Source organism: Polaribacter sp. Hel_I_88, assembly GCF_000687935.1.
GTDB lineage: Bacteria > Bacteroidota > Bacteroidia > Flavobacteriales > Flavobacteriaceae > Polaribacter.
In genome coordinates, this window is record NZ_JHZZ01000001.1 from 2130001 (window position 1) to 2360686 (window position 230686).

General features: G+C 30.5%; 213 protein-coding genes and 3 tRNA genes (2 of these 216 running past the window's edge). 132 read left to right on the forward strand and 84 right to left on the reverse strand.

Annotated elements, in window-relative coordinates:
- On the reverse strand, positions 1–143 hold the start of the coding sequence (locus P161_RS0109570; RefSeq protein ID WP_026776781.1) for a DUF6146 family protein. It extends 289 nt beyond the left edge of the window; only the first 143 of its 432 coding nucleotides appear in the window; it begins with the start codon at positions 141–143; the stop codon falls past the left edge of the window.
- 190 nt (positions 144–333) lie between these two features.
- Between P161_RS0109570 and P161_RS0109575 the strand changes: the two genes are divergently transcribed.
- Genes P161_RS0109575 through P161_RS0109585 form a run of 3 tightly spaced genes read left to right on the forward strand, consistent with a single transcriptional unit; the run spans position 334 to position 2999 of the window.
- Entirely contained in the window at positions 334–1680 is a 1347-nt protein-coding gene (locus tag P161_RS0109575) for a M24 family metallopeptidase (protein WP_026776782.1), read from the forward strand.
- Positions 1681–2238: a DNA-3-methyladenine glycosylase I gene (locus P161_RS0109580; RefSeq protein ID WP_026776783.1), complete on the forward strand. Its 558-nt coding sequence runs from the start codon at positions 1681–1683 to the stop codon at positions 2236–2238.
- A complete protein-coding gene (locus P161_RS0109585; protein ID WP_026776784.1) occupies positions 2238–2999 on the forward strand; it encodes a hypothetical protein in 762 nt (253 codons plus the stop codon). The genes P161_RS0109580 and P161_RS0109585 overlap by 1 nt, the downstream gene beginning before the upstream one ends.
- 113 nt (positions 3000–3112) lie before the next feature.
- Here the strand turns inward: P161_RS0109585 and P161_RS0109590 are convergent, their stop codons facing one another.
- Entirely contained in the window at positions 3113–3319 is a 207-nt protein-coding gene (locus P161_RS0109590; RefSeq protein WP_026776785.1) for a hypothetical protein, read from the reverse strand.
- A gap of 245 nt (positions 3320–3564) precedes the next feature.
- On the opposite strand from P161_RS0109590, the gene P161_RS0109595 reads away from it, so the two are divergent.
- The gene (locus P161_RS0109595; RefSeq protein WP_026776786.1) at positions 3565–3951 is read left to right on the forward strand and encodes a nucleoside triphosphate pyrophosphohydrolase family protein; all 387 of its coding nucleotides are present in this window, start codon (positions 3565–3567) and stop codon (positions 3949–3951) included.
- 127 nt (positions 3952–4078) lie between these two features.
- On the opposite strand, the gene arsB is transcribed toward P161_RS0109595, so the two are convergent.
- The 13 genes from arsB to P161_RS0109660 all read right to left on the reverse strand — a co-directional run bounded on the left by arsB (position 4079) and on the right by P161_RS0109660 (position 16292).
- Entirely contained in the window at positions 4079–5119 is a 1041-nt protein-coding gene (arsB, locus tag P161_RS0109600) for an ACR3 family arsenite efflux transporter (protein ID WP_026776787.1), read from the reverse strand.
- A gap of 15 nt (positions 5120–5134) precedes the next feature.
- The gene (locus tag P161_RS0109605) at positions 5135–5542 is read right to left on the reverse strand and encodes an OsmC family protein (RefSeq protein WP_026776788.1); all 408 of its coding nucleotides are present in this window, start codon (positions 5540–5542) and stop codon (positions 5135–5137) included.
- A 41-nt stretch (positions 5543–5583) separates the two neighbouring features.
- The gene (locus tag P161_RS0109610) at positions 5584–6213 is read right to left on the reverse strand and encodes a low molecular weight phosphatase family protein (protein WP_026776789.1); all 630 of its coding nucleotides are present in this window, start codon (positions 6211–6213) and stop codon (positions 5584–5586) included.
- Positions 6214–6234: 21 nt separating this feature from the next.
- Positions 6235–6702 (reverse strand): DUF6428 family protein, encoded by a 468-nt coding sequence (locus P161_RS0109615; protein WP_026776790.1) that lies wholly within the window; start codon positions 6700–6702, stop codon positions 6235–6237.
- A gap of 47 nt (positions 6703–6749) precedes the next feature.
- Entirely contained in the window at positions 6750–7082 is a 333-nt protein-coding gene (locus P161_RS0109620; RefSeq protein WP_026776791.1) for a helix-turn-helix transcriptional regulator, read from the reverse strand.
- A 117-nt stretch (positions 7083–7199) separates the two neighbouring features.
- Complete coding sequence (locus tag P161_RS0109625; RefSeq protein WP_026776792.1) at positions 7200–7649, reverse strand: nuclear transport factor 2 family protein; 450 nt, start codon at positions 7647–7649, stop codon at positions 7200–7202.
- A gap of 54 nt (positions 7650–7703) precedes the next feature.
- Positions 7704–8396 carry an N-formylglutamate amidohydrolase gene (locus P161_RS0109630; RefSeq protein ID WP_026776793.1) on the reverse strand — a complete coding sequence of 231 codons (693 nt, stop codon included), beginning with the start codon at positions 8394–8396 and terminating at the stop codon, positions 7704–7706.
- Complete coding sequence (locus tag P161_RS0109635; RefSeq protein WP_026776794.1) at positions 8393–9619, reverse strand: glutamate-cysteine ligase family protein; 1227 nt, start codon at positions 9617–9619, stop codon at positions 8393–8395. Before P161_RS0109635 ends, P161_RS0109630 begins: the two co-directional genes overlap by 4 nt.
- Positions 9620–9621: 2 nt before the next feature.
- On the reverse strand, positions 9622–11067 hold the full coding sequence (locus P161_RS0109640) for a RimK family protein (RefSeq protein WP_026776795.1): 1446 nt from the start codon (positions 11065–11067) through the stop codon (positions 9622–9624).
- A gap of 113 nt (positions 11068–11180) precedes the next feature.
- The gene (locus P161_RS0109645; RefSeq protein ID WP_026776796.1) at positions 11181–13613 is read right to left on the reverse strand and encodes a DUF4982 domain-containing protein; all 2433 of its coding nucleotides are present in this window, start codon (positions 13611–13613) and stop codon (positions 11181–11183) included.
- A gap of 12 nt (positions 13614–13625) precedes the next feature.
- Positions 13626–14576, reverse strand: coding sequence for an MBL fold metallo-hydrolase (locus P161_RS0109650; RefSeq protein WP_081817016.1), 951 nt, complete (start codon positions 14574–14576; stop codon positions 13626–13628).
- Between the two features lie 4 nt (positions 14577–14580).
- Positions 14581–15087 (reverse strand): DUF3124 domain-containing protein, encoded by a 507-nt coding sequence (locus P161_RS0109655; RefSeq protein ID WP_026776798.1) that lies wholly within the window; start codon positions 15085–15087, stop codon positions 14581–14583.
- Between the two features lie 146 nt (positions 15088–15233).
- Entirely contained in the window at positions 15234–16292 is a 1059-nt protein-coding gene (locus P161_RS0109660; protein ID WP_026776799.1) for a branched-chain amino acid aminotransferase, read from the reverse strand.
- Positions 16293–16411: 119 nt separating this feature from the next.
- Here P161_RS0109660 and P161_RS0109665 point away from each other — a divergent pair, with 119 nt between their 5' ends.
- The 10 genes from P161_RS0109665 to P161_RS0109715 all read left to right on the forward strand — a co-directional run bounded on the left by P161_RS0109665 (position 16412) and on the right by P161_RS0109715 (position 22880).
- The gene (locus tag P161_RS0109665) at positions 16412–16918 is read left to right on the forward strand and encodes a DUF4920 domain-containing protein (RefSeq protein WP_026776800.1); all 507 of its coding nucleotides are present in this window, start codon (positions 16412–16414) and stop codon (positions 16916–16918) included.
- Positions 16918–17340, forward strand: a complete 423-nt coding sequence (locus P161_RS0109670) for a hypothetical protein (RefSeq protein WP_036841376.1) — start codon at positions 16918–16920, stop codon at positions 17338–17340. Before P161_RS0109665 ends, P161_RS0109670 begins: the two co-directional genes overlap by 1 nt.
- On the forward strand, positions 17340–18032 hold the full coding sequence (mnmD, locus tag P161_RS0109675) for a tRNA (5-methylaminomethyl-2-thiouridine)(34)-methyltransferase MnmD (RefSeq protein WP_026776802.1): 693 nt from the start codon (positions 17340–17342) through the stop codon (positions 18030–18032). Before P161_RS0109670 ends, mnmD begins: the two co-directional genes overlap by 1 nt.
- A gap of 270 nt (positions 18033–18302) precedes the next feature.
- A complete protein-coding gene (ruvC, locus tag P161_RS18330; protein ID WP_231494725.1) occupies positions 18303–18902 on the forward strand; it encodes a crossover junction endodeoxyribonuclease RuvC in 600 nt (199 codons plus the stop codon).
- A gap of 27 nt (positions 18903–18929) precedes the next feature.
- Positions 18930–20108: a radical SAM family heme chaperone HemW gene (gene hemW / locus P161_RS0109690; protein ID WP_051605712.1), complete on the forward strand. Its 1179-nt coding sequence runs from the start codon at positions 18930–18932 to the stop codon at positions 20106–20108.
- Between the two features lie 72 nt (positions 20109–20180).
- Entirely contained in the window at positions 20181–20930 is a 750-nt protein-coding gene (locus P161_RS0109695) for a cyclase family protein (protein WP_026776804.1), read from the forward strand.
- 2 nt (positions 20931–20932) lie between these two features.
- A complete protein-coding gene (locus P161_RS0109700; RefSeq protein ID WP_026776805.1) occupies positions 20933–21877 on the forward strand; it encodes an alpha/beta fold hydrolase in 945 nt (314 codons plus the stop codon).
- The gene (locus tag P161_RS0109705) at positions 21877–22149 is read left to right on the forward strand and encodes a hypothetical protein (protein ID WP_026776806.1); all 273 of its coding nucleotides are present in this window, start codon (positions 21877–21879) and stop codon (positions 22147–22149) included. Before P161_RS0109700 ends, P161_RS0109705 begins: the two co-directional genes overlap by 1 nt.
- A gap of 61 nt (positions 22150–22210) precedes the next feature.
- The gene (locus P161_RS0109710; RefSeq protein ID WP_026776807.1) at positions 22211–22645 is read left to right on the forward strand and encodes a hypothetical protein; all 435 of its coding nucleotides are present in this window, start codon (positions 22211–22213) and stop codon (positions 22643–22645) included.
- Positions 22638–22880, forward strand: a complete 243-nt coding sequence (locus P161_RS0109715) for a hypothetical protein (protein WP_155810453.1) — start codon at positions 22638–22640, stop codon at positions 22878–22880. The genes P161_RS0109710 and P161_RS0109715 overlap by 8 nt, the downstream gene beginning before the upstream one ends.
- Positions 22881–22993: 113 nt before the next feature.
- Here P161_RS0109715 and P161_RS0109720 read toward each other — a convergent pair whose 3' ends face one another.
- Positions 22994–23974 carry a magnesium and cobalt transport protein CorA gene (locus tag P161_RS0109720; RefSeq protein WP_026776809.1) on the reverse strand — a complete coding sequence of 327 codons (981 nt, stop codon included), beginning with the start codon at positions 23972–23974 and terminating at the stop codon, positions 22994–22996.
- Positions 23975–24046: 72 nt separating this feature from the next.
- On the opposite strand from P161_RS0109720, the gene P161_RS0109725 reads away from it, so the two are divergent.
- From P161_RS0109725 to P161_RS0109740, 4 genes are all read left to right on the forward strand, one after another.
- On the forward strand, positions 24047–24415 hold the full coding sequence (locus P161_RS0109725) for an MmcQ/YjbR family DNA-binding protein (RefSeq protein WP_026776810.1): 369 nt from the start codon (positions 24047–24049) through the stop codon (positions 24413–24415).
- Between the two features lie 90 nt (positions 24416–24505).
- Complete coding sequence (locus tag P161_RS0109730; RefSeq protein WP_026776811.1) at positions 24506–25519, forward strand: hypothetical protein; 1014 nt, start codon at positions 24506–24508, stop codon at positions 25517–25519.
- 2 nt (positions 25520–25521) lie between these two features.
- Positions 25522–29202 (forward strand): CUB domain-containing protein, encoded by a 3681-nt coding sequence (locus P161_RS0109735; RefSeq protein ID WP_081817017.1) that lies wholly within the window; start codon positions 25522–25524, stop codon positions 29200–29202.
- Between the two features lie 18 nt (positions 29203–29220).
- Entirely contained in the window at positions 29221–29775 is a 555-nt protein-coding gene (locus P161_RS0109740) for a 5-formyltetrahydrofolate cyclo-ligase (RefSeq protein WP_026776813.1), read from the forward strand.
- Positions 29776–30004: 229 nt separating this feature from the next.
- Here P161_RS0109740 and P161_RS0109745 read toward each other — a convergent pair whose 3' ends face one another.
- Positions 30005–33280, reverse strand: coding sequence for an amidohydrolase family protein (locus P161_RS0109745; protein ID WP_026776814.1), 3276 nt, complete (start codon positions 33278–33280; stop codon positions 30005–30007).
- Between the two features lie 145 nt (positions 33281–33425).
- The gene (locus tag P161_RS18335) at positions 33426–34133 is read right to left on the reverse strand and encodes a peptidoglycan DD-metalloendopeptidase family protein (protein ID WP_036841380.1); all 708 of its coding nucleotides are present in this window, start codon (positions 34131–34133) and stop codon (positions 33426–33428) included.
- Positions 34134–34536: 403 nt separating this feature from the next.
- Here P161_RS18335 and ade point away from each other — a divergent pair, with 403 nt between their 5' ends.
- The 9 genes from ade to P161_RS0109795 all read left to right on the forward strand — a co-directional run bounded on the left by ade (position 34537) and on the right by P161_RS0109795 (position 44323).
- Positions 34537–36159 (forward strand): adenine deaminase, encoded by a 1623-nt coding sequence (gene ade, locus P161_RS0109755; protein ID WP_026776815.1) that lies wholly within the window; start codon positions 34537–34539, stop codon positions 36157–36159.
- Positions 36160–36587: 428 nt separating this feature from the next.
- The gene (locus P161_RS0109760) at positions 36588–37181 is read left to right on the forward strand and encodes an alkylphosphonate utilization protein (RefSeq protein WP_026776816.1); all 594 of its coding nucleotides are present in this window, start codon (positions 36588–36590) and stop codon (positions 37179–37181) included.
- A 306-nt stretch (positions 37182–37487) separates the two neighbouring features.
- Positions 37488–38399, forward strand: coding sequence for a DUF4350 domain-containing protein (locus P161_RS0109765; protein ID WP_026776817.1), 912 nt, complete (start codon positions 37488–37490; stop codon positions 38397–38399).
- Positions 38400–38406: 7 nt separating this feature from the next.
- Positions 38407–38769: a BlaI/MecI/CopY family transcriptional regulator gene (locus P161_RS0109770; RefSeq protein WP_026776818.1), complete on the forward strand. Its 363-nt coding sequence runs from the start codon at positions 38407–38409 to the stop codon at positions 38767–38769.
- Between the two features lie 118 nt (positions 38770–38887).
- Positions 38888–40426: a M56 family metallopeptidase gene (locus tag P161_RS0109775; RefSeq protein WP_026776819.1), complete on the forward strand. Its 1539-nt coding sequence runs from the start codon at positions 38888–38890 to the stop codon at positions 40424–40426.
- Between the two features lie 5 nt (positions 40427–40431).
- Positions 40432–41778 (forward strand): M56 family metallopeptidase, encoded by a 1347-nt coding sequence (locus P161_RS18340; protein WP_081817018.1) that lies wholly within the window; start codon positions 40432–40434, stop codon positions 41776–41778.
- Between the two features lie 5 nt (positions 41779–41783).
- The gene (locus tag P161_RS19105; RefSeq protein ID WP_155810454.1) at positions 41784–42545 is read left to right on the forward strand and encodes a hypothetical protein; all 762 of its coding nucleotides are present in this window, start codon (positions 41784–41786) and stop codon (positions 42543–42545) included.
- A gap of 9 nt (positions 42546–42554) precedes the next feature.
- Positions 42555–43805, forward strand: a complete 1251-nt coding sequence (locus tag P161_RS0109790) for a tetratricopeptide repeat protein (protein ID WP_026776821.1) — start codon at positions 42555–42557, stop codon at positions 43803–43805.
- A 101-nt stretch (positions 43806–43906) separates the two neighbouring features.
- The gene (locus P161_RS0109795) at positions 43907–44323 is read left to right on the forward strand and encodes a hypothetical protein (RefSeq protein WP_231494726.1); all 417 of its coding nucleotides are present in this window, start codon (positions 43907–43909) and stop codon (positions 44321–44323) included.
- A gap of 589 nt (positions 44324–44912) precedes the next feature.
- Here P161_RS0109795 and P161_RS0109800 read toward each other — a convergent pair.
- The 5 genes from P161_RS0109800 to P161_RS0109820 form a co-directional block, all read right to left on the reverse strand.
- Positions 44913–46376, reverse strand: a complete 1464-nt coding sequence (locus tag P161_RS0109800) for a glutamate synthase subunit beta (RefSeq protein WP_026776823.1) — start codon at positions 46374–46376, stop codon at positions 44913–44915.
- Positions 46377–46473: 97 nt separating this feature from the next.
- Positions 46474–50985, reverse strand: a complete 4512-nt coding sequence (gltB, locus tag P161_RS0109805) for a glutamate synthase large subunit (protein ID WP_026776824.1) — start codon at positions 50983–50985, stop codon at positions 46474–46476.
- 217 nt (positions 50986–51202) lie between these two features.
- On the reverse strand, positions 51203–52432 hold the full coding sequence (locus P161_RS0109810) for an ammonium transporter (RefSeq protein WP_026776825.1): 1230 nt from the start codon (positions 52430–52432) through the stop codon (positions 51203–51205).
- A gap of 6 nt (positions 52433–52438) precedes the next feature.
- Positions 52439–52789: a P-II family nitrogen regulator gene (locus P161_RS0109815; protein ID WP_026776826.1), complete on the reverse strand. Its 351-nt coding sequence runs from the start codon at positions 52787–52789 to the stop codon at positions 52439–52441.
- 81 nt (positions 52790–52870) lie between these two features.
- Positions 52871–53866 carry an outer membrane beta-barrel protein gene (locus P161_RS0109820; protein ID WP_026776827.1) on the reverse strand — a complete coding sequence of 332 codons (996 nt, stop codon included), beginning with the start codon at positions 53864–53866 and terminating at the stop codon, positions 52871–52873.
- Positions 53867–54139: 273 nt separating this feature from the next.
- Between P161_RS0109820 and P161_RS0109825 the strand changes: the two genes are divergently transcribed.
- A complete protein-coding gene (locus tag P161_RS0109825) occupies positions 54140–54931 on the forward strand; it encodes a pseudouridine synthase (protein ID WP_026776828.1) in 792 nt (263 codons plus the stop codon).
- A gap of 594 nt (positions 54932–55525) precedes the next feature.
- On the opposite strand, the gene P161_RS0109830 is transcribed toward P161_RS0109825, so the two are convergent.
- On the reverse strand, positions 55526–56668 hold the full coding sequence (locus P161_RS0109830; protein WP_026776829.1) for an acyl-CoA dehydrogenase: 1143 nt from the start codon (positions 56666–56668) through the stop codon (positions 55526–55528).
- A gap of 89 nt (positions 56669–56757) precedes the next feature.
- On the opposite strand from P161_RS0109830, the gene P161_RS0109835 reads away from it, so the two are divergent.
- The 16 genes from P161_RS0109835 to P161_RS0109910 all read left to right on the forward strand — a co-directional run bounded on the left by P161_RS0109835 (position 56758) and on the right by P161_RS0109910 (position 70521).
- A complete protein-coding gene (locus P161_RS0109835; RefSeq protein WP_026776830.1) occupies positions 56758–57816 on the forward strand; it encodes an anhydro-N-acetylmuramic acid kinase in 1059 nt (352 codons plus the stop codon).
- A 248-nt stretch (positions 57817–58064) separates the two neighbouring features.
- The gene (locus tag P161_RS0109840) at positions 58065–59297 is read left to right on the forward strand and encodes a Glu/Leu/Phe/Val dehydrogenase dimerization domain-containing protein (RefSeq protein ID WP_026776831.1); all 1233 of its coding nucleotides are present in this window, start codon (positions 58065–58067) and stop codon (positions 59295–59297) included.
- Positions 59298–59319: 22 nt separating this feature from the next.
- Positions 59320–60723: a sodium:proton antiporter NhaD gene (nhaD, locus tag P161_RS0109845; protein ID WP_026776832.1), complete on the forward strand. Its 1404-nt coding sequence runs from the start codon at positions 59320–59322 to the stop codon at positions 60721–60723.
- A 143-nt stretch (positions 60724–60866) separates the two neighbouring features.
- Complete coding sequence (locus P161_RS0109850; RefSeq protein ID WP_026776833.1) at positions 60867–61556, forward strand: MotA/TolQ/ExbB proton channel family protein; 690 nt, start codon at positions 60867–60869, stop codon at positions 61554–61556.
- Between the two features lie 92 nt (positions 61557–61648).
- Complete coding sequence (locus P161_RS0109855; RefSeq protein ID WP_026776834.1) at positions 61649–62041, forward strand: biopolymer transporter ExbD; 393 nt, start codon at positions 61649–61651, stop codon at positions 62039–62041.
- Positions 62042–62088: 47 nt separating this feature from the next.
- Positions 62089–62919 (forward strand): energy transducer TonB, encoded by an 831-nt coding sequence (locus P161_RS0109860; RefSeq protein ID WP_026776835.1) that lies wholly within the window; start codon positions 62089–62091, stop codon positions 62917–62919.
- A gap of 194 nt (positions 62920–63113) precedes the next feature.
- Positions 63114–63539, forward strand: coding sequence for an adenylyltransferase/cytidyltransferase family protein (locus P161_RS0109865; RefSeq protein WP_026776836.1), 426 nt, complete (start codon positions 63114–63116; stop codon positions 63537–63539).
- A gap of 11 nt (positions 63540–63550) precedes the next feature.
- Positions 63551–63982, forward strand: coding sequence for an adenylyltransferase/cytidyltransferase family protein (locus tag P161_RS0109870; RefSeq protein ID WP_026776837.1), 432 nt, complete (start codon positions 63551–63553; stop codon positions 63980–63982).
- Positions 63983–64187: 205 nt separating this feature from the next.
- Positions 64188–65507, forward strand: coding sequence for a UDP-glucose/GDP-mannose dehydrogenase family protein (locus P161_RS0109875; protein ID WP_026776838.1), 1320 nt, complete (start codon positions 64188–64190; stop codon positions 65505–65507).
- 281 nt (positions 65508–65788) lie between these two features.
- Positions 65789–66745, forward strand: a complete 957-nt coding sequence (locus P161_RS0109880; RefSeq protein ID WP_026776839.1) for a GDP-L-fucose synthase — start codon at positions 65789–65791, stop codon at positions 66743–66745.
- A 133-nt stretch (positions 66746–66878) separates the two neighbouring features.
- Positions 66879–67223, forward strand: coding sequence for a four helix bundle protein (locus tag P161_RS0109885; protein ID WP_026776840.1), 345 nt, complete (start codon positions 66879–66881; stop codon positions 67221–67223).
- 81 nt (positions 67224–67304) lie between these two features.
- Positions 67305–68465 carry a GDP-mannose 4,6-dehydratase gene (gmd, locus tag P161_RS0109890; protein ID WP_026776841.1) on the forward strand — a complete coding sequence of 387 codons (1161 nt, stop codon included), beginning with the start codon at positions 67305–67307 and terminating at the stop codon, positions 68463–68465.
- Positions 68466–68645: 180 nt separating this feature from the next.
- Entirely contained in the window at positions 68646–69854 is a 1209-nt protein-coding gene (locus P161_RS0109895; RefSeq protein WP_026776842.1) for a folylpolyglutamate synthase/dihydrofolate synthase family protein, read from the forward strand.
- A 61-nt stretch (positions 69855–69915) separates the two neighbouring features.
- Positions 69916–69993, forward strand: a tRNA-Val gene (locus P161_RS0109900).
- Positions 69994–70147: 154 nt separating this feature from the next.
- A tRNA-Val gene (locus tag P161_RS0109905) sits at positions 70148–70222 on the forward strand.
- 50 nt (positions 70223–70272) lie between these two features.
- Complete coding sequence (locus P161_RS0109910; RefSeq protein WP_026776843.1) at positions 70273–70521, forward strand: GIY-YIG nuclease family protein; 249 nt, start codon at positions 70273–70275, stop codon at positions 70519–70521.
- 2566 nt (positions 70522–73087) lie between these two features.
- On the opposite strand, the gene P161_RS0109920 is transcribed toward P161_RS0109910, so the two are convergent.
- The gene (locus tag P161_RS0109920) at positions 73088–73840 is read right to left on the reverse strand and encodes a hypothetical protein (RefSeq protein WP_026776844.1); all 753 of its coding nucleotides are present in this window, start codon (positions 73838–73840) and stop codon (positions 73088–73090) included.
- 419 nt (positions 73841–74259) lie between these two features.
- Between P161_RS0109920 and P161_RS0109925 the strand changes: the two genes are divergently transcribed.
- From P161_RS0109925 to P161_RS0110090, 33 genes are all read left to right on the forward strand, one after another.
- Positions 74260–75342, forward strand: coding sequence for a hypothetical protein (locus tag P161_RS0109925; protein ID WP_026776845.1), 1083 nt, complete (start codon positions 74260–74262; stop codon positions 75340–75342).
- 142 nt (positions 75343–75484) lie between these two features.
- Entirely contained in the window at positions 75485–75883 is a 399-nt protein-coding gene (locus tag P161_RS0109930; RefSeq protein WP_026776846.1) for a transposase, read from the forward strand.
- An 8-nt stretch (positions 75884–75891) separates the two neighbouring features.
- On the forward strand, positions 75892–76728 hold the full coding sequence (locus P161_RS0109935; RefSeq protein ID WP_026776847.1) for an IS3 family transposase: 837 nt from the start codon (positions 75892–75894) through the stop codon (positions 76726–76728).
- A gap of 589 nt (positions 76729–77317) precedes the next feature.
- The gene (locus P161_RS0109940) at positions 77318–77515 is read left to right on the forward strand and encodes a hypothetical protein (protein WP_026776848.1); all 198 of its coding nucleotides are present in this window, start codon (positions 77318–77320) and stop codon (positions 77513–77515) included.
- Positions 77516–78579: 1064 nt separating this feature from the next.
- Complete coding sequence (locus P161_RS0109950) at positions 78580–79515, forward strand: Gfo/Idh/MocA family protein (RefSeq protein WP_026776850.1); 936 nt, start codon at positions 78580–78582, stop codon at positions 79513–79515.
- Between the two features lie 12 nt (positions 79516–79527).
- The gene (locus P161_RS18350; RefSeq protein ID WP_231494727.1) at positions 79528–79710 is read left to right on the forward strand and encodes a hypothetical protein; all 183 of its coding nucleotides are present in this window, start codon (positions 79528–79530) and stop codon (positions 79708–79710) included.
- A gap of 121 nt (positions 79711–79831) precedes the next feature.
- The gene (gene glmS, locus P161_RS0109960) at positions 79832–81676 is read left to right on the forward strand and encodes a glutamine--fructose-6-phosphate transaminase (isomerizing) (RefSeq protein ID WP_026776851.1); all 1845 of its coding nucleotides are present in this window, start codon (positions 79832–79834) and stop codon (positions 81674–81676) included.
- Between the two features lie 115 nt (positions 81677–81791).
- Entirely contained in the window at positions 81792–82772 is a 981-nt protein-coding gene (locus P161_RS0109965) for an SDR family oxidoreductase (protein WP_026776852.1), read from the forward strand.
- Between the two features lie 85 nt (positions 82773–82857).
- Complete coding sequence (locus tag P161_RS0109970) at positions 82858–83232, forward strand: four helix bundle protein (RefSeq protein ID WP_231494728.1); 375 nt, start codon at positions 82858–82860, stop codon at positions 83230–83232.
- A gap of 24 nt (positions 83233–83256) precedes the next feature.
- Positions 83257–84609 (forward strand): nucleotide sugar dehydrogenase, encoded by a 1353-nt coding sequence (locus P161_RS0109975; protein WP_081817019.1) that lies wholly within the window; start codon positions 83257–83259, stop codon positions 84607–84609.
- A 17-nt stretch (positions 84610–84626) separates the two neighbouring features.
- The gene (wecB, locus tag P161_RS0109980; protein ID WP_026776855.1) at positions 84627–85745 is read left to right on the forward strand and encodes a non-hydrolyzing UDP-N-acetylglucosamine 2-epimerase; all 1119 of its coding nucleotides are present in this window, start codon (positions 84627–84629) and stop codon (positions 85743–85745) included.
- A gap of 1 nt (position 85746) precedes the next feature.
- The gene (gene wecC, locus P161_RS0109985; protein ID WP_026776856.1) at positions 85747–86958 is read left to right on the forward strand and encodes a UDP-N-acetyl-D-mannosamine dehydrogenase; all 1212 of its coding nucleotides are present in this window, start codon (positions 85747–85749) and stop codon (positions 86956–86958) included.
- Between the two features lie 5 nt (positions 86959–86963).
- The gene (pseB, locus tag P161_RS0109990; RefSeq protein ID WP_036841877.1) at positions 86964–87968 is read left to right on the forward strand and encodes a UDP-N-acetylglucosamine 4,6-dehydratase (inverting); all 1005 of its coding nucleotides are present in this window, start codon (positions 86964–86966) and stop codon (positions 87966–87968) included.
- 10 nt (positions 87969–87978) lie between these two features.
- Positions 87979–88659: a hypothetical protein gene (locus P161_RS18355; protein WP_051605714.1), complete on the forward strand. Its 681-nt coding sequence runs from the start codon at positions 87979–87981 to the stop codon at positions 88657–88659.
- A gap of 13 nt (positions 88660–88672) precedes the next feature.
- The gene (locus P161_RS0110000; RefSeq protein WP_197026336.1) at positions 88673–89533 is read left to right on the forward strand and encodes a sugar nucleotide-binding protein; all 861 of its coding nucleotides are present in this window, start codon (positions 88673–88675) and stop codon (positions 89531–89533) included.
- Positions 89523–90695 (forward strand): N-acetylneuraminate synthase family protein, encoded by a 1173-nt coding sequence (locus P161_RS0110005; protein WP_026776859.1) that lies wholly within the window; start codon positions 89523–89525, stop codon positions 90693–90695. The genes P161_RS0110000 and P161_RS0110005 overlap by 11 nt, the downstream gene beginning before the upstream one ends.
- A gap of 8 nt (positions 90696–90703) precedes the next feature.
- Positions 90704–91171: a hypothetical protein gene (locus P161_RS0110010; protein ID WP_155810455.1), complete on the forward strand. Its 468-nt coding sequence runs from the start codon at positions 90704–90706 to the stop codon at positions 91169–91171.
- A gap of 7 nt (positions 91172–91178) precedes the next feature.
- Entirely contained in the window at positions 91179–92156 is a 978-nt protein-coding gene (locus tag P161_RS0110015) for a hypothetical protein (RefSeq protein WP_026776861.1), read from the forward strand.
- A gap of 8 nt (positions 92157–92164) precedes the next feature.
- Complete coding sequence (locus P161_RS0110020) at positions 92165–93769, forward strand: hypothetical protein (RefSeq protein WP_026776862.1); 1605 nt, start codon at positions 92165–92167, stop codon at positions 93767–93769.
- Between the two features lie 3 nt (positions 93770–93772).
- Entirely contained in the window at positions 93773–94858 is a 1086-nt protein-coding gene (locus P161_RS0110025; protein WP_026776863.1) for a polysaccharide pyruvyl transferase family protein, read from the forward strand.
- Positions 94855–96339, forward strand: coding sequence for a murein biosynthesis integral membrane protein MurJ (murJ, locus tag P161_RS0110030; RefSeq protein ID WP_026776864.1), 1485 nt, complete (start codon positions 94855–94857; stop codon positions 96337–96339). Before P161_RS0110025 ends, murJ begins: the two co-directional genes overlap by 4 nt.
- A 133-nt stretch (positions 96340–96472) precedes the next feature.
- A complete protein-coding gene (locus tag P161_RS0110035) occupies positions 96473–96874 on the forward strand; it encodes a DapH/DapD/GlmU-related protein (RefSeq protein WP_051605821.1) in 402 nt (133 codons plus the stop codon).
- Complete coding sequence (locus P161_RS0110040; RefSeq protein WP_026776866.1) at positions 96871–97920, forward strand: glycosyltransferase family 4 protein; 1050 nt, start codon at positions 96871–96873, stop codon at positions 97918–97920. The genes P161_RS0110035 and P161_RS0110040 overlap by 4 nt, the downstream gene beginning before the upstream one ends.
- Complete coding sequence (locus P161_RS0110045; protein WP_026776867.1) at positions 97910–98995, forward strand: glycosyltransferase; 1086 nt, start codon at positions 97910–97912, stop codon at positions 98993–98995. Before P161_RS0110040 ends, P161_RS0110045 begins: the two co-directional genes overlap by 11 nt.
- Entirely contained in the window at positions 98988–100205 is a 1218-nt protein-coding gene (locus tag P161_RS0110050; RefSeq protein WP_026776868.1) for an O-antigen ligase, read from the forward strand. The genes P161_RS0110045 and P161_RS0110050 overlap by 8 nt, the downstream gene beginning before the upstream one ends.
- Positions 100202–101302: a glycosyltransferase gene (locus P161_RS0110055; protein WP_026776869.1), complete on the forward strand. Its 1101-nt coding sequence runs from the start codon at positions 100202–100204 to the stop codon at positions 101300–101302. Before P161_RS0110050 ends, P161_RS0110055 begins: the two co-directional genes overlap by 4 nt.
- Before the next feature lie 50 nt (positions 101303–101352).
- On the forward strand, positions 101353–101748 hold the full coding sequence (locus P161_RS0110060) for a serine O-acetyltransferase (RefSeq protein WP_197026337.1): 396 nt from the start codon (positions 101353–101355) through the stop codon (positions 101746–101748).
- Between the two features lie 67 nt (positions 101749–101815).
- The gene (locus P161_RS0110065) at positions 101816–103312 is read left to right on the forward strand and encodes an alginate lyase family protein (protein ID WP_051605715.1); all 1497 of its coding nucleotides are present in this window, start codon (positions 101816–101818) and stop codon (positions 103310–103312) included.
- Positions 103312–104508 (forward strand): glycosyltransferase family 4 protein, encoded by a 1197-nt coding sequence (locus P161_RS0110070; RefSeq protein WP_026776872.1) that lies wholly within the window; start codon positions 103312–103314, stop codon positions 104506–104508. The genes P161_RS0110065 and P161_RS0110070 overlap by 1 nt, the downstream gene beginning before the upstream one ends.
- Positions 104508–105479 (forward strand): glycosyltransferase family 4 protein, encoded by a 972-nt coding sequence (locus tag P161_RS18360; protein ID WP_051605716.1) that lies wholly within the window; start codon positions 104508–104510, stop codon positions 105477–105479. Before P161_RS0110070 ends, P161_RS18360 begins: the two co-directional genes overlap by 1 nt.
- Positions 105480–105521: 42 nt before the next feature.
- Positions 105522–107414 (forward strand): nucleoside-diphosphate sugar epimerase/dehydratase, encoded by a 1893-nt coding sequence (locus P161_RS0110080; protein WP_026776873.1) that lies wholly within the window; start codon positions 105522–105524, stop codon positions 107412–107414.
- A gap of 39 nt (positions 107415–107453) precedes the next feature.
- Entirely contained in the window at positions 107454–108230 is a 777-nt protein-coding gene (locus P161_RS0110085; protein WP_026776874.1) for a polysaccharide biosynthesis/export family protein, read from the forward strand.
- A gap of 1 nt (position 108231) precedes the next feature.
- Positions 108232–110619 carry a polysaccharide biosynthesis tyrosine autokinase gene (locus P161_RS0110090; RefSeq protein ID WP_036841388.1) on the forward strand — a complete coding sequence of 796 codons (2388 nt, stop codon included), beginning with the start codon at positions 108232–108234 and terminating at the stop codon, positions 110617–110619.
- A gap of 2217 nt (positions 110620–112836) precedes the next feature.
- On the opposite strand, the gene P161_RS0110100 is transcribed toward P161_RS0110090, so the two are convergent.
- Positions 112837–113577 (reverse strand): tyrosine-protein phosphatase, encoded by a 741-nt coding sequence (locus P161_RS0110100; protein ID WP_036841390.1) that lies wholly within the window; start codon positions 113575–113577, stop codon positions 112837–112839.
- 2026 nt (positions 113578–115603) lie between these two features.
- Here P161_RS0110100 and P161_RS19905 point away from each other — a divergent pair.
- Both P161_RS19905 and P161_RS0110115 read left to right on the forward strand, forming a co-directional pair.
- Positions 115604–115807 (forward strand): GIY-YIG nuclease family protein, encoded by a 204-nt coding sequence (locus P161_RS19905; protein ID WP_231494729.1) that lies wholly within the window; start codon positions 115604–115606, stop codon positions 115805–115807.
- Between the two features lie 1343 nt (positions 115808–117150).
- A complete protein-coding gene (locus P161_RS0110115) occupies positions 117151–118002 on the forward strand; it encodes an N-acetylglucosamine kinase (protein ID WP_026776878.1) in 852 nt (283 codons plus the stop codon).
- 480 nt (positions 118003–118482) lie between these two features.
- On the opposite strand, the gene murF is transcribed toward P161_RS0110115, so the two are convergent.
- A complete protein-coding gene (gene murF / locus P161_RS0110120; protein WP_026776879.1) occupies positions 118483–119751 on the reverse strand; it encodes a UDP-N-acetylmuramoyl-tripeptide--D-alanyl-D-alanine ligase in 1269 nt (422 codons plus the stop codon).
- Positions 119752–119923: 172 nt separating this feature from the next.
- A complete protein-coding gene (gene gldJ, locus P161_RS0110125; RefSeq protein ID WP_026776880.1) occupies positions 119924–121603 on the reverse strand; it encodes a gliding motility lipoprotein GldJ in 1680 nt (559 codons plus the stop codon).
- Positions 121604–121842: 239 nt separating this feature from the next.
- Here gldJ and porU point away from each other — a divergent pair, with 239 nt between their 5' ends.
- The 5 genes from porU to P161_RS0110150 all read left to right on the forward strand — a co-directional run bounded on the left by porU (position 121843) and on the right by P161_RS0110150 (position 127801).
- Positions 121843–125202: a type IX secretion system sortase PorU gene (gene porU, locus P161_RS0110130; RefSeq protein ID WP_231494730.1), complete on the forward strand. Its 3360-nt coding sequence runs from the start codon at positions 121843–121845 to the stop codon at positions 125200–125202.
- A 39-nt stretch (positions 125203–125241) separates the two neighbouring features.
- Positions 125242–126354: a type IX secretion system outer membrane channel protein PorV gene (gene porV / locus P161_RS0110135; protein ID WP_026776882.1), complete on the forward strand. Its 1113-nt coding sequence runs from the start codon at positions 125242–125244 to the stop codon at positions 126352–126354.
- Positions 126355–126433: 79 nt separating this feature from the next.
- Positions 126434–126916, forward strand: coding sequence for a cytidine deaminase (gene cdd, locus P161_RS0110140; RefSeq protein ID WP_026776883.1), 483 nt, complete (start codon positions 126434–126436; stop codon positions 126914–126916).
- A gap of 347 nt (positions 126917–127263) precedes the next feature.
- Positions 127264–127512: a hypothetical protein gene (locus tag P161_RS0110145; protein ID WP_026776884.1), complete on the forward strand. Its 249-nt coding sequence runs from the start codon at positions 127264–127266 to the stop codon at positions 127510–127512.
- Positions 127502–127801 carry a hypothetical protein gene (locus tag P161_RS0110150; protein WP_026776885.1) on the forward strand — a complete coding sequence of 100 codons (300 nt, stop codon included), beginning with the start codon at positions 127502–127504 and terminating at the stop codon, positions 127799–127801. Before P161_RS0110145 ends, P161_RS0110150 begins: the two co-directional genes overlap by 11 nt.
- Positions 127802–128197: 396 nt before the next feature.
- Here the strand turns inward: P161_RS0110150 and P161_RS0110155 are convergent, their stop codons facing one another.
- The gene (locus tag P161_RS0110155; RefSeq protein WP_026776886.1) at positions 128198–131368 is read right to left on the reverse strand and encodes a S41 family peptidase; all 3171 of its coding nucleotides are present in this window, start codon (positions 131366–131368) and stop codon (positions 128198–128200) included.
- Positions 131369–131562: 194 nt separating this feature from the next.
- Here P161_RS0110155 and P161_RS0110160 point away from each other — a divergent pair, with 194 nt between their 5' ends.
- The 5 genes from P161_RS0110160 (at position 131563) to P161_RS0110180 (ending at position 136930) form a co-directional block, all read left to right on the forward strand.
- Positions 131563–131958 carry a group III truncated hemoglobin gene (locus tag P161_RS0110160; protein ID WP_036841391.1) on the forward strand — a complete coding sequence of 132 codons (396 nt, stop codon included), beginning with the start codon at positions 131563–131565 and terminating at the stop codon, positions 131956–131958.
- Between the two features lie 89 nt (positions 131959–132047).
- Positions 132048–133112 carry a 3-oxoacyl-ACP synthase III family protein gene (locus P161_RS0110165; protein WP_026776888.1) on the forward strand — a complete coding sequence of 355 codons (1065 nt, stop codon included), beginning with the start codon at positions 132048–132050 and terminating at the stop codon, positions 133110–133112.
- Positions 133113–133386: 274 nt separating this feature from the next.
- Positions 133387–134907 carry an FMN-binding glutamate synthase family protein gene (locus P161_RS0110170; RefSeq protein ID WP_026776889.1) on the forward strand — a complete coding sequence of 507 codons (1521 nt, stop codon included), beginning with the start codon at positions 133387–133389 and terminating at the stop codon, positions 134905–134907.
- The gene (locus tag P161_RS0110175) at positions 134894–135856 is read left to right on the forward strand and encodes a YpdA family putative bacillithiol disulfide reductase (protein ID WP_155810507.1); all 963 of its coding nucleotides are present in this window, start codon (positions 134894–134896) and stop codon (positions 135854–135856) included. Before P161_RS0110170 ends, P161_RS0110175 begins: the two co-directional genes overlap by 14 nt.
- Before the next feature lie 405 nt (positions 135857–136261).
- Positions 136262–136930: a class I SAM-dependent methyltransferase gene (locus P161_RS0110180; RefSeq protein ID WP_026776891.1), complete on the forward strand. Its 669-nt coding sequence runs from the start codon at positions 136262–136264 to the stop codon at positions 136928–136930.
- Between the two features lie 29 nt (positions 136931–136959).
- Here P161_RS0110180 and P161_RS0110185 read toward each other — a convergent pair whose 3' ends face one another.
- The 6 genes from P161_RS0110185 to P161_RS0110210 all read right to left on the reverse strand — a co-directional run bounded on the left by P161_RS0110185 (position 136960) and on the right by P161_RS0110210 (position 143651).
- Positions 136960–137496 carry a DUF421 domain-containing protein gene (locus P161_RS0110185; RefSeq protein ID WP_026776892.1) on the reverse strand — a complete coding sequence of 179 codons (537 nt, stop codon included), beginning with the start codon at positions 137494–137496 and terminating at the stop codon, positions 136960–136962.
- 371 nt (positions 137497–137867) lie between these two features.
- The gene (locus P161_RS0110190) at positions 137868–138392 is read right to left on the reverse strand and encodes a hypothetical protein (protein WP_026776893.1); all 525 of its coding nucleotides are present in this window, start codon (positions 138390–138392) and stop codon (positions 137868–137870) included.
- On the reverse strand, positions 138379–139587 hold the full coding sequence (locus P161_RS0110195; protein ID WP_026776894.1) for a hypothetical protein: 1209 nt from the start codon (positions 139585–139587) through the stop codon (positions 138379–138381). The genes P161_RS0110190 and P161_RS0110195 overlap by 14 nt, the downstream gene beginning before the upstream one ends.
- On the reverse strand, positions 139580–140374 hold the full coding sequence (locus P161_RS0110200; RefSeq protein WP_026776895.1) for a hypothetical protein: 795 nt from the start codon (positions 140372–140374) through the stop codon (positions 139580–139582). Before P161_RS0110200 ends, P161_RS0110195 begins: the two co-directional genes overlap by 8 nt.
- The gene (locus P161_RS0110205) at positions 140374–143034 is read right to left on the reverse strand and encodes an ATP-binding protein (RefSeq protein WP_155810456.1); all 2661 of its coding nucleotides are present in this window, start codon (positions 143032–143034) and stop codon (positions 140374–140376) included. The genes P161_RS0110200 and P161_RS0110205 overlap by 1 nt, the downstream gene beginning before the upstream one ends.
- 179 nt (positions 143035–143213) lie before the next feature.
- Complete coding sequence (locus P161_RS0110210; RefSeq protein ID WP_026776897.1) at positions 143214–143651, reverse strand: UPF0158 family protein; 438 nt, start codon at positions 143649–143651, stop codon at positions 143214–143216.
- Positions 143652–143793: 142 nt separating this feature from the next.
- Between P161_RS0110210 and P161_RS0110215 the strand changes: the two genes are divergently transcribed.
- Both P161_RS0110215 and P161_RS0110220 read left to right on the forward strand, forming a co-directional pair.
- Positions 143794–144033: a hypothetical protein gene (locus P161_RS0110215; protein ID WP_026776898.1), complete on the forward strand. Its 240-nt coding sequence runs from the start codon at positions 143794–143796 to the stop codon at positions 144031–144033.
- A complete protein-coding gene (locus tag P161_RS0110220) occupies positions 144033–144317 on the forward strand; it encodes a type II toxin-antitoxin system YafQ family toxin (protein ID WP_026776899.1) in 285 nt (94 codons plus the stop codon). The genes P161_RS0110215 and P161_RS0110220 overlap by 1 nt, the downstream gene beginning before the upstream one ends.
- Positions 144318–144583: 266 nt before the next feature.
- Here P161_RS0110220 and gcvP read toward each other — a convergent pair whose 3' ends face one another.
- On the reverse strand, positions 144584–147469 hold the full coding sequence (gene gcvP, locus P161_RS0110225) for an aminomethyl-transferring glycine dehydrogenase (RefSeq protein ID WP_026776900.1): 2886 nt from the start codon (positions 147467–147469) through the stop codon (positions 144584–144586).
- 184 nt (positions 147470–147653) lie between these two features.
- Between gcvP and P161_RS0110230 the strand changes: the two genes are divergently transcribed.
- Together P161_RS0110230 and serA are read left to right on the forward strand one after the other, a co-directional pair.
- Positions 147654–148475: a membrane protein gene (locus P161_RS0110230; RefSeq protein WP_026776901.1), complete on the forward strand. Its 822-nt coding sequence runs from the start codon at positions 147654–147656 to the stop codon at positions 148473–148475.
- Positions 148476–148614: 139 nt separating this feature from the next.
- Entirely contained in the window at positions 148615–150507 is a 1893-nt protein-coding gene (gene serA, locus P161_RS0110235) for a phosphoglycerate dehydrogenase (RefSeq protein WP_026776902.1), read from the forward strand.
- A 243-nt stretch (positions 150508–150750) separates the two neighbouring features.
- Here serA and P161_RS0110240 read toward each other — a convergent pair whose 3' ends face one another.
- Positions 150751–151938, reverse strand: coding sequence for a C40 family peptidase (locus P161_RS0110240; RefSeq protein WP_026776903.1), 1188 nt, complete (start codon positions 151936–151938; stop codon positions 150751–150753).
- 118 nt (positions 151939–152056) lie between these two features.
- On the opposite strand from P161_RS0110240, the gene P161_RS0110245 reads away from it, so the two are divergent.
- From P161_RS0110245 to P161_RS0110310, 14 genes are all read left to right on the forward strand, one after another.
- Positions 152057–152854: a 2-oxo acid dehydrogenase subunit E2 gene (locus P161_RS0110245; protein ID WP_026776904.1), complete on the forward strand. Its 798-nt coding sequence runs from the start codon at positions 152057–152059 to the stop codon at positions 152852–152854.
- Positions 152855–152862: 8 nt separating this feature from the next.
- The gene (locus P161_RS0110250) at positions 152863–153507 is read left to right on the forward strand and encodes a sterol desaturase family protein (protein WP_026776905.1); all 645 of its coding nucleotides are present in this window, start codon (positions 152863–152865) and stop codon (positions 153505–153507) included.
- A 69-nt stretch (positions 153508–153576) separates the two neighbouring features.
- The gene (kynU, locus tag P161_RS0110255) at positions 153577–154836 is read left to right on the forward strand and encodes a kynureninase (protein ID WP_026776906.1); all 1260 of its coding nucleotides are present in this window, start codon (positions 153577–153579) and stop codon (positions 154834–154836) included.
- Position 154837: 1 nt separating this feature from the next.
- Positions 154838–155179 (forward strand): hypothetical protein, encoded by a 342-nt coding sequence (locus P161_RS0110260; RefSeq protein ID WP_026776907.1) that lies wholly within the window; start codon positions 154838–154840, stop codon positions 155177–155179.
- 15 nt (positions 155180–155194) lie between these two features.
- Positions 155195–156655, forward strand: coding sequence for an NAD(P)/FAD-dependent oxidoreductase (locus tag P161_RS0110265; RefSeq protein WP_051605717.1), 1461 nt, complete (start codon positions 155195–155197; stop codon positions 156653–156655).
- A gap of 186 nt (positions 156656–156841) precedes the next feature.
- On the forward strand, positions 156842–157243 hold the full coding sequence (locus P161_RS0110270) for a RidA family protein (protein ID WP_197026338.1): 402 nt from the start codon (positions 156842–156844) through the stop codon (positions 157241–157243).
- A 47-nt stretch (positions 157244–157290) separates the two neighbouring features.
- Entirely contained in the window at positions 157291–158001 is a 711-nt protein-coding gene (locus P161_RS0110275; protein WP_026776910.1) for a phytanoyl-CoA dioxygenase family protein, read from the forward strand.
- A gap of 5 nt (positions 158002–158006) precedes the next feature.
- The gene (locus P161_RS0110280; protein ID WP_026776911.1) at positions 158007–159518 is read left to right on the forward strand and encodes a M20/M25/M40 family metallo-hydrolase; all 1512 of its coding nucleotides are present in this window, start codon (positions 158007–158009) and stop codon (positions 159516–159518) included.
- A gap of 13 nt (positions 159519–159531) precedes the next feature.
- Positions 159532–160971, forward strand: a complete 1440-nt coding sequence (locus tag P161_RS0110285; RefSeq protein ID WP_026776912.1) for an aldehyde dehydrogenase — start codon at positions 159532–159534, stop codon at positions 160969–160971.
- 46 nt (positions 160972–161017) lie between these two features.
- Entirely contained in the window at positions 161018–161236 is a 219-nt protein-coding gene (locus P161_RS0110290; protein WP_026776913.1) for a DUF6500 family protein, read from the forward strand.
- Between the two features lie 106 nt (positions 161237–161342).
- Positions 161343–162122, forward strand: a complete 780-nt coding sequence (locus tag P161_RS0110295) for an SDR family oxidoreductase (RefSeq protein ID WP_026776914.1) — start codon at positions 161343–161345, stop codon at positions 162120–162122.
- A 150-nt stretch (positions 162123–162272) separates the two neighbouring features.
- Positions 162273–162800, forward strand: a complete 528-nt coding sequence (locus P161_RS0110300; RefSeq protein WP_026776915.1) for a 3-hydroxyanthranilate 3,4-dioxygenase — start codon at positions 162273–162275, stop codon at positions 162798–162800.
- A gap of 2 nt (positions 162801–162802) precedes the next feature.
- Entirely contained in the window at positions 162803–163213 is a 411-nt protein-coding gene (locus tag P161_RS0110305) for a PaaI family thioesterase (RefSeq protein WP_026776916.1), read from the forward strand.
- Between the two features lies 1 nt (position 163214).
- The gene (locus P161_RS0110310) at positions 163215–164297 is read left to right on the forward strand and encodes an amidohydrolase family protein (protein ID WP_026776917.1); all 1083 of its coding nucleotides are present in this window, start codon (positions 163215–163217) and stop codon (positions 164295–164297) included.
- 89 nt (positions 164298–164386) lie between these two features.
- Here P161_RS0110310 and P161_RS0110315 read toward each other — a convergent pair whose 3' ends face one another.
- From P161_RS0110315 to dnaK, 8 genes are all read right to left on the reverse strand, one after another.
- Entirely contained in the window at positions 164387–165010 is a 624-nt protein-coding gene (locus tag P161_RS0110315; protein ID WP_026776918.1) for a hypothetical protein, read from the reverse strand.
- Positions 165011–165040: 30 nt separating this feature from the next.
- Positions 165041–165460: a DUF2141 domain-containing protein gene (locus tag P161_RS0110320; protein ID WP_026776919.1), complete on the reverse strand. Its 420-nt coding sequence runs from the start codon at positions 165458–165460 to the stop codon at positions 165041–165043.
- A 442-nt stretch (positions 165461–165902) separates the two neighbouring features.
- On the reverse strand, positions 165903–168059 hold the full coding sequence (locus P161_RS0110325) for a TonB-dependent receptor (protein WP_026776920.1): 2157 nt from the start codon (positions 168057–168059) through the stop codon (positions 165903–165905).
- A 604-nt stretch (positions 168060–168663) separates the two neighbouring features.
- Positions 168664–168969 (reverse strand): hypothetical protein, encoded by a 306-nt coding sequence (locus tag P161_RS0110335; RefSeq protein ID WP_026776922.1) that lies wholly within the window; start codon positions 168967–168969, stop codon positions 168664–168666.
- Positions 168970–168975: 6 nt separating this feature from the next.
- Complete coding sequence (locus P161_RS0110340) at positions 168976–170256, reverse strand: NAD(P)/FAD-dependent oxidoreductase (RefSeq protein WP_026776923.1); 1281 nt, start codon at positions 170254–170256, stop codon at positions 168976–168978.
- A gap of 48 nt (positions 170257–170304) precedes the next feature.
- Entirely contained in the window at positions 170305–170829 is a 525-nt protein-coding gene (locus tag P161_RS0110345; RefSeq protein ID WP_026776924.1) for a hypothetical protein, read from the reverse strand.
- A 182-nt stretch (positions 170830–171011) separates the two neighbouring features.
- Entirely contained in the window at positions 171012–171899 is an 888-nt protein-coding gene (locus P161_RS0110350; RefSeq protein ID WP_026776925.1) for a metallophosphoesterase, read from the reverse strand.
- Positions 171900–172560: 661 nt separating this feature from the next.
- Complete coding sequence (gene dnaK, locus P161_RS0110355) at positions 172561–174468, reverse strand: molecular chaperone DnaK (protein ID WP_026776926.1); 1908 nt, start codon at positions 174466–174468, stop codon at positions 172561–172563.
- A gap of 251 nt (positions 174469–174719) precedes the next feature.
- Here dnaK and P161_RS0110360 point away from each other — a divergent pair, with 251 nt between their 5' ends.
- Positions 174720–175061 carry a DUF2853 family protein gene (locus tag P161_RS0110360; protein WP_026776927.1) on the forward strand — a complete coding sequence of 114 codons (342 nt, stop codon included), beginning with the start codon at positions 174720–174722 and terminating at the stop codon, positions 175059–175061.
- A 91-nt stretch (positions 175062–175152) separates the two neighbouring features.
- Positions 175153–176577 (forward strand): L-serine ammonia-lyase, encoded by a 1425-nt coding sequence (locus tag P161_RS0110365; protein WP_026776928.1) that lies wholly within the window; start codon positions 175153–175155, stop codon positions 176575–176577.
- Positions 176578–176885: 308 nt separating this feature from the next.
- Here the strand turns inward: P161_RS0110365 and P161_RS0110370 are convergent, their stop codons facing one another.
- Positions 176886–177617, reverse strand: a complete 732-nt coding sequence (locus P161_RS0110370; RefSeq protein ID WP_026776929.1) for a bacteriorhodopsin-like — start codon at positions 177615–177617, stop codon at positions 176886–176888.
- 87 nt (positions 177618–177704) lie between these two features.
- Between P161_RS0110370 and P161_RS0110375 the strand changes: the two genes are divergently transcribed.
- A complete protein-coding gene (locus P161_RS0110375) occupies positions 177705–178589 on the forward strand; it encodes a Brp/Blh family beta-carotene 15,15'-dioxygenase (protein WP_026776930.1) in 885 nt (294 codons plus the stop codon).
- 105 nt (positions 178590–178694) lie between these two features.
- Here the strand turns inward: P161_RS0110375 and yaaA are convergent, their stop codons facing one another.
- On the reverse strand, positions 178695–179453 hold the full coding sequence (gene yaaA / locus P161_RS0110380; RefSeq protein ID WP_026776931.1) for a peroxide stress protein YaaA: 759 nt from the start codon (positions 179451–179453) through the stop codon (positions 178695–178697).
- 145 nt (positions 179454–179598) lie between these two features.
- Between yaaA and P161_RS0110385 the strand changes: the two genes are divergently transcribed.
- Together P161_RS0110385 and P161_RS0110390 are read left to right on the forward strand one after the other, a co-directional pair.
- Positions 179599–180714: a DUF2914 domain-containing protein gene (locus P161_RS0110385; protein WP_026776932.1), complete on the forward strand. Its 1116-nt coding sequence runs from the start codon at positions 179599–179601 to the stop codon at positions 180712–180714.
- A 116-nt stretch (positions 180715–180830) separates the two neighbouring features.
- A complete protein-coding gene (locus P161_RS0110390) occupies positions 180831–182237 on the forward strand; it encodes a leucine-rich repeat domain-containing protein (protein ID WP_026776933.1) in 1407 nt (468 codons plus the stop codon).
- A 76-nt stretch (positions 182238–182313) separates the two neighbouring features.
- On the opposite strand, the gene P161_RS0110395 is transcribed toward P161_RS0110390, so the two are convergent.
- Both P161_RS0110395 and P161_RS0110400 read right to left on the reverse strand, forming a co-directional pair.
- Positions 182314–183354 (reverse strand): RluA family pseudouridine synthase, encoded by a 1041-nt coding sequence (locus P161_RS0110395; RefSeq protein WP_026776934.1) that lies wholly within the window; start codon positions 183352–183354, stop codon positions 182314–182316.
- Positions 183355–183474: 120 nt separating this feature from the next.
- Complete coding sequence (locus P161_RS0110400) at positions 183475–184029, reverse strand: PASTA domain-containing protein (RefSeq protein ID WP_026776935.1); 555 nt, start codon at positions 184027–184029, stop codon at positions 183475–183477.
- 93 nt (positions 184030–184122) lie between these two features.
- Between P161_RS0110400 and P161_RS0110405 the strand changes: the two genes are divergently transcribed.
- From P161_RS0110405 to P161_RS0110440, 8 genes are all read left to right on the forward strand, one after another.
- Entirely contained in the window at positions 184123–185097 is a 975-nt protein-coding gene (locus P161_RS0110405) for a D-alanine--D-alanine ligase (RefSeq protein ID WP_026776936.1), read from the forward strand.
- 82 nt (positions 185098–185179) lie between these two features.
- Positions 185180–185635, forward strand: coding sequence for a pantetheine-phosphate adenylyltransferase (coaD, locus tag P161_RS0110410; RefSeq protein ID WP_026776937.1), 456 nt, complete (start codon positions 185180–185182; stop codon positions 185633–185635).
- 121 nt (positions 185636–185756) lie between these two features.
- Positions 185757–187502 carry a M14 family metallopeptidase gene (locus P161_RS0110415; RefSeq protein WP_026776938.1) on the forward strand — a complete coding sequence of 582 codons (1746 nt, stop codon included), beginning with the start codon at positions 185757–185759 and terminating at the stop codon, positions 187500–187502.
- A 2-nt stretch (positions 187503–187504) separates the two neighbouring features.
- Complete coding sequence (locus tag P161_RS0110420; RefSeq protein ID WP_026776939.1) at positions 187505–188608, forward strand: lactonase family protein; 1104 nt, start codon at positions 187505–187507, stop codon at positions 188606–188608.
- A 50-nt stretch (positions 188609–188658) separates the two neighbouring features.
- On the forward strand, positions 188659–189438 hold the full coding sequence (locus P161_RS0110425; protein ID WP_026776940.1) for a DUF3883 domain-containing protein: 780 nt from the start codon (positions 188659–188661) through the stop codon (positions 189436–189438).
- Between the two features lie 15 nt (positions 189439–189453).
- Positions 189454–189645: a hypothetical protein gene (locus P161_RS0110430; RefSeq protein ID WP_026776941.1), complete on the forward strand. Its 192-nt coding sequence runs from the start codon at positions 189454–189456 to the stop codon at positions 189643–189645.
- 90 nt (positions 189646–189735) lie between these two features.
- Complete coding sequence (locus tag P161_RS0110435) at positions 189736–190005, forward strand: hypothetical protein (RefSeq protein WP_026776942.1); 270 nt, start codon at positions 189736–189738, stop codon at positions 190003–190005.
- Between the two features lie 146 nt (positions 190006–190151).
- Positions 190152–191162 (forward strand): YhcG family protein, encoded by a 1011-nt coding sequence (locus tag P161_RS0110440; RefSeq protein WP_026776943.1) that lies wholly within the window; start codon positions 190152–190154, stop codon positions 191160–191162.
- Between the two features lie 123 nt (positions 191163–191285).
- Here the strand turns inward: P161_RS0110440 and P161_RS0110445 are convergent, their stop codons facing one another.
- Positions 191286–192947, reverse strand: coding sequence for a SulP family inorganic anion transporter (locus P161_RS0110445; RefSeq protein ID WP_026776944.1), 1662 nt, complete (start codon positions 192945–192947; stop codon positions 191286–191288).
- 53 nt (positions 192948–193000) lie between these two features.
- Complete coding sequence (locus P161_RS0110450) at positions 193001–193597, reverse strand: NUDIX hydrolase (protein WP_026776945.1); 597 nt, start codon at positions 193595–193597, stop codon at positions 193001–193003.
- 7 nt (positions 193598–193604) lie between these two features.
- On the opposite strand from P161_RS0110450, the gene pyrE reads away from it, so the two are divergent.
- Together pyrE and P161_RS0110460 are read left to right on the forward strand one after the other, a co-directional pair.
- Positions 193605–194246: an orotate phosphoribosyltransferase gene (gene pyrE / locus P161_RS0110455; protein ID WP_026776946.1), complete on the forward strand. Its 642-nt coding sequence runs from the start codon at positions 193605–193607 to the stop codon at positions 194244–194246.
- Between the two features lie 18 nt (positions 194247–194264).
- A complete protein-coding gene (locus P161_RS0110460; protein ID WP_026776947.1) occupies positions 194265–194654 on the forward strand; it encodes a hypothetical protein in 390 nt (129 codons plus the stop codon).
- A 157-nt stretch (positions 194655–194811) separates the two neighbouring features.
- Here P161_RS0110460 and P161_RS0110465 read toward each other — a convergent pair whose 3' ends face one another.
- The gene (locus tag P161_RS0110465; RefSeq protein WP_026776948.1) at positions 194812–195543 is read right to left on the reverse strand and encodes a biotin--[acetyl-CoA-carboxylase] ligase; all 732 of its coding nucleotides are present in this window, start codon (positions 195541–195543) and stop codon (positions 194812–194814) included.
- A gap of 88 nt (positions 195544–195631) precedes the next feature.
- Here P161_RS0110465 and rsfS point away from each other — a divergent pair, with 88 nt between their 5' ends.
- From rsfS to P161_RS0110495, 6 genes are read left to right on the forward strand one after another with little or no spacing between them, the layout of a single operon-like run.
- Complete coding sequence (rsfS, locus tag P161_RS0110470; RefSeq protein WP_026776949.1) at positions 195632–196000, forward strand: ribosome silencing factor; 369 nt, start codon at positions 195632–195634, stop codon at positions 195998–196000.
- A 20-nt stretch (positions 196001–196020) separates the two neighbouring features.
- Positions 196021–198003 (forward strand): ATP-dependent zinc metalloprotease FtsH, encoded by a 1983-nt coding sequence (ftsH, locus tag P161_RS0110475; protein ID WP_026776950.1) that lies wholly within the window; start codon positions 196021–196023, stop codon positions 198001–198003.
- Between the two features lie 6 nt (positions 198004–198009).
- The gene (locus P161_RS0110480) at positions 198010–198594 is read left to right on the forward strand and encodes a hypothetical protein (protein WP_026776951.1); all 585 of its coding nucleotides are present in this window, start codon (positions 198010–198012) and stop codon (positions 198592–198594) included.
- 1 nt (position 198595) lies between these two features.
- Positions 198596–199390 (forward strand): phosphatidate cytidylyltransferase, encoded by a 795-nt coding sequence (locus P161_RS0110485; protein WP_026776952.1) that lies wholly within the window; start codon positions 198596–198598, stop codon positions 199388–199390.
- Between the two features lie 2 nt (positions 199391–199392).
- Entirely contained in the window at positions 199393–200049 is a 657-nt protein-coding gene (locus tag P161_RS0110490) for a phosphatidylserine decarboxylase family protein (RefSeq protein WP_026776953.1), read from the forward strand.
- Positions 200024–200296: an acyl-CoA-binding protein gene (locus P161_RS0110495; protein WP_026776954.1), complete on the forward strand. Its 273-nt coding sequence runs from the start codon at positions 200024–200026 to the stop codon at positions 200294–200296. The genes P161_RS0110490 and P161_RS0110495 overlap by 26 nt, the downstream gene beginning before the upstream one ends.
- Positions 200297–200406: 110 nt before the next feature.
- On the opposite strand, the gene P161_RS0110500 is transcribed toward P161_RS0110495, so the two are convergent.
- The 20 genes from P161_RS0110500 to P161_RS18370 form a co-directional block, all read right to left on the reverse strand.
- A complete protein-coding gene (locus P161_RS0110500) occupies positions 200407–201282 on the reverse strand; it encodes a TIGR01777 family oxidoreductase (protein ID WP_026776955.1) in 876 nt (291 codons plus the stop codon).
- An 89-nt stretch (positions 201283–201371) separates the two neighbouring features.
- On the reverse strand, positions 201372–202817 hold the full coding sequence (locus P161_RS0110505) for an amidohydrolase (protein WP_026776956.1): 1446 nt from the start codon (positions 202815–202817) through the stop codon (positions 201372–201374).
- 173 nt (positions 202818–202990) lie between these two features.
- Positions 202991–205099 (reverse strand): methylmalonyl-CoA mutase, encoded by a 2109-nt coding sequence (gene scpA, locus P161_RS0110510; protein WP_026776957.1) that lies wholly within the window; start codon positions 205097–205099, stop codon positions 202991–202993.
- The gene (locus P161_RS0110515; RefSeq protein ID WP_026776958.1) at positions 205092–206438 is read right to left on the reverse strand and encodes a methylmalonyl-CoA mutase subunit beta; all 1347 of its coding nucleotides are present in this window, start codon (positions 206436–206438) and stop codon (positions 205092–205094) included. The genes scpA and P161_RS0110515 overlap by 8 nt, the downstream gene beginning before the upstream one ends.
- Complete coding sequence (locus P161_RS0110520) at positions 206438–206758, reverse strand: septum formation initiator family protein (RefSeq protein WP_026776959.1); 321 nt, start codon at positions 206756–206758, stop codon at positions 206438–206440. The genes P161_RS0110515 and P161_RS0110520 overlap by 1 nt, the downstream gene beginning before the upstream one ends.
- Positions 206758–207363, reverse strand: a complete 606-nt coding sequence (udk, locus tag P161_RS0110525) for a uridine kinase (protein ID WP_026776960.1) — start codon at positions 207361–207363, stop codon at positions 206758–206760. The genes P161_RS0110520 and udk overlap by 1 nt, the downstream gene beginning before the upstream one ends.
- Before the next feature lie 88 nt (positions 207364–207451).
- Positions 207452–208762, reverse strand: coding sequence for an AarF/ABC1/UbiB kinase family protein (locus tag P161_RS0110530; RefSeq protein ID WP_026776961.1), 1311 nt, complete (start codon positions 208760–208762; stop codon positions 207452–207454).
- A 3-nt stretch (positions 208763–208765) separates the two neighbouring features.
- On the reverse strand, positions 208766–209428 hold the full coding sequence (locus P161_RS0110535; RefSeq protein ID WP_026776962.1) for a TetR family transcriptional regulator C-terminal domain-containing protein: 663 nt from the start codon (positions 209426–209428) through the stop codon (positions 208766–208768).
- A 118-nt stretch (positions 209429–209546) separates the two neighbouring features.
- Positions 209547–209840, reverse strand: coding sequence for a hypothetical protein (locus P161_RS0110540; protein ID WP_026776963.1), 294 nt, complete (start codon positions 209838–209840; stop codon positions 209547–209549).
- A 14-nt stretch (positions 209841–209854) separates the two neighbouring features.
- The gene (locus P161_RS0110545) at positions 209855–210700 is read right to left on the reverse strand and encodes a hypothetical protein (protein ID WP_026776964.1); all 846 of its coding nucleotides are present in this window, start codon (positions 210698–210700) and stop codon (positions 209855–209857) included.
- A 74-nt stretch (positions 210701–210774) separates the two neighbouring features.
- Positions 210775–211032, reverse strand: coding sequence for a hypothetical protein (locus P161_RS0110550; RefSeq protein ID WP_026776965.1), 258 nt, complete (start codon positions 211030–211032; stop codon positions 210775–210777).
- A gap of 428 nt (positions 211033–211460) precedes the next feature.
- Positions 211461–212264: a bacterial transcriptional activator domain-containing protein gene (locus tag P161_RS0110555; RefSeq protein ID WP_026776966.1), complete on the reverse strand. Its 804-nt coding sequence runs from the start codon at positions 212262–212264 to the stop codon at positions 211461–211463.
- Positions 212265–212271: 7 nt separating this feature from the next.
- The gene (locus P161_RS0110560; RefSeq protein WP_026776967.1) at positions 212272–212784 is read right to left on the reverse strand and encodes a hypothetical protein; all 513 of its coding nucleotides are present in this window, start codon (positions 212782–212784) and stop codon (positions 212272–212274) included.
- 45 nt (positions 212785–212829) lie between these two features.
- The gene (locus P161_RS0110565; protein ID WP_026776968.1) at positions 212830–213240 is read right to left on the reverse strand and encodes a putative toxin-antitoxin system toxin component, PIN family; all 411 of its coding nucleotides are present in this window, start codon (positions 213238–213240) and stop codon (positions 212830–212832) included.
- A complete protein-coding gene (locus P161_RS0110570; RefSeq protein ID WP_026776969.1) occupies positions 213230–213445 on the reverse strand; it encodes a hypothetical protein in 216 nt (71 codons plus the stop codon). Before P161_RS0110570 ends, P161_RS0110565 begins: the two co-directional genes overlap by 11 nt.
- 89 nt (positions 213446–213534) lie before the next feature.
- Positions 213535–214536: an NAD(P)H-dependent glycerol-3-phosphate dehydrogenase gene (locus P161_RS0110575; protein ID WP_026776970.1), complete on the reverse strand. Its 1002-nt coding sequence runs from the start codon at positions 214534–214536 to the stop codon at positions 213535–213537.
- 84 nt (positions 214537–214620) lie between these two features.
- Complete coding sequence (locus P161_RS0110580; RefSeq protein WP_026776971.1) at positions 214621–217860, reverse strand: HAD-IB family hydrolase; 3240 nt, start codon at positions 217858–217860, stop codon at positions 214621–214623.
- A 3-nt stretch (positions 217861–217863) separates the two neighbouring features.
- Positions 217864–219024, reverse strand: a complete 1161-nt coding sequence (locus P161_RS0110585) for an alpha/beta fold hydrolase (RefSeq protein ID WP_026776972.1) — start codon at positions 219022–219024, stop codon at positions 217864–217866.
- A gap of 9 nt (positions 219025–219033) precedes the next feature.
- Positions 219034–219969: an alpha/beta fold hydrolase gene (locus tag P161_RS0110590; protein WP_026776973.1), complete on the reverse strand. Its 936-nt coding sequence runs from the start codon at positions 219967–219969 to the stop codon at positions 219034–219036.
- The gene (locus tag P161_RS18370; RefSeq protein WP_026776974.1) at positions 219969–221801 is read right to left on the reverse strand and encodes a wax ester/triacylglycerol synthase family O-acyltransferase; all 1833 of its coding nucleotides are present in this window, start codon (positions 221799–221801) and stop codon (positions 219969–219971) included. Before P161_RS18370 ends, P161_RS0110590 begins: the two co-directional genes overlap by 1 nt.
- A gap of 704 nt (positions 221802–222505) precedes the next feature.
- On the opposite strand from P161_RS18370, the gene P161_RS0110605 reads away from it, so the two are divergent.
- The 4 genes from P161_RS0110605 to P161_RS0110620 all read left to right on the forward strand — a co-directional run bounded on the left by P161_RS0110605 (position 222506) and on the right by P161_RS0110620 (position 224365).
- The gene (locus tag P161_RS0110605; RefSeq protein WP_026776976.1) at positions 222506–222739 is read left to right on the forward strand and encodes a hypothetical protein; all 234 of its coding nucleotides are present in this window, start codon (positions 222506–222508) and stop codon (positions 222737–222739) included.
- A gap of 3 nt (positions 222740–222742) precedes the next feature.
- Positions 222743–223483: an Imm49 family immunity protein gene (locus P161_RS0110610; RefSeq protein ID WP_026776977.1), complete on the forward strand. Its 741-nt coding sequence runs from the start codon at positions 222743–222745 to the stop codon at positions 223481–223483.
- Between the two features lie 220 nt (positions 223484–223703).
- Positions 223704–224048 carry a type II toxin-antitoxin system RelE/ParE family toxin gene (locus tag P161_RS0110615; RefSeq protein ID WP_026776978.1) on the forward strand — a complete coding sequence of 115 codons (345 nt, stop codon included), beginning with the start codon at positions 223704–223706 and terminating at the stop codon, positions 224046–224048.
- Entirely contained in the window at positions 224048–224365 is a 318-nt protein-coding gene (locus tag P161_RS0110620) for a helix-turn-helix domain-containing protein (protein ID WP_026776979.1), read from the forward strand. Before P161_RS0110615 ends, P161_RS0110620 begins: the two co-directional genes overlap by 1 nt.
- A 294-nt stretch (positions 224366–224659) precedes the next feature.
- Here P161_RS0110620 and P161_RS0110625 read toward each other — a convergent pair.
- From P161_RS0110625 to P161_RS0110680, 12 genes are all read right to left on the reverse strand, one after another.
- A tRNA-Thr gene (locus P161_RS0110625) sits at positions 224660–224733 on the reverse strand.
- A gap of 208 nt (positions 224734–224941) precedes the next feature.
- The gene (locus P161_RS0110630; protein WP_026776980.1) at positions 224942–226246 is read right to left on the reverse strand and encodes a deoxyribodipyrimidine photo-lyase; all 1305 of its coding nucleotides are present in this window, start codon (positions 226244–226246) and stop codon (positions 224942–224944) included.
- 103 nt (positions 226247–226349) lie between these two features.
- Positions 226350–226817, reverse strand: coding sequence for an SRPBCC family protein (locus P161_RS0110635; RefSeq protein ID WP_026776981.1), 468 nt, complete (start codon positions 226815–226817; stop codon positions 226350–226352).
- Positions 226818–226825: 8 nt separating this feature from the next.
- A complete protein-coding gene (locus P161_RS0110640; RefSeq protein WP_026776982.1) occupies positions 226826–227611 on the reverse strand; it encodes a DUF3050 domain-containing protein in 786 nt (261 codons plus the stop codon).
- Positions 227612–227624: 13 nt separating this feature from the next.
- A complete protein-coding gene (locus tag P161_RS0110645) occupies positions 227625–228086 on the reverse strand; it encodes a TspO/MBR family protein (RefSeq protein ID WP_026776983.1) in 462 nt (153 codons plus the stop codon).
- Between the two features lie 7 nt (positions 228087–228093).
- On the reverse strand, positions 228094–228261 hold the full coding sequence (locus tag P161_RS19500) for a Lacal_2735 family protein (RefSeq protein WP_036841402.1): 168 nt from the start codon (positions 228259–228261) through the stop codon (positions 228094–228096).
- Between the two features lie 5 nt (positions 228262–228266).
- Positions 228267–228740: a glutathione peroxidase gene (locus P161_RS0110655; protein WP_026776984.1), complete on the reverse strand. Its 474-nt coding sequence runs from the start codon at positions 228738–228740 to the stop codon at positions 228267–228269.
- Positions 228741–228754: 14 nt separating this feature from the next.
- Positions 228755–229438 carry an SDR family NAD(P)-dependent oxidoreductase gene (locus P161_RS0110660; RefSeq protein WP_026776985.1) on the reverse strand — a complete coding sequence of 228 codons (684 nt, stop codon included), beginning with the start codon at positions 229436–229438 and terminating at the stop codon, positions 228755–228757.
- Positions 229439–229440: 2 nt separating this feature from the next.
- A complete protein-coding gene (locus tag P161_RS0110665) occupies positions 229441–229656 on the reverse strand; it encodes a hypothetical protein (protein WP_026776986.1) in 216 nt (71 codons plus the stop codon).
- 74 nt (positions 229657–229730) lie between these two features.
- Positions 229731–229955 (reverse strand): hypothetical protein, encoded by a 225-nt coding sequence (locus P161_RS0110670; RefSeq protein ID WP_026776987.1) that lies wholly within the window; start codon positions 229953–229955, stop codon positions 229731–229733.
- A gap of 54 nt (positions 229956–230009) precedes the next feature.
- On the reverse strand, positions 230010–230285 hold the full coding sequence (locus P161_RS0110675; protein ID WP_026776988.1) for a TIGR03643 family protein: 276 nt from the start codon (positions 230283–230285) through the stop codon (positions 230010–230012).
- Between the two features lie 7 nt (positions 230286–230292).
- On the reverse strand, positions 230293–230686 hold the 3' portion of the coding sequence (locus P161_RS0110680; RefSeq protein WP_026776989.1) for a hypothetical protein. Its footprint extends 41 nt past the window's final position; only the last 394 of its 435 coding nucleotides appear in the window; its start codon lies off the right edge, out of view; its stop codon occupies positions 230293–230295.

The following is a 230686-nucleotide window of genomic DNA, read 5'->3' on the forward strand; positions in this document are numbered from 1 at the left end:
ATTATAATTTCATATTCTAAACTATCATTGGCAATAACTACAGTTTCTTCTTTTGCTGCTGTATTATTTAAGTTTGATGAACCACAGGCATAAAATAAGATTCCGATTGTAAATATAAAAAGTAGTTGTCTTAAAAGTTTCATAAGTATGTTTTTAAATTAATGAGTTTTTTTAATTAATAGCTCAAAAATAGTGTAGTATTCTTGTTTGTAAAAGTAATAATGAGTGAACGCAGCTTTTTATTGAGTAAACTAAAAAAGTCATATAAAAATTATTGTAAAATATAACGATTTTAATTCTATTAATATTAATTTTAAAGCTTAAAATATTTATATGAAATATAAATTTATTGCTTTGCTATTATTGTGTGTTTTTTTTTCTTGTGATGTAAAAAACGCAGATTCAACTTCCTATTCAATTTTAAAAGAACAAGATAGAGCTTCTTTAAAAGACGAACTTTTAGAAGATAGATTTACCAACCTGCTTCCAGAATTAATGGACAAAGCCAATATTGATATGTGGCTTTTAATTTCTAGAGAATATAATGAAGACCCAATTTTAAAAACGATGTTGCCTGCAACTTGGTTAAATGCAAGAAGAAGAACTATTATCGTTTTTTATCGAAATAAAGAAAAAAATACGTTAGAAAGATTGGCTGTTGCAAGATATGATATTGGCAAAAGCATAAAATCTGCTTGGGATAAAGAAAAAGAACCTAACCAATGGAAAGCACTTGCAGATATTATAAAAGAGAGAAATCCGCAGAAAATAGGGCTAAATATATCTAAACATTTTGCGTTGGCTGATGGTTTGGTAAAAACAGATTATGATGAATTCGTTGAAAATTTACAAGAAGAATTTAGCGACAAACTAGTATCCGCAGAAAAATTAGGTATTGCTTGGATAGAAACCAGAACTGAAAAAGAATTAGCATTATTCAGAGATTTGGTAAAAATTACCCATGATATTATTGATGAAACTTTTTCCGAAAAAACTATTATTCCTGGAGAAACAACCACAGAAGATTTAGTTTGGTATTTGCGCCAAAAAGTGACTGATTTAGGGTTGGAAACTTGGTTTCATCCAACAATTGATGTACAGAGAAATAACGAAGCTTTAAAATCTCATATTGAATCTTTTTCTAAAGCAAAAGATGAGAAAGTAATTCAGAAAGGAGATTTACTACATTGCGATTTTGGCATCACTTACATTGGTCTTAATACAGACTGTCAACAACATGCGTATGTTTTAAAAGATGATGAAACTGAGATTCCTCAATTTTTAAAAGAAGCTTTCAAAAAAGGAAACCGTGTACAAGATATTTTAACCAATAACATGAAAGCTAGTGTAACTGGAAATGAAATTTTGGCGAAATCCTTATCACAAGCAAAAAGCGAAGGTTTAAAACCATCAATCTATACACATCCTTTAGGAAAATATGGACATTCTGCAGGAACTACAATTGGTATGTGGGATTCTCAAGATGGTGTTCCTTATACTGGCGATTATCCACTTCAAAAAAATACGGCTTACGCTATTGAATTAAACACAACCGTTTTTATCAAAGAATGGAATAAAGACATTAGAATTATGTTAGAAGAAGCTGGTTTTTTTGGTGATAATACTTTCGAATATGTAAACGAAAGACAAACTGCTATAAAACCCATCAAATTCAACTAAATGAAACAACGATGTTTTTGGGTTACAGATAGCAAGTTATATCAAGAATATCATGATCAAGAATGGGGAGAACCTGTTTATGATGATAAAATTTTATTTGAGTTTTTAATTTTAGAAACCTTTCAAGCTGGTGTAAGTTGGATAACTATTTTAAACAAAAGAGAAAATTTTAGAAAGGCTTTTGATAATTTCGACTATCAAAAAATAGCAAAATATCCTGAAAGTAAGTTTAATGAATTAATGCAAAATGCAGGCATTATCAGAAATAAATTAAAGATTAGAAGCGCTATTACAAACGCACAATTATTTATCGAAATTCAAAAAGAATTTGGTTCTTTCTCAAAGTTTCTTTGGAGTTATGTAGATAATACACCAATCATCAATCAATTTAAAAGTAGAGAAGAAGTACCAGCAACTTCTAAAATTTCTGATAAACTCTCTAAAGATTTAAAAAAAAGAGGATTCAAATTTACTGGCTCAACAATTATGTATGCTTATATGCAGGCTGTTGGAATGGTTAATGATCATACAAAACAGTGTTTTAAATATCCAAATTGATGCAGATTTTAGAAGTTCCAAAAGAAGAGTTAAAACAAATTTTTGCTGTTTTTTTTAAAGAAGTTGTCTTTTTTATTTTCGCTGTTTTCTTTCTTTTTTTTGACGGTATTTACTTTAACGAAAATATTTTTGAGTCTCAAAATACTGTAAATGTTTTTATGATTTTGGCTTTCTTAGCCATGTTTTACAAAGCCAACCCAAGAGTTAGAACGTTAATGATTATTGGTGTTGTTTTAGGATTTATTGGCGAACATTTCTTTTCCAGAATTTTGCACATGTATACTTATCGATTAGAAAATGTGCCACTTTATGTACCTTTTGGTCATGGAGTATTGTATGCCAGAATATTTAGGTTTAGCAAAGCATCCATCGTAAAAAAACATCAAAAAGCCATTGAATCTTTTTTAACATTGTTGATTGTTTTAATCGCTACTTTTTATTTAATAGCATTTTTTGATGTTTTTGGTTTCTTAATGACACTTGGCGTTTTTCTTATTCTTTGGATACAACCAAACCACAAACTTTTTTTCTTAACAATGTATATTTTAGTTGTGATTCTAGAAATTGGTGGTACAGCTTTTGGCGCTTGGAAATGGCCAGAAACAGCTTTTGGCGTTTTTGATTTTTTACCAAGTAACAATCCTCCAAGTGGTATTAGTTTTTTTTACTTTTTATTAGATATAGGGTGTTTTGTATTTTATATTACAATTCACAAAAAAGCTTGGAAAAGGCTAAAAAATATAAGAAAATTAAAACTTTGAATTTCTTATTTATAAAAAAATGAGTAATTTTTTTTACAAAAAGAATAGTAACAAGTTATTTTAACCCTATTTGATGAAGTAATTTATCCGAAGAAAAATTACATAGAATCAATTTAATTCCCGAAAATAAAACGGATTGCAACAAAAACAGCAATAATTAATCCACCATAAATAAGCACATTTTTTCCTGCATTTTTATAATAACGAGCGTGGTTTTTAGTATCTTTTTTATAACTCCAAACTATTAAAGTTCCAAAAGCCAATACAAAAAAGATGATAAAAATTATTCTTCCAGTGGTAAAATATGCAGCTAAAAACATCTTTTTAAATTCTTTATAAGTTTTGAATTACTCAACTTTACAAACCTATAAATATTCGTAAAGTTTCTATATATTGTTACTTGCAAAATTACGAATAAATCAAAGAATTTTATCTTTTATAATCGATAAAAAAAAATTATAACGTCTTTGCGAAGCATTTAATTCCGATTTTTTTTCGGTAATAAATGCTGAAGCAATCTTTTAGTAAAAATCACAAAATTAAAATTATAAAATAACAACTAATAATGAAAAACAACATAGCAGCAGTTCATGCATTTCACACAGCTTTCAAATTAAATATTCAAAATAAACCAACAATTAATATTTCTGATGAGAGAAAAAAGTTGCGTTTTGAGTTGATGAAAGAGGAAAACGAAGAGTATTTAGAAGCCGCTCAAAATAACGATTTGGTAGAAGTTGCAGATGCTTTGGGAGATATGTTATATATTCTTTGTGGCACAATCATAGAGCATGGAATGCAAGATAAAATAGAGGAAGTTTTTAATGAAATTCAACGTTCTAACATGAGCAAATTGGGCGAAGATGGCAAACCAATTTATAGAGAAGATGGTAAAGTTTTAAAAGGACCAAATTACTTTAAACCAGATTTTAGCAAGATTTTGGAAGAATAAGGAGTTCGATTTTCTAAAATTTCATCAAACTAAAAAAAGAAACCTTTGTGCATTAAAATTTACGTTTTGCAAATTTTAATGCAGAAAGGTTTTTATATAAAACCGCTAAACTTTAAAAACAAAAAGCTTAGGATTTAATATTTTTAAAATACTTTTTTCGCAACCAAAAGGAAACTTTTACCAACAAAATTAGCGCTGGCACTTCTACTAAAGGGCCAATTACACCTGCAAAAGCTTGTCCAGAATTTAATCCAAAAACTGCAATAGCTACAGCAATTGCCAATTCAAAATTATTTCCTGCTGCAGTAAATGCAACAGAGGCAGTTTTATCATACTCAGCTCCTGACGCTTTTGTAAAGAAAAAGCCGATGATAAACATCAATATAAAATAGATTAATAAAGGAACTGCAATAATTAAAACATCCATTGGTATTTTTACAATTAACTCACCTTTTAAAGAAAACATCACTACAATTGTAAATAAAAGTGCAATTAATGTCATTGGAGAAATGGTTGGAATAAATTTAGTTGTATACCAATCTTCACCTTTTAACTTTACTAAAATTAATCTACTTAAAATTCCCATTAAAAAGGGAATTCCTAAATAAATAGCAACACTTTCTGCGATGGTTGCAATTGAAATATCTACAATAGCACCTTCAAAACCAAAATAAGGTGGAAGTACTGTTATAAAAATCCAAGCATAAAAACTATAGGCAAAAACTTGAAAAATACTATTTAAAGCAACCAAACCTGCACCATATTCGCTACTTCCTCCAGCAAGATCGTTCCAAACTAAAACCATAGCAATACATCTTGCCAAACCAATTAGAATTAGACCAACCATATATTCTGGATACTCTCGTAAAAACGTAATAGCCAAAATAAACATTAAAACAGGACCAATAATCCAATTTAAAATTAATGAAATAGAAAGTATTTTGGTGTTCTTAAAAACTTTTGGCAATAAAGCATAATTTACTTTTGCCAAAGGTGGATACATCATTAAAATTAATCCAATTGCAATTGGAATATTTGTAGAACCATTACTAAATGAATTGATAATATTCGGAAAAGTCGGAATAAAATAACCTAAACCAACTCCAAAAGCCATCGCAACAAAAATCCATAAAGTTAAATTCTTATCTAAAAAACTTAGTTTTTTCATACTTACTTTTATTAATTAAAACATTTTATTTTGCGAAACTACTCCATTTATGGTAGATGACAATTCTACAGTATTGTAGATGGTACCAAATTTCTCGATATTTTTTTTTAGTAAAGAGATATTTAAGTTTTCATCAGTGCTGTAAATAATTAAATCGTAATTTATTTGATCCATTTTTAGAGGTTTCTCTATTCTTGTGGCAGTTACATTAACTTCTGCTTTTGAATAGGTAAACTTCATCATTCTAGAAAATCGCTCCACATTTTTTAGCATACAAGAAGCAAATGCTCCTAGAAAAAGTTCAGCAGGATTTGGTAATACTTGTGCAGATTCTGCAGTTGTTCCAAAAGCTATTTCACTTTGTTTTATCTGTATAGTTGCGTCTTTGTTTGAAATAGAAGCAGCTTTAATTTGGTATTCCATAAATACTTTTTAAGTAGATAAATGTTTAAAAAAAGTTATTATTAATTTATTTCTGAAAAAACGTAAAATAATTCAGTGGCAATTTGTAAACTTCTTTCTTTGTATTTTTCAGCTTGTTGAGGAGTGCTATCAAAAGCCTTTGGATCTTCAAAAGTAATAGGAATACGTTTTTCTGCACCTGCAATAAATGGACAACCACCATCTGCTTGCGAGCAAGTCATAATTGCAGCAAAGTTAGCTTTTGGATTAAAATCGTCATCTAATTTTTTTGAAAATCCAATTACTGGGTGTTCATTATCTGCAAATTTAATACTATAAACAGGATTGTCATTTTTAGAAAGCTGCTGTATTTGAAAACCCGAATTTATTAAAGTTTCAGCAGCCATAGGGAAAAGAGCAGTTGCTTCTGTGCCTCCAGAATAACAAAAAACGTTTTTAATGTTAAAATAAGTTGCCATTGTTTGTGCCCAAACTTGCGATAAATGGCTTCTTCTTGAATTGTGTGTACAAATAAAATTAAGTCTAATTTCTTCTTGATGATCAACTTTATGTTGTATAAAATCAATTAAAGGTTGTAAAATAGTTTTACGCTCTTCAGTTATAGTTGCAGGTTGCAACCCTTTTATAATATTTTCTATTTCTAAAAATAAGTTTGTTTTTGTTGATTCCATTTTTTTAAATTATTCGTTAGTTTAACAACAACCACTTCCAGGTGCACAAGAATTTGCAACAGGAATTTCAGAAATCTTTATTTTTTTCTTTTCTGTAGGAATTCCACAAGCATCTTTTGCCAAACAATCTGTTTTCTTGTTAGTTAACAAGAAGTTTTTTCCGTCAAATTCTAAACCAAATTTTCCTATAGTTTCTGCTTGATATTCAACTTCAATTTCAGCATCTTTTATATGTAACGTCTTTTCAGAAAGCTCAATAATATTAAATAATTTTTCTGGATGCAATCTGTGGTCATAATCATTTGCATTCCAAAGTTGAAAGTTTACAACTTCTTCCTTTCTTTCAACTCCTCCACAATCAATAAAATGTTTTGTTATTTTACCAACTTCTGTAACATGAAAATGGTTAGGTACCAATGCTCCATTTGGTAATTTAAAAGCAATCGTTTCTAATTCTTGTAATGCGGATTTTACTTGTGATAATTTCATAATATATTTGTTTATTGCTATTTTACGATGAATAGATTTAAATTTTTTTAACAGCAATTTTGATCTTTGCTAAGATCTTGATTTAAAAATGCTAACATTAAAGTTTTCATTTCAGTCCAATTTTCTTTGTGAATGCAATAGCAAACACTTGTGCCTTCAATATTTCCTTTGATGAGCCCTAGATTTTTAAGTTCTTTTAAATGTTGAGAAATGGTTGGTTGAGCCAAACCAATTTCATTTACTAAATCTCCACAAACACAAGAATCTATTTTAAATAAATGTTGAAGAATAGAAACTCTTGCAGGATGTCCAAAAACTTTTGCAAAAAGAGAAATTTTATTTTGTTGTTCTGTAAACATTTCGGTTTTGGTTAAACCCATTTTTTTGCTATTAATTATTATATTGCAATATTACGATTAATAAATAAATTATAAATATATTTATATGTTAAATTTATTATGATCTATAATTCTGAGTAAATGAATTTAGTAAAAAGTTTACTTTCTAACCACAAATATCTTATTCGTAATTTTCCAAACGTTCTTTATTTTTTGGAGTGATAAAATATCAACATAAGTTACCCTATCAACCCTCATACTAATTTTTGCACTTGCTATTTCTGCATCAACAACATCAATATGTAAGATTTGTAAAGCACAATTTATAAGAATTTCTTCGGATAATTTTGCTCTATTCCCCCAAATTGGCATTAAGTCTTTAAAATACGCGTTTTTAAAACCAACTGTTTTATCGTTTTCTGTAATCGGAATTTTCATGGTTCCGTTTTCGGTATCAAAAGCTTTATTTAGTTTGTCAATATCTCTTTCAATATAACCATCGTAATAATTTTGGATGGTTTGTTGAATTTCATTAATTGGTGTAGTTTTTTCTTGACTAAAATTATGCAAACTAAAGCATAAAAGTAAAATGGTAGTATATTTAATCATCTTATTTTTTTAAAGTTCTAATTTAACTAAATCTAAAATAAAAATAGAATTGTTTTAAAATTTGTTTCTTTTTAGAGCAGCAATAACATCAAACAAAATATTTTTTAAAACTTTTTGTGTGTTATTTTCTTCAGCATATTTCTGGTTGATTTCAATTTCGATTCCTACATAATTTTTAGGAAACTGCTTGCGTAAATAGGTGGTAAAGCCATCCATTTTGCCTAAATAAGGATAATTATATCGAACTTTAAACTCATTAGTTTTAGTTCTTATTCCATCTTTTAAAAACGTGGATGCCTCTTTTTCTAAAAGATTTCTAGAATCAAATAACAAACCGATATCACAATTTCTTTTTACGCCATTTAAAACAGGTGTAAAAGAGTGAATAGAAAGATGAATTACAAGTTCGTTATTGTTGATGTATTTTGAAATTTTATTTTCAATTGAATTCCTGTAAGGCAAATAATGCTCATTAATAAGTTCTTTTTTTGCTGATAATGGCATGTCTTTTGTAAATTCTGAAAACAGATTTTTATGATGCAAAGATCTGTTTAACTCAATCAGTAATCTACTTGTTTTGCTAAAAGAAACAAAATTTGCTAATGGTTTTAAGTGATTAAAAAACTCCAAAGCCCCTAAATCAAATCCTCTATGCGTTTTTAAAACATCTTGATGTTCTTCAAAATAAGAAGCATATTTTTGGGGAATTTCATTTCCTCCATGTTCGCAAGTAAGTATTAGTTTCACGAAGTAAAAAGTTCGTTATTTTGCAAACAACTTGCTAATTTTTCGTACGTATTTATTAAATCATCTTTAGAAAAATCATCCCTTAAAGAGTTAGAAATTCTGGTTGCTAAAGTTCCTTTTGTTAAAATAATTTCAATTGCTTTTTGGTATTCTAAACTGATTTCATTTTTTACTAAATTAAAAAGATGTTGCCAAACCTCTTGCATAGTGCCTTTTTCTTTGATACCAAATACCTGTAAATAGTCTAAATTTGTAATTTCTGACGTTTCTCCATTTATAATGGCATTATTTAAAATAGCGAATAAAGGTTCTTTTTGCCAAGTTTTTTGAGTTGTTAAAGTGCTTGTTTTTTCACTCACTAACATTTTTAAAACTTCGATTATTAAGGTGCAAATAGCAATATCTGCTTTTGGGCATTCTTGAATATCTACCAAACGAATTTCGATGGCATTTCTATCAAAACGCGAAATTGCGCCTCTAGAATTTAAAAAATGATGATCTAAAAGATTATTCGTATCAAAAGGTTTGATGGCTTTTTGAATCGGTTCAAAAATTGTGTTGTAATAGTCTTTTTTAGTAAATACATTTTCAGGAATTACTTTGCCTGTCATTTCAGGAATTTCTTTCTGATTGGTTTTATAATACTCCAAACGAGTGTCTTTAAAACCTGTTTTTTTACCTTCTAAAATTGGCGAACTTGCACATAAACCAGGAATTAAAGGTAATATAATTCGAACAGCAGCATGTAGTTTTTCAAATTCCTCATCATTATAAAAAGGAAGATTTATGTGTGTACTTTGCACATTGCTCCAACCATGACCTTTGCAATTAAAAATTCGATTGTACAATTCATACACCTCACTATAACTATGTTTCCAAAGCTGTGTGTCTGTATCAGGATTCATAAATGGATGAGAAGCTGTTGGTAATAATTGCGCATCTAAACCTTTTAAAATCGCATTCATCTCCAACACATTTTTATGAAAATGAGTGGATAAATCATTCAAATTTGCAGTGGGTCCGTTTGTTTTTATCTCGATAACATGCCCAACCAATTCATTACTCCAAGCAATTTCCCCATTTTCTATATCCGAAGTTAAAGAACCGTTCTTTTTAGTTAAAAGAGCATCAACAATTGGTGTTACTTTTAAGGTTGAATTTTGAACTACCATATATTCTAGTTCAATACCAAATACTTCAAACAAATGATATTTTTTGCCCATAATTATTCTAATCTTTGTTTAAATGCGTTTAAAATTTGTGTGTAAATTGCATCACCATAAAAAGCATCTTCTACTCCAAAATCTATGTTTGGATTGTCGTTAATTTCTATGACCATAGGTACATTATTTACCACTTTTATATCTATTCCATACAATCCTTTGCCCATTAATTTTGCTGATTTTACAGCCATTTTCAAAACTTTTTTTGGTACTTTATCAATTGGCAAACAATCTGCATTTCCATCTTGATCGTCTTTCTTTTTTGCATTCCAATTGTAGATTTGCCAATGCCCTTTTGCCATGTAATATTTACACGCATAAAAAGGCTCATCATCTAAAATACCAATTCTCCAATCGTAATCTGATGGACAGAATTCCTGTGCTATGATCAAGTCAGATTCTTTTAGCATACTCGTAACCAAAGTATCATATTCTTCTAAAGTTTTTGCTTTTTTAACCCCAAAAGAAAACGTAGAATCTGGAGCTTTTAAAACACAAGGCAAACCAGTTTTTTCTAAAACTTCGTTTCTATTATCTTTATGAACAATAATTGTTTTTGGAGTGGCAATATTGGCATTATTTAAAGCTTCTGCCATATACACTTTATTGCAACATTTTAAAATTGCATCAGGATAATCTATTATAGCAATACTTTCTTGCTGCGCTTTTCGTGCAAAAGCATAAGCTTCGTTATTTACTTCTGTACTTTGTCTTATAAATAAGGCATCAAAAGACGTTAATCTACTTAAATCTTTTGGTTCAATAATTTCTGCATAAATATTCATTTTTTCAGCAATGTCTATAAACTTTTTTAACGCTTTTGCGTTGCTTGGAGGTGCAGGATCATTAGGATTTACCAAGATTGCCAAATCAAAATCCGATTTTGTAAGTTTTGGAGTATCATAGCGTTTTTTAGAAAAATACTGGTTGGCAAATACATGCACACTTTCTAAATGATCTGTAGGAATTTCAGATTCTGCAATGGCTCTAATACTTTGGATATTCCATTTTGTGGTGTGATTAAATTTTACACGTAAAAAAGGAACCTGAAAATGTTTGTAAAATAGAGCACTTACTTCCTTGTATTTTTGCGCCACATTTTGCCCAAAATAAATACTTAACGTAAACTCTCTCGATTTTATGTTTTTTAAACTATTTTGAATGCTGTCATCAAACTCTTCAGACACAATTCGCACCAATTCCAACGCTTTTAAATCAACAATATTTTTAATGGTCGGTATTGCAGAATGTCCTCTTGCTTCTGCTAAGAGCGATACATAATATCCTTTAGATTGATAGGAATAATCTTTACAAAGATTAAATATTCTAGCTTTTTTTAAAAGGGAATATTTTGGATTTGTAAGATAGTCTTGAGACGAAATTACGGTAATGTTTTCAATTGAAAACTTCCATTTTTCGACTTGATTTACAACAACATATTTATTCATATATAGTTTTAAAAAACGTGTTTAAGTTACCACAAAATTATAGTAATTTTACATAGAAAATCACTAATATTCTAATAATATTTTTAATCTAAAATATTAAAAATAAGAGAGTATTAATCTGTTTTTAAGTTTATTGTAGCTTTTTTTAAATTCTTTCCATTTACTGTTAGCTCAATCTCTCCAGCCTCTTTTAAAGCCTGCACTAACACTACTAATTTGCCACTAAATAACTTCATTGTTGGTTCATGAAATACTTCTAAAGAAGTAGCATCTCCATTACAAACAGCCTTAAATTTCCCTGTTCCCTTAACCTCAAAATTTAATTGATCTGTGGCTGTAGGACAAGGAATTCCATTTTTATCAACTACAGAAACTGTTACAAAACTAATATCCTCTCCATCTGCTTTTATGGATGTTCTATCAGCATTTAAGATTATTTTATAAGGTTTTCCAGCTGTTTTTATTTCTTTTTCAGCTGTGGCTTTCCCATTTTCGTCAAAAGCAACCACCTTTAAAGTTCCTGGTTCATACAGCACATCCATCCACATTAATCGATATCTTTCCTGTGGATTTCCAGAGGTTATTTTTTTCTGAATTCCCATACTTTTTCCGTTTACAAACAATTCAGCACTATCGTAATTAGTATATACAAAAACAGGTGTTTTTTGTCCTTCTCTCCCTTTCCAATTCCAATGAGGTAAAATGTGCAAGGTTTTTTCTTTAGTGTTCCATCTACTTTTGTATAAATAAAAACGATCTTTTGGAATACCTGCTAAATCAATCATTCCAAAATAAGAACTTCTTGAAGGCCATTTTTCATCATAAGGAGTTGGTTCTCCTAAATAATCGAAACCTGTCCAAACAAATTCGCCAATAACCCAAGGTTTATCATCCTGTAAAATAAAATCGTCTTCGGGTAAATTAGACCAGCTGCAATATTCTAAATCATAGGAAGAAGATTGAAAATCATCATATTGTTTCATAACTCCCTCTTCAACTGGAAATTTATATATGCCTCTAGAACTTACTGTAGATGCAGTTTCTGAACCCAATAAAAAACCTTGAGGAAAACGTTCATTGGCTTCTTCATACAAATGCACTCTGTAGTTTAAACCTGGCACATCCATAATTGCACCAAAACCAGAAGCCATTACTGCTTTTACTTGATCCATACCAACAGTTACAGGTCTTGTTGGGTCTTCTCTATGAAAAATATCTTGTAACCATTTGGACCTTTTTACACCTTCTGATCCCCATTGATCTGGTACTTCATTTCCAGAACTCCACATTACAATACTTGGGTGGTTTCTGGTGGCTCTTACCAAATTGACAATATCTTTTTCTGCATATTCATCAAAAAAACGATTATAACCATTTTCAACTTTTGGTTTTTTCCACTCATCAAAACTTTCTGCTAAAAACAAAAAACCCATTTCATCAGCCAATTCTAATTGTTCTAAAGAAGGCATATTGTGCGAACTTCTGATGGCGTTTACGCCCATTTCTTTTAAAATGGTTAATTGTCTTTTTAGAGCAGATATGTTAATTGCAGTTCCCAATGGTCCTAAATCATGATGCAAACAAACACCTTTAAATTTGGTAATTTCTCCATTTAAACTGAATCCTTTTTTAGGCTCAAATTTAATGTCTCTAATTCCGAATTTTGTGGTTATTTCATCTTTTAAAACATCATTTACAAATAATTGAGTTTTTGCAGTGTATACATACGGATTATCAGGACTCCATAAAGTAGGGTTTTGAATTGCTATATTTTGATCAAATTCTTTGTTGAATTGTTCTGATGTTGATTTTGTAACAATAATTTCATTATCGGAATTATAAATAGTAGTTACTAATTTGCCAGTATGTATGTTTACTTGAGTTTTGATATTTACTTTGGCGATTTCTTTCGTTGCAATTGGAGTTGTAATAAAAGTTCCCCAATGATTTATATTCTCTTTTTCTTTAAAAGTTAAGGTTACTTTTCTATATAAACCAGCTCCTGGATACCATCTTGAAGCAAATTCTTCATTATGCAATCTTACAGCTAAAACATTTTCTCCTAGTACTAAATTTTTAGAAATATCAAAATAAAAATAACTGTAGCCGTATTTCCATTCTCCAATTTTTTTTCCGTTTAAAAATACTTCAGGCTCGCTCATAGCTCCATCAAACTGAAGGATGATTTGCTTATCTAAATCTACATCATCAATGTTAAATTTATTGCGATACCAAGCAGTTCCAACATGTGGTAAAGCCCCTGTTCTCCCTGTTTTTTCTGTGGCAGTTTTTTCGCCATTTTGAGTAATTGCAACAACTTGTTTGTCTATTTCTTTGTCAAAAGGTCCGTAAATTGCCCAATCATGAGGTACAGAAACTTTGTTCCAATTAGAATCGTTAAAATCGACATTCGCAGCTTTTTTATTTTTACCTTTTTTAAAAGTCCAATTTTCAGATAATTGAATTACTTTTCTATTTTGAGAATTGCTTTTTAAATTTGAAAAAAATACGAAAATGAAAGCGATTATAAAATGATTTATTTTCATCGATTATGTAATTTATAGTTTGTAAACATCACCTTCATTAGCAAACTGAAAGCCTAAATTTTCAATTGATTTTCTTTCTTCGCTATTTTTTTGAAGAGCAGGATTTGTGTGATTAAAATGAATAAAAATTACTTTATTTTTGGTTGCTAACGATTCGTTTTTAAACAAGTTTACGGTTTCTTCAATAAAAGGATGAGGCACTTCTGTCATCGCTCTTTTTACTTCCTTTTGATTGAAAAAAGTGGCGTCTAAAAAAGCATAATCTACTTTTTTAACTTCATCGATAATGTTCTTTTTCCATTTATGCCATTTATCAATATCAGGAATAAACAAAGCCGTTTTGTTTTCACCCTCAATTCTATAGCCCACAGTTTCAGAAAATTCATCTCTATGAGGCACTAAAAATGGCGTTACTTTTAACGTTTTATTCAGGTTGATGATCGAATCGTTTTGCAATTTTTGAAGTTGAATATTTTGCAAAGTAACTAACTGATTCCAAGGACCATTATTTTTGATAAAACTCATCATTTTTGGCATTGCAAAAACAGAGATATTTTGTTTTCCATATGCTTCTCGTCCAAAATACATTAAACCTGTATAATGCCCAATGTGCGCATGTGTTAAAAAAACGCCATTAATAATTGTTTTTGTTTTTAAATGATTTTGTTCTAATACAGCTAATTGTGTATGCAAATCTGGAGTTGCTTCAAAAATCCATTTTTGTTGATTTTTTGTATCAACTAAACCTAAAGAAACCACACTTTTTCGTTTACTTTTTCCTGCATAAATTGATTTACAACAAGTTTTCTGACAACCTATATGTGGATAACCACCATCTTGTGCAATTCCTAAAATGGTAATGTATTGCTGAGAATTTAGGGTTTTAACTTCAGCTTTTTTATCACAAGAAATAAAAATTATAGAAACAAAAATTACAAAAAGAGTATTTTTTAAAATTTTCATTTAACTATTTTGTGCGTATAGATTGTGTTGTAAAAGACAAACCTTGTTGCCCAACAGTAGAGTTCATAACACCTTCAAACAAAGGTTCTGGGCAATTTTTTGGAATTTTCCATTCAAAAATAAAATTAGAACCTGTTCCTCCAGAAACATCAACTTCATCAATAATAATTTCGGTAGTTTCTAAAGGAGCTAAATATATTGGATCTTTAAAATAATTTCTTAGAGATGTGCCATCTGTATCATGATAGGTGGCTTGTGAAACATAAATAGTATCTGTATCACTAATGTTTCTTAAGCTAACCATGGCTGTTAAATTATGGGTTTTATGTTCTGATACACTATAAATTTGAGAATAAATAGAAAGGTAAGACTTTCCATATTCTAAAGAATCTTTATCAGAAATTACAGCTTTTCTTTTCGACCAATTCTCTTCGCTAATAGAACTAATTTCTTTTTCTTGACAACCGATGATGCTTAAAAAAACGAAGAAAAGTATTGTGTTTATTTTCATTTTGATTGATTTTTTTACTTTTACTAAAGATACATTCTTTTTTTTATTTACAAAAAAAGCATCAACGTTAAAATTGATGCTTTTTATATAATTTTAAGAATACAGTTGATAACTACCAACTGCTACTGAAAACTGAATACTACTTTTTATTTTACCAAAACTCTCCATCCATAAGGATCTTCAGTCTTGTTAGTTTGGATGTCTGTAATTAATTTTTTTAATTGAGCAGCATACGGATTTTCCAAAACTGGTAAATCGAAATCATTTTCTTGATATCCAAAACCAGCAATTGGCGATATAACTGCAGCAGTTCCTGCACCAAACATTTCTTTTAAACTACCGTCTTTTGCAGCTTCTACAACTTCACCAACAGAAATTTTACGAACTTCGGTTTGTATACCATTATCTTCTGCAATTTGTAAAATACTTTTACGTGTAATTCCGTCTAAAATTCGATCACTTGTTGGGCTCGTAATTAGAGTATCGTTAATTCTCACAAAAATATTCATTGCACCAGCTTCTTCAATAAATTGATGTGTGTTATCATCTGTCCAAATTACTTGATTGTAGCCTTTTTCAATCGCCAATTGCGTTGGGTAAAATTGCGCTGCATAATTACCACCAGCTTTTGCAAAACCTACACCACCATTTGCTGCACGTGCATATTTTTCTTCAATTAAAACTTTTACTTTACCAGCAAAATAAGCACCAGAAGGAGCTGTACAAATGATAAATTTATAAGCGTCTGCAGGCGATGCATGAAAACCATTTCCAGAAGCAAACATAAAAGGTCTTATGTATAGAGAACTCCCTTCTTTGGTTGGTATAAAATCATTATCAACTTTTAATAATTGCTTTAAACCTTCCATAAAAATATCTTCAGGAATTTGCGGAATTACCAAACGTTCTGCAGACTTGTTTAAACGTTTGCAGTTTTCTAAAGGTCTAAAAAGTAACGTATTACCATCAGCATCTTTATAAGCTTTCATCCCTTCAAAAATAGATTGTCCATAATGAAAAATCTTTGCAGAAGGATTTAATGAAATTGGTGCAAAAGGTTCAATTTTAGGTGCTTGCCATTTACCATCAATATAATCGCAAGTTAACATATGGTCAGAATATACGCTTCCAAAAGGTAGATTGTCAAAATCTATAGAAGTAATCTTAGATTCTTTAACGCGTTGAATTTCTATAGTATTGGTCATTTTTTTATCAAAATTTATAGCACAAATGTACTAAAATTATTTATTCAAAACTTAAAGAAATCAGCGTAATTCGTGTTTAATTTATTACTTTTGTAGTAAATGTGTTAAATAATTATAATATGAAAAATGTAATCAAATTTTGTGCAGTTGCACTTTTAGTATTTGGAGCTTGTAAAAACGAAAAAGTAGAAAAATCTTCGGAAAAAGAAGGTGCTGAAATTGCCATGAATTACGAATCTTATGGTGATAAAATAACTGATGAAAACGTAATGAGTTCTGATGAAATGTTGGCAAAATTCAGTAATATGAAAGTTGGTGATACTATCAATGCAAAATTTGCATCAACAATAAATGAAGTTTGTTCTAAAAAAGGATGTTGGATGAAATTGCCTGTTGGCGAAGAAGAAACAATGGTTCGTTTTAAGGATTATGGATTTTTTATGCCTTTAGATGCTAAAGACAGAGAGGTTATTTTAGAAGGGAAAGCTTTTGTACAAGAAACTTCTGTAGAAGAACTACAACATTATGCAGAAGATGCAGGAAAATCAAAAGAAGAAATTGCTTCAATTACAGAATCTAAAAGAGAATTGGCTTTTGAAGCAAATGGAGTTTTATTAAAAAAATAATGAAATATTTATTTCAGATTTTTTTAGTTTGTTTATTTTTTGGATGCGTTTCTAAAGAAGAAAAAAAACAAGCCACCACAAAGAATACTATCTATAAACCGTCAGAAATGGCGGTTTTAATGTTAAAAATGTATGATGCCAATTTAGAAAACAAAGAACTGATTTTAGATGGAAAAACCCCAACTAAATTTCCAGAAGAATTTTTAAATATTCATACAGCAACTTTAACAGATCCTACAGATAGAGATGTTGCTTTTAAAGGCTATTCAGATTTTTATTTGCAGAATTATAAAATGGTTTTTGAAACCAGTAAAGATTCTTTAAAGTTGATGCATAATAATACTATTAATAGCTGTATTGCTTGCCATAAAACTACGTGTATTGGACCAATTCCAAAAATTAAAAAGTTATTGATTCAATAATGAAAAGAGAAATTTTTATAACTTCAGACGGTTCTACAAGTATTCATTTACCAGATTGGAATGAGCAATATCACTCCAAACATGGTGCTATACAAGAAGCGTATCATGTTTTTATAAAAGCAGGTTTTGAGAAATATTTAGAGACAAATTCTAATAAACATGAAATTACTCAAACTAGTATTTCAATTTTAGAAATTGGTTTTGGCACAGGTTTAAATGCATTTATCACTTTTTTAGAAGCAGATAAAAAAAACATAAAAATTGATTATGTTGGTGTAGAAGCATATCCAGTTGCTGCCAATGAAGTTGAAAAATTAAATTATGTAGATGAACTAAAAGCAGAAAATAATCAAGCTGTTTTTAACAAAATGCACGCAATTTCTTGGAATGAAAAACATACAATTTCAGATGATTTTTTATTGACGAAAAGAAAACAATTTTTTGCAGATATTGATGATGAAAATGCTTTTGATTTAATTTATTTTGATGCTTTTGGAGCTACAAATCAACCTGAATTATGGACAGAACAAATTTTTCAGAAAATGTTTGTTGCTTTAAAAGTGGGTGGAATTTTAACAACGTATGCTGCAAAAGGAAGTGTTAGAAGAGCCATGCAAGCTGTAGGTTTTACTGTAGAAAGATTAGCAGGACCTCCAGGAAAAAGAGAAATGTTAAGAGCGATTAAGGATTAGTTGGCAGTTTACAATTTTATATAAAGCTAACGATTTGTCAGTTCGAGTGATTTCGATTTTTCATCGAAATTGTATCGAGAACATTTTTAAATTCACAAATAATTTCTAATTAAATATATATAATGGAATTCAGAAGAAAATTTGGAAAACAGAAAGAATCAAAACCAAAAAAAGGACTCTTTTTAATTTTGATTCTAATTATAGTAGTATTGATTTGGTACAATGCTGAGGTTCTTTTAGAAATGTTTTTTTAAAATTAATATACCTTTTTTGAAAGTAGAAAAAATAATTTTAGGAATTGATCCAGGAACAACCATTATGGGTTTTGGAGTCATAAAAGTTGTTGGTAAAAAAATGGAATTTATTCAAATGAATGAACTAATTCTTACAAAATATACAGATCACTATTTAAAATTAAAACTCATTTTTGAAAGAACAATTGAGTTAATTGATACTTATCATCCTGATGAAATTGCAATTGAAGCCCCATTTTTTGGCAAAAATGTACAATCGATGTTAAAACTTGGAAGAGCACAAGGTGTTGCTATGGCTGCAGGATTGTCAAGAGAAATTCCCATTACAGAATATTTGCCAAAGAAAATAAAAATGGCAATTACAGGAAATGGAAGTGCCAGTAAAGAACAAGTGGCTTTGATGCTAAAATCGCTTTTAAATTTAACAACATTACCTAAAAATTTAGATGCAACAGATGGTTTAGCAGCTGCAGTTTGTCATTTTTACAATTCAGGAAGAGTTGTTGGAGGAAAAAATTATACAGGTTGGGCGAGTTTTGTGAAACAGAATAGCCCCCAAACTCCCAAAGGGGGCTCAAAAAATAGTACGGTTATAAATCTTCGAAAGAAAAAGTAATAATTGAAATTCATTACAATAGAGCATATGCACAACAGTAAGAGTTCCTCCCTTTTGGGTAGGTTAGGAGGGGCCTCAGGCATCTACATCCACATTCCTTTTTGCAAGCAAGCATGTTATTATTGCAATTTTTATTTTTCTACTTCAATGAAAAAGAAAGATGAATTACTTTCTTGTTTAGTAAAGGAAATCGAATTAAGAAAAGAAGAACTTAATAATAGTCCTATTGAAACCATTTATTTTGGTGGTGGAACTCCAAGTATTTTATCAACCGAAGAAATAAATACCTTAATCGATGCTGTTTATAGCAATTTTGACGTGGTTGAAAATCCAGAAATTACCTTAGAAGCAAACCCAGATGATTTATCCGAAGAAAAAATAATTGAACTGTCTAAATCTAAAATTAATAGATTAAGTATTGGTGTGCAATCTTTTTTTGAACACGATTTAAAGTTGATGAATAGGGCTCATAATTCAGAGGAAGCCAAAAAAAGTCTACAATTAGCAACACAATATTTTGATAATATTTCTGTAGATTTAATTTACGGAATTCCAGATTGTACAAACGAACAATGGCGTACAAATATACAAACTGCATTAAGTTTTGGAGTGCCTCATATTTCTAGTTACGCACTTACTGTAGAGCCAGAAACTGCTTTAGATAGTTTTATTAAAAAAGGAATTATTAAAAATGTAGATGATGACAAAGCAGAAGAACAGTTTGTAATTCTTACAGAAGAATTACACAAGGCAGATTTTATTCATTATGAGTTGTCAAATTTTGGAAAAAAAGGTTTTTTTAGTAAAAATAATTCTGCTTATTGGTTGGGTAAATCCTATTTGGGTATTGGGCCAGCAGCACATTCGTTTAATGGAAAACAAAGAAGTTGGAATGTGCAAAACAATTCGATTTATATTAAAAAAATTAATCAAAACGAATTACCAATTCAAAGAGAAACATTGTCTGTTACAGATAGGTATAATGAATACGTAATGACAGGTTTGCGCACAATTTGGGGTGTTTCTTTATCAAAAATAAAAAAGGATTTTGGAGAAAATTATTCAAAATATTTACAAATGCAATCTGAAAAGTTTATTACACAAGAATTGTTGTGCATCGAAAATAATGTTTTAAAAACCACTAAAAAAGGAAAATTTTTGTCTGATGGATTGGCATCAGACTTATTTATGCTAAATTTAGCCTAATTAAAATTTAATGAAAAAATTTAAAAATTACTGAACTAGTGAAACAAGTTCAGTACAAGAAAGTTATCAATAATGAAAGCAACCATAGAATATAATTCAAGAAAAATAGAGGTAGATATTTCTAATCCAATAGATATTTCAATTCCTATAGATGTCTCAAAAAAAAATATAAATGCTTGGTATGCAGATGCTCCAAAGATTTCTGCAGAAACTCAAGAAGGTTATGAAATTAGTGTAGCCAATGGAGCAGTGGTTAATTTTAATAACATTCAGTTTAATCCACATTCGCATATTACCCATACAGAATGTGTTGGGCATATCACAGAAAAAGTACATTCTATCAATAAAAATTTAAAATATTTTATTTTTTTAGCTGAGGTTGTTACCATTGCTCCTTTGTTTCATAATGGAGATTTTTTAATTGGCGTTAAACAATTAAAAACAGCTTTAAGAAATAAAAAACGTGATGCGATTGTAATTAGAACCTTGCCAAATTTAGAAGAGAAAAAAAGCATGCAGTATTCAAATACAAACCCAACGTATTTGTCTGAAAAAGCAGCTATTTATTTAAGAGAAAAAGGGATTAAACATTTGTTAATTGATTTGCCATCAGTAGATAAAGAAAAAGATGATGGAAAATTATTATCTCATAATGCATTTTGGAATACAGATGGCGAAATAAGGATGGATGCTACCATTACAGAATTTATTTATGTGCCAAATTCAGTAGAAGATGGCGAATATTTACTCAATTTAATGATTGCACCTTTCGAGAATGATGCAACACCTAGTAAGCCTATTTTATATGAAATCATAAAATAAGAATGGCAAAAAAGAGCAAAAGAAAATATTATTTTTATGCAGTTTTAGTATTTCTAATACTCTTAATAAGTAGTGTTTTTTATGCTGATATTTCTGTTGAAGATTTAAAGAAGGAATACGCAAACGAGCATTCTAAATTTATAGAGATTGATGGAATGCAAGTGCATTATAGAGATGAAGGCAAAGGATTTCCTATTGTTTTAGTGCATGGAACTGCAGCCTCTTTGCACACTTGGGATGCTTGGACACAAGAACTCACAAAAAACTACAGAGTTATTAGAATGGATTTGCCTGCATTTGGAATTACAGGACCAAACCAAAAAGCAGATTATTCTATAAAAGCTTATACAGATTTTTTACATCAATTTTTAACGAAACTAAATGTTGATACATTCCATTTGGCAGGAAATTCTCTTGGAGGCAATATTGCTTGGAATTATGCAGCAGAACATCCAAAGAGCATAGCAAAACTGATTTTGGTGGATGCAAGTGGATTGCCCACAAACAAACCACAACCTGCAATTTTTAAAATGGCAAAAACGCCAGTTTTAAACACTCTATTTTTATATGTAACTCCAAAGTTTTTCATCAAAAAGAACATGCAAGAAGTATATGGAGATGAAACAAAAATTACAGATGATTTAATTACTCGCTATCATAAAATGGCTTTAAGAGATGGCAACAGACAAGCTTTTATAGACAGAGCAAAGGTAGATTTTAAGTTAGGCACAAAAGCAAATGTTGACAAGTTAAAAAGCATACAAACACCAACCTTACTAATTTGGGGAGCAAAAGATTCTTGGATTCCTTTAGATAATGGAAAACGTATGGATAGCATTTTGCCAAATTCACAATTGGTTGTTTTACCAAATTCTGGTCATGTGCCAATGGAAGAAAATCCTGAAGAAAGTTTCGCTATTTTAAAGAGTTTTTTAAATTTTAATTAATGTATAAAAAAATTAAAATAGCTTTTTATGCAGTAAGTTTTTTAATTGTAATTTATTTATATTTTGCTACTGGTGTTCAGGGATATAGTCATACAGCGCCTCCAGCTTTTTTTGCAGGTTTTGTAATCTTTATTATTTCTATAATTTGGTTAAATGTAGATTATATCTGTTCTCATATTTTGACTTTATATAAAACTCAAACAAGAATTCATTATTTGGCAATGCTTATATCAGCACTTACTTGTGTTTTAATAATTTTTGAAGTTTTGTAATTGATTAAACAACAATTATTTAAAATCGAAAGAAAGATTGTTAATTTTACATATTCTTTAAATGATTAAAACATTAAAATCTTTAGGAATTTTAGTTTCAAATTTTATTGTTTGTATTGGAGCAGGTCATGGATTTGGACCAATTATTTTGATTGAATTGTTTTCTATAAATTCATTAATTTTTGAAGGAGAATTTGCTTTTAATGGTGGCGATTTACCATCCTTTTCTTTTAGTAATTCTTATGAAAATATGTTGTTGTATTTTCTACTTTTTTCTTTTATCGGACAAATATTTTTTTTGAGTTCTATTTTTAAGTTTTTTAATAATAAAATTAATGTTTCATTAAAATCTTTAGGGATTCTATCGATGCTATTTGGTTTCTTTTTGATTACTAAAAATTTATTTAATGATGGACTTGCAGTATTTACTTTTGTAACTGGAATTCCTTTTTTATGTTTTGTTTTTTTAGATATAAAATCATTTTCAAATGAGTAGATTTCGTAGATATTCAAAGGTTTTCTTGTTTTCAGTTTTAGCATTATTGTTATATTATTTTATTGAAAATTCAAGTAAAATAAATGCTATCTTATTAATGCTTCAAGAAAGCAATTCTAAAAGAGGTTTGGGAGTTTTTGTTTTAATTAATTTAGGAAAATGGTTTTTAGGAGCATTTGGAGTTATTGGTTTATTCTTTTGGTTTCTTAAAATGTTTAGTAAGAAAGACAAATAAAACCCGACAGGTCTTATATTTTTATAAACCTATTCACAAACAATCATCAGTGAAAATAAGTGAAATCCGTGTCAAAAAGAATTAGCGTAATTCGTACAATTCGTGTCATTTCATCAAAACCATTTTTTACGCTTAAAATACCAAACAGCAAGCACAGTTACTAAAACCATCACACCTAATAAAATAAAGTAACCATTTGGGTTTTTTAGTTCAGGAATATTCTCGAAATTCATTCCGTAAATACCCGCTAAAAAAGTTAACGGAATAAATATAACAGAGAGAATCGTTAAAGTTTTCATTACTTCATTTAATCTATGACCTTGAATACTAAAAATCAAGTTGATTTTACTTTCTAATTCCTGTAATTCAAAATCGATATTCGAAATTAAATTATTGGTTTGCTCTTTAATCTCACTAAAATATTTTACTTCAATTCCATTAATTTCAACTTTTTCTAATTTTACGATCATGTCTCTTAAACCAATAGCAGCCTTTTTAAAACTAAACAATTCTTGCTTTCTGTTTTCTACTAAAGAAGTAAATTCGGGTGTTGGTTTTATATGTTTTGCGTTCAATTGATCAGCACCAATAGCTGCATGTTTTAAGTATGTTTCTTGGTAATTATCTATAATAGCTTCGATAATTAGGTATAGTAAATAATCTGCTTTTTTCTTTCTAACAATTCCTTTATGGTTTTCTAAACGCTCACGAATCCAATTAAAATAATCGCCAGGTTTTTCTTGAATACTCCATAAATAATGAGGCGAAACAATAAAAATCATCTGTTCATCATCTAAAGTTCTACCTTCGGTTTTTAACACTTTTACAGCAACAAAGAGCAAATCATCCAACACAATTACTTTGGTGGCATGCTCATCTTCCATTAACAATTTAATTAAAAAATCGTCTAAATTATTTTGTAAAATAACGTTTTTGAAGTCTTTTTGATATTCTAAACCATAAGTATTTACCCATCGAATTCCTTTTTTTGGAGTTGTCATATCCACTTCAGAAAGTGATGTAAATTTTGTTTTTTGATAATTTTTATCAGAATAATCGATTACTGTTGTGTTTTCTAAAAAACCTTCTTCCATTTTAAAGTCTTGTTTATTTGGGTAGTTAAAGATACTTTTTTAAATTGTAAAAACATATTTTTATACAAAACTATGCACATAGAACAATTAAGAGATTATTGCATTGCTAAAAAAGGAGTTACAGAACATTTTCCTTTTGATGAGGTTACCTTGGTTTTTAAGGTGATGGATAAAATGTTTGCTTTGAGTAGTTTAGAGAGATGGGAAAAAGGCGAAGAAACCATCAACTTAAAATGCGATCCTGAAAAAGCAATTGCATTAAGAGAAGAGTTTGAAGGTGTCAACTCAGGTTGGCACATGAACAAAAGATTATGGAACACAGTAACTATTAATACTGGGGATGTTTCTGATGATTTGGTTCGTGAACTTATCAATCATTCATATGATTTAGTGGTAAAAGGCTTGACTAAAAAACTGCAAAAAGAATTGAATAGGCTTTAAATGAGGTTGTTATAAAAATAGTTTTTTTAAATAAAAGTTATTTTTTTATGTTTGAATCATAATTTTTCATATTTTTAGAAAAAAATAATTATGAAAGCAAAACTACTTCTACTTGCATTTACCATTTCTTGCTATCAAGTTTTTACACAAGATTTAATAGCTGTACAAAATGGAGGGGATCCAATTTTTTACGAAGATTTAAGTGAAGCCATTAAAAAATCTGTTACTGGTGATACATTATTCGTGCCTGCAAAGAATTATGTTGTTAATGATACAATTCGAAAAGAACTGCATATAATTGGTGAAGGTTATGATTTAACAAATAATTTAGGGGCTACAATTTTATCGAGCAAAAATAATACAACACCTATGTTAGTTTTAGAAGAAGGTGCTAGCAATGGTTCAATTACTGGGATAAGGTTTTCAGTAAATAAATCTGGTGTATATAGTAGAAATATTTTTAGTGTAACAGAATTAAATAACTATTTAATAGATAGATGTTTTTTGAGTTTACATTTGTATGCATCTAATTCATTGGTAAAAAATTGTATATTATCTAATACTACTATACAGGCTAAAATTACAAGTGTTTTAAGTAATAATATTTTAGTTGGTAATGGATACGCACTTTCAAAATGTTCGATTAGAAATAATATTTTTTTAGTTATGTCAGATAGATATAATTCTTTGAATCCCAATGAATGTAATATTGATAATAATATTTTTCCCCCAAATTACAGGATTTGGTATCCAGTAAATTGTAGTTTAAGAAATAATCTTAATATTAGTCTTAATGGAGTTAGTGGTGATAATTTTGGTAGTTCTAATTTTGATAGTGATTTAGTACTTAATGAAACGTTTATTAATTATACCCAACTAAATGGTATAGACAACAATTCTGCTAACTTTCAATTAATAGCTAACTCCTCCTTCAAAAATGCAGGCACTGATGGAACCGATTTGGGGATTTACGGAGGAAGATTTCCTTGGAAAGATGGTTCTGCACCTTTTAACCCACAAATTATTTTTTCAGAAATACCTGGCACTACAGATGAAAATGGGGTATTAAAAATAAGAATAGAAGTAGAAGCACAAAAAAATTAATTATGAAGCAGATTTTTATAATAATTTTCTGCCTTTTAAGTTTTGTTAGTTTCTCTCAAATGGTTGAGGGTACTGCTGAAACTTATTATTATGGAGAACAAAAGATTACTACTTATTTTGATGGGGAAAAATATCAATTGAGAGATATTGATAAAAATTTTAGTGTTATAAATTTAAATGGAAAAAACAAAGAAGAATCCAAAACACCTATATTTGCTAATACTAACAATTGGAGACAAAGATCTTTTCTAGAAAATATAATTGTTGAAATTGATTCTGATTACTGGAAAAGAATAAGAAATAGCCCTTTAAATATTTCACCCAAATTATATTTAATACTTTACGATTTAAACGACAAAATAATTTTAAGAACCACCAGTGCAAAAAAATCGCTAAAAGCAAATTTCTATTATAATTATTATATACCTAGTACAGCTGTCAAAGCTGAAGTATATCATGAAAATGTTTTTTTGAAAGATAAATTAATTAGTACATTCAAAATCCCTTTTAAACAAACAAGTTCATCTGAAAAGTTTATCGATGACAATAACAATATTTTACAGACTACCGTTAAAAATGAAAAAAATCCAGCTTTAGACATTTATTGGGGACTTCAAAATTCTTATAATTATTTTGAAGAAGTGCATAAGAGAAAGTCAGTAGATGGTAAGAATGGACAAATCTTTGCCTTTATAAATATAAAGTCAGACAAAAATATCTCTGGTAATAGGAATTTTGCTTGGGCATTTTCAAATTTATTAGATCATAAAATACCTCATTCCTTGGGTTTTGGTCTAGGTGATTCATGCTTTTCAAATCCATGGGTTGAACAGGATATTATTGGACATGAATATCTACACTTGATTTTAAATCAAAATAACATTTTAAAATACGAAGGTGAAAGTGGTGCTTTGAACGAAAGTTTGGCTGATATGTTTGGAGAGTTAGTTGAATATTATGTAAGCAAAAAAATAGAAAATTTTACTACAACACCTTGGGAAATTACAAGTACTCAAAAATTTAATAGTCCCTCTGTTAGATCAATGAAGAATCCATCTGCTGATAATTTTAAAAGAAAATATACTGGTTGTGCTCTTGTAAAATCTATAACTAATAGAGATTCAATAGTAGTTGTAGACCGAAGATCGCCTACATATTATAACTATAATCCTTTAAATCATAGAGACCAAAATTATAGTATTTATTGGCAAGACGTCAAAGACGTAAGTGCTGAAAATGACTATGGAAATGTTCATACAAATAGTGGTATAGGTAATTTTTGGTTTTACCTTTTAACAGATTTAAACAATGGGAACCCTAATACAGGTACTAACATTATAGGACAAAATTTTTCAGTAAATGCAATAGGTTTTGAAAAAATTGAAAAAATCTTATATGAGGTAATAACTAACGGAACTTTAGGTAAAAAATCTGGCTACAAGGAATTCGCAAAAGAAACCCTAAATACAGCTACAGAATTTTTTTATCAAAATAAACACGGTTTTACTAGAGAAGATATAGGATCTATAAGAGATGCTTGGTATGCAGTTGGCGTAATAAAAAATCTGAATAATTTTTGTGAAACAGCAATAATTACAGATCCCTATGGTTTTATAGAAGATGGCAGTTTAAATGAAAATTATAATAATAATCAAAATTGTTCTTGGCAAATAAGTCCAATAGGCGCAGAAAATGTTTTATTAAAATTTAAGTATATTAATTTAGCACAAGGTGATACTCTAAAAATTTATGATGGTATTGATGCTAATGCAACTATTTTAAAAAAGATAGGTATTGCAGATAATAATACTTTTCCTTTAGAAATAAAATCAACAACAAGTTCTGTTTATTTGCAGTTTAAAACAGATGCTAATCAAGTAGCTGATGGCTGGAATTTAGAGTTTGAAGGTATCGATGCTATAACAAATTGTAATTCTAATACCTTTATTTATTTGGCTAATGGAATTTTAGAAGATGGTAGCAAAACTAATAATTATACAAATAATAACAGCTGTTCTTGGACAATTAGCCCAGAAAATGCTACTTATATAGAAATTGATTTTACGTTATTAGATTTAGAAAGTGAAAAAGATTTTATAAAAATTTATAAAGGCACAAATAGCAATAGTGAACCTTTGGCAAAATACACAGGCAATATTTTACCAGATAAATTAAATATTCCTTCTGGTGAGGTTTTTTTAACTTTTAGCACAGATTATAAAAACACAAAGCAAGGTTGGTCTTTTAATTTCTCTTCAGATGGTATAGAACCTTGTTCAAGTAATATTACTTTAACTGAAGAATCTGGAGTAGTTTCAGATGGTAGTGGAGAAAATAATTATGGAAATAATGCCAATTGTACTTGGTTGATAAAACCAGAAAATTCGACTTCAATAACCTTAAACTTTGATGAATTAAATTTACAAGTCAATACAATAGCTAATAATTTAACAACAGATTATTTAGAAATTTATGATGCTGAAACTGAAGATTCGGAAAAACTCATACAGAGATTTACAGGAAATCAATTTTTGCCTTTAAGAATACAATCAAGTAGTGGCGCAATTTTCGTAAAATTTGTTTCAGATAATTCTATTACAGACAAAGGTTGGCAGTTTTCTTATACATCATTTACAGAAGATGTTTGCTCTGGAACAACGATTTTGAAAAATGAAACTGGTTCTTTTGAAGCTGGTAGAAATGGTAACAATTATGCAGTTAATTCTGATTGTAGATGGTTAATTCAGCCAGAAAATGCTATTTCTATTGAATTGAATTTTTCTTCATTTGAAACTGAAACAGGTAAGGATGGTGTTGTAATCTACGATGGTCCAAACACATCATATCCTTACAAAGTTTATTCTGGAGCTACAATTCCTAATACTATTTATTCAAAACAAGGAGCTATTTTAGTAAGATTTATAAGTGATTCAGAAAATAATTTCAAAGGTTTTAAAGCTAACTACAAAGCAAATATTGCAGTTGATGGTAATGTAAATAGTATAGCACAATATCAATATTGGTTTAATAATGATTTTGATGATATTATTAGTAGTTCAAATTTTGCAGCGAATAATAATTTAGTTATTGATAAAGAAATTGATATATCTAATTTAAAAAATGGATTAAATACATTCCATTTTAGAACAAAAGATAATAATGGTATTTGGTCTTCTGTAATATCAGATTATATTTATGTTCGAAAACAAATATCAATGTTAGGAACTAAAATAACAAGTTATAAATATTGGTTAAATAACAGTTATGAAAATGTTATAAAAGAAAATATAGAACCAAAAGAAAGTTTTATTTTAATAGATGAATTAGAGTTGAGTGATTTAAATAATAATTCAACGAATTACATTCACTTTCAATTTAAAGATACTTTTGGCAATTGGAGTTCAGTATTAACGCAAGAATTTGTCTATGATAAAACGTTAAGTTTAGATTCTTTTGGTAAAGATAATTTTAAGGTTTTTCCAAACCCTACAGATGATAGAATTAACATTTTATCACCAACAAATGTTGGCAAACTTAAAGTTTTTAATTCATTAGGGATATTGGTTTTAGAAAAAACCAATATTCCACAAATTTTAGATTTTTCTAATTTTAGTGCAGGATTTTATTTGGTAAGAATAGAGACTGAAAATAAAACTATTCAAACAAAAATTATAAAAAATTAATTTACAGTTTTTTATAAAATGACCAAACAAGAACTCCGAAAAATATACAAACAAATAAGACAAGATTTATCTTTGGTTGATATTCAAAAAATGCAAGCAAATATCTACAATCAAATTTATAACTTAGATATTTCAAGCATCAAAACCATCCATATCTTCTTGACTTTAGAAAAATTTAAGGAGATTAATACCAACCCTATTATTGATTATTTTAGAAGTCAACATAAAAAAATAGTAGTTTCTAAAACCAATTTTATCAGCAATACATTAAGCCATTATTACTTAGAAAAAGACACAATTATAGAGGTTAATAAATACGGAGTTCCAGAACCCAAAAATGCACTACAAGTTGATGAAGAGGAATTGGATATGGTTTTTGTACCACTTTTAATTTCTGATACACAAAATTATAGAGTTGGCTATGGGAAAGGTTTTTACGATCGTTTTTTAGCGAAATGTAGAAAAGATTGTAAAAAAATAGGTTTAAATTTTTTTAAACCTATTGCTAAAATTGAAGCTATAAATGAGTTTGATGTTGCTTTGGATTTGATTGTGTATCCAAAGGAATATTAATATTTAAACTCTCTGTTTGAGCACTCGAGAATATGCTATTTGTTAAATTAATTTCCAAATATCAATTCAATTAACGTTTGTCAGTCTGAGCTTGTCGAAGACTCACAATAGTATTCTTCGACAAGCTCAGAAAGACATTTTTATTCTTAATTGTTTTAGGTAGTTATAAGCTAAATTAGGATTTATCAATCATTAAAAAATAAATTATATCTAATTAGTGTACACTTTTCTAATGACAACTACAAGTAGGCGTTGTAAAACTATTTGTTTGCATATTTACAGGAAAACCTTGGTTGTAACCATCCAATTCAAAATAAAACTTGCCTCTTTTGTTATCGTAATTTCCAATTTCGTTCATGGTATCAACATCATACAAACGTCCGTTAACCATTGTGTAAATTACAGAATTTGAGTTTTTAATGTCTTCCAGAGGGTTTTTATCTAAAATGATTAAATCCGCCAATTTTCCTCTTTCTAAAGAACCCAACTCATCAGCAACACCAATATAATTTGCGCCATTGATGGTTGCTGCTTTTAAAGCCTCGTGATTCGATAAGCCTCCTTGTTGCAACATCCATAATTCCCAATGAGCGCCCAAACCTTGCAATTGTCCATGAGCTCCTAAATTTACTTTTACACCTTCGTTTGCCAAAGCTGTCACTGTTTCAGAAGTTAGAATATGTCCGTTTTTATATTCCTCTTCAGGAACCATAGTTCTGTGTCTAGATCTAGAATCTACCACATATCTTGGTGTGTATTTTAGCAAGGTTTCATTTTCCCAAACATTTGTTTTTTGATACCATTCAAACTCACCATTCATGCCTCCATAATTTACAATTAAAGTTGGAGTGTAGCCAGTTTCGCTATTTTTCCAAAGAGAAATAACATCTTTATACACAGGGTTTACAGGGATATTATGTTCAATTCCTGTATGTCCATCAAAAATCATAGACATGTTTGAGTAAAAATTAGAACCCCCTTCAGGAACTACATTTACCCCCAATTCTCTAGCAGCTTGCATAATTTGCTGACGCTGTTCTCTTCTTGGTTGGTTGTAGCTTTTTACAGATTTTGCTCCAAAGGCTTTCGTTCTTGCAATCGCAAAACGAGCATCGTCTAAATTATTTACGACTGCTTTAAAATCGCCTTCTGCTCCATATAAAATAAATCCAGTAGAGAACATTCTTGGCCCCACTAAATGGCCACTTCTTTGCAATTCTTCCAACGTAAAAGCGGCTGCTGTGTGTACAGATGGGTCATGAGAAGTAGTAACTCCAAAGGCTAAATTTGCATAAAATTGCCAATGTTTTTGTGTGCTTAATCCGTTTCTAAAAGCACCCACATGTGCATGCACATCAACCATTCCTGGCATAATTGTTTTGCCTAACATTTTGTAAACTTTGGCATCAGCAGGGATAGTAATATCAGCAGTTTTACCAATTTTTTCTATTTTATTTTTGTGGATGATGATGGTTCCATCTTCAATAATCTGATTGCCATTCATGGTAATAATTCTTGCATTTTTAAACGCAATTCTACCTTCAGGAATATCCGATTTTGTTTTTAGGTTGATTTTAATTCCTGTAACATCATCAGAAGCTAAATTGGTTTTAGCAAAAGGATTGGTAGTGTTGTTTACAATTGATTTTGAAAAATATTCATCACCCAAAGTCCAAAAAACTTTAGAGTTATCACTTGCCCAATGCAAATTGATTCCTGCGTTTTTAGACAAACTTTCTACGTTAAAAGCTTTGGTGTTGTTATCCAAGTCAATTTCGCTTCCATTGATTACAAAAGGCGCCACATATAATTTATGTAAGTGAATAAATGCGACAAATTTATTGTCCTCACTTGGCACTAATCTGTTAGCTAATTTCGATGAAAAATGACTTCTTTCTTCTTTTCCATTTAAATCGACACTTTTAAGTTTTTTAGTTAAGCCACCAAAAAAAGCACCACCAGTTTGATAGAAAATACGAGAATCATCAGCAGAAAAAACAGGGAACTCTCCTTCTTTAGAAACTCTTTTAGCATCAGTCCCATCAGCATTTACTAGATAAATTCCTGTTTTTTTGGTGTAATCATATCCTTGATCTCCGTTTCCAGATTCCTTTCTGTATACAATTTGTGAGTTTGAGCGGTTGTAAACAGGTGTTCTGTAAATTCCTTTTTCCTCAGTAATTTTCTCTAATAAAGTACCATCTAAATTTACTTTATAAATAGCACCTAAATTTTCATCATTCCAAGTTACAAATACAATCGATTTTCCATCCGCAGAAAAACTAGGTTCCCCCTCAAAATCTGTTAAGGTTGTAATTCTTGTTGGGATGCCATCTGGCAAAACTTTTTTGTAAATATGCCCTAAAGAAGTAAACACTATAGTTGTTTCATCTGGAGAAGTTTGTACGTCTTTGATCATTTTTGATGAAAAACTTTCTTGAAAAACCTTTCTTTTTACACTGTGTGTTTTCGCTAATTTAATTTCTGTATTTACTTGAAAAGGAATATTTGTAATTTGTTTGCTTTCAACATTAATTCTGTTGATTTTTCCCTGTGCCCAAATAACAATGTCTTTATTGTTAGGCATCCAAGCAAAATGAGGATACACTCCAAAAACTGCCCAAGCTTCACTTTGGTCTTTGCTTAAATTCTCATAAATTGGATATTCTTTGCCAGTTTCTAACTCATGAATATACAAAACCGATTTTGTTCTAACACGTTTTACAAACGCCAACAATTTACCATCTTTAGAAACGACAGGTCTTGCTGCACCTCCTGGACCACCAGTAATTTGTTCAGTTTCTCCAGTTTCAAAATTATATTGTTTAATAACATAAATCTGTTTGTTTGGGTCTTTATTGTATTGAAAAAAGCCTCCTGGATACATGTCTTCTGCGTAATATAAATATTTTCCATCTGGTGATATTGATGGATCATTTACATCTTGTTGATCGTTTTTACGTTTTGTTAATTGCAAACCAGCAGCTCCAGAAAGTGGATATTGCCACATTTCTCCTGCACCAACTGACCTTTGAGAAGTATAATGTTTTCTAGCTACTAAAGATTTTCCATCAGGAGTCCAAACAGCGTTGTTTAACAATCGCATTTTTTCTTTAGTAATCGATTTTGCATCATTGCCATCAGCAGTCATTACCCAAATATTATTCCCACCTTCAGCATCACTTGTAAAGGAAATATATTTTCCATTTGGACTAAATCTTGGTTGTACTTCATAGGCTAAACCAGAACGCAAAAGTGTTGTTGTACCTCCAGAAATTGGCATAGAATAAATATCACCTAACAAATCAAAAACGATTGTTTTTCCATCAGGAGAAACATCTAAATTCATCCAAGTTCCTTCTGTGGTTTCTAGTTGAAAAGAATTGTACAGCCAACTTTCATGGGGATTGTTCACATCCCATTTTTTAGATTTCTCGTCTGTTTCTTGTGCGTTAATATTGATGGAAATACTAACTAATACTAGAAGAAATATTTTTTTATACATAACTGTAGTTGATTAAAAATTGTATTTGATAAAGATAAGATTTATTTTTTGACACGGATTACACTGATTTTCACTGATAAATTTGGTTTTCTAATTTTGAGATATATTATCTGTGTTAATCCGTAAAATCTGTGACTTATTTTTTTTACAATGAATCACTCTTAAATAATACATTTGGATTCGGACAAATGGCTTTCCAAAAATCGATTTCACTTTTTAAAGCCACACCAGGAAAATCATTTTCATACTCTAATAAAGTCAACATAATTTGAAAATGTAAATGAGGTACCCATTTCCCATTTTCTTCATAATTTCCTAAAACTCCAATTTTTTCTCCTTTTTTGATTTTATCATTTACAGAAAAATGTATAACACTTTCTTCAGATAAATGACCATATAAAGTATAAAAAGTAGTTTCCTTAGTTTGATGTTTTAAAATAATAAAACCTCCATATCCTTTATGATCTTGTTGATGAACAGCACAAACAATTTCTCCATCAAATAGAGAGTGAACAGGCGTGTTTTCTGGCAACCAAAAATCTAAACCTAGGTGTATATTTCTTTTTTCTGATGAGTTTTTAGCGTTATAAATATCGGAAGTATACAAAGCCCGTTTTTCTAAATAGCCACCAGCAATTATTTTCTTCGGATTTTTTTCCTGAATTTCCGCTAATTTATCTCCAAAAAATGCTGGATTATTAAACTCGGCTTCCGTTTTTACAGTGGTGTTTTTTTTACTTAAATCGATATGAAAAATATCGGTTTTATGAATTGTTGGGAAAATAGTTGTTAAAGGACAATATTGCTTTTTTGCCCAATCTAAAAAATTTTGATAGCGTTGTCTTTCGTTCATAATCAAAAATAAGGTATTAGGTTTGAAGCGCAAACACGTTTTTTTGTTTTTTGCCAAGACTTTATGTATTTTAATTATTGTTGTCTGATTAAAACTTTTTTAAATTTTAAAATTCTTAGTAAATACTTCATATTTCGCCCTTTTAGGGCTTAACTTAATTTTGAAATAATTATTTATTAATATTTCATCCTTCTGGGATTTTAGCTCTGTAAGAGCGTTATATTAATAAAAAAAAATAAAAATGTTTTAAAGTTCCATAGGAGCGAAATGTAATCGATACTATTAAATTTTAGTAAAAAACTTTATGTCATAATTCGTGAATTTGTGGCTGAACTAGTTATTATTTTCTATCTAATTACAAATCCCTTTTTATTATTTGTAGTTTTGTAGAAAAGCATTAAAAATGATTGTACAAGGAAATATTGTTGACATACAAAACAAACGAATTTATAAAGGAGAAGTTGAAATAGAAGGTGGAAAAATTAAGGAAATTCGGGAAGTTAACCACAATCAAGAAAATTATATTTTACCTGGTTTTGTAGATGCACATATTCATATAGAAAGTTCCATGTTAGTGCCATCTGAATTTGCAAAAGTTGCTGTTTTGCATGGAACAGTGGCAACAGTTTCAGATCCGCATGAAATTGCGAATGTTTTAGGTGTAAAAGGTGTTGATTTTATAATTGAAAACGGAAAAAAAGTTCCGTTGAAATTTAATTTTGGAGCACCAAGTTGTGTGCCAGCAACGTCTTTTGAAAGTGCAGGAGCCATTATAAATGCTGATGATATTAAAGTGATGATGGAAAACTCTGATATTTTGTATTTGGCAGAAATGATGAATTATCCAGGTGTTTTGTTTGATGATGAAGAGGTTTTAAAAAAGATTCAACACGCAAAAAATAACAACAAACCAATTGATGGTCATGCTCCAGGATTAAGAGGAGATGATGTAAGTAAATATATTGCTGCAGGAATTTCCACAGATCACGAATGTTTTTCTTTTGACGAAGCTAAAGAGAAATTAGCAAAAGGCATGAAAGTAATTATTAGAGAAGGTTCTGCTGCAAAAAACTTTGAAGCTTTGATAGATTTATTGCCAGAAAATTACGAACAAATGATGTTTTGTTCTGATGATAAACATCCAGATGATTTGTTGTTAGGACACATCAATCAGTTGTGTGAAAGAGCTGTAGCTAAAGGAATCGATGTTTTTAAAGTGTTGCAAGCTGCTTGTATAAATCCTGTAAAACATTATAAGTTACAAGTTGGTTTGTTGCATAAAGATGATTTTGCAGATTTTATTTTGGTTGATAATTTAAAGGAATTCAATGTTTTAGAAACCTATATTAATGGGGAATTGGTTGCTAAAAACGGAGAATCTTTTGTGAAATCAGTCGATTTTGAAGTGTTAAACAATTTTAATACGGATAAAAAACAAGTTGCTGATTTTAAATTTGAATCAAAAGCTAAAAAAATAAACGTTATTGAAGCTTTAGATGGTGAATTAGTAACCAATAAAATTGAAGCAAATTCTTTAATTGAAAATGGGAATTTAGTTTCCAATACAGCAACTGATATTTTGAAAATGACAGTGGTGAATCGTTATAAAAATGATGATCCAGCAATTGCATTTATCAAAAATTTCGGATTGAAAGAAGGTGCTATTGCAAGTTCTGTTGGGCACGATTCTCATAATATTATAGCTGTTGGAGTTTCTGACGAAATGATTTGCAAAGCTGTAAACTTAATTATTGAAAATAGAGGAGGAGTTTGTGCAGTCAATCAAACCGAAGAAAAAATTGTTTCCCTACCAGTTGCAGGAATTATGTCAGATAAGCCTGCTGAAGAAATTGGTAAACAATATGCAGAACTAGATAAAATGGCAAAACAAATGGGCAGCAAATTAAGAGCACCATACATGAGTTTGTCTTTTATGGCGTTGTTGGTAATTCCGTCTTTGAAGCTTTCTGACAAAGGTTTGTTTGATGGGACTAGTTTTCAGTTTACTTCTTTGGAGATTGGGTGATAAAATTAAGAATCTGTAAAGTTTTTCGCAAACAAACTCCACACAGTTTGTCATCCTGAAAGGATCTCACACAAAATTGTTACGCTTTACTTTGAGTTTTTTACAGAATCATAACATTCAGTTTTGTCTTTTCTACCAAAGGGAGAAATCACATAAGAATGAGAACATAAAGTTGAGCAACTTTATGGGATTTCTCTTAAAAAGCCGAATTGACAACATTGACAACATTGACAAAAATTAATTATTTCTAGATGTTTTTTGAGATTAAATAAATTATCCAAATACAAAAAGCCAGCAAACAAGTTTAGCCCAGATTGAAACGACATCCTTTTTGTTTTTCACAAAAAGATATAGTGGAAAGCTGGAAATAGCTCCTAAAAAATCTCATTTAAAACCCTACATTTGCCAGCATCAAACAAAATAAAATTATGAGTTTACAACAAGATTTAGAAAATAGAAGTGGTAGCAAATGTGAGTTATGTTCAGCAACTACTAATTTATCGGTGTATGATGTAAAACCAAGTGATATTGGTGGAGGTGGAGTTGATGGAAGTGTGCTGGCTTGTGAAACTTGTGTTACACAAATCGAAAATCCAGATGAGGTAGATGTAAATCATTGGCGTTGTTTAAACGATAGTATGTGGAGCGAATTTAGTCCTGTAAAAGTGGTGGCTTGGAGAATGTTGCACAGATTAAAAAGTGAAGGTTGGCCAACTGATTTGTTGGGAATGATGTATATGACTGATGAAGAATTGAGTTTTGCCAAAGCTACTAATGATCATTTATCTGAAAGTGAAAAAGTAATTCACAGAGATGTAAATGGTGTTATTTTACAAGCTGGAGATTCTGTTGTGCTGATAAAAGACCTGAAAGTAAAGGGTTCTAGCATGGTTGCAAAACAAGGAACTGCTGTTCGTAGAATTTCTTTAGATCATGAAAATGAAAAATATATTGAAGGGAAAGTAGGCCCAACTCAAATTGTAATTATTACAGATTACGTGAAGAAAATAAGCCTCCCTTAATCCCTCCAAAGGAGGGAAACACTCTTTTGAATAGTGTTTAAAAATCATTTTTCTTTCTTCTAAAAAGTGACTTGCCTAAAATTTTGTTCTTAAAATAAATCTACAAACCTTTTTGAGTTTGTGAAAACTCGTCTTTGCGAGGTACGAAGTAATCTGTCTGTTAAAAATTTGATATTTTAATGAACAGGTTACTTCGTTCTTTCGTCCTCGTAAAGACGTCAAAATTTAATTTTTTATCATTTTTTAAACTAAGAAATTAGTTTAAACTAAAAATTTAGTTATATTTGTGAGAACAATATAGCTATCATGATAAATAAACGTTACTTTTTGTTGTTCTTTTCTTTGTGTGCTTTGCAGGTTATTGGGCAGCAAACTGCTGACAAAGTAAGTATTCCTAGGCTTGATAAGCCTACGTATGATTCAAAAAATAGCCCTCAAGTTTATATAGATCAAAGTCATAACAATTTTCACCAAAAATCAGGAAGGTTTCAACCTTTTGCAGATTTATTAGTTGCAGATGGCTATCAAGTGGACAGTATTACAAAACTTAAAAGGCTGAATAAATCCGATATTTTGGTTATTTCAAATCCTATCAATCAAAAAAACGTTGGGAATTGGCAGCGACCTATTTATGATGCTTTTAATGAAGATGAGATTTCCAATATTAAAAATTGGGTTAAAAACGGAGGAAAATTATTATTAATTGCAGATCACATGCCATTTGCAGGAGCTAGCAATATTTTAGCAAATGCTTTTGGTTTTAATTTTTGCGATGGTTTTGCAAATTTAGATAAAGAGCAAAATAATCAACCAGATGTCTTTTCAAGTGAAAACAGACGATTAGTAAGTTCAGAAATTACTGATGGAACTTTAGGAGGTAAGTTAGATGCTATCACCACTTTTACAGGTTCATCGTTTACAATTCCTAAAGAAGCAAAAGGTATTTTTAAATTTTTAAAAGAAGATGTTTGTTTGGCACCAGAAATAGCTTGGCAATTTAATGAAACAACTGTAAGTACAAATCTAAAAGATAGTTATCAAGGAGCAATTTTAAAATATGGTCAAGGAAAAATAGCTGTTTTTGGTGAAGCTGCCATGTTTACAGCACAAACAATAACAAATAACTCAGGAGTTTTTAAGGTTGGCTTTCATTCAAGTCAAGCACCAAACAATATTCAATTTATTAGAAATTTAATGTTTTGGTTAAGTAAGGAATAATATAAATATGAAGAAACAATTAACAAAAGCAGAGGAACAAATAATGCAAGTTTTATGGGATTTACAAGAATGTTCTGTAAAAGAAGTCATTGAAAAATTACCCAAACCAAAACCTGCTTACAACACAGTTTCCACCATTATTAGAATTTTGGAAACTAAAGAATTTGTGGCGCATAAACCTGAAGGTAGAGGTTATGTGTATTACCCAATTATTGACAAGGAAACGTACAGCAACCAAAGTTTACATAAAATTATGGATGGTTATTTTGATGGTTCTTTTAAAAGTATGGTGTCCTTTTTTGTAAAAGAAAATAATATGGACGTTGCTGAACTAGAATCGATATTGAAGGAAGTGAATAAAAATAAGTAGTATTCAGTTTTCAGTGGCAGTTTTCAGTTAAAAGTTGTAATAAGTGAAATCTGTCAGTTCGAGTGATTTTGACTTTTCCGTCAAAATTGTATCGAGAACAATTTAAAAATAAAAAATTATGATCAATTACATTCTTCAAGTCGTTTTATTTCAAGTGTTGTTTTTGGCGATTTATGATTTCTTTATAAGCAAAGAAACATTTTTCACAAAAAACAGATGGTATTTAGTATCGACGCCAATCTTATCTTTTTTAATTCCGTTGATAAAAATACCAACGTTTCAAAAAGCAGTTTCGCAAGAATATATTGTGTACTTACCAGAGATTGTTTTATCGCCAGAAAAAGTAATAAAAAGAACATTTGAAACAACTACTTTTTATGAATCTATAAATTATTTCAATATTATTTTTTGGATTGGAGTAGTTGTTTTTTCAATCTTATTTTTAATCAAGTTGATGAAAATTATCAACTTAATAAGAATCAATAAAGCAGAAAAAATATCCATTTTTAGGTTGATTTTTATTCCGAATAAAACCAATGCGTTTTCATTTTTCAATTATATATTTTTAGGGAAAGAAATTCCTGTTTCGCAACAAGAAAAAATTATTCAGCATGAAATGGTGCATAGCAAACAAAAGCATTCTTTGGATTTATTGTTGTTTGAATTTTTGAAAATAGCCATGTGGTTTAATCCTATGATTTATTTGTATCAAAAAAGAATCACTTTAGTGCACGAATATATTTCTGATGAAATAGTTTCCAAAAAAGAAGCCAAAGAGGTTTATATCAACAATTTATTGTCTAACTATTTTCAGGTTGAAAATGTTGCGTTTGTAAATCAGTTCTATAAAACATCATTGATCAAAAAAAGAATAGTAATGATGACTAAAAAACAATCCAAAAAAATCAATCAATTAAAATATTTGCTACTAATTCCTGTTTTAACAAGCATGCTTTTTTATAGTTCTTGTTCCTCAAATAAAAATCAAATAGAAAAAAGGACAATTACATTTTATAGAATGGCTGATGGAGAATTATTTAGTTACAAAGGAGATGTAGAAACAAGTGTAGATAGTTATTTTGGCCCAGATCCAAAAGGTCTTTTAGAAGAAATTCCATACGAAGAATTACCAGAGGAAATTAAAAAGGAGCAATATGTTAAGTTTAATGCGTTTCGAAAAAAACACAAAAGCGATATAACATTTTTAGATTTATTCCAATTTACTAAATTTTTTAAAACTCCAGAAGGGAGAATAGTTTGTGGAACTGTTGGAAATACTTTCACATCAATTCATCCAGACAAAATAGGAGACGAATTGTTATTTATAAGACTAGATAAAAGACCAACTTTTCCAGGCTGTGAGGAAGGAGATTCAGATTGTTTTATAAAGAAGCTTGAACAACATTTCTTTGAGAAATTTGATAAAACAGTCTTAAATAATTTAGAATTAGAAACTAATAAAGTAAAAGTTCTTGTTGATTTTAATATCAATACAAATGGATTTGTAGAAGATATTAAAGTAAACGCTCCCAATGAGATTATTGGACTTGAAGCCAAAAAAGTTATTGCAGCTTTACCTAAAATGACTGGTGGAGAAAAATATGGAAAACCGATAAAAGCGAATTACAAATTGCCTTTTACAATTTTAATAGATTAATAGTTATGATCAATTACATTCTTCAAGTCGTTTTATTCCAAGTGTTGTTTTTGGCGATTTATGATTTCTTTTTAAGCAAAGAAACATTTTTCACAAAAAATAGATGGTATTTAGTATCGACGCCAATCTTATCTTTTTTAATTCCGTTGATAAAAATACCAACGTTTCAAAAAGCAGTTTCGCAAGAATATATTGTGTACTTACCAGCCATTTTTTTATCGCCAGAAAAAGTAATAAAAAGAACATTTGAAACAACTACTTTTTATGAATCTTTAAACTATTTTAATATTATTTTTTGGGTTGGAGTTGGAGTTTTTTTAATCTTGTTTTTAATCAAGTTGATGAAAATTATCAACTTAATAAGAATCAATAAAGCAGAAAAAATATCCATTTTTAGGTTGATTTTTATTCCGAATAAAACCAATGCGTTTTCATTTTTCAACTATATATTTTTAGGGAAAGAAATTCCTGTTTCGCAGCAAGAAAAAATTATTCAGCATGAAATGGTGCATAGTAAACAAAAGCATTCTGTTGATTTATTGTTATTCGAATTTTTGAAAATAGCCATGTGGTTCAATCCAATGATTTATTTTTATCAAAAGAGAATCACGTTAGTGCACGAATATATTTCTGATGAAATAGTTTCCAAAAAAGAAGCCAAAGAAGTTTATATCAATAATTTATTGTCCAACTATTTTCAGGTAGAGAATGTTGCATTTGTAAATCAGTTCTATAAAACATCATTGATCAAAAAAAGAATAGTAATGATGACTAAAAATCAATCTAAAAAAATCAATCAATTAAAATATTTACTATTGATTCCTGTTTTAACAAGCATGCTTTTTTATAGTTCATGTTCAAATGATTTTAATCATGTTTTTAAGGGTGAAAAAAAGCAATTACAAACAAAATATAGAAGTTCTTATGGTAAATTAACAAGTTTTAAAGGGAGTCATGAAACGTATCTTGACGAATATTTTGGAGATACTCCACCTAATGAAATGATTAAAATTTCTTTTGATGAGTTTACACTTTTAGAAAAACAAGAGTTTGAAGAATATCAGAATAAACTAAAGGAAAGCTTTAAACATAGGCCAAATATTTATAATAATATGAACTTTAGTTTTTATAAAATGCCAAATGGAAGAAATGCGTATGCTACCATAGAAAAGGGTATAAATTTTTTGGGTAAGAACAATAAGGAAACCAAAAAAGAATCAGAAGATATTGCATTTTCGAAAGTAGAGCAAGCACCAACTTTTCCTGATTGTGAAGATGGAGATAAAGATTGTTTTTCAAGAAAATTACAGGAACATTTTAATAAGAATTTCAATAAAAATTTATTAAAATAAAAATTATGAAACTTTTTAAATCGAAGAGCATTATAATTAGCTTACTTCTTTTGATATTTTGTTTTACATTCTGCAAAAAAAACAAAGAAGAAAAAATTCCTGAAAAGCAGCTTGTTACTTATTATCCTAAACATACTTTTAGAGATAGTATTCAAGAAAAATGGAAAGACAAACGTTTAACGTATATGGATATTTATTATGTCCATAAAGGAGAAGAATATCCAACAGGAGAAGAGATTGATTTTACAGATTTAGCTGAACCAGAAAAAGAGGAATTTATAGCACACACTTTAAGCTCTCAGAAAAATGGTTTTTTGCATCGTAATCAAATACAAATAATTCAACCAAAAGGAGAGAGAAAATTAATTGTGAGTAAAAGTAAAGAAATTGGCTTTACAGAAGATGATGGAAGAGATTCCAGTTTTGATTCTTTAGAGAAACTTGATGTTTTGCCAACCTTTCCAAGTTGTGATAAAAACGATAAAGAATGTTTTTTAAAGGGCGTTGAGAAACACTTTTTTAAACATTTTAATAAAAAAATAATAACCGAATTAAATTTGCCAAAAGGAAATTTAAATATCAAATTAGGTTTTACAGTAAATAATAACGGTTTTATTGTGTATGCAGCTGCAGATGCACCCAAAAGGCCTTTAGTTTTAGAATTAGTAAGAGTTATTAATTTGTTGCCAAAGATGCAACCAGCAGAATTAAATGGCGAAAAAGTAGCTGTAAAATATACTATTCCAATCACTATTTTAGTAGAATAAAGCAATCCTATGAAAAAGAAAATTTTAGTAGTATTATTATTTGTAATGGTAAAAGTTGAAGCGCAAACTTCAGCTTTTGCTGTTGCAGATAGTTTGTTTGAGAAAGGCAGATATAAAATGGCTTTGAAAGAATTAGATAAAAGTGACCCCTCTTTTTTATCGAATTATAAAAAAGCAGTGATTTACGAATCGATTGACGATTATAAAAAAGCGGCTCAATTTTTAGAAAAAGCTGTTACTTTTAAAGATGATGAAAATGCAAAATTACGATTGGCAAAAAATTATCGTTCTTTAAAATTATCTCAAAAAGCAATTCCTATTTATGAAGAGGTTTTAGCCAAAGATTCTTTAAATTTAGTTTTGAAATATCAATTAGGGAAATTATACATCATCAACAGAAGGCCTAAAGATGCTATTAAAACTTTCCAATACTTGGTTAAAAATGATGCAGAAAATGCGAACTATTCCTATCATTTAGGACTTTCTTTTGCTTTAAATGGACAAAGAGACCCAATGATGAATAGTTTTTTAGATACGCATGAAAAAGATTCAACACATTTAAACGCCATTGCAAGATTGGCAAATAGCTATAAAAAATTGAATGATAAAGATTCTACAGAATTATTTGTAGATAAAGGGTTGGCTTTGGATAAAAATCATATCGATTTGAATAAGCTGAAAATTAATCAATTGTATTTAGATAAAAAATACGCAGAAACGATTCCATTGTTATTAAATTTAGATACTATTGATAAAAAAGATACTTACAGTGCAGCCATGTTAGGAAGATCTTTTTTTAATATGGATAGTTTAGAAAAGGCAAAAAAATACTTTAAAAAAGTATCGATTAAAGATCGAGAAGATTTTAAAGCTCAAACCTATTTAGGGCATATTGCAATGATAGAGAAAAATTATAGAGATGCAAATTTTCGCTATATGATGGCTACTTATGTTGGGAAAGAAAAGCGAGATGAAGAATATTTTGGTTTAGGGACTATGTTTTTTGAAACCAATAAAATACCACAAGCTATTAATGCTTTTAAAGAAGCATATGCAGAAAATAGGAGAAATTATAAGGCATTGTATCAAATAGCAAAGCTTTCTGATGATTATTATAAGGATAAAAAAATAGCGTATAAAGAATATAAAAAGTATTTAGAAACTTTTTATGATAGAGATGAAGTGATTTCTGTATTTGTAGAACGCAGAATTAAAGAGATTAAAAAAGACTATTTTTTGGAAGGAGAATTGCTGGATTAAAAGTCAGTAAAATTTAGTAAGTTTACGCAATAATTTGATTTTTAAGGATGCGTATTTTTTCTTTTTTAGTATTGATGATTTTTATCACTTCGTGTGATAAATTGTCATTTTCAAAAAACAAAGAACATCAACTGTTAGACACGATTGTAGATTATACAGCTGTAGATTTATCGCCATCATTTCCTGTTTGCGATTCCATTATAAACAAAGCAGAAAAATCGGATTGTTTTAGAAATACCATTCACAAAAAAATAGGCGAGGAGTTGCAAAAGCACTCATTAACGAGTCAAGATTCTATTGATGAAACTGTGTATGTAGATTTGTTAATTAATACAGAAGGTGCTATTCAGTTTTTAGAAGTAACATCTTCAGAACATATAAAAAAGCAACTCCCAACATTGGATAGTATTTTACAACTTTCTGTTGATAATCTACCTAACATATTCCCAGCTATCAAAAAGAGATTTCCTGTTGCTACAAAATATCGTTTGCCTATAAGAATTGTTTTAACGGAGTAAAAAGATATTTCTATATCCGCTAATGATCATATAAATTTTAAAGAGTGTCATTCTGAATTTATTGATCTCAAATTTTATTTAAAACTATTTACTTTAGTGCATTTCATTTTAGTCTCTAAAAATTTTAGCCACGAATTCACGAATTTCACTCACATAAATTTGTTATACTTTCGCATTACACGAAGCAGACTTTTAGTCTGCAAACCAAGTCTATGGACTTCAAGTTCATAGATTTATCTTATAATCTATCTAGCCTTAAATCAATATTACTCATCAAGACCCTGAAATAAATTCAGGGTGACAAAAGGCAAACATTACTAAAAGCGTAATTGCAATAAAACATTATTATCTACCATTTTCAATGTTGATAAACTTTGGCAATAGTAAGATTTCTTATTTTACACAAAAATATTCCTAGTCACAGTTTTTCTAACAAATGTCAGTCTGAGCTTGTCGAAGACTCTTTCATTTTTTAAGAAATCATTGCTTTTTTAAAACTACCAGCAAAAGAATAAAAAACAAGTTTCGAGCCAAAAAAATCCGTTTGTAATTTTTACAAACGGATTTTAAATTTTATCAATTCTCTAATTTACATGGCAACTAAATCGCCAGTAATATCTTTAGAAGGTAATTCAGATTTGCCCATTAAGAATAAATCTACTTGTCTTGCAGCTTCTCTTCCTTCAGAAATTGCCCAAACAATTAAGGATTGTCCTCTTCTCATATCACCTGCAGTAAAAATGTTTTTTACATTCGTTTGATATTTACCATATTCTGCAATATAATTTGAACGAGCATCTTGTTTAATGCCTAATTTATCTGCTAATGTATTTTCAGGACCTTTAAAACCTAACGCCAACAATGCTAAATCACAAGGCCAGGTTTTTTCTGTACCTGCAATTTCTATGAGTTGAGGTCTTTGTCCAGGCACCATTTTCCACTCTACATTCACTGTTTTTAAAGCGATTAGTTTTCCAGTTTCATCCTTTACAAATTCTTTTGTGTTGATGAGCCAATTACGCTCTGAACCTTCCTCATGAGAAGAAGAAGTTTTCAACTTTAAAGGCCAAAAAGGCCAAGGAGTTGTTGGTGAACGTTCTCCAGGAGGTTTTGGCATAATTTCGAAATTAACCACAGATTTTGCTCCTTGTCTATTTGATGTTCCAATACAATCAGATCCTGTATCTCCACCACCAATTACAATTACATCTTTACCAGTTGCCATTATTTGATTTTCTACTTTCTTATCAAATAAAACTTTGGTTTGTTGTGTTAAAAAATCCATGGCTTGCACAACACCATTAGCATCAATGCCAGGAGTTGGCAAACTTCTACTTTCAGTAGCTCCACCACATAAAACAATGGCATCAAAAGCTTTTAAATCTTTTACATCATAAGTAACACCAACATTTACGTTTGTTTTAAAAATGATTCCTTCAGCTTCTAAAATTTTTATTCTTCTGTCGATAATTCCTTTTTCCATTTTAAAATTCGGAATTCCATAACGTAACAAACCACCAACTTCATCATGTCTTTCAAAAACAGTCACCAAATGACCAGCTCTGTTTAATTGTTGTGCAGCAGCTAAACCAGCAGGCCCAGAACCAATTACAGCAGTTGTTTTTCCAGTTCTTGTTTTTGGAGGCTGAGGTTTAATCCATCCTTCTTTAAAAGCACGTTCCACAATATTTTTTTCTATTTGCTCAATAGAAACTGGATCTTCTATAATTCCTAAAACACAGGCTTGTTCACAAGGAGCAGGACATAAACGTCCTGTAAATTCTGGAAAATTATTCGTAGAATGTAAAATCCACGAAGCTTTTTGCCATTCACCTTGATGCACCATATGATTAAAATCTGGAATTAAATTCCCAAGTGGACAACCACTATGACAAAAAGGAATTCCACAGTCCATGCATCGTGAACCTTGTTTTGTTATTTCTTGATTTGAAAGAGGAACTGTAAATTCGTTGTAATTTTTTACACGATCAATGACAGATCTGTAGGTTTCATCCTGTCTTTCAAATTCTTTAAATCCTGTTACTTTTCCCATGATAATGTGTAATTGTGTATTTGTTGAATTGTGTACTTATTTGGATGATTAGCAAAATATTATTTTCAACTAATAACCAATAACCATCAACTAAATACTATGCTATTGTTAATTCTTCGAACATTGGTTCTTCTGTTTCTAAACGTTGTAATGCTTTTTTGTATTCAGTTGGCATTACTTTTACAAAGTTGTGTAAACTTGTTTCCCAATCTGCTAACAAATCAGCACCTCTTTTGCTATCCGTATATAAAACATGTTTTTCAATTGTTGCTTTTAATTCAGCAGCATTTTCCTCTGAAATTTCTTCAAATTCGATGGTTTCTGTGTTGCACAATCCGTTTACAAATTTGTTTTCTGGATCATACACATAGGCAATTCCACCACTCATTCCTGCTGCAAAATTTCTTCCTGTTTTTCCTAAAACAATTACTTTACCACCAGTCATGTATTCACAACAATGATCTCCAACACCTTCTACAACTGCAGTTGCTCCAGAGTTACGAACTGCAAAACGTTCTCCTGCAATTCCATTGATATACGCTTGTCCATCAACAGCACCAAACATACAAACGTTTCCGACTATGATATTGTCTTCGGCTAAAAAGTCTGCTGTTGGTGGTTTTTTAACGATTAATTTCGCTCCAGATAATCCTTTTCCTAAATAATCGTTTGTGTTTCCTTCTAAAATAAAAGTTAAACCATGAGCTCCAAAAGCTCCAAAACTTTGTCCTGCAGAACCTTTAAAATTAATATTTAAGGTGTCTTCAGGCAACCCTAAATGACCGTAAATCTTAGAAATTTCGTTACTTACAATAGCTCCAACTGTTCTGTTTGTGTTTTTAATAGGATAATTTAAAGTCATTTTTTCCTTACGATATAATGCTCTATGAGAATCTTTTAAAATCGTGAAATCTAAAACGCTTTCTAAATTATGTTCTTGTTTTTCGGTATTACTAACCACTAATTTTCTGTAAGAATCTGGTCTGTGTAAAATACTAGATAAATCTAATCCTTTTGCTTTGTAATGTTTGATGGCTCTATTGGCATTAATTTTATGCGTTTGCCCAACCATTTCTGCCAACGTTCTAAACCCTAATTGTGCCATAATTGCTCTTAATTCTTCAGCTATGTAATAGAAGAAGTTAATTACGTGTTCTGGAGTTCCTTTAAAGTTTTTACGCAATTCCTTATCTTGAGTTGCAATACCAACAGGACAAGTATTTAAATGACATTTACGCATCATAATACAACCTGAAGCTACTAAAGGAGCAGTTGCAAAACCAAATTCTTCTGCACCCAACAATGCTGCAATAGCAACATCTCTTCCTGTTTTTAATTGACCATCACATTCCACTACAATTCTACTTCGTAAACTGTTCATTACTAAAGTTTGTTGTGCTTCTGCCAAACCAAGTTCCCAAGGTAAACCTGCATGTTTCAAAGAAGTTAAAGGTGATGCTCCTGTTCCTCCATCATAACCAGAAATCAATACAACATCTGCTTTTGCTTTGGCAACACCAGCAGCAATGGTTCCAACTCCAACTTCTGAAACTAATTTTACATTAATTCTTGCTTCACGATTGGCATTTTTTAAATCGAAAATAAGTTGTGCTAAATCTTCAATAGAATAAATATCATGATGTGGAGGAGGAGAAATTAGTCCAACAAAAGGCGTTGAGTTTCTTGCAGCAGCAATCCAAGGTAAAACTTTGTAACCAGGTAATTGACCACCTTCACCAGGTTTTGCACCTTGTGCCATTTTAATCTGAATTTCTCTTGCGTTTGTTAAATAGTGAGAAGTAACACCAAATCTACCAGAAGCAACTTGCTTTATAGCAGAGTTTCTACTATCACCATTCATGTCTTTTTGGAAACGTTTTCTGTCTTCTCCACCTTCACCAGAATTCGATTTACCACCAATTCTGTTCATAGCAATCGCTAAATTTTCGTGTGCTTCTCTAGAGATGGATCCATAAGACATGGCACCCGTTTTAAAACGTTTTACAATATCTGTCCAAGGTTCTACTTCCTCTAAAGGAATTGGATCTAAATTATCAAACTCAAACAAACCACGAATGGTCATTAAGTTTTCTGCTTGCTCATTGATGGCTTTTGCATACACATCATAACTTGTTTGATCACTTAAACGAACTGCTTGTTGTAATTTAGAAACTGTTGTTGGGTTGAATAAATGACGCTCGCCATTTCTTCTCCATCTATAGTCACCTCCAATATTTAATCCTAAATTCTTATCAATTTGATTATCTGGATACGCTTGTTTGTAACGTTGGTCAATTTCTTTTTCAATTTCATACAAGCCAATACCTTCAATTCTTGAAGCTGTGTATGGGAAATATTTTTCTACAAATTGTGAGTTAAAGCCAACAATTTCAAAAATTTGAGAACCTCTATACGAATGTAAGGTTGAGATTCCGATTTTATTCATCACTTTTAACAAGCCTTTGCCAATAGCCGTGTTAAAATTATCGACTGCTTTTTGCTCATCCATATCAGTAATAAAACCTTCTTTTACTTGCATTCTGATAATTTCATTCACCATATAAGGGTTGATGGCACTTGCTCCATATCCAAATAAAGTTGCAAAATGATGAGGTTCTCTAGGCTCTGCAGATTCTATTATAATATCGAAATAAGAACGTTTACGTAAACGATTTAATTGATGATTTACAAATGAACAAGCTAATAAAGCAGGTATTGGTGCTAATTCTTGATTGACACCTCTATCTGATAAAATAATAATATTATTTTTATTTTCTAATGCTTTTTCAACTTGAATAACAATGTTATCCAAAGCATTTTCTATACCATTTAAACCTTCTGATTTTTTATATAAAATCTGAATCGTTGCTGCTTTGAAACTTTCAATATCAATGCTTCTAATTTTTTCTAAATCGGCATTTGAGATGACAGGATTCTGAATTCTTAATTTTCTACATTGTCTGTCTGTAATGCTGAAAATGTTTCTGTCTTTCCCTAAATTTAAACTAATATCCGTTACAATTTCTTCACGAATTCCATCTAAAGGCGGATTGGTAACTTGCGCAAATAATTGCTTAAAATAGTTTGATATCAACTGAGGTCTGTCAGATAAAACTGCTAAAGGAGTGTCAATTCCCATAGATCCTAAAGCCTCTTTACCAACTTGTGCCATTGGTGTGATTACTTCTTGAATATCTTCGAACGTGTAATTAAATAAACGTTGACGTGTTTTAATATCAATGGTTTCTATAGGGCAAGTTTCATTTGTGTACGGAACATCTTTTAAATGCAAACGTGTACTATCTAACCATTCTTGGTAAGGTCTTTCAGAAACAATTTTATTTTTTATTTCTTCATCTTCAATAATTCGTCCTTTATTCATATCCACCAAGAACATTTTTCCTGGCTCTAATCTTCCATGTTTTTTTACGTCTGATGGATCGATGTTTACAACACCAATTTCCGATGACATAATTAGTTTTCCACTTTTGGTAACTGTATATCTAGAAGGTCTTAAACCATTTCTATCTAACAACGCTCCAATATAATCTCCATCTGTAAAAGGTACAGAAGCTGGACCATCCCAAGGTTCCATAATACAACCATTGTATTCGTAAAAAGCTTTTCGCTCTTTAGCCATGGTTGCATGTTTTTCCCAGGCTTCAGGAATCATCATCATCATAATTTCTGGTAAAGATCGTCCTGTGTGCGTTAATAGCTCAACAACCATATCCATAGAAGCAGAATCTGATTTTCCTGGTAAAATAATTGGGAATAATTTTTCAATCTGTGGACCAAACACATCGCTTTTCATGATTTCTTCACGCACACGCATTCTACTTACATTTCCACGTAAGGTGTTAATTTCTCCATTCTGACACATATGTCTAAAAGGTTGTGCTAACTCCCAAGTTGGCATTGTGTTTGTGGAAAAACGTTGGTGCACTAAAGCCAAACGTGTTACTAAATCTATTTCTTGTAAGTCTTTATAATAAGGGCCAATATCTTCTGGCATAATAATGCCTTTATAGATAAGGGTTGTGATGGATAAACTTGGTACGTAAAAAAAGTTACTTTCAGAAATTTTAGAATTTCTAATGGTATGTTCTGCTATTTTTCGAGCAGCATATAGTTTTGCTTTAAAAGCAGCTTCAGTAAGATCATCTGTTTTACCAACAAATAACTGCTCTATAGCTGGTTCTGATGCTAAAGCGATTGCTCCTAATTGTGAAGAATCTACAGGTACTTTTCTCCAGCCTAAAATAGCTAAACCTTGTGCTGTAAGTTCTTTTTCGAAAGTAGTTTTACAAAAATTATATTGATTGGAAACCTTTGGTAAAAAAACCATACCTACTGCATATTCTCTTCTTTCAGGAATTGGAAAATCGCAGACTCTTTGAAAGTATTCGTGAGGAATATCAATTAATAATCCAGCACCATCTCCTGTTTTTCCATCTGCACTAACACCACCTCTATGTTCTAGTTTTACGAGTATTTCTAGTGCATCATGTATAATTTGATTTGTTTTGTCGCCATTCAAATTACAAATAAAACCTGCACCACAATTTTCGTGTTCAAACTCTGGTAAATATAAGCCTTGTTTCTCCATAATATAATAAGTTATATTCACAAAGCTATGTATTTTGTTGCAGATAATTAAGTGTTTAGGAGCTTTTGATGTGATTTTTATGACGAAATGAATATAAGTGTGTAAAAATAATATTTATGATAATTAAGTGAGGTTTAATTGTCAAATTCATAAAAACAAGAAAATTACCCTAAAGAAATGAATCTTTAAGGTAATTTAGATGTTAAAAAGTAACTTATTAGTTGTCGTTTAAACGAAAATCTGGATATGCATCCATACCATGTTCATGCGAATCTAAACCTTCTACTTCTTCTTTTTCACTTACTCTTATGCCCATAGTTTTCTTTAAAGTAAAGATAATAATGAATGTTGAAACGATACAAAAAGCTGCGTAACAACCAACACCTGTTAATTGAATTAAGAAGGTGTGATCTGGATTTGTAGAAAAAATACCTACTGCTAAAGTTCCCCAAATACCACAAATTAAATGCACTGCAATAGCTCCAACAGGATCATCTAATTTAATAGCATCGATGAAAGCAACAGCAAATACAATCAATGCACCTGCAATACCACCAATAATAATAGCGCTTTCTGGCGTCATTACATCTGCACCAGCAGTAATACCAACTAAACCTCCTAATATTCCGTTTAAGAACATTGTTAAATCTAAATTCTTATACTTTATAAAAGAAACCAAAGCAGCTACTACACCACCTGCAGCAGCAGCCAGACAAGTTGTAACTAAAGTTAATGATGTTAAAGCAGGGTCTGCAGATAAAACTGAACCACCATTAAAACCAAACCAACCTAACCAAAGAATTAAAACTCCTGCAGTTGCTAATGGAATGTTGTGTCCTGGAATTGCTTGTGCTTTTCCGTCTTTAAATTTACCAATTCTTGGGCCTAATAACCAAACAGCTACTAAAGCTGCCCAACCACCAACTGAATGTACTAAGGTAGAACCTGCGAAATCATAAAACCCCATTTGGTCTAAGAATCCTCCACCCCATTTCCAAGAACCTGCAATTGGGTATACTAAACCAACGTAGATTACTACGAAAATCATAAAAGCGCCAATTTTCATTCTTTCAGCTACTGCACCAGAAACAATTGTTGCTGCTGTTGCTGCAAACATTCCTTGAAATAAGAAATCTGTCCACCAAGTATAACCTCCACTAGCATATTCTGGAGTCATTCCGTTTTCAGGAGCTGCAATTCCAAAACCTGCAAAATCAAAGAAACCTGCAGAACCTTCTGCGAAACCAGGGTACATTAAGTTGAATCCTGCTATGTAGTATAGTAGTAAACCTACTGTAATGATAAATATGTTTTTGAATAAAATGTTTATTGTGTTTTTTTGTCTTGTCAACCCAATTTCTAAAAATGCAAAACCTGTGTGCATAAAGAAAACGAGTGCTGTACAGATCATCATCCATACGTTATTTGCTGTAAATAATCCTTCCATGTTTTTTTATTTTGATGTTTTCTTTAATGTTGATCCTCCTTTTTCTCCAGTTCTTATTCTGTAAGCTTCTGTAATGTCTGATACAAATATTTTACCATCACCAACATCTCCTGTTGCAGCCGATTTTAGTAAGGCGTCTATGGTTATTTTTTCAAAATCGTCATTAACAACAATCGATAAGTATCTTCTTTGAATGTCGCTTGTGCTATAGCTAATACCTCTGTAAACATGCCCTTCTTTTTCGTTACCTAAACCAGTAACATCCCAGTAAGAGAAAAAGTTTACGTCTACTTGGTGCAATGCTTCTTTGACTGCACTAAATTTCGATTTTCTAATAATCGCTTCTATTTTTTTCATTTTAAAATTATTTTGATTACTACTTAACTTATTTTAAAGAATCACACAATGTTTAAACTGTGTGATTCTTTGCTGTTTTTTTTAGAAAGAATATACTGCTGCAATCGTTAATGTAGAAGTACTTTTTTCTGTTGGAAACGCTTCAATAATGAAATCATCTGAAGAATCAAATCTTAAATCCGTAATTAATTTTAAGTTTCCTGTTAATGAAACATTTGCACTTACTGTAATAGCTGTTACAGATTCATCTGCATTTGCATCACCATTTAATTGAAACAATTCAGGTCTTACTCCTAAAGCGAATGTATCTGAAAAAGTGTTTTGTAAATACAAAGCTGCACCTTGATATCCAGTTTGGTCATCACTAGAGGTTACATACGCAGCGTTTATTCCTAAGAAGAAAGTTTCAGAAAGATCAAAACCTCCTGTATAATCTAAGAAAATATAATCTTTTGCTGAAGTTGCATCTACAGCACCAGCAATAAAGTTTAAGTATTGTCCTTTATACCCAATTTGTGCTCCAAATTGTGTAGCATCTGCAAAATTACCATCTGCACTTGTAAGTGCATGTGCATTAGTTACTGCAAGCATTAACGATAGGTCTTCAGAAACAGCATAATCTGCTTTAATACCAGTATGCGAAAATGGACCCGCATTAAATAAATAAGAAACTGTATAATTAAAGTTCGCTGCTGGAGAAATAACTTCATACCCTAAAAAAGTATTGAATTGCCCTGCAGTAAACGTTAATTTATCGGTTGCTTTGTAGTAAGCATATAATTGGTTAATTGCTCCAGCTAAATTTGCATCGTCTGCTTTTGGACCAAATGCTAAATCTGCAACAACTCCAGCTTTTCCTTTTTCGTAAGCAAAAACGGTGTTTGCAAAACCTAAACCAAAAGCATTCGCATTTTCTGGATTGGCAATTAAAATACCAGGCGTTCCAGGGTCTTTTGTAAAATTAGTAGTTCCATATACGTCAACAGTTCCACTTAATGTAAAAGTTCCTTTGTCTTCTTCTTGTGCATTTACTATTAAAGTACTTGCCAATAATAATGAGAAAATAATTTTTTTCATAATGATGTTCTTTTAGTTTGTTATTATTTTTTGTTGTTTGAACGGGGTAAATGTAGATATTAAAATCAAACTAACAAGGGGGTTCATTTTCGAAAACGTTGTAATTTTTATATGTACCCTCAAAAAAAAGGGGGTTATTTTACCATAAACCTATTTTTGGTTTTTTTTAACATATAAAATATAGGGTTCGTAAAAAAGAAGCTTATTATTTTGAGATATTCATAAAAATGCATCTTTTGTAAAAAAAAATGTAATTATTGTATATTTGGACATATGAAATACGCAATTTCTTACTTAATTTCTTTACAATTCTTCGGTTTTCGGTTTTCTGGATGGCAAAAACAGACCAATGCTAAAACTTTGCATGATATCGTTGATAAAAGTTTGTCCTTTGTGCTTAAAAATGAGGTATATAAAACGATTGGAGTGGGTAGAACCGATGCAAAGGTTTCTGCAAATTCCTATTATTTGCAACTTTTTACCAACGAAATTTTAGAGGAATCGTCTTTTGTGGAGTTGTTAAATGCTAATTTTCCTCCAGATTTTAGGGCAATTTCTATTCAAAAGGTTGATAGAAGTTTTAATATTATTAAGGCTGATAAAATAAAAGAGTATCATTATTACTTTTCTTTTGGAGAGAAAAACCATCCTTTTGCTGCGCCTTTTATGGTTAATATTGATGAGAATTTAAATATTGATTTGATGCAAAAAGGCGCAAAACTCTTTGAGGGCGAGCACTATTTTCATAAATATTGTACAAAACCATCAGCAAAAACAATTTTTAAAAGAGTAATTGATGCTTGTGAAATTGTAGAAAATGATGTTTTGGTGGCGAACTTTTTCCCAGAAAAGTCTTATATATTTAAGGTGAAAGGAAAAGGTTTTCTGCGATATCAAGTGCGTTTAATGATGGCAACTTTATTTGAACTCGGAAAAGGAAATCTAGATTTACAGTTTATTGAAGCTTCTTTAAAAGTAGATAATGATCGGAAGTTTATGAGAAATAATGCACCTTCTTCTGGTTTGCAGTTGCATGATATAGAGTTGCTTAAAAGTTTAAAATAAACTATCTACTGTAATATTATTATCAATTAAGCCAAGGCTATGTTTGTTTTCAATAATACTATAGGTAGATATTAAAGTTATAAAAACACACCACATTTAGCAAGTGATAATTTTTAAAATTGTGTAATTTAATTAATGATTGTAGTGTTATTTAAATTCAAAAAATGAAACTTTACTTTAATTTTTTTAAGAATTTATAAAGATAATATTGTAAAAAATACTTTAAGAAAAAGCACGTATTATTCTGTTTTTCAATTTTTAAGATTAATTTGAATTTTTAATTACTAAAGTCCTCAAAGGGTTCGAAACCCTTTGAGGGCTGAATTAAATATGAAATAAATTCTATCTAAACCAATTCGTTCATAAATACGCCTGCGTGAGCGATAGGAATGGCATCCTTTTTAAATGTAAATAAATAAGCAATTTGTTTTTTAATAATGAGATTGCCACAGTTTACAAAAAAGTAAACTTCTCAAAGACAAATTTAAAAAGATATAATGGATAGCGCTTTTTTTGTATTTCACAAAAACACGCCCAAAAGAAAAATCCACCTTTTAAAAAGATGGATTATTGACACTATATATAATGAGTTGGTTATCCTTTGATAACGCCTCTAGAAATTACAATTTTTTGGATTTCAGATGTTCCCTCGTAAATCTGCGTAATTTTTGCATCACGCATTAAACGCTCTACATGATATTCTTTAACGAAACCATTTCCACCATGAATTTGCACAGCCTCTACAGTTTGTTCCATCGCAACTTTACTTGCGTATAGTTTTGCCATTGCTGATGCCATATCATAATTTTCTTTGCGGTCTTTTATCCAAGCAGCTTTCATTACTAACATTCTTGCAGCTTCAATTTCTGTATACATATCTGCCAATTTAAAGGCAATGGCTTGGTGGTTGCAGATCTCTGTTCCAAATGCTTTACGTTCTTTAGAGTATTTTAAAGCCAATTCGTAACCTCCAGCTGCAATTCCTAAGGCTTGTGCTGCAATTCCGATTCTTCCACCAGAAAGTGTTTTCATGGCGAATTTAAATCCAAAACCATCTTCACCAATTCTGTTTTCTTTAGGTACTTTTACGTCGTTAAATTGTAGTGTATGCGTATCAGAACCTCTAATACCTAATTTATCTTCTTTAGGGCCTATATGAAAGCCTTCAGCTCCTTTTTCCACGATAAAAGCATTGATTCCTCTATGTCCTTTTTCTCTGTCTGTTTGTGCAATTACCAAATAAACGTCTGCTCGTCCACCACTTGTAATCCAGTTTTTTGTTCCGTTAATTACATAATGATCTCCTTTGTCAATAGCAGTTGTTGCTTGAGAGGTTGCGTCAGAACCAGCTTCTGGCTCGCTTAAACAAAAAGCCCCAACAGATTCACCTGTTGCTAATTTTGTTAAATATTTTTCTTTTTGTGCTTCAGAACCATAAGATTCTAAACCATAACAAACTAAAGAATTGTTTACAGAAACTATTACAGAAGCAGAAGCATCAATTTTTGATAATTCTTCCATAACTAATACGTAAGAAATAGTATCCATACCACTTCCTCCATATTTTGGATCTACCATAATTCCCATAAAACCTAAATCGCCCATTTTTTTGACCAATTCTTGTGGGAATTCCTGTTTATTGTCTCTTTCAATAACGCCAGGTAATAATTCTGTTTGTGCAAAATCTCTTGCTGCATCACGAATCATGATATGCTCTTCTGTTAAGCTAAAATCCATAGGTATGTTTTGTTATATTCTTAATTTACGAGTGCAAATATATCGATTTCGTAACATATTTTCAATAGACTTTTATTATTTTTACTGATATGATTATAAACGAAACTTTTGCTATTGGTTTAATGTCTGGTACTTCGTTAGACGGAATTGATTTGGTGTATGTTTGTTTTCAAAATGATGATGCTAAGAGCTTTAAAATTCTACACGCAGAAACCATTCCATATTCCAAAGAATGGAAGCTGCTTTTGCAAAATGCTATTTTTTCTGATGAAGCTACTTTGCAAGAATTAGACATTACCTATGGGCAATTTTTAGGAGGGATTCTCAATAATTTTATCAGCAATTATAAAATTACCAAGATTGATTTTATTGCCTCACATGGACATACTATTTTACATCAACCTGAAAAAGGAATTACCTTACAAATAGGAAATGGACAAGAAATTGCGAAAATCACCAATCAAAAAGTGGTGTGCGATTTTAGAACACAAGATGTAAAATTGGGAGGTCAAGGAGCGCCTTTAGTTCCTATTGGTGATGAATTGCTATTTTCGGAATATGATTTTTGTGTAAATCTAGGTGGCTTTTCGAATGTGTCCTATCATAAGGATAACAAAAGAATAGCTTTTGATATTTGTCCTGTAAATATTGTTTTGAACTTTTACGCCAATAAAATCGGTTTAGCATACGATGCCTCTGGTAAAATTGCATCCGAAGGAAAAATAAACGAAACACTCTTAGGTAAATTAAATGCACTTGCGTTTTATCAACAGCAACCTCCAAAATCGTTAGGATTGGAATGGGTGCAAACCACTATTTTTCCTTTAATTGATGCACTTGAAACTGATGTTCCATCAATCTTAAGAACTTTTGTGGCGCATATTGCCATCCAAATAAGTAAGGTGATTACTAAAAACAATCAAGTTTTATTTACTGGTGGAGGTGTTTTTAATACTTTTTTAATGGATGAAATTCAGCAACATGCAAAATCTAGAATTAGTTTGCCAACAAAAGAATTAATCGATTATAAAGAGGCGTTAATTTTTGCTTTCTTAGGATTGTTGAAAGTTACGAATCAAATTAATTGTTTGCAATCGGTTACTGGTGCAAGCAAAGATCATTCGTCGGGTGTTATTTTTTATCCATAAGTTGTCATTTTTTAAAATGATGATTCTAGATTCAAAAGAAAATTGAATTCGGATTTTGAGGAATTCTTTTCAAATAAATATTTTAAAAGTTACAAATTTTACAGTAAGTTTGTCCTTAACACGAATAATTAATAATAATACTTAAAATTAATTTAAAAATGAATCAACTTTAGCAATGCTACTCAGGTTTTTAAGGAAAATTGCATTTGAAAATAAACAATGAAGTTGAAAAATCATCAAAATTAAACATGAAAGAATTATTAAAAATATACGAAAACAAACAACCAGAAATTGTGTTTCATTGGAAAGATCAAGAAACAGATGCTGAAGGTTGGGCAGTGATAAACTCTTTAAGAGGAGGAGCTGCAGGAGGTGGAACTAGAATGAGACAAGGTTTGGATATGAACGAAGTTTTATCGCTGGCAAAAACCATGGAAGTAAAATTTACGGTTTCTGGACCCGCTATTGGTGGCGCAAAATCGGGGATTAACTTCGATCCAAATGATCCAAGAAAAAGAGGTGTTTTAGAACGCTGGTATAAAGCAGTAACTCCATTGTTAAAACATTATTATGGAACAGGTGGCGATTTAAATGTTGATGCAGATAAAGATGTAATTCCAATTACAGAAGACTGTGGTGTTTGGCATCCTCAAGAAGGGATTTTTAACGGACATTTTAAACCAACAGAAGCTGATAAAATTAATAGAATTGGGCAACTACGTTTAGGCGTTATTAAAGTAATTGAAGACGAACATTTTTCGCCAGATATTTCTAGAAAATATACAGTTGCAGATATGTTAACAGGTTATGGAGTAGCAGAAGCTGTAAGGCATTATTATGATATTTATGGTGGAACTATTGTTGGTAAAAGAGCTATTGTACAAGGTTTTGGAAATGTAGGTGCAGCAGCAGCCTATTATTTAACCCAATTAGGTGCAAAAGTAGTTGGAATTATAGACAGGCAAGGAGGAGTCATCAATGAAAAAGGATTCACAAAAGATGAAATGACTACATTATTTTTATCGAAAGATGGCAATCAATTAGCCTCAAAAAACATGATTCCTTTTACAGAAATAAATGAAAAAATTTGGAGTTTGCCAGCAGAGATATTTGTGCCTGCAGCAGCATCAAGATTGGTTTCTCAAGAGCAAGTGCAACAAATGATTAATACAGGATTGGAAGTAATATCTCCAGGAGCCAATGTGCCTTTTGCGGATAAAGAAATTTTCTTTGGCCCTATTATGGAACATACAGACAATCACATAAGCTTGTTACCAGATTTTATTTCTAATTGTGGAATTGCAAGAGTTTTTGCCTATTTAATGGAAGCTAGAGTTACCTTGCCAATGCAAGACAAAGCTATTTTTGATGATACCTCAAATACCATAAAAAAAGCATTACAAAAAACATTTAACAAGAGTGCGTCAAAAACAAAAATTTGCTCAACAGCATTTGAAATCGCATTAAAACAACTAATTTAAACGAAACAAATTAAACTAAGATATGGAATCAATTATTATTATCGTATTTGTACTAGGGTATTTAGCCATTACTTTAGAGCATAATTTAAAATTAGACAAATTAATACCTGCCCTTATTATGATGGCAGTTTGTTGGGCTATTGTAGCGCTTGGTGTTGATAGTTTTACGAATTGGTTCGATTCTGCCAATCATGGACTGGTAGATGGTTTTGCATCTATGGCACATGATGATAAAATGCATTTGGTAGAAGAAACTTTATTGCATCATTTAGGGAAAACAGCGGAAATTTTAGTGTTCCTTTTAGGAGCGATGACCATCGTAGAAATTATCGATTATTTTGATGGATTCTCTACGATTAAAAATTACGTGAACTTTAAAGGAAAGAAAAAATTACTTTGGATGTTTGCAGTGTTAGCTTTTATTTTATCAGCAATTATTGATAATTTAACAGCAACTATCGTATTGATTTCTATTTTACAGAAAATTGTAAAAACAAGAGAGGATAGAATTTGGTTTGCAGGTTTAATTATTATTGCAGCCAATGCAGGTGGAGCTTTTTCTCCTATTGGAGACGTTACCACAACCATGCTTTGGATTGGAGATAAAGTAAGTACAGGCATGTTATTTACGTATTTATTTATTCCGTCATTATTATGTATGGTCGTGCCAACTTTTATCGCAACATTTTTACCAGCCTTTAAAGGAGAAATAGATTTTGACGAAAATGAAGTTGAAAAGCCAAAAAGTCCTCATAGTGCAAAAATGTTATATTTAGGTTTGGGTGCTATTTTATTTGTACCTGTGTTTAAAACAGTAACACATTTACCACCTTATGTAGGGATGATGTTGTCTTTAGGAATTGTAGCAACCTTTGCAGAAATCTATAGTAATTCTAAATTCTCTATTTCTACAGTAGAAGGAGAGCAAGCAGATGAGCACGAATCTGGAGCACACCACAGTCCAGTACATTCATCATTATCAAAAATTGAAATGCCAAGTATTTTATTTTTCTTAGGAATTTTAATGGCTGTTGCAGCCTTAGAATCGTTGGGAATTTTATTCAACTTTGCAGATAGTTTAAAACAAGGAATTCCTTTAATAGGATCTGAATTAGCAGGAACAGGAGTTTCTGATTTAGTGGTAATTTTATTAGGAATTGGTTCTGCAGTCATTGACAACGTACCTTTAGTAGCTGCGAGTTTAGGAATGTTTTCTGAACCTATGGACAATCCTTTATGGCACTTTATAGCATTTTCTGCAGGTACAGGAGGTTCTATGTTAATTATTGGTTCTGCTGCTGGAGTGGTAGCCATGGGTATGGAAAAAATAGATTTTTTCTGGTATATTAAAAAAATATCTTGGTTGGCATTAATTGGTTTTTTGGTAGGTTCTATAGCCTTTATAGTGATAAGATCATTTATATAAGACACTAATTATAAATTATAATAAATGTCATTTTGTAAAATTACGGAATGGCATTTTTTTTGATAAATAAAAATTGATTCTTGTATAAGAACAATTTTAAAAAAGAATACTCGTTACTAATATAGAATTTAAAAAATAGCTGAATGTTATCATTTTTTCAAGAAAATACTGAGTTGTTAGCAGAAACTGTTCAGGAAGAAAAAACCTTATCGATCTATAATTTAATTATGGATGGTGGTTTAGGAGGGCAAATCATTATAGGTATTCTATTTGTGCTTTTAGCGGTTGGTTTGTATATTTATTTTGAACGTTTTTTTGCCATTAAAGCTGCTTCTAAAATTGATGTAAATTTTATGAATCAAATTAAAGATTATGTTACCAATGGAAAATTAGATTCAGCAAATGCGTTGTGCAAGAGTAAAAACACACCTACAGCACGTTTGATTGGAAAAGGAATTTCGAGAATTGGAAAGCCTTTGGAAGATATCAATACTGCTATTGAAACCGCAGGAAAGTTAGAGGTGTATCAATTGGAAAAAAACGTTTCTGTGTTGGCAACGATTGCAGGAGCTGCACCAATGATTGGTTTTTTAGGAACTGTGATTGGTATGATTGTAGCCATTCATGAAATTGCCAATGCTGGTGGTCAAATTGATATCAAATTACTTTCTGATGGTTTGTATACAGCTATGACCACTACAGTTGCAGGTTTAATTGTAGGAATTATTGCCTATGTAACTTACAATCATTTGGTGGTAAGAACCGATAAAGTAGTGTATCAAATGGAAGCAAAATCGGTTGAGTTTTTAGATTTGTTAAACGAACCAGTTTAAAAAAAACATTCAAAGTTTAACATTCAAGGTTCAAAGTTGATGACTTTTAACGCAAATCTTGAATTTTGAACTTTAAACCTTGAATCTAAAGTATGAATTTACGAGGAAGAAATAAAATAAATCCAACATTCAATATGTCGTCCATGACCGATATTGTTTTTTTATTGTTGATATTTTTTATGCTCACATCAACCTTAGTCACAGTCAGTGCCATTGATGTTTTGCTACCCAAAGCAGGAGGAAAAACAGAAAACAGCAAATCTGTGGCAGTTTCAATCACCAATGAGTCCTTTTTTTATATCGATAAAACACAAGTAAGTTCAGAGAATTTAGAGAGTGAAATTTTAAGAAGTGTGGGTTCAGATAAAAAGAAAACGATTATTATAAGAGGAGATAAAGATGTACCCTATAAAAACGTGATGCAGGTAATTGACATTGCCAACAAAAATAAATTAAAAATGATTTTAGCTGTGAATGCTAAATAAATAATTCATCCTGCAAGGTTTTAAAAACCTTGTAGGTATTTTATATGATGCCAATATTAGAAACAAAACATAAACGTAAATCAGCAGCAATAACAGCGGTTATTTTGTTGCTTTTGTTGTTTGTAGTCTTTAATTACGGAATGCAATACTTAGATCCTCCAGAAGAATATGGTTTGGCTATTAATTTTGGAGATGCCAATGTTGGGAGTGGAGAACCTGTTGAGTTTACTAAAAAAGCACCTACGCCTAGAGTTGTAGCGCAAGAACAAGAAGTAGTTGAAAAAGTAAAAGAAACGCCAAAAGAAATTCTCAAAGAAGAAATTATTACAAAAGAAACTGCTGAGGAAGTGCCTGTCGTAGAAAAGGTAAAAGAGGTAACAAAGCAACCTGTAAAAGAAGTTGTCAAAAAGGAAGTGCCGAAAGTAGTTCCAAAACCAAAACCTTCTAAAGAAACTACAGATGCTTTAAATAGTTTGTTAAACGGAACTACCTCAGATGGAAAAGCAACAGGAGAAGGAGATGATGCAAAAGAAGGTGTGAAAGGAAATGAAAATGGCGATCCAAATTCCAATAAGTATTATGGAAATACTGGAGGTGGCTCAGGAGGAAATTATAATTTAGCAGGAAGAAAAGCATTGCTGAAACCCATAAAAAAACCAGATTGTCAGGAGGAAGGTACCGTTGTTGTCAAAATTACGGTGGATAAAAACGGAAAAGTAATCAGTGCAATTCCTGGAGTAAAGGGCTCTACAAATACAGCGAAATGTTTATTAGACCCTGCCAAAGAAGCTGCCTTAAATACTACTTGGAATCAAGATGAAAAAGCACCTGTCAGTCAAACAGGCACTATCATTTATAAGTTTTCTCTAACAAAATAATGTGAAGCAGTTACACGTAAATCCATCTATTGATGAACAGTATCTATCTGTTTCTCAATGATGTTTGGTTTTTTATGTTGCTTGTTTTTAATATATTTATAGCAGTTTAAACAAAAAATCATCTAAAATTGATGCAATCAAAATCACATTTTTAGAGAATTAAAATTATATTTGAAGAAAAAATGGAGGAAAAAATGAAAAAAAAAGCAATCATAGTTTCAGGATATTTTAATCCAATTCACAAAGGCCATTTGGAGTATTTTAATAGCGCAAAAGCATTGGCAGATGAGTTGTTTGTGATTGTGAATAGCGATTTGCAAAGGGCTTTAAAAGGTTCTAAAGAATTTCAGGAAGAAGAGGAGCGCTTAATTATTGTACAAAATATGAAGGCTGTAGATAAAGCAATGATTTCTATAGATAAAGATAGAACTGTTTGTGAAACGATTAGAAGTCTTTCAGAAAAGTATGGAAAAGAATACGATTTAGGTTTTGCAAATGGGGGAGATCAAAACAATAATTCAATCCCAGAAGCTCCCATTTGTAAGGAGTTGAACATTCAGTTGATTGATGGCTTAGGAGATAAAATACAATCCTCATCTTGGTTGCTTAAGAAAAAATAAAAAATAGTATTATGAAAATAGGAATTACGTTTAGTGCCTTCGATTTATTGCATGCAGGGCATATCACCATGCTAGAAGACGCAAAAAGGCAATGCGATTATTTAATTTGTGGTTTGCAAACTAATCCAACCTTAGATCGTCCAGAAAAAAATATGCCTGTACAATCTGTGGTGGAAAGATACATTCAATTAAAGGGCTGTAAATTTGTAGATGAGGTTGTGCCTTATGCAACCGAACAAGATTTAGAAGATGTATTGCGTTCTTTTAAGATTGATGTACGAATTATAGGAGAAGAATACGCTAGCAAACAATTTACAGGAAGACAGTATTGTGAAGAAAAAGGAATTGATTTGTACTTTAATAAAAGAGAACATCGTTTTTCTAGCAGCGGATTAAGAAGAGAGGTGCAAGCTAAAGAAAATCTAAAAACGAAAGATAAATAGGTGTATCGTTTGTCGTTTGTCATTTTTCGAACAGCGAATTACGAAGAGTGAAGTTTGAAGCGTGAGGGGTGAAGTTAGAAGTTTGAGGTTTGAGGTTGGAAGAGTGAAGAACTAAGATCGTTTCTCGTCCATTTTTGACATTTCATAAAGAACGTGATACCAAAATCTAATGACGAAAATCGAACAACAAAATAAATAAATAAGATTGAATATTACCGTACTAGGAAGTGGTTATGTGGGATTAACTGCAGGAGCGTGTTTTGCAGAAATGGGAAATATAGTTACATGTGTGGATGTACATACACATAAAATCAAAAATTTACAGCAAGGTATCATTCCCATTTTTGAACCTGGTTTAGAGAGTTTAGTACTAAAAAACGTAGATAAAACCTTATTTTTTAAAACCAATTTAAAAGAGGGCAATGTAAATGCTGAAATCATCTTTATTGCTGTGGGTACTCCTACAAAAGAAGATCATGATGTTGATTTACACTATTTTTATCAGGCCGCAAAAGATATTGGACAGGCAATTACAAAAGAAACAATTATTGTAAATAAATCTACAGTTCCAGTTGGAACAGCAGATAAAGTCAAAGAAATTATTCAAAAAGAATTAATGGCTAGAAACGTGGAGGTAAAATTTCATGTAGTTTCGAATCCTGAATTTTTAAAAGAAGGGTCAGCAATTGTCGATTTTATGAAGCCAGACAGGGTAGTTATTGGAGCTGATACTGAAGTAGCTTTTCAAAAAATGGAGCAGTTATATTCTCCTTTTTTTAGAACCCATGATCGTTTTATACGAATGGACATTCGTTCTGCAGAAATGACCAAATATGCAGCCAATGCGATGTTGGCGACTAAGATTTCTTTTATGAATGAAATTGCGAATATTTGTGAAAAAGTTGGAGCAGATGCCAATAAAGTAAGAATTGGTATTGGCTCCGATAGTAGAATTGGCTATAACTTTATATATCCAGGAGCAGGTTATGGAGGTTCATGTTTTCCGAAAGACGTAAAAGCACTCCATAAAATAGCAAAAGATCATGGCTACAATGCAAAATTAATTGCTTCTGTAGAAGCTGTAAATGATGCACAAAAATTAATTATTTACAATAAAATTATACAAAGATTTGGAGCTGATTTAAAAGGGAAAACATTTGCCATGTGGGGCTTATCTTTTAAACCTGGTACAGATGATGTTCGTGAAGCCCCTTCTATTTTTGTCATCAAGGCATTATTGGCAAAAGGAGCAAAAATTAATGTTTACGATCCTAAAGCCATTGAAACTGCAAAACAATTTTATTTAAAAGACCTAGAAAATATTACCTATTTCGATGCTAAATATCAGGTGTTAGATGATGCAGAGGCGTTGATTTTAATGACGGAATGGAAAGAATTCCGTTCACCGGATTTTGAAGAAATTAAACTCAAATTAAAGGCTCCCATCATTTTTGATGGTAGAAACCAATACAATGTATTTCATCTGGAAGAAAAAGGATTTGAATATTATCAAATAGGAAAGTAACTGAGTTTCGTTTCTCGTTAATCATCCATCGTTATTCGAGGTACAAAATTGCAGGTTGGAAGTTGGTGGTATATAAGTCAGAAGTTGGAAGTTTGAAGTTGGAAGTCAGAAGTTGGAAGTTGGAAGAGAGTAGCTGGAAGTTGATGATTTGAAGTCAGAAGAGAGAGGCTGGAAGTTGGAAGTAGGAAGTCTGCAGCGTTCATATCGAACATTGCTTATGAAAACATGATCCACGAATAACGAAATACAAAAAACGAAACACGATACACGAATAAAGAAACATGAACAACGTAAATAAAAGCACAAAAATATACATCGCAGGTCATAGAGGTATGGTAGGTGCTGCTATTTGGAGAGCTTTAGAAAAAAGAGGATATTCCAATTTAGTTGGCAGGAGCAGTAAAGAGCTAGATTTAAAAAACCAGCAAGAGGTGCTTGATTTTTTTGATAAAGAAAAACCAGCGATTGTGATTGATGCAGCTGCAAAAGTTGGAGGTATTTTGGCAAATAATGATTTTCCTTATCAATTTTTAATGGAAAATATGCAGATTCAAAACAACTTAATCGATACTTCATTAAAAAATCATGTTGAGAAGTTTATTTTTTTAGGAAGCTCTTGTATTTATCCGAAGTTTGCTCCACAACCTTTAAAAGAAGACTATTTACTAACTGATTCTTTAGAACCTACTAATGAGTGGTATGCGATTGCAAAAATAACCGGGGTTAAAAGTTGTCAAGCCATTAGAAATCAATTTCAAAAAGAGTATGTGAGCTTGATGCCCACAAATTTATACGGTTATTTTGATAATTTCGATTTGAAAACATCCCATGTTTTACCAGCAATGTTGCGTAAATTCCATGAGGCAAAATTAAATAATCAGCCTGTAGAACTATGGGGAAGTGGGACCCCAATGAGAGAATTTTTATTTGTAGATGACATGGCAGAAGCTGTTGTGTTTGCTTTAGAAAATAATTTACCAGAATATTTATATAATATCGGAACAGGAAAAGATATTACTATTAAAGAACTAGCTGAAACGATCCAAAAAGTTGTAGGACATCAAGGAGAAATTATTTGGGATGCCACAAAACCAGATGGTACCCCAAGAAAATTAATGGATGTTTCTAAAATGAAAGATGTAGGTTGGGAATACACAACAGAATTACAAGAAGGAATTGAGAAAACATATGCTTGGTTTTTAGAAAATATAGAGGATATTAAGGAAGTGAAGATGTAGTTTCGATTTTCGTTTCTCGTTTCTCGTCCATCGTAAATCAAGAACAGACAAGAAACAACGAACCACAAACAACGGCCATCGTTTTTCGATTTCCGCTTTTTACCTAACGACTAACCAACAACGACTAAAAAATATGGAAAATAATCTGGAAGTATGGAAATTAGCACATCAATTAACCTTGAAAGTATATACAATTTCTAAAAAATTTCCCTCTTCAGAAATGTATGGCTTAACGAGTCAATTGAGAAGAAGTGTCAGTAGTGTGCCAACAAATATAATAGAAGGTCAGGGTAGACAATATAAAAAAGAATTTATTCAGTTTTTATATATTGCAAAAGGATCTTTAGAGGAAGCAAATTATCAGTTGTTTTTAGCGAAAGACTTACATTATATTTCTGTTGAAGAGTATCATGCATTAAATACCTTATGTACAAGAATTAAAATGATGTTGTATAAATTGATAAAATCATTAAAGTAGATATACCGTTAATCGCTTATCTATTTCCGTTTTTCGCCAAACGAACAACGAACAACGAACAACGAACAACGAACAAAAAATATGAAAGTAGCATTTATAACAGGAGTAACAGGCCAAGATGGCGCGTATTTAAGTGAATTTTTACTAAAAAAAGGATACGAAGTGCATGGAATGAAAAGAAGGTCGTCTTTATTTAATACAGACAGAATTGATCATTTATACCAAGATCCTCATGTAGACAATCGTAATTTCTTTTTACATTATGGGGATATGACGGATAGTACCAATATCACACGTTTGATCAAAGAAATTCAACCCGACGAAATTTATAATTTAGCAGCCATGAGTCATGTGGCAGTTTCTTTTGAAACGCCAGAATATACAGGAAATGCAGATGGTTTAGGGACGTTAAGAATTTTAGACGCTGTTCGATTGTTAGGGTTGGAAAAGAAAACGAGAATTTATCAAGCATCAACATCAGAGTTGTATGGAAAAGTACAAGAAGTTCCACAGTCTGAAACAACGCCATTTTACCCACGTTCTCCCTATGCAGTTGCTAAAATGTACGCATTTTGGATTACTGTAAATTACAGAGAAGCGTATGGAATGTATGCTTGTAATGGAATTTTGTTTAACCACGAATCTCCTTTAAGAGGAGAAACTTTTGTAACGCGTAAAATTACCAGAGCAACCGCTAGAATTGCATTAGGACTTCAGGATAAATTATATTTAGGAAACTTAGACGCAAAACGAGATTGGGGGCATGCCAAAGATTATGTAAGAATGATGTGGATGATTTTACAGGCAGAGGAAGCAGAAGACTGGGTGATTGCAACCGGCAAAACTACCTCTGTAAGAGATTTTGTAAGAATGAGTTTTGAGCAAGTTGGTATTGAGTTAATGTTTAAAGGAGAAGGAGTTGATGAGAAAGGTTTCGTTAAAAGTATTGACGAAGAAAAATACCAAGCAGCTTTGAGCGAAAATGGACAACGAAAAGTAAGCAATGAAGAACGACCTGAAATCGGACAAGAAGTGTTAGCGGTAGATCCAAAGTATTTTAGACCTACAGAAGTTGATTTATTAATTGGAGATCCCTCAAAAGCAAAACAAAAATTAGGTTGGGAGTGTCAATATGATTTGCAAGATTTGGTCAAAGATATGATGCAATCTGATTTAAAATTGATGAAAAAAGATCAGTTTTTGAAAGACAACGGCTTTACAACATTAAATTATTTTGAGTAGACTAATAATTTTTGAATATAAAAGTGTGCGATGATACCACTATTTTGTCACCCTGAATTTATTTCAGGGTCTTGGAATAGGATGTGTATTTAATGTAGTCTAAGATTCTGAAATGAATTCAGCATGACAGATTTTAAGTTTTAAGACATTTAGAGAATAGATAAGAATTATTTAGTGATTATGACGTACCAAGAAACCCTAAACTGGATGTTTAGCCAATTACCTATGTATCAAAACATAGGGAAGACAGCGTTTAAAAAGGATTTAACAAACATCCTAGCTTTTGCGAAGGAGTTAGGAAATCCAGAGCAAAAATTCAAGTCAATTCATGTTGGGGGCACAAACGGAAAAGGTTCCACAAGTCACATGTTGGCTTCTGTTTTGCAAGAAGCAGGTTATACAGTAGGGTTGTATACCTCACCTCATTTAAAAAGTTTTACGGAACGAATCCGTTTAAATGGAGCTGAAATTCCGAAAACAAAAGTGGTTTCATTTATAGCCAAACATAAATTGTTTTTAGAAAAACAACAGCTCTCTTTTTTTGAGATGACTGTGGGCTTGGCCTTCGATTATTTTGCGGATGAAAAAGTAGATATCGCCATTATAGAAGTCGGTTTAGGAGGACGATTGGATTCCACAAACATCATTACTCCAGCAGTATCCGTCATTACCAACATAGGGTTAGATCACACACAGTTTTTAGGGGAAACCTTACCAGAAATCGCTTTTGAAAAAGCCGGCATCATCAAAAAGAACGTTCCCGTAATTATAGGAGAAAAGCAAGAAGAGGTTGTTGCTGTTTTTCAAAAGAAAGCACAGGAATGTGATGTAGAGCTCTTTTTTGGGTCGGATGATGAGCAATGCTATCAAACCGATTTGTTGGGGGATTACCAAACATCAAACACAAAAACAGCCGTTGCTGCTATACAGCAGTTAAAAGGATTCCAAATTTCAAAAGAACATATAGTAAGGGGGTTACAAAATGTTGTAAAGCATACTAACTTACAAGGAAGGTGGCAGATTTTGCAGGAAAAGCCTAAAGTAATTGCAGATACCGCTCATAATAAAGAAGGGTTGGAAATTGTTTTGCAACAGCTTCAAAAAGAACCTTACCAACAACTCCATATTGTTTTAGGGGTGGTGTCTGATAAAAAGTTGGATGAGGTGTTCCCACTATTTCCTAAAGACGCTACCTATTATTTTTGCAAACCCAATATCCCAAGAGGGCTGTCAGAAAAAATAGTAAAAAAAGCAGCAAACCAGTTTAATTTGATAGGAACTTCTTTTGATTCTGTAAATCAAGCTTTTGAAACAGCGAAGCTAAGTGCTGGTAAAGAAGATGTTGTGTATGTAGGAGGCAGTACGTTTGTGGTTGCAGAAATTTTGTAAAATTAAATTAGAATAGTGTTGTTTTATTCTAAAACAATAGTATATTTGCACCCGCAATTGAGGGCAATTAGCTCAGTTGGTTCAGAGCACCTCGTTTACACCGAGGGGGTCGGGGGTTCGAATCCCTCATTGCCCACCACATTCCTGCCGAAACGGAATTCAAATAAAATCGGGCAATTAGCTCAGTTGGTTTCCGAAGCGAGTTCGGAACACGTCAGAGCATTCCGAAGCAAGTTCGGAAGAGTTTGTTTGAAATAAAGAAGTATTCCTTCACTTAGGAATTAAAATATAAAGGGCAATTAGCTCAGTTGGTTCAGAGCATCTCGTTTACACCGAGAGGGTCGGGGGTTCGAATCCCTCATTGCCCACATTAAAACTCTTCCGAATTTCGGAAGAGTTTTTTATTACAAGCAATTTCATGTTTATAGTCTACATTTTATTTAGCGAAAAATTAAATAAATATTATATCGGTTTTACTAGCGATTTAAATGCTAGAATAATCCGTCATAATCAGGGAGGAAATTCATTCACTGGGAAAACAAATGATTGGAAAATTGTGTATACAGAAGAATTCGAAGAAAAAACCGAAGCTATTAACAGAGAAAAACAAATAAAAGGATGGAAGAGTAGGAAGATGGTAGAAAAATTGATTTCCTTAAAAAATTAGTTGGTTCCCGAAGCAAGTTCGGGACAGGTTCCCGAAGCAAGTTCGGGACAGGTTCCCGAAGCAAGTTCGGAACAGGTTCCTGAAACCCGTTTGGGGTAAATCAGAGCATTCCGAATTTACTTCGGAAGGGTCGGGGGTCCCCGAGGCAAGCTCGGGACACGTCGAATCCCTCATTGCCCACATCAATCACAATCCTGATGAATTTTTCATCAGGATTTTTTGTTGTCAAAAAATCAGAAGCTTGCTTCATGATTTTTTGAAAACAAAAAAGACTACAGGAGCGGAGCTCATGAGGATTGTATTTGCAGTAGCGGTTTCAATAAGGGATCTGCAATCCCTCATTGCCTACTTAAAAGGCAATCTAAAAAGTATTGAGCCTTGTCATGCTGAACTTGTTTCAGCATCTTAACATATTATGAATCAAACACTATAAGAACCTGAAATAAATTCAGGTTGACAATAAATTTATTTTTTTAGAAAGCCTTTTTTTTTAAAAAGCTTACTTCATGATTTTTTGAAAACAAAAAAGACTACAGGAGCGGAGCTCATGAGGATTGTATTTGCAGTAGCGGTTTCAATAAGGGATATCCAATCCCTCATTGCCACTTCATAAATTGTCTAAATGGTATTAAATTTTGTCATGCAGAACTTGTTTCAGTATCTTAACTTATTATGAATCAAAAACTATGAGAACCTGAAATAAATTCAGGTTGACAATGGGTTTACTTTTTAGAAGTCTTTTTTTTATGTAAAGCAATATGTTATGAGAACATAATTAGGTGTTCTTAACTAAAAGATTGCTTCAGTCGTTCCTCCTTCGCAATGACGTTAGGTATTATAAACTATAAGATTGCTTCACTCGTACCCTCTTCGCAATGACGTTTGATATTCTAAACTAAAAGATTGCTTCAGTCGTGCCTCCATCGCAATGACGTTTGGTCTTCTAAATTAAAAGATTGCTTCAGTCGTGCCTCCATCGCAATGACGTTTGGTCTTCTAAATTAAAAGATTGCTTCAATCGTACCTCTTTCGCAATGACGTCCAATTCCATGTTAATCGTCTTTGCGAGGCACGAAGCAATCTCATCGTTAAGGTTTCTAAATTTATAAAGTTTTTCGCTACTGCTGGATAGTATTAAAAGCCTTATTTATGAGTCTTTGTCAATTCAATTGATTTGTTACTATAAGTAAAGCTTTTATCAAGCAAAAGAATTTTAACATCTAAACGAGTTCTCGATACAATTTTTTATCAAAAATCACTCGAACTGACATGTTGAAAGTTTATTTAAAGATAGAGTCTAGATTAAGTTATTGTATTTTAAACTATAAGATTGCTTCACTCGTACCTTCTTCGCAATGACGTTAGGTATTATAAACTATAAGATTGCTTCACTCGTACCTTCTTCGCAATGACGTTTGATATTCTAAACTAAAAGATTGCTTCAGTCGTGCCTCCATCGCAATGACGTTTGGTCTTCTAAATTAAAAGATTGCTTCAATCGTACCTCTTTCGCAATGACGTCCAATTCCATGTTAATCGTCTTTGCGAGGCACGAAGCAATCTCATCGTTAAGGTTTCTAAATTTATAAAGTTTTTCGCTACTGCTGGATAGTATTAAAAGCCTTATTTATGAGTCTTTGTCAATTCAATTGATTTGTTACTATAAGTAAAGCTTTTATCAAGCAAAAGAATTTTAACATCTAAACGAGTTCTCGATACAATTTTTTATCAAAAATCACTCGAACTGACATGTTGAAAGTTTATTTGAATTCTAAACTAAAAGATTATTTCAGTCGTACCTCCTTTGCAATGACGTATCAACACCTTTAGTGTATTTTAGAATTTAAGAAAAATAAAAGTAAGTCTTTATTTTTTATGAAGCTTGTGCTGAACATGTTTCAGTGTCTTAACATATTGGTAATCAAATAATATAAGAACCTGAAATAAATTCAGGTTGACAATGGTTTTACTTTTTAGAAGTCTTTTTTTTTATGTAAAGCAATATAGATAGTATGAGAACATAATTAGGTGTTCTAAACTATAAGATTGCTTCAGTCGTACCTTCTACGCAATGACGTTTGGTATTCTAAACTCAAAGATTGTTTCAGTCGTTCCTATTGAATCAAGTTCAGCATACATCCTTCGTAATGACGTGTAGTATTCTAAACTATAAGATTGCTTCAATCGTTCCTCTTTCGCAATGACGTTTGGTATTTTTAACTAAAAGATTGCTTCAGTCGTACCTCTTGCGTAATGACGTTGGGTATTCTAAACTAAAAGATTGCTTCAATCGTTCCTCTTTCGCAATGACGTTTGGTATTTTCAACTAAAAGATTGCTTCAGTCGTACCTTCTTCGTAATGACGTTTGGTCTTCTACACTAAAGGATTGCTTCAATCGTTACTCCTTCGTAATGACGTTTGGTCTTCTACACTAAAAGATTGCTTCAGATGTACCTCTATCGCAATGAGGGTTTAATTAGTGAAGTAGAATGACGATGGTGGTCATAAAAAAAGGCTGTCTAAAAAAATTATTTTTCAAACAGCCTCTTGTGTTGAAGTGGTTTGTTAAACCATACTTACTAATTTTAAGGCATTGAAAGCACCGTTGTTTAATTGGTACAAATCGCCATTTAGTTCTTGTAGAAACTCTATTTTTAATAAAAATAGTTCTACGCCAGTTCCTGAAGCTGGGGTTGTAAAAGAGAAGGTAATGTTGCTACTTGTGCTATCGATGGCCAAGGTTTCTACATTGCTTGCTACTAACTCGCTATCGAAAGAGGTAAAGTCGTAGTTTGCATGATAGGCACTCATTTTTACATGTGTTGCGCCTTTCGGGTTTGCTAGCATGATGTTTGGGGTAAAATCGCCAAGACTTATTTCTTTGCTTGTTGTGTTTATCACATAATTTTGCAAGAGTACCGTATCTAAAGGTGCATTCTTGTTAAAATCAAATCCTACTAATTGCACTTTGGCTTCTGCTTCTTGAATACCGATGCTTACTTTTCGTTCGCCTCGACCAGAAGTGGTGTCATAGTTTTTGACTTTAAACAAATTACTAGACAAGCGTGTGGTCTTTGTGCGGTCTTTTACATTTGTTAAAGCGCCTACCAAGGCTCTTCGAAACTGTTTGCCGCTTTTTGCTACCTCTGCAAATTCTGAGTTGTTTTCTCGGGTTCTTGCAAAGGAAGGGTCGTTTAAAATACGTTCCTTTTTTACACCGCCTTTGGTTCTTACATAATACTGCCCATCGGCTTTTTTGTAGAAGGTCATCCCATCCAAGGTGCCTTCGATTTTTAATAATGACTTTAATTTTGCCATGATTCTAAATTTTAAATTATAATTATTATATACACATTAGGGCTAGTGAAAAACACTTTGTCTGCAGCTAGGGTGTTGACACTGAATCCGAATGATGTTGTAAAGTTAGCGGTTTTTTAGACTGGGTTTTGGGGTTTGTTGGAGTCCTTTGGAAAGCTTTGGTATCTTTTACGCTATTTTCCTTTTTGTCAGTGTTTTTCCATATTTTCCGCTCACTTTAAACAAAAGCTGTATAGGCTTTATATAGGCTTTGTACTGGCTTTGTATTCAGGATGCATAGGTTTAACTAAAATGTTAACGTACGTATAGATCTTTTGCATAAAGCACAGGTTTTCTTTACATTGTTACTATCCTGTTGAGAAGTTTGTATCTTTTGTGTTAAAATTGATTAGAATTCTTATTATTTTGCCATAAAAAAAATGAAAAACGAAAATATTGAATATGAGAGCAATCGATTTGACACTATCAACCCTTTTTTAATTTCGGGGATTTATAGAATTGAAGACCTTGATCTAACATTAACGGATGCCCAAATTATGGCTGTTTTTGTGCGGAATTTTAGTTGCTATTTGTATTATCACTATGATATCGGGCACGCTCCTTATGATGGTGATGGTTCTCCTAGTATATTGTTGCACAAAATTAAATTTGGCAAAAATTACAATAAATTTTTTTCTTACAATAAACTTGAGGAGTTTGCAGAGGCGGAGTTGTTTCAGTTTACAATTGAAAAGTTACCCGAAGCGATGCTTTATGTACATTTTATTAAAACGCATAAGGCATGTTTTAAAACCATAGATCGGTTGTTTGCCTCTAATCTGCATTTTGAGAATATCATGGATTCCTCTTATAGGGGTTATATTCAAACTTTGAATTTGTCTGTACATAATTTGGAAATAATTGAAATTGACGAAGCATTTAATTTATTAGCGAGCATTATTCTTAAAGAAGTATATTCTAGTTTGCTTTTTGAATCAGACTTTAATCTTTGTAACTTCCAGGCAACGAAGGAGGCGTTGGATACTGTTATTTTTCATTTGAATAATCGTTTGTTGTTTGAAGATCAGAAAAGACAACTTCAAGTTAGTGCGCTTTTGTGGTTTGCGCAATTTATAGATACGCTTTGTTTTGAATTGAAAATTGAAGAACCTCCTGCTTTTGTCCATCAAATTAAAAATTATTTTTCTTCTAAGTTGCCTTTGGCTGGTTTGCAAGATACCCCTGATTATCCGCAGGTTATTTTTGCCAGTTACCAAGGTTATCATTTGTTTGATACGCTCGCAAAGGGTTTGAGTACGAAAGTAGTGATTAGTTTTTTGTATCGTTTTCTGTATGAGAAAGGCCATATTTTGGTGAAAGATACTCCTTTTAGAGCTTGGTATAATGCGCAGGATTACGCTATTCAATTAACTACAGCTACTGAAACGCTGAAAAATAGTAAGAGTGTAGATCGAGAGCAGTTTGTTGTTATTGTGGCGGATTTGTTGGGAGTGGAGATGTGAAGATTAAAGTGGGAAGTGGGAAGTCGTTGGTGGTTAGTTGGTGGTGTTTAGTGGTTAGAGTTTAGAGGTTAGTGTTTAGTGGGCAGTGTTCATTCTGTATGTCCCTGATATAGGTTGACCACTTTAACCAAAGTGCAAACTAATGAAAGCAAATTTAAAACAATTAAAGAAAAGTAGAATTTATTCAGAAGAATTTAAGCGAGAAATTGTAAAAGATTTTGAATCTGGAAGGTTTAGTGTTTTACAATTGAAAAAATTACATAGTATTTCTGATGTAACTATTTACAAATGGATTCATAAATTCTCTACCTTTAACGAAAAAGGATCAAGAGTGGTTGAGAAGAAAGATAGTAGTTCTGAAAAATTGAAAAAACTAGAAGCTCGTGTTAAAGAACTTGAAGGAATTGTGGGGCGTAAACAAATTGCTATAGATTATTTAGAGAAGACTATAGAAATTGCAAGTGATGAATTAAATGTGGATATTAAAAAAAATTCCAATACTCTACAATCTGCTGGTTTCGCAAAAACAAATCAAAAATAAATTATAGCATGAATCAACTTTATAAAGTTATTGATATTAGCAAACAAGCTGTTTATCAATATGAAAAAAGACAAGCTATATTTGATCATCAATTATCTCAATTGATTTTAGAAGCTGATGATTTGCGTTTAGATCATCCTGGTTGTGGAGTAGAAAAAATGTACACTATATTAAATCCTGAATTTATAGGACGTGATCGATTTGTAAATACTATGATGAGTTTAGGTTACAGAATTAAAAAGGTTAAGAATTATAAAAGAACCACTATTGCTGGTAAAAAGTTTTATCCAAATTTAATAAAAGGATTAAAAATTGACAAACCTAGTAATGTATGGCAATCAGATATTACTTACTTACCTTTAAATGGTAAACATTATTATGCAGTATTTATAATAGATGTTTACACAAAAAAAATTGTAGGTTATAAAGTGTCAGATAATATGAGAGCAGAAGCTAATTTAACTGCTTTAAAAATGGCTTTGAAAGATAATCAGGCTCCTATAATCCATCATTCAGATAGAGGAAGTCAATATACTTATGGCAAATATTTAGACCTTTTAAAATTGAATCAAACCAAGATAAGTATGTGTTATAGTGGCTTAGATAATGCGTATGCAGAAAGAATCAATAGAACTATAAAAGAAGAATATTTAAGCTACTGGAACCCTAAAACATTTAATCAATTAAAAAATAATGTAAAAAAGGCAGTGGAAAATTACAATAACACTAGAACTCATAAACATTTACCTAATATGAATCCTGTAGAATTTGAAAAATATTGGGCAACTTTATCAAATAATAATAAACCAAATATTACTATTTTTAACAACGAAATAAATAACTAAAAACGGTCAACTCTAATCAGGGATGTTCATTCAGTGGGCAGTAAGCAGTGGCAGTTGGCAGTGGTGAGTGTTGCGTTGGGTGTTTGAAGATAGGAGTTTGTTGTGGGGTTTGATAGATAAGGATACTTATTCTTAAGGATAGTAATTGCATACAGTGTTTGCATTTTTAATTGTGTGAAATACCCTGAAGGCAATCTTGCTTATGCATCAACCCTATTTTTTTGTTTTAAAATATTGGTATAACCTGTTGTGCATTTTGATGAAATGCTGTCAATTTGAATGAATTTAACGATTGAAATGCCTGAAATTTGTAACGAGAAGAAGAATTTTAGTTACTAACCTAGTTCTCGATACAATTTTTTATCAAAAATCACACGAACTGACATTGTGGAATCCATCTTAAATTCAAAATTCAATATTTAAAATGTAAAACAAGTTGTTGTAATATGTTGATAATCAGCACTAAGAAAAGTAGCGGAGTAAAGTACTGTGTTTTTCGGAGAACTAGGCTGATTTTCGATAAAACTCCTTTTTGCTTTTTTTTAGTTTGCATAGAAAGTGGCTAGTTTTGTACTATATCTATGTAATTATGAGAGTATTTAAGAGTACCGTAGTTTTTGAGCGTGAGTTGGCTTTGTTTTTAGGCTGTCATATTAAAACGGCTAAAAAGTATTATCAACGCATGCGCGATCATTATCAAAAGGAGGCTCATGGGTTGTTGAGTTTGGAGGAAGTAGCTTCTTATTATCAGTTGCCTGTTGAGGTATTGCAAACCTTTGAACAATAAGACATGCGAAAGAAACCTCATGTTTTCGATCAGATATCCCCTTGGGATATTGCCTTGTATCGTGAGGTTTGTTATGAAACTGCTCGTAAAGAGTATAAAGTAATCCTGGAGTTTTATGAGCGTCCTGTTCGTTTTTTAACCTTTCGTGATTTGATCTGTTATTATGATCCAGCTGCAGAAAATGAGGAGTCTTTTTGGAAGCGGTATTTTTATTTGAAGGAGCGGAGTTAGGTTGTTTGTCAATCGTTGTTTGTTCATCGTTGTTCGTTTTTCGTTTCTCGCTTGGGCGAAATGACTTTGACTATGACCTTGATCACGACCTTGTATGTGTCCTTATTATTCAGAAATGACGAAGGGAAATCGTTATTTTTGAATTTATTAGGTATTCTAAACTATAAGATTGCTTCAATCGTACCTCTTTCGCAATGACGTTTGGTCTCCTTTGTTATTGCGAGGCACTAAGCAATCTCATCTTTTGGTTTTCTAAACTATAAGATTGCTTCAGTCGTTCCTCCTTCGCAATGACGTTTGGTCTCCTTTGTTATTGCGAGGCACTAAGCAATCTTATTGTTAGGTATTCTAAACTAAAAGATTGCTTCAATCGTACCTCTTTCGCAATGACGTTTGGTATTTAAAACTATAAGATTGTTTCACTCGTACCTTTTTCCAAATGACGTTTAATCTGTTTTAGTATACTTAGAATCTAATACCGACATACTTTTAATTTTCGTAGCAATTCAAATTGTATGGAATGGTAAGCGCCCAAAGAACGCAGTGGTCTGGGTGCGTGAATGGAAGACAATGTAGAATTCAAGAAAATTAAAATAAGTCTAGATTTTTTTGTTACTTTTTTCATCAATGGAAAAAAGTAAAAAGGAAATTAGTTGACTCCTTCAGCAAAGACGTATTGTTTTAAAATTTGAATTCTTACACGCCACAAAGATCATTTTTTGTAAATTCGCTAATATAAATGAATGGCATTTCAAAGGTCGCTATAAAGAACTATGTTTTTGATTAACACCCAGCGAACAGCGAACAACCAACAACGAACAACGAATAAAAACATGAAAAACTTTGCAATCATAGGCGCTGCAGGCTACATTGCCCCAAGACATTTAAAAGCTATTAAAGACACCAATAACAATCTATTATGTGCTCTAGATAAATTTGATAGTGTGGGTATTATGGATAGTTATTTTCCAAATGCTAACTTTTTTGTTGAATTTGAACGTTTTGATCGTCATATCGAAAAGTTACGAAGAAACGGAACGTTATTAGATTATGTAAGTATTTGTACTCCCAACTATTTACACGATGCTCATATCAGAATGGCCTTACGAAGTGGCGCAGATGCTATTTGCGAAAAACCTTTGGTATTGAATCCTTGGAATGTGGATGCACTCATGGATATAGAAAAAGAATCGGGTAAAAAAATACACACGATTTTGCAATTAAGACTGCACCCAAGTATCATTGCTTTAAAGAAAAAAATAGAAGCTGAAAATAATGATACAAAATATGATGTTGATTTAACTTACATCACTTCAAGAGGCAAATGGTACGATATTTCATGGAAAGGAGATGAAAGCAAATCCGGGGGTATCGCCACCAATATTGGTATCCATTTTTTTGATATGTTGGCTTGGTTGTTTGGAGCGGTGCAAGAAAATGTGGTGCATCTCAGAGAAAAAGATAAATCGGCTGGCTATTTAGAGTTTGAAAAAGCACGTGTCCGTTGGTTTTTATCGATTGATGACGATTCTTTGCCAGCACATATTAAAGCAACTGGACAGAGAACTTTTCGCTCCATTATCATTAATAATGAAGAACTCGAATTTAGTTCAGGTTTTACAGAATTACACACCCAAAGTTATCAACAAATCTTAAAAGGAAAAGGTTTTGGATTGGAAGATGCTATGGAATCCATAAAAATAGCGCAAAAGATTAGAAATAACGCAATAATCCAAAAAGGTGAAAAACACCCTTTTGTAATTAGGTAACAAGCTCTATATTTGCAAAAAAAAAGCAAGAAAAAAAAGGCGATCACCATTTTAGGATATTTCAATCCTATTCATAAAGAGTATTTAGAATACTTTAACAATGCTAAGGCGCTTGCTGATAAACTTTTCATAATGGTTAATAGCGATTTTCAAAGAGCTTTAAAAGGGGCTAAAGAATTCCAAAATGAAAATTAACGTTTGTTTATTTTACAAAATATAAAAGCAGTTGATAAAGCTATTTAGACTTTAATTGAAATAGTAAATAAAAAAAAACAAGTAATTGATTAATTAAATTACCAAAAGCTAGAAAAGAAATATGTGTGGAATAGTAGGATACTTAGGAACGCAGCAAGCTGCTCCCATCATTTTAAAAGGATTACAACGCTTAGAATACAGGGGCTATGACAGTGCAGGCCTCGTGTTGTACGATAATGCCAATTTTCAATTGTTTAAAACACAGGGTAAGGTAAAAGACCTGACACAATTGAACAATTTTGCCACTACAAAGCAAACGATAGGATTAGGACATACGCGTTGGGCGACACATGGTATACCCTCAGACGCCAATGCACATCCGCATTATTCCAATTCTGGTGACTTGGCATTGATACATAATGGAATCATTGAAAACTACGAGTCCATCAAAAAAGTATTACTTTCTAAAGGCTATCATTTTATATCGGATACCGATAGTGAAGTGTTGGTAAATCTTATTGAAGATGTTCAAAAAACACATCAGTGTAAATTGGGCAAAGCAGTTCAAATTGCATTGACCCAAGTTGTTGGGGCATTTGCCATTGCCGTAATAGATAAAAAACGTCAAAATGAGATGGTAGCGGCCAAACTAGGAAGTCCTTTGGCTATTGGTATTGGGAACAATGAGTTTTTTGTAGCAAGTGACGCCTCTCCATTCATTGAATACACCAACCAAGCCATTTATTTAGAAGATCATCAAATGGCGATTTTAATCAAAGGAGAAGTGCCCAGGCTTCGTTGGATCAAAGACGATGCAGTTTCGGAATACGACATCCACGAATTGGAGTTGAGTCTAGAGCAAATCGAAAAAGGGGGTTACGAACATTTTATGCTCAAAGAAATTTTTGAACAGCCCAATGCTATTACGAATGCCTTTCGAGGACGTTTGTTACCAGCACTCGAGATGATTAAAATGGAAGGCGTACAAAACAACCTGTCTAAATTTTTAGAGGCAAAACGCATTATCATTGTGGCTTGTGGTACTTCTTGGCACGCTGGCTTAGTAGCAGAATACATCATCGAAGAGTTGACACGCATGCCTGTAGAGGTTGAATATGCATCGGAGTTCAAATACCGAAATCCTATCATCACTCCCAAAGATGTGGTCATTGCCATTTCGCAATCTGGAGAAACAGCCGATACCTTAGCAGCCATCAAATTGGCTAAAGAAAAAGGGGCATTGGTATATGGGGTGTGCAATGTAGTGGGTTCTACCATTGCTCGCGAAACTCATGCAGGAGCTTATACGCATGCAGGTCCAGAAATAGGAGTGGCTTCTACGAAGGCATTCACCACACAAATTACCGTTCTCACGCTTGTTGCTTTGCATTTGGCAAAAGAAAAAGGAAGTTTAACAAAAACGGAATTCAATGAGTTGGTAAACGAATTAGAACAAATTCCTAAAAAAGTGGCAGAGGTGTTGCTAGTAAGTGAATCCATCAAAGAAATTGCAAAAGCCTATGCACATGTCACCAACTGTTTGTTTTTAGGGCGGGGTGTCAATTTTCCAGTAGCTTTGGAAGGAGCATTGAAATTGAAAGAAATTTCTTATATTCATGCTGAGGGCTATCCAGCAGCAGAAATGAAACACGGTCCTATTGCCCTTATAGACGAAAATATGCCTGTTATTGTCATTGCTATTAACAAAGGTTATTACGACAAGACTGTGAGCAATATCCAAGAAATCAAATCTCGAAAAGGAAAAATCATCGCCATTGTTACAAAAGGGGATGTGGTGGTGAAAGAGATCGCAGATCATGTGATTGAAATACCCGAAACCTTAGAGTGGTTAACACCCTTACTAACAACTATACCACTGCAACTCCTGTCTTACCATATGGCAGTATTGTTAGGGAAAAATGTAGATCAGCCAAGGAATTTGGCAAAATCGGTAACAGTGGAGTAAGCATTAAAATTGAAAAAATATAAGTTTATAAGCAAAGTACCACCTCAAAATATTATATTTGTCAATTCAAATTGCTTATTTTGAAAATTGCTTTTTATTAAAAAAAAACATCATATTGGAAACGAAAATTACAAGCAAAAAGATTTTAGTTACTGGAGGAGCCGGTTTTATCGGTTCTAACCTATGTGAAGAATTATTAAAACAAAATAACTTAGTTGTTTGTCTTGATAATTTTGCTACTGGGAAAAGAGAAAACATCACTCCTTTATTGGCACATAAAAACTTTACTTTTATAGAGGGAGATATCAGAAATTTGGAGGATTGTTTATTAGCAACAAAAGGTGTTGAGTATGTATTGCATCAAGCCGCTTTAGGTTCCGTACCAAGATCAATTAAAGACCCTATCACTTCTAATGATGTCAATGTCGGTGGTTTTTTAAACATGCTAGTGGCTTGTAGAGACAATAATGTAAAACGCTTTGTTTTCGCAGCAAGTTCTTCTACCTATGGGGACTCTGAAGCATTGCCAAAAGTAGAAGAGGTGATTGGAAAACCTTTATCTCCTTATGCGGTTACCAAATATGTAAATGAATTGTATGCAGATGTTTTTTCTAAAACCTATGGACTGGAAACCATTGGTCTCCGTTATTTTAATGTGTTTGGAAGAAAACAAGATCCAAATGGTGCTTATGCAGCCGTAATTCCGAAATTCGTAAGTCAGTTAATGAATTTAGAATCGCCAATCATTAATGGTGATGGAAACTACTCAAGAGATTTTACGTATATTGATAATGTAATACAAGCCAACTTATTGAGTTTAGTTGCAGGTAAAAAGGCTGTAAATACAGTGTATAATGTTGCTTATGGAGATCGTAATACTTTAAATGATTTAATGAGTTATTTAAAGGAATATTTATCAGAATACAATTCTAAAATTAAAGAGGTTACTGTTATTCATGGAGAAAACAGGGTTGGAGATATCCCGCATTCACACGCAAGTGTTGACAAGGCTAAAAAATTACTGAATTATAATCCGCAGTTTTCTTTAGAAGATGGATTAAAAGAAGCTGTGGATTGGTATTGGGGGAATCTTTAATGGTGAATAGTGGTTTGTGAATGGAGGTGTGTGAAGAGGGTTTTGTGAGTGGTGGTGCGTGATGAGTAGTGATTAATTATGAGAAATGAAAAAAAAGGAACTGATGATCTTAAGTTATAGAGATTTAAATGTTTGGCAAAATGGGATGGATTTGGTTGAAGATGTTTATAAATTTACTGCTATTTTTCCAAAAGAAGAAAAATATGGATTGACATCGCAAGTAAGAAGATGTGCAGTTTCTATACCCTCTAATATAGCTGAAGGATTTATGAGACAAAGTACTAAAGAATACATTCAGTTTTTGTATATTTCATTGGGTTCTTTAGGAGAATTAGATACACAGATGGAAATTGCCGTCAGATTAAGTTTTATGGAAGTGCAAAAAGATTTTAATGAAAAGACATTATTGGTTAGAAAACAATTATTCGGTTTGATTAAAAGCTTAAAAAATAAATTATAACAGACCACAAACTACCAATAAAAAATGGAAAAGAATTTAAAAAATAAAGACGTGACTACTCACACATCACCAAACCCAGATCACCAAACCCCAAACACCAAAACCCGTATTGCAGTAATTGGATTGGGCTACGTTGGTTTGCCACTAGCAAGATTATTTGCAACAAAATATCCAGTCATTGGTTTTGATATCAATGAAAAAAGGGTTGCCGAATTAATGTCAGGGACTGATTCAACATTAGAAGTGTCTGATGAAATTTTACAAGCTGTTTTGGTTGATACTTTAACAGATAAAAACGGATTACTTTGCTCTACTTCCATAGAAGATATCAAAGACTGCAACTATTATATTATTACAGTACCAACACCTGTGGATAAAAATAACAGACCAGTTTTAACGCCGTTAGTAAAAGCGAGTGAAACTGTGGGTAAGGTCTTAAAAAAGGATGATATCGTTATTTATGAATCTACAGTATATCCAGGGGCAACTGAGGAAGAATGTATTCCTGTCTTGGAAAGAGTTTCTAATTTAGTTTTTAACAAAGACTTTTTTGCAGGCTATTCTCCAGAAAGAATTAACCCTGGAGATAAAGAGCATACCGTAGAAAAAATATTAAAAGTTACTTCGGGTTCTACACCAGAAATTGGGTTAAAAGTAGACAAATTATACAAATCTGTAATTATTGCAGGTACGCATTTGGCACCGACGATTAAAGTGGCAGAAGCTGCTAAAGTAATCGAAAATTCACAACGAGATATTAATATTGCTTTTGTGAATGAATTGGCAAAGATATTTAATTTAATGGATATCAATACCCATGATGTATTAGCAGCAGCAGGAAGTAAATGGAACTTTTTACCTTTTAAACCTGGTTTGGTTGGTGGGCATTGTATTGGGGTAGATCCTTATTATTTAGCACAAAAGGCACAAGAATATGGCTACCATCCAGAAATTATTTTAGCAGGTAGAAGATTGAATGATAGTATGGGACAATATGTTGCTTCGGAAGTGATTAAATTGATGATTGCAAAAGATATACGAATCAAAAATGCAAAAATTTTAGTGTTGGGGATTACTTTTAAGGAAAATTGTCCGGATGTAAGAAATACCAAAGCTGTCGATGTAATTGCGGCTTTAAAAGAATACGGCACCAATGTGACAATCTATGATCCTTGGGCAAATGAAAATGAGGTTATGTATGAGTATGGGTTAAATTCTACGAAAATGTTACCTAATCAAAAATACGATGCTATTGTGTTAACGGTTTCACATACTCAATTTTTAAGTATTGATTTTTCGCAGATTAAAAATGAAAAATCGATTGTGTATGATGTAAAGAATATATTGCCTATTGGTGTTAAGAATAAAACACTTTAAGTTTTAAGCTACTAATTATGAAAAAGAAAAACTTAATCATATTTGGCACGAGACCAGAGGCTATTAAAATGGCACCTTTGGTGAACCAGTTTTTGGCAGACAAACGTTTTGAAACCAAAGTTTGTGTAACTGGTCAGCATAGAGAAATGTTAGATCAAGTGTTGGACTTTTTTAATATTATACCTGATTTTGATTTGAATTTAATGAAACCCAATCAAAATTTATTTAATTTAACAGGAGAGGTTATTTCAGGTTTAAAACCAATTCTTGAAGAATATCAACCGAATTTTGTGTATGTCCATGGAGATACTACAACAACAATGGCAGCGAGTATTGCTGGTTTTTATGCTGGAGCAAAAGTTTGCCATGTTGAAGCAGGTTTAAGAACAAATAATATGTTGTCTCCATTTCCAGAAGAAATGAATAGACAAGTTGCAGGAAGAGTTGCAACCTATCATTTTGCACCGACAATAAAATCTAAAGAAAATTTATTAATAGAAAATATTTCAGAAAAGAGTATTTTAGTTACCGGGAATACTGTGATTGATGCTTTGTTAGAGAGTTCTCATAGAGTAACAAATCTTAAAAACAAAGATGTTGTCGAATTAAAAGAAATCGTTGATTTTAATAAAAGAATTATACTGATTACTGGACATAGAAGAGAAAATCATGGGCAAGGTTTTATAAATATTTGTGCAGCACTAAAACAAATAGCAGTTAAAAATTTAGATGTGGAGATAGTGTATCCAGTGCATTTGAATCCAAACGTTTTGAAACCAGTTAACAATTTATTAAAAGATGTCCAAAATATTCATCTAGTAAAACCGCTTTCCTACCCTACATTTGTATGGTTAATGAATCAATCTTATTTGATTATTACAGATAGTGGAGGGGTTCAAGAAGAAGCACCAAGTCTAGGAAAACCAGTTTTGGTTATGAGAGATACTACTGAGAGACCTGAAGCTGTGGAAGTTGGAACTGTTATTTTAGTAGGAACAAATACCAACAAAATCATAAAAGAAACACAAGAATTATTAGATGATTCAAAAAAATATGATTCAATGAGTTCTTTACATAATCCTTATGGAGATGGAAAAGCGTGTGAACGAATCATTGAATTTATTGCAAACATATAATATGAAAAAAGTAGAAGTTGTTACCATAGGATTGGGTTATATCGGATTGCCTACATCGGCATTAATTGCACAAAATGGTATTCAAGTGCATGGCGTTGATGTGAATCAACATGTTGTGGATACCATAAACAAAGGAAAAATCCATATAGTTGAGCCAAGTTTGGATATTGCAGTCGAAGAGTCAGTAAAAAAAGGATTCTTAAGAGCAGATACAGAACCAGTAGAAGCGAATACGTATTTAATTGTAGTTCCAACGCCATTTAAAGGAAATCACGAGCCTGATATTTCTTATGTAGAAGCAGCTACTAAAAATATCATCCCATTTTTAAAAGAAGATGATTTGTATATTATAGAATCTACTTCTCCAATCGGGACTACAGAAAAAATGATGAACTTTATTTATACTGAAAGGCCTGAATTAAAAGACAAATTGAATATTGCTTATTGTCCAGAAAGAGTTTTGCCAGGGAATGTAATGCATGAATTGGTGTATAATGATCGTGTAATTGGTGGGGTTGATGAAAAATCAACTAAGAAAGCGTTAAGTTTCTATAAACTATTTGTAAAAGGAGAATTGCACGCCACTAATGCAAGAACAGCAGAAATGTGTAAATTAACTGAAAATTCATCACGAGATGTACAAATTGCATTCGCTAATGAATTGTCTTTAATTTGTGACAAAGCAGACATAGATGTTTGGGAGTTGATCAACTTAGCAAACAAACATCCAAGAGTAAATATATTGCAACCTGGTTGTGGTGTTGGAGGTCATTGCATTGCTGTAGATCCTTATTTTATAGTTTCTGACTACCCTATGGAGTCTAAAATTATAGGAACTGCAAGAGAGGTCAATAATTACAAATCGTTTTGGTGTGCAGAAAAAATACAAACTGAAAAATTAAAGTTTGAACTTGAGTATGGAAGGAAACCAAAAACAGCTTTGATGGGTTTAGCTTTTAAACCAAATATTGACGATTTAAGAGAATCTCCAGCAAAATATATAGCGCAAAAAGTTTTACAGAATGACAATAATGGAGAGTATTTTATTGTAGAGCCTAACATTCAAGAGCATAACGTTTATAAATTAACCAATTATATAGATGCAATTAAAAGAGCTGATATTATTGTATTTTTAGTAGCACATAAAGAATTTAAGGAAGCTAAAATTAACAGTGATAAAATAGTTTTAGATTTTTGTGGAATAAAAAAATAAAAAAAATGAACTTAAAAGATAAATCAATTCTTATAACTGGAGGAACAGGTTCTTTAGGTAAAGCTTTAACAAAGCATATTTTAACAACCTACCCTGATGTTAGGAGATTAGTTATTTTCTCTAGAGATGAACAAAAGCAATTTCAAATGGGGCAAGAATTTTCTAGCAAAGTGTACCCTCAAATAAGATACTTTATAGGTGATGTAAGAGATAAAGAAAGGCTTGTTAGGGCTTTTTCTGGGGTTGATTATGTCATTCATGCAGCTGCTATGAAACATGTTCATATTGCAGAATATAATCCTGATGAATGTATTAAAACTAATGTGGGAGGTGCGCAAAATGTTGTAGATGCTTGTTTAGAAACAAAAGTTGAAAGAATCGTTGCTTTATCTACTGATAAAGCTTGTGCTCCTATTAATTTATATGGTGCCACTAAATTAACTTCGGATAAATTATTTGTTGCTGCTAATAACATAAGAGGAAACAATCCAATTAAATTTTCTGTTGTTAGATATGGTAATGTTATGGGATCAAATGGATCAGTAATACCATTTTTTATGAAAATGAAAAAGAATGGAGTATTACCAATTACAAATCCAAATATGACAAGATTTAATATTTCTTTAGAAGGTGGTGTAGAAATGGTTATGCATGCATTAGAGCACGCTTGGGGAGGAGAAATATTTATACCAAAAATTCCATCATATAAAATTACTGATGTTGCTGAAGCAATAGCACCAGAGTGCAAACAAGAAATTATTGGAATAAGACCAGGGGAAAAAATACATGAAGAAATGATTACTTCATCAGATTCATTTTATACATATGATTTAGGCAAATATTATACAATATTACCAGCAACTCATAGATGGAAATTAGACGCATACAAAGAGCATTTTGGAGCTAAGCTTGTTAAGAATGGATTTTCTTACAATTCTGGTGAAAATACAGAATGGGAAACCGTCGATACATTAAAAGAGTTAATCAAAACTCATGTAATTATTGATTAACTTGTTTTATATGAAAGCAATAGCAATTATTCAAGCAAGAATGGGGAGTACTAGGCTAAAAGGTAAGTCATTAATGAAAATCTCAGAATATACGCTGTTAGAAACTGTAGTTCATTCTGTTAAAAGAAATAAATTTATAAATGATGTTGTCATTGCTACCACTAATTTAGAACAAGACGATGCCATTGAAAATCTGTGTATTCAAAAAAAAATAAAATGTTACAGAGGAGACTCAGAAGATGTTTTAAGCAGGTTTATTGAAATTGCGAAAAAGTATGATGATAATGATACGATTGTAAGAGTTACTGCAGACAATCCAATTAACAATCATATTGTATCAGAACAAATCTATAAAATACATATAGAGAATAATAATGATTATACCTTTATAAAAAGCTTATCACATACTGTCTATGAATTTATAAAGGTGAAATCACTACTAAGTTTACAGAACGTTGAAAAATTAGAAAGTGAAGATAAAGAACACGTTACAATCTATTTCAGAAAGGAAAGTGAAAAGTTTAAGGTTCAAGCCTTAAATCCTGAAAAATATAATATAAATTCAAAAAAAGACAAACTTCTTACTATCGACAGCCAAGAAGATTATAGTAGGTTTATGAATATAAAAAATTTCATTGATTTAGATAAGTCTATAGATTTTAATAAATTATATAAATTTTTATCAAACTAAAAATTATATGGGGATGAGAGTGCTAGTATTAGGGTCGACTTCTTGGTTAGGAAGTTTATTGCTTAATCAACTAAATAATTCTATTGATTCTATTACATTGGCATCAACAGTGTATAAAAATAAACTAGACTTTGATTTTGATATTAAACTTTATAAAGCCTCAAGTTTTGAAAGTTACAGAAAAATCGTCAAGGATTTTCAACCAGAAGTAATCGTTAATTTTCTAAGGGGTGAAGATCAAAACGGTTATCAAATTCATCAAGACGTAATCAAATATTCAGCATCAGTAAATGCTCATTACATATATGCTTCATCTGCTTTAGCTTTGGATGGCTACTCAAATATAGATCTAACAGAATCAATTTTGGCTAATGGGGTTAGCGAATATGGTATTTTTAAGACAAAGTGTGAAAAATTATTGTATGAATCCAATATTATGTGGACAATTTTACGATTTTCTTCATTACAAGGTTTTTGTAATCACAAATTTACCAGGAATGAAAATCTTTTAAGCAAACTTAAAAATAACGAAACTATTACAGTAGATACAGGAGTATTTCAAAATAGAATGATTGCAGATAAAATGATTTCTGGTGTAGTAAAGATAATTCAACAAAAAGTTGAAGGAATTATTCATTTTGGAACTACTGACTCTTCTGACGAAATAGATTTTTTAAGAAAACAAGCAAATATTTTTGGATATTCTAACGACCTTATTAAAGCAAGCAATATCAATAGAAAAGTTAATCTTAATTGCATCCCGGAAAAAATTATCCAATTATTTGGAGATGAATTCAGTGTTTCAGAGCAAGATACTTTAAATAAACTCTTAGAAATTAAAGAGTTTCAAAAATACAAAAAAAATGAGTTTTAAAATAGGTAATCACAATATAGGTATCAATCATCCTGTATATTTTATTGCAGATATTGCCTCAAATCACGGTGGTGATTTAGGTAAGGCAAAAGAATTAATTTATGCTAGTGCAGAATCAAGGGTTGACGCTATAAAAATGCAAAATTTTTCGGCACAAACCATAGTTTCCGATTATGGTTTTAAAAACCTAACTAATGTAAATACGCACCAAAGTAAATGGAAAACATCCGTTTTTGATTCTTATAAAGCTGCTTCAATTCCTTTCGAATGGACTCTAGAGCTTAAAGAATTAACAGAGAAATTAGGAATGGATTATTTTACATCTCCTTATTCTATGGAACTGGTTAAACTAGTAGAACCACATGTTTCAGCATTTAAGTTGGGTTCAGGTGATATTACTTGGCATGAAATCATTAAACTTATGGCTTCCTTAGAGAAGCCTTTGTTAATTGCAACTGGAGCAAGTACTTTAGAAGAAATTAAAAATTCAGTAGAAGTTGCCCTTTCTAAAACTCAGGATATAATTTTAATGCAATGCAATACGAATTATACAGCCAGACATGGTGAAGATAGTAGTGTAACACGCGAGCGTTTTTCAAATTTAAACCTTAGTGTTTTAAAAGCTTACAGTGAACTTTGGCCACAATTGCCATTAGGCTTGTCCGATCATACCCATGGAAGTTTAAGTGTTTTAGCAGCAGTTGGGTTATACAATTGTAGTGTTGTTGAAAAACATTTAACTTTTGACAGCTCGTTGGAAGGACAAGATCATCCTTTTTCAATGATGCCAAAAGAATGGTTAAAAATGGTTGAAGAAACAGAACAACTAAAGGCTAAATTAAAGGGAGTTAATTCATTTGAAGAAAGATTAAAAATAACGAGCCAAAATGTTGACAATACTGAATTCTTAAACCTATCCATTGGTAACGGAATTAAGAAAGTAGAAGACAATGAAAAAAATACAGTTATAGTGCAACGTAGAGCCATTCGAACAAGCAAAAACTTAGCAGTTGGCGATACAATAAGAGAAGAAGACTTAGTAGTTCTAAGACCTTGTCCAGTTGATGCTTTGCCTCCTTATAAAATGCAAGAAATAATAGGAAAAAAATTAACGAGAGCCATTGTTGAAGGAGATTATATTAAAGCTGTAGATATTAATTAAATGCTGTTATGATTTATAAAAACCCTTACATATTAAATTCAGATGAATATTACATTTGGGAAATCCTAATTCGAAATGATTTTGAAGCATTTTGTAAAATGGATTGGGAAATGATTCATAACGATTTTATAAAAGAAGGTTTTTTTGGTATTGATGGCAAATTATCAGCAAACAAATTAGATTGGTGTTTAACCTATGATTCGTTAGAAGCCTATAAAAACGATTGGATTAACCAAAGCAAAGAGTTTAATAAAAAAACCTTTGTAAGCAATCCGTTAGACGTTTTATATGCAACAACCAAATTGAGCAAAATAGAAATAGAAGCAAACATAGCACTAGTCCACAAAGTGTTTAATGGAGTATTTGAAGTTGCAAATGAAGAACCCATAAAACTAAACTGGATAAGTTTATTTATCTTACGTAAAGTGGAAGGAAATTGGAAAATAGCTAATTTTACAGGCTATCTTCCTAAATAATTTAAAAATGACAAGAAAATTAATTTTTAGAGCAGAAGTTAGCCAAACTATTGGTAGAGGTCATTTGTCAAGATGTCTCGCTATTGCAGATATGCTAAAAAACAGCTTTGACATTTCATTCGTTTTTTCACGTAGTGAAGAAGATTTTGCTTCAAAATTAATAAAAAACTATGCTTATTTTCTAATTGATAACGATACTGATTTACTTGATATTCTTAAAAAAGAAGACATCTTTTGGATAGATGGTTATCATTTTAGTGAAGAATGGAAAAAAGAAATACATAAACTTGTTGGAGAATTTATTGAAACAAATGACATACCATATGCAGCTGAAAATGTAGATGTAATTTTCAACCAAACACCAGGTTTAGAAAAAACACAATTTAAGGACACAAAAGCAGCTTTATATTTAGGTTTAGATTATGCATTACTTAGACAAAGCTTTTTAGAATCAGCCAAAAAAACAGCAAAAAACGAATCAGGAAATGGAGTTTTTATATGTTTTGGTGGAGCTGATACCTTTAAACTAGGAGAAAAATTTGTAGAAGAATTAGTGCAACGTAATTTTAAAGATCCAATTTATTGGGTAACAAATGCAGCTGCATTAGTAGAACAAAAAAACAATTCAAAAAATGTAACCATACTTTCCAACCTAAATGAAAAGGAAATGATTCACTACATGTCAATCGCTAAAGTGTTATTAATTCCATCAAGTGTTTTGAGTTTTGAAGCAATGGCCATAAGAAAACCAATTTTTACATGTTATTTTGTGGATAATCAAAAATTAATTAACAAAGGATTATTAAAACAAGAATTAGCGAACGGAGTTGGCTATATCGAAACAAAAAAAGATGTAGAAATTACAACGAATTCCTTTTTAGAATTTTACGAAAATACCTCATTGCATCTACAACAAATTAGAAAACAAACCGAATCATTGGATGGAAATTCCACTAATAGAATAAAAGAAATAATATATTTATAAAAGTATAGATGAAATTAAAATTTAAAGATCGTATTAAAATTTATTTTTTACCTAATATTATTAGAGGATTAACTTTTTTTGGTTTTTCTTATGAATATTTAGGAAAATTGTCTTTTTTAACAAATAGTGTTTTACTAGACCAATCAACCAAATTATCAAAAATAACTATTAATAAAAATAATAACCCCAAAAATATATATGTTCTTTTAATGCTTTCAGGAAGCAAGTTTCATCTGTATGTAGAATCTTTAATCGCTCTTGGATTAAAAAGTAAAGGGCATAATGTAGTTTTTGTAATTGATGATAATTCATTACCAATACATGAATTAAAAAAAATTAATAATGAAGAAAATTGGGATTACTTAGCTGAAAGAGATTTTATCTTTGCATCAAGGTTTTTGGAAAGAATGAAACTTAATTTTGTAAAGATCTCTAGTTTTCTAGAATCTAAAAAAGATATTACATATTTGAATAAGTATGATAGTATTTTGGAAGCAACACTATTAAAACAATATAAAGTAGGGGTGATAGACGAAACTTTACCTAATTATAAAGAAAAAACAGAATTAATAAAAAAATCAATCTCCATAACACATTTTTTAGCAGAAGAAATTGCTGAAATAAAACCAGATATAGTTATAATGAGTCATGGAATCTATAGTACTTGGGGACCACTTTTTAATGTCCTGAATGAATATGATTTACCAATACTTGTTCATGGAAGAGGTAAAAAGAGACACTCTCAAGTATTCAATTGGAATAAAACAGGTGATTCTTGGGATGTTTCTGATGAATGGGAAAAAGTTAAAAACAATGATTTAACAGAAAAAGAGTTAAAAGAAATAAATGCATATTTAGAATCTAGAATATCTCATAAAGATGATGTTTTTGTCTATAATTTTGGTAAACAAACAAATAAAAAAGAGACTATAAAATTTTTAGGTTTAGAAGATGATAAACCAATTTATACGCTTTTTACTAATGTTTTATGGGATGCAGCTAGTGCACAAAGAGAAATAGCATTTAACAATCCTGTAGAATGGGTGATAGAAACAATAGAATGGTTTAACAAACATCCAGAAAAACAATTAATTGTAAAAATACACCCAGCAGAGGTTGTTATAGGTACTAATATGCCTTTTTATGATATCATTGTAAAAAGAGTTGAGCTTAATAAAAACATAAGAGTTATTAAACCACAAGAGAAAGTTAATAGCTGGAGTATTTATGATATCAGCAACTTGGGTATTGTTCACACAACTACGGCAGGTATGGAAATGCCTTTAGTCAATAAGCCCTGTATAGTAGTTTCTAAGACGCATTATAGGTCTAAGGGTTTTACTATTGATGTGAACTCTAAAGAAGACTACTTTAAAACTTTAAATAGTTTTAACATAGATAATTATGATTTAGAAAAAAACAAAAAAGAAGCCATAAAATATGCTTACCTGTTATTTATAAGATATCAAGTTCCTTTTAACTTTTTCTTTGAAGAGGTTTCTACGGATATAAAAGGATTTAGACACACAGACTTAAACTTATATTTACTTGATAAAAATTATAACAAAATTTTAGAAAGTATATTAAATAAAAAACCAATTTTTAACGGTTAACAAATGAAAAAGAAAAAGATTTTGCTTTGGGGTTATATAGGGAGAAAAAATTTTGGTGATGACTTATTATTTGAAATAGCTTTAAAAAACCTTGAACATTTAGAAAATAAAGAAATTTTTGTTTTATTACCAAAAGAAATAGAAGCAAATTATCTTTCAAAAATTAACTCTGAATTAAATATAATAAAATATAATAAATCAATAGCAATTTTTGAATTTTTAAAATATCACAAAGTTTATTATATAGGAGGAGGTGTTTTTTTTGATTATAAAAAAAATATAGGTCTTGTTAATTTTTTTAAACGAAGATTTAGCAATTTCTTAAGATTTAATATTTCAAGATATTTTGGTACTGAATTTGCTGGAGTTGGGTTAGGCATTGGTCCATATTATTCTAAAAAGACTAAATCTATAAGTGCAAATATTTTAAAGAATTTTAGTTTAATTGGAGTAAGAGATGCTGAGTCATTAAAATATGCAAAAGAATTCAGGTTAAAAAATGTTTTTTTGGCAAATGATTTAAGTTTATTATTACATAAAGACTTGTTAAAGCTAAAAAAAACAGCAATTAAAATTGATAATAAAATATTGATATGCCCAAGAACTTACCCACATAAAAAAGATTTTGAAAAACATTTAGATATATTAAAAGAATTAACAGTTTATCTACAAAAAAAACTATATAATGTTGAATGGATTTTTCTACAGGAAGAAAATGAACTTTTAATTAAAGAACTAGAGGGGTTAAAAATTAAAACTAGAGTTTGGAATCCTGATGAAATGAAGCTTAGTGATTTTATGTCACATTTTGCATCAGCATCATTAGTGTTTACGAGTAGGATGCATGCAGTTTATATATCTAATATGCTAAAAACAAAAACAGTAGCCATTGATGTGCATCCAAAATTAGTTCACTCAAGTAAATTGTTTTATAGAAATCCTATTATTGTCAATCCTTTATCTGAATTGAAAATATATAAAGAAGCTATGAGGTCTGATAACCAGTATGATAACGAAGAGTTTATAAAAGATTATAAAAAAGTAGATGAAGTTAATTTTAAAATAATTAAATGGTTAAATGTTAAATGAAAACCATACTAAAACTTTTCTCACTAAAATTAGTTACTAGTATTTTAGGTGTTTTTTATACTGTATTACAAGTTCGCTACTTTGGTGCATCAAGAATTATTGAGGTATATTTCGCTGCTCAAAGTTTAGTATATTTAGTAACTTCAATTGTACAAAGTGGTCAACTATCTGAAGTTTTTTTACCAGAATATCATAAACTAAATTCTATAACAAAAGGTCTTGGATTTAAAGGGTTAAATGTAGTAATCAATAGGATGTTAATATGGGGTACTCTAATAATTTTAGGTGTTTTTTTATTTGCAGATATTTTTATTAATATTTTAGTACCTGGGTTTAGCTCTGAGGATAAAGAACAAGCAACTCTTATTTTTAGAATCTTGTTACCCTATCTTTATTTTCAAATTGTAAATTCTTTTTTTATAACTGTATTAAATGCAGAAAAAAAATTTGGTAGGGCAGAAATATTGGGTGTTACAAATACAATTGTAAATATTTTGTGTTTACTATTATTATATGAAATTTTTGGAATTTGGGCTTTAGTAATTTCATTGCTTTTAGGTAAAATTATAGAGTTTTTCTTTTATATTAATCAACTTTATAAAATAGGTTATAAATATTCTTTTGATTTTAAAATAGATGAATTTAATCATTTGTCTTTTTTTAAAACTATGGGAAGTACAATATTATACGTAGGTTCTACACAAATTTATTCAATTGTTCTTACAGCTGGTATGTCTTTTTTACCAGAAGGTACATTGGCAGTTTTTAGATACGTACAAAATTTAGCTGTTAAAGTAAAAGGATTATTTATTCAACCATTTATTACCATATTTTTTACTCAATATTCAAACTTATTAAAAAAATCAAAAAGCGTAACTTCTGAGTTCAAAAAAAATATACATAGTATTTTAAATGTCAATAGTATTTTAATTATTGGTACAATTTTACTTGGTTATGAAATATTAGACTTTATTTGGGGTGGTGATAAATTTGACGAAGAGAATTTGAATTTAGCATATATCTTTTTATTATTTAATACATTAGGTATCGTTTTTAGCAGTATTGGCAGTATTTATAGAAAAATGGCAGTTTCACATCATAAAGCAAAAAAACTCTATTCTCTTTGGGTTATCTCACAGTTATTGTCAGCGTTGTTTAGTTATTTTCTTATAAAATATTTTAAAGTAAATGGTTTATACTATATTATACCTATAAATGCTTTATTGATGGGTGTTGCTTCTTACATAGTATATCTAACAACCAAAAAACCTTTAAAATTTAATTTTTTTAATAAAAAAACTTTTGTTTTGTTTTTGTTTATTTTAGTTGCTTGCTTATTACGTTTTTTCATTGGAAAATCAAAAATTAGTTTTCAAGAAATCTATACAATTTTAACTTTAACCTTAGCAACTTTAATCCTTTGTTCTCTTCCATTATATTTAACATATAAAATATTTAGAAATGAAAAAAATATTAATTGAAGTATATAATGCCTTCTATGGTTTTGTTGATTATTTCATTAGAGTTTTTCTAATGTATATTCCATTCCATTTTTTTAGAAGCGTCATTATAAAAACTAAATTTAAAGCTGTGGGAGAAAAAACTAATTTCTTAATGGGTTTAGAATTTAGAAACTCTAAAAATATAAGTATTGGAAATAATTGTGTTGTAAACAAAAATGTGCTGTTAGATGGTAGAGGAGGTAAATTAAGTATTGGCAACAATGTAGATATTGCTCAAGAAACCAATATTTGGACTCTTGAACATGACGTACACGATGATTATCATGTTGATACGGGTTCAGATGTTATTATAGAGGATTATGTTTGGATTGCCTCACGTTGTACAATACTTCCTGGTGTAAAAATAGGGAAAGGTGCAGTAATAGCCAGTAATAGTGTTGTGACAAAGGATGTGCCAGAAATGGCGATTTTTGGAGGTATACCAGCAAAACAAATTGGGATAAGAAAAAGTAACTTAAAATATAATTTGGATTATAAACCTTGGTTTAAATGATTACTAAAATAGCTTGTTTACCTGTTGCAGGAAATCAGAATCCTTATCAATATTTAATGATTAAAGGGCTTAATGAATCTAATATAATAAATGCTTTTAACGGTTTTGATGATCGTTTTTTTGGTATTGTTAAAACTTGGAAAAAATACAAACCTAATTATATTCATTTCGATTGGATTCATAGTTACTACGTAAGAAGACAATTATGGATGACCATATTGCTACTCCCTCTATTTATTTTTCAAGTTTTGTTTATCAGGTATTGTACTAAAACAAAAATTGTTTGGACATTGCATAATATTATGCCTCATAATACAAGCAGTTATAAATTGAATAAATTTGTAAGATCTTTTTTTGCAAGAAATTGTTATTGGATTAGAGTTTTTTCTTCTTCAACTGCATTAAAAGCTTCAAAATTATTTAATATTAAACAAGAAAAATTTAGAACTGTACCAGAGGGTGATTATGTTTCTATATATCCAAATAAAATATCAACAGGCGAGGCAAGAAATTATTTTAAGTTAAATAAAAAGGATAAAGTTTTTTTATATTTAGGTTTTATAAGACCTTATAAAGGTTTGGGCAAATTAATAGAAATATTTAATAATTTAGACATTCAAAACTCTAAGTTGATTATTGCAGGTTTAGCAAGAGATAAGGTTTATTTAGACGATTTAAAAAATAAAATAAAGCGGCTAGATAATAAAAAAATTATGCTTAAGAATGTTTTTATTCCTGAAAACGACCTGCAAATTTATTATAATGCTTCTGATGTTGTAATATTACCCTTTAGTAATGTTGAGAATTCAGGTTCAGTTATTATGGCCATGGGGTTTTCTAAACTGATTGTTGCACCTAGAATTGGAGTTTTAAATGAAAGGTTAAAAAATCAAAAAGAATATTTATATAAAGATTTGGCAACTACTATTAAAAAAGTTATAAGTATATCTAAAGATCAATTAAAAGAAATAGGAAAAAAAAATAAAGAAAGCTTACAAAAATACAAATGGTCTGATTTTCAAAAACAATTTTTAAATGATAAATAAGAATGCGTTTATAACTTCTACAATGTTTTCAAGATCAAATGGTCCTGCTAATTTCGCTATGAACTTATATTCAGATCAAACAACAAATTCTTGCTTGCATTTTTTTACACCTGACGCAATCAAGTCAGACCAACAACTCACAAAAGTAAACTTAAAATTTGCTTCAACATTTAAGGTATTAGCGATGATTCTGGCAGCTTTAGACTTTTATATTGTTTTAAGAAAAAACAATTTTACAACTGTTGTATGGAATTCTAGTATATTTCCTTGGCTCTCAATTTTTATGTTAAAAAAACAAAAACATATTGTTTTTGTAAATGATAGTTTAAGTATAGATGCAAAGTTTGAGTTTAATTATAGAGCTATAAGATTACTTATTTTTAAACAAATTGAAAAATATAACATTAAAAACTCCTATAAAGTAATTTCTAATTCAGAAATTATAAAAGAAAAAATAGTTAAAAAATACAACATTAATCCTAATAAAATAAACACATTGTTTAAGGGTATTAATTTAAATGATTTCAACACTTTAAAATCTAATTTTGAAATTGATACGAATAAAAATATTACAGTAACATTTGTAAAGTCAGATCCCGTTGTTGGTGGTTTAATGTTACTCTGCAAATCATTAGCACTACTGGAGTATAAATTTAATTTAAATGTTATAGGGCCAAGCTGTTTGAATGATCAATATAAAAATTTTACAAATATTCATATCAATCTTTTAGGTAAATTGAAGAAAGAAGATGTTTGCAAATATATGGTAGGTTCAGATTTTTTTATGGTTCCGTGTCTTAAAGAAGCTTTTGGACAAGCAAACATTGAGGCTTTATACCTACAAACACCAACGCTAATTTTACCTACAGAATATCAAAAAAAAATACATAAAAGTTCTTATTGTTACTTTACAACAGGCTATACTTCTGAAAAAATCTCGGAGTCGATTAATTATTTAATCAAACAACCCTCTAGTAAAAGAGAGAAAAAAGCTAAGCTAGCTCATCAAACTGTTTTAAAAAATTATTCATTTGATGCAACAAAACTAAAATTTATAGAAATTATTAATGATTGATTTAATTTTAAAAGATAAGACATATTCCAAAAATCAAAAGAATTTATTTTTAATTTTTTTAATTATTTGTTGGTTAAACTTTGGTAATTATTCTTGGCTTTATTATACATGGAATGGGGTACCTACTAGTAATCCTATATTTGCTGCTATAAGAAATTCACGCGTAATATTACCGATTATAATTTTTTTATATTTTTTTCAAATAAACGCATGGAAAAATAAAGTAACTAAAATAATTAAAGAGAATTTTTTTATATACCTTTTGATATTAGTTTATTTTTTCAATTTAATAATTAGTGAAGAATTTTTTTCTTCATTAGTCTACTCGATTTGGCTTTTGTTTTCTGTGCTTATCCTGCATTTAACTGTAAACGAGGTAAAAAAAGATATTCATCTTATAAAATTATTGAAGTATGGTTCTTTTATTACAATTATATTAGTGATTCCTTCTATACCTTATCTATTTGTTAATAATGAAGCTTCTTTTTTTTCTTCAAAAAATTACTATGCTTATCCTTTAGTTATATATATTATATGTGAATTTTATATATTTATTAAATCAAAAGTTATAAATTACAAGCTCTATAGATGGTTAATTATGGTGTTGCTTTTTACAGCAATATTAATGTCGGGTAGAAGAATGCCATTAGTTGCAGCATTATTGAGTTTATTATTTTATTTATACACAACAAATAAAATAACTTTTTTTATTATTGCAGCTCTTTCATTTTTATTAGTGCCATTTTTGTTAACTTCTAATATTTTCGGTTTCACTATAGAAGATTCATTAACCTATAAACGTATCAATAGGGTTTTTGAAAATGAAGATAATTTAGATTCATCGTATAATGAACGACAGTTTGTATGGGAATATTATATTAAATCTTACAAAGACTCTCCAATAATTGGAAATGGATATAATACAAGTTCGTCGAACCTTTCAAGATATTATTCTGGAGAGCTAGAAGAGCTTTCTTATCATAACAGTTACTTACAAATATTAGTCGAATCTGGTGCACTTGGGTTTTTATTTTTTTTATTTTATTTATTTCAAGTCTTTTTTAATTTTTTTAAAAACAAACAATATACTTTATTACCTATATTAATAACTGTTTTGATAATTAATTGGGTTGAATCAAATTTTTTACCGGGTCAAGTATTATTTGTTTTATCATTTAGTATTTTTGCTTTAATTCAAAAAAGACAATGAAAAAGATAGTAGTACTTTTGCCTTATGCCAACCCTCATGTTTTAGGCTGGATAAAAGAGCTCTTTAATGTTAATGTAGAGTTGAAAATTTACTGTATTAGAAGTGTTAAACATTATAGAACTGGATATTTTTCAAAAGTTGATGAATATGAATATGTTTATTACCTTTTTAAAAATAAAAACTTATACAGTCAATTTTTAAAAGATTTAAAAAATACAAATATTTATGTTACTTTAGGGATATTTGAAAAAGTTTTTTTGAGATCATTACTTAAATTTGATGGGAAATTATATATTTTAAGTGAACCGTTTAACCCTATAAGTTCAAAAAAAAATGTCCTATTTAGAAAGTTGATATCTTTTTATATACGAGTTACCATTAAAAACATAAATTTTTTATGCATTGGTGGTAAAGATGTGAAAAAATATTACTATTCTCTAGGGTTTAAAAAAAGTCAATATTACAATTTTGGATATTTTCCTAAAAATAAGGCTTTGAAAATTGTTACTAATAGCAGTACAATAAAATTTATTTTTGTTGGACAGTTGATAAAAAGAAAAGGTGTATCAGTTTTAATCAATGCTTTAAATTATTTAAATAGTATTTATAAAAATGACTCATGGACGTTTACAATAATTGGAAACGGTAATTTAAAAGAATATTTACTGGGAGAATTAAAAATGATTAATAATAAAAATATTATTTTTAAAGGATTAATAAATGATAATTCAAAGTTAGAAGAATATTATAGTGATTCAGATATTTTATTTGTTCCTTCAGTTTTTGATGGATGGGGTGCAGTTGTAAATGAGGCTTTGTCAAAAAATCTTGCAATACTTTCTTCTGATATGGTATATTCTTCTAGAAGTCTAGTTAAACAAGGCGTTAATGGTTTTGTCTTTAATAATAATAATTTAAAGGAGATGACAAATTACATAGATTATTTTTTTATTAATAAACATAAGGTTTTAGATTTTAAGAAGAGCTCTGGGATTATTTATAAAGAATGGAATCCAAATAATGCAGCTCAAAGTTTTTTAAAGTTAATTGAAGTTAGAAAAAATGATAATAATGAAAGATTATTAATGAGACTATGAACCCTGCAATAATTATATATAGAGTCGGTAACTTCTTCTATCGAAAAAAAATGACAACTGTTTCTAAGCTATTTACTTACGTTAATAGGTTGCTTTTTGCTGTTTGGTTGCCTTCATCTGCAACTATTGGTAAAAATTTCACTTTAGGCTATGGTGGTTTGGGTGTGGTAATACATTCTGATACAAAAATTGGTAATAATTCCCAAGTAAATCAAAATGTTACAATAGGAAGGAATTTTGGAGATTCAACTGTTCCATCAATAGGCAATGATGTTTATGTAGGTGCAGGTTCTGTAATTTTTGGAGAAATTACCATTGGTGATAATGTGATTATTGGTGCAAATAGTCTAATAAACAAGGATATACCTGCTAATACTACTGTAGCTGGTAATCCATTTGTCATCATAAAAGAAAATAGAAAAAGAAAATATTTTGAATATAATTAATATTTTTCTTTTTTTAAATACAATAAAGTATTTAAAAACAAAGCAGTTACTTTATAGGATACTCTATATGGTAAAGTTTCGTTTTTTTAAAAAAATATATGTTTATGATTACGAAACCAATATTGAACCTTTAACGTGGCTAGGGGGGATTAAAAAAAATACAAGTTACTTAGGTAAATTTGAATTTTGTTTTCTAAATATTACCCATAAATTTGAAGATAAAATCGATTGGAATTATGATAGTTACGGAAAACTATGGACGTATAATCTAAACTATTTCGACTTTTTAAATCAATCTTATATAAAACATTCTGAAGCATTAATGCTAATGTACAATTATGTGGAGAGTACTCAAGAACTAAATGATGGCATAGAACCCTATCCAATATCACTTCGCTGTATCAACTGGATTAAATATCTATCCAAAGAAAATATAAAAGATAATGCGATTAATAAATCATTGTACAATCAATATTTAAGACTGTTAGATAGTTTAGAATACCATATTTTAGGAAATCACTTATTAGAAAATGGACTCTCACTATTATTTGGAGCATACTATTTTAAAAACGATGTTTTTTATGCTAAAGCAAAGTATATTATTGAGTGTGAATTAGAAGAACAAATCAATAATGATGGAGGTCATTTTGAGCTTTCACCAATGTACCATCAGATTATTTTAGATCGCCTTTTAGATTGTATTTCTTTAGTCAAAGAAAATCCGTGGAAAGAGAATTTTGAATTACTAACTCTGATGAAATTCAAAGCCACTGAAATGTTGAGCTGGTTAACAGAAGTTACTTTTAAGGATGATACCATTCCAATGGTAAACGATAGCGCATTTGGAATTGCACCAAATACATCTTCTCTAGTGAAATATGGAAAAGAGCTTAAAATATTTCCTCTCAAAACGCAACTTTCAGATTCTGGATATCGAAAATTTACAAGTGATTCTTATGAATTATTTGCCGATGTTGGAGAAGTTGGTCCAACATATCAACCAGGACATGCACATGCCGATACCTTCAGTTTTATATTACAAACAAACAAACCTTTTATTATAGATACAGGTTTGTCAACATACAATATGGGGGAAGTTAGAGAAAAAGAAAGATCTACCTTATATCATAATACAGTAACTATTAACGATGAAAACTCTTCAAAGGTTTGGGCAGGATTTAGAGTTGCAAATAGAGCAAATGTAACGATTGAAAAAGATGAAAAAAATGAATTAATAGCTTCGCATAATGGTTACAAAAGCAAAGGCGTTAAACACAAAAGGAGTTTTGGCATTGGTGTATCTGAAGTTTTGATTAATGATTTCATTAACAAAGACATTGAGGCACAAGCGCACTTCCACTTTCATCCAGATTGTAAATTAGAGGTAAATTTGTCAAAGTGTGAAGTAAAAGCTGATGGTATTACAGTTACTTTTTTCGGCTCTAATCATATAAAACAAAATACATATCAATATGCCCTAGGTTATAACAATAGGCTTGAGGCTGATAAGATTACAGTTACATTTAGAAACTCATTAGAAACCAAAATTAAAATAGAAGTTTAATGACCATAGTATATTTTTATCAGTATTTTACAACACCTAAAGGTTCTTACGGTACTCGTGTTTATGAGTTTACCAAAAAGTGGGTAGAAAAAGGACACAATGTAATTGTGGTAACTAGCGTATATGCAAAATCAGATATTAGAGCAACAAAGTTTTTAGAAACACAAAAAGTTGACGGAATTACATTAAAGATTATCAATGTTACCATAGATAACAAACAACCTTTTTTAAAAAGAATTTATACATTTTTAGTTTACAGTTTTTTCTCCATTTATTATGCATTCACATTAAAATGCGATTTAGTAATATCTAGTTCAGGACCCATCACAGTAGGACTTCCTGGATTGATTGCCAAGATATTTAGAAGAAAAAAATTTGTCTTTGAAGTAAGAGATTTATGGCCAGAAGGACCGATAGAATTAGGAGTTTTAAAAAATAAATTCATTCAAAAGATGTCTTATTCTTTTGAAAAGAAATGTTATCAAAACTCAAGTTTAGTTGTCGCACTTTCACCAGGAATGAAATCAAACATTACAGATAGGTTTCCAGAAACAAATGCAATTTCTGTAACAAATTCGGCAAATATAGAACTCTTCTCATCTCCCAAAGAAGAAATAACACATCCTCAACTTATTGGGAAAAAGTTTGCGATTTATAGTGGTAATATCGGTTTAGTAAACAATTCTGAATTGCTTTACAGAGCAGCAAAGAAGTTAAAAGAACATGGAAGAGATGATATTGTGATTGTCTTAATTGGTGATGGACAACAGAAAGAAGAAATTATGAAGAAGTCGGAAGGATTAGATACGATTCTTTTCTTAGGATTGATGCCAAAAGTTGAATTAGTGAATTATGTAAAAAATGCTTTAGTTTCTTTAATTCCTTTAGATGACACTCCTATGTTGTCTACATCTTCACCAAACAAATTATTTGAAAGTATGGCGGCCTCAGTTCCTGTTATTCAAACAACTACAGGGTGGATTAAAGAAATGCTTGATGAAAGTAAAGCTGGTTTTACGGTTAGCCCAACTGATGAGAATGAATTAGTAGATAAATTAATATTTTTAGCAGATAATAAAGCCGTAAGAAATAATATAGGGAGTAGAGGTTTCGAATTTGCTAAAAAAAATTATGATAAGGATCTTTTATCCTTAAGGATGATAACAGCTTTAGAACAAACCCTAGAAAGCAAGTAATGATGGATTATATATTGATTTTTATTATTATATTTTTTTTAGCTTTTTATTATAAAAAAATAGCCTTAAAATTTAACATTATTGATAGTCCTAATCATAGATCTTCTCACACAAAACCCACCATAAGAGGTGGGGGGGTTATTTTTACAGTCGCAATTTTATTGTTTTATTTTTTCAATAATTTTCAATATCCTTTTTTTGTTTTTGGAGTTTTGATGGCATCCATTATTAGTTTTTTAGATGACATCTATACGTTACCTTCAAAAATTCGATTTCCAATTCAGATGTTAGCAGTTTTTCTAATTTTATTGGAGGTTGGATTGCCTTTTAGCCCAATATACATTTTTGTATTTAGCTTATTCTTTGGAGTGGGTATTGTGAATATGTTCAACTTTATGGATGGCATTAATGGAATTACAGGTTTGTATAGCTTGGCTACTTTGTCAGGGCTATACCTTATAAATGCTCAAGAACAACTCATCAATTCAGATTTGATCATATATACAGCTATTTCCTTACTTATTTTTGGTTTTTATAATTTTAGAAAAAAAGCACTCTTTTTTGCAGGCGATATTGGAAGCATCACTATTGGCATGTTATTATTTTTTATAGGGCTGTATTTTACCTATGTTTTAGCATCTCCTTTAATTTTATGTACAGTAATCGTATATGGTGCAGATGCAACAATTACTTTGTTATATAGAAAACTATGTACCAAAGAAAGTGTGTTTGACCCTCACAGGCACCACATCTATCAAAAATTAGTTCATATCAAAAAAATAGCGCATTTAAAAGTAGCTTTAGGATATGTTATAATTCAGATGTTGATAAATGTAATTGTATTGAAGTCTTACAGGTTAGCTTTGCAAACCCAACTTTTTATCTTTATTGGATTGGTATTTTTATTTGTTGTAAGCTATATTTTTTTATTTTATAAATTAGAAAAAGCTAAGAAGGATAACTGCCAATAAAATGAAAATAATTTATTGTAATTTAGCAAAAATTAAATCTATATGTTAAGAAGTTTTTTTTTAAAAACCTTAAATAAATACGCCTCTAGATGGTTGGTATTAGGAATCGATGTGTTGCTAGTATGCTTTTCTTTTTTACTAGCCTATATCATTCGTTTTAACATCACATTTAATTTTAATACGGATCAATTTCTAGTGCAAATTCCGATTATTATCATAGTGGCTTTGGGTAGTTTTTTAATGGTGGGCTCTTATAAAGGAATCGTAAGACATACGGGTACCAAAGATGCTTTTAATGTGTTTTTAGGCATCACCATTTATGTGTTATTACTAACGTTTATTGTCATTATCAATCAGTTATTCAAACTCAGTAGTTTTACCATACCTATTTCTATCATTGTCATTCATTATTTTGTTTCGGTTTTTATCCTCATCATTAGTCGCTATGTGTTTAAGGCATTTTATGATGTGATTTCTACAGAATTGAATACCATCAGAAATGTGTTGATTTTTGGGGCTGGAGAAGCAGGTATTATTACTTATGGTGCCTTAAGTAGAGATAAAAAATACAATTATGATATTTTAGGATTTATCGATGATGATGCGAATAAAATTAATAAAAAAATTGACCGCATTAAAATTTATGATTTTTCGAAAATTGATCAAGATTTTGTCAAGAAGTATGATTTAAGTGAAGTGATTATTTCTACGCAAAAAATAAGACCATCTCGTTTATTGGAGATTACAGATAAATTGTTATCCTTAGCCGTTGAAATAAAAATTGTACCTCCTTTGGTAACTTGGATTGATGGAGATTTACAGGCAAATCAAATCAAACAAGTAAATATTGATGATTTATTGAACCGCCAACAAATTTTAATCGACAATCCTATTGTTAAAAAAGAAGTCACGGATAAAGTAGTGCTAGTCACAGGAGCAGCAGGGTCTATTGGAAGCGAACTCTCGAGACAATTAGCCTCTTATAATTTGCAGCATCTGGTGTTGGTAGACCAAGCAGAATCTGCCTTGTATGATTTGCAACAAGAATTGCAGCAAAAAGGAATCACCGGGTTTACGGCTTTGGTGGCAGATGTTCGAGATACAAAAAGAATGCGAGAAATATTCAAGGAATTGCAACCTCAAAAAGTCTTTCATGCAGCTGCCTACAAACATGTGCCTTTAATGGAAGACAGTCCGTATGAAGCGATTAAAATTAATATCTTTGGTACCAAAAATATTGCAGATTTAGCGATTAAATACAAAGTAGAGCGTTTTGTGATGGTCTCTACAGATAAGGCTGTGAATCCTACCAATGTGATGGGGGCTACCAAAAGAGTGGCAGAAATGTACATAAGTTGTTTGAGTAAACAACAAAAGAAAACAAAATTTACTACCACGCGTTTTGGCAATGTGTTAGGCTCTAATGGTTCGGTAATTCCGTTATTTAAAAAACAAATCGAACATGGTGGCCCACTAACGGTGACGCATAAAGAGATTACCCGTTATTTTATGACCATTCCAGAAGCCTGCAGATTGGTGTTGGAGGCCGGAACTATGGGGAAGGGAGGAGAGATTTATATTTTTGACATGGGCGAATCTGTTAAAATTTATGAAATGGCAAAAAGAATGATTTCTTTATCGGGTTTGCGATACCCAGAAGACATAGCTATTAAAATCACGGGCTTGCGCCCAGGAGAGAAATTGTATGAGGAATTGTTAGCAACAGGAGAAGACACCATAAAAACCTATCATGAGAAAATTATGATTGCTAAAACTCAAAAAATTAATGACAGCACTATTTTAGCATTGATAGAAGAATTGGCTTCACAAAAAAATAAATTATCGAGTTCAGAAATCGTAAGTAAATTAAAAGCGTTGGTGCCAGAATACATCTCTAACAACTCAACATTTGAAAAATTAGACAAAGTTCTTTAAACTTAAAAATTTTACAGTATTTTCGCAAAAAAAATAAATATGAATACAACCTTTAAAAATTTTTTTTTTATTTCTGTTAGTATTGTACTCCTTTCTAACTGTGTTTCGAAAAAAGATATTGTGTATTTTCAGTTTGATGAAATAGATCAGTCTAAAGTTTCTAACAAATACCTGACTTTTTTTAAACCAGATGACTTGTTAGAAATCACCATTTCAGCAAAAGATGTGGATGCCGTAAGACCCTTTAACTTATCAGCGGTTACCTATTCCACCTCATCAAATTCAGCCATAGGAGTTGCTCAAAAGCAAACCTATTTAATTGATGCGGATGGTGAAGTAGAGATTCCTATTTTAGGGAAGATTAAATTGGGCGGTTTGACCAGAGAAAATGGCATCGCCCTTTTAAAAGAAAAATTATCTCCTGATTATATCATCAATCCTCATATCAATATTCGGATTGTTAATTTTAAAATATCTGTGTTAGGGGATGTTGCAATGCCTGGCAATTATGTAATTCCGAACGAGCGTATCACCATCATCGATGCAATTGGTTTGGCAGGAGATTTAAATATTTCTGGGAACAGAGAAAATGTGTTGGTGATTCGTGAAGAAAATGGTATGAAAGTGAAATACAGGATTAATTTGTTATCCAACGATACCTTTATTTCTCCTGTGTATTATTTACAACAAAATGATGTGGTGATTGTGGAACAAAATTATGCAAAGATCCAATCTGCTTCCGCTAATACAAATACAGGTTTATTTATATCCTTAACTGCTGTTTTAATAGGATTATTAAACATACTAACAAGATAAAATGGAAGCATCTAAAGAGAATTTTATTGCGAACCAGCATACAGATACGGACACAATTAATATAAGAGAAGAGTTAGAAAAGTATGTCATCAATTGGAAGTGGTTTCTTTTAGCAATACTTATTGCTTTATCAGGCGCTTTTATCTATTTAAGATATACCATCCCTACGTATACGGCCACTACTTCTATTTTGATAAAAGATAATCAAAAATCAGGCATATCCTCGGAATTGGCTGCTTTTGAAGATTTAGGAATTATTGGAGGTGGGTCTTCTAATAATCCAGAAAACGAAATTGAAATCTTAAAATCCAGAAAAATAATTGGTAAAGTTGTTGATGAACTTGATTTAGAAATTTCTTATTTCACAGAAGGTAGGGTAAAGAAAAGTGAAGTGTATACAAGCAAGCCTTTAGCAATAACGTTTGTAAGTAAAATACCTTCGTATGCTGCAAAGGATACTATGTTTATCATTACGATTGTAGACAATGAAAAAATTGAATTTCGAACCCTTGAAGATGAAGTAACATCCGTATCTAATTTTAATGAACTCCATGAGAGTTCTTTTGGTATTTTTAAAGTACTACCTAATGCAGGTTCTAGAGATGATTTGAAGGGAACAAAAGTAACTGTTGTAATAAGTAAAAGGGATCGTGTTATTGATCGTTACAAAAACAGAATACAAATCAATTCCACAAATAAAAATTCGAGTGTCTTAAATTTAAGCTTAACAGATGTTTCAAAAGACAAAGCCGAAGACATTTTAAATGAATTAGTAGCGCAATACAATACGGATGCGATTAATGATAAAAATGAAGTTTCTAAAAAGACAAAAGATTTTATTGAAGATCGTTTGCAAAGTGTAGGAGTCGATTTGTCCTCCATACAAGACGATGTAAAAGACTATAAGACAAAATTTGGCATCACAGGGTTATCGACTGAAGGGGAAATGATTTTACAAGAAATCTCTGAAAATAAAGCGAGCATTATTGAGTTGAAAAATCAATTAAGTTTAGCAGCTTGGATAGAAGGAAAGTTAAGTAAAGGTACCAAAGATAATGACGTATTGCCTGCCAATGTAGGGTTTTCGGATCCTATTATTTCTGAAGCTATTGAAAATTATAACACCTTAATTTTAAGGTTGAATCGATTTAATGATATTGCAGGTCGTAAAAACCCTGAGTTGATCGATTTACAACAGCAAATTGAAACGGTAAAAGCGACATTACTGGCCAATATTAGTAATGTGAAAACTTCGTTTCAATTGCAGTTAAATGCATTGAATAAACAAGCTGCAAAAGTGAATTCAGAAGTATCTTTGATTCCCACTATTGAAAGAGGGATGATTGATATTGAACGACAAAAAATTATTTATGCTGAATTGTTTTCCTATTTATTAAAGAAAAAGGAAGAAACCGCGATTTCTTTGGCAGTAACAGTTCCGAATGCCAAGATTATAGATTATGCTTATGGCAATGGAGTGCCAGTATCACCCAAAAAGAACATTATCTATTTAGCAGCATTGTTGATTGGTCTTATTGTTCCGTTCGGCGTTATTTATATTAAAAATCTATTAGACACAAAAATACATTCTAGAAAAGATATAGAAGAGTTAACGACGATTCCTTTTTTAGGCGATGTGCCACATTCTGATACGGATGAGAAAATTGTCATTAGTAATGATTCAAGAACGAGTACTGCAGAAGCTTTCCGATTGATCAGAACCAATTTAGATTTTATGTTGCCCAATTTTGAGAGTGGTTTAGGGAAAACAATCTTTATCACTTCTACTACCAGTGGAGAAGGGAAATCTTTTATCTCGATTAATTTAGCGGCAGCCTTATCGTTGTCCAACAAAAAAGTACTATTAATGGGGGTGGATTTAAGAGCGCCTAAAGTCACCGAATATTTAGGGATTCCAGAACGTAAAGGAATTACCAACTATATTACCAATGAATCTTTAACTGCGAAAGATATTACATTTTCAATCCCAGAAATAAAAGGCTTGGATATTATTGCTTCTGGAGTGATCCCTCCAAATCCTGCTGAATTATTGCTTGGAGACAGAATTAAGCAGTTATTTGAGCAAGTAAAAAAGGAATATGATTTTATCATTGTAGATACAGCGCCTGTAAATTTAGTAACCGATACTTTCTTAGTCGCTAAATACGCAGATATGACCTTATATGTGTCTAGAGCGAATTACCTAGACAAAAGAATGCTAAAAGTTGCGCAGAACCTCTATAATGAGAAGAAGTTACAAAATATGGCGATTGTGCTCAATGATACTGATATGACGAGAGGTTATGGCTATGGTTATGGCTATGGCTATGGGTATGGTTATGGGTATACGGATGTTGTAAAGAAACCTTGGTATAAAAGGATATTTTAAGGAAATTTAGTTTTTTATTATAGCGAAGGCTATGAATTTAAAAAGATTAGTTGAATTTATCCCGATTATTATCGGGATTTTTTTTTGAAATCAAAAGAAATGAGTTTTTATTTCTAGGAGGTACGATTGAAGCGATCTGTATGGCGTAAAATTGACGTCATTGCGAGGAGGTACGACGTGGCAATCTGTAGGTTTAATTTTCGAGTTTTCATTAACAGATTACTTCGTCCTACCGTCTTTATAAAGACGTATAGCTGTTTTTTATTTTCTTTACTTTTTTCCATTGATGACCCTTCGACTTCGCTCAGGATTATAATAACAAAAAAATCTAGACTTATTTTAATTTACTTGAATTCTACAAGCTATTACACTATCGTGTCCAGACCGTTTCACTGTGTTGCACTCTTTGAACACCTAGCCGTTTCATAGTTTTTGAATTGCTACGAAAATGAAAAGTATGTCGGGTTTAGAGTTATATTTATATTAGTTAATTGAATAATAAAGGTTGGTTACGTATAAAAATAGAATAAACGTCATTGCGAAGGAGGTACGACGTGGCAATCTTTTAGTGAAGAAAGCCTATTAATTTTTTACATTAACTAGTTAAAAGTATATTTTTTCTTTTCTCTATTTTTCTTTTCCATTGATGAAAAGAAACAAAAATCTAGACTTGAACTTTCAGCGGTCAAAACTATTTTCAAATCCTAAAATAAATGAACTCGCTGCGCTCAAACAGCATTTATTTTTACGGATTCTTCAAATGTTTGACACTCGCCTCCAAGTTCTATGTCGGTTTGCAGTTAGTAATTTACTTTTGATTTCTCTTAATTTTTTATATAAAGTTTTTGCGAAGGAGGAATGACTAAAGCAATCTTGTGATGTAGCATCCCTACTAAATTTAGGATACCCAACAATAAGATTGCTTCGTGCCTCGCAATCACGGTTTGTTAAGGGCGTTTGTTTCTTACACTAAAAACTGGACTTCACTTTAAGAGTTATGTTGAACAAGTTTTAGTATCGAGTAAATGGTGATGGTAAATCTCATGAATTGGAATGATCAACGATATGATTGCTTCGTGCCTCGCAATGACGCTTTTAAGGCAAGAGGTTAATGAATGCTACATAAACTGTCAGTTCAAGCGCAGACGAGAACTATGGGTTTGCTAAATATAGGTTTCGACTGCGCTCAACCTGACAACTATATTTAAATTGTTTATTTTTTTAAATAATTTTTTATTGCCCTTTTTTTAATATTAAGATAGCGCTAAATATAATGATGGTAATATTTTTTCAGTTTGAGATTTTATTCTCTGTTTCAAGATAGTTTTTTTCGAAGTCTTTTTAGATGAGTATACCTGCACTTCGACAGGCTCAGTGTGACTTTGTTAGTTTGAACTGTTTTTTCGTTAAAATAAAATATATTTTAATTCTTTTAACGATTGCCCGTCTGATTTTTCCGAAAACTTTATAGATGATTAAATCTGCACTTCGACAGGCTCAGTGTGACCTTGTTGATTTTTAATTAATTTATCTTTAAAAGATGTGGATATTATGTTTTTAAAGTACTAAAAATAACAATTTAAACTTTTTATAAAATAATCTCTACTGACAATGAGTTTAACGTATGTCAGTCTGAGCTTGTCGAAGACCTTTAGATTAGTTAAGTTTTCACTTCGACAGGCTCAGTGTGACCTTGTTAGTTTGAACTGTTTTTTCGTTAAAATAAAATATATTCTAATTCTTTTAACGATTGCCCGTTTGATTTTTCCGAAGACTTTTAGATGATTAAATCTGCACTTCGACAGGCTTAGTGTGACCTTATTGATTTTTAATTAATTTATCTTTAAAAGATGTGGATATTATGTTTTTAAAGTACTAAAAATAACAATTTAAACTTTTTATAAAATAATCTCTACTGACAATGAGTTTAACGTATGTCAGTCTGAGCTTGTCGAAGACCTTTAGATTAGTTAAGTTTTCACTTCGACAGGCTCAACGTGACTTATTTAATTTGAACTGTCTTATCATCAAAATAAAATAAATTTTAATTCCAATTCATCTAATGTATATTAGTTGAGTTTTCCCTCTCTTTTCAAGACAGGCTTTGTCGAAGATTTTTAAAAGATATATTTTGATTCTTCGAAAAGTTCAGAGTTTAATTATGAAGTGTTATTCCATTCTTAAAACCTGTGATGTATTTAGATTGCAGATCTATATTTATTGGATAAACTTTTTATTGTTGTTTAGTAATGCTTCAACTTTACTCAAATTCTTTTTGGTTGCGATGGTTTTTAAAAGCTGTAAATGATTTAAATGGTGTGTATCAGTTCCCACAAAGTCATACAAGTTTTCTTTTAAAAGCCGCTCGCTGGTTTTTTGAACTTCGCGTCCGTAATTATTGGTTAAAGACAATAAATTGAGTTGAAACAAACAGCCTGCTCTTTTTAATTTTGTAAATTCTCTAAAATTATTGTGATAACTATTGTAGCGTTCTGGGTGGGCTAACACAGGTTTGTATCCTTTTAAACCCAATTGGAATAAAATGTCATACAAATTATTGGGTGGACTGAAATACGACATTTCTACCAATACCAAATTGTCTTTTAAGGTAAGGATATTGCCTTTTTCTAAAATAGCAGAAAATTGTTCATCCATCATATATTCTGCAGCAGCTGTAATAGAGATGTCTGTGATATTTCTTTTTTTGAGTTCGTTTTGTACTTCCGTTAATTTGGCTTTGATGATTTCTGGAGTATTCGGATATACATCTCCTAAAACATGAGGCGTAGTGATAAAGTTTTTAATTCCGAAAGAGGCCATTTTTTGAATCAAGTCTATAGAATCATTCAAATCTTTGGCACCATCATCAATGCCAGGTAATAAATGTGAGTGAATATCGATGAAGTCTTCAGGGAAAAATTCGTTTAAAGGAATCTCTTTACTTTTAAAAAAAAACATGTTTATTGATTTGTTACAAATTTACGATTTTAACAATCATTGCAAGAAAAAAATAATATTAAGATATGAGATTGATTCGTTTAATTTCATTTTTGTCTTCTTATCCCCAATTTTGTCATCCTGAATTTATTTCAGGATCTCATCCAAACCATTATGAACAAAAGACCCTGAAACAAGTTTAGGGTCACGTTGAAATTGTTATTTAGAGGATTACTGAAGTTAAAATGTATTTTAATAGAAAGTAGTTCGGGTAGCGAATACGAGAAACCGAGAATTTTTTTTTAATTCTAATACTTTTTGCTTGATCAAAAAGTATTCAAAAAATCAAGACTCACTTTTATTTTTCTTAAATTCTAATTTCCATTCCACTATCGCGTCCAGACCGCAAGCTCTTTGGACGCTTGCCGCTTCATAAAAATTGAATTTCTACGAAAAATAAAATAGGTCGATAACTTGTGTTTATTTAATTTTGGAAATGGGCATTATTTATTTTATTGTAAATAACACTTGATATGACAGTTGTAATTGCTTTATAATATCTCGACAGGCTCTTGAAAATACTCAAGACCCTGAAACAAGTTTAGGGTTACAACATTCGGTTGAGCTAGGTTTATTTGGATTTGTTCCATCCCATTTTTGTTGTCCGATTCCGATTTTTGTAATCCATCCGATTTTTGTAATCCAATCCCATTTTTGTCATCCTGAATTTATTTCAGGATCTCATCCAAACCATTATGAACAAAAGACCCTGAGACAAGTTTAGGGTCACGTTGAAATTGTTATTTAGAGGATTACTGAAGTTAAAATGTATTTTAATAGAAAGTAGTTCGGGTAGCGAATACGAGAAACCGAGATTTTTTTTTTAATTCTAATACTTTTTGCTTGATCAAAAAGTATTCAAAAAATCAAGACTCACTTTTATTTTTCTTAAATTCTAATTTCCATTCCACTATCGCGTCCAGACCGCAAGCTCTTTGGACGCTTACCGTTTCATAAAAATTGAATTTCTACGAAAAATAAAATAGGTCGATAACTTGTGTTTATTTAATTTTGGAAATGGGCATTATTTATTTTATTGTAAATAACACTTGATATGACAGTTGTAATTGCTTTATAATATCTCGACAGGCTCTTGAAAATACTCAAGACCCTGAAACAAGTTCAGGGTGACAACATTCGGTTGAGCTAGGTTTATTTGGATTTGTTCCATCCCATTTTTGTTGTCCGATTCCGATTTTTGTAATCCAATCCCATTTTTGTAATTCAATCCCATTTTTGTCATCCTGAATTTATTTCAGGATCTCATCCAAACCATTATGAACAAAAGACCCTGAAACAAGTTTAGGGTCACGTTGAAATTGTTATTTAGAGGATTACTGAAGTTAAAATGTATTTTAATAGAAAGTAGTTCGGGTAGCGAATACGAGAAACCGAGAATTTTTTTTTAATTCTAATACTTTTTGCTTGATCAAAAAGTATTCAAAAAATCAAGACTCACTTTTATTTTTCTTAAATTCTAATTTCCATTCCACTATCGCGTCCAGACCGCAAGCTCTTTGGACGCTTACCGTTTCATAAAAATTGAATTTCTACGAAAAATAAAATAGGTCGATAACTTGTGTTTATTTAATTTTGGAAATGGGCATTATTTATTTTATTGTAAATAACACTTGATATGACAGTTGTAATTGCTTTATAATATCTCGATAGGCTCTTGAAAATACTCAAGACCCTGAAACAAGTTTAGGGTTACAACATTCGGTTGAGCTAGGTTTATTTGGATTTGTTCCATCCCATTTTTGTTGTCCGATTCCGATTTTTGTTATCTTATCCCCATTTTTGTCATCCTGAATTTATTTCAGGATCTCATCTTAATTTGTGAATAAATGACTAATGTACACCGAACATATTCTTAGCATTAAATACCATTTTGTATCAGATAAGTTTTAAACTCTTGCGACAAATAGGGTTCAGTGATTTCATAATCACAATAAAAACAAATAAAAATAATTATTTCTTTACCATAATGAAGAGAGCATATCACAATTATTGGGTTTATATTTTGACAAACAAACCAAATGGGACCTTATATATTGGGGTAACAGGAGGTATAGATGATTGGATGGAACGTCATATAGCTTCTGAAGGAAGTAATTTTACAACCAAATACAATTTGAAAATACTGATCTATTGTGAGGAATTTCAATACATACAAGAAGCAATCGCCTGAGAGAAACAACTTAAAAATTGGCATAGGCAATGGAAAATAAATTTAATAGAAAAAGAAAATCCAAATTGGACTGATTTATGGGATTCAAGTGTTTCTCTTTTGAGAAAGGATGTAAAGGATTAGAATCAAGACCCTGAAATAAATTCAGGGTGACATGGTTAATTGTAATTGTTTATTGGCAAAATAAGAGTATACCAATTTAATTTTCTATTGTTTATGTGTTACTATATATAAGAAATTGTATATCCGCTAATCATCCTATAAACTTTAAAGTGCGTCATTCTGAATTTATTTCAGAATCTATTTAGCTATAAATAAATACTAATTCTTAAGACCCTGAAACAAGTTCAGGGTGACTACTTTGTATGAGGTAGTTTTAGATTCTAAGAACACTAAAAGAGTTTAGACGTCATTGCGAAAGAGGTACGATTGAAGCAATCTGTAATTTTATTTCTCTTTACTTTTTTCCATTGATGACCCTTCGTCTGCGCTCAGGATTATAAAAACAAAAAAATCTAGACTTATTTTAATTTTCTTGAATTCTACATTGTCTTCCATTCACGCACCCAGACCACTACGTTCTTTGGGCGCTTACCATTCCATACAATTTGAATTCTTACGAAAATGAAAAGTATGTCGGGTTTAGATTCTAAAAACACTAAAAGATTTTAGACGTCATTGCGAAAGAGGTAAGATTGAAGCAATCTTTTAGTTTGATATTTTAAATAAATATAGAATACTAACGAAGAGATTGCTTCGTGCCTCGTAATTACGTTTGCTGGAGGTGTTTTTTTAAATCTCAAAAAATGATCATTCTAAAATTTTTAAAGACCTTTTTGATTAATCATATTTTCACTTCGACAGGCTCAGTGTGACATTGTTTATGTTTACTGTTTTAAGGTCAAAACCTGATTATAACATCTTTTTAAGCACAATAAATGAGTATTTAAACTTTTTATAAAACACATTCTAATACCAATGATTCTAACGCATGTCAGTCTGAGCCTTTCGTCTCTGCTCAAGACAGGTTTTGTCGAAGACCTTTATGTTACTCATGTTTTTATTTAGAGGCTCAGTGTGACATTGTAAATTTTAAATGTTTTTTTAATGAGATTGATTTTAAATCATTAGTCTTAGTCTTAGTCTTAGTCTTAGTCTTAGTCTTAGTCTTAGTCTTAGCTCTTGGTTCTTGGTTCTTGCTTCAAAAAGCGAAGCAATCTTGTATTCTCGTTATTTAAAAATACTATAAAACAAGAATAATTATCAACGAAAACGATTGAAGTTTGTGTTTTAGTTGCATACCCAATTTTTTATAATATATTTACTAGATAAAAATAAATGATATGATTTTAATAGCAGATGGTGGTTCTACAAAAGCAGATTGGATAGCTATACATAGTGATAAAAAGGAAGCCTTTAGAGTACGAACTTTAGGATTGAATCCTGCTGTGGTTGCAGAAGATGAATTGACGAATAGGATTGTGAATATGTTTCAGTTAATCAATATCAAAGAGGATGTGACTGAAATTTATTTTTATGGGGCAGGTTGTGGAACTCCTAAACCCACAAAAATTCTTGAAAATGTTCTACAAGAAATATTTATCAATGCTAAAATTAATGTTGCTGAAGACATGTTAGCAGCAGTGTATGCAGCTACTGGTGCTGCACCTGGGTTGGTCTGTATTTTAGGAACAGGCTCTAATAGCTGTTATTTTGATGGGGAACAGGTACACATGAAAACCGCTTCTTTAGGCTATATTTTGATGGATGAAGCTAGTGGGAATTATTTTGGGAAAGTATTGTTAAGAGATTATTTTTATAATAAAATGCCAAAAGCCATTGCCGAAAAATTTAATGAAGAATTTAATTTAGACGCAGATTACATCAAACAAAACTTATATAGAACTCCAAACCCAAACATGTACTTAGCGTCATTTGCCAAGTTTATGTTCGATTTTAAGGAAGAAAAATATATAAAGCGCATTATTAAAAAAGGCTTTCAAGAATTTTTTAAATATAGAATTTTACCTTTCAATAAAACTTCCGAAACTCCCTTGTATTTTATTGGTTCCATAGCTCATTATTTTAGAGAAAGTTTGGAGAAAACAGCCAAAAAGAACGACTTAAAGGTTACTGATGTGATTCAAAGACCTATTGATAATTTGTTAGCCTATCATCTTGAAATGATGGAGTAGGGTTTCGTTTTTCGTTCATCGCTTTTCGTTTTTCGTGAATCGAACCATGAATCACTAAACAGGAACCACGAATCACGTTTTTCGATTACCGTTTTTCGTCCGTCGTTTATTAGTTAGTGCAACCATGTTTAGTTTTTTTGAATCAAAAATCACAATTTTCGTCTCTCGAGTTATTCGAATCGCAAACAACGAGCCACGAAACACGACCAACGAACCATAAATCAGGATATTCGTTTACCGTCCATCGTTTCTCGTTCATTGTTTTTCGTCAATCGAAAATAGAAAAACGGATAAAGACCAACGACCAACAAAACAGTTTTTTTGTTAATACTTTGTTTAAAAGTTGATGATATTGTAATTTATTGTTTAGTTTAAGCATTAAGCATTAAGCATTAAGCATTAAGCATTAAGCACTAACCACTAACTCACAACCAACGATCATCGAACAACGAACCACGACCAACGAATCACGACCAACGACTAACGAACCACGCCCAACGAATCTAAAATCCTTTCTAAACGCATTCCTCTTGAGCCTTTGATTAATATGTATTGGTTTTCTAGAGGATTTTTTTTGAGATAACGTTCAAAATCGTCGAATGTTTTAAATTGTTGTGCGTCTGTTTTTGATTGATAAAAAAGTTCACCCACAAAATAGCAACTTTCGAAATGGAACGAATTTGCAAGATTTACAATGGCTTGATGTTCTTGTTTGCTGTCTTCACCAAGTTCAAACATATCACCAAGAATGATTGTTTTTTTCTCATGTTTTATAGCAGCAAAGTTCTCTAAAGCCACTTTCATGCTCGAAGGATTTGCATTGTATGCATCTAAAATAATTTTATTTGTGTTGGTTTCAATTATTTGAGAACGATTATTTTTTGGTGTGTAACTTTCAATGGCTTCCTTGATCTCAGTTTTTGAAACTTTAAAATATCCTCCTATAGTCATGGCGATTGCAATATTCGAAAAGTTGTAATTTCCGATTAAATTACTTTGTATGGTGCTATCTTTATAAGAGATTTTTACAAAGGGATTTGCTTCCAACAACTGTATGTCATCATTATTTATCGCAATTGTTTTGATGTTTTTCGTTTTTTCAGTCTGTATGGCATCACTAGGATTTATAAAGGCAATTTTATTGTTCTTTTCTAAGAAGGTGTACAATTCACTTTTTCCTTTAATTACGCCTTCAATTCCACCAAAACCTTCTAAATGTGCTTTGCCAAAGTTAGTGATGTAGCCAAAATCAGGTTCGCAAATAGCTGCTAAAAATTCAATTTCTTTTTGATGATTTGCGCCCATTTCTATAATGGCGATTTCATGCTCGGGAGTTATCGATAAAAGCGTTAAAGGCACACCAATATGGTTGTTTAGATTTCCTTTTGTGGCCAAACAATTGTGTTTTTTGCTCAATACTACATTGATGAGTTCTTTGGTCGTGGTTTTTCCATTGCTACCTGTTAAACCAATTACAGGAATTGTAAGCTGTTTTCTATGGTACTTGGCTAATTGTTGTAAAGTGTCCAACACATCATCCACCAAGATTATATTTTCTTGTGTTTGATAGGTTTTATCATCAACAATCGCATAAGAAGCTCCTAGTTCTATTGCTTTTTCAGCAAATTCGTTTCCGTTAAAATTGTCGCCTTTTAAGGCAAAAAACAAGGTATTCTTGCGAATGTTTCTTGTATCCGTATCTACTAAAAAATGCTTTGTATAGATTTGATAAAGTGCGGGTATATTCATTTCTTGTGTATAAAAAAAAAGGCTGTCTCAAAAAGTATTAAATCTTGTCATTCTGAACATGTTTCAGAATCTTAACATCTTGATAATTAAATGCTAAAAGAACCTGAAATAAATTCAGGTTGACAAAAAATTTACTTTTGAGACAGCCTCTTGAATTTGTAACTATGTTTTATTATCTGCTAGGATTTCTAGCCGATTTTTTGCCTGTTCCCATAGGTCCTAATTTGTCAGACACACATCTAAAACCAATGTAATTGGTCGCCATATATTCTGGCAAATATCTTCTTTGTGCAGGATCTAACCAATATTCTCTGTCAGACCAAGACCCTCCTTTATACACTCTTGTGCTATTACTAATTAATGTTGTTCTATTTTCAGCATCATTTACTAAAATTTCCTCTCCTGTGTTAGGATCAATTTCTTTGGTTGGTGCTTTTGGTGAGTTGTACATGCTAGGTACTACTTTATCTTCGTCTTCCTCAAAAAAGCGAGAAGAATTGGCATCACCATCACCAATATCAGTATTGTCAGCTACCATAAAGTTTCTTCTTAACATCACATCATCTTTTGTGATAGGAATGTATTTGATGGTTCCTGGTAATTGTTTTGCTACGATATTTCCATTTGGTAAGGTGTCATAATCTACTTCAGCAGCTTGGTCATTAGCAGCAATGACTACATTTCCTTCTTCATCAATCATCTTTTTAGTAAAGATATTTCCTCTAAAATAATTAAAGTCATTCGCTTCACTATCAATAATAGGTCTATACACATCTGCAACCCATTCAGCCACATTTCCAGACATATCATACAAACCAAATGCGTTTGGAGGATATGATTTTATTTTATTTGGAATATCAGCACCATCAGAACTCCAACCCGATAAACCACTGTATTGTCCTGGCCCTTGTTTAAAGTTTGCTAACTGATCTCCTTTGTGTCTTCTGCTTTTATCTCTAGAATATTTACCATCCCAAGCATATTTTTTTCTACCTCTAATGTTGTTGTATTCTCTATTTTCTATATTTGCTTTGGCAGCAAATTCCCATTCAGCTTCTGTAGGTAATCTAAAACTTTGTACTAAAATACCATCAGATCTAGAAATTTTTCTTGCTCCTTGAAATTCATCTCTTCCTGGTCTTGGTTCCCCTCTTTTTCTAACAGCTCTTCCAACACCTCTTCTGTAAATTGTAGAATCTCCTTTAAAAACTTTATCACTATTCGCTAAAAAAGCCTCTGTATCAAAAGGAATTTTAACAGAATCAATTTCAAATACATTTTTAATGTGTCCTTTATCAATTAAGGTTTTTAAGTTGACAACATTTGTTCTCCATTTACAATATTCATTGGCTTGCAACCAGCTAACACCTACTACAGGATAATCTGCATATGCTGGATGACGAAAATAGTTTTCCGCTAAAATATCTGTATTTCCTAAACTTTTTCTCCAAACCAAGGTGTCTGGTAAAACTGAATTATAAATATATCTATAATTTTCTTCTGAAGGATTGTACAAATCTTTGGTATACTCTGCATATAAAAGATATTCTGAGTTAGAAACCTCAGCTTCATCCATATAAAAAGAACGTACATGAATTTTTTTAGGAGTTGTATTCCAATCGAACATCACATCATCTTGCACTTGTCCCATGGTAAAAGAACCACCCTCAACACCAATCATTCCTGGAGGTGTTTTCTGTCCATCAAAAGAATTATTTCTAATGAAATTCCCGTTTTTTGGATCATTAAAATTTAAACCAGTTAATGTAGATTTGTTAGCATTAGATCTATTACAATTAGCGAATAACAAGGCTGTTACCGCTAATAAACTTATTTTAAATATGTTTTTCATTTCCTAATTTAAAATTGATAGGGTTTTTATTATAGTGATGCAATTTACGATAAATATACTTTCTTACAAGTAAAATATAAAGTTTTAACGCATCAATTTTTGTGCTTATTATGTAAAACGAACGCTTTTTTAGTTTAGTATACTTTATCTTTGTTTCCGTTAAAATATCTAAAAATTATTTGCGTTATTTGATTATATCTATGAGAAAATATATTTTCTTTTTTTTATGTTGCTTTTGTATGCAAATATCGTTTGCGCAAGTAAGCAATTCTGTACTTTCTTCTGGCAATTGGTTTCAGTTTTCTGTGGACACCACTGGTGTTTTTAAAATTGATAGATCATTTTTACAACAAATTGGTATTGCTACAAACGGTTTAAATCCTAAGAAAATACATATTTACGGAAATGGAGGGCAAATGTTGCCGGATTTAAATAGCGATTTTAGGTATGATGATTTGCAGGAAAACGCCATTTTTGTTTCAGGTGAAGATGATGGTTCTTTTGATGCCAACGATTTTATTCTTTTGTATGCAAAAGGTCCTCATGATTGGGATATCAATACAACTACAGAAACTGTAAGACACAGACAAAATATTTTTTCTGACAAAGCTTATTATTTTATTACCGTAAATGATATTGATGGAAAAAGAATGGCTACAAAAATGCCCATCACTGCAAATGCCACAAGTCAAATATTAGTTTTTGATGACTTTACTTTTTATGAAAAAGATGAAAAAAGCATTTTAGCAGCTGGTACACAATGGTTTTTTAAGGAGGATTTTAACATTGAAAATACTCAGGAGTTTCATATTCCTTTTCCAAATGCTGTACCAAATGAACCCATTAATATTAGGGTAAGAAGTGTATTTAATTCCAACACACCTGCTTCTATGGCAGTTCAATTTAATAATCAGGAGTTATTTAGCCTTAATTATAATGGGTTGTCACCACTTTCTTTAACAAAAGCGCAAGCGTTGGAAAGAAATGCAAATGCCGTAAATTCATCGGAAAATATAAAAATTTCTTTGACCTATACCAATGCTGGAAATCCGGCTGCCAATGCATTTTTAGACTTTATTGAAATTGTGGGCAAAAAGCAATTGCGATTTACCGATTTTCAGTTTGGTTTTCGAAGTTTTGAACAAGCAGCTACCAATGGAGTTGTAGCGTATCAAATTGAAAACGGTCAAACTGCATTTCAAGTTTGGGATGTTTCAGATTACATACATCCGCAAGCCATAACAAACCAAAGTACTGGAAACAATTTTACCTTTAATGATGTTGGAGGGGAATTTAAAGAATATATTATTTTAGATGCTAATGATTTTTATGTTCCTGAAAGCGTCGAAGATCCTAGGGTAAAAAATCAGAATTTACATGCAGTAAAGGATGTCAATTATATGATTATTACCAATGCTGAATTGGCAGGACAAGCGCAAAGATTGGCAAATTATCACGAAACAAATTCTAATTTATCGACAAAAGTGGTGTTGTTAGACGAGATTTATAATGAGTTTTCTTCGGGTTCTAAAGATATTACAGGGATTAGAGATTTTATAAAACATGTGTATAACACAAATTCATCTACTGAAACAAAACTACAATATGTCTGTTTTTTTGGAGATGCTTCTTACGATTATAAAGACAGAATTCAAAGTAACAATAATATAGTGCCTGTAAAATTATCGGAAATTAGCTTTAACCTGGCAAGTTCTTGGGTTACCGATGATTTTTATGTGATGTTAGAACCCAATGAAGGCACCATGTCTACCTCGCATACCATTGATGTAGTTTCCAGCAGAATTCCTGTGTCTACCATTCCTGAAGCCACGATTGTAGTTGATAAAATTTTATCGTATTATGATAAAAAAGCCATTGGCGATTGGAGAAACACAGTAACGTTGTTAGCGGATGATATTGATGACTTAAATAGTGACAGAAATTTGCAATCTGGAGTAGAAATTATTGCGGATGAAATTACAGCAAAGAAACCTATTTTTAACATTAATAAAATTTATGCGGATGCTTTTGTACAGCAAAACTCTTCTGGAGGTGAACGCTATCCAGCTGTAAATAATGCCATAACAAATGCCATAGAAAAAGGAACGTTGGTGTTTGATTATTTTGGTCATGGAGGAGAAGATGGTTTTGCAGCCGAAAGAATTTTAGATGTACCACAAATTCAAGCCTTAAATAATCAAAATACCTTACCTCTTTTTATAACCATTACTTGCAATTTTTCTAGATTCGATAATCCAAATAGAATTACTGCTGGAGAGTTATTTTTTAAGAGTAAAACTGGAGGTTCAGCAAGTATGATCACCACTACAAGAGAGGTTTTTATCTCTACTGGGCAACGTTTTAATGAAGATTTAATACGGATTTTACTAGCTTTTAATAATGAAGATTTTACCATTGCAGAGGCGTTGGTAAAAGCAAAAAATGCTTTTTCGAGTTCGCAAAAATTCTTTATTTATTCTTTTGGAGATCCTGCAATGAAATTGGCGGTTCCAAAACCCAATGTACGCATTACAAAAATGAATGATGTTGCTGTAACACAATCTTTAGATACGATTAAAGCGTTATCAAAAATTAAGTTTGAAGGTGTTGTTACAGACGATTCAAATACAGTTTTAACGGATTTTAATGGTACTTTATCCACGACTATTTTCGATAAATCAATTGATAAAAACACCTTAGATAATGATGGTTTTGGCATTGTAAATACTTTTGATGCGCAAGAAAGTAAGTTGTTTAGAGGAAAATCTACAGTGACAAATGGCGCATTTAGTTTCGATTTTATCGTGCCAAAAGATGTGAAAGTTGCCTTTGGAAAAGGGAAATTAAGTTTTTATGCAGAAAATGGAGAAATAGACAAAGCAGGTTCCAATTTCGAAGTCATTGTTGGCGGAATTAATGAAAACGCTCCTGAAGATACTGTGGGTCCAGAAATTCAATTGTTTATGAATGATGAATCTTTTATTGATGGTGGCAATACAAACTCGTCACCAAATTTAATAGCATCGCTTTCAGATATGAGTGGAATTAATACGTCTATTACAGCTGTAGATCATGATATTGTTGGTATTTTAGATGGAGATACCGCCAATCCCATAATCTTAAACGATTTTTATCAAACGAATTTAGACGATTTTACAAACGGAAAAGTAACTTATACATTAAGAGATTTAGACGTTGGGCCACATACATTACAATTAAAAGCTTGGGACACTTACAATAACTCCTCAGAAACTACGTTAAATTTTGTGGTTGTAAGTGATGCGATTCTAAATTTAGAAAACGTTTTAAATTATCCAAATCCTTTTGTAAATTACACAGAATTTTGGTTCAATCACAACAAACCAAATGAACCTTTAGAGGTGCAAGTTCAGGTTTTTACAGTTGCTGGTAAATTGGTAAAAACTATCAATCAAAATGTGCAAACAACAGGTAATTTGTCAAGAAACATTACTTGGAATGGTTTAGACGATTTTGGTAATAAAATAGGAAAGGGAGTTTACGTCTATAAACTAAAGGTAAAATCGACTGTGAACAATTTAGTTTCAGAGAAATACGAAAAATTAGTAATACTTCAATAAAAAGTAGATATTTGTAACATTAACAAGAATAATCAAAGAATGAAAAAAATTGGATTTTGTATTGCACTTTGTGCTTTAGTAGGTTTAAAAATAAATGCGCAGAATAATGCTATTACAACAGCTGCACCTTTTATGTTAATTGTACCAGATGCAAGAGCAGGAGGAATGGGAGATATGGGGGTTGCAACGTCTACAGATGCGTGGTCTTTATTCCATAATCCTGCAAAAATTGCTTTTAGTGATCGTCAAATAAAAACGGGAATTACCTATTCTCCTTGGTTGCGTAATTTAACAGATGATATTTTTGTAGGAAGTGGTGCATACATTAACAGATTTAGCGAAAATGCAGCTTGGGGAGCAGATTTTAAATACTTTTCTTTAGGTCAAATAGATTTAACAGATAATCAAGGAAATCCAAATGGTACCATAAATCCTAACGAATTTGTGTTTACTGGTTCTTATGCCTTAAAATTAAGTGAAACTTTTTCGATGGGAGTTTCTTTAAAATATTTGCGTTCTAATTTAGCATTTAATGGAACTGCCGGAAATACATTGCAACCCATCAACTCTTTTGCTGTAGATGTTTCTGGATATTACCAATCTTTTGAAGAAAATTATGGTAATTTTAATGGACGTTATAGAATAGGTTTCAATATTGCCAATATTGGTCCTAAAGTATCTTATACACCAGGTGAAGAAGATTTTATCCCAACCAATTTAAAGTTTGGTGGAGGTTTTGATTTTATTTTAGACGATTATAATATTATTTCAACAAATGTTGAATTTACTAAATTATTAGTACCAACGCCACAGCCAGATGGTTCTGATGAAGAAAAAGGTTGGATTCAAGGAATTTTCGGGTCTTTTGGAGATGCTCCAGGAGGTTTTAGCGAAGAATTAAGTGAAATCACCTATGCTTTGGGTGCAGAATATTTATACAACCAAGCTTTTGCTTTAAGAGGTGGATATTTTCATGAAAGTGTAGATAAAGGAAGTAGACAATATTTTACATTAGGTGCAGGCTTTAGAACCAATGCTTTAAATATAGATTTATCTTATTTAATAAATTCTTCGGATGTAAATAACCCGTTAGAAAACTCACTTCGTTTTTCTTTATCTTTTGATTTAGGTGAAATTTACGATAACTACTAAAAGTGATATTTTTTTAGTAAATTTATAACCATAATAAAAAGCAGTCCCTAAAGGCTGCTTTTTTTGACGACTTTATTTTATGAGAAAAATTCAAATAGCAACATCAGCAATCGTTTTTAGTACTCTTTCAGAATTATCTACACAAGATAAAATGCTAATGGAAAAAGCCATTGAAGCACGAAAAAAAGCCTACGCTCCCTATTCTAAATTTAATGTAGGTGCAGCTTTGTTGTTAGAAAATAACGAAATTGTTACAGGAAATAATCAAGAAAATGCTGCATATCCTTCAGGAATGTGTGCAGAAAGAGTTGCTATTTGGAAAGCGGGTTCCGATTTTCCGAATGTAAAAATCTTAAAATTAGCGATTTCTGCGAGTTCAACAATTACAAAAGTAAACAAACCTGTGGGCCCTTGTGGAGCCTGTAGACAATCGTTATCAGAATACGAAATCAAACAGAAACAACATTTTCCAGTAATTTTTATGGGCGAAGTTGGCGAAATCATCAAAACTGAGTCTTTAGATGCTTTGTTGCCTTTTTCTTTTGATAGTAGCTATTTGTAGGATTGTTGCCACGAATTCACGAATTATTTCTGTTTGATTTTTGTGTTGAATTTATTGGTCTCAAATTTTATTTAAAACTATGTACTTTAGTGCATTTTGCTTTAGCTTCTAAAAATTTCAGCCACGAATTCACGAATTTCACTCACATAAATTTGTTGTGCTTTCGCATTTCACGAAGCAGACTTTTAGTCTGCAAACCTAACCTATAGACTTGAAGTCCATAGTGGTTTAGTTGAGTCTTAAAAGCATATAGTATGAATCAAATTAGCTAAGCTTTATGATTTTCTTGGTAATTAAAAAATCAAATTATGATTTATTATATTTGTAAACCGTTCAAATTAAATACTATGGAAACAACAGCGTTAAGAAATAAAATAATAAATCAATTTCAAGAATTTATCGAAGACGATTCTAAATTAAATATATTGGATGGTGTTTTTGATGCTATGACAACCACGAATACTATTGATTCTTTAGTTTCTGAAGAACATTATAAAAAAGTAGAAGATCGCTATCAAAAAAAAATAAAAGGAGAAACCAAAGGGAAAAGTTGGGATGAAGTGAAACTTGAATTGCAGCAAAAATATGGTTTCTAAACCTATTTTGATTATTGACCCTGAGGCTCAAAAAGAAATAGAGAAAGCTATTGAATGGTATGAAATGGCTAAAGTAGGATTAGGTTTTGAGTTTTATTCTTATTTAGAGGGTTACTTTAAAACGCTTCGACAAAACAATGCTTATTTTCAAATAAAGAGAAAACCAATTTTTAGAGAATTGCCATTAAAAAGATTTCCATTTGTAATTATCTATGAACATAATTATGAAGAAATTTATATGTATTCAGTGTTTAATACTCGCAAAGACCCTATAAAAAAAAGAAAATAATTCATATTATTTTTAACCAGTCGTAAGATTATTACCACAAATTCAAGATTTTTTTCCTGCAAGGTTTTAAAAACCTTGTAAGTACCATAATTATATCAAATTTCGTTTTTTTAGTTATTAAAAAACACAAAAATGTCAGTTCGAGTGATTTTTCTTTTTTGAAAAATTGTATCGAGAACTTGTATAGTTGCTATAATAGGTATGCAGATTACAAGTTTTTGGTTTCATAAAAAAAATATAAAAAACGAGGCTGTCTAAAAGTAAACCTACTGTCAACCTGAATTTATTTCAGGTTCTCATAATAATTAATTATCATTATTTTAAGATGCTGAAACAAGTTCAGCATGACAAGATGTACTATTTTTAGACAGCCTCGATTTTGTTTTTATCAGCCTATTATTTTAAATCTTGTAGTAAAACTTCTACTGCTTTTTTAAGTTGATCATCTTCTCCTCGTTCTTTCCAACCTGGTTTGTTTTCTACTAAATAATCAGGAACTGCTGGCCCATGCTCCATATTCATGCCAGACTCTTTTACGTACCAAGCTCTGTAAGGCATTCTAATAGAACCATCTTGCAATCTTTGAGAACCTGTAGAAATTACAGCGCCAAAAGTTGGTTGCCCAACTAACTTACCTAATTTGAAACTCTTAAAAGCATGTGCAAAAATTTCTGCATTCGAATAGCTACTTTGATTAGATAAAGCTACCAAAGGTTTTGTGTTTACAGATAACAATGCACGTTCGTTAAAAGGATAGTTTCCTGAAAAGTTTTTATTGTTTTTTTGCAAATTATCAGTAGCACCTCTTGGAACTGTATAGGCATGTTGTTGTACTGTTAAAACTGCCATTAAACGATCTGTAGTCCAACCACCACCATTATTTCTTACATCAATTACAATTCCTTTCTTACCATAGCCAGACGCTTTTAGTTCTCTTTCAAAACGCTCGAAACTAGGTAAGTTCATTCCTTGAATATGAATGTACCCTAATTGACCATTTGAGTATTCATCCACCAATTTTTTACGAGAATTGATCCATTCCTCATAACGTAAATCTCCCATAGTTCTGGTAGAAGAAGTTCTTACAACGATTTCTCTTTTATCGGCCAAGGTTAGCAGAATTTCTTCTTCATTCGTGTTTTTTAGCAAATGGTAAAAGTTGGTGTTTTTATCAATTTTTTTACCATTTACTGCTTCAATAACATCACCAACCTTTAAAGAAACATTTGTTTTTGTAGCAACTGAATTCGGAAGCACGTAGTTAATTTTTACACCATTTTTAACGTTGCTAACATCCAATCCTAACAAACCAACATTATCGCTCGATGTTTTTTCTGGAGTACTACCTCTATACCCCATATGACTCGCATTTAATTGCCCCAACATATTGTTAAACATAAACGTATAATCTTGTTTTGTATTGGCAGCCAACACCCAAGGTCTGTAACGTTTTACAATGTTAGCCCAATCATAGCCATGAAATTTTGGATCGTAAAAACCAGCAGTGATGGCTCTTACACCTTCTTCAAAAACTTGCTCATTTAATTGGCTAAAATTGGTGGTGTATGTTGCTGAATGATTGTAAGAATCAAATTTATCTGATTTCAAATTCAACGATTTTAGTTTTCCTCTAGAAGCATAATACAACACATCCTTATGCAAACTAGCACTACCAATATTGCTAACACCTTTTACTTCTTCTGGAGTTCCACCTGCAATAGCTACTTTATACAAACCGTCTTTATCAGTTGCTGGGTTGGTAGTAGCAATGTAAATGCTTTTACTATCGGCACTAAACATGGTGCCATATTCATTTCCTGCCCAATTGGTTATTTGTGTTAATCGATCAAAAATTCTGTCTTCATCAATCTTTACAACAATTTCTGTCTTTTCTTTTTTATCTTTTGATGATTCTTCTTCTGATTGATAATAAGCACCTTCTTTAAAATCCGTTTTTGTTTTTTCCCAATCTGATTTTTGCAACCAAACCATCCAAGTATCATAATTGATACCACCTCTATCTCCAGCTCTGTTAGAAACGAAAGAAAGTTTTTTTCCATCAGGACTCCATTGTGGAGACCTATCAGATCTTGGGTGCATAGAAACATTCATTTTTGTAGTTGGATTTTCAACAGACTGAATGTAAATTTCACTATCAAAATCTAAATCTTGTTGCGAATAGGCTATATATTTGCTATCTGGACTCCAAGAAACTCCATCTGCAGATGCCCATGTATTTGAATAGGTTTTTGGTTTTGAGATTTCACCATCTTTGATGTCTGCAATCACCAATTTTCCTCGACCAACTCTGTAGGCTATTTTCTTTCTATCAGGAGATACTAAAGGTTCAAAAACATCAATATCACTTTTAGTTAATTGTTTAATATTAGTTTTTAAAGTTCTGCTTAAATTTACGTTCTCATCAGCAGAAACCACTTTATAAAACTCATTTTGTCCACTTCTGTCAGATAAAAAACCAAGTGTATTGTCATCAATCCAAAAAGGATCATCATCTCTAAAAGGATGCTTACTTACATTATTTGTTTTCGTTTTGTCTTTGTCGTTTTCTTTGACAAAAATTTCGCCATTGATGCTTAACGCAATTAATTTTCCATTTGGCGAAACATTTAAAGCGCCAATATCTCCAGAAACAGTCTTTGTTTCTTCTAACTCAAATCGGTTATCGGTTGCTAAGTTTAGGGTTATTTTTTGACTTGCGCCATTTTCGATTTTAAAAACGTCAATCCCACTATTATACATAATGGTACCATTATTACTAACTGAAAAAGATAAAACCCCATTAACTTTCAAGTTGGTTAAGGCAGTTTCAGTGCCACTTTTTGTTCCTTTATCAGTAAGCGATGTTTTATAAATATTATAACGTCCACTTGCTGCGCCTATATAATATAAGTTGTTGTTTTCGTCCCAAAGTGGTGTATGATCGTTTTTTTTACTAGTGGTAATTTGATGGTATTCTTTGGTATTTAAATTATACACCCAAACATCTCTTTGCGCAGGTCCATCATAATCCTCTCTGGCTATTCTGCAAGTACCCTTTACAAAAGCCACAAAATTTCCATTGGGAGAAAGTGTTGCTTGACTTCCTAAAGCTGTCATAAAACGATTTGGAGTTTCGCCATTCTCGTTTATTTTATAGATAGATGTTTCTCTTTCTGTTCCTTTAAAAATTCGATTGCTCGAAAAAATAATATCGCCATTTTTACTCCAAAAACTAGGACTATCGGTTGTTGGGTAATAGGTTAATTGCATTGGAACTCCACCATTTAAATCGGTTTTAAAAATGTTGGTATAGCCTCTTCTGTTCGAGTTAAAAACAAGTTGATTGCTTGTACGATTCCAAATAGGATCGCTCTCATACCCTTGATGGATGGTTAATCTTTTCGGTTGATTTGTTGCCAAATCTAAAACCCAAATATCACCATCAAACCCAAAAGCCATTTTTGTAGCATCTGGACTAATTGAAGGAGTACGTATAAACGTTTCTTGAGCAATTGCAATACATGTATTACAAAGAATTACAAGTGATAATAAAGTTTTTTTAGTCATTTTTCTGAAGTTTAAAAAGTCTAATTTAACCTTTAATTAATTATTTTTGAGTTTTAGGATATTTCTTTAAGAAAATTTTAAGATTTTTAAAATGAAATTATTTTTTTGAATTCTAAAAATTAGCAATGTTATGGATTTATAGAACCGATACACAACATCCTTGCATTTAGATGAATTAAACAATTTTACAACCTATGAAACCAGATATTTCATCACGAGAAGATATTAAAAATGTTATTACAAAATTCTATAATTTACTATTGGATGATCAATTAATGATGCCTTTTTTCGAAGAAATAGTCCAAAAAAACGAGTTAGAACATCACTTAGAAATCATCACTGATTTTTGGCATGATATTCTGTTTGATACCAATGAATATCATCAAAATGTGATGCAAAAACATCTTCAAAAACATGCTTTTATCACCTTTAAAAAAGAACATTTTACACGTTGGGTATCGTATTTATTTACAATAATTGACGCTGCTTTTATAGGTGAAAATTCTGAGAGAATGAAGGCTAGAGCCCAGTCTATTGCTACAATTATGCAGTTAAAAATGAATTTATATCAAGATAAAAAGCAAATATAATGTTACTGAATTTCGGTTTTAAGTTTCGTTGTAGAATGCTATTTCTGTTAATAGTCTTATTTTTATAAAAATTATAACGAATAAAAAAAATGATTTCATCAAAAATAACTGGAACAGGAACTTTTATACCTTCTTTAAAAAAGGAAAATAAAGATTTTCTAGACACAGCATTTTTAAATGCAGATGGTTCTGCAATTCCCTCTAAAAACAGTGAAATTGTAGAAAAATTTAAAGCTATTACAGGTATTGAAGAAAGGCGTTATGCAAAAGCTGAATATGCAACTTCAGATTTGGCTTTTTTTGCTTCAGAAAAAGCGATTGAAGATGCAAACATTAACAAAGAGAATATCGATTATATTATTTTTGCACATAATTTTGGAGACATCAAACATGGCACAATTCAAGGAGATATGGTGCCAAGTTTGGCTACCAGAGTAAAATTTAGATTGGGTATTAAAAACCCAAACTGTGTTGCTTATGATATTTTATTTGGTTGCCCTGGTTTTATTGAAGGTATTATTCAAGCGCAAGCTTTTATAAAAGCAGGTATTGCCAAAAAATGTTTGATTATTGGTGCAGAAACATTATCCAGAGTTGTAGACAAACACGATAGAGATTCTATGATTTATAGTGATGGAGCAGGTGCTTGCATTGTAGAAAAAACGGAAGAACAAGATTCTGGAATTATAAGCCACGCAACGCAAACCTTCGCAAAAGAGGAAGCTTATTTTTTGCATTATGGTAGTTCTTTTAATAAAAATGAAGACAAAAATATACGTTATATAAAAATGTTTGGTCGTAAAATTTATGAATTTGCGATTACAAATGTGCCCAAAGCCATGAAAATTGCGTTAGATAAAAGTGGTTTAGAAATCGATGATATTCAAAAAATATTTATTCATCAAGCCAATGAAAAGATGGATGAAGCTATTGTAAAACGATTTTACAGGTTATTTAAAAAACCAGTTCCAGAAGGTATTATGCCAATGAGTATTCATAAATTGGGCAATAGTTCTGTAGCAACTGTGCCTACTTTATTAGATTTGGTTTTAAAAGGAAAAATCAAAAATCAAAACGTTGCAAAAGGCGATGTTGTGATGTTGGCATCTGTTGGAGCTGGCATGAATATCAATGCCATTGTATATCGTTTTTAAAATCACATTTTTATTTTTTTTTAAATTACTTTTTTGGGCGTTACTTTGTGCTGAAAGCATTCAGCACTAAAGTCAGGCTTTCCATTCCAATCTTTTTTATGTAAGTTTCTTTTAAGCTTTTGGTTTTTTAAAAAGTGTGAGCATCATAAATGGAATTACGCTAACTTATTCTGGCATAAAAAAGGATTTCCTTTACAATCCTTAACGCAAGTATTTACAATCTTCCTACAAATTTTAAGATGAAAGCTCTATTTTTACTTTTTAAAGTAAAAACATGAAAAAAACGATTCTTTTAACCCTAACCATGTTAACCTTATTAACAGGAACTTTACTCTTTTTTGTAAGAGGAATTGGGACTGTAATTCTGTTTTCAATCTGTGTATTTTTACTAATAATTGCTATTAGAGATGCTTTACAAAGAAGACATTCCTTGTTAAGATCTTACCCATTAGTGGCTAGGTTACGTTGGGTTTTTGAAGAAGAAAGAGAAAAAATTCAGCAATATTTTATTGAAGACGATTTAAATGGAAAACCATTAAGCAGAGAGCAAAGAAGTTTGGTGTATCAACGTGCAAAAAAACAATTGGAAACCGTTCCTTTTGGTACACAACACAATTTATATCAAGATGGTTACGAGTTTGTAAAACACTCTTTATTTCCTAAAAATCATCATGATGTTACTGGAGATAAAATTGTGTATGGCTCAGATAAATGTACACAAAAATTTGAAACATCCATCTTAAGTATCTCAGCAATGTCTTTTGGATCTTTGAGTAAAAATGCTGTGATGGCATTAAATCAAGGCGCAAAAATGGGCGGTTTTTCTCATAATACTGGAGAAGGTTCCATTTCACCTTATCATTTACAAGGAGGAGATATTGTTTTTCAAATAGGTACAGGATATTTTGGTGCTGGTAAAACTGATGAAAATGACACACGTGTTTTTGATGCAGAAATTTTTCAAAAAAATGCGCTAAGACCCGAAGTTAAAATGATTGAGATAAAATTATCTCAAGGAGCAAAACCTGGTCACGGAGGTATTTTACCCGCTAAAAAGAATACGAAAGAAATAGCAGAAATTAGAGTTGTAGAACCAGGTATTGATGTAAACTCTCCACCTTCGCATTCGGCATTTTCTAATTTTGATGAAATGATCACTTTTATTCAAAAATTGAGAGATTTATCTGGAGGAAAACCTGTAGGAATTAAATTGTGTGTTGGTAATAATGAAGAAATTGAGCAAATGATTCAAACGTTTGTAAACACAAATAACTATCCAGATTATATTGCAGTTGATGGTGGAGAAGGAGGAACAGGAGCTGCACCATTAGAGTTTACCAATTATATGGGTACACCTTTGGTGGAAGGCTTGTTATTTATCAGTAAAACGTTACAAAAACATCAACTTAAAAAAAATATAAAAATTATTGCAAGTGGCAAGGCTATGAATGCGTTTGATATTGTTCGTTTACTTTCTTTAGGAGCAGATGCAGTTGGTATGGCTCGTAGTTTTATGTTAAGTTTAGGTTGCATTCAAGCAAGAGAATGTAATATGGATACGTGTCCAGTTGGTGTAGCTACACAAGATCCTGATTTAAACAAGGCTTTAGTGGTTGGCAAAAAAAATATCCGTGTAAAAAACTATCATAATGAAACTATAAAAGCTGTAAAAGAAGTTGTTGGAGCCATGGGGTTAGAAAATTTACATGATTTAAAACCCAGCCATATTTTTAGAAGAATGGAAGATGATACCATTATAAATTTAGAAAAAAAGTATGAAAGTGAATTGGTTTGATGTTATTATAATTGGAGGTGGTCCTATTGGAATTGCCTGTGGGTTAGAAGCAAAGAAAAAAGGATTGAACTATTTGATTCTAGAAAAAGGGCCAATTGTAAATTCGCTTTATAATTATCCAACAAACATGCAGTTTTTCTCTTCTTCAGAAAAGTTAGAGATTGACGAAATTCCGTTTATTAGCAAAGAAGCAAAACCCAGTAGGAGTGAAGCTTTGGAGTATTACAGAAGAATAACAACTTCCAACAAATTGAAGATACATTTGTTTGAAAAAGTACATTCTGTTGATAAAAATGATCCTGTTTTTGATGTTAAAACGTATAAACAAACGTACAAAGCAAAAAATATTGTAGTTGCTACAGGTTTTTATGATCTTCCGAAAATGCTGCATATTAAAGGCGAAGATTTACAAAAAGTTTCCCATTATTATAACGATCCTCATTTTTATGCAGGTCAAAAAGTTGCGATTGTAGGTGCTAGTAATTCAGCCATTGATGCAGCTTTAGAATGTTATAGAAAAGGAGCAGAGGTTAGTTTAATAATTCGTGGTGCAGAAGTTGGTCAGCGCGTAAAATATTGGGTTCGTCCAGATATTATCAACAGAATTAAAGAAGGAAGTATCAAGGCTTTTTATAATAGTGAAGTTGTTGAAATTAAAGACGAAGAAATTAAAATTGAAACTCCAACAGGAATTGAAACTATTCCAAACGATTTTGTGTTGGCATTAACAGGTTACAAACCTAATTTTGGTTTTTTGCAAGATATGGGCATTCAATTATCAAAAGACGACCAAAAAATACCTGTGTACGATTCTGAAACGATGCAAACCAATGTGCAAGGAATCTATTTAGCGGGTGTAATTTGTGGTGGTATGCAAACGCATAAATGGTTTATAGAGAATTCTCGAATTCACGCAAAAATGATTGTTGAAGATATTTTAGAGAAATAATTTTTCATACAGTTTGTCATTCTGAAAGAATCCCACACAAAGTTATCGATTTTTTTAAAATTCAATAAAATTCAATAAAATGAAAAAAATTTAAAAGAATTTAAGATAGTTATCGAAAAAATTTCACGCCCAATTTGCCATTCTGAAAGAATCCTACATACAGATTTGTAGCTGTGATGATTTAACAGTTGAATGAAAATTTAATTAAGTTTGTCACTAATTAAAAAACAAACCTGTTTGCTCCTCATTACGTGAGACGTTTTCAGCGTGACAAATTGAGAGGCAGTTGTCAATTCGAGTGATTTCGATTTTTTCATCGAAATTGTATCGAGAACTTTTTGAAACTCACAATTTGAATTCACTAAAAACTCTTTTTCTCAAATTGAAATTCTGAATTAATATACAATGCAAAACCCACTCAAAAAAATCAAAAAACCTTGGCCAACCAAAAAGGCGATGGAACAGATTTACGACCAAAATCTGTGGGGAACTAACAACACCAAATTTTATTCTGGTTTTGGTTCTCATCATCCAGCAATTGTAAATCCATATGTTGAGGTTGTAGAACAATTTTTAACTTCTTTTGATGAAAAAATCACAGTGTTAGATGTAGGTTGTGGCGATTTTAACATCGGAAGTCAGCTTGTAAATTTCACTAAAAAGTATATTGCTGTTGATATTGTTGAAGATTTAATTCATCATAATAAAGAAATATTTAAAGCAGAAAATTTAGAGTTTCAATGTTTAGATATTGCAGTTGATAATTTACCCCAAGCAGATTGCATAATCATAAGACAAGTTTTACAGCATTTGTCAAATGAAGAAGTGCAAAATGTTGTACAAAAATTATCGAATTTTAAATATGTTATTCTTACAGAACACATTCCCAAAGGAAATTTTATACCTAATAAAGACATTATTTCAGGACAAGGAATTCGCCTTAAAAAACAAAGTGGCTTGGATATTTTAAAAGCGCCTTTTAATCTGAAAATACAAGAAGAAAAAGAATTATGTTCATACTCTTTGAATAATGATCTAGAAATTATAAAAACAATGCTTTACAAAGTTGATTAAATAGTTTTAAGATGAAAAATTCAATTTAATTAAGGTTTTGTTCTAACTCCATCTAAAATTTTCTGATCGAATTTTACATCACTTTCATTGCTCGATTTGTGCAAAACAGAAATATCTCCAGTAGATTCTAAAACCACATATAAAACCTGTCCAAAATTTAAAACATTAGCCTCTCTTAATTTAGACATTAATTGACCTTCTTCAATTCTTGCATGTTGTAAGTTTTCTGTGAGTATTTTATCTCCATCCATTAAAAGCAAAGGTTTATTTGAAATTAGTGAGTTTAGTTTTGGGAATTTTCGCTGCAAAAAAGAGAAAATATAAGTAAGTATTAACAAACCAGCTATTGCAAAAACTCCATGAGCAATTGATGTTGAAGACGTTAAAATTGTTGAGATAATACTACCAATGGCAATTGTGAACGCAAAATCGTACGCAGTAAATTTAGCAAAGGATCTTAAACCAACGAATCTGGTTAAAACTATAATTGCTATAAATAACAAACAACATCCTAAAAGTGTTTGTATTAAAGGGTCGTCGTTTTTGTAAATCCAATCTAATTCCATCATAAACTTTTTTATAAAATTAAAATTATTATTTTTAAAAACAAAAAAAACGTTCCCATTTACTTAATAAATCTCAGTATTTGGAAGCGATTTTAAATATTTACTCTTATAGGTCGTCCTTTTTTTATTTATGACTTTTAAAAAGAGTGTTTAGTGTTTTACATAAACTAAATAAAAAGATATTTTAAAGACTTATCATGTCAAGTTTATTCTTTTACCATTTTTTTGTTCCTCAACAATTATTCTATCAATTTCAAAAAAGGAAAAAATCATAGTTTGGTTTATAAAAAGAATAATTTTACTTTTTACAGATTGTAATTAGTTTGCAATTTGTGAGTAAAAATGTTTGTTTATAGGTGTTTTTTTTGCTGTTATATAATTAAATTTGAGTCTAATTTTATCAATTCACGTGCAAAATCAATGAATAATTTATATGCTTTTGTAAATGAATAATTGTCATCTGTATGTTTAACAGCTATGTTCCTTTTTACCATAGTAGAACCAACTAACCTTTTGATACTATCTGCATCATTCAATTGCTTGTTTGATTTTACAATATCAGTCCAAGAACTGTTTTTTATGTAATCGACAATTTCATCAATGTGAAAGTCCGAAAACCCTAATTCATCCATAAAATTCTTTCCATCTTTGTCTAGTTCATAGCAGAAGATTGAGAAGAATATGCTTATGTCACGAGAAGTGTTTTCATTTGTTACTTCTGAAATTAAATAATAAAATTCTTGAGTGTTCTTTAATTCAAAACCAAACGATTTATCAAAAAATTCAGCATAGAAATCTTGATTCTCCTTTACGATATCAAAGTAAGATTCGTCAATGGTAATAAATCTTCCATCCATTAAAGATGTAACTATTTGTTTGTGTTTATTCGGATACATTTTCTTTTTTAGTGATTTTAAGTTTTGGCATTATCAACTCTCCTTGTTCTGTTTTAAACGAAATATTTCGGTTCTCTTTGTCCTGTTGTATTTCATAATCTTCTTCAAAGATTAAACTGGTAACCATAAAATAGTTATCAAAATCAAAGTTTTTGTTTTCGTTTTCCAATGATGTTTTACACCAAGTAAAAAAGTCGTCAACAGGAAGTTTTGAGTTTAGCTGAGATTTATATTCACTTTTATTGAAAATCCATTGTTCTGCAATATCAGTTTTTTCTTCAATAAATACGTCTTCTTCATTTTTAAATTGGTCAAAATACTCTTTTGTGTTTTCGTAAATAAACGGATTATAGAGATTATCTCTTTTTGTATTAAAAAGCTTTGGTGGTTTAATTTCTTTATAGCAATTTCCGTTTGTTAAGTATAAGTGAAAACCTTGTAAATATTCACTTTCTGTTCTAATTCTATCAATAAGTGGTAAAAGTTCATTTGTTAATATATTAGATTGTTTAGAGATATCTTTCTCTATTTGCCTCAACAAATTATAAAGTTTTTCGAACTGTCTTCTTATACTTTCGTCTGTGTAATCAAAACGTTTGTTATTTGAAAATTGAGAGATACTCAATAATTCATTATATATTGATTGAGAATGGTTAACATCTAAAATATTATTTAATGGAATAATATAATTATCAATTAAATATCTCGCTTTTTGGACTTTCTCTTGATATTCTATTTTTCGAGTATTTGCTTTTAGTTCTCTACTTTCATTTAAAAGGCTTATTGTATTATTTGTTACTGCATTTTTAAACTGATTTATTTCCTTGGAAAGGGCTTCTATTCTAGCCAAAAGAAGATTTTTATCGTTACTTTCTTTTTTGATTTCAAGAAATAATGTTCTTATAGATTGCCCGAATTTTTCAATCTCTTCTGGAAGTAAAGGTTTGAATTGTTGAAGAACAAACTCAAACAAAACGAAATAAGGTTCATTAATGACATAATCGTCATTTTGTTCAACAAGTAATTTGTGTTCAAAAAGTTGGTTTTCAATATCACTTCTAAATTCTTTAAGTGCATCAGAAACTTGACTTTTTAAGATAATTTCATTCTTAACTTGTATGTCAAAGAGTTGCCTTAACAAGTCAAAATGAGTTGCCAAAAATTGTAATATAGTTTTCGGTTCTGACTTAAACATTGATTAAAATTTCTTGTTCTAAAAATCTATTTGTACGAGCAACTTGTTCTCTAATTTGAATAACGATTGAATCTTTTGAGTTTTTAACGGTATTACTCATTTTTGCTTTGTTTCCTTTTAAAGATGCAGAATGTTTATCGAAAAGTTCATTGTAATTGGATGGCAAATACAATTGAGCGTTAGTAAAAACTTCTTTTATTCGCAAATATTCATCAAGTCCATTAAAGTCAAAATCAACAAAAACTAAAACTTCCTTTGCACTAATTTTCGAAATAGATTCCTTTCCGATTCTACCATATTTATGTATAAACAAATACTTGTTACCTAAGAGTTTTTCTGCATTTAAAAAAGTTTCTAAATTTTCAACAAAACAAATGTTATCTGCAATAATTGAATCTAGAATTACAGAAAATAAACCAAAATCAAGAGTCTGTTTTTTAATATCTACAAGTCGATTATTTATCTGAACAGATTTAAAACCTCTTAACAAGAATATTGGGTTATTGTCAATTTTTGTTGCTTTTGAGTTTCTATATTTTTTAATATTTCCAGATTTGCTTTTACTAACGTTTTGTTCAGGAAAAGATGTATTAAAAAATTTTTCAAATTCATTTTCTTTAGAAACTATAATTTTGAAACCTCTACCAAGTTTTAGTGTTTCTAAAATTTCCGCACGAAGCAAGTTTTGAAAAATATCGGATTTTAAAACGCTTTTAGGAATTGCCGATTTTGAAACCGATTTACTCTCAAATAATAATTTATATGTTTTGAAGTCAACTTCTCTCATTACGCTTCAATTGGTTTTCTTAATATAACATTTCCATTCTTCTCGCTAACTACGATTTTACCTTTGTTTCTTCTGACTAGATAGTATTTGTCAAAACCATCATAAGGATGAAGTGGTGCAGCTGAAATCGGTATAAAATTATGTTCTTTGCAGAAGTTTAATATTTCAATTCTGTTTGCTTCGTCAATAGTTCCTATTTCGTCAACAAATAGAACAATTTTGTTTTCATCATCTTTTACAACTATTTGATTAATAATAGACATAATTAGAACCAAACGAATCATTTTATCTGTTCCATCAGATTCTATTTGATTTTTTAGGTCTACAACTTTGTGTTGTCCTTTTTTATGTAAATGAAGTTTGATGTCAAATAAATCATTAAATGTAATTGAGGTTTGATTATCTAAATATTTATTGAGTGTGTTTAAATTTTCTGATTGGTCATCAAAAATTAGCTCTGACGTTAAATCTCTAATTTGAATGATTTTATTTATATCCTTAATAAGTTTCTCGTTTTCTACAATTTCAATCTTTAAGGTATCGATATCGGATATTTTTATTTTCTTAATTTTCGAATTGAATTGATTTGTAATGAATGAATTAAATTCTTCAAATCTTGAATAAATAGTACGACAAGGATTTGCAAATTGAGTAGATATATTTTTAAGCAAACCATCAATTGCCTTTTGTTTGTCTTCTAAAGTTACAAGTTCAGATTCTATATATTTTATAAACTCTCTTTCGTCAGCTTCAACTCTCTCTGTTTTATCTTTTAATTTATCAAAAAGCCTATTCTTGTCATATTTAATCCGTTCTCGTTCTAGATGATTCCTTTTTATATTTGAGTATATATTATCTAAAGAATCGGTTGATTGATACTCTACTGGTTTAATGCCAAATAATTCTAGTTCTACTTTCCATTTTTGGATATTTTCAACCCTATTCTCTTTTGTTAGAATATCTTTAGTTAGTTGTTCGATAGTTTCAGAAACTTTTCTGATTTCTTCCTCAATTAACTTGGTCTCCTTAGTTGATTGTTCCTTTTGCTCTAATAAGGTTTTGAAATCTACATTTAATGTTTCAAGTGTTTTTTCTAAAGTTGGAAGTTGCTGTAATTTTTCAATTTTGATATTTATAATCTTGATTTTGGTGTTTATGTCATCTAGACTTTTACTGTGTTTTTCTAAGTCTTTAGCAATTGGCAAGAGCTTTTCATTGTTTGTCTTTTCTTGCTCTATTTTTTTGATTTTTCCTTTTAATTCTTCAATAGAATCTATCGGTTTTCTTTTTAAATTATTTGGTAATTTGATGGCACCATCAAACAATTTCATTAAATTTTCGACTTGTTTGATTTTTTCTGAAATATTACCAGAAGGCAAACTTGTTATATCTGATGAAAGAATTCTATTTAATAATTCTTTATCCTCTTGGCTATCTGAAATTTGATGAATTAATTGGGCAGAATAGTTTTCAACTTGATTTGTAATTCTCAAAATTGTAGACTCAGCCTTATTAATATTGCTTTCAATTTCTTTACTATTGAGTTTTTGTTTCTCAATTTGAGATATTTGGTATTCTATATCTTTCCTTTCTTTTTCTAAATTTAAAAATGATTGATTTAAGAATTCTAAACTTTCATAAGATTTAATTTCCGCAACCACTTTTACCTTATCTTGTATGTCTTTTTGTTTAAGACTTATCTCAATTTTTAATCCACCTACTTTTTCAAAAACTAATTTTAATTTAGGGTTTAAGCTTTCGTTTAATTCGAGTGTATTTTCATTTTTTTTAATTTTCATTTTAGAAACGGAAGTACCAAGCTCAGAGTATAAAGAAGAATATTGTTGATTAAACGCAAAAATTAATTCAGATAGAATTACACTTTTCCCTTTGTATTGATTTACCAATTCTTTGAAATCAACAAAACCACGTTGAATGCTCTTGATAACTTTTATATCTCGATTATGCTTCAATAAAGTTTGAATGTCTTTTTGATTTTTCTTTGAAAAAGAAACACTCTCATTTTCTTTGTTATCTGCTATAATTAAAGATTCTTTAAGTGAATCGTTGTTTATTAATTTTGAGTTTATTAAGTATTTATAAATTTTAGAAAAATTATTGCTAATTCCACGTCCATCTTGATTTACACTTTGGTTTAACCAAACAACTGCGCTGTTTCTTTTTCCTTTTTGGTAAACAAAATTAAAAACCTCTGAACGTTTAGAGAACTTCTTGTGATCAATACCATTGGTAGTAAATTCAGATAGAATTGAGTCAAATTTTCTTATTTTTTGACCACTATTGGTTTCTGTAAAATAAAGTTCCTCTTTGTACTCGCTGTCAATTTTATAGTAATCTAGATTGCCTTCGGCATTTTTCTTTACTAAAATAGAGTAGTAGCGATTTTTGAAGATTTCAAAGATTATAAAGCTAGAGTTTATTGAAGGGAAATAATGGTTGAAAGTAGTTTTGTCTCCTGTTCGATTTCCACTAAAAGTCATTTCTCTTCCGTCTATTATAAATAGAAAGTTTAGAGCGTAAATCAGCGTACTTTTTCCGATGTTGTTGGGTCCTACAATTTGAAGGGAATTACAATTGTCAAGTTCTATGTCCGCTTTTGAGTATATGTCAGAGTTTAATATTATTAATCTTTTAAGCATTTTACAATTTTTCACTAATTTAGGATAATAATTTTAAAAGTAAAATCAAAAACCAAATAACTTAAAAAAATCCGTTTATTTTAGTAATTCAAAATAAGCAGAACAAAAACCAATAAATAAAAGTTTTAATTATTTATTGTTAACAAGTTTAAATTTTTAAAAACAAAAATATTTCACTTTTAATAATTGCCATTTTCCTTAATTTTTAAAATTTCCTCAACAATCTTTTCCATTTCTTTTTGCCTAAAGGCAAACCAAGCCTCTCTATACACAGAACTTTCAACTTCATCTTTAAAATTTCTAAAAGGTTTTCTTTTTTGTAGCATATTTTCTAATCTATTTTTGAAAATTTTATCAGAAATTTCATCAACAAAATTCTCCATAATCTTAAACGATTCAAAGCTTTCTAAAACAGGAATTCTTATGTAATCTTTTTTATGATTTTTAATTTTATTGATGGTTTCTTGAAAGAATTCCATAAATTCTTCATCCTCATCATTTTCTAAAGATTGAGGAATTGTGATGAGTTCATTTGTTTTGGGATTGTAATAACAATTTTCCCCACATTCTAAATGACTTGCAATTTCCTTTATTATGTTGGTTTTTGAGTTTTCCATTTTAGTAAAATAGTAATGCGTTTAAAGAATTATAAATTTAGAGAATTATATTAACATTCGTACTAATTAAAAAAGTTTCAAATTTAAATAACATTTGTATAACAGTCTGTTATTTCTTAATTTTGTAAAAATATTATAATTTATGAAAACGCAAACTGCATTTAGAATAGACGAAGTTTTATTAGAAATGATAAAAGAAAAAGCAAAAAGTACAAATAGGAGCTTAAATAATTATGTAGAGTATTTATTATATCAAGATGTTGGAAAAATACCAAATGAAAAAACAGTTAAAGCGCTAAAAGAAGTAGAAAGTGATAAAGAGTTAACAACTATAAAAAATCTTAAAAAATATAAAGAATCATTATTGAAAGCGAATCAATAATGTACATTTTAAAAGAGTCAACTCAATTTAAGAAAGACCTTAAAAAGCTTTTGAAAAAAAGCAAAGCAGATTTAGAAATCACTTTTGAAGTTTTAGAGATTTTACAAATTAGTGGAGCTGTTGGTATTCCAAAAGAAATGAAACCTCATAAACTGAAAGGAACTTACAAAAATAATTGGGAGTGCCATATAAAACCAGATTTGCTAATTATTTGGTTTCAAATTGAAGAAAATTTTACCATTAAATTAGTAAGAATTGGTACTCATTCAGAATTATTTAGATAAATAAATAGTTACGATTCTTTAGATATTTAACCAAAAAACTACCATTAAGAATCAACAGGAAACATAACAATGGATTAAAAATTCAGAGGAATCATTAACAAATTGTTGATTCTTTTATCATTTTTAAGAATAAAATTTAAAAACAAAAAAAAACCGTTTTAATATACTGAACAAATTTCAGTAAATTAAAACGGTTTCAAATTATAAAAGTATCAATCAACTTAAAATTACAGCTGATAAAATAATTTATCTGTAGGTATTGCCTACTACATATAATCTTCTATTGGGTTACAAGAACAAATTAAGTTTCTGTCTCCAAAAGCGTCATCTACTCTTCTAACAGTTGGCCAAAACTTATTGTCAGCAATATATTCTAGAGGAAATGCTGCTTGTTTTCTTGTGTATGGTAAAATCCATTCATCAGCAGTTAGCATTTCTTGAGTATGAGGTGCGTTTTTTAACGGGTTATTTTCATTCTCGATCGTTGCATTTTTAATTTCTTCACGGATGGCAATCATGGCATCACAAAAACGATCTAATTCATTAATAGATTCAGATTCTGTAGGCTCTATCATCATAGTTCCATTTACAGGAAATGAAACAGTTGGTGCGTGAAAACCATAATCCATTAAACGTTTTGCGATGTCTACAACTTCAATTCCGTTGTTTTTGAAATCTCTACAATCAATAATCATTTCGTGAGCAGCACGTCCTTTTTCTCCAGTATACAACGTATCATAATGTCCATTTAAACGCTCTTTAATATAATTTGCGTTTAAAATTGCCATTTTAGTAGCATTGGTTAAGCCTCTAAAACCTAACATAGTTATGTAGCCATAAGAAATTAAACACGCTAATGCAGAACCCCAAGGAGCTGCAGAAATTGCAGTAATTGCTTGTTTCCCTCCGATTTTTATAATAGGATTTGTTGGTAAAAAAGGCACTAATTGTGGAGCTACACAAATAGGACCCACTCCAGGACCTCCTCCTCCATGAGGAATTGCGAAAGTTTTGTGTAAGTTTAAGTGACAAACATCTGCGCCAATTGTAGCAGGATTTGTTAAGCCAACTTGCGCATTCATGTTAGCACCATCCATATAAACTTGTCCTCCATGATCGTGAATCAGTTTTGTAATATCTTGAATTTCACTTTCAAAAACGCCATGAGTAGAAGGATACGTTACCATTAACGCAGCCAAATTATCTGAATGTTTTTCTACTTTTTCACGTAAATCATCTAAATCGATATTTCCGTTTTCGGCAGTTTTGGTTACAATTACTTTCATGCCAGCCATTACTGCAGAAGCAGGATTGGTACCATGAGCAGAAGCAGGAATAATACAAATATTTCTATGAGAATCGTTTCTTGATAAATGGTAAGCTCTAATCGTCATTAAACCAGCAAACTCACCTTGTGCACCAGAATTTGGTTGCAAAGAGGTACCAGCAAAACCAGTAACAATATTTAATTGATGTTCTAATTTCTTTAAAACTTCTTGATATCCTTCAGCTTGATTTAAGGGCACAAAAGGGTGAATATTTCCCCATTGAGGATTGCTCAGAGGCAACATTTCAGAAGCAGCATTAAGTTTCATTGTACATGAACCTAAAGAAATCATAGAATGATTCAACGCTAAATCTTTGCGCTCTAATTTCTTAATGTAACGCATCATATCTGTTTCAGATTGATACGTATTAAAAATTTCATTTTCTAAAAATGGTGTATTTCTTGCAACTGTATCAGCAATAACTTCAAAATTTGAATGGAAAGGTTTTTCAGTTAAAATTTGAGAAAAACTACCACTAAAATCATCATTTAAAGGATTTGGACGCGGTTTTAACTGACCAAAAATGGTAAATAATTGCATTAAATCTTTTTGGGTAGTAGCTTCGTTTATAGAAACCGACACCAAACTATCAGAAATATAATTAAAGTTTACTTTAAAAGACTCTGCAATAGGCTTTAATCTTAAGGCATCAATTTCTATTAAAAGAGTATCAAAATAAGAGGAGTTTAATTGCTTAAAACCAGCTTTGTCTAAATAATCTGCTACTAATTTTGTTTTATTGTGTACAGAATCTGCAATAAATTGAATTCCGTTTTTTCCATGAAAAACAGCATACATTCCAGCCATTACTGCTAGTAAAACTTGTGCAGTACAAATGTTACTGGTTGCTCTTTCACGTTTAATATGTTGTTCTCTGGTTTGCAATGCCATTCTTAAAGCACGCTTTCCATTCATATCTTTGGTAACACCAATAATTCGTCCAGGAATGCTTCTTTTATAAGCGTCTTTAGTCGCAAAAAATGCTGCATGAGGGCCTCCATATCCTAAAGGAATTCCAAAACGCTGTGTAGTTCCAACAACTACAGAAGCACCAAATTCTCCTGGGGCTTTTAATTTTACCAATGATAAAATATCTGCAGCAACTGCTACTTTAATATCGTTTTTATTTGCTTTGGCTACAAAACCTTCATAGTCATAAATTTGTCCTAGCTTACCTGGATATTGTAAAATAGCACCAAAATAATCATCCCCAAAATCAAAATCTTCATGATTTCCAATCACTAATTCAATACCAATAGGTGTAGAACGTGTTTGTAAAAGAGATAAGGTTTGTGGTAGAATTTCATCAGAAACAAAAAACTTATTTGCGCCAGTTTTTTTCTTTCCACGCTCTCTAACATCAAACAATAAAGCCATAGCTTCAGCTGCAGCAGTACTTTCATCTAACAAAGATGCGTTTGCAAGTTCCATTCCTGTTAAATCGCAAATCATAGTTTGGTAATTTAACAACGCTTCTAAACGTCCTTGTGCAATTTCTGCTTGGTAAGGAGTATACGCTGTATACCAACCTGGATTTTCTAAAATATTTCTTTGAATTACACTGGGTACAATTGCTTCATGATAGCCCAAACCAATGTAACTTTTAAAAACTTTATTTTTATTAGCTAACGCATTAATATGTTGTAAATATTCATATTCACTCATTGCTGGATCCAAATCTAAATCGTTTTTTAAACGGATGTTATCTGGAACAGTTTCATTAATTAATTGCTCTAAACTATCGGCTTTAATAGTCTGTAACATTTTTTCTTGCTCCTTTTTACTTGGGCCAATATGTCTTAACTGAAACGAATTTGTATTCATTAAATAAAGTTTTAAATAATTATAATTCAATCGTTTTCGGTTTTAAAAATCCTTTTAGATTCTACCGAAATTTAATTTTGCAAAAATAGTCATTCTTTGTCTTAAAAATTGCCTAAAAAGGGGTGTTGTAGATTTAATTATTAACTATATAGAATAATTATAAACAAAAAGTTATTTTTGTGAGATGAAGTTTCTTAAAAAGGTTTTTAATTTTTATATCAATGCAAGTATTCATGTTGCTTTGGCTGTTTTTGCCTTTTTAAAAATTACAGAAATTTATTTTGAGTTGCCAAGTAATTACAATCTTAATTATTTTATTTTTTTCGGAACTATTACAGGGTATAATTTTGTAAAATATGCAGGTGTTGCAAAATTGCATCATAAAAGTTTAACAGATAGCTTAAAAATAATTCAAGTTTTTTCGTTTTTCTGTTTTTTAGCCATGTGTTATTTCGCTTTTCAAATTCCAATAAAAACACTCTATTTTACGATACCTTTTATGGTCTTAACTTTTTTGTATGCAGTTCCTTTTTTAAGCGGATTCGAAAAAACTTTAAGAGAAATCGGGTATTTGAAAATTATAGTGGTTGCCTTAGTTTGGGCAGGTTTTACAGTGTTAGTTCCTTTGGTTGATGCTGAGCAAGTAATTACGATAAAGGCTGTTTTGCTAATACTACAGCGTTTTTTAATTGTGGTCGTTTTAATTTTACCTTTCGAAATTAGAGACGTGAAATTCGATGCTATTTCATTACAAACGGTTCCTAAGCAAATTGGTTTGGCAAAAACTAAAAAATTAGGATTAACTTTATTGGTAATCTCTTTGGTTTTAGAGCATTTATCATCAGAAACAAACCTGTTAATTATGCCATTTATGGGCTTTTTCTTTTTGTTGATTTTATTGTTGATGAGAGCCGAAATCAATCAATCTAAATATTATAGTTCTTTTTGGGTGGAAGCTTTGCCCATAGTTTGGTGGCTTATTCTTTTAGGATTTGATAATATTTAACAACAATCAACTACAATATTATAAACTTTTTAAATATAGTTATCAAATTAAATTGATATCATAAAACTGTAGCCAAACTTCTTAAATCCCTTCTATATTTGTAGCTTTACACACTTAAATTCAACCAAGAATTATAGCAATGATTACTACAAAAAGAAATTATGTTTTCGATTTTGATAGCACTTTAACACGAGTAGAGGCTTTAGATGTTTTAGCGGAAATCACCCTAAAAAACAATCCTAAAAAAGAGGAAATTATTCGAGAAATTATTGACATTACCAATTTAGGCATCGATGGCGAAATCTCTTTTACAGAATCTTTAGAAAGAAGAATTAAATTACTAAATGCAAACAAAGCTGATTTATCAAAGTTAGTTTCAGACTTAAAAATGCAAGTGTCTGCATCCATAGAAAGAAATAAAGAATTTTTTCAGTTGTATGCAGATGATATTTATGTAATTTCCTGCGGATTTAAAGAGTTTATAGATCCGATTGTAAAAGAGTACAACATTCCATCTGAAAGGGTTTTTGCCAATACTTTTGAGTTTGCTTCAGATGGTAAAATTATTGGTTTTGATGCTGATAATCCACTTTCTCAACACAATGGAAAAATCAAGTGTTTAAAAGACATGCAACTTGATGGAGAAATACAAGTAATTGGCGATGGTTACAGCGATTATGTAACGCGTGAAGCTGGTGTTGCAGACAAGTTTTTTGCCTATACAGAAAACGTTTCCAGAAACAAAACAACAGAAAAAGCAGACCATATTGCCCCAAATTTAGACGAATTTTTATACATAAACGATTTGACACGAAATATCTCTTATCCGAAAAATAGAATTAAAATATTATTATTAGAAAACGTGCATCCAGATGCTTTTAAAAAGTTGTCTACAGATGGTTTTTCTGTTGAAACGGTTTCTAAAAGTTTGTCTGAAGACGAATTGATTGAAAAAATAAAAGATGTACATGTTTTAGGAATTCGTTCTAAAACAAATGTTACCAGAAAAGTTATTGAAGCTGCAGAAAGATTAATGGTTGTAAGTGCGTTTTGTATCGGTACCAAACAAATAGATTTAGAAGCGTGTAAAGAAAATGGGGTTGTGGTTTTTAATGCACCTTATAGTAACACACGTTCTGTAGTTGAATTGGCAATTGGCGAAATTATCATGTTAATGCGTTCTGTGTTTCAAAGAAGTACAGAAATTCATAATGGACAATGGCAAAAAACCGCAGATGGTTCTAGAGAAGTTCGTGGTAAAAAACTAGGAATTATTGGCTATGGAAATATTGGTTCGCAACTTTCTATTTTAGCAGAAGCTTTAGGAATGGATGTGTATTATTATGATGTTGAAGATAAATTAGCGCTAGGAAACGCAACAAAAATTGATACATTAGAGGGTTTACTAGCAATTTCTGATGTGGTTACTTTACATATTGATGACAATGCAGCCAATAAAAATTTCTTAGGCGAAAAAGAAATATCTCAAATGAAAGACGGAGCGCATTTGGTGAATTTGGCGCGTGGTTTTGTAGTTGATATTCCTGCTTTGGTAGCAGCTTTAAAAAGCGGAAAAATTGCGGGTGCTGCTATTGATGTATATCCTGAAGAGCCAGCTAAAAATGGCGAATTCCATACAGAATTGCAAGGTTTAGACAATGTTATTTTAACACCTCATGTTGGTGGAAGCACAGAAGAAGCACAAAGAGATATTGCTGATTTTGTGCCTGGAAAAATTATGGCATATATCAATTCTGGTAATACAGTAGATGCTGTAAACTTCCCAAATATTCGTTTGCCAAGATTAGAAAAATCACATCGTTTTTTACATATTCATAAAAATGTGCCAGGAGTTATGGCAAAAATCAATAAGATTTTAGCTAAATACGATTTGAATATTACAGGTCAGTATTTATCTACAGATCCAAAAGTTGGCTATGTAATTACAGATTTAGACAAAGAATATAATAAAGAAGTACTTGATAAATTAAGAAAAGTAGAAGGTACAATTAAATTTAGAGTATTGTATTAGGACATACTTTTTATAAAATGTTAAAACCTCACAAATTTTAAAATTTGTGAGGTTTTCTTTTTTATAAAACTGTTGTAATCTCTTATTACAAAGAGATTGGTTTATAAGTAGCAAAAGCACTTAATTGATGTTTTTGTTTAAATAATGTTTAAGATATTTGTTTTTAAAGAGTAGTTTTTAAAAATTTATAAAATACTCTGTGAATCTCCTTGAAAAACTCAGTGAATCTCTGTGTCAAAAAAATTACAATTTCAATCGCGCTTTCAAATCAATAATATTCTTGTCTTTAATCCCTAAATAACGTCTGCTTCCTAAATACCTGTTTTTATTCATTTCGTCAAAATTAGTTTGATTTTCATCCATAGAAGATACATGCACATTACCAGAAGCATGGATAAATTCCATTTTTTCGTTCCCTAACCAAATACCAACATGCACTACTCTTTGCTTTGTGTTTTCATCGGCTTTGGTTCCGAAAAAAAGTAAATCTCCTTTTTGTAAATCAGCAAAATTCAATTTATTGTCTACAATTTTACCAGCATTTATTTGTTGAGAAGCATCTCTAGGAATTACAAAACCGTTCATTAAATACACCATTTTTGTAAAACCACTACAATCCATTCCTTTGCTCGATGTTCCTCCCCATAAATAAGGAAAACCTTCCATAGATTTCGCTGTTTTTTCTATGTTTTCTTCTGATGAAATTAAATTCATCAACCAAGAATCGTAGTTTACTGCTTCTTCTCTTTTTATAAAACCAGTTCTATTATCAGGATATTCAACTTCAAAAAAGTTGTTGCGATTGCCTATAAATTTTAAAATTCCACCTAAAGAAATATCAGAAATAATAGTAGAATTTTCATTTGGTTCAGCATACACATATCCAAAATTTTTGGTGAAAATTACTTTTTTACGAGTATTCCAAGCATCAAACTCGCCTTTGTTCATTCTATGAATTCCACCTTTATCCACCCAAGAAATATATTTATCAGGTGTTTGAACTCTATAAAAATCGCCATTTTTATCTAATATTTTCAAAGGCATTCCTAGCAAACCTTGTGTGCCTAATTCAGCAGAGTGTTTAGGTTCAGAACGAATGTTTATCACAGAATTATTAGCAAAAGCAAATTTGTTGTTCCCAATAACTGTGTCAGGTAAAATTCTAATTTTGTTAATAAAATCGATATCCAAACTTTTTAAACTATCTAATAATTTTTGATAGCCAATTTTGGAATCGGTTTCTCCACTTACCACAATTTTATCATCATAATAATCTAAATCAATATCATAAATAGCCACTCTTTTATCTGGAGCATATTCTTTTTTAATACTTTCATTTACACCTTTTAAACCTGTTACTAAAAGTGAGTTATTGTTGCAAGACAAATAGGTGAAAGCAACTAGAAGTAGTACATATTTAAATAATTTCATTTTAAACGGAATTTAAATAACTAATAAAGGTTAAAGGTACTAAGATTTACAATGATAATAATTATATGTATCATTCGTTTTTAAAGAAGATGTTAATTAATGTTTGAAGCCAACTTATATGAAACATATAAAATACAAATCGAAATTAAAATTAAGTCCTTGGAGAAAAATTTCATTAGGTTCTTGGAAACCTAAAGGAGATTCTTCTATTTATGCTTTTGAAGATTTTAATGTAGATAAAGTGTTAGAATTTTGTAAACAGCAAAGTATTTCTTTTAGCAGTTTTGTAATTAAAGCGTTGTCATCAACCATCAACCAAAACCATAGAATAAACAGTGTTATTCGTTTTGGGAATATGTATCAAAGAGAAAAAAACACCATTTTTGTGCATACTTTACCCAATGAAATTACAGATGATTTGTCTGGTGTCTTAATTGAAGAAGCATTTACTAAAGATATAAATGAGGTTGATGTTGAATTTAAAAATGAAATAAAAAAAGTTAAAGAAGGAGAAGAAAAACATACTAAATCTAAAAAAAGTTTTAAAATAATACCTGCTATTTTCTCAAAATACGTTTTGAATTTTTTGAGTTTTTTAATGTATTCTTTAAATATTTATTTAAAGATAATTCCTTCTCCTAAAGACCCTTTTGGAAGTGTTATGTTAACTAATATTGGGAGTTTAAATATCCAAAAAGCATTTTGCCCAATTGCACCTTACACAAAAATTCCTATGGTTGTTTCTTTAGGTAGAATAGAGTTGAAACCTATTGTTTTAAATGATAAAATCACAAAAGGTAACATATCAACTTTCGGTTTTACTTTTGATCATAGAATAATGGATGGCATTCATTTTTCTAAATTTATTGAAACATTTCAAAGTTTTTTTATCAATCCAAAATTAATTTTAAAATAGTTTTGCTGATGAAAAATATGGCCTCAGACAATCATTTTTTATTACAATTTTTTGCATCAAGAAATCCAAAATTTGTGTTGCTTAAAATAACCCCAATTTTAATTGGATATTTTTTTGTTTTACTTTATTACGATTTTGTTTTTTATAAAGTTATTTTAACCTTTCTGTTAGGTGTATTAAGTTGGAGTCTTTTTGAATATTTTGTTCATAGAGTTGGTTATCATAAACGAACAAAAAATAAGAAATTACAGTGGTATTTAGATGCAATGCATTTGCATCATCATAATAATTTAAAAGATTATGGAGTATTAAATGCAGGTTTTTTATTGATGTATCCTTTAACGGTTCTCGTTTTAACTTTTGTTTATTTGCTCACAAATAATGTTGCTTTGACAGTAGGTTTTGGTTTGGGAATGACTTTTTATTATCTATTTTACGAATATGTGCATTATCAAATTCATAAAAAATATCACAAAAAAGGATATTTAAATTTGTTGCAGAAATATCATTTGTATCATCATTATAACAATTGGAATAAAAACTTTGGAAACACAACTACAATTTGGGATAAAATATTTAAAACCTATGATATTCGTTATAAGAAACTCATTTTAACAGAAAATCAATTAAAAGATTTAATTCAAAAAGAGTAAATTTTTATCATAAAAGTGTAGTCTAAAAAAGGATTGTTTTATATTTGAGAATAATCCTATTTACTATTGATGAAATTTAAAAGCACCTTAGCATTTGCGCAACAATTAGACAAAGCAGATACACTCGCTCATTTGCGAAATCAGTTTCATATTCCCAAAGATAAAGATGGGAATGATTGGTTGTATTTTACAGGAAACTCATTGGGTTTACAACCAAAATCGACCAAAGAATACATCAGTCAAGAATTAGAAGATTGGGCAAATTTGGGAGTAGAAGGGCATTTTGAAGCGAAAAATCCATGGTTGAATTACCATGAATATTTAACAGCTAAAATGGCAAAAATTGTGGGAGCAAAACCTTTGGAAGTTGTTGTAATGAACACTTTAACAACCAATTTACACTTGCTTATGGTCAGTTTTTACAGACCTACAAAATCAAAATATAAAATTGTAATTGAGTCTGATGCTTTTCCTTCAGATAGATATGCTGTGCAAAGTCAGTTGAAATTTCACGGTTTTTCAAGTGATGATATTATTGAATGGAAACCAAGAAAAGGTGAGGAATTATTAAATATTGAAGACTTAGAAGAAATCGTTTCTACACAAGGAGATGAAATTGCGATGCTATTAATTGGAGGTGTAAATTATTATACGGGTCAGTTTTTAGATATTAAAAAAATTGCAGCAATTGGCCATTCAAAAAACTGTATAGTAGGAATTGATTTAGCTCATGGAGCAGGAAATATTCAGCCAAATTTACACGATTCTAATGTAGATTTTGCAGCTTGGTGCACCTATAAATATTTAAATTCTGGACCTGGAAGTTTGGCAGGATTGTTTGTGCACGAAAAACATTCCAAAAATAAAGACTTACCACGTTTTGCAGGTTGGTGGAATCATAATAAAGAAACGCGCTTTAACATGCGAATGCCTTTTGATGTAATGGAAGGTGCAGAAGGTTGGCAATTGTCAAATCCGCCAATATTATCTATGGCAGCCATCAAAGCGTCTTTAGATTTATTTGATGCCATTGGTTTTGAAAATCTTCGAGAAAAGTCAGAAAAACTAACAAGTTATTTTGAGTTTTTAATCAACGAAATTGGTTCTGATGATATCAAAATTATCACCCCAAAAAATCCAAAAGAAAGAGGTTGCCAATTATCCATTCAAGTAAAAAATGCTGATAAAAGTTTGCATAGAAAATTAACAGAGAACAATATCATTACAGATTGGCGAGAACCAGATGTTATACGTTGTGCTCCTGTACCAATGTATAATTCTTTTACAGATGTTTATAGAATGGTTTCGATTTTAAAAGGACTGTTATAAAATGACAGCTTTTAACAAATTGATTAAAGGAGAAAATATTTTAGTAAAAGTTAAAACTAAAAGCGATATTGGTTTTTGGCAATATCAAATATTTGGGATTTTAAGTATATTTATGGAAAGAGGAAATGATTATTTTATAATTACTGATAAACGAATTTTACTTACTGTAAAAGAAAAAATAAAAGTAAATTTTACTTATAAAGATTTTTCTAAAATAAAAATGAATACAAAAACAGATTTGTTAAGTTTTCAAAATGGGAATAATGAAATAAAAGAAATTTCATTATCAGGTATAAAATTGGAATATGAAGATTACCAATACTTAAAGAATAAGTTAGATTAGTTTGAATAATAAAAAATGGATAAAAAAGAAAGTGTAGATTTCAACAGTGAAAAAGCCCTTCCCTTAGGGAAGGGTTGGGATGGGATTTTAATAATTGGAGCTGGACTTTGTGGTTCACTTTTAGCATTAAGACTAGCCCAAAGAGGTTATAAAGTAGAGGTTTATGAAAGCAGACCAGATTTAAGAAAAGTAGATATTTCTGCTGGAAGATCTATCAATTTAGCATTATCAGATAGAGGTTTAAAAGCTTTGCGTTTATGTGGAATGGAAGAAAAAGCCAGAGAAATCTGCATACCAATGTATGGACGATTAATGCATGATGCAAAAGGAAATACATTTTCTTCAAATTATTCAGGTAGAGAAAATGAATATATCAATTCAATTTCTAGAGGAGATTTAAATGCTATTTTATTAGATGAAGCAGAAAAACATGCAAATGTAAATATTCATTTTAATAAAAAATGTACGAATGTAGATATCGAAAATACAATCGCACATTTTGAGGATTACAAAACCAATCAAGAATTTTCTGTGGATGCCGAAATTATTTTCGGAACTGATGGAGCAGGTTCGTCTTTGAGAAAAAGTTATATTTCTGAACGTAAATTTTTATTTAGTTATTCTCAGAATTATTTAAATCATGGGTATAAAGAATTAGAAATTCCTGCTGATAAAAATGGAAAGCATCAAATAAGTAAAGGGCATTTACATATCTGGCCAAGAGGTGATTTTATGTTAATTGCGCTTCCAAATATGGATGGCAGTTTTACAGTTACCTTATTTTTAAGTTATGATGAAGGTGAATTTAATTTCGAGAATTTAACATCCGAAGAAAAAATAACCGAGTTTTTCGAAAAAGAATTTCCTGATGCTTTGGCTTTAATTCCAAATATCTTAGAGGAGTTTACAAACAACCCAACAGGCCCTTTAGGAACTATAAAATGTTCTCCTTGGTATTATCAAGATAAAACCTTGTTAATGGGCGATTCTTCGCATGCAATTGTCCCTTTTTACGGACAAGGAATGAACGCTTCTTTTGAAGATGTTGTGGTGTTTGATGAGATTTTAAATCAAGAAAAGGGAGATTGGAATGCAGTTTTTAAAGCCTATCAAAAAGCAAGAAAACACGATACAGATGCGATTGCAGATTTAGCGATTGATAACTTTTACGAAATGCGAGATCATGTTGCCAATCCTATTTTTAAAGAAAAAAGAAAGATAGAAATGGATTTAGAAAAGCATTTTCCAAACCAATATTCATCTAAATATTCTTTGGTAACGTTTAATGAACATATTGGTTATAATGAAGCCATGAAAAGAGGTAGAGCACAAGACAAAGCCTTGTTGAATTTAATTTCAGGAGATGAAGTACACACTCATTTGGATATGACAAAAGAAGAGTTGGCTTTAATTTTAGAAAGAGTTATTTTAGAAACAAATACCATTTTAGAGGAAGATAAAATTGCAGGTTTATAGCCCATCCCAACCTTCCCAAAGGGAAGGAGTGAGCATGTTTGTGAAGAAAATAAAACATTTTTTAAGTTGTAAATTTTTTTAAAAAATAAATATTAATAAATAATTCCAATTCCACCCAGATTGGAGTTCTTTCCCAAGCCTGCATTGAGCGCAGTCGAAATGGGAAGGTTAAGATAGGCTATTAGCATGAGTAAAGTAACACCAAGAGGCGCATATCCACATGTAAAAGTTGTGGGAGATTTTATTTTTATATCAGGAACCAGTTCTAGAAGAGCAGATAATTCTATTGCAGGAGTTGAGCTTATTGACGAAATGGGAACGAAATATTTAAATGCAGAAACTCAAACCAGAGAAGTTTTAAAAAACATCGACAAAAATTTACAAACAGTTGGCGCAAGTTTAAAAGATGTAGTTGATGTTTCTTCATTTTTAGTAAATATGAACGATTTTGCAGGCTATAACAAAGCCTATGCAGAATTTTTCGACAAAGAAACTGGACCTACAAGAACCACAGTTGCTGTGCATCAATTACCACATCCAGATTTGGTGGTGGAGATTAAAGTTACGGCTTATAGAAAGAAAGAATAGAGAAAATAGAGACAAGAAACAAGACAGTTTTGTTGTTCTTGAAATTTATGAAACTAAAATTTATGATCAATTTTAATCAACATAAAATAGCATTAAACAAAGACGGATTTTCAATAGTTGAAAAGTGTTTTAACGAAAATGAGTTGAATAAAATTACAGGTTTTATAAAAGAAAATAACTTTAATTTTTCAGAAAGACAACTTTTAAAAAGATATCCTAAACTTCAAGAAATCATTTTTGAAAATGATAATTTTAGAAAGCTATTCAACACTATTTGTGATGAAGGTTACTTTTTATCAAAAGCAATCTATTTTAATAAGCACAGCAAATCGAATTGGTTTGTTAGTTACCATCAGGATTTAAGTATAAGTGTTAAAAACAAAATTGAAACAAAAGATTATCATAGTTGGACAAATAAAAGTGGACAATTAGGAGTAATTCCGCCTTTATATATTTTAGAAAATAGTTATACATTTAGAATTCATTTAGATAAAACTGATGAAACAAATGGAGTTTTAAAGGTAATTTCTAAATCTCACAAAAAAGGAATTGTTAGAGTTGATAATAATTTTGAAGCATTAAAAGAAGGAGAAGAAGTAATTTGTAATATTGATAAAGGAGGAGTAATGTTAATGAAGCCTATGTTATTACATTCTTCTCAAAAATCGATTTCTGAAAAAGATAGAAGAGTTATTCATTTAGAATTTTGCAATCAAGAAATTCCTATGGAATGGCTAGAAAAAAAGTGTTTATCCTAACAATTATGGCAAACAATAAAATTTTAATCATACTATTTTTTCTTAGTAATTCAATTTTTTCCCAACAAAATTGGGACACACAAATTAATGGTACACTTCCTAAAGTTTTAGAAAGCCATAGAGAGTTTGTAAGCATTCCTAATTTGCCAGAAAATGTTTTAAATATGTATAAAAACATTTCTTGGGTTAGAGAAAAGTATAAAAAAGTTGGTTTTAGTTTTCAGAATCTAGAAGCGACTACCTTGCCTGTTTTATTTGCTGAACGAATTGTAAACCCTTCTTTAAAAACAGTGTTGTTTTATTTTCATTTAGATGGACAGCCTGTAAATCCAGATGTTTGGAATCAAAAAGATCCTTTTACACCTGTATTAAAAGCACAAAATAATTCTGGTGAATGGAATTCGATTTCTTGGGATAACATCAACAAAAATATTGATGATGAATGGCGCATTTTTGCAAGAGCAGCAGCCGACGATAAAGCACCAATTGTCATGTTTTTGTCGGCTTTAGAATTATTACAGACAAACAAGCAACAACCAAAGTTTAATATCAAAATAATTTTTGATTTAGAAGAAGAATATGGTTCAAACGCATTTTTATCAACTATAGAAAAGTATCAAGAAACATATGCATCAGATTATATGATTATTATGGATGGTCCAATTCATAACTCGAATAAACCAACGTTAACTTTTGGGTGTAGAGGTATTGCTACTTGTAGTATTACTACTTTTGGTGCTAAATTACCACAGCACAGTGGTCATTATGGAAATTATGTAAACAATCCTGTTTTTACGCTTTCTAAACTTTTGGCAAGTATGAAATCTGAAAATGGAAAAGTTTTAATAGAAGATTATTATGAGGGAATTACCATTACTGAATCCATAGAAAAAATATTAAACTCTGTTCCAAATGATACAGCTTCATTAAATGCAGCATTAGGAATTTATCAAGCTGAAAAAGTTGGCAAGAATTACCAAGAAGCTTTGCAATATCCTTCTTTAAATATTCGTCAAATAAGGACTTCTTGGAAAGGTGAAGGCCTAAAAACAGTAATCCCAGAATATGCAAAAGCAGATTTAGATATAAGGTTGGTGTTAGAAACGGATGGAGAAAATCAACTGAATAAAATAAAAAAGCATATTGAGAATCAAGGGTTTTTGGTTTTAGACAGCATTCCAATAGATGCAGAACGTTTGCAAAATCCTAAAATAGTTACCTTTAAAAGTAATGCAGGAATTAATGCTTTTAGAACAGCATTAGATTCGCCTTTTGGAGAAAAGTTAAGAAATTCATTAACTACAACTTTTGGAGAAGAACCAGTGAGCATTAGAACAATGGGAGGTACAGTGCCCATAGTTTCTGCAATAAATCAATTAAAAATTCCTGCAATTATTGTGCCTATGGTAAATATGGATAACAATCAACATAGTCCAAATGAAAATATAAGAATTGGTAATATTCGTCAAGGAATTAAAATTTGTTTATCCATTTTAAATACGGATTTAAAGGATTAAATTTTTCAGCTAAATGAACATAAAAAACTACATTAATGGCGAATTTGTAAATCCAATTAAAGGAAATTACCTAGACAATTATAACCCATCAATTGGAAAAATTTACGGACAAATTCCAAACTCAACCAAAGAAGATGTAGTACTTGCACTAGAAGCTGCTGAAAAAGCATTTTCAAAATGGAGTACTACTACTTTAGATGAACGTAGTAAAATCTTCTCAAAAATTGCCGATTTAATTTTAGAAAAGTTAGATTTTTTAGCAGCAGCAGAATCAAAAGATAATGGCAAACCAATTAGTTTAGCTAAAGCTGTTGATATTCCAAGAGCAGCAAGTAATTTTCAGTTTTTTGCGAATGCCATTACACAGTTTTCATCAGAAGCGCACGAAAGTGTGGGATTAAATGCGATAAATTTTACGTTACGTCAACCACTAGGAGTTGTCGGTTGTATTTCTCCTTGGAATTTACCTTTATATTTATTTACTTGGAAAATAGCACCAGCTATAGCTGCAGGCAATTGTGTGATTGCAAAACCAAGCGAAGTTACACCAATGACAGCTTATTTATTGGGTGAAATTTGCACAGAAGCTGGTTTACCAAAAGGTGTTTTAAATATTGTACATGGCTTGGGAACATCAACAGGACAAGCTATTGTTGCCCATCCAAAAATTAAAGCAATTTCTTTTACTGGTGGCACAAAAACGGGTGCGCATATTGCCAGTATTGCTGCACCAATGTTTAAAAAATTATCATTAGAATTAGGAGGAAAAAACCCAAATATCATTTTTGCGGATTGTGATTATGACAAAATGTTAGAAACCACAGTCAGATCTTCATTTACAAATCAAGGGCAAATTTGTTTGTGTGGAAGTAGAATTTTTGTTGAAGAAACTATTTATGAAAAGTTCAAAAAAGAATTCATCAAAAAAGTATCTGAATTAAAAGTAGGAAATCCATCAGAAAAAAATACAAATATTGGAGCATTAGTATCACATCAACATTTAGAAAAAGTAAAAAGTTATATTGATATTGCAGAAAAAGAAGGCGGAAAAATACTTTTTGGAGGTGACAGCGTCACTGTCAAGAATTGCGAAAATGGTTATTATTTACAACCAACAATTATAGAAGTTCAAAATAATAAGTGTAAATTGAATCAAGAAGAAATTTTTGGGCCAGTTGTTACAATGATGTCTTTTAAAAATGATAAAGAAGCCTTAGCTTTAGCCAATGAATCAAAATATGGCTTGTCAGCAACTTTATGGACTAATAATTTAAACAGAACTATGCAATTTGCTAAACAACTACAAACAGGCATTGTTTGGGTAAACACTTGGATGTTAAGAGATTTAAGAACGCCTTTTGGTGGGGCAAAAGATTCTGGAGTTGGCAGAGAAGGTGGTTTTGAAGCGTTGCGTTTTTTTACGGAACCAAAAAACATTTGTATAAAATATTAAAAGATTGATTATAGTTTTTTAGTTATTCAATCTTTAAATTCGAAAAATGAATAAGGAAATCAAAGAAAAAATTATTGAAGTTTGCGATGAGAAAATTGCTAAAAAAGGAGACAATGTAGGTTTGTCTTTTTATGCATTTTTCAAAAATAAAAACGACAATCCAAAGTTATTAATAGAACTTGCAAAATGGTGGATTGAAACACACAAATTAGATCATTTTGAAAAAGCAGTTAAGATTAGAGAAATGATAGAAAGCCCATCTTAATCTTCCCAAAGGGAAGAAACTGTTGAGGTTAAAAAAGACTAAATATTATAAAGAATTACTAACACGTAACAAATTCCCTTTCCTTTGGAAAGGGTTAGGGATAGGAATGAATTTAAACTTAAAAAACAAAAACGCATTAGTTTGCGGAAGTACACAGGGAATAGGAAAAGCAACCGCTATTTTATTAGCAGAAGAAGGCGCAAACGTAACTTTAATTGCTAGAAACGAAAACAAGCTAAAAGCAGTTTTATCAGAATTAACAAATAACGAATCGCAAAATCACAACTATTTAGTTGCCGATTTTTCTAATCCAGCAGCACTAAAAAATGTTTTAGAAAATTCAGAGGTACAATTTCATATTTTAATCAATAATACAGGAGGACCAAAAGGAGGGGAATTGCTGTCTGCAACTTCCACTGAATTAATAAACGCTTTTCAAATGCACATTGTTTGCAATCAAATTTTAGTGCAAGCTGTAGTTCCTTTTATGAAAAAGGAGCAATATGGTAGAATTATCAATGTAATTTCCACCTCTGTAAAAGAGCCAATTCCTGGTTTGGGAGTTTCAAATACCATTAGAAATGCAGTTGGCAACTGGTCAAAAACGCTGGCTTCAGAACTTGGCGAATTTCAAATTACAGTAAATAATGTGTTACCAGGTTTTACAGATACAGCACGTTTAGATCAAATTATCGAGTTAAAAGCGCAAAAACAAAATACAACTGAATTAGAAATGGAGCAGATTATGAAAAGTTATGTGCCTGCAAAACGTTTTGCAAAACCAGAGGAAACTGCTGCTGCAATTACTTTTTTAGCAAGTGAGCAAGCGAGTTATATCAATGGAATTAATTTACCTGTAGATGGTGGAAGAACTAAAAGTTTATAAAAGCCCATCCCTAACCCTTCCGAAAGGGAAGGGAATTGAATTGTGAAAAATAATTATATTAGTGATTAAAATAAAGTATTAATAAAAAATTCTAAATTTACCCAGTTTGGAGTTCCTTCCCTTTGGGAAGGCTAGGATGGGCCTTTTGATATGAGCAATCTAGTACAACCAATAAATTTTAAAAAGTGGATTGACGAACATCGTCATTTACTAAAACCACCAGTTGGCAACAAACAAGTTTGGAAAAACGGCGAATATATTGTGATGGTTGTTGGTGGACCAAACAACAGAAAAGATTATCACTATAATGAAACTCCAGAGTTTTTTTATCAATTAGAAGGAGACATGATTTTAAAAGTCATCGACGAAAAAGGGAAACAAATTGATGTGGAAATTAACGAAGGAGATATTTATTTATTGCCAGGAAAAGTACCACATTCGCCACAAAGAAAAGCAAACACAGTTGGTTTGGTGATTGAATATCCACGTTCTAAAAACATGATGGATGCTTTAGAATGGTATTGTGAAAACTGCGAAAATCAATTGTATAGAGAAGAATTTAAATTAGATGATATAGAAACTGACATGCCTATAATTTTCGATAATTTTTATTCTGATGCAGAAAAATGTACCTGCGATACCTGTGGAGAGTTTATGGAAGCTCCAAAAAAAGTTTAAAAATGACAATTGAAAAAATAGTTTTAGAAAGTTTTTCTAAACAAGGTTTTATGAAACATTTGGGAGCTAAAATAATCTCTATAGATGAAGGTTTGGTAAAGGTTTCTTGTATTAAAAGTGATAATTTAACACAGCAAAATGGCTTTTTTCATGCAGGTGTTATCACTACTATTGCTGATGCAGCTTGTGGATATGCAGCCTTAACTACGATGCCAATTGGATCTGATGTTTTAAGTATTGAGTTTAAAACAAACTTAATGAAACCAGCTATTTCAGAGAATTTAATAGCCATAGGTAAAGTCATAAAATCTGGTAGAACTTTAGTTTTTTGTGAAGCAAAAATTATGGATGAAAAAGAAGAAACTATTTTTGCTACCTTTCAAGGAACAATGATTTGCAAACAACCAACATAAAATGAAACGTAAACTAAGAATTAACGGACACTCACATTTATTACCTTATCCAGAAGAAATTCCTCAATTTATGAAGGAAAAAGAAATTTTTTGGGTAGATGATGAGCGCAAACACATGCTCCAAAAAGATTGGAGTAGACCAGTAACAGATTCTAGTTTTTTCTTAGACGAGAAATTACGTTGGATGGAAAAAAACAAGCTAGATCATGCTGTGGTTTTAAATCTTTCTCAATTGTATGGAAATGGTTTGCGTTTAGAAGAAATGAAAAAAGCGTTGCGTTTTCAAAACGATTTTAATGCAAAAGTGCAAAGAAATCATCCTTCTAAATTTACGTGCGGTTTTGTAGTGCATCCAGGTTTTATTTACGGTGCTTTAGATGAAATGAAACGTTGTGTAGAAGAATTAGGTTTAAAAGTGTTGTGTTTGCCAACACATTTTATGGATTCTATTGGACAATGGAGATGCGTTTTCGATGAAGAAAATGATCGGATTTTTGAATTGGCAGATAAATACAAATTAGCCATTGAAATTCATCCTTATGATGGAGATAAAATGATTAAACTTGAAAATACCAATTGGCGTTTTCACTTAATTTGGATGCTGGCACAATGTGGAGATGCGTATCATTTTTATACTTTAAATGGCATGCAAGAACGTTTTAAGAATATTAGAACGTGTTTTGCACATGGAGGACAATTAGCACAAATGAATTTAGGTAGAAGAATTCAAGGTTTTGATGGAAGACCAGATTTATTTGAAGGGAAAACACATCCTAGAAAAGCCATTGGTCATAAAAATATCTTTTTTGACACCTTAGTTCACGATACAGATTCACTAAAATTGATGTTTAAAAGACAAGGAACTCATCAGGTTTTAATGGGGTTAGATGATCCTTATCCTTTGGGAGAAATGGAAAATGACAAACAATCTTCTTATCCAGGAAAAATTTTAGATTTGGCTGTAGCTCAAAATATAATTACAGAAACCGAAAAAGAACAAATTTGGGAAGATAATGTACTGCAATGGCTTTTTGGTGATGATGAGGTTGCTAAACAGGATTTAGTTGATAAGATTTTGAAATAAGTTTTTAGTGGGCAGTTAGCAGTCAGCAGTAGCAGTGATTACTGAAAACTACGACTGCCAGCTGTATACTGAAATTTGCCAGAAGAATACTATTTCTCACATCTCTTTAGTACTTCTTCTGCTCTAGAAACCATAAACGTTGGATAAAATTCTTCCTCTATTTTTTCTTCTTTACCTAGTTCAATAGCACGTTTTATTTGATCACAATAAGGTTTTGTAGATTTTCCAAAAAAACCAGCCATTCCCATATTCCATTCAGCATACCCCAAAATTACTCTTGGATTATTTGGGGCAATTGCTAATGCTTTTTCATATAATTGGCTGTTTTTTCCAGATAATGTCATGCCATATTTTTGACCATCAAAAGCAATATAGGCAGTGTTTAAAAGTGCCTGTGTAATCATAATTTCAGGGTTGTTTTCTGAATTTGATTTTGCTAGGTCTAAAAACTCTTGAGCTTTGGTTAATTTTGCATTTAAAACAGCTTCTTCTTTTAAACCAAAACTTCCTAAAATTTCTACAGTTGCTGCATAATAAGCAGGTTTCCATTTTGTTGGTTCAGCTTTTGTAATTCGTTCAAATAGTTGTGATGCTTCTGTCATTTTTCCTTCTTCCCAAAGACCGAATGCTTTCTGCATTCCTGTTTGATATTTTGATTGAGCAGATACAATTCCTGCAAATAAAAGAGCAATAATTATGATTGATTTTTTCATTTTAGTTTGTTTTAAGTTGATGTTTATATTTTAAATTTCAATATTTATCGATTTGTTTTCCTCTAACATAAATTTTGCGTCTTCGTATTTTGGAGGCCCCATAAAACCAGTTGCGTTGTTAGAACAACCATAATCTTCTTTAGGAATTCCCATAAAATTCGTGTCCATTTTTTTGTTATCATTTTCATCGTGTACAAAAGAAACTGCATATTCTCCTTTTGGTAAATCTTTAAAAGTAACCACAGATTTATTATCCTTTATTTTTGAAATTTCACCTTTAAATTGTTTGTTTAAAAAATCTTCTTTTTTGTTATAAACACCAACCAATAAAGTGCCTTTATCTGAACTTAATCCAGAAATATTTACAGTTAAATCAAATGTTTCTTCTTGTGCAGTTGTAGTTAAAATGCTAGTAAAAATTAAAGCGATTGTTAAAATTAAATTTTTCATAAGATTAGTTTTTATAGTTTGTTTTTCTTTAATGATTCAAATATCAGATGTTTTTAGCAAATTAAAACAAATAACATACCGAACTGTAATTTTTTGATTCTGAACTGTATTTATTGGCTTTTTTTGGTTTTTGAATTCTAACAAAAGTGATTTATTTTTGTTTTTATCCATTCAGTTTTGTCATTTCTGTAGAAGTGACAACTGTTTTGGGTTTTATTTTTTTTAATTCAGTTTTGTATATTGTTTTGATAATTAATTATTTTAGATTCATCTATTAGTTCGCAAACAAGTATAGCCCTGATTGAAATGGCATCCTTTTTATGCTGAACTAGATTCAATATCTGTTAAAAGTAATAAAATTAGTTCTTAAAAATAGAGAGATACTGAAATGAATTCAGCATAAAAAGATATAAAGGAAAGCAGGAAATAGCTCCAAAAAACACTATAAATTGTTTAAATTATTTGATGTTTTATCATCGCTAATTGTCCAGAAGAAACCTACAAAAAAGAAGGTGTCAGCATTTGGAACAATGGCTTGTCTGTCGAAATTTCCATTTATGTTTGGTGTATTTTTATAATTGTAACCAAACACATTTTTGGTGCCCAAAGCATTGTTTAAAGAGAAATATAATATTTTTTGTTGATCTATTAAATACGCCCAATTTAAACTTACTGAATTGAAGCTTTTGGTTTTATTATTCAAAAAACCTGGTTCATTTGGATTTGTATAGGTTCTGCCAGATGCAAAATTGTAAGCAAAACCTACCTGACTTTGTAAATTCTCAATAAAATGTTTGCCAACGATTGATAGATTATGGGCTGAAGCAAAGTTGGGAGTTGCTGCTGTTGGGTAGTTTCTAAAATCTCTTTTGGTGTCTAAAAAAGAATACGAAATCCAATAATCTGTGTTTTTTATTTTACCATTTTGTCTCCAAAAAACATCAATTCCTTTTGCGAAAGCAGTTCCATTGTTATTAAAATTTGAGATAAAATTTGGTTGTTCAGAATCGAATTTTACCAAATCTTTATAATCTTTGTAATACGCTTCAATTCTAAAAATCTGGTTCTGTTTTGTATGTTGAAAATTGGCAATTAAATGTGTTGTGTTTTCTGCTTTAAAATCTTCATTAAATTTTAAATAATTAGTACTCGGATTTTGATAAAATTGCCCATAAGCCAAAGAAAACTGTGCATTTTTACCTGTTTTGTAAGATATAGATGCTCTTGGCGAAATTGTAAATTGATTCAATAAATCCGAATGTTCTGCTCTAACACCTATTTTTGTTGCTAAATTTTTAGAGAAAAAAATGTCAGTTTCTGCAAATGAAGCAAATATATTATTATCAAAACCATACTTAAAAGTTTGGTCATTAATAGGGTTGTAAATTTCATCGAACTTTGTGATGAAGTATTCAGAACCAAAACTGACTCTAAATCTACTTGAAAATTGCTTGTTTAATTTGACTTTAAAATGTGCTGAATTTTCAGAATTCTCAATGTTATCATCTTCTATTTTCAATGTAGAATTATCCTTTGTAAAGCTGAAACCACTTTCAATTCGCCAATTATTACCAATTTTATTTTTATAAGAACTGTTGATGTATAAATTTCTATTGTTCAAGCCAAAACGCAAACCATCATCAAAATTAATATCATCTTGAATAACTTCTAGATCTGTGTAACTAAACGCACTATAAATTTTTAGCATAGAATCGTCTTTAAAACTGTGTCTGTAAACAGCTTCTCCACTAGCAGATTGAAAAGGTTTTATAAACTCATTTCTATCAGGAAAAAGATCTGTATAAGGTTTTAAATTGATATAAGAAGCGTTTATACTTAATGAGTTTTTGCCAAAAATTTGTGTATTGCCAAGACCAACACCCAAAGTCATTAACGAGATTTCTGTTTTTTCTTGATCTGGTTTGTCAATCGTAGTTAAATCTAAAACTCCAGACAAAGCTTGTCCAAATTCTGCAGAATACCCTCCTGTTGAAAAAGTAATTCCTTTGAATAAAAAAGGCGAATAGCGCCCACGAGTTGGAGCATTATTTGGTGTTGGACTGTAAGGAGTAAAAACGCGCATTCCGTCAATAAAAATTTGAGTTTCATCAGCATTTCCACCTCTTACAAAAAGCCGACCATCTTCTGGGTTTGCAGATGTGCCAGGTAAGGTTTGTAAAGCTCCTAAAACATCGCCAACTGCATTTGCTGTTGTTACAATATCCAAAGGTTTTAAAACGGTTACTTTTGCTGCTTCACCTGCTTTAAATGTTCCTGCATTTATGACAACAGCATCTAAAGAATTAATATCGTCCTTTAATTTAATCTGTAGATTTTTTAAATTTTTAACGTCATCAAACTTTACAAAAGTTTCATAAGAAACAAAAGAAACTACTAAAGTTTGTGTTCCTTTTTCTTCGGTTTTAAAAGAAAACTCTCCTTTTTCGTTGCTTGAAGTTCCATCGTAAGTGCCATCTAAATAAACACTTGCTCCCAGAATTGGTTGCTTTTTCGAGTCGATAACTTTACCAGAAATGATAATTTGTGCCTGTAAAGAAATTGTAAAAATTGTAAGGATTAACGTTAGAATTTGTTTCATCTTGATTGAGTTTGATGCTACAAAGATGTTGTAGATTACTCATTTTTAAAAAGAAGAAATACTGAGTTGTAGATTTTAATTGATGAGTTGTATATTTATTTCGAATCAAATTTTAGGGATTTTCAATGATTCATTTTTTTTTAATGGTTTGTTTTGAAGGATGTAAAATACAATTCCGCTGGCAAAATATAAGAGAACATCTACAAAATCGGATGTATATCTTTTTACATATTTAGGAAAAACAAATTCAAACAAAATACTATACATAAAACATACATATACTATTATTGCTAAGCTAAGTGTGAAATTTTTATTGTTTCTAGTCCATCTTAAAACAATTAAACAAATAAACAGTACAATTGGAATTATTAAAAAATCATTTAGATAATTATGAATAATTTTTGGAAGTTGAATATTAAAATATTGCAAAGTATAAATTAAAGTTCCAAGTATAAATGAGGAGATACAATAAAAAGTTAGATTTTTATTCATTTTTATTTGTTTGAAACAGGATATTTTGAGATCAAGAAACAGGAATTGAATATTTTTTATAATTGCCAAGAATTCGAGGATATAATTTTTTGAGTTTTAAACCTTAAACCTATTACCCAGCTGCAACCATTGCAATCAACCAAGCTAAACCTGCACCAATTGCACTCACTACAGTTATTACAGAGTATAAAACCCAACCAACTGCTCTATAAAATACATTGGGACTTCTCTTTAAACGTTCAGCTAAATTTGGATTTTCAATATCGTGAATAGCTTCTTTTATTCGGTCCTGTTTAACGGATTCTTCTTTTATTTCTCGTTTCTTTTGATGAGAAATTAATTCACCACAATTTTCACAATACTCTTTATTGGTATTAAAAACTCCACAATTTGGACATTTTATAATTCTTGTACTCATTTTAAATTAGCTTTTTTTCTTTTTATAAGGACGAATGATCAATCTTGTTTCTCTATCAAATCTGATATAATTATAAACCCAATTTAAGAAAACGATGGCTCTGTTTCGAAATCCAATTAACGAAAAAAGATGCACAAACATCCAAACAAACCAAGCAAAAACACCTTGAAATTTCCAATTTTCTAAATCTACCACTGCTTTATTTCTACCAATTGTTGCCATAGAACCTTTATCATTATACACAAAAGCGGTTGTTTTTTTGTTGAATAATTTTGCTAAAATGTTTTTAGCAACTAATTTACCTTGTTGAATGGCAGGCTGTGCCATCATTGGGTGTCCAAAAGGATTTTTTTCTGAAACCATACAAGCAATATCGCCAATTGCATAGATATTAGCATATCCTTCAACTTGATTAAATTCATTTACTTTATACCTTTCAGCTCTATCTATCATACAAGTTGCGTCTAAACCATGTACCATTTCTCCTTTAACACCTGCAGCCCAAATTACGGTTTCTGCTCTAAAATGATCTATGCCATTTGTGGTTACTATTTTGCCATCATAATCTAAAACTCGTAGATTTTTCCAAACATTTACGCCTAAACTTATTAAGAAATCTTCGGCTTTTTCTGATGCTTGAGCACTCATTCCTTTTAAAATTTCTCCAGAACTTTGTATCAAATTGATTTGCATTTGCCTAATGTCTAAATCAGGGTAATCTTTTGGTAAAATCCCTTTTTTCATTTCTGCCAAAGCACCTGCCAATTCTACTCCTGTTGGGCCACCACCAACAATTACAAAATTCATCAAAGCGTTTCTTTGTTCAATATTATCTGTTAAAAGAGCTTCTTCAAAATTTTCTAAAATAAGACTTCTAATGTTTAAAGATTGAGGAACAGATTTCATTTCCATGGTGTTTTTTTCGATATTTTCATTCCCAAAAAAATTGGTTGTTGAACCTGTTGCAATAATTAATTCATCATAATCTAGGTTTCCAATACTCGTTTCTATCAAGTTTTTATTAGGATGAATTTGCACAACTTCTGCCAATCGAAAATAAAAATTATCGACATCGTTAAAACGTTTTCTTAAAGGAAACGCAATAGAATCTGGCTCTAAACCACCTGTAGCAACTTGGTATAGTAAAGGTTGAAAGGTGTGATAATTATGTTTATCTACCAAAACAACTTGTAGTTCTTGTTTTTCTAAACCTTTTGCAGCTGCTAAACCAGCAAAACCACCACCAATTATTACAACTCTAGGAAAACTTGATTGTGGTATATTCATTTAAATTTGATACTTTTTAGATTCTTACAAATTTACTGAAAATGAACGCTATTTGTGCGCTCTTTTAATAGTTTGAAGTCTTTTATCTGAATTGATGAATTCAGTAATAATTTTAAAACGAAGATTCTCTATTTCTTCATCAAAATATTTTGCCCATTTATCATCAGTTAACAAATGTTTAAGTTGTTTTATTTTTTGTTGCCCTTCAGAAAATGTATGTAAATACTTTGTAGAATTTTCTTTTTTTGGTTGAAGTTTGGCTGTTTTATGTTGAAAATCTACCTGAATAAAAAATATTTTCTCTGATGAATTAATGGGATAAAAATCGCTCCATTTTGCAAAACCAATGACGACTTGTTGATTTTTATACCCATCATTTGCAATTAACTTCCATCTGCAATTGGCAACTCTTCCCCAATGATTGGATTTTCTGTAAACACCTTCATCAGCATAAAAATACTCGCTTTCAGATTTGCTTTTGTAATTGGTGTTTTTTGGAAACTCAAAAGTATCCACTTGTTGAAATTCACAAAAAGTATGTTTAAAGAAATTAGTTTGATCGTAAGTTTTCAAGTAGCAATATTTATTGGTTTCAAATTTAGTTAAAACTAATTATTTTAGAGCATTTCACTTTCGCTTCTAAAAAATATTAGCCACGAATTCACAAATTTTACTCAAATAGTTTAGATTTTATATTTCACGAAGCAAACTTTTAGTTTGCAAACCAAGGCTATGACTTTTATTAGATATTGATTTTAGTTTATAACTAATTTTCTTGAAATTTCCCTCTCATAACCTTTCACAAAAACAGTGTCGTTCTCAAATTTTACTTTTGCAAAAGCAGAGGTGTTTTCAGTATCCACCATTCCTTTAAAGGTTAAATAATGTACATCGTCAACAAATTCATAAGCTCCTGCATGATTATGACCGTTAAAAAATAACTTTACGTTTTTGTATGGTTTTATCAATGCTAAAAATTGTTCTCTATTCCAAATATTATGTTGATCTACTGGAAAAATAGGAAAGTGACAATAAAAGCCAACTTTTTGATTTTCTTTTATAGCTTCGTCTAATTCAGTTTTAACCCAGGAAAGTTGTTGGTTGCTTAAAGCACCATTCCATTTTTGCACAAAAGGTAAGTTTTTGTCTTTTAATTCGTTAAATAAGGAATCTGTTTGTTGAGCTTTTTTGTTGGATGTTGTTCCGTAAAAACTCAAATCATTCCCATCTAAAACGATAAATCTCCAGTCTTTTACAACAAAACTGTAATATCTTTTTTGGATGTTTAGTTTTTCTAAAACCTTCTTTTTTAAAGAATCTTGTACTTCAAAGTCGTGATTTCCTAAAACATGATACGAATTCGATTTTATGGTATTCCAAGTTGGTAAAATACTATCTAAACTGTTAAAATATTTATCAATAAAATCACCTAAATGAATGGTATAGTGTAAAGAATCTTTGTTTAAAATGGCAACAGCTTCTTGTAATCTTTTTGGCGCTTTTTTGTAATATCTGTCCCATTTTACATCACAATTACAATATTGGCAATCTGCAATTATGCCAATTTTAAAAGAGGAGTCTGTTTTTTGTGAACAGGCATTTATCAACAATAATAGAAATACAAAAATTATAATTTTCTTCATAAGCACCAAAAGTAACCAAAAGTAGGCACTTTATGAATATAAAAAAACGCAATCAAATTAATGATTGCGTTTTGAATTTGTTCTGTTTAGCTTTGGAAAAATATTCTTTTTTGTAAATATCAAAATCCATAAATTTATAAAATATCAACTTATTTACAGAATTTTAAATATTTCGCCCTTAAAGGGCTTTATATTAGTTTCAAAAAAGTATATTATTAATATTTCATCCCTCTGGGATTTTAGCTCCATAGGAGCTTAATATTAATAAAAGAAATTTTGAGAAAATAACTAGAGTTCCATAGGAGCAAAATATAATTCATAAAAAAACGCAACCAAATTAATGATTGCGTTTTACTTTTTTTTCCTGCAAGGTTTTCAAAACCTTGTAGGTATTATTTGATTTTCTACTTTGAGAAATTTAAACTTGATTTTATTGTTTGAAATCTCAAAAAAAATAAAATAAGTTCAATTACGTGTTTTATAAAGACAAAAAATATGTGGATTGATAAAAAAAACGCAACCAAATTAATGATTGCGTTTTATGTATAATTTGATTCTCTACTTTGAGAATTCAAAATTGATTCTCTATTTTGAGATCCCGCAAAAAAAATGCGGGATAAGCGATTCACGAAAAATTTCTAATGAAATTTTTGTTCTCTGCTTACTTTACTTCCTCAAAATCTACGTCTTCAACATTGTCTCCATCTGCTTTTCCAGCTTCTGGTTGACCTTGTTGACCAGCTCCAGGATTTTGTCCTTCAGCTCCACCTTGTGCAGCATACATCTCTTCAGAGGCAACTTTCCAAGCTTCGTTGATTTTTTCCATGGCAGCATCAATCTGAGCTAAATCTTTAGATTCGTGTGCAGCTTTTAACTCCACTAAAGCAGCTTCAATTGGTTCTTTTTTATCCGCAGATAATTTTTCACCAAATTCTTTTAATTGCTTTTCTGTTTGAAAAATCATAGAGTCAGCTCCATTAATTTTTTCAGCAGTTTCTTTTGCTAATTTATCAGAATCAGCATTTGCTTCAGCTTCTTCTCTCATTTTCTTGATTTCTTCTTCAGATAATCCTGATGAAGCTTCAATTCTAATTTCGTGAGATTTGTTTGTTCCTTTATCTAAAGCAGAAACTTTAATAATACCATTGGCATCAATATCAAAAGTTACTTCTACTTGAGGCACACCTCTTTGTGCTGGTGGTAAACCATCTAAATGGAAACGACCAATTGTATTATTATCAGCAGCCATTGCTCTTTCACCTTGTAAAACGTGAATTTCTACAGAAGGCTGATTATCTACAGCAGTTGAAAATACTTGAGATTTTTTTGTTGGAATGGTTGTGTTTGCATCAATTAATTTTGTGAAAACATTCCCCATTGTTTCAATACCTAAAGATAAAGGTGTAACGTCTAATAACAATACATCTTTTACATCTCCAGATAAAACTCCACCTTGAATTGCAGCTCCTAAAGCAACAACTTCATCAGGATTTACACCTTTACTTGGTGCTTTTCCAAAGAATTTTTCTACAGCTTCTTGTACAGCAGGGATTCTTGTAGAACCACCAACTAACACTATTTCATCGATATCTGACTTTGACAAATCTGCATTTCTTAAAGCAGTTTCACAAGGTTCGATTGTTCTTTTTACTAAATCGTCAATTAATTGCTCAAATTTAGAACGAGATAAAGTTCTTACCAAGTGTTTTGGTCCAGAAGCAGTTGCAGTAATATAAGGCAAGTTAATTTCTGTAGAAGCAGAAGAAGATAATTCAATCTTTGCTTTTTCAGCAGCTTCTTTTAAACGTTGTAAAGCCATTGGATCTGTTGTTAAATCCATGTTTTCATCCGCTTGAAATTCAGCAGCTAACCAATCAATAATTTTTGCATCAACGTCATCACCACCTAAATGTGTATCACCATCTGTTGCTAAAACTTCAAATACGCCATCTCCTAATTCTAAGATAGATACATCATGTGTACCACCACCAAAATCAAAAACAACTATTTTTTTATCGTCATTAGATTTATCCAAACCATAAGCTAAAGCAGCTGCAGTTGGTTCGTTAATAATTCTTCTAACTTTTAAACCAGCAATTTCACCAGCTTCTTTTGTAGCTTGTCTTTGTGCATCGTTAAAATATGCAGGTACAGTAATTACAGCTTCAGTTACATCAGATCCTAAATAATCTTCAGCAGTTTTCTTCATTTTCTGTAATACCATCGCAGAAATTTCTTGTGGTGTGTATAAACGACCATCAATATCTACTCTTGGTGTATCATTATCTCCTTTTACAACTTTATAAGGAACTCTTTTTACTTCGTTAGAAGATTCAGAGAATTTGTTTCCCATAAAACGTTTTATAGAAGAAACTGTTTTTGTTGGGTTTGTTACTGCTTGTCTTTTTGCAGGGTCACCAATTTTACGTTCTCCACCTTCTACAAATGCTACTATAGATGGTGTTGTTCTTTTTCCTTCAGCATTTGGGATTACAACTGGCTCATTACCTTCCATTACAGAAACACAAGAGTTGGTTGTTCCTAAATCTATTCCTATTATTTTACTCATACTATTAATTTTATAATTTAAAATTCGTTTTTTTCAATTTACACTTACCAATAGTCAAACTGTATGCCAACTGTTTTTTGATAAGAAAATGTCAGTTTTATAAAAGTTTTTTTAAAAATGATGTGACAAGTTGACACAAAATGTATCTAATCAATAGAAGAATCTTAAATATAAAAAACCATTTTTATTTTCTTATATTTGGATTGTTCTTTAACAATCAAACAATTATTAAATAAATTAAACACAAAAACATGAGTAAATTTGACGAAAAAGTAGCAACGTATTCTAAGTTTATGGACGATAAAGGTCTGAAATACAATGCAGATTTGTTAGCTGCTGTTACAAAGGGTTTAGGACCTTCTATTTACAAAGCAGATGCTGAAACAGTTTCTGGTTCTGATGCTAAAGAATTAGCTACTGTAAAAAACAACTTTTTAATTAAAAAATTAGGGTTGGCTGATGCTCCAAAATTGGATGAAGCCATCAATGCAGTTGTAGAAAAAATTGGAAAATCTGAAAGAAAAAAGTACAGAGCAGTTGTTTATTATATGTTGGCAGAACATTTTAATAAGCAAGATGTTTACGGAGTGTAATTTAAAATTACATTTTAATAATTACAAAAAAATCTAACTCATTGAGTTGGATTTTTTACATTTACAGCGTAATTTTTAAACATTTTTACGGATGTCGCAATTTATTAGTGTTTTTGATATGTTAAAGATTGGTGTTGGTCCATCAAGTTCACATACATTAGGTCCTTGGAGAGCTGCACAGGCTTGGGTAAAAAAGTTACGAGAAACAAATCTGTTAGAAAATATAGATGCCATTCAAATTCATTTATATGGTTCTTTGTCTTTAACAGGTAAAGGGCATGCCACAGATGTTGCTATTTTATTAGGCTTAAGTGAAGCCGATCCTGAATATATTCCTATAGAAGATGTTGCTATTATTGTTGAAAGGATAAATACGCAAGAAGAAATCTATTTTAAAGGAGGTAAAGTTGTTGCTTTTCCTAGAAACTCCATCACTTTTAACAGAGATTTTTTACCTTTTCATTCCAATGGAATGCGATTTATTGGTTTAGCTGATGGTAAAGAAATATCAAACGAAACGTATTTTTCTATTGGTGGTGGTTTTATTGTGCAAGAAGATGATAATTTAGAAGAAGAAATTGAAATCAACAAAAAGAATTTTCCTTACCCAATAAACAGAGCGCTTCAATTAGAGGAATATTGTGAAAGAGATAATTTACAAATATCTGACATCGTTCTAAAAAATGAATTAGAATTGCGTGCTGCAGATGAAATAGATTTTGAATTAAACCGAATTTGGGAAACTATGTTAGAGTGTATGTATATTGGTTGCCATACAGAAGGGAAATTGCCTGGAGGTTTAAATGTAAAAAGACGCGCTTTTGATACACATACCAAATTAATTAAAGATGCAGAATATTCCAATCAAAAAGAATGGATTACAGCCATAAGAGGTAACGAAGTAAAGTTTAGAGAAATTTTAAAATGGGTAAGTTGTTTTGCCCTTTCTGTAAACGAAGTAAATGCAGCTTTAGGGAGAGTTGTAACTGCACCCACCAATGGAAGTGCAGGGGTTATTCCTGCTGTTTTAATGTATTATTTGGTGATAGAAAATCACGAAGCCGATTTTAATCACATTAAAAAATTCTTATTAACAGCTGGCGAAATTGGTAGTATCTTTAAGAAAAACGCAACAATATCTGCAGCAATGGGTGGTTGTCAAGCAGAAATTGGAGTTTCATCTGCAATGGCAGCAGCAGCTTTAACAGAACTATTAGGAGGAACACCTGATCAATGTTTATCAGCAGCAGAAATTGCTATGGAGCATCATTTAGGTTTAACCTGCGATCCTATTGGAGGTTTGGTACAAGTACCATGTATTGAGCGAAATTCTATGGGTGCAATCAAAGCAATTCATGCTGCAGAAATTGCGTTAGAGACGAATCCTAAAGAATCTTTGGTGCATTTAGATAAAGTAATTGACACGATGTGGGAAACTGCAAAAGACATGAATAAAAACTACAAAGAAACGTCTGAAGGTGGTTTAGCAGTTACTGTAAGAATGGTAGATTGTTAGGTTTAATTTTCAGTTTACAGTCACAGTTTTCAGTCGCACTTTTCACTAAATAAGTTTGGAAATAATGCAGGTTTTCAGTTGTCAATAAAAACAAAAGCAAGTAAAAAACGCGTCTTTGCGAGTTTTTACGAAGCAATTTATTTTTCTATTAGAAATGCTAATAATAATTTGTCATCTGACTTAAAGAAAAATTCAATTATATAAAGCTATAAAATTTTAAACCCAAAAGATTATTTTTCTTTTTACAAAAAAAAGTCCAAAAGCTTTTAAGAGCTTTTGGACTTTTAGAACTAAAGAACTAAAAATTCTTATTTCTTTATTCCTTCTGAACCTTGAACTGCTAAGTTATAAATAACCAATCCAAATCCAATTTTGTTAATGGCATCTCCAATGTTGTAAATAACGTCTAAGTTCCATCCTCCAAAAATACTTTCGTACCATCCTGGAGTTCCAGCCATATATCCAATAGGGTAAATTGCCCAACCAACTAAAACAAACCAACATAAAGTTTTATGCGCTTTCAATACTGGTCCACCAGCAGCTACTGCTAATTTTTTTGCTTGTCCTAACCAAATATCATAAACAATTACAAAATAAGCAATACCAGAAACTAATCCCCAGAACCAAGCTTGATCTCTATAAAGAACCTCTCCCATATATCCAGTAACTAGCATTACTACAGATAAGAAAATTAAACGCCACATAAGAGATTTTTTTGCTCCTGCAACTTTTAATATTAAAAAGAACTCAACACACATTAATGGAACCGTTAAAACCCAATCAACATATCTAAAAAATGTTGGTGATTCTGCATTTGCAGCCCAATAATCTCTCATGTACCAATAATGCACAGCAGCAATAAAGGTAATTAAACCAGAGACTAAAATTGATGTCCTCCATTTTTTATCAAAACTACTCATTGATAAAAAGAAAAACACTGATGCAGCCATCATAGCCATGCAGCCTACGAAAAATGTAAAACCTACATAATCATCTGGTGCAATTTTTGTCACAACTAAAAAATTTGTAAATAAACTCATGATGTAAAAATTAAGTTAATAAATAATGTTTAGCTTTTTTATAAAAAACTTAAACAAATTTACAAAATAAAATAATACATTTGTAATATGGGTAGTAATATTTCTATAAATTATCAAAATTTTAAGATATTTTTTACGTTTTTCTTGATTTGGGTTAGTATCCAGTTTGGAGACGTTGTTGAAGATTATATTGGTTATTTATTAGTAATATCAATAGGAATTCTTCACGGAGCAAATGATTTATTAATATTATCAATAAGGCAAAAAGTTAAAATTCTCGATAAGAAAAATTTAATTATCTATTTGAGCATTGTCTTTATTTGTTTTCTGCTCTTTTTTATCCAACCCTTTCTTTCTATTTGTCTTTTTATTTTAATTAGTTCTTATCACTTTGGAGAAGAACATTTTAATTTAAAATTTAAATTAAATTGGTGGTTTGAACTATTTTTTTATTCAGCTTACGGCTTATTTTTATTTTCAATACTTTTTATCTTTAACGTAAGCGATGTTAAAGAAATCATGCTTGAATTAACAGGTACTTTTTTCACCCAAAAAGAAGTTATATCCTCATTAATTATAAGTGGAATTTTATTTTTATCATTAAACGCATTTTTAATACTAAAGAATAAGATAAATTATTTACTTTTTTTAGAGGAACTTTTTTATATCTTATTAATATCGGTTGTATTTAATACTTCTTCTTTAATTTTAGGGTTTGCAATTTATTTTATTTTGTGGCATTCCATTCCTTCAATTTTGGGGCAAATTGAATTTATTTCTGGGGATTTTAGAAAAAAGAATATTTTATTTTACTTAAAAAAAGGATTTATGTTTTGGGCTATTAGCATTTTTGGTCTTGTTATTATGTATTATATTTTTATGGATACGAAGTTACTTAATACACTTATTTTCGTGACCCTTTTTGCAGTAACTGCACCTCATATCTGGGTAATGTATAAAATGAAAAGTTAATGCAAAAAAAAAATAAAACTTGAGGTTTTCGAGTTTTTATTTGCAAAATAATAGCAGTTAACAGTGAGAAACTGAATACCACTAACTGTCACTGCCAACTTTTTTTTATCTCGTAAAAACCAATTCGTTTCCATTAGATAATTCTTCAGAAAAACGATATTTCTCTACGTTAAAACCTTTTAAATCTTCGATTGTTTTAACATTGTTATCAATTATATAACGAACCATATAACCACGTGCCATTTTTGCATAGGTCATAATTGTTTTATATTCTCCGTTTTTAAAATCTTTAAAAACAGGAGTAATCATATCAACCTTTAAAACTTTTTTAGGAATTACTTTAAAATATTCTGTGCTTGCTAAATTTACTAATAATTCGTCATCAGTTAATTCATCATTTAAAGCTTTGGCAACAGCATCGTCCCAAAATTTATATAAATTGTCTTTTGTGCCCACTTTTAAACGCGTGCCCATTTCTAATCTGTAAGGCTGAATTAAATCTAAAGGTTTTAACAAACCATATAAACCTGATAAAATTCGTAGGTTTTCTTGCAATAAAGGAATTTTTTCTTCGGGTAAAGTTTGTACATCAATTCCTTGAAAAACTGCGCCAGTAAAGGCATAAATTGCTTGTTTTGCGTTTTCTTTAGTAAAAGGCGTTTCCCAAGTTTGATTGCGTTCGTAATTTAAAGCAGCCAAATCATCAGAAATCTTCATTAAATCTGATAACTTCTTTTTAGAAAGTGTTTTTAGTTTTTTATTCAGTTTTTCTGATTGCTCTAAAAAACGAGGCTGTGTATGCAAACTTGTAGGTACGTTGCTTTCAAAATCTAACGATTTAGCTGGAGATATAATGATTTTCATTTTTGAATTTTATTAAAGATATTATAGTACTTTTATGACTGTAAAGATACAAATGATCACAATCGATTTAAAATTATCAACTTGTTTTCTATTGATATTTGTATTGAAATAATTTATAAGCTGTTTAGTACCTTACAAGTAAAATATGAGAAAAATATTAATAAAATATAAAAAAAGTAAGTTGCATTATTTTGTTGAAAAACATCAAAAATATGCACCAATTTTATTTTTTATGGCTGGTTTTACTTGGGATTCTCTCACATTAGGTAGAATTGACAGATTGTATGATATTGTGATTCTCTGCACATACATGACTTTATTAACCATTAGTATTTATTTGTATAATTTGGTTGGATCAGAAAAATGGAATAATAAATTTGTACAGAAATATGGGCATTATTTGCCTTTAGCGATTCAGTTTTTTTTAGGGGGATTGTCAAGTGCCTACGTTATTTATTTTTCAAGAAGTGTGTCACTTTCAAAAACAGCCACTTTTTTTGTGATTTTGATATTACTCTTTATTGCAAACGAATTTTTACGCAAAAGAATCTCAAATAAATATTTACAATTCGGCTTTTACTTTTTTGTGAATTTTACATTTTTAAGTTTCTTTTTACCAGTTATTCTAAAAGAAATGAGCACTGCAATTTTTTTAGTTTCTGGAGCATTAAGTTTACTAACGACCTTGTTTTTAATAATACTTATATACAAATCGAGCATTTCTGCACAAACCGAAATTGTAAAATGGAAAATGTTAAGCATGATTATATCCATCTATATATTGATAAATGTCTTGTACTTTTTAAAATTGATTCCACCAGTTCCTTTAGCATTAGACAAAGGGTTGGTTGCGTATGATATTAAGAAAAATGCAACAACTTATAAAGTTACTTATGAAGTTGATGAGTGGTATTTATTTTGGAGAGATCATAAAGCAGATTTTAATAAACAAACAAATAGTCCTGTGTATGTGTTTACCTCGGTTTTTGCACCAACAGATTTAAAGAAGAAAATTTATCATAGGTGGAAATGGTTTGATAAAAACATGGATGCTTGGCAAACTGTCGATAAAATTGGATACGAAATTGTGGGAGGAAGAGATAATGGGTTTAGAGGTTTTACCTTTAAAAATAATGTGAGAGCAGGTGAGTGGAAGGTTGAGGTAATTACTGAAGAAGAACTTGTTTTAGGGGTTGTCGATTTTAATATCAACATAAATTCTGATACTGAAAAGGCAAAAGTTATTACACGAACTTTTTAGGTTTTTAGAAAACTAGTATTAATAAATTATATTTACGGGATTACAGAAAGTTAATAAATACTATAGTTTATTTTTTATAAAAAATACGCAATAAAAATTTGTATATAATGTAGTGAATGAAAAAAATCGTCAGAGGAATATTATCAACACCATTGAAAATTTGTGGATTTCTAACAATCTTAATCGGAATTGCAGTTGCGATTCTAACTTTTGGATACTTAATAATTCTATGTTTATATTTTATTGTAATTGGACTTACTCTTTATTTAATTGACTTTCTTCTTAAACAAAATTTAAGCAATAAACAGATTTTTAAAATTAGTCAAATCAGTTTAACCATTATTTATTTGTTATTTTCAGCTTGGACTTATTTAAAATGGCAAGAACAGAATGAAATTAAATTCCCAAAAGAATTTAGTGGAGAAGCAGGGATAATTTTCGGAATTGAGAATTACCCAGAACTAACTAAAACTGAATTTTGGACTAAAAAAATTATAATTCCCAAAAACGGAATTTTAATTACTTCAACCAAAGTCGAGGAAATTCCAAGTACATTGCAATTTTACATCGGAAATGAAAAAATAAAAGATTATAGAAAAGTAGATTGGAATCCAAATTTTGAATTTGATTGTATAGTTAATGACAATAAAATTAAAGCGTGGTTATTTACAATTAACGATTCAAAACAAAAAAATGTAAGAAAAAAAATTACCGAACTTTGCAATGAAATTAATAATGATAAAGTTTCAAGCAGTTACAAAAGCAACAATTCTATTATTTTATCAGACAAAAAAGGCAAATACTTATGGCTTCAGAATAAAGGTTTAACTTCATTACCAAACGATTTAGGAGAACTTGACATTTATAAGGTAATATTAACTGGAAATGACTTAACAGAAATTCCAAGCCAAGTTTTTGAAATAAATTCTCTGGAAAATTTAGTTGTTGCAGTAAACCCAATAAAAGATTTTCCTTGTGAACTTAACAGGTTAAAAAGTCTTAAAAGCATTTCAATTGCAAAAACAGAAATTACTGAAATCAATTGCGATTTATCTAAATTAGATAGTTTAGAACATTTTGACATCTCAAGAAATAATATAAATAATTTACCAAACGAGATTAAAAATATACCTAATCTAAAATGGCTTTCTTTGAATGGTAATTCATTTACTAATTTGTCATTTATAGATAAACAGCTTAAGAATTTAGAAACACTTTATTTGTACACAAACAATATTAATGAGTTAGGAAATGAAACTAAATATTTATATAATCTAAAAGAACTTTTGATTTTTGACAATCAAATTGAGGAAATCCCAGAAAATATTGGAGACTTGATTAATTTACAAAAACTGGAAATATGGAACAATCCAATTAAGTCAATTTCTGCAAATATTAGTAAATTAACCAACTTAAGAACATTGAGTATTGATGATGATCATCTCACTAAAAAAGACAAAGAAAATTTGAGAAATTGGTTGCCCAATTGTGAAATAAGTTATCAAACAAGAAGTGATAAATAAAAATTACGCATTATAATATCCCTATATAACTAATAAAACTTAGCTAATCGGATATTTAATTTTTAAATCTTAAAATCTACTCTAACTCCACATCTTTAGAATGCTCACTATAAGTTCTCCATTTTTCTAAACACTCAACTATATCAGCAGGAACATCAGAATTAAACTGCATAAATTCGCCAGTTATTGGATGTGTAAAACCTAATGTTTTGGCGTGTAAAGCTTGTCTTGGTAACACCTTAAAACAGTTCTGTACAAATTGCTTGTATTTGGTAAAGGTAGTTCCTTTTAAAACTGCATCTCCTCCATATCTTTCGTCATTAAAAAGTGTATGACCAATATGTTTAAAATGCGCTCTAATTTGGTGCGTTCTTCCAGTTTCTAACTTACACTGCACTAAAGTTACGTAGGTTAAACGTTCTAAAACTTTAAAGTGAGTAACTGCATGTTTGCCAAAATCGCCCTCAGGAAATACAGCCATTTGCAAACGGTTTTTTAAACTTCTACCAATATTTCCTTCAATGGTTCCTTCATCATCTTCGATATTTCCCCAAACCAAAGCATAATACAAACGCTCTGTAGTTCTATCGAAAAATTGTTTCGATAAATGTGCCATGGCAAATTCGGTTTTTGCAACCACTAATAAACCACTGGTGTCTTTATCAATTCTATGCACCAAACCTGGACGTTCATTACTGTTTGTAGGCAAGTTTTCTATATGATGAATTAAGCCATTTACCAAGGTTCCAGAATAATTTCCATGACCTGGATGCACAACCATTCCTGCAGGTTTATTCACTACAATTACAGTATCATCTTCAAAAACAATATCTAAAGGAATATCTTCTGCAACCAATAAATTTTCTGCTGGTGGATATGCCAAAACCACTCTCACAACATCTTTTGGCTTTACTTTATGATTCGATTTTACAGCAACCTCATTCACCAAAACATTACCAGCCTTTGCAGCTTGTTGTACTTTGTTTCTGGTGGCATTTTCTATAAAATTCATCAAAAATTTATCAACTCTTAAAGGTTCTTGCCCTTCACTAGCTGTAAATCTATAATGTTCATATAAATCGTCACTATCTGTATCTTGAGAAATATTTTCTTGCACTTTTAAAATTTAATGTTCAAAGTTTAATATTCAAAGTTTAAAATTTAGTTTTGAATATCTATTTTTGCCTACTGCCTACTGCCTACTGCCTACTGCCTACTGCCTACTGCCTACTGAAAACTACCTATTCCCATCACCCAAAACCAACTCAATAATCGAATTTTTAGGCAATTTATCATTCGGATTTATAATTTTTCCTTTGTGGCGTAAACCTCTTACAACATCCAAACCAATATCTCTTACATACGTATAATCTGTACCCACAATAAAACCAATGGCTTGTAATTCAGATTCTGCTTGCCTTTTTGTACGTCCATTTAAATCAGGAATTGTAATATCTCTGTATTTTGATGGATTTAACGTCAAGTAAATTTTACGCTTTTCTTTTACAAATTCTCCACCTTCAGGACTTTGCTCAATCACAGATCTTTTAGGATATTCAGGATTGTAACTTGCGCTATCAATTACTTTAAAATCTAAATTTAGTTCGTTTAGTTTTCTTTGAGCTTCGCTAATAGTTAGCTTATGTAAATCAGGTACTTGAATCTTTTGATCGTGATTTGTAGTTACATTTAACCAAAATTTTAAAACGAAAAATAAAAGGACAAAACCTACAATTGCAATGGCGATTTGTTTAAAAAACGACTTGCTTTTTAAAAACTGAAGAATACTCATAGAATGTTTTTTGTTTGATGTACAAATATATAAAAACTAAACGTTGCAGTTTCTATTTATATTTTGATAAATTTGTTTGTATAAATTCTATTGATGAAAAAAAATATTGCCATAATCATGGGCGGCTATTCGTCTGAAGTTCACATTTCTTTAAAAAGTGGAAATGTAGTGTATAACCATTTAAATAGAGAGAAATATACTCCTTTTAGAGTCCATATTTTAAAAGAAAAATGGGTGGTTTTAGATGATGATGATACAGAATATGAAATTAATAAAAACAATTTCACATTTCTAAAAGGTATTACAAATACTAAATTTGATTGTGTTTTTAATGCGATTCACGGAAATCCTGGCGAAAATGGAATGATTTTAGCATATTTAGAGTTGCTAAATATTCCACATACTTCTGCGCCTTTTTATCAAATGGCATTAACGTTTAATAAAAGAGATACGTTAAGTGTGGTAAAAGAATATGGCATTAAAACTGCAATTTCTGTATATTTAAATAAAGGTGATGTTATCAATGCTGATGAAATTATTGCAAAAGTTGGCTTGCCTTGTTTTATAAAACCAAACAACGCAGGTTCAAGTTACGGAATTTCAAAAGCCTATACTAAAGAAGAAGTTTTAAAGGGAATTGAAACTGCTTATAAAGAAGATTCGTCCATTTTAATTGAATCTTTTTTAAACGGAACTGAAGTTTCTGTAGGTGTTATTCAATATAAAGGTGAAATAAAAGTATTGCCAATTACAGAAATTGTTTCAGAAAATGATTTTTTTGATTATGAAGCAAAATACGAAGGAAAATCCCAAGAAATTACACCAGCTAGAATTTCACCCGAAGAAAAAAGTAGGGTAGAAGCAGTTGCCAAAAAAGTATATCAAGCACTAAATATGCGTGGTTTTACAAGAGCAGAATATATTTTTGTGAATGACGAACCTCATTTTTTAGAAATCAACACAGTACCAGGAATGACGTTACAAAGTATTTTGCCTCAACAAGCTGCTGTTGCTGGAATTAGTTTGTATGAGTTGTTTGAAAATGCAATTGAAATGGCTTTAAAATAATTTTCACCACGAATTCACTAATTAAAAAATAATTCGTGAATTCGTGGCAATAAAAATCATCAACTAAAACACAAAGTAACTTATGAAAAAAGCAATTTTCCCAGGATCTTTTGATCCGATAACTTCAGGACATTATGATGTTATAAAAAGAGGTGCCAAACTTTTTGATGAACTTATTATTGCTATCGGAATTAATGCCGATAAAAAATACATGTTTTCTCTGGAAGAACGCAAAAAGTTTATCGAAGACTGTTTTAAAGACGAACCCAATATAAAAGTTGTTACGTATAAAGGTTTAACTGTCGATTTTTGCCAAAAAAACGATGTTGATTTTATTTTAAGAGGTTTACGTAATCCAGCAGATTTTGAGTTTGAAAAAGCAATTGCGCACACCAACAGAGATTTAGCACCTATAGAAACTGTGTTTTTATTAACGGCTGCAAAAACGTCTTACATTTCATCATCAATAGTAAGAGATGTAATCAGAAATAATGGCGATTACACCAAATTAGTTCCTAAAAGTGTTCGTGTAAAATAATTTATTTGTAACCTTTTTTTGCACAGTTTTGTCATTTCGACCTTTTTGGAGAAATCACACAATACTGAAGATTTTATTTTAGCATAAACATAAAAAATTAGAACCACCAACCAACATTCAAATGAAAAAAATACTTTTATTATTTACTTTTTTACTCATCATTTCTTGCAACAAATCATCTAAAGAAAAAACAGATTTTACCACACTTTTTGAAACTTCAAACGGAACTGAAACTCCAGAATACGAAGCTGTAATTGACTATTATAAAAAACTAAGTGAAGAATATTCGCAAATTTCTTTATTTTCTTTCGGACAAACCGATTCAGGAGAACCTTTGCATTTGGTGGTGTATAACAGAGAAGGAATTTACAATGTTGATGAGATTAAAAAATCGCCAAAAAACAGAATTCTAATTAATAACGGAATTCATCCAGGAGAATCTGATGGAATTGATGCTTCTATGATGCTTTTACGCGATATAGTTCAAAATGATTCTTTAAAATCAAAATACGAAAACTCAATCATTTGTGTAATTCCTGTGTACAATATTGGTGGTTCTTTAAATAGAAATTCGCACTCAAGAGCCAATCAAAATGGTCCTTTGGAATACGGTTTTAGAGGAAATGCCAGGAATTACGATTTAAATAGAGATTTTATAAAACAAGACACCAAAAATGCAGCTGCTTTTGCAGAAATATTTCATACTGTAAATCCGGATGTTTTTGTGGATAATCATGTGAGTAATGGCGCAGATTATCAATATGCACTAACACATTTGTTTACGCAACATAATAAATTGGGTGGTAATTTAGGTTCTTTTTTACAAAACGAAATGCGTCCTCAAATTGAAAAATCTTTGCAGGAAAAAGGCATCATCATAACTCCTTATGTAAATGTTTGGGGAAATACACCAGAAGCAGGTTTTTCTCAGTTTTTCGATTCGCCAAGATATTCTACAGGCTACACAACTCTGTTTAACACTTTAGGGTTAATGGTAGAAACACACATGTTAAAACCGTATAAAATTAGAGTGGAACAAACCTATGAATTGTTGTTTTCTACGTTTGATTTTGCTGAAAAAAACTCCAAAAAAATCAAAGATTTACGAGCAAAAGCAGTCGATAAAATTTTAGCAAAGAAAAAGTATCCAATTCAGTTTTTGGTGGATAAAGAAAATTACAGAACCTTAAACTTTAAAGGGTATGAAGGTGAAATGATTGATAGCAAAGTAACCAATGGAAAACGTTTGTTTTATGATAAAAATAAGCCGTTTGAAAAAGAGGTAAATTATTATGATGAGTTTACAGCAACCAAAGAAATTACCATTCCAAATGCATATATTTTACCAAAAGGTTGGCATGATATTGTGGAGCGATTAAACAACAATAACATAGAATATACCAAATTTGAAAAGGATACTATAATTTTAGTTACAGTAAATCATATCAAAGATTTTGAGACAAGAAATTCGGCTTATGAAGGGCATTATTTGCATTATAACACGTCTATTGTAGCATCTATTGAAAACATCAACTTTAAAAAAGGCGATTTGTACATTCCTACCAATCAAAATGGTGTTCGTTATTTGTTAGAAACGTTGGAAGCAGAAGCCACAGATTCGTTTTTTAATTGGAATTTTTTCGATACTATTTTACAGCAAAAAGAAGGTTATTCTGCCTATGTTTTTGAAGATGTTGCAGCACAATTATTAGCTGAAAACGGAGCGCTTAAAAAAGAATTTGAAGAAAAATTAACGACAGATGAAGGTTTTGCGAAAAATCCAAGAGCGCAATTAGATTTTATTTATAAAAATTCGCCAAATTATGAACAAGCACATTTACGTTTGCCTGTTTTTAAAATTTATTAAGGATGAAAAAAATATCAATGCTAATTGTAATTTCACTGTTTTTTAGTTGTTCTATGTCAAAAATAAAAGAGGAAAAAGCATCCAATTTCTATGTTGGCACCTATACAGATGGAGAAAGTGAAGGGATTTACAAATATCAAATCAATGCTGATGGAAAATTGAAACAAATTGGGTTGGTTGCAAAAACGAACAATCCTTCTTATTTGGCGAAAACAAAAGACAACAAAACCTTATTGGCAGTAGATGAAACCAATGAAAATGGAACAGGTTTTGTAAATTCTTTTAGAATTGAAAAAGACAGTTTGGTTTTTGTGAGCAAATCTCAATCTGGAGGCACACATCCTTGTTTTGTTTCTATAAATGATGATAATCAAGTGTTGGTTGCCAATTATTCAGGTGGAAATGTTGGTATATTAGAAATTGATAATCAAAGTGGATTGACGAATTTATTGGCTGTTCAACAACATGTAGGAAATACTATACATCCAAAACAGCAAAAACCACATGCACATTTTGCAAAATTCCATCCCACAAAAAACGAAATTATTGCAGTAGATTTAGGAACCAATCAACTTTGGTTTTCAGCTTTTGATGAATTAAAAAACGAGTTGCAGTTTACCAATCAAAAAACACTGAATATGAATGTTGGTGCAGGACCAAGGCATTTTACATTTCATCCTAATAACAAATGGCTATATGTTGTAAATGAGTTGAATAACACTGTTTCTTTGGTCAAAGAAAAAGAGAATTTATATGTGATAGATCAAACAATAGCCATGTTGCCAAAAGATTTTAAGAACTATAGCAAAGCAGCAGACATTCATATTTCTAAAGATGGCCAATTTGTATATGCTTCCAATCGCGGATATGAATCGATTGTGATTTACAAAATACATCCAGAAAATGGGACTTTAAAATTGGTTGGCTTTCAAGATGTGAAAGGCAAACATCCTCGTAATTTTTCATTATCTCCAGATGATAATTTTCTACTAGTTGCCAATAAAGATTCTAACAATATAGTTAGTTTTAAAAGAGATAATAAATCAGGAAAATTAACTTTTGTGGATGAAATTTTTGCGCCAAATCCTGTTTGTGTTTTGTTTTGATTGGGTTTTTAATCATTTATAAAATATTGTTAATTAAAAAAAAATGAAATATGTTAGAAGATGAAAATGGGAATAAACATGAGAATTATGAAATTTTAAATTTAATTGGTTATGGATTATCAAAATTTAACAATAGTTTTATTAAAGAATTCGGGTTTACAACAAAAACAGCTTTTTATGAATACTTTGTCAAGATAGGTATTGTTAAAACTGGAAGTGTTGTTAAAAATAGAATGGATTTATTTGATCCATTTTTTCCACAAAATGGAAGAAAAGGTTGGTGGCAAAAAGGAGATGCCTATATTCATAGAAAAGATTTAATAGACAATCTCTTTGGAAAAGAAAACGTAAAAGGTTTTTCTAATATTGTTAAACTTTATTTAAAGGAAAATTATAAAATAAACAATATTTTTATAAATGTGAAACCTATACTGAAGTCAAGATTTAGAAAATTACAGGAAACAGGTTTAGAAGCAGAATTATATTTTATTAATAACTTTGGCTTAATTCCAGAGTTCCATAATGGTAAACTCGAAGATGCAAGGCTATTTGGTGATGGTTATGATTTTCAAGTTGATGTTAATGATAATTCTTATCTAGCTGAAATAAAAGGAATTAGAAACAGTAAAGGTTTATTTAGAATGACAGAAAAAGAATATGAAAAAGCACAGGAATACAAATCTGATTATTTAATCACTTTGGTTTTAAATTTAAATGATAAACCAAAATTTAAAATAATTGAAAATCCTGTAAAGAATTTATCTTTTAAAAAGATTAATATTCCATCAAAAGTAACAGTTGAATATCATCTAGAAAAAGAAATTTTTTAGCAATTTATTACAATCATGGACGATTTTTCAATCTCAGAAATCAAAACAGTTTTAGACCCTCCAATCATAATTAATTTTGTGGATGAAATTAATTGCCCAATTTGCGATATAGAAATTGATGTCAAAAATAAAATTGTTGATAATGGAAGTTTTGTTTATTGTGAAGATTGTAATCACAAAATTATTTTTGAAATAACAAAAATTTGAGAATTGTAAATAACGATTATAATTGAGAACTTAAAATAGTCAATGAAAACTAATTATAGTTATTAAATCATCATAATAATTTAAATACAAATGTTAGAATATAAAGAAAAAATTATTTTTCTAGAACAGGAATTAGCAAGTGAAAGCTTGAATTATGCTGATAGTTTTAAGACTGATATTTTAATTTTTATAGATGAATTTAATTCTGAAAACCCCGTTTTAGGTTTTTTAAACGATTTATCTTCATTTGACGAAATTACTCTTTGGATTGAGAGGTTGACATCAAGAATTGTCCTAAAATTTGATGATGAAAACGAAAGTATAAACGATTTTATTTACGATTATATTGTTTTAGGATAACTTGTTAAAATGACCAAATTCTCTAAAACTTATACTCATCCAAAAGATTTTAGAAACTTCTGTGGATTTGCATCTAAATGTAAACCTTTTATGTAAATTTATTTTACAGTATCTTTAACTGAATTGATGAATGTAAAAGCCATAAAATGACTAAAAAAATAACAAACAATAATTTTCATTCTCAAATTGTAGATTTATTACAATCAGCAAGAACTAAAGTTTTACGTTCTGTAAACCAAACAATGGTAATTACTTATTTTGAAATAGGTAAAATGATTATTGAAGAAGAACAAGGAGGTAAAATGCGAGCAGGTTATGGAAAAGAGATTATAAAAGAACTTTCACTTCTTCTTACAGAAAAATTTGGTAAAGGTTTTTCTGAAAGAAATATAGAACAAATGAGACAATTTTACAACTCATACTCAAAACCGCAGACACTGTCTGCGGAATCTGAAAAAGCTTTAAAATTCAATTTAAGTTGGTCTCATTATTTAAAATTAATGCGAATTGATGATGAAAATGAGCGTAAATTTTATGAAATAGAAAGTTTTAAAAACAACTGGAGTGTTAGAGAATTACAAAGACAATTTGATGCAGCATTATATACAAGGTTGGTTTTAAGCAGAGATAAAATTAAAGTAAAAGAATTATCTGTAAAAGGACTCGTTTTAGAAAGTCCAAAAGATGCAATTAAAGATCCTTATATTTTAGAATTTATTGGTTTGCCTGAACATTCGGTTTATTCAGAGAATGATTTAGAGCAAGAAATTATAAACAAATTAGAACATTTTTTATTAGAATTAGGCAATGGATTTACATTTGTTGCGAGACAAAAAAGAATTTCTTTTGATGAAAAACATTTTAGAATCGATTTGGTTTTTTATAATAGATTACTAAAATGTTTTGTACTGATAGATTTGAAAATAGGAGAATTAAAACATCAAGATTTAGGGCAAATGCAAATGTATGTCAACTATTATGACAGAGAAATAAAGTTAGAAGATGAAAATAAAACCATTGGAATTGTTTTATGTCGAGATAAAAGTGAATCTGTTGTAGAATATACATTACCAGAAAATAACGAACAAATTTTTGCTAGCAAGTACAAAACAGTTTTGCCAAGCAAAGAGGATTTGAAGTCTTTAATTACAGCATAAAAAAATGTAGCTTATTAGAATTTAGTTTCAAATTTAAAATCAATTGGATAAAATTTAGAACAAAAAAATCCAAGACAAAGTCTCGGATTTCTAATATTATATAGTTTATAAATCAATCAATTCCTAAAACTTATACTCTCCTAAAGGTTTTGGAAACTTCTCTGGATTTGCAGCTAAATGATAACGAGGATCATCTATATCTTCTACAATAATATCTGTAAAAATTGGGCTAGCTTTATAGAGTAAAACCTTACAATCTTCACTTAAATGTTTTAGAATTATTTTCTTGTTAGCAGCTTGGTATTTTTCAACCAAAGCAAAAATAGCTTCAATAGCAGAATGATCTGAAACACGTGCTTCTACAAAATCAATTTCTACGTTATCTGGGTCATTTTTAACATCGAATTTTTCGTTGAAAGCAGCAATACTTCCAAAAAATAAAGGTCCCCAAATTTCGTACACTTTGGTTCCATCTTCTCTAAAACGCTTTCTAGCTCTAATTTTCTTCGCATTTTCCCATGCAAAAGCTAAAGCAGAAATAATAACACCTACAAAAACTGCAATCGCTAAATCGTAAATTACAGTAACAGCAGAAACTGTAATTAAAACAAAAGCATCCGATTTTGGAATTTTCTTTAAAATTCTAAAACTAGACCAAGCAAAAGTTTCAATCACCATCATAAACATCACCCCAATTAACGCTGCAATTGGTACTTGTTCAATTAATTTATCAGTAAAAAGAATAAAGGTTAATAAGGTAATTGCCATCATAATTCCAGACAAACGTCCACGTCCACCAGCATTAATGTTGATGACTGTTTGCCCAATCATTCCACAACCACCTGTTCCACCAAAAAGACCGCTTAAAATATTTCCAGCACCTTGAGCTACGCATTCTTTATTTCCATTTCCTCTGGTTTCTGTTAATTCATCTACCAAGTTCATTGTCATTAAAGATTCAATTAAACCCACAGAAGCTGCTAAAAAAGCAAAAGGTAAAATAAAAGTAAGTGTATCTAAATTAAAAGGTAAGTTTTGCCAAAGTTCTACATTTGGAGTTGGGAATTCGCCTTTTAAACCAGTTCCTCCACCCTCTATAATATAAGAGCCTACTGTAGAAACGTCCATTCCAGAAAAAACCACAATTCCTGTAGTTACTAAAATAGCCGTTAAAGAAGCCGGTAATTTTTTAGTAATTTTTGGTAACACCCAAATAATTGCCATAGTTAAAGCTACCAAACCTAGCATAATATAGAGTTCTGTGCCTTGCATATAAGAACTTACGTATGTTTTTACACCATCTGCAGAAACTTCTAAAGATTTGTGTGTAAACATTTTTACTTGTGCCCAAAAAATTACGATAGCTAATCCGTTTACAAAACCCATCATTACAGAATGAGGAATTAAACGCACAAAACGCCCTAATTTAAAAACACCTGCCAAAATTTGAATAACGCCCATTAAAATAACACAAGCCAACAAATAAAAATAACCCATATTATCAATTGGCGTATCAAACAACATTCCTTTTGTGTGTCCTTCAGCAATCATGGTTACAAAAATAACAGCAACTGCACCAGCTGCACCAGAAATTAAACCTGGTCGTCCACCAAAAATAGCTGTAATTAAACCAATAATAAATGCACCAGAAAGCGCCACTAAAGGATCTATTTGTGCTACAAATGCAAAAGCTACTACTTCAGGAATCATAGCAAGCGAAACTGTAATTCCTGCTAAAACATCGTCTTTTGCGTTTGGCGTTATTTTTTTGATAAAATTTGTCATTGTATTTAGCTTATTTTTAGAAGGGGGCAAAGATAGAATGTTTTTTTAGAAAACTAGAAATCTTTATAAGTATCGTACACTAATTTAATATTTGCATAGGTATTTTGCAAGGCTTCTTTAGTTTGATGCTCATTTTTGAAAACAACATCTGTAATTCCTTCTTCAAGTTGTGGTTTTAAATCGCCTTTAAAATCAGAAATCATTAAAAACCAATGTGTTTCTTTTAATCGAATTCCGTTTTGAAAATAAATATGATAGGTAATGAGTAGTTTTTTTTCGATGGATACATTACAAATGCCACATTCTTCTTCAACTTCTCTGATGGCAGCAGTTTCAATCGTTTCGCCTTTTTCGATTCTTCCTTTTGGTAAATCCCAAATATTATTTCTATAAATAAAAAGGACTTCTTTTTCATCATTTAAAACCAAACCACCAGCAGCAGGAACCACTTTTAGGTTCTTTAAAAAGGAGTTCCAATCGTTTTCTAAATCTACAGAATAGAGGTTGATGCCTTTAATATTTTCATTTTGAAGCTTGTAAACGATTTCATCAAAAGCAATATCTTTAAAAAGATATACAGGAAAATTATTTTCTTTTTTCGACGAAGATGTTACAATTATTGGTTTATCATTTATAAAAACTTTATACATTTGCGACATGATTAGGAACAAAGATACTTCAAAAAAAACGGCTGAACTTTTATTGCAAATAAAAGCGATTAAATTAAATCCAAGCGAACCTTTTCAGTGGGCTTCTGGTTGGAAATCTCCTATTTATTGTGATAATAGGATAACACTTTCTTACCCTTCTGTTCGTGTCTTTCTAAAAGAAGAAATTGCTAAAATTACAGAATTAGAGTATGGCAAGCCAGATGTTATTGCAGGTGTTGCCACTGGTGCCATTGCTATTGGTATTTTAGTAGCGCAAGAATTGGGTGTGCCTTTTGTATATGTTAGGCCAGAACCAAAATCTCATGGTAGAAAAAACCAAATTGAAGGGCATTTAGAACGTGGACAAAATGTGGTGGTTATCGAAGATTTAATTAGCACAGGAAACAGTAGTTTAAATGCGGTTGCAGCTTTAAAAGAAGCTGGTGCTGTTGTAAAAGGAATGGTGGCTATTTTTTCTTACGGATTTGATGTAGCTACTCAAAATTTTAAGGAGAAAAACATTGCATTAAAAACATTAAGTAACTACGAAAACTTGTTAGAGCAAGCCTTAGATAGTAATTATATTTCTGAAAAAGAATTGCTTACCTTGCAAGAATGGAGAGCAAATCCTAGTCAGTGGAAACAATAAATAAAAAATCAATCAAAAATGAATATTGAAGGTAATAAAGTAATTGTACAGAAATCTCAAAAAGAAACATTCGAGTTTTTATCAGATTTAAAGAATTTTGAGCAATTAATGCCAGCATCTATCCAAAAATTTGAAGTTGAAGGAGATTCTTTTATTTTTGGTTTAAAAGGAATGCCAGAAATTAGATTGGTTTTAAAGGATTCCACACCATATTCTAACATTACATTAGGGGCTGCTAGTAGCAAATTAGATTTTCAGTTAGTAGCAGATATTGCTACTATTAATGACACTTCAAGTGAAGTTCAATTAGAATTTAATGGAAAATTTAATGCAATGATGGCAATGATGGTAAAAAAACCTTTGAATAGTTTTATTGAAACCTTAACAGCTAATTTACAAAAGGTTTAGGCGATAGAAATATAAAATTAAAATTCTGAATAAATTCAAATAATTAAACGATTTCATAATTGTTCAAGTTAGTGAAATCCTATTTAACATTTTAAGAGAAGAAATTCGTGAATTCGTGGCTAATTTGTAAAAATTTTGTGTTTTTACAATGATAATTTTAAGCCAAAGAAATTTCTTTAATTCCGAATTCTTTAACGGTTTCATCCTCTAGTTCAACAAGAAGATTTCCAGAGTTAGAAATTCCAGTAATAATTCCCATAAACAAAACATCGTTACTATCTTTAAACATAGTTGGGATGTTTTTTTTGTACAACACTTTTAAATAATCGTTTTCCAGTTCCTCATATTTTTTCGAAACTAAAAGCTGTATTTTTTCTTTAATTTTTTCAATCAACCTTAAAAGGAGTGCATCCAAATTAAAATTGAAGTCTTTAATTTTTTTTAAAGAAGTTACATTTTTTAAAAATTCAGGAAATTCAGTTTGATTTACATTCAGCCCAATTCCTACAATTGTCGCATAAATTTTATGATTTCTGATATTATTTTCAATCAGAATTCCACAAATTTTATTTTTTGCTGACAGAATGTCGTTTGGCCATTTGATACTCGGTTTTGGTATTTCCTCTTCAAGAAGCACGTTAAAAATTGCCAAGCTAATCGCAAAATTTAAGTATTTTTGTTGATGAATTTCTAAATCAAAATCTTTAATAAATACACTTATAGTAAGGTTTTTATGAGGTTCTGAAATCCAAGAATTAGATTGTTGTCCACGTCCTTTTGTCTGCTCTTTTGTAGTAACAACTGTAAAGTTTTCTAATGCAGAATTTTGAGCCATTTCTTTTAAAAATGAACTAGTAGAGGCAATGGCATTAAGTTTGATTAATTTCAACTGTTAAATAATGTGTAAAGTAGTTCAAAATTACACATAATACTCGCAAAATTATAATAACTTTGTAAAAATTTAGAGAATACAATTAATGGCAAAAAAGCAAGTAAACATAGACGAATTAATCTCTTTGATTATTAAAGGTATAGATGATGTAAAAGGAGAAAACATTCAACTATTAGATTTAAGAGAGATAGAAAATACGGTTTGCGATTATTTTATTATTTGTTCAGGAAATTCTAATACGCAAGTAAATGCAATTTCTGGATCTGTACAAAAAGTAGTTAGTAAAGAAATAAAAGACAAACCTTGGCATATTGAAGGACAAACGAACTCTGAATGGGTTTTAATGGATTACGTAAATGTTGTGGTTCATATTTTTCAAAAGCATGTTAGAGATTATTATGACATTGAAAGCCTTTGGGGTGATGCAAAAATTACCGAAATTAACCCAGTTTAACCCTATTCATTTTACAACACATGAGTGATAAAAATAAAGATAAAGACAACAAACCTAACTTACCAAAACTTAAATTTAGTTCTTATTGGATCTATGGTGCAGTTTTAATAGCAATTATAGCTGTACAATTTTTTAGTAGTGGAGATTTAGCTTCTAAAAGTATTTCAAAAAACAAATTTGATGAAATTTTAAGAGATAACGATATTAAAAAAATCGTTGTGATTAATAAAGACGTTGCTCAAGTTTTTTTAACAGAAGATGCTTTAAAAAAATCGAAACACAAAGAATTTACAAATTCTACCTTTTATAGACCAGGTTCACCTGTTTACGAATATAATTTCGGAGACCAAAGAACATTTGAAGAAAATATAAAAATAGCAAAAGAAGAAAAACCAGACTTAATTGTAGATATCGAAAACAAAGAAAAAACAAGTGTTTTCGATGCTATTATTAGCTTTTTACCTTTCATCATATTAATCGCTATTTGGTTATTTTTTATGAGAAGAATGTCTGGAGGAGGCTCTGGAGGTGGAGGTGGAGGTCAAATTTTTAGCATCGGAAAATCGAAAGCTAAATTATTTGATAAAGATACCAAAGTAAAAACTACATTCGAAAATGTTGCTGGATTAGAAGGCGCAAAAGAAGAGGTACAAGAAATTGTGGATTTCTTAAAAAACCCAGATAAATATACTTCTTTAGGAGGTAAAATACCAAAAGGAGCTTTATTAGTAGGACCTCCAGGAACTGGTAAAACGTTATTAGCAAAAGCTGTTGCAGGAGAAGCTGGTGTGCCATTTTTCTCTTTATCAGGATCAGATTTTGTAGAAATGTTTGTTGGTGTAGGTGCTTCTAGAGTTAGAGATTTATTTAAGCAAGCTGCACAAAAATCTCCTTCTATTATTTTTATTGATGAGATTGATGCCATTGGTAGAGCTCGTGGAAAAAATAGTATGACTGGTGGAAATGACGAACGTGAAAATACCTTGAACCAGTTATTAACTGAAATGGATGGTTTTGGAACAGACGTAAATGTAATTGTTATTGCAGCAACTAACAGAGCAGATGTTTTAGATAGTGCATTAATGAGAGCAGGTCGTTTTGACCGTCAAATTTATGTTGATTTACCAGATATTAGAGAAAGACAAGAAATTTTTGAAGTGCATATTAAGCCTTTAAAAATGGCAGATGACGTAAATATTGAATTTTTAGCACAACAAACACCAGGATTTTCTGGAGCTGATATTGCCAATATGTGTAATGAAGCTGCCCTAATTGCTGCAAGGCAAGGTAAAAAAGCAATTCATCACCAAGATTTTTTAGATGCTGTTGATAGAATTGTGGGTGGTTTAGAAAAGAAAAAGAAGAGAATTACACCAAAAGAAAAAGAAGTAATTGCTTTTCACGAAGCTGGTCATGCTACAGTAAGCTGGATGTTAGAACATGCTGCACCATTAGTAAAAGTTACAATTGTACCTAGAGGACAATCTCTTGGAGCTGCTTGGTATTTGCCAGCAGAAAGATTAATTGTGCAAACTGAGCAAATGTTAGATGAAATGTGTGCTACTTTAGGAGGTAGAGCAGCAGAAAAAATCATCTTTAATAAGATTTCTACAGGTGCATTAAGCGATTTAGAAAAAGTTACCAAGCAAGCTAGAGCAATGGTTACAGTTTATGGTTTGAATGATAAAGTTGGTAATATTACCTATTATGATTCTACAGGAAACGATTCTTTTGTAAAGCCTTATAGCGAAGAAACAGGAAAAACGATTGATAAAGAAATTTCTAAGATGATAGAAATTCAATACGAAAGAGCTGTTGAATTGTTATCAAATAACAAAGAAAAATTAACAGTACTTGCTGAATTGTTATTAGAAAAAGAAGTTATTTTTAAAGACGATTTACAAAAAATCTTTGGGAAAAGACCTTTTGAAGAAGATGAGGAAGCTGGTGATGTTATCAAAGAAGAAAACGTTCCTACAGTAGAAAAAATACCTGAAGCATAGTCTTAAATGAATCTTTTCAAAAAAATTTTTAACTTTCCTATTAAAGAGGATGACGAAATTAAAAAGCAAGAAGTAAAACTTTCTCTTGATGATCTTTTTGTACATAATTTTGTAAAAAAGGGAGGTAAATTTTTATACAACATCAATAAGCAAGAACTTGTTAGTAATTTTAAAAAAGTTATCGCAGAAAATAACTGGGAAGATATTCATCTTTTAGATCAAAGATTAGATTTTTTATTCGACAAAAAAACTTTAAATGTTGTGTCTTCTTACAACGAAGACACAACAATTCTTACTTCTTGTGAGCATTTAATTGCAGAAAATGGCGATATATTATTTTCATCAAATCAATTAAAAAGTACTCGATTAAAAGAATTTCCGCAAAATTTTATTGTTTTTGCTACTACAAGTCAATTAGTTAAAGATACAGGTCAGGGTTTAACAGGAATTAAAACTAAGTTTAAAAGTAGTTTACCTACCAATATTACTTCCGTCAAAGATTATAACATTAATAATAATGAGGATAATTTTTTAAACCATGGAAACAATAACTCAAAAAACTTATATTTGCTGCTGTTAGAAGATTTATAATATGCGCAACCTTTTAAGAAGGCTTTTTTCTGGAATTGTTTACATTTTAATTTTTGTCTCTTCCATTCTTTTTTCTCAAGAATCCTATATTGCTTTAGTTACAATATTTGGTTTTTTATCTATCTGGGAATTTTCTAAGATGATAAAGACTAAAAATTACGCTGCCTATATTTTCTTCCCTTTTGTGTTGTTTTTAATGATGCAAAGACAAGAGAGTTTTATTGTAACAGGTATTTTAGTAATTACATTGTTATCTTCTCTTTTTTTAATATATCAATTATTTGCAGAGAAAGTTGTTGCATTTTCTAACGATCGTTTAAAATTAGGCGTAACAATTAGATACATTATTTTTTCGATGTGTTTTTTAATTATGTTACCTTTTTATAAAAATACTTTCCATCCATACTTAATGATTAGCATTTTATGCATTATTTGGGTAAATGATTCTTTTGCCTTTTTAATTGGTAAAAACTTCGGGAAAAATAAATTATTTCCATCAGTATCACCCAAAAAAACAGTTGAAGGTCTTTTTGGAGGTTTAACTTTCTCTTTAATTGCAGGGTTGTTCATTAGTAAGTTTAATTTAGATTTTTCTTTATTAAACTGGTTAATTATTGCTGTAATTGTATCGTTAGTAGGTACTATTGGAGATTTAGTAGAATCAAAATTTAAACGACAAGCAAACATTAAAGATAGTGGAAATATAATGCCTGGTCATGGAGGTATTTTAGATAGATTAGATAGCTTGTTGTTTGCTGCGCCATTTGTATATTTGTATATTAACTTTATTATTTAAAAATGATTCGATTTCATAAAGAAGGCTATAAAATCATCGTAATTACTTTTATTATTGTAATTGCTATTATATTATCCGTAGAAAGGTTTATTGATATTATTTGGATAACCAAATCAATTCAAGTTTTTGCTCTTGTATTTCTAATTATTGTATTGCAGTTTTTTAGAAACCCAAAAAGAGTTTCAATATTAGATGAAAACACAATTATTGCACCTGTAGATGGTAAAGTTGTTGTGATAGAAGAAGTTGAAGAACCAGAATATTTTAAAGATAAAAGATTACAAATATCAATTTTTATGTCTCCAATAAATGTGCACGTTACAAGATATGCCATGAGTGGAGTTATAAAATATAGCAAATACCATCCAGGTAAATATTTGGTTGCTTGGCATCCAAAAGCATCTACCGAAAACGAAAGAACTACAGTTGTCATCGATAATAATGTTATTGGAGAAATTTTGTACAGACAAATTGCTGGAGCACTAGCAAAACGAATTGTAAATTATGCTAAAGAAGGAGAAAATGTTGTACAAGGTACAGATGCAGGATTTATAAAGTTTGGTTCTAGAGTAGATGTATATTTACCTTTAGGAACAAAAGTTAATGTAAAATTAGGAGATAAAGTAAAAGGTGGTGTCCAAGTTATCGCAGAAAAATAATACTGAACTAGACAAAGAGTATAAAGCTGCTTTTGATAAAATATCAAAGTTAAAGCAAGCTCTTGCTCCAGATATTATGCTAAAATTTTATGCCTATTATAAGCAGGCAAATTTTGGTAATAAATCAATTGTTAAGAGCGGTTCAGATGTTAGAAGTGCGTTTAAATTTAATGCTTGGGTACAATTAAAAGGAATGAGTTCAGAACAGGCAAAAAAAGAATATATAGAATTAGCGAATTCAATTTAATTTCGAAGCTATATATAGTTTAAACCATTTAAAATTACTTTAAAGTTTTAAAAACTTTTTCTTTATAAAATATTAAAAAATATCCGAGTAATAAACTCGGATATTTTATTTTATAAATTATTTAAAGCTTTTTTGAGCGTTTCAAACTGAAAAGAATACCCGTTTTTTTCTATTTTTTTTGATGAAATTCTACTGCCCTCTAAAAGAATTTTAGACATGTCACCAAATAATAATTTCAACATAAAACTAGGAACACAAATGCCAATATAAGGTCTGTTGATGCTTTTTGCTAATGCTTTAGAAAACGTTGTACTTGTGTGATGTTTTGGTCCAACAGCATTAAATACACCCTTTAAATTACCTTCAATAGCTTGAATATACATTGCACATAGATCATCAATATGAATCCATGGCATATATTGCTTTCCAGAACCTAAAGGCGATATTACTGGCAATCTCATTTTGTCTAAAGCACCACCTTTTTCAGATAACACAATTCCAGTTCTTAAAATAGTAACAGGAATTTCTAAACTTTCAAATTGATGGGCAGCATTTTCCCATTTTTCGCAAACTTCACCTAAAAAATCGTTGCCAACTTTGTCTTTTTCAGTGAAAATTTTATCGGTTGTAACTGCTCCATAATAACCACTTCCAGAAGCTGAAATAAATCCTTTTAAGTTGATGTTCTCTTTTTTGATAGTTTCAAAAAGCAGATTTGCACTTTCAACTCTACTATCAATTATTACTTTTTTTCTTTCGTTTGTCCAACGTTCATCAGCAATTCCTGCTCCAGCCAAATGAATGATGTAATCTGTATTTTTAAAAGCTTTTTTATCAATAGTTTTTTTCTGAAGATCCCATTGATATTCATTTTCAGCATCAGCACTTCTTGTAAGTATTGCTACTTCATGGTTCTTATCCTTTAACAATTTTGTAAGTCTACTGCCTACTAAACCTGTACCTCCTGTAATTAAAATTTTTGCCATACGTAAATATAAAGAAGAAAAATCTTTTTTGCGAACTATATTTATAGATTAAACTAATTTAAAAATAAGCCCTAACTTTATTTCTAAAACTATTCTTTAGTAGGAATTGGAGGTGGTCCTTCAGGAATAATTGCCTTATATACTTCATCTCCTTTACGTTCTTTATATTCTGCTTTTACTTTGGCAACCAACTCCGGATTTTCGAACAAATCTAACATAGTCATAGACATTGCTTTGCTAGAATATAGCATTCCTTTATGACCAATGCTCATTCCTCCACAAGCTACAACAGCCCACGAATGCCAAGGTGTATCAATAGGAGCAGTTGTTACTCTTAAATTGATGTTGGCAACATTCCAACTTACATCACCAACATCCGTACTTCCTCCACCAGAATTTTTTAAGGTTGTTCTTAAAGGATTGATGTTAGAATCCATTCCTAATTGTTTTTTACCTGTTACTTCTTGAATTTTTTTTCCGAAAGTAATTTCATCATCTGTATATTTTATGGGACCTAATAACTCTAGATTTTTTTGCATGATTGCTCCCCCAGTTCTATTTACTAAAACTTCGTAAATACCAGAAATTAACGATACTTTGTACTCTACATTTGCTAGAATTGCAGCACCTTCTGCCATTTTCTTTACTTGTTCATAAACTGGCAACATTCCAGAACGTTTAGAATCTCTAACTCTTACCCAAAGTCGGGAATAATCTGGAACAACATTTACTACTTGTCCACCATCTTGAATATGATAATGCATTCTAACAGTTGGTTTTACGTGTTCTCTGTAATAATTGATTCCTGCTGTATAAAGTTCTAAAGCATCAGAAGCAGACCTTCCATTCCAAGGATCTGCAGCAGCGTGTGCAGCTTGCCCAAAAAACTCTACTTTAAAATCTACTAAAGCCAAAGAACTTTGCACATCTGCCTCTGTAACTGGTGCAGGATGCCAGCTGATATTTACATCTACATCATCCCAAAGGCCAGCATTTACCATCCAGATTTTTCCGAAAAACTTTTCTTCAGAAGGAGTTCCAAAAAACTTTACAGTTCCTTTTATTTTGCCTTGCTCAATTAACTCTTTTATGGCAACAGCAGCACCCAAACTGCCTGCTCCAAATAAATTATGTCCACATCCATGACCTGGATTTCCTTCTGTAATTGGTGATTTTGTTGGTACTGGATTTTGAGATAAACCAGGTAAAGCATCAAATTCGCCTAACACACTTATAACAGGTTTCCCAGAACCATAAGTTGCTACAAAAGCAGTTGGCATTTCTGCAACGCCTCTTTCTATGGTAAAACCTTGTTTTTCTGCGTAGTCTGATAATATTTTTGAAGATTCAGTTTCTTCGAAAGCTGTTTCTGCAGCTTGCCAGATTTTATCACTAATTTCGATCAAAGCATTTTGATGCTTTTCTATGGATTGTACTAATGCTTGTTTATTTTTTGAAAGTTTTTGACTTTGTAAAGTACAAATTGTAAAAAGTAAAACAAATAGTACTACTTTTTTTAAGGTGAAGTTTTTCATTGGAAAGTTGTTTTTTCAAATATAATGAAAAAACAATTTTTTTATTTTATTCTTTTTAACTTTATGTCTTTTAAAAATTCGCTAGTGTGATTCTGAATATTTGTTGTTTGTTTTAATGACTTATATTAAAAATTAACAAAGTTATTTAAAAGTAAGTTAAGAAGTAAAACAAACTACTCCACAACACTATCAATTAAAATCGTAATTAAATCAATAGCAGCTTGCGCAATTTTTGTTCCAGGGCCAAAGATACCAACAGCACCAGCATCGAATAAAAATTGATAATCTTGAGCAGGAATTACCCCACCAACAATCACCATAATATCTTCTCTTCCGTGTTTTTTGAGTTCTGCAATTACCTGAGGCACTAACGTTTTATGGCCAGCAGCTAAAGAAGAAATTCCTAAAATATGGGCATCATTTTCTACAGCTTGCTTGGTCGCTTCTTCTGGTGTTTGAAAAAGAGGACCAATATCTACATCAAAACCTAAATCTGCATAGCCAGTGGCTACAACCTTTGCACCTCTATCATGACCATCTTGCCCTAATTTGGCAATCATAATTCTTGGACGTCTTCCTTCCAATTCAGCAAATTTATCTGCTAATTTAGAAGCTTTTTTAAATAATTTATCGTCTTTTATCTCCTTACTATACACACCAGATATGGTTTTAGTCACAGCTTTATGTCTTCCAAAAATAACTTCTAAAGCATCAGAAATTTCACCTAAAGTCGCTCTGTTTTTTGCAGCTTTTACTGCTAAATCTAATAAATTTTCTTTACCAGATTTTGCAGCATTGGTTAAATTTACTAAACATTTTTCAACTTCTGCAGTATTTCTTTCTGCTTTTAGTTGATGTAAACGCTCAATTTGAGATTTTCTTACAGCTTCATTATCAACTTCTAAAATATGTAAAGGGTCTTCTTGTTTTAGTTTGTATTTATTAACACCAACAATTACATCTTGTCCACTATCAATTTTAGCCTGTTTTTTTGCAGCGGCTTCTTCAATTCGTAATTTCGGAATTCCCTTTTCAATAGCTTTGGTCATTCCACCTAAATCTTCAACTTCTTCGATTAACTCCCAAGCTTTGTTGGCAATTTCTTCTGTTAATTTTTCAACATGATAACTTCCAGCCCAAGGATCAACTGTTTTGGTAATGTGGGTTTCTTCTTGTAAAAATATTTGTGTGTTTCTGGCAATTCTAGCAGAAAAATCTGTGGGCAAAGCAATGGCTTCATCTAACGCATTTGTGTGTAAACTTTGTGTACCTCCAAAAACGGCAGCCATGGCTTCAATAGTTGTTCTAGCAACATTATTAAAAGGATCTTGTTCTGTTAAAGACCAACCACTTGTTTGGCAATGTGTTCTTAAAGCTAACGATTTTTGATTTTTAGGATTGAATTGCTTCACAATTTTGGCCCACAACATTCTTGCTGCTCTTAATTTGGCAACTTCTGTAAAATGATCCATTCCAATAGCCCAGAAAAACGATAGTCTTGGTGCAAAAGCATCAATATCCATTCCTGTTTCAATTCCTTTTTTAATATATTCTAAACCATCAGCTAAGGTATATGCTAGTTCAATTTCTGCTGTGGCTCCAGCTTCTTGCATGTGATACCCAGAAATAGAAATCGAATTGTATTTTGGCATATGTTTGCTGGTATATTCAAAAATATCAGCAATAATTTTCATAGATGGAGCAGGAGGATAGATGTACGTATTTCGTACCATAAACTCTTTTAAAATATCATTCTGAATAGTTCCAGATAACAATTCAGGAGCAACTCCTTGTTCTTCTGCAGCAACAATATAAAACGCTAAAATGGGCAAAACAGCACCATTCATAGTCATAGAAACCGACATTTTATCCAAAGGAATTTGATCGAACAAAACCTTCATATCTTCAACAGAATCTATGGCAACTCCAGCTTTACCAACATCTCCTTGCACACGTGGATGATCAGAATCATACCCTCTGTGAGTGGCTAAATCAAAAGCAACAGACAAGCCTTTTTGGCCAGCTTCTAAATTTCTCCTGTAAAAAGCATTGCTTTCTTCTGCAGTAGAAAAACCTGCATATTGTCTTATTGTCCAAGGTCTGCGAACATACATTGTAGAGTATGGACCTCTTAAATTTGGGGCAATTCCTGCAACGAAATCTTCGTGCTTTCTAGTTATGAGTTTTGAGTTATGGGTTTTGAGTTGCTCATCAGACTCCAAACTCTGAACTCTGAACTCTGAACTTTTTAACTTGATTTTGGAAACATCTTTTCTACTCATTGTCTAAACGTTGTTTTTCAATTGATTCAGAAAGTCGTTTTCTTACAATTGGAGTTATTAATGTTTTTATATTTCTTTGTTTTACAAAAGGATACAATTCCAAATCTTGCTTCATTTTGTCAGCTTTGTTAATCTGCATGTTGGTTCCTAATAAAACAATTTTGTTATGATTAAAGCTTTCTTCTTCTTTTAATGCAGCTTCACTAATTTTTCTTTGGATGACTCCTGCTTTTAATTGCTGTAAAAACCCGCCAGCTTTCTCTATTTGTTGAAAAATAGCCAATGCTTTTTCTGCTAATTGATTGGTAATTGTTTCAATATAATAAGCACCATCAGCAAAATTTTGCGCTTCTTTTAAGTAACTTTCTTGTTGTAAAATTAAGAGTTGATTCCTTGAAATTCGTTCGCCAAATTCATTTGACTTATGATAAATTTCATCATAAGAAACATTAGAAATGGTGTTTGAACTGCCTAAAATTGCACTCATACACTCAGAAGTAGTTCGCAACATATTTACATTATAATCATAAATAGTTTTGTTGCGTAAACTTGGTTGTGTAAAAATATGTGCCTCCCCATTTTTTACATCATATTCATTTAAAAGCGATTCCCATAAAATTCGGAAAGCTCTTAATTTGGCAATTTCAAAAAAGTAATTGCTACCAACAGCAAAATTAAAATGGATTTTAGAAGCTACTTCTTTTCCAAAATGGTTCAAATATTCGTTAGCATGTGCTAATGTATATGCCAATTGTTGACTAATATTTGCACCTGCATTTTGATATAAATCTCCAGAAACAGAAATGCAATTGTTAGAAACTTCAACAATCTTTTCTAATTGTTGATGATCTTCTTTTAGGTTTATAAACCAATTACCAACTTCAGCCAAATTCCCAATAATATCAGTCTGAATAAAGGTGTTTTCTGAATCACAAAATTCAGCAAGTTTGGTTTGAAAATCTGAATCTAAAAAAGTGAATTTGAAATATAATAAAGTTTTACCTGGAAATCCTTTTATTAAAGTTTTAGGATCAAATGGTTTTGATGCTTTAAATTGAATTGTATTTGCACCTCTTTTTAAGGCGTTAAGAGCCAAAGAATTTGCTATTTTTTCATCATCAACAAAAATAGTTTGACAAATATTATAGCCTTTTTTTGGGATGTTTATTTTTGTATTTGTCCTATCTTCTTTGGTGTAAAAAGGTCTTACCGTAATTCCTTCATCTGTTTGCCAAAGTAAGGTTTCGTTATAATCTGCACCTTTTAAATCTACTTGAATTTTTTGTTTCCAAGTTGCAGGTGTTATGGGTTCAAAATCTTCAAATAAAAAGTTGCTCATTATTTTTTTATGGTATCAAATTCAATAATATAAATATCTTCGTTCTCTTTTTTCATCAAATATTGTTCTCTCGCAAAACGTTCTAATTCTAAAGAATCTTGCAATTTTTTGATGGTTTCTTTGTCTTTCGAAATTTTATCTTCGTAAAAAGAAATGGTGCTTTCTAAATCCTCTATTTCTGAATTAAATTTTCGATGAATTAAATAAGAATTTTCATCAAAAAAGAGCATCCAAATAATAAAAGGAATTAAAATAATTACAAAAATATTTGTAAGAATTTTAAATAAGGAATTACTTTTTAAACGTTGAAAAAAACTCATTATAAGCGCTCATTTATCACACTTCTTACCACATCAATGGCAACAGTGTTAAATCTATCATTAGGAATTATAATGTCAGCAAAGTTTTTTGTGGGTTCTATAAACTGCAAGTGCATTGGTTTTAAAGTGTTTTGATAACGGTTTAAAACTTCATCAATATCTCTGCCTCTTTCTGTAATATCTCTTCGAACTCTCCTAATTAAACGCTCATCAGTTTCTGCGTGTACAAAGATTTTTATATCGAATAAATCACGTAATTCCTCATTGTTAAAGATAAGAATTCCTTCAACAATTATTACTTTTCTAGGATGAGTTTTTAAAAAATCTTCTGTTCTGTTATGAGTAACAAAAGAATAAACGGGTTGCTTAATTGTTTTTCCTTTCTTTAAATCTTTTAAATGCTTAATGAGCAACTCAAAATCGATAGCTCTTGGATGATCGAAATTTATTTTTGTACGTTCTTCGTAAGAAAGATTATGGGTTTCTTTGTAGTAAGAATCTTGAGAAATTACACAAACTTCATCTGTTGGTAATTGTTTAACAATTTGATTTACAACAGTTGTTTTACCACTTCCAGTTCCACCTGCAATTCCTATAATAAGCATAAATTTTGATATTTTTAGACCTACAAGGTTTTTGAAACCTTGCAGGTCTTTTGTTGATTTGATTTACGCTACGAAAATACTAAAGATTTTACAAATTGATGAAATTATTAATCTTGATTCCTTTCGCTTTTAAATCGAACATTAAATTATACAAACCAAAAAACGTTCTGTTCATATAAATAAAGTGTTTAGATCCTCTACTTGCGTTGTAAGAACGCAGTTCTGTGTTTTTAGAATATCGCTCACCAAATTCGGCTATTTTTCCAAAGAAAACTGCATCAGAAAAATCGAATTCCTCTTTATGAAAAGGTTGTGTAAAAATTGATAACATTTCATGAAACATCGATTTAAAAAACTCATACTCTTCTTTTGGATCTTCTTTTCTAAGAATATCTAATTCGAACATTTTCTCCACAAAAAGTTTTTCATCATCTAAAGTTTCTTGTCTTGCTAATACAAAATACGGGTTGTAAAAATCTAAAGGAATAATTTTCATACAACCAAAGTCTAATGCAATTAACTCACCTTTTTCAGAAATTAAAAAGTTTCCTGGATGTGGATCTGCATGCACTTTTTTCAAGTTATGAATCTGGAACATATAAAAATCCCATAAAGCTTGCCCAACTGCATTCGCTTTTTCTTGATCAGTATTTGTGTTCGTAAATTCTGATAAATGAATTCCCTTCATCCAATCCATCGTAATAATTTGCTTGGATGATAATTCTGTGTAATATCTTGGAAAAGCTAAGTTAGGAATGTGGCTACAAGCGTCTACAATTTCTTGGCTTTGCTTTACTTCTAAAAAGTAATCTGTTTCTTCTAGTAGTTTATCTTGAACTTCAAAAAAGTATTCGTCAGAAGTTTTGCCTTTCATGTTAAACATTCTAATTACAAAAGGTTTTAACATGGCTAAATCAGACTTTATACTATCTGAAACTCCTGGATATTGAATTTTAACCGCCAATTCTTTGCCATCTTTCTTAGCCTTATGAACCTGCCCAATACTTGCAGCATTGTAGGCTTTTACATCAAATTCATCATAAATTTCTGATGGAAATTTTCCAAAACTTTTTTTGAATGTTTTTAAAACCAACGCTTCAGAAAGTGGTGGAACAGAAAATTGTGCCAAAGAAAATTTTTCTACATACGCCCTTGGTAAAATACTTTTTTCCATACTTAACATTTGCGCCACTTTTAACGGACTTCCTTTTAAGTCTTTTAAGCTGTCATAAATGTCTTCTGCATTGTCTTTGTTTAATTTTTCTCTTGCAGTTTCTTCGGTTTCAGTAATTTTATTACCATAATATTTTAAATAATTCACGCCAACTTTTGCACCAGTTGTAACTAGTTTTGTGGCTCTCTGAATTTTCGTAATCGGAATTTTGCTTGCTTTTTTCATACCTTAATCCGTATTTTTTTGAAATCTTTCTTTGTAAACAAATTTCCCTAAATCAAAAACGTTTTTTAGGAATTTGTTTTCTATTAATTCGAAACTGGTACTGATTGATTTTTCTATAAAAATATCTGTTTTTTCAAAAGATTCAGATTCATCTTCTAACCAAAATTTAATAGTGATGAGCATTTGAGCCCATGCAGAATAGTTGATAAAACCTGATTGTATTTTCTCTAAACCATCAATTGGTAAAATACTTTCAGACAATGCTAAACTATCTACAAAATCTATAAAACTCTTTTTTAAGCTCGATAAAGTTTTGTATGATTTTAGTTGATTTTTGCATCCTTTTAAAACCACTTCTACATATGCTCTATTCAAAGTTAAGTTTTCGAAAAACGTAAAATAAAGACTTAATAGTTTGTTTTTTCCATCAAAAGAAACAAACTCTTCGCTTTCATTTAAAACCTCTAAAGAATTTTTAAAAAGTTCGTTAAAAATAGTTTTTTCAACCTTTTTTAAAGACTTAAAATGTTTGTAAAAATTGTCTTCATCTAAATTTACTTGTTCGCAAAAATCACTAACATCATCAGGCTTCATTTTGTGTTCAGAAACCAAATCCATGTATAAAGTTAGGATGTCTAGTTTGGAGCTATTTTTCTTTTTTTTCATCGTATAAAATCTCTTACAAAAATACGAAACGTTTGGTTGTTAAAAGAAAATGAGTCTATCTAAAAACAAAAAACCAAGTTAAAATTTAACTTGGTTTTTTTAGTAGAAAAGTGGGGACTTAAGAAGTCAATACTTTACGGAATCTTTTTTTGCCTTTTAATAAATGAGCTTTGTAAGTTTCTAAAGTATCAAAAATTAAATTTTGTTGATTTTCTAACAATTGAACGCCACCTTTTAAAGCTTTTTCTGTTACTTTTTGCCATTGACTAGCAATTGTAATAGATTCTGTAACTACTTCTTCTGTTTTGTTTAAAGCGAAATCATTTGCTTTATGAAACGATATTTTTGCAGAATCTACAGCCTTATTTACTTTTGCAGTAATTTTTTGAGTATCTATTTTTTTTGTTTTCATAATTGTTTTTTTAATTATTTACTTTCCCAATTTTTAACAGCTTCCATATCGCCTTTTAAAGCTAATTTTGCTTGTGCTTTCCAACCAGATAAATCGTAAATTTTTGCATTAACGCCAGCATCTGTTAATAATTTACCCATATTTTTCAACGTCATTTTAGAAATTTGCTCGTAAGAAGTTACGTTCAAATCGTTTAAAGACTTTTCTAAAACGGGTCCAATTCCTTTAATCACTTTTAGGTCGTTAATTACATCCGTTTTTTCAACTACTATTTTTTCTTCAATAACAACTTCTTTTTTAACAACTTTTTTCTTTGTAGTCTTTTTTGCTTTTGATGGTTTCGCATCATCTAGCTTTTCATTTACTGTATTTAAAGCATCTTCTGTATATTCTTCAATTTTTTCTTTTGCTTCATCTATAGTAGAAGAAATTGTTTTTTTAAGTTTGTCAGACATTTTTTCTGCCTTTTTAACCAATTTGTTATTAGCTACATCTTTTTCAAACTTATTTTTCATCTCCTCAGCTTTTTCAACTAAAGGATTTTCTTTGACCATTTTCTTTGCGTTTTCCATCATTTTAGGATCATAACCTACCAATGTTTTTAAACGCTCAGTACTATTTTCTAACTGACCCTTAATAGATTCTGCAGTTTCAACAACCATATTAATTTGTTGTTTGGTTAATGGTTCTGCTTTCTTTACTAATTTAGCTGTTAATTTTTGCCATTTTTCTCCTGTTTTTACAGTAGATTCAATTGCGTTGAAAGAAGCATCAATTAAATCGCTATTAATTTTCATAACGATTGCTTTTGCTTTTCCTAATTTGTTATCTTTTTTTGATTTTGACTTTTTAGTTGCCATAATATATATGTTTTAAATTTATTTAATTTTGATACTGCAAACTTACAAAACGCAAGTTGCAAATGAGTTACAAACTATTTTTTGCTAAAAAAGTCTAGTCCTTTATTTAATTTAGACCAAATCATTTTTTTACTTTTCTCTAGATTGTTAAATAATTTGTCTTGTTGTTTTTCAGAAAAATCTAATGTTTTTTTAATCGATTTTGCTGTAAATTCTTGTAATTCTTCTGCTTTGTCAATCGATTTTAAAACTACTTTTTCTGTAGTTTCTAAAGCCATATTATTTAATTTTGTGCTATTCTTTTTTATGTCTTTTGCTGATATAGTTTTCATCTTTTTTATTTTTAATTTAATTATACCCCAAATTTAAACTATCAGAGTTGCAAATGAGTTACACTTTTGATTTTGAGGTGCTAATTGCAAGAATTGGTGCGAAATATTAAGTCACTAATTATATGAATTTCATATATTTCAGGAATTTTCAATGATGAGTATGTTTTAAAATAAATTCCCAATTCCAATTTAGCAAACGTCTGTCAGGCTGAGCTTGTCGAAGACCAATAACGGCGCTTTCACAAAATAAAAAATTTTATGTGATTTCTCCTTTCGTCGAAAAGACAAAACTGTATGTTATCATGTTACTTAAAAATTAAAAGCAACTCAAATTAGAGTAATTAGTGTAATTCATGACATTTTTTTTAAAAGCAGCATAATCTAAAAGCAAACATCTGAATAATCCGTGAAATCTGTGTCCAAATCAATCAAGAAATCGCTTCAATCTCCTTCAACAACTTTTTAGTTTCAGGCAAAGGCGAAATTCCATATTCTTCCTCAAGAATATCCTCACATTTCATATAGGTTTTAATGGCTTGTGGTCTGTTACCTTTTATAATGTAAGCTTTCATCTGAATTCTGTAGGCATCTTCCCAAGTGGAATCTATTGCTAATGCTTTTTGCGCTAAACGAATACTCTCTAACGGATTTTCATCAACCAAAATTTCAGCTAGAGTAATGTAAGCTCCTAAAATTAATAATTGTGTTTTTTCTCTTTCTTCGGATGTCCAATCTTCGTAAATTCTATTGGGCAAATAAGTGCCTTTATACAATTCAATTGCTTTTTTGTAGGCAGTTTTTGCGATAGCTTTATCATTTGTAAAAGCTTCATTGCCAATTACGATATAATTTTCAAGAGCTTCTACATCAATCCAAACCTTTTCTAAATCAATTTGATAACTCACACCTTGTCTACTAATAAATTCAGGTTCAGTTCTGGAAGGTCTTTCAGGTTCTAAAGCTTTGTTGATGCCATGCAAAGCCACTTTAAAATCGCGATCGTTCCAATCTTCCCAAAGTCCGTCCATAATTTTTTCTTTATGAACCGCATTTCTTTGCCTGTTAGAAACCAAATACTGTAGCAACTGAATGGTTTTATCTCTTCCCCATTCTTTATTCTCTATTTTTTGCTGATTTCTCCAAACCACAAAATTCCCTAATGTTTCAATACGAATGGCTGCATTGTTATAAAAGGCATTGAGTTCGTTAATTTGTTGAAGAAAATCTGACATTTAGAAACTATTTTTGTTTGATAGTATCCATTTTTGTGGACAGTTTTTTAATTTCTTCGGATAAACTTTCTATCTGATTTTGAATTTTATTAAAGTCAGATCTTGATGCATTTCTCCATTCGTTAATCTGTACTTTTTCAGAAATTTCTTCGCCAAACGTATTTAATTTATCCTGAATTTCATCTTGAAAATATTCGAATTGTTTTTTTGGATCTTTTATGGTATCTCTCAAAACTTTTGGGCCCACATCTTTAATAGTTTTCCACATAGAAAGACTTTTCTCTAAAATACTTTCTTGTTTTTCTTGAGGTTCGTGTTTGGTAGCTTCTTCTGTTAATTCTGCCAGTTTATTTTTCATAAATGTAAGAGCATCATTAAAGTCTGAAAAACGTTTTTCATCACCATCTTGAACATGGGTAACTTTTCCTCTCCATTGTATTTTCGATTCGCCATTTTCTTCAAAAATTCGTTGTTGAAAACGAACCATAAAAGAAGCGTTTTGTTCTTGTTTTTTTGTCATAAGATTAATTATTTAATCAATTATAGAACTTTTAACCAAAATTTTTTATTCAGTTAGATTGATAAATTCAGTAAAGGTTAAAATTTTTGTATTTTGAATTGTCTTTAAGATTAATAAGTCATTATCTCCAGTAATTAAAAAATCTGCTATTGAATCAACTGATAGATTTAATAAAAAGTTATCTTTTTCATCTCTACAAATCTTAATATCAGATTTGACTTTTACCAATTCTCCAAATTTGTCAAAATATTCAAGAATTTTTTCAATATCTTTTTTTGAAAAGTACTTTTTAAATTTTGGTCTGCTTACAACATCAACAAACTCTTCTAATAATTCATTTGAGAAAATCAGTATTATTTTTTTGTCATCTATAAGTGTACCTAGTTGACTAAATTTTTTAGAAATCAGAAAGCTAATCCAAAGATTTGTATCAAGAATTATCTTTTTACTTTTCATATCGTGATTTTCTCACTTGCTCAACTTCTTTTGTTATTTCATCTAACGAAATTTCATCATTAGATTTCGCTCTTATTTTTTGCAGCAGCGAAGAAAACTCCGATTTATATTTTTCTTTATTAATCTTAATCAAGTTCAAGTCAGCTAAATCTTTAATAAGTTTCTTTGCTTTTGGGTTTAGTATCTCAATTCGGATAGTTTCCATATTCTTTATTTTTCTTTAAATTTACTGAATTATAATTAATTTCCAATTTTTTTTGGGTGTGTTATTACAGTTTAAAATAATTTTTAATTTTATCCTGGTTCTTTTTCAGAACCAACTTCATATCTTAACAACCCTCTAAAAGCTTCATTTATAGTGTTTCCTTCATATAAAACCTTATAAATTTCTTCGGATATTGGCATATCAACTTTATATTCTTTTGCGAGTTCCATCACAACTTTTGCCGTTTTTACGCCTTCTGCAACTTCATTCATTTCAGCAATAATTTGCTCTAAATTTTTGCCTCTCCCTAATTGAAAACCAACATGATGATTTCTACTTTTATCAGATGAACAAGTTGCTACTAAATCGCCCATTCCTGCCAAACCATAAAAAGTGCGTTGTTTGCCACCCATGGCAATTCCCAATCTAGTGAGTTCTGCTAAACCTCTTGTAATAATTGCTGCACGTGTATTATCGCCAGCATTTGCACCATCACCCATTCCTGTTGCAATCGCAATTATATTTTTTAAAGCTCCACCCAATTCGCAACCAATTACATCAGAATTTGTATAAACACGAAACAAACCAGAACTAAAAACATCTTGTAATTTTGAAGCGATTGTTTTATCAACCATAGCAATTACAGCAGCTGCAGCATTTCCAAAATGGATTTCTTTTGCCAAATTTGGTCCTGTTAAAACTCCTGCAGGATGTCCAGGCATAATTTCTTCAATGATTTCTGTCATGCGCATTTTAGTGGAAATCTCTAAGCCTTTTGCTAAATTTATGATGGGCACCCAAGGTCTTATATGTGGTTTTGCTTCTAATAAAACTTCACGAAAACTTTGTGCAGGAACTCCCATAACAATTACGTCTGCGTCTTCCACAGTTTCTTTTATGGATGTTGATGCTTTTAAACTTGAGGTTAATTTTGCATCAGGTAAATATTTTTCGTTTGTGTGATGGGTATTAATCTCATCTACTGTTTCTTGATTTCTTGCCCAAAGTATCGTTTTTGCATTTTTTGCAGTCAATGAAGCAACAGTAGTTCCCCAAGAACCACCACCTAATAAGCCTACTTGTAGTTTCATAATTATAATTTAGGTTCCCATTTTTTATGGGAATGAAATTTTTAACAAAAACCTCTAAATTTAGTTTAAAGGATTTTTTTTATCTTAATTATCTAATTCTTTTACGAATAAGTTCCTAACTTCTTCCACATAAGAGTCTATATGTTTTGGTTTCCATTCTGAGGTATCAACAGGATCTAAAACAACCACTTCTATGTGCGTTGGACTAAATATTTTACTGCCTTTTGGCATGGCCATGTACGCGTTTTTAATTACAATTGGTACAATTGGCACACCAGCTTTCATGGCTAAATGGAAAGCGCCTTTTTTGAAAACACCTAACTCTTTACTACCACTTCTTGTGCCTTCTGGAGCAATGGCTACAGAAGTTCCGTTCTTAAGAATTTCAGCAGCATTTTTCATGGAGGCTAACGCTTTCTTTTTGTTAGATCTGTCAATAAAAATAGCACCCATTGCTTTAAAAACTGGACCAAAAGGTGTCATTTCTAATTCTTTTTTTGCAACTCCAGTAACATCTTTTCTCAACAATTTTAAAATCACAAAAAAGTCTGCAGAAGATTGATGATTGAAACAAAAAACTGCAGGTCTGTGATCTACTAAATTATGTTTTCCTTTTACGTTAATATCTAAACCAGCTAATCTTGTGCCTAAATCGCCAATACTAGAAATTGTTGTGTTGATGCCTTCTTTTTGAGACAACGTTAAACCAGCTCTTATAATTCCTTTTAATGCTGATGGATATAAACTTGCAGCAGCTAAACCAGTTCTTAAGCCATTTACCAAAGGTTTTTTCGTATTTTCTTTAAAACGAAGAATTTTCCAATCGTTCTCAAAAGCGAGTTGTGAAAGTTTATTATCTGGATTTGTAGCAATAGGTTTCCCAACGATTTCTAACAAAGGATAATCATCTATACTGTCTGTGTAAAAGAAACTTTTAGACAAATCTATGTTGTTGCTTTTTGCAAATTTACGCCCAGCTCTTGCTTTTCCTTCAGACCAACACATTTCTGAAATTTTACCCGTAAACTTTCCTTTTTTAACGTCCATTTCTGTACAGAAAATATCTGTAATGCCTAACGCATTTGCGATAGGTGTAACTTGATAACGAGTCGCAGCAGAAATAATAACAATTTGATGTCCTCTTTCTAAATGCGATGCAATTAAAGCTCTAGATTCTGGATAAATGGTTGCTGCTAAATGTTCTTGATAAATTTCTTCTCCTAAATCTGTAAATTGTTTTTCTGAGATGCCTTTTATACCGATTGCAGATATTTTTGTAAGCGATTCAAAATCTCTATTTCCAATAGCATACGCAAGTATCGTTACAAATTGCGAAAGCAATTCTTTTGGTGTTGATTTACCACTTAATAAGCGAGATTTTACAAATTGTTTTGCAGAAAAATCGTTGATTAAGGTTCTGTCTAAATCAAAGAAAGCAGCAATATGTGGGCCTTCTTCATCTTTAGAAATATCTACAGTACTATATTCATTATCTGCACCAGGTACTTTTTCATCATCGGTATTTTCTTTTTTATTTTTTTTGATATTTAGCGCTTCTAATTCTTGCAGAAAATGCAAACGATTGGTTAAATTATCTAATAATTCCATCCAATTTTCTAACCTTTTAAAATCGATATTTTTATCATCAGGAATTAAATTGCTGTTTTTTGCCAAACGTAAAGCACTCACTAAGAATGGTTTTGAAACACTATCTAATCTGCTAATTCTGTTTTTCCAATGCAATTCTTTGCCTTTAAATGAGCAAAGTTCAATAAATTCATCATCTGCAAATTCATCTTCTAAATCCCAAGATTGTAGCGTTTTACAAACTACTTTATTGGCTTCTAAATAGACTAATAACAATCCTTTAGAAACAAATAACTCTTGTTTTGCTAATAATTTTAAAATGTCCCCTTCTGGATTATTGATAATGGTTCTCCAGTTTTTATCGAATAAATTTAATTCGGCTTCAATTTCTGAACTAAATTGTGGTTTGTTAGTGTAGAAAAATTCGAACTTAAATAAGTTACGCAATCGCATTATTTCTTCCCAAAAAGAGAGAATTCTATGTTCTTTTTCGTCTTTAATTTTTACCAACGCCATTTCTATAAAAGCCCTATGATACAAATGAGCAGAAGCCATATTTGCATAATAGGTTGCTGGTAAAAATTCTGTGGATGCTAATGTGTATTTTGTTTTATAGCCAGCTTTATTTTTCTGGACAATGCCTGAACTTTTTAATAAATTCAAGGCTTGTTGCACAGAGCCACCAATACTTTTTCCACGTTCAATTAAAACATCTTTTTTGCGTTGCTCAATAGATTTCATCAACTTTATAACACTGAATTCTATTTCGCTTTTGGTTAATGCAAAATTGTTTAATAACACATTACAAACCAATGAAACTGTTGTTACAGGTGTTATCATATTGGCTTTATGAATCAACTCAAAAGCAAAACGAGGCAAGGTATTTTTATCGGAATAACTATCTTCTTCCATATCTGGAATTACAGCATTCTGATGTTCGCCAGCTTCTACAGGTTCTCCAAAACGAATGGCTGCTTTGCCATATTCGTTGCCTAATTTTCTAAAATATTGTACAAATGCTTTTACATCTTCAGATTTTTTTTCAGCTCCTTTGCCTTCCTCTGTCATCTGTTTTACATCAGGAATCAAGTCATACACAATAGAAACAGGCACATATTTTATATTTCTGGTGCTTTCTTTGGCACCTTCCATAATGTATTTTAAAATGCCCATTTGTGGGTAGACAATTTTACCTGTTCTTGAACGAGTTCCTTCAATATTCCAAGTTAAATGATCACCATTTTCTATCATGCAAGAAATATAATGTCTTAAAGCAGCTTTATAAATTTGGTTGTCTTTAAAACTTCTTCGTATAAAAATGATTCCCGAGTTTTTTCCCATTTGTTTAAAACCAGGAAATGCTAAATTTATACCACCAAAAGTATAAGGAATTGGCATGCCATATTGTGCTAAAGTGGTTACTAAAACTACAGTATCTAAATAGGTTTTGTGTGTTAAAATAAATGCAACCGAATTTTGGCGCATCAATTTCATTAATTTTTTTATTTCTTGCGGATCAACATCTATCTTATTGTTATACGCTTTAGACATCATGAATTGAAACCCTTTTACAGACAACAAATTGGCAATAGGATGTTGTTGCGAATACAATTCTTCAATACAAGCTGCACCTTTTTTTTGCACTTCAGAAAGCTCCATTTTTTCTTCATTAGCAATAAAAGCTAACTTTTCTTGAAATTGAGCATTGTTTATGATGTTCTGTAAATTGTGTTCCATATGCTAATTAAAAAATAAATTAGTAAATTTTGATACTCCTTTTTGCTCCCAAAATTGTGGAAAAAATAGGGTTTCTACTTTTTCGATGATCGATTTTTTCTCAGCTTTTTCAATAGTTGCATTCAGTGCATTTGCCAAAGTTAGCAATACAGTTGCGTTTGCACCCATACCACAATGACTGCCAAAAACTTCTACATTTTTAATATCGTCTCTAAAAGTTTCTGCTTCCATACAGTTTTTCCAAGGAATTAAACCATCGGTTTTTGTATAAATACAGGTAATTGGCACTTTAGGAATTTCATCTAATTCCTTAATAAATTTTAGATTTCTTTCTCTTAATTTTGCGCCTCTTACAAACTCTAAAGTTCTTACGATTGGAGTTTTCATATCTTTTACGCCCCAAACAGGAGAACCAATCGTTATTAATTGTGCTACTTTTTCTGGGTATCTGTTTGCAATAATTTTGGCGAAAATTCCACCTCCACTCCAGCCAACTAAACTTACTTTTTCTTGATGTTTTTCGTAAATCTCATCTAATTTTTCAATTAATTTTGGGAGCGATTTTGAGTTGATCATATTCACACCCAAATCCCATTTATAGGTTTTAAAACCAATAGATTTTAAATATTTTCTTACAAATATTGTAGAGTTATCATTTCCTAAATAAGGAGGCATTAATAAAATCGGTTTGCTTTTTTCGCTTTTATGTTTTGGGATAAAAGGATACAACCAAAACATGGACGTCCATTCTGTTACAGCCCTGGTTTCTAACAACACATTAAAAAGTGGAGGAGGAGGAATGTTGGCATTTATCCTATCTATTTCCGTTTTAAAATTGTTGATGATGTTAGAAATTGTATCTTTTTCAATTTCTTGAAACTCTTCGTTTTTATAAATTTTTTCTAATAAAAGAACCAAGGTTATGTAATCTCTATCAGGTCCAAAATCTTCACAAATAGAAAGACATTCGTTACTTAAAATATTTAAGTTCTCTTTTTCCAATTTTACCTTTTTAACAATTTTGGAAACCTGTTTGTAAAAAGGATGCCTTTCAAAACTTTTGGTAATTATTTTTTTAGCCTTTGGTAAAGTTGCGCCTTGCGAAACTACTATTGCTACTGCAAATTTAGCAAAAGCTGTATATACTATTTTGTTGCTTTCCATACGTTAATTTTAGGCTTCAATATGCTCATTTAGCCAATTTAATAAATCTTTTTGTACTTCATTTCTGTTGATTTCGTTCAACATTTCATGTCTACCACCTTCATATAATTTTAGTGTAACATCATGCACACCCTTTTTTTTGTAATATTTAGCTACTTTTTTTACACCTTTTCCCATTTCCCCAACAGGATCTTTATCCCCAGAAAAAATATAAATGGGTAAATTGTTTGGAGTTTTTTCAAATATTTCTGGACTGTTTATTTTTTTACTTCCTTTTAAAATATCTCTAAAAACACCTAGAGAAAAATCTTCGATTCTTAATGGATCTGCTTCAAATTTATCAACTTGTTTTTCATCACTACTAATCCAATCTACCTTTGTTCTGTTGGGTTTAAACTTTTTATTAAATTGATGAAAAAATAGATTTTTTAAGATTTCGTTACTTCTATGTTTTCCATTTAATTTACTAAAAAACTCTGTGCTAATCAACCCAAAAGAACCTAAACCTTTTATAAAAGCACCTGTTCCAGATAAAATTAAGGCTTGTAAATCATCACCATAAAGTGTAACATATTCTCTACTTAACAAAGAACCCATACTGTGCCCTAACAAAATTATTTTTTTATTTGGATGCTCTTTTTGGATGATTTCTGTGAGTTTTCGCATGTCTTTTATGGCATCAGAAAAATAATCTTCACCATCGTAAAAACCTAAATATTCATTATTTTTTGCCGATTTTCCATGAATTCTATGATCATTCGCATATACCTCATAACCTTGTTTGCTTAATTTTTTTGCAATTGATTTATAACGAAATGCGTGTTCGCCAATTCCGTGAGAAATTTGGACAACACCTTTAAAAGGAACGTTTTCTTTTACTTTCCATTGATAATAAAAAATAGTTTCATCATCAAAAGATTGATATGTATTTGTAATCGCCGACATTAATTATTTTCTAATACTTGTGATAAAAGTTTAAAGAACTTATCAGAATTTTTCTTTGTTCCTATCAATTTAATTCTTCCTTGAATCATTGCTTCATCAAGCAGCAATTGGTTTTTATGTAAGTTGAATAAATTTTCATCATCAATTTCTATTTTTACCAAAGGTTTTGAAGCCTTTTTCTTGCGTACAGAAACTGTTTTTTCAGAAATATCTAGTTGATAATTTACCTTTTTTTCTCCTAATTTCAACTCGAAATCATAGATCCCCAAGTGAATTTTTTTAATTTTTTCATCTGCATTTATAAATTTTTTAAGATTTGTAAAGAAAGGTGTGCTTTTAATTTTCTGCGGATTTGTTGTTTCTTTTTGCTTGCTTTTGGCTAAAATAATTTCTTCTAATTCATTGGCAGCTTCTCTAATATATCTCGAAAATTTATCTGCATCTGGCATTGTTTTCGCATCCGAAGTTGTGGTTATAGAAACTAATCCATTGTAACTAAAAGCAGCAATAATCAATCCAAAACCATCTAAAACGGGTGTTAAACCAAAAATTGATAAAATTTTATGACCTCTTAAATACAAAGGCATTTGTGGGCCAGGTACATTGGTAATGGTTACGTTAAAAGGTGGTCTGTGAAACTCCTTGATATTGTATTTTGTGTACAAACCAGCCGCTAAATTTGCCAAGCCAAAAGGCACAGCATCTGCCATTTTTGCCAAAGCTTTTGCACCTACAGCTTTATGCCTGGTTTTTCCTCTATTGGTTTGCTCTTGAATATATTCTAAACGCTCAATAGGGTCTTTGATGTGTGTTGCAATTCTAACAAACATATTAGAAATTTGATTATCCATTGATTGCTTTTCGCCTTTTACACGAATAGAAATAGGCACATTTGCCACCAAAGGTTGTACAGGCAATTTTTCTTTTTCAGCCAAATATTTTCGAATTCCACCAGCACAAATCGTCAAAATAATGTCGTTGATACTTACGTTCATTAGTTTGCGAAGAGTATTTATTCTTTCAAAAGATAAAATGGCAGTTCCCCAAGTTCTTTTAGGTGAAACAGAATTGTTAAAAATAGTATTTGGTGTTGAAAAAGGTTTTTTTGTTGGTTTTTTTAAGCTAAATTGAGTCTGTATATTTCCTTTGATAAATGAAAAAGCAGTTTCGCCTACTAATTTCGGAATTCTTAATGGATCTTTAAAAAAGGTTTGAGAACTTTTAAGTAATAAACTTAATTCGTCTGGTAATTCATCTGGTTCATAAGGTTTTGGTTTTGGAATTTTTTTATCTTTATCTTCCAAATCTTTATCAAAAAGAATACCCATAATTCCAACTCCAGAACTGCCATCAATCATTACATGATGCACTTTAGATACAATGGCTACAGAACCTTTTGGTACTTGAGAAACTTCATCTAAACCTTCAATAAAAGTCATAGACCATAAAGGTCTGCGTAAATCTAAAGGACTACTAAAAATGGAAGAAGTCATTTCACGTAAGGTTTTCCAGTTGCTTGGATCTGGTAATTTTACTCGGTTAATGTGTAAATCTAAATCGAAATTAGGATCATCTACCCAATAAGGGTAATCTAAATTCATAGGAACATTCAAAAGACGTTTTCGAAATTTCGGAATTAAATGAAGTTTAGAAGCCACAATAGCTTTAAAATCTTCAAAATTAAGAGAATCTTCTACAACTGTTAGTGTAGCAATGTGCATTGGACTTGAAGGTGATTCTGCATACAAAAACGCAGCATCAGAACCAGAAACTTGTTTGATGGAATCGTCTAAAACATCCTCTAATAAATCTTTAATTATCTTTTTTGCCATTAAAATGTAAAATTATGAATTTGTAATTGCGAAAAATTCAGAATTAACCTCCTATAATTCACAACTCTGCAAGATAATTAATTTTAGCTACATTTTCTAAAGATAAAAAGCTGTTTTTCTTGTTTAGTTTTAGGATAAATAAGAGATGTTTTTTAGGTTGATTTGTTTTTGATTGGTTGAAAATTGCTTCATAAGTTTTCAGAAAATTGAAGTATAATTTTTGAAATCAGAAAAGGTTTTTCTGTACTTTTGGATAAGTAATTATTGTTAATGGGTTTTGCAGAAATAGGAGTTATTATCAGACTAGTTTTCATTTATAGATTTAATATCAAACGAATGAATTTAACAAGTAAGAAATTTGCTGACAGAGAGGATTCTAGGAATTTTTGGACAGGATTTTTATTTTTTGCTTTAGTTGTAATCATCGGAATTATTAAAAACAATATTGGCTGAATAATTAACACAATATACTTTAAAATATAAATTACGTAAAAACTCAACTTATAGAAAGTCTAAAATAGGTATTCAATAATTCTTTTGAGATTTTTACTTGAAATTATAGCTTGTTGAAAAATAGTACTTAGATATAATTACTTAAAATACTTTATTAAAAAGTTATCTTTACAAAATAACAGTAATAAAAAATTATCATATCACCTTAATTTTACGGGATATGTGCAATAGAAGTTACTAAATAAAGAGTTGTGGTTTATATTTCGCCAGTTACTTTAAGTCCTGCAAATACAGCTACAGGTTTACCTCGACAAATGACTAACGATTGGATTGACAATGTGATTGAAAGAATGTTACAATCTAATACATCTCAATCTGTCAAAAATCTTGCAAATTTAATAAAAGCTAATGATGACAAAATAACAAAAGTAGTTGCTGGAATTGATAAAACTAAAAGAGATATTTTAATATTTCCAATAAATTAGAAAATGGAAAATTTAACAAAATATTTAAATATTGGCTTTAAAGAAGCTATTGAAGATGAAAAAAGAACTTTAGAAAAAATTAAACAAAATTGTATTGGAATTTTGACATACTCTAGTTTTAAAAGTATAAATGAAAGAAAGTCTTGGTATTACTTGTTTATAGAAAAAGATTTAAAAAAAACAAAACAATGTTTTTATTTGTATGGTAAAATATATGAATATATGTGCAATACTAGGAAAGTTGATATTAGCCCAGGTATGGCTCAAGATGCTACATATACCCTATTAAGTGATTCAAAAGAATTAATAAAATCTTTTACGACTTGGAGTTATAATGACTATGATAAATTTATAAAAAAAGGAGAGTCTAAACATATCATTCAACTAATAGCAGTAAAAGAAGATGAAAAAGCTATTGAATTGATAGATGTGTTTTTTGCTAAACATAAAAAATATCCTTTTAAAGAAATGGATGGAAGTATTTTAAAAGCTATTTTAGAAAAAGATAAATCTAAAGTTGAGGAATTACTAAATATTTTGTTATTACCTAAAAACCATAAAAGAAGGAATAACATTTATCCTTTAAGGAGAGATATTTTATCTTTTCCAGCATTAGGTTTTGCTAAATTAGCTTGGTTCAGAGGAATAGAAGTAGAAATAAACCATCCATTAGTTCCAAAAGAATTGTTACCTATTAAACCAAATGAAAAATATGAGAATAATTATGATTTTCTAAAAGAATAATACAAACCACAACCACGTATATAAAAAATAGCAGGTAAATGCCAACTTCAAAGTTTGTGCTTATCTGTTATTATAATAATAAACTGAAAATAATTGCTTTTTTAATCTACTACTTTTCATATACAATTACGTTGTGTGTAATGCAAAAAAAAATCGTCGCTGAAATTAAATTTGTTTACTAAAAAGGAAACTTGTATCTTTGCTATAAACAAATATCTGAATGACGGAAAAATTTAAAGTTGAGTTTCTTAAAGAAGTTTTTGAATTTTTAGACGAACTTGAGAAAAAAACTCGGGAAAAAATTCTTTTCAATATTGACAAAGCAAAAGTCAAAACCGATAATACCTTATTTAAAAAGCTGACTTCTGATATTTGGGAATTTCGAACTTTGTATAATAAAAAGCAATATAGGCTTTTTGCATTTTGGGACAAAACAGACAACAAAGTGACCATTGTAATTGCTACTCACGGAATTATAAAGAAAACGCAGAAAACACCCAAAAAAGAAATTGACAAAGCGACTGAATTAATGAATAAGTATTTTAATAATAAAAACAAGAAGTAATGAAAACATTCACATTTGACGAAGTAAAAGATAAATATCTTGGAAAAAAAGGCACAGAAGAAAGAGATGCTTATGAAAATGAATTACGACTTGACTTAATTGGAGAAGCAATAAAACAGGCTCGAAAAGAACGAAAATTGACTCAAACTCAACTCGGAGAATTAATTGGAGTGAAAAAAGCTCAAATTTCAAAAATAGAAAACAATTTGACTGACGCCAGGTTTGAAACTATTTTAAAAGTTTTTAGAGCATTGAACGCTAAAATTAATTTTAATGTGGAATTATTGAATCAGAAAATGGATTTAGCAACCGAATAAAAAAAGTACTACACACAACATCCGAATATAACAAATAGATTTTCAATTTATAGAGGCTTAAAATATATCTCCAAAAGAAATAAATCTAGAGTTTAATTAATGAAAATTTCAAGTTTTTTAAGTCAATAATAATTTAAATTAATAAGCGGTTCGGATATTTTCTTAACTATTTTCATAAAAAAAGTCTCAAAAATAATTTTGAGACTTTTTTTAAAAAGAGCCGATAGAGGGACTTCCTTCGACTTCGCTCAGGATAAACTTCTCGTCCCAACTTATTTTTTTAATTTTAAAAAGAGCCGATAGAGGGACTCGAACCCACGACCTGCTGATTACAAATCAGCTGCTCTAGCCAGCTGAGCTACATCGGCTTTTTGAATTTTAAGTGCGCAAATTAAATACTATTTTTGAAATATACCTAAACAATTTTCATTTATTTTCAATAAAAAAAAGCTCCAATACATTGAAGCTTTTTAAGTCAAGAATAATAATTTTTACACGGAATAAAAAGTTATAAAATAACGATTATATCCTTGTATGTTTTTAGAACGAAATTAATTGTGTTTTGTTGTTCTTTGTTTAGCTAACTGCTTCTTTATATACTTTTAAACAGCGTTCTCGGGCTTCTTTATGGTCTACCATTTTATCTGGGTAAGAATCTTTACCATAATTTGAAACGTATTTTTTAATATATTTTAAGTCTTTATCAAACTTATTAATTTGTGTTGTTGGGTTAAAAATTCTAAAATAAGGTGATGCATCTACTCCAGAACCTGCAACCCATTGCCAATTGCCAACATTGCTAGCCATATCATAATCGTGTAATTTTTCTGCAAAATAGGCTTCTCCCCATCTCCAATCGATTAACAAGTGTTTGCATAAAAAACTACCCACCAACATTCTAATTCTGTTGTGCATAAAACCAGTTTCGTTTAATTGACGCATTCCAGCATCAACCAAAGGATAGCCAGTTTCTCCTTTACACCACTTTTTGAATTCATCTTCGTTATTTCGCCATTCAATTCTGTCGTATTTGCTTTTAAAAGCTTCGTCTTTTGTATGCGGAAAATGCCAAAGAATTTGTGTAAAAAACTCTCTCCAAATTAATTCTGACCAAAAAACTTCATTCTTTTCTGCAATGGCTTTTTTTACCATTTTTCTAATACTTGCAGTTCCGAAACGTAAATGTGGTCCTAATCTTGAGGTTGCATCTTTTGCTGGGAAATTGCGAGTATCTTCATACTCCTGAATTAAAGTTGGTGTAACAGTATAAGGCGTTATTTTTTGTGATGATTTTTTAAAGCCAATATCTGCAAGCGATAAATTTGGTAATCTTGAATTCTCGATTAAATTATCTAAAAAATCATTTGTGTAATATATTTTTAAATCGATTTTCTCAAACTCTTTTTTCCATAATTTCATGTATGGAGTATATACTTTGTAAGGATCTCCATCGCTTTTTACCACTTCATCTTGTTCAAAAATTACTTGATCTTTAAACGTTTTAAAGTTGATGTTTTCTTCGGATAAAATCGCTTCTATGGCTTCATCTCGCTCTTTTGCATACGGTTCGTAATCACGATTTGTAAAAACAGTATCAATGGAATAATCTTTAATTAATTGCTTAAAAACATCCTTTGGTTTTCCTTTTAACATAGCAATACTACTACCATATTTTTCTTGCAGTTCGTTTCGCATTTCTTGCAGTGTATCAAAAATAAACATAACTCTTGCATCGTCTTCTGGTAATTTTGATAGAATTTCTTCATCAAAAATAAAAATAGGCAAAACTTTATGATCGGATTTTAAGGCGTTGTAAAAACCTACATTATCATCTAAACGTAAATCTCTTCTGAACCAAAAAATGTTGACTGTACTTTTCATTCCTGTATGTTTTTTATAATTTAAAGGTATAAAAAATGCCACAAAATCAAGAATTTATAAAGTTTAAATTCTTGAATTCGTGGCAAAAATAGTTGAATTTTAGTTACTTTTTGTATTCGCCAAAAAGTTCTAATAATTTTGTTTGTCTGTAATTAAAAATTTCCTCTAATTTAGGTTTTACTAAAAAAGGATGAACCAATTGTCCTAAAAATCCTAATGGAACTTTATAATCGATAATGTCTTCCATTTCAACACCACCCTCAATTTCTTTGATAAAATGCTTGTGATGCCACAAAGCATAAGGTCCATATAGTTGCTCGTCTACGAAATACTTTTTATCTTCAATATGCGTGATTTCTGAAACCCATTTTGTTTTAATGCCCAAAAGTGGCGTTACAATATATTGAATTATTTGACCTGTATACAAAGGTCTGTCAATTTTAGAAACTATATCAAAACTCATATAATCTGGCGTGATTATTTTTAAGTTTTTTGGGTTTGATAAAAATGCCCAAGCTTCATCAACAGAAATTGGTAATTTTTGAGTTTTATGTAATGTATATATTTTCATAGGCTTATTTAAAGTGATAAAACAAGTTTTTCTTTCTGAATAAGATTGTTAATCCCATCCCAAAGCGCAATTCTTTTTTCTAATGATTGCTTTGCTATTTTTAAAGTACTAGCCCATTTTTCATCATCTTCTCCACAAAGTTCAGCAACCATCTTTAAAGAAAGTGGTCCATGTTCATCACCATCTAATTCTATATGACGTTCTAAATAATATTTTAATTTAGTATAAGATTGATTGTTTGTATCTGAATTTTCAATAATCTTTAAAAACATATCAGGAATAACATCTTCTCTACCAAAGGTAAAGCAAGCAGCAATAAGATGAGGTTGATTGGTTGCTATCACATCAAAAGTAAATTGCACAAAATCAGCAACATTTTTATTTATATGAATTGCTGTTAACGAAGTTTCAACAGTTTTTCCAGCAGTAATATTTTTTATAAAATCGTTAATTTGATTTGTATTTGCGCCAATCTGATTCATGGCTTCTAAATACATTTCAAAATGACTTTTAGGTTCGCCAAGTTCATTAATATCACTTTCTTCTCCGTGAACAATTTCATTGATAAATCTTGATAATATTGGATTTTTGGGAGGTGTCCAAGGAACATTTACATTGGTAAGATGATTTTGTAAACTTTTTAAAAGCGACATAAAATCCCACACAGCAAATACATGCTGCTCCATATAAATTTTAATATCTTGTATGTTTTTTAAGTTTTTATAAAGGTTATGATTTTGTAATTGAGTTCTTAATTCAAGAATTTCATTTTCTATATGTTGTATGCGTTTCATTTTTTAATAAATATCAATTATAAAGTAAAATGTAAAAATTTAAAGAAGTTGCAATGCACAACCAAATCATGTAAGGTAAAAGTAAATATTTGTAAGCACCAACTTTATCACTTAACTTAAAAAAATAAAAGAATAGGAGCAAGGTTAAAAAAAAGATGCTAATCAACCCAAATAAAACCAATTGTTGATTAAAAACAATATAATTCCAACTTACGTTTAAAATAAATTGAATTAGAAAAGCGATTTTTGTTTTTTGTGAACTTTCAACAGTAAAAAGTTTTCCTAAATAGATAGAAAAACAAATCATAATTAGTGTCCAACTTGCACTAAAAACCCAACCTGGAGGCGTCCAAGGAGCTTTATTAATATTTGTATACCAATCTCCTGTTGGTCCTTCTCCCATTAACCAATTCCCAATTGCCAAACCACCAAAATTGATGATTAAAAAAAGGATGGTTAATTTGAATTGCTTCATTAAAATACTATTTTTTTAGAGCTTCAATTTGTTTTAGAACATTGTCAGCTTCTAAATATTTTTGATCGCTATCACTCCTGTTAGAAGATTGAAGTTTAAAACCTTCTTCCATTAATTTTTTATATTTTTCTTGCAATTTTTCTACTTCAGATTTTTTTTTGAACAATCCAAACATAATTTTTATTTTAAATGTTTTGTAATTTTTGAACTTAATGGTTTTGTAATTGAAAAGTAATAATCTATCAATTTACCATCTTTATCAACCAAATATTTTTGAAAGTTCCATTTTACTGAAGAACTTTTTGTGCCATTATAATCTTTGTTTGTCAACCAAGAAAATAAAGGATGTTGGCTTGTTCCTTTTACATCTACTTTTTCTGTGATTAGGAAAGAAACTCCATAATTAACTTCGCAAAACTCCTCAATTTCGTCTGAACTTCCAGGTTCTTGACTTCCAAATTGATTGCAAGGAACTCCAATAACTACAAGATTGTCTTTATAAGTTTGGTATAATTCTTCCAAACCTTTGTATTGAGGTGTAAAACCGCATTTGGATGCAACATTTACAAAAAGTATAAATTTATTTTTATAGGCTGATAAATCAATAGGTTTACCTTGTAAACTATTGATTTTTATATCGTAGATATTTGTCATATGTAAAGTTTAAATTATATTTTAAAACTTACAATTCCGCAATCAAGTTCAAAGATTTGTCCTGAAATTGATGCTGCTTTTTCAGAAATTAAAAAAGTAGCCATGTCAGCAACTTCATTAGGTTGTAAGTATTTTTTAAGAGGATGACGTTCTGAAATATTTTCTATCATTCTGTCATTTCTTAATAATTTTGATGCTAATTCTGTATCTGTAACAGTAGGTGCAATTGCATTCACACGAATTGTTGGTGCTAATTCTGCACCTAAAGATTTTGTTAAACCTTCTACAGCAGATTTTGCTGCAGCAACACTTGCATGAAAAGGCATACCTAATTTTGCAGCAACTGTGCTAAATAATAAAATAGAAGGTTTACTTCCGTTTTTAAGTGAAGGTAAAAAATGTTGTATTGCTTTTACAGCACCAATTACATTAATTTCGAAGTCTTCTCTAAATTCCTCTAATTTTAATCTTGCAATTGGTTTCAGGTTGATGCTTCCTGGACAATAAATAAGACTATCTATTGCTTCAATTTTAGGTAAATCATCAGTAAGTATGTCTAAAGAATAGTGCGTAAAATTGTTATGAGGAGACAAAGTATCTGTTCTACTAATGTTAATTACTTCGTTATCATCGATTAAAGATTCAATGATTGCTTTACCAATTCCTTTACTTCCTCCTATTACTACTATTTTTTTCATATTTATCGTCTTCCTTTCAAACGCTTTTCAATTTTTTGCTTTACAGCTGTTAAGCGTTTCATTTGATCCATAATTTCTGGATCTTTTTCTGATTTGTATACTTCGTTTAATTCTAAGATAAGTGCTTTTACTTCTCTTGAAGCTAAAATTCTATCACTTGTTGTTTTGAATGAGAATTTTCTGTGTTCAAATTCTTCCGCTCTTTCTAATAAATTCATTCTTTATTTCTCTATTTTTTCTAATTTTCGAATATAATTATAAAAGTTAAATAAGCAAGAGAAATCTGGATTTATTATGCAGTTAATGGTTTTCCCTTTAAACGCTTCTCAATTCGTTGTTTTATAACGGTTAAACGCTTCATGATGTCCATGATTTTTTTGTCTTTCGTTTTTTTATAAACTTCATTTAAGCTTAAAATCAATTCTTTTGCTTCTCTAGCAGCCATAATTCGATCGCTAGTTGTTGGGAATCTCATTTTTCTTGTTTCAAATTCTAAGGCGTGGTTTATAAGTTCCATAATCTGTATTTTTAACTATTCTACCTTCTTCTTTTTTCGATAATTTTTATGAAATTATCTTTTTGATATTGAGTTGTTTGAAATTGATTTTTGTCGAGTACATTTAAATCTTCCTTTTTCGAAAGTTCTTAACTTTTCATGCTTTGTTTTTCTTCCTTGCACTCTAGCTCTCCACATTCTAAAACTACTAGCTTTCATTTCTCTTCGCATCAAATCAATTACTTCTTGCTCTTTTAAGCCGAATTGAAATTGAATTGCTTCAAAAGTAGTTCTGTCTTCCCAAGCCATTTCTATAACTCTATCAATAGCAATTGCATCTAGTTTTTCCATAAATATTTTATTTTACAGCATCGTAAAAAGAATAATTTTCATCACTCTTAATTTTTAAATCTAATAATCTGTCCAAAAACTTCTTGTTTTCTTTTAAAAGTCTATTGCTTTTAAATCTAACAAAATTTCCTTGAGCATGAATACTGTAGTTATTTGTGTTGTATATATGTAATTGATAAAAAGGAATTGCCCAGCTATAGTTTTTTAGCCCTTTTGTAATGTGTACTAATATTCCTTTTTTTCTAATTTCTATGTTTCCATAATTAATATCAGAAACACTGTTTAAAATATTTTTAAAGCGTACACTTACATCTTCAACAACCATTCTTTTAGAGCCAACACCCTTCATTTTTATAGATTCTATAAACGAATAAGAGTCGCCAACCAAATCTTTGATTGCA

Coding starts and splice junctions, on each gene's coding strand:
- P161_RS18340 (WP_081817018.1), top strand. CDS start 40,432: ATGATCAATTACATTCTTCAAGTCGTTTTATTCCAAGTGTTGTTTTTG.
- P161_RS0110310 (WP_026776917.1), top strand. CDS start 163,215: ATGAAACGTAAACTAAGAATTAACGGACACTCACATTTATTACCTTAT.
- P161_RS0110565 (WP_026776968.1), bottom strand. CDS start 213,240: ATGAAAAGTAAAAAGATAATTCTTGATACAAATCTTTGGATTAGCTTT.
- P161_RS0109930 (WP_026776846.1), top strand. CDS start 75,485: ATGAAAGCAAATTTAAAACAATTAAAGAAAAGTAGAATTTATTCAGAA.
- P161_RS0110155 (WP_026776886.1), bottom strand. CDS start 131,368: ATGACTAAAAAAACTTTATTATCACTTGTAATTCTTTGTAATACATGT.
- P161_RS0109940 (WP_026776848.1), top strand. CDS start 77,318: ATGAGAGTATTTAAGAGTACCGTAGTTTTTGAGCGTGAGTTGGCTTTG.
- P161_RS0109840 (WP_026776831.1), top strand. CDS start 58,065: ATGAAAGAATTATTAAAAATATACGAAAACAAACAACCAGAAATTGTG.
- P161_RS0109775 (WP_026776819.1), top strand. CDS start 38,888: ATGATCAATTACATTCTTCAAGTCGTTTTATTTCAAGTGTTGTTTTTG.
- P161_RS0110420 (WP_026776939.1), top strand. CDS start 187,505: ATGAAAAAAATATCAATGCTAATTGTAATTTCACTGTTTTTTAGTTGT.
- P161_RS0110460 (WP_026776947.1), top strand. CDS start 194,265: ATGAATATTGAAGGTAATAAAGTAATTGTACAGAAATCTCAAAAAGAA.
- P161_RS0110085 (WP_026776874.1), top strand. CDS start 107,454: ATGAATACAACCTTTAAAAATTTTTTTTTTATTTCTGTTAGTATTGTA.
- pseB (WP_036841877.1), top strand. CDS start 86,964: ATGAACTTAAAAGATAAATCAATTCTTATAACTGGAGGAACAGGTTCT.
- P161_RS0110335 (WP_026776922.1), bottom strand. CDS start 168,969: ATGAGTACAAGAATTATAAAATGTCCAAATTGTGGAGTTTTTAATACC.
- P161_RS0110540 (WP_026776963.1), bottom strand. CDS start 209,840: ATGAAAACAAAAAAAATAGATACTCAAAAAATTACTGCAAAAGTAAAT.
- murJ (WP_026776864.1), top strand. CDS start 94,855: ATGAAAACCATACTAAAACTTTTCTCACTAAAATTAGTTACTAGTATT.
- P161_RS0110265 (WP_051605717.1), top strand. CDS start 155,195: ATGGATAAAAAAGAAAGTGTAGATTTCAACAGTGAAAAAGCCCTTCCC.
- murF (WP_026776879.1), bottom strand. CDS start 119,751: ATGAATATACCCGCACTTTATCAAATCTATACAAAGCATTTTTTAGTA.
- P161_RS0110065 (WP_051605715.1), top strand. CDS start 101,816: ATGGTAAAGTTTCGTTTTTTTAAAAAAATATATGTTTATGATTACGAA.
- P161_RS0109735 (WP_081817017.1), top strand. CDS start 25,522: ATGAAGCAGATTTTTATAATAATTTTCTGCCTTTTAAGTTTTGTTAGT.
- P161_RS0110180 (WP_026776891.1), top strand. CDS start 136,262: ATGCAAAACCCACTCAAAAAAATCAAAAAACCTTGGCCAACCAAAAAG.
- P161_RS0109645 (WP_026776796.1), bottom strand. CDS start 13,613: ATGAAAATAAATCATTTTATAATCGCTTTCATTTTCGTATTTTTTTCA.
- P161_RS0110245 (WP_026776904.1), top strand. CDS start 152,057: ATGAAACATATAAAATACAAATCGAAATTAAAATTAAGTCCTTGGAGA.
- wecB (WP_026776855.1), top strand. CDS start 84,627: ATGAAAAAGAAAAACTTAATCATATTTGGCACGAGACCAGAGGCTATT.
- P161_RS0110375 (WP_026776930.1), top strand. CDS start 177,705: ATGGGTAGTAATATTTCTATAAATTATCAAAATTTTAAGATATTTTTT.
- P161_RS0109925 (WP_026776845.1), top strand. CDS start 74,260: ATGAAAAACGAAAATATTGAATATGAGAGCAATCGATTTGACACTATC.
- P161_RS0109910 (WP_026776843.1), top strand. CDS start 70,273: ATGTTTATAGTCTACATTTTATTTAGCGAAAAATTAAATAAATATTAT.
- P161_RS0110215 (WP_026776898.1), top strand. CDS start 143,794: ATGAAAACGCAAACTGCATTTAGAATAGACGAAGTTTTATTAGAAATG.
- P161_RS0110325 (WP_026776920.1), bottom strand. CDS start 168,059: ATGAAACAAATTCTAACGTTAATCCTTACAATTTTTACAATTTCTTTA.
- P161_RS0109670 (WP_036841376.1), top strand. CDS start 16,918: ATGAAATATTTATTTCAGATTTTTTTAGTTTGTTTATTTTTTGGATGC.
- rsfS (WP_026776949.1), top strand. CDS start 195,632: ATGGCAAAAAAGCAAGTAAACATAGACGAATTAATCTCTTTGATTATT.
- P161_RS0109575 (WP_026776782.1), top strand. CDS start 334: ATGAAATATAAATTTATTGCTTTGCTATTATTGTGTGTTTTTTTTTCT.
- P161_RS0110035 (WP_051605821.1), top strand. CDS start 96,473: ATGGGTTTAGAATTTAGAAACTCTAAAAATATAAGTATTGGAAATAAT.
- P161_RS0110290 (WP_026776913.1), top strand. CDS start 161,018: ATGAATAAGGAAATCAAAGAAAAAATTATTGAAGTTTGCGATGAGAAA.
- P161_RS0110300 (WP_026776915.1), top strand. CDS start 162,273: ATGAGCAATCTAGTACAACCAATAAATTTTAAAAAGTGGATTGACGAA.
- P161_RS0110630 (WP_026776980.1), bottom strand. CDS start 226,246: ATGAAAAGTACAGTCAACATTTTTTGGTTCAGAAGAGATTTACGTTTA.
- P161_RS0110620 (WP_026776979.1), top strand. CDS start 224,048: ATGAAAACATTCACATTTGACGAAGTAAAAGATAAATATCTTGGAAAA.
- P161_RS0110610 (WP_026776977.1), top strand. CDS start 222,743: ATGGAAAATTTAACAAAATATTTAAATATTGGCTTTAAAGAAGCTATT.
- ftsH (WP_026776950.1), top strand. CDS start 196,021: ATGAGTGATAAAAATAAAGATAAAGACAACAAACCTAACTTACCAAAA.
- P161_RS0109825 (WP_026776828.1), top strand. CDS start 54,140: ATGAAATACGCAATTTCTTACTTAATTTCTTTACAATTCTTCGGTTTT.
- P161_RS0110660 (WP_026776985.1), bottom strand. CDS start 229,438: ATGAAAAAAATAGTAGTAATAGGAGGAAGTAAAGGAATTGGTAAAGCA.
- P161_RS0110365 (WP_026776928.1), top strand. CDS start 175,153: ATGTCGCAATTTATTAGTGTTTTTGATATGTTAAAGATTGGTGTTGGT.
- P161_RS0110480 (WP_026776951.1), top strand. CDS start 198,010: ATGAATCTTTTCAAAAAAATTTTTAACTTTCCTATTAAAGAGGATGAC.
- P161_RS0109865 (WP_026776836.1), top strand. CDS start 63,114: ATGAAAAAAAAAGCAATCATAGTTTCAGGATATTTTAATCCAATTCAC.
- P161_RS0109800 (WP_026776823.1), bottom strand. CDS start 46,376: ATGGGAAAAGTAACAGGATTTAAAGAATTTGAAAGACAGGATGAAACC.
- P161_RS0110485 (WP_026776952.1), top strand. CDS start 198,596: ATGCGCAACCTTTTAAGAAGGCTTTTTTCTGGAATTGTTTACATTTTA.
- P161_RS0109595 (WP_026776786.1), top strand. CDS start 3,565: ATGAAAAACAACATAGCAGCAGTTCATGCATTTCACACAGCTTTCAAA.
- P161_RS0109640 (WP_026776795.1), bottom strand. CDS start 11,067: ATGAATAAATATGTTGTTGTAAATCAAGTCGAAAAATGGAAGTTTTCA.
- P161_RS0110060 (WP_197026337.1), top strand. CDS start 101,353: ATGACAACTGTTTCTAAGCTATTTACTTACGTTAATAGGTTGCTTTTT.
- P161_RS0109975 (WP_081817019.1), top strand. CDS start 83,257: ATGGAAAAGAATTTAAAAAATAAAGACGTGACTACTCACACATCACCA.
- gltB (WP_026776824.1), bottom strand. CDS start 50,985: ATGGAGAAACAAGGCTTATATTTACCAGAGTTTGAACACGAAAATTGT.
- P161_RS18370 (WP_026776974.1), bottom strand. CDS start 221,801: ATGGCAAAAAAGATAATTAAAGATTTATTAGAGGATGTTTTAGACGAT.
- P161_RS0110275 (WP_026776910.1), top strand. CDS start 157,291: ATGAAACTAAAATTTATGATCAATTTTAATCAACATAAAATAGCATTA.
- P161_RS0109695 (WP_026776804.1), top strand. CDS start 20,181: ATGAAAGCAACCATAGAATATAATTCAAGAAAAATAGAGGTAGATATT.
- P161_RS0110185 (WP_026776892.1), bottom strand. CDS start 137,496: ATGGAATTAGATTGGATTTACAAAAACGACGACCCTTTAATACAAACA.
- P161_RS0110200 (WP_026776895.1), bottom strand. CDS start 140,374: ATGAGAGAAGTTGACTTCAAAACATATAAATTATTATTTGAGAGTAAA.
- P161_RS0109700 (WP_026776805.1), top strand. CDS start 20,933: ATGGCAAAAAAGAGCAAAAGAAAATATTATTTTTATGCAGTTTTAGTA.
- P161_RS0109815 (WP_026776826.1), bottom strand. CDS start 52,789: ATGAAAAAAATAGAAGCGATTATTAGAAAATCGAAATTTAGTGCAGTC.
- P161_RS0110040 (WP_026776866.1), top strand. CDS start 96,871: ATGATTACTAAAATAGCTTGTTTACCTGTTGCAGGAAATCAGAATCCT.
- P161_RS0110560 (WP_026776967.1), bottom strand. CDS start 212,784: ATGACAAAAAAACAAGAACAAAACGCTTCTTTTATGGTTCGTTTTCAA.
- P161_RS0110115 (WP_026776878.1), top strand. CDS start 117,151: ATGATTTTAATAGCAGATGGTGGTTCTACAAAAGCAGATTGGATAGCT.
- P161_RS0109725 (WP_026776810.1), top strand. CDS start 24,047: ATGCACATAGAACAATTAAGAGATTATTGCATTGCTAAAAAAGGAGTT.
- P161_RS0110250 (WP_026776905.1), top strand. CDS start 152,863: ATGAAAAATATGGCCTCAGACAATCATTTTTTATTACAATTTTTTGCA.
- P161_RS0110090 (WP_036841388.1), top strand. CDS start 108,232: ATGGAAGCATCTAAAGAGAATTTTATTGCGAACCAGCATACAGATACG.
- P161_RS0109710 (WP_026776807.1), top strand. CDS start 22,211: ATGATTAAAACATTAAAATCTTTAGGAATTTTAGTTTCAAATTTTATT.
- ade (WP_026776815.1), top strand. CDS start 34,537: ATGATTGTACAAGGAAATATTGTTGACATACAAAACAAACGAATTTAT.
- P161_RS0110415 (WP_026776938.1), top strand. CDS start 185,757: ATGAAAAAAATACTTTTATTATTTACTTTTTTACTCATCATTTCTTGC.
- P161_RS0109740 (WP_026776813.1), top strand. CDS start 29,221: ATGACCAAACAAGAACTCCGAAAAATATACAAACAAATAAGACAAGAT.
- P161_RS0110615 (WP_026776978.1), top strand. CDS start 223,704: ATGACGGAAAAATTTAAAGTTGAGTTTCTTAAAGAAGTTTTTGAATTT.
- P161_RS0109855 (WP_026776834.1), top strand. CDS start 61,649: ATGAATTTACGAGGAAGAAATAAAATAAATCCAACATTCAATATGTCG.
- kynU (WP_026776906.1), top strand. CDS start 153,577: ATGAAATTTAAAAGCACCTTAGCATTTGCGCAACAATTAGACAAAGCA.
- nhaD (WP_026776832.1), top strand. CDS start 59,320: ATGGAATCAATTATTATTATCGTATTTGTACTAGGGTATTTAGCCATT.
- P161_RS0110170 (WP_026776889.1), top strand. CDS start 133,387: ATGAAAAAAACGATTCTTTTAACCCTAACCATGTTAACCTTATTAACA.
- P161_RS0110005 (WP_026776859.1), top strand. CDS start 89,523: ATGAGTTTTAAAATAGGTAATCACAATATAGGTATCAATCATCCTGTA.
- P161_RS0109665 (WP_026776800.1), top strand. CDS start 16,412: ATGAAAAATGTAATCAAATTTTGTGCAGTTGCACTTTTAGTATTTGGA.
- arsB (WP_026776787.1), bottom strand. CDS start 5,119: ATGAAAAAACTAAGTTTTTTAGATAAGAATTTAACTTTATGGATTTTT.
- P161_RS0110070 (WP_026776872.1), top strand. CDS start 103,312: ATGACCATAGTATATTTTTATCAGTATTTTACAACACCTAAAGGTTCT.
- P161_RS0109620 (WP_026776791.1), bottom strand. CDS start 7,082: ATGGGTTTAACCAAAACCGAAATGTTTACAGAACAACAAAATAAAATT.
- P161_RS0110100 (WP_036841390.1), bottom strand. CDS start 113,577: ATGTTTTTTTTTAAAAGTAAAGAGATTCCTTTAAACGAATTTTTCCCT.
- P161_RS19500 (WP_036841402.1), bottom strand. CDS start 228,261: ATGTTTGGATTGTTCAAAAAAAAATCTGAAGTAGAAAAATTGCAAGAA.
- P161_RS0109715 (WP_155810453.1), top strand. CDS start 22,638: ATGAGTAGATTTCGTAGATATTCAAAGGTTTTCTTGTTTTCAGTTTTA.
- P161_RS0110425 (WP_026776940.1), top strand. CDS start 188,659: ATGTTAGAAGATGAAAATGGGAATAAACATGAGAATTATGAAATTTTA.
- P161_RS0109655 (WP_026776798.1), bottom strand. CDS start 15,087: ATGAAAATAAACACAATACTTTTCTTCGTTTTTTTAAGCATCATCGGT.
- P161_RS0110360 (WP_026776927.1), top strand. CDS start 174,720: ATGAGTAAATTTGACGAAAAAGTAGCAACGTATTCTAAGTTTATGGAC.
- P161_RS0110430 (WP_026776941.1), top strand. CDS start 189,454: ATGGACGATTTTTCAATCTCAGAAATCAAAACAGTTTTAGACCCTCCA.
- mnmD (WP_026776802.1), top strand. CDS start 17,340: ATGAAAAGAGAAATTTTTATAACTTCAGACGGTTCTACAAGTATTCAT.
- P161_RS0110505 (WP_026776956.1), bottom strand. CDS start 202,817: ATGAAAAACTTCACCTTAAAAAAAGTAGTACTATTTGTTTTACTTTTT.
- P161_RS0110520 (WP_026776959.1), bottom strand. CDS start 206,758: ATGAGTTTTTTTCAACGTTTAAAAAGTAATTCCTTATTTAAAATTCTT.
- P161_RS0110665 (WP_026776986.1), bottom strand. CDS start 229,656: ATGAATTTATTAGAAAGAGCGGAAGAATTTGAACACAGAAAATTCTCA.
- P161_RS0110350 (WP_026776925.1), bottom strand. CDS start 171,899: ATGAAGAAAATTATAATTTTTGTATTTCTATTATTGTTGATAAATGCC.
- P161_RS0110555 (WP_026776966.1), bottom strand. CDS start 212,264: ATGTCAGATTTTCTTCAACAAATTAACGAACTCAATGCCTTTTATAAC.
- P161_RS0109810 (WP_026776825.1), bottom strand. CDS start 52,432: ATGGAAGGATTATTTACAGCAAATAACGTATGGATGATGATCTGTACA.
- gldJ (WP_026776880.1), bottom strand. CDS start 121,603: ATGAAAAACATATTTAAAATAAGTTTATTAGCGGTAACAGCCTTGTTA.
- P161_RS0110590 (WP_026776973.1), bottom strand. CDS start 219,969: ATGTCGGCGATTACAAATACATATCAATCTTTTGATGATGAAACTATT.
- P161_RS0110635 (WP_026776981.1), bottom strand. CDS start 226,817: ATGAAAATATATACATTACATAAAACTCAAAAATTACCAATTTCTGTT.
- P161_RS0110050 (WP_026776868.1), top strand. CDS start 98,988: ATGATTGATTTAATTTTAAAAGATAAGACATATTCCAAAAATCAAAAG.
- P161_RS0110320 (WP_026776919.1), bottom strand. CDS start 165,460: ATGAAAAATTTAATTTTAACAATCGCTTTAATTTTTACTAGCATTTTA.
- P161_RS0110195 (WP_026776894.1), bottom strand. CDS start 139,587: ATGTTTAAGTCAGAACCGAAAACTATATTACAATTTTTGGCAACTCAT.
- P161_RS0109650 (WP_081817016.1), bottom strand. CDS start 14,576: ATGAAAATTTTAAAAAATACTCTTTTTGTAATTTTTGTTTCTATAATT.
- serA (WP_026776902.1), top strand. CDS start 148,615: ATGATTACTACAAAAAGAAATTATGTTTTCGATTTTGATAGCACTTTA.
- P161_RS0110385 (WP_026776932.1), top strand. CDS start 179,599: ATGAGAAAAATATTAATAAAATATAAAAAAAGTAAGTTGCATTATTTT.
- P161_RS0110260 (WP_026776907.1), top strand. CDS start 154,838: ATGACAGCTTTTAACAAATTGATTAAAGGAGAAAATATTTTAGTAAAA.
- P161_RS0110675 (WP_026776988.1), bottom strand. CDS start 230,285: ATGGAAAAACTAGATGCAATTGCTATTGATAGAGTTATAGAAATGGCT.
- P161_RS0109880 (WP_026776839.1), top strand. CDS start 65,789: ATGAACAACGTAAATAAAAGCACAAAAATATACATCGCAGGTCATAGA.
- P161_RS0109830 (WP_026776829.1), bottom strand. CDS start 56,668: ATGGATTTTAGCTTAACAGAAGAGCATATCATGATTCGTGATGCAGCA.
- P161_RS0110240 (WP_026776903.1), bottom strand. CDS start 151,938: ATGAAATTATTTAAATATGTACTACTTCTAGTTGCTTTCACCTATTTG.
- P161_RS0110515 (WP_026776958.1), bottom strand. CDS start 206,438: ATGAGCAACTTTTTATTTGAAGATTTTGAACCCATAACACCTGCAACT.
- P161_RS0110440 (WP_026776943.1), top strand. CDS start 190,152: ATGACTAAAAAAATAACAAACAATAATTTTCATTCTCAAATTGTAGAT.
- P161_RS0109625 (WP_026776792.1), bottom strand. CDS start 7,649: ATGATTAAATATACTACCATTTTACTTTTATGCTTTAGTTTGCATAAT.
- P161_RS0109920 (WP_026776844.1), bottom strand. CDS start 73,840: ATGGCAAAATTAAAGTCATTATTAAAAATCGAAGGCACCTTGGATGGG.
- dnaK (WP_026776926.1), bottom strand. CDS start 174,468: ATGAGTAAAATAATAGGAATAGATTTAGGAACAACCAACTCTTGTGTT.
- P161_RS0110400 (WP_026776935.1), bottom strand. CDS start 184,029: ATGAGTATTCTTCAGTTTTTAAAAAGCAAGTCGTTTTTTAAACAAATC.
- P161_RS0110270 (WP_197026338.1), top strand. CDS start 156,842: ATGAGTAAAGTAACACCAAGAGGCGCATATCCACATGTAAAAGTTGTG.
- P161_RS19105 (WP_155810454.1), top strand. CDS start 41,784: ATGAAACTTTTTAAATCGAAGAGCATTATAATTAGCTTACTTCTTTTG.
- P161_RS0109970 (WP_231494728.1), top strand. CDS start 82,858: ATGAAAAAAAAGGAACTGATGATCTTAAGTTATAGAGATTTAAATGTT.
- P161_RS0110280 (WP_026776911.1), top strand. CDS start 158,007: ATGGCAAACAATAAAATTTTAATCATACTATTTTTTCTTAGTAATTCA.
- glmS (WP_026776851.1), top strand. CDS start 79,832: ATGTGTGGAATAGTAGGATACTTAGGAACGCAGCAAGCTGCTCCCATC.
- P161_RS0110580 (WP_026776971.1), bottom strand. CDS start 217,860: ATGGAACACAATTTACAGAACATCATAAACAATGCTCAATTTCAAGAA.
- P161_RS0110190 (WP_026776893.1), bottom strand. CDS start 138,392: ATGTATCCGAATAAACACAAACAAATAGTTACATCTTTAATGGATGGA.
- porU (WP_231494730.1), top strand. CDS start 121,843: ATGCAAATATCGTTTGCGCAAGTAAGCAATTCTGTACTTTCTTCTGGC.
- P161_RS0110640 (WP_026776982.1), bottom strand. CDS start 227,611: ATGAAACGCATACAACATATAGAAAATGAAATTCTTGAATTAAGAACT.
- P161_RS0110370 (WP_026776929.1), bottom strand. CDS start 177,617: ATGAGTTTATTTACAAATTTTTTAGTTGTGACAAAAATTGCACCAGAT.
- P161_RS0110045 (WP_026776867.1), top strand. CDS start 97,910: ATGATAAATAAGAATGCGTTTATAACTTCTACAATGTTTTCAAGATCA.
- P161_RS0110445 (WP_026776944.1), bottom strand. CDS start 192,947: ATGACAAATTTTATCAAAAAAATAACGCCAAACGCAAAAGACGATGTT.
- P161_RS0110055 (WP_026776869.1), top strand. CDS start 100,202: ATGAAAAAGATAGTAGTACTTTTGCCTTATGCCAACCCTCATGTTTTA.
- P161_RS0109860 (WP_026776835.1), top strand. CDS start 62,089: ATGCCAATATTAGAAACAAAACATAAACGTAAATCAGCAGCAATAACA.
- P161_RS0110080 (WP_026776873.1), top strand. CDS start 105,522: ATGTTAAGAAGTTTTTTTTTAAAAACCTTAAATAAATACGCCTCTAGA.
- P161_RS0110145 (WP_026776884.1), top strand. CDS start 127,264: ATGGAAACAACAGCGTTAAGAAATAAAATAATAAATCAATTTCAAGAA.
- P161_RS19905 (WP_231494729.1), top strand. CDS start 115,604: ATGAAGAGAGCATATCACAATTATTGGGTTTATATTTTGACAAACAAA.
- P161_RS0109705 (WP_026776806.1), top strand. CDS start 21,877: ATGTATAAAAAAATTAAAATAGCTTTTTATGCAGTAAGTTTTTTAATT.
- P161_RS0109895 (WP_026776842.1), top strand. CDS start 68,646: ATGACGTACCAAGAAACCCTAAACTGGATGTTTAGCCAATTACCTATG.
- P161_RS0109850 (WP_026776833.1), top strand. CDS start 60,867: ATGTTATCATTTTTTCAAGAAAATACTGAGTTGTTAGCAGAAACTGTT.
- P161_RS0109590 (WP_026776785.1), bottom strand. CDS start 3,319: ATGTTTTTAGCTGCATATTTTACCACTGGAAGAATAATTTTTATCATC.
- P161_RS0109745 (WP_026776814.1), bottom strand. CDS start 33,280: ATGTATAAAAAAATATTTCTTCTAGTATTAGTTAGTATTTCCATCAAT.
- P161_RS0110655 (WP_026776984.1), bottom strand. CDS start 228,740: ATGACAAATATCTACGATATAAAAATCAATAGTTTACAAGGTAAACCT.
- udk (WP_026776960.1), bottom strand. CDS start 207,363: ATGCTTATTATAGGAATTGCAGGTGGAACTGGAAGTGGTAAAACAACT.
- P161_RS0110220 (WP_026776899.1), top strand. CDS start 144,033: ATGTACATTTTAAAAGAGTCAACTCAATTTAAGAAAGACCTTAAAAAG.
- P161_RS0110305 (WP_026776916.1), top strand. CDS start 162,803: ATGACAATTGAAAAAATAGTTTTAGAAAGTTTTTCTAAACAAGGTTTT.
- P161_RS18335 (WP_036841380.1), bottom strand. CDS start 34,133: ATGAACGAAAGACAACGCTATCAAAATTTTTTAGATTGGGCAAAAAAG.
- P161_RS0110490 (WP_026776953.1), top strand. CDS start 199,393: ATGATTCGATTTCATAAAGAAGGCTATAAAATCATCGTAATTACTTTT.
- P161_RS0110015 (WP_026776861.1), top strand. CDS start 91,179: ATGACAAGAAAATTAATTTTTAGAGCAGAAGTTAGCCAAACTATTGGT.
- P161_RS0109950 (WP_026776850.1), top strand. CDS start 78,580: ATGAAAAACTTTGCAATCATAGGCGCTGCAGGCTACATTGCCCCAAGA.
- P161_RS0109820 (WP_026776827.1), bottom strand. CDS start 53,866: ATGAAAAAAATTATTTTCTCATTATTATTGGCAAGTACTTTAATAGTA.
- P161_RS0109585 (WP_026776784.1), top strand. CDS start 2,238: ATGCAGATTTTAGAAGTTCCAAAAGAAGAGTTAAAACAAATTTTTGCT.
- P161_RS0110285 (WP_026776912.1), top strand. CDS start 159,532: ATGAACATAAAAAACTACATTAATGGCGAATTTGTAAATCCAATTAAA.
- scpA (WP_026776957.1), bottom strand. CDS start 205,099: ATGAGTAGAAAAGATGTTTCCAAAATCAAGTTAAAAAGTTCAGAGTTC.
- yaaA (WP_026776931.1), bottom strand. CDS start 179,453: ATGAAAATCATTATATCTCCAGCTAAATCGTTAGATTTTGAAAGCAAC.
- coaD (WP_026776937.1), top strand. CDS start 185,180: ATGAAAAAAGCAATTTTCCCAGGATCTTTTGATCCGATAACTTCAGGA.
- P161_RS0109730 (WP_026776811.1), top strand. CDS start 24,506: ATGAAAGCAAAACTACTTCTACTTGCATTTACCATTTCTTGCTATCAA.
- P161_RS18360 (WP_051605716.1), top strand. CDS start 104,508: ATGATGGATTATATATTGATTTTTATTATTATATTTTTTTTAGCTTTT.
- P161_RS0110435 (WP_026776942.1), top strand. CDS start 189,736: ATGTTAGAATATAAAGAAAAAATTATTTTTCTAGAACAGGAATTAGCA.
- P161_RS0109635 (WP_026776794.1), bottom strand. CDS start 9,619: ATGGGCAAAAAATATCATTTGTTTGAAGTATTTGGTATTGAACTAGAA.
- P161_RS0110165 (WP_026776888.1), top strand. CDS start 132,048: ATGATTTCATCAAAAATAACTGGAACAGGAACTTTTATACCTTCTTTA.
- P161_RS0109790 (WP_026776821.1), top strand. CDS start 42,555: ATGAAAAAGAAAATTTTAGTAGTATTATTATTTGTAATGGTAAAAGTT.
- P161_RS0110230 (WP_026776901.1), top strand. CDS start 147,654: ATGAAGTTTCTTAAAAAGGTTTTTAATTTTTATATCAATGCAAGTATT.
- P161_RS0109770 (WP_026776818.1), top strand. CDS start 38,407: ATGAAGAAACAATTAACAAAAGCAGAGGAACAAATAATGCAAGTTTTA.
- P161_RS0109605 (WP_026776788.1), bottom strand. CDS start 5,542: ATGGAATACCAAATTAAAGCTGCTTCTATTTCAAACAAAGACGCAACT.
- P161_RS0109765 (WP_026776817.1), top strand. CDS start 37,488: ATGATAAATAAACGTTACTTTTTGTTGTTCTTTTCTTTGTGTGCTTTG.
- P161_RS0110160 (WP_036841391.1), top strand. CDS start 131,563: ATGAAACCAGATATTTCATCACGAGAAGATATTAAAAATGTTATTACA.
- P161_RS0110450 (WP_026776945.1), bottom strand. CDS start 193,597: ATGTATAAAGTTTTTATAAATGATAAACCAATAATTGTAACATCTTCG.
- P161_RS0110570 (WP_026776969.1), bottom strand. CDS start 213,445: ATGGAAACTATCCGAATTGAGATACTAAACCCAAAAGCAAAGAAACTT.
- P161_RS0109760 (WP_026776816.1), top strand. CDS start 36,588: ATGAGTTTACAACAAGATTTAGAAAATAGAAGTGGTAGCAAATGTGAG.
- P161_RS0110340 (WP_026776923.1), bottom strand. CDS start 170,256: ATGAATATACCACAATCAAGTTTTCCTAGAGTTGTAATAATTGGTGGT.
- P161_RS0109720 (WP_026776809.1), bottom strand. CDS start 23,974: ATGGAAGAAGGTTTTTTAGAAAACACAACAGTAATCGATTATTCTGAT.
- P161_RS0110315 (WP_026776918.1), bottom strand. CDS start 165,010: ATGAAAAAATCAATCATAATTATTGCTCTTTTATTTGCAGGAATTGTA.
- P161_RS0110530 (WP_026776961.1), bottom strand. CDS start 208,762: ATGAAAAAAGCAAGCAAAATTCCGATTACGAAAATTCAGAGAGCCACA.
- gcvP (WP_026776900.1), bottom strand. CDS start 147,469: ATGAATACAAATTCGTTTCAGTTAAGACATATTGGCCCAAGTAAAAAG.
- P161_RS0110545 (WP_026776964.1), bottom strand. CDS start 210,700: ATGGCAACTAAAAAGTCAAAATCAAAAAAAGATAACAAATTAGGAAAA.
- P161_RS0110405 (WP_026776936.1), top strand. CDS start 184,123: ATGAAAAAAAATATTGCCATAATCATGGGCGGCTATTCGTCTGAAGTT.
- P161_RS0110020 (WP_026776862.1), top strand. CDS start 92,165: ATGAAATTAAAATTTAAAGATCGTATTAAAATTTATTTTTTACCTAAT.
- hemW (WP_051605712.1), top strand. CDS start 18,930: ATGCACAACAGTAAGAGTTCCTCCCTTTTGGGTAGGTTAGGAGGGGCC.
- P161_RS0109610 (WP_026776789.1), bottom strand. CDS start 6,213: ATGGAATCAACAAAAACAAACTTATTTTTAGAAATAGAAAATATTATA.
- P161_RS0110295 (WP_026776914.1), top strand. CDS start 161,343: ATGAATTTAAACTTAAAAAACAAAAACGCATTAGTTTGCGGAAGTACA.
- P161_RS0109835 (WP_026776830.1), top strand. CDS start 56,758: ATGATTATAAACGAAACTTTTGCTATTGGTTTAATGTCTGGTACTTCG.
- P161_RS0110575 (WP_026776970.1), bottom strand. CDS start 214,536: ATGAAACTACAAGTAGGCTTATTAGGTGGTGGTTCTTGGGGAACTACT.
- pyrE (WP_026776946.1), top strand. CDS start 193,605: ATGATTAGGAACAAAGATACTTCAAAAAAAACGGCTGAACTTTTATTG.
- P161_RS0109580 (WP_026776783.1), top strand. CDS start 1,681: ATGAAACAACGATGTTTTTGGGTTACAGATAGCAAGTTATATCAAGAA.
- P161_RS0110000 (WP_197026336.1), top strand. CDS start 88,673: ATGAGAGTGCTAGTATTAGGGTCGACTTCTTGGTTAGGAAGTTTATTG.
- P161_RS0110645 (WP_026776983.1), bottom strand. CDS start 228,086: ATGAAGCAATTCAAATTAACCATCCTTTTTTTAATCATCAATTTTGGT.
- P161_RS0110535 (WP_026776962.1), bottom strand. CDS start 209,428: ATGAAAAAAAAGAAAAATAGCTCCAAACTAGACATCCTAACTTTATAC.
- P161_RS0110670 (WP_026776987.1), bottom strand. CDS start 229,955: ATGGAACTTATAAACCACGCCTTAGAATTTGAAACAAGAAAAATGAGA.
- P161_RS18355 (WP_051605714.1), top strand. CDS start 87,979: ATGAAAGCAATAGCAATTATTCAAGCAAGAATGGGGAGTACTAGGCTA.
- P161_RS0109660 (WP_026776799.1), bottom strand. CDS start 16,292: ATGACCAATACTATAGAAATTCAACGCGTTAAAGAATCTAAGATTACT.
- P161_RS0110585 (WP_026776972.1), bottom strand. CDS start 219,024: ATGGAAAGCAACAAAATAGTATATACAGCTTTTGCTAAATTTGCAGTA.
- P161_RS0110550 (WP_026776965.1), bottom strand. CDS start 211,032: ATGAAAACTATATCAGCAAAAGACATAAAAAAGAATAGCACAAAATTA.
- P161_RS0110150 (WP_026776885.1), top strand. CDS start 127,502: ATGGTTTCTAAACCTATTTTGATTATTGACCCTGAGGCTCAAAAAGAA.
- P161_RS0110500 (WP_026776955.1), bottom strand. CDS start 201,282: ATGGCAAAAATTTTAATTACAGGAGGTACAGGTTTAGTAGGCAGTAGA.
- gmd (WP_026776841.1), top strand. CDS start 67,305: ATGAAAGTAGCATTTATAACAGGAGTAACAGGCCAAGATGGCGCGTAT.
- wecC (WP_026776856.1), top strand. CDS start 85,747: ATGAAAAAAGTAGAAGTTGTTACCATAGGATTGGGTTATATCGGATTG.
- P161_RS0109935 (WP_026776847.1), top strand. CDS start 75,892: ATGAATCAACTTTATAAAGTTATTGATATTAGCAAACAAGCTGTTTAT.
- P161_RS0110210 (WP_026776897.1), bottom strand. CDS start 143,651: ATGGAAAACTCAAAAACCAACATAATAAAGGAAATTGCAAGTCATTTA.
- P161_RS0109885 (WP_026776840.1), top strand. CDS start 66,879: ATGGAAAATAATCTGGAAGTATGGAAATTAGCACATCAATTAACCTTG.
- P161_RS0109615 (WP_026776790.1), bottom strand. CDS start 6,702: ATGAAATTATCACAAGTAAAATCCGCATTACAAGAATTAGAAACGATT.
- P161_RS0110010 (WP_155810455.1), top strand. CDS start 90,704: ATGATTTATAAAAACCCTTACATATTAAATTCAGATGAATATTACATT.
- cdd (WP_026776883.1), top strand. CDS start 126,434: ATGAGAAAAATTCAAATAGCAACATCAGCAATCGTTTTTAGTACTCTT.
- P161_RS0110205 (WP_155810456.1), bottom strand. CDS start 143,034: ATGCTTAAAAGATTAATAATATTAAACTCTGACATATACTCAAAAGCG.
- P161_RS0110390 (WP_026776933.1), top strand. CDS start 180,831: ATGAAAAAAATCGTCAGAGGAATATTATCAACACCATTGAAAATTTGT.
- P161_RS0110025 (WP_026776863.1), top strand. CDS start 93,773: ATGAAAAAGAAAAAGATTTTGCTTTGGGGTTATATAGGGAGAAAAAAT.
- porV (WP_026776882.1), top strand. CDS start 125,242: ATGAAAAAAATTGGATTTTGTATTGCACTTTGTGCTTTAGTAGGTTTA.
- P161_RS0109870 (WP_026776837.1), top strand. CDS start 63,551: ATGAAAATAGGAATTACGTTTAGTGCCTTCGATTTATTGCATGCAGGG.